At 71.1% G+C, this 228,074-nt stretch carries 214 protein-coding genes and 2 tRNA genes (1 of these 216 only partly in view); 76 read left to right on the plus strand and 140 right to left on the minus strand.

All coding sequences use genetic code 11. The features are described 5' to 3' along the window. The first annotated feature begins 515 nt into the window (after positions 1-515). The gene (locus ABLE68_RS00255) at positions 516-1,694 is read left to right on the plus strand and encodes an HNH endonuclease signature motif containing protein (protein WP_348869054.1); all 1,179 of its coding nucleotides are present in this window, start codon (positions 516-518) and stop codon (positions 1,692-1,694) included. Positions 1,695-1,781: 87 nt separating this feature from the next. Here ABLE68_RS00255 and ABLE68_RS00260 read toward each other — a convergent pair whose 3' ends face one another. Genes ABLE68_RS00260 through ABLE68_RS00270 form a run of 3 tightly spaced genes read right to left on the minus strand, consistent with a single transcriptional unit; the run spans position 1,782 to position 4,202 of the window. After that, positions 1,782-2,567: an isoprenyl transferase gene (locus tag ABLE68_RS00260; RefSeq protein ID WP_348869055.1), complete on the minus strand. Its 786-nt coding sequence runs from the start codon at positions 2,565-2,567 to the stop codon at positions 1,782-1,784. A 34-nt stretch (positions 2,568-2,601) separates the two neighbouring features. Further along, complete coding sequence (gene recO / locus ABLE68_RS00265) at positions 2,602-3,324, minus strand: DNA repair protein RecO (protein WP_348869056.1); 723 nt, start codon at positions 3,322-3,324, stop codon at positions 2,602-2,604. Between the two features lie 23 nt (positions 3,325-3,347). Further along, on the minus strand, positions 3,348-4,202 hold the full coding sequence (locus ABLE68_RS00270; protein WP_348869057.1) for an alpha/beta fold hydrolase: 855 nt from the start codon (positions 4,200-4,202) through the stop codon (positions 3,348-3,350). Between the two features lie 23 nt (positions 4,203-4,225). Here ABLE68_RS00270 and ABLE68_RS00275 point away from each other — a divergent pair, with 23 nt between their 5' ends. Beyond that, positions 4,226-6,976 carry an ATP-binding protein gene (locus ABLE68_RS00275; RefSeq protein WP_348869058.1) on the plus strand — a complete coding sequence of 917 codons (2,751 nt, stop codon included), beginning with the start codon at positions 4,226-4,228 and terminating at the stop codon, positions 6,974-6,976. Here the strand turns inward: ABLE68_RS00275 and leuA are convergent. After that, positions 6,951-8,666: a 2-isopropylmalate synthase gene (gene leuA / locus ABLE68_RS00280; RefSeq protein ID WP_348869059.1), complete on the minus strand. Its 1,716-nt coding sequence runs from the start codon at positions 8,664-8,666 to the stop codon at positions 6,951-6,953. The genes ABLE68_RS00275 and leuA overlap by 26 nt on opposite strands. Before the next feature lie 167 nt (positions 8,667-8,833). Between leuA and ABLE68_RS00285 the strand changes: the two genes are divergently transcribed. Genes ABLE68_RS00285 through ABLE68_RS00300 form a run of 4 tightly spaced genes read left to right on the plus strand, consistent with a single transcriptional unit; the run spans position 8,834 to position 11,200 of the window. Beyond that, the gene (locus tag ABLE68_RS00285; RefSeq protein WP_348869060.1) at positions 8,834-9,316 is read left to right on the plus strand and encodes a flavodoxin family protein; all 483 of its coding nucleotides are present in this window, start codon (positions 8,834-8,836) and stop codon (positions 9,314-9,316) included. A gap of 49 nt (positions 9,317-9,365) precedes the next feature. After that, the gene (locus ABLE68_RS00290; RefSeq protein WP_348869061.1) at positions 9,366-10,169 is read left to right on the plus strand and encodes a septum formation family protein; all 804 of its coding nucleotides are present in this window, start codon (positions 9,366-9,368) and stop codon (positions 10,167-10,169) included. Further along, positions 10,166-10,990, plus strand: a complete 825-nt coding sequence (locus ABLE68_RS00295; RefSeq protein WP_348869062.1) for a septum formation family protein — start codon at positions 10,166-10,168, stop codon at positions 10,988-10,990. The genes ABLE68_RS00290 and ABLE68_RS00295 overlap by 4 nt, the downstream gene beginning before the upstream one ends. A 39-nt stretch (positions 10,991-11,029) precedes the next feature. Continuing rightward, entirely contained in the window at positions 11,030-11,200 is a 171-nt protein-coding gene (locus tag ABLE68_RS00300; protein ID WP_348869063.1) for a hypothetical protein, read from the plus strand. Here the strand turns inward: ABLE68_RS00300 and ABLE68_RS00305 are convergent. The 9 genes from ABLE68_RS00305 to ABLE68_RS00345 form a co-directional block, all read right to left on the minus strand. Further along, positions 11,190-11,573 carry a nuclear transport factor 2 family protein gene (locus tag ABLE68_RS00305; RefSeq protein WP_348869064.1) on the minus strand — a complete coding sequence of 128 codons (384 nt, stop codon included), beginning with the start codon at positions 11,571-11,573 and terminating at the stop codon, positions 11,190-11,192. The two genes, ABLE68_RS00300 and ABLE68_RS00305, sit on opposite strands and share 11 nt — an antisense overlap. Then, positions 11,573-12,508, minus strand: a complete 936-nt coding sequence (gene era / locus ABLE68_RS00310) for a GTPase Era (protein WP_348869065.1) — start codon at positions 12,506-12,508, stop codon at positions 11,573-11,575. Before era ends, ABLE68_RS00305 begins: the two co-directional genes overlap by 1 nt. Continuing rightward, complete coding sequence (locus ABLE68_RS00315) at positions 12,508-13,278, minus strand: siderophore-interacting protein (protein ID WP_348869066.1); 771 nt, start codon at positions 13,276-13,278, stop codon at positions 12,508-12,510. The genes era and ABLE68_RS00315 overlap by 1 nt, the downstream gene beginning before the upstream one ends. A gap of 16 nt (positions 13,279-13,294) precedes the next feature. Then, a complete protein-coding gene (locus ABLE68_RS00320) occupies positions 13,295-14,578 on the minus strand; it encodes a class I SAM-dependent methyltransferase (RefSeq protein WP_348869067.1) in 1,284 nt (427 codons plus the stop codon). Next, positions 14,575-15,846, minus strand: a complete 1,272-nt coding sequence (locus tag ABLE68_RS00325; RefSeq protein ID WP_348869068.1) for an FAD-binding oxidoreductase — start codon at positions 15,844-15,846, stop codon at positions 14,575-14,577. Before ABLE68_RS00325 ends, ABLE68_RS00320 begins: the two co-directional genes overlap by 4 nt. Before the next feature lie 133 nt (positions 15,847-15,979). Then, a complete protein-coding gene (locus ABLE68_RS00330) occupies positions 15,980-16,321 on the minus strand; it encodes a cytidine deaminase (protein WP_348869069.1) in 342 nt (113 codons plus the stop codon). Continuing rightward, entirely contained in the window at positions 16,314-17,612 is a 1,299-nt protein-coding gene (locus ABLE68_RS00335; protein ID WP_348869070.1) for a hemolysin family protein, read from the minus strand. The genes ABLE68_RS00330 and ABLE68_RS00335 overlap by 8 nt, the downstream gene beginning before the upstream one ends. Next, positions 17,609-18,058, minus strand: coding sequence for an rRNA maturation RNase YbeY (gene ybeY, locus ABLE68_RS00340; protein ID WP_348869071.1), 450 nt, complete (start codon positions 18,056-18,058; stop codon positions 17,609-17,611). The genes ABLE68_RS00335 and ybeY overlap by 4 nt, the downstream gene beginning before the upstream one ends. Further along, complete coding sequence (locus ABLE68_RS00345; RefSeq protein ID WP_348869072.1) at positions 18,055-19,080, minus strand: PhoH family protein; 1,026 nt, start codon at positions 19,078-19,080, stop codon at positions 18,055-18,057. Before ABLE68_RS00345 ends, ybeY begins: the two co-directional genes overlap by 4 nt. 122 nt (positions 19,081-19,202) lie before the next feature. On the opposite strand from ABLE68_RS00345, the gene ABLE68_RS00350 reads away from it, so the two are divergent. Next, entirely contained in the window at positions 19,203-19,466 is a 264-nt protein-coding gene (locus ABLE68_RS00350; RefSeq protein WP_348869073.1) for a hypothetical protein, read from the plus strand. Here the strand turns inward: ABLE68_RS00350 and ABLE68_RS00355 are convergent. From ABLE68_RS00355 to ABLE68_RS00365, 3 genes are read right to left on the minus strand one after another with little or no spacing between them, the layout of a single operon-like run. Then, a complete protein-coding gene (locus tag ABLE68_RS00355; protein WP_348869074.1) occupies positions 19,454-20,143 on the minus strand; it encodes a VOC family protein in 690 nt (229 codons plus the stop codon). The two genes, ABLE68_RS00350 and ABLE68_RS00355, sit on opposite strands and share 13 nt — an antisense overlap. A 31-nt stretch (positions 20,144-20,174) precedes the next feature. Further along, positions 20,175-21,368, minus strand: coding sequence for a hypothetical protein (locus ABLE68_RS00360; RefSeq protein ID WP_348869075.1), 1,194 nt, complete (start codon positions 21,366-21,368; stop codon positions 20,175-20,177). Further along, positions 21,365-21,703 carry an HIT domain-containing protein gene (locus ABLE68_RS00365; RefSeq protein ID WP_348869076.1) on the minus strand — a complete coding sequence of 113 codons (339 nt, stop codon included), beginning with the start codon at positions 21,701-21,703 and terminating at the stop codon, positions 21,365-21,367. The genes ABLE68_RS00360 and ABLE68_RS00365 overlap by 4 nt, the downstream gene beginning before the upstream one ends. A gap of 119 nt (positions 21,704-21,822) precedes the next feature. Between ABLE68_RS00365 and ABLE68_RS00370 the strand changes: the two genes are divergently transcribed. Continuing rightward, on the plus strand, positions 21,823-22,716 hold the full coding sequence (locus tag ABLE68_RS00370; RefSeq protein WP_348869077.1) for a Gmad2 immunoglobulin-like domain-containing protein: 894 nt from the start codon (positions 21,823-21,825) through the stop codon (positions 22,714-22,716). A 236-nt stretch (positions 22,717-22,952) separates the two neighbouring features. Here ABLE68_RS00370 and ABLE68_RS00375 read toward each other — a convergent pair whose 3' ends face one another. The 3 genes from ABLE68_RS00375 to hrcA are packed head-to-tail and all read right to left on the minus strand — an operon-like array spanning position 22,953 to position 25,935. After that, complete coding sequence (locus tag ABLE68_RS00375) at positions 22,953-23,693, minus strand: 16S rRNA (uracil(1498)-N(3))-methyltransferase (RefSeq protein WP_348869078.1); 741 nt, start codon at positions 23,691-23,693, stop codon at positions 22,953-22,955. Continuing rightward, positions 23,693-24,871: a molecular chaperone DnaJ gene (gene dnaJ / locus ABLE68_RS00380; RefSeq protein ID WP_348869079.1), complete on the minus strand. Its 1,179-nt coding sequence runs from the start codon at positions 24,869-24,871 to the stop codon at positions 23,693-23,695. The genes ABLE68_RS00375 and dnaJ overlap by 1 nt, the downstream gene beginning before the upstream one ends. A gap of 44 nt (positions 24,872-24,915) precedes the next feature. Further along, complete coding sequence (gene hrcA, locus ABLE68_RS00385; protein WP_348869080.1) at positions 24,916-25,935, minus strand: heat-inducible transcriptional repressor HrcA; 1,020 nt, start codon at positions 25,933-25,935, stop codon at positions 24,916-24,918. 158 nt (positions 25,936-26,093) lie between these two features. Between hrcA and ABLE68_RS00390 the strand changes: the two genes are divergently transcribed. The 4 genes from ABLE68_RS00390 to ABLE68_RS00405 are packed head-to-tail and all read left to right on the plus strand — an operon-like array spanning position 26,094 to position 28,766. Then, complete coding sequence (locus ABLE68_RS00390) at positions 26,094-26,783, plus strand: hypothetical protein (protein ID WP_348869081.1); 690 nt, start codon at positions 26,094-26,096, stop codon at positions 26,781-26,783. A 21-nt stretch (positions 26,784-26,804) separates the two neighbouring features. After that, positions 26,805-27,665, plus strand: a complete 861-nt coding sequence (locus ABLE68_RS00395) for an MBL fold metallo-hydrolase (RefSeq protein ID WP_348869082.1) — start codon at positions 26,805-26,807, stop codon at positions 27,663-27,665. Positions 27,666-27,682: 17 nt separating this feature from the next. Continuing rightward, positions 27,683-27,868: a hypothetical protein gene (locus ABLE68_RS00400; protein WP_348869083.1), complete on the plus strand. Its 186-nt coding sequence runs from the start codon at positions 27,683-27,685 to the stop codon at positions 27,866-27,868. Positions 27,869-27,917: 49 nt separating this feature from the next. Beyond that, positions 27,918-28,766: a DUF3097 domain-containing protein gene (locus ABLE68_RS00405; RefSeq protein ID WP_348869084.1), complete on the plus strand. Its 849-nt coding sequence runs from the start codon at positions 27,918-27,920 to the stop codon at positions 28,764-28,766. Positions 28,767-28,805: 39 nt separating this feature from the next. On the opposite strand, the gene ABLE68_RS00410 is transcribed toward ABLE68_RS00405, so the two are convergent. Both ABLE68_RS00410 and ABLE68_RS00415 read right to left on the minus strand, forming a co-directional pair. Next, positions 28,806-29,006, minus strand: coding sequence for a hypothetical protein (locus ABLE68_RS00410; RefSeq protein ID WP_348869085.1), 201 nt, complete (start codon positions 29,004-29,006; stop codon positions 28,806-28,808). Between the two features lie 115 nt (positions 29,007-29,121). Further along, positions 29,122-30,345, minus strand: a complete 1,224-nt coding sequence (locus tag ABLE68_RS00415; protein WP_348869086.1) for a S8 family serine peptidase — start codon at positions 30,343-30,345, stop codon at positions 29,122-29,124. Positions 30,346-30,389: 44 nt separating this feature from the next. Here ABLE68_RS00415 and ABLE68_RS00420 point away from each other — a divergent pair, with 44 nt between their 5' ends. Further along, positions 30,390-31,046 carry a Crp/Fnr family transcriptional regulator gene (locus ABLE68_RS00420; protein WP_348869087.1) on the plus strand — a complete coding sequence of 219 codons (657 nt, stop codon included), beginning with the start codon at positions 30,390-30,392 and terminating at the stop codon, positions 31,044-31,046. A gap of 2 nt (positions 31,047-31,048) precedes the next feature. On the opposite strand, the gene ABLE68_RS00425 is transcribed toward ABLE68_RS00420, so the two are convergent. The 15 genes from ABLE68_RS00425 to ABLE68_RS00495 all read right to left on the minus strand — a co-directional run bounded on the left by ABLE68_RS00425 (position 31,049) and on the right by ABLE68_RS00495 (position 51,848). Continuing rightward, positions 31,049-34,564, minus strand: coding sequence for an adenylate/guanylate cyclase domain-containing protein (locus ABLE68_RS00425; RefSeq protein WP_348869088.1), 3,516 nt, complete (start codon positions 34,562-34,564; stop codon positions 31,049-31,051). Between the two features lie 50 nt (positions 34,565-34,614). After that, positions 34,615-36,237 carry an MFS transporter gene (locus ABLE68_RS00430; protein ID WP_348869089.1) on the minus strand — a complete coding sequence of 541 codons (1,623 nt, stop codon included), beginning with the start codon at positions 36,235-36,237 and terminating at the stop codon, positions 34,615-34,617. Between the two features lie 111 nt (positions 36,238-36,348). Continuing rightward, positions 36,349-36,870 (minus strand): TM2 domain-containing protein, encoded by a 522-nt coding sequence (locus ABLE68_RS00435; RefSeq protein WP_348869090.1) that lies wholly within the window; start codon positions 36,868-36,870, stop codon positions 36,349-36,351. 27 nt (positions 36,871-36,897) lie between these two features. Further along, positions 36,898-38,124, minus strand: coding sequence for a radical SAM family heme chaperone HemW (gene hemW / locus ABLE68_RS00440; RefSeq protein WP_348869091.1), 1,227 nt, complete (start codon positions 38,122-38,124; stop codon positions 36,898-36,900). 20 nt (positions 38,125-38,144) lie between these two features. Continuing rightward, positions 38,145-39,005 (minus strand): intradiol ring-cleavage dioxygenase, encoded by an 861-nt coding sequence (locus ABLE68_RS00445; RefSeq protein ID WP_348869092.1) that lies wholly within the window; start codon positions 39,003-39,005, stop codon positions 38,145-38,147. A gap of 43 nt (positions 39,006-39,048) precedes the next feature. Further along, a complete protein-coding gene (locus tag ABLE68_RS00450) occupies positions 39,049-42,438 on the minus strand; it encodes an error-prone DNA polymerase (protein WP_348869093.1) in 3,390 nt (1,129 codons plus the stop codon). Next, positions 42,438-43,961 carry a DNA polymerase Y family protein gene (locus ABLE68_RS00455; RefSeq protein WP_348869094.1) on the minus strand — a complete coding sequence of 508 codons (1,524 nt, stop codon included), beginning with the start codon at positions 43,959-43,961 and terminating at the stop codon, positions 42,438-42,440. Before ABLE68_RS00455 ends, ABLE68_RS00450 begins: the two co-directional genes overlap by 1 nt. A gap of 10 nt (positions 43,962-43,971) precedes the next feature. Further along, positions 43,972-44,643, minus strand: a complete 672-nt coding sequence (locus tag ABLE68_RS00460) for a hypothetical protein (RefSeq protein ID WP_348869095.1) — start codon at positions 44,641-44,643, stop codon at positions 43,972-43,974. A 169-nt stretch (positions 44,644-44,812) separates the two neighbouring features. Next, entirely contained in the window at positions 44,813-46,630 is a 1,818-nt protein-coding gene (locus ABLE68_RS00465) for an AMP-dependent synthetase/ligase (protein ID WP_348869096.1), read from the minus strand. A gap of 79 nt (positions 46,631-46,709) precedes the next feature. Next, positions 46,710-47,354 (minus strand): MOSC domain-containing protein, encoded by a 645-nt coding sequence (locus ABLE68_RS00470; protein ID WP_348869097.1) that lies wholly within the window; start codon positions 47,352-47,354, stop codon positions 46,710-46,712. Positions 47,355-47,378: 24 nt separating this feature from the next. Next, on the minus strand, positions 47,379-48,125 hold the full coding sequence (locus ABLE68_RS00475; RefSeq protein WP_348869098.1) for an aminoglycoside phosphotransferase family protein: 747 nt from the start codon (positions 48,123-48,125) through the stop codon (positions 47,379-47,381). A 12-nt stretch (positions 48,126-48,137) separates the two neighbouring features. After that, positions 48,138-48,746, minus strand: coding sequence for a hypothetical protein (locus ABLE68_RS00480; RefSeq protein ID WP_348869099.1), 609 nt, complete (start codon positions 48,744-48,746; stop codon positions 48,138-48,140). A 66-nt stretch (positions 48,747-48,812) separates the two neighbouring features. After that, complete coding sequence (locus ABLE68_RS00485) at positions 48,813-49,307, minus strand: GNAT family N-acetyltransferase (RefSeq protein WP_348869100.1); 495 nt, start codon at positions 49,305-49,307, stop codon at positions 48,813-48,815. Next, the gene (gene lepA, locus ABLE68_RS00490; RefSeq protein ID WP_348869101.1) at positions 49,304-51,175 is read right to left on the minus strand and encodes a translation elongation factor 4; all 1,872 of its coding nucleotides are present in this window, start codon (positions 51,173-51,175) and stop codon (positions 49,304-49,306) included. Before lepA ends, ABLE68_RS00485 begins: the two co-directional genes overlap by 4 nt. A gap of 64 nt (positions 51,176-51,239) precedes the next feature. Then, positions 51,240-51,848, minus strand: coding sequence for a TMEM175 family protein (locus tag ABLE68_RS00495; protein ID WP_348869102.1), 609 nt, complete (start codon positions 51,846-51,848; stop codon positions 51,240-51,242). Between the two features lie 22 nt (positions 51,849-51,870). On the opposite strand from ABLE68_RS00495, the gene ABLE68_RS00500 reads away from it, so the two are divergent. Both ABLE68_RS00500 and rpsT read left to right on the plus strand, forming a co-directional pair. Next, positions 51,871-52,824 carry a phosphotransferase family protein gene (locus ABLE68_RS00500; protein ID WP_348869103.1) on the plus strand — a complete coding sequence of 318 codons (954 nt, stop codon included), beginning with the start codon at positions 51,871-51,873 and terminating at the stop codon, positions 52,822-52,824. 230 nt (positions 52,825-53,054) lie between these two features. Next, positions 53,055-53,315, plus strand: coding sequence for a 30S ribosomal protein S20 (rpsT, locus tag ABLE68_RS00505; RefSeq protein WP_348869104.1), 261 nt, complete (start codon positions 53,055-53,057; stop codon positions 53,313-53,315). Positions 53,316-53,395: 80 nt separating this feature from the next. On the opposite strand, the gene holA is transcribed toward rpsT, so the two are convergent. The 6 genes from holA to leuS all read right to left on the minus strand — a co-directional run bounded on the left by holA (position 53,396) and on the right by leuS (position 61,792). Further along, a complete protein-coding gene (holA, locus tag ABLE68_RS00510) occupies positions 53,396-54,388 on the minus strand; it encodes a DNA polymerase III subunit delta (RefSeq protein WP_348869105.1) in 993 nt (330 codons plus the stop codon). 7 nt (positions 54,389-54,395) lie between these two features. Continuing rightward, on the minus strand, positions 54,396-55,151 hold the full coding sequence (uppS, locus tag ABLE68_RS00515) for a polyprenyl diphosphate synthase (protein ID WP_348869106.1): 756 nt from the start codon (positions 55,149-55,151) through the stop codon (positions 54,396-54,398). A gap of 20 nt (positions 55,152-55,171) precedes the next feature. Next, positions 55,172-57,478, minus strand: a complete 2,307-nt coding sequence (locus tag ABLE68_RS00520) for a ComEC/Rec2 family competence protein (protein WP_348869107.1) — start codon at positions 57,476-57,478, stop codon at positions 55,172-55,174. A 1-nt stretch (position 57,479) separates the two neighbouring features. Then, positions 57,480-58,307: a ComEA family DNA-binding protein gene (locus ABLE68_RS00525; protein WP_348869108.1), complete on the minus strand. Its 828-nt coding sequence runs from the start codon at positions 58,305-58,307 to the stop codon at positions 57,480-57,482. Between the two features lie 102 nt (positions 58,308-58,409). After that, complete coding sequence (locus tag ABLE68_RS00530) at positions 58,410-59,264, minus strand: DegV family protein (protein ID WP_348869109.1); 855 nt, start codon at positions 59,262-59,264, stop codon at positions 58,410-58,412. Between the two features lie 35 nt (positions 59,265-59,299). Beyond that, positions 59,300-61,792 carry a leucine--tRNA ligase gene (leuS, locus tag ABLE68_RS00535; protein ID WP_348869110.1) on the minus strand — a complete coding sequence of 831 codons (2,493 nt, stop codon included), beginning with the start codon at positions 61,790-61,792 and terminating at the stop codon, positions 59,300-59,302. 172 nt (positions 61,793-61,964) lie between these two features. Between leuS and ABLE68_RS00540 the strand changes: the two genes are divergently transcribed. Beyond that, entirely contained in the window at positions 61,965-62,738 is a 774-nt protein-coding gene (locus ABLE68_RS00540) for an SDR family NAD(P)-dependent oxidoreductase (protein ID WP_348869111.1), read from the plus strand. Between the two features lie 419 nt (positions 62,739-63,157). Here the strand turns inward: ABLE68_RS00540 and phoA are convergent, their stop codons facing one another. Further along, positions 63,158-64,846, minus strand: a complete 1,689-nt coding sequence (gene phoA / locus ABLE68_RS00545) for an alkaline phosphatase (protein ID WP_348869112.1) — start codon at positions 64,844-64,846, stop codon at positions 63,158-63,160. A gap of 146 nt (positions 64,847-64,992) precedes the next feature. Between phoA and ABLE68_RS00550 the strand changes: the two genes are divergently transcribed. Next, positions 64,993-66,444, plus strand: coding sequence for a flavin-containing monooxygenase (locus tag ABLE68_RS00550; protein WP_348869113.1), 1,452 nt, complete (start codon positions 64,993-64,995; stop codon positions 66,442-66,444). Here ABLE68_RS00550 and ABLE68_RS00555 read toward each other — a convergent pair. The 3 genes from ABLE68_RS00555 to ABLE68_RS00565 form a co-directional block, all read right to left on the minus strand. After that, the gene (locus tag ABLE68_RS00555; RefSeq protein ID WP_348869114.1) at positions 66,437-66,889 is read right to left on the minus strand and encodes an aromatic ring-opening dioxygenase LigA; all 453 of its coding nucleotides are present in this window, start codon (positions 66,887-66,889) and stop codon (positions 66,437-66,439) included. The genes ABLE68_RS00550 and ABLE68_RS00555 overlap by 8 nt on opposite strands. A gap of 72 nt (positions 66,890-66,961) precedes the next feature. Then, positions 66,962-67,381: a VOC family protein gene (locus ABLE68_RS00560; RefSeq protein WP_348869115.1), complete on the minus strand. Its 420-nt coding sequence runs from the start codon at positions 67,379-67,381 to the stop codon at positions 66,962-66,964. Between the two features lie 63 nt (positions 67,382-67,444). After that, entirely contained in the window at positions 67,445-69,100 is a 1,656-nt protein-coding gene (locus ABLE68_RS00565) for an acyl-CoA synthetase (protein WP_348869116.1), read from the minus strand. A gap of 113 nt (positions 69,101-69,213) precedes the next feature. Between ABLE68_RS00565 and ABLE68_RS00570 the strand changes: the two genes are divergently transcribed. Both ABLE68_RS00570 and ABLE68_RS00575 read left to right on the plus strand, forming a co-directional pair. Next, positions 69,214-69,648, plus strand: coding sequence for a MarR family winged helix-turn-helix transcriptional regulator (locus ABLE68_RS00570; RefSeq protein WP_348869117.1), 435 nt, complete (start codon positions 69,214-69,216; stop codon positions 69,646-69,648). Further along, positions 69,645-71,042 (plus strand): MFS transporter, encoded by a 1,398-nt coding sequence (locus tag ABLE68_RS00575; RefSeq protein ID WP_348869118.1) that lies wholly within the window; start codon positions 69,645-69,647, stop codon positions 71,040-71,042. The genes ABLE68_RS00570 and ABLE68_RS00575 overlap by 4 nt, the downstream gene beginning before the upstream one ends. On the opposite strand, the gene ABLE68_RS00580 is transcribed toward ABLE68_RS00575, so the two are convergent. Next, entirely contained in the window at positions 71,039-71,428 is a 390-nt protein-coding gene (locus tag ABLE68_RS00580) for a TOBE domain-containing protein (protein WP_348869119.1), read from the minus strand. The genes ABLE68_RS00575 and ABLE68_RS00580 overlap by 4 nt on opposite strands. 147 nt (positions 71,429-71,575) lie before the next feature. Here ABLE68_RS00580 and modA point away from each other — a divergent pair, with 147 nt between their 5' ends. From modA to ABLE68_RS00600, 4 genes are all read left to right on the plus strand, one after another. After that, the gene (gene modA / locus ABLE68_RS00585) at positions 71,576-72,340 is read left to right on the plus strand and encodes a molybdate ABC transporter substrate-binding protein (RefSeq protein ID WP_348869120.1); all 765 of its coding nucleotides are present in this window, start codon (positions 71,576-71,578) and stop codon (positions 72,338-72,340) included. 65 nt (positions 72,341-72,405) lie between these two features. Beyond that, positions 72,406-73,134, plus strand: coding sequence for an ABC transporter permease (locus ABLE68_RS00590; RefSeq protein WP_348873215.1), 729 nt, complete (start codon positions 72,406-72,408; stop codon positions 73,132-73,134). Then, positions 73,131-74,168 (plus strand): sulfate/molybdate ABC transporter ATP-binding protein, encoded by a 1,038-nt coding sequence (locus ABLE68_RS00595; RefSeq protein WP_348869121.1) that lies wholly within the window; start codon positions 73,131-73,133, stop codon positions 74,166-74,168. Before ABLE68_RS00590 ends, ABLE68_RS00595 begins: the two co-directional genes overlap by 4 nt. A gap of 94 nt (positions 74,169-74,262) precedes the next feature. Beyond that, positions 74,263-75,042 (plus strand): sulfite exporter TauE/SafE family protein, encoded by a 780-nt coding sequence (locus tag ABLE68_RS00600; RefSeq protein WP_348869122.1) that lies wholly within the window; start codon positions 74,263-74,265, stop codon positions 75,040-75,042. A gap of 6 nt (positions 75,043-75,048) precedes the next feature. Here the strand turns inward: ABLE68_RS00600 and ABLE68_RS00605 are convergent, their stop codons facing one another. Next, entirely contained in the window at positions 75,049-76,053 is a 1,005-nt protein-coding gene (locus ABLE68_RS00605) for a beta-ketoacyl-ACP synthase III (RefSeq protein ID WP_348869123.1), read from the minus strand. A 64-nt stretch (positions 76,054-76,117) separates the two neighbouring features. After that, positions 76,118-77,128 (minus strand): GNAT family N-acetyltransferase, encoded by a 1,011-nt coding sequence (locus ABLE68_RS00610; RefSeq protein WP_348869124.1) that lies wholly within the window; start codon positions 77,126-77,128, stop codon positions 76,118-76,120. A 116-nt stretch (positions 77,129-77,244) separates the two neighbouring features. On the opposite strand from ABLE68_RS00610, the gene ABLE68_RS00615 reads away from it, so the two are divergent. Next, positions 77,245-78,045 carry a transglutaminase-like domain-containing protein gene (locus ABLE68_RS00615; RefSeq protein WP_348869125.1) on the plus strand — a complete coding sequence of 267 codons (801 nt, stop codon included), beginning with the start codon at positions 77,245-77,247 and terminating at the stop codon, positions 78,043-78,045. Between the two features lie 40 nt (positions 78,046-78,085). Here ABLE68_RS00615 and ABLE68_RS00620 read toward each other — a convergent pair whose 3' ends face one another. The 7 genes from ABLE68_RS00620 to ABLE68_RS00650 form a co-directional block, all read right to left on the minus strand. After that, a complete protein-coding gene (locus tag ABLE68_RS00620) occupies positions 78,086-79,096 on the minus strand; it encodes a DUF4331 family protein (RefSeq protein ID WP_348869126.1) in 1,011 nt (336 codons plus the stop codon). Between the two features lie 200 nt (positions 79,097-79,296). Beyond that, positions 79,297-79,369: transfer RNA gene (locus tag ABLE68_RS00625), tRNA-Ala, on the minus strand. 89 nt (positions 79,370-79,458) lie between these two features. Next, complete coding sequence (locus tag ABLE68_RS00630) at positions 79,459-80,076, minus strand: histidine phosphatase family protein (protein WP_348869127.1); 618 nt, start codon at positions 80,074-80,076, stop codon at positions 79,459-79,461. Next, positions 80,066-80,443 carry a ribosome silencing factor gene (rsfS, locus tag ABLE68_RS00635; protein WP_348869128.1) on the minus strand — a complete coding sequence of 126 codons (378 nt, stop codon included), beginning with the start codon at positions 80,441-80,443 and terminating at the stop codon, positions 80,066-80,068. Before rsfS ends, ABLE68_RS00630 begins: the two co-directional genes overlap by 11 nt. Next, positions 80,440-81,048, minus strand: a complete 609-nt coding sequence (gene nadD, locus ABLE68_RS00640) for a nicotinate-nucleotide adenylyltransferase (RefSeq protein ID WP_348869129.1) — start codon at positions 81,046-81,048, stop codon at positions 80,440-80,442. The genes rsfS and nadD overlap by 4 nt, the downstream gene beginning before the upstream one ends. 23 nt (positions 81,049-81,071) lie before the next feature. Next, complete coding sequence (locus ABLE68_RS00645; RefSeq protein WP_348869130.1) at positions 81,072-81,212, minus strand: hypothetical protein; 141 nt, start codon at positions 81,210-81,212, stop codon at positions 81,072-81,074. Between the two features lie 19 nt (positions 81,213-81,231). Continuing rightward, positions 81,232-82,482, minus strand: a complete 1,251-nt coding sequence (locus ABLE68_RS00650; RefSeq protein ID WP_348869131.1) for a glutamate-5-semialdehyde dehydrogenase — start codon at positions 82,480-82,482, stop codon at positions 81,232-81,234. Between ABLE68_RS00650 and ABLE68_RS00655 the strand changes: the two genes are divergently transcribed. Further along, positions 82,426-84,132 carry a lysyl oxidase family protein gene (locus ABLE68_RS00655; RefSeq protein WP_348869132.1) on the plus strand — a complete coding sequence of 569 codons (1,707 nt, stop codon included), beginning with the start codon at positions 82,426-82,428 and terminating at the stop codon, positions 84,130-84,132. The genes ABLE68_RS00650 and ABLE68_RS00655 overlap by 57 nt on opposite strands. A gap of 25 nt (positions 84,133-84,157) precedes the next feature. Next, positions 84,158-84,553, plus strand: coding sequence for a DNA polymerase ligase N-terminal domain-containing protein (locus ABLE68_RS00660; RefSeq protein ID WP_348873216.1), 396 nt, complete (start codon positions 84,158-84,160; stop codon positions 84,551-84,553). 56 nt (positions 84,554-84,609) lie between these two features. On the opposite strand, the gene ABLE68_RS00665 is transcribed toward ABLE68_RS00660, so the two are convergent. The 3 genes from ABLE68_RS00665 to ABLE68_RS00675 all read right to left on the minus strand — a co-directional run bounded on the left by ABLE68_RS00665 (position 84,610) and on the right by ABLE68_RS00675 (position 86,833). Continuing rightward, positions 84,610-85,563, minus strand: a complete 954-nt coding sequence (locus ABLE68_RS00665) for an electron transfer flavoprotein subunit alpha/FixB family protein (protein WP_348869133.1) — start codon at positions 85,561-85,563, stop codon at positions 84,610-84,612. A 10-nt stretch (positions 85,564-85,573) separates the two neighbouring features. Beyond that, positions 85,574-86,353, minus strand: coding sequence for an electron transfer flavoprotein subunit beta/FixA family protein (locus ABLE68_RS00670; protein ID WP_348869134.1), 780 nt, complete (start codon positions 86,351-86,353; stop codon positions 85,574-85,576). Positions 86,354-86,503: 150 nt separating this feature from the next. Then, positions 86,504-86,833, minus strand: coding sequence for a hypothetical protein (locus tag ABLE68_RS00675; RefSeq protein WP_348869135.1), 330 nt, complete (start codon positions 86,831-86,833; stop codon positions 86,504-86,506). Positions 86,834-86,947: 114 nt separating this feature from the next. On the opposite strand from ABLE68_RS00675, the gene ABLE68_RS00680 reads away from it, so the two are divergent. Further along, the gene (locus tag ABLE68_RS00680; protein WP_348869136.1) at positions 86,948-87,847 is read left to right on the plus strand and encodes a LysR family transcriptional regulator; all 900 of its coding nucleotides are present in this window, start codon (positions 86,948-86,950) and stop codon (positions 87,845-87,847) included. A 58-nt stretch (positions 87,848-87,905) separates the two neighbouring features. Beyond that, positions 87,906-91,601 carry a hypothetical protein gene (locus tag ABLE68_RS00685; protein WP_348869137.1) on the plus strand — a complete coding sequence of 1,232 codons (3,696 nt, stop codon included), beginning with the start codon at positions 87,906-87,908 and terminating at the stop codon, positions 91,599-91,601. Position 91,602: 1 nt separating this feature from the next. Here the strand turns inward: ABLE68_RS00685 and ABLE68_RS00690 are convergent, their stop codons facing one another. Further along, positions 91,603-92,370 (minus strand): enoyl-CoA hydratase/isomerase family protein, encoded by a 768-nt coding sequence (locus ABLE68_RS00690; protein WP_425475601.1) that lies wholly within the window; start codon positions 92,368-92,370, stop codon positions 91,603-91,605. Between the two features lie 84 nt (positions 92,371-92,454). On the opposite strand from ABLE68_RS00690, the gene glgX reads away from it, so the two are divergent. Next, a complete protein-coding gene (glgX, locus tag ABLE68_RS00695; protein WP_348869139.1) occupies positions 92,455-94,620 on the plus strand; it encodes a glycogen debranching protein GlgX in 2,166 nt (721 codons plus the stop codon). Positions 94,621-94,716: 96 nt separating this feature from the next. On the opposite strand, the gene glgP is transcribed toward glgX, so the two are convergent. Then, complete coding sequence (gene glgP, locus ABLE68_RS00700; RefSeq protein ID WP_348869140.1) at positions 94,717-97,302, minus strand: alpha-glucan family phosphorylase; 2,586 nt, start codon at positions 97,300-97,302, stop codon at positions 94,717-94,719. Between the two features lie 102 nt (positions 97,303-97,404). Between glgP and ABLE68_RS00705 the strand changes: the two genes are divergently transcribed. The 7 genes from ABLE68_RS00705 to ABLE68_RS00735 all read left to right on the plus strand — a co-directional run bounded on the left by ABLE68_RS00705 (position 97,405) and on the right by ABLE68_RS00735 (position 109,668). Further along, a complete protein-coding gene (locus ABLE68_RS00705) occupies positions 97,405-100,785 on the plus strand; it encodes a M36 family metallopeptidase (RefSeq protein WP_348869141.1) in 3,381 nt (1,126 codons plus the stop codon). A gap of 206 nt (positions 100,786-100,991) precedes the next feature. Beyond that, positions 100,992-102,983: an alpha-1,4-glucan--maltose-1-phosphate maltosyltransferase gene (locus ABLE68_RS00710; RefSeq protein ID WP_348869142.1), complete on the plus strand. Its 1,992-nt coding sequence runs from the start codon at positions 100,992-100,994 to the stop codon at positions 102,981-102,983. Further along, positions 102,980-104,683: a maltose alpha-D-glucosyltransferase gene (gene treS, locus ABLE68_RS00715; RefSeq protein WP_348869143.1), complete on the plus strand. Its 1,704-nt coding sequence runs from the start codon at positions 102,980-102,982 to the stop codon at positions 104,681-104,683. The genes ABLE68_RS00710 and treS overlap by 4 nt, the downstream gene beginning before the upstream one ends. Continuing rightward, positions 104,680-106,122 carry a maltokinase N-terminal cap-like domain-containing protein gene (locus ABLE68_RS00720; protein WP_348869144.1) on the plus strand — a complete coding sequence of 481 codons (1,443 nt, stop codon included), beginning with the start codon at positions 104,680-104,682 and terminating at the stop codon, positions 106,120-106,122. Before treS ends, ABLE68_RS00720 begins: the two co-directional genes overlap by 4 nt. Further along, positions 106,119-108,305, plus strand: a complete 2,187-nt coding sequence (gene glgB / locus ABLE68_RS00725) for a 1,4-alpha-glucan branching protein GlgB (protein ID WP_348869145.1) — start codon at positions 106,119-106,121, stop codon at positions 108,303-108,305. The genes ABLE68_RS00720 and glgB overlap by 4 nt, the downstream gene beginning before the upstream one ends. Positions 108,306-108,322: 17 nt before the next feature. Further along, positions 108,323-109,081 (plus strand): NUDIX hydrolase, encoded by a 759-nt coding sequence (locus tag ABLE68_RS00730; RefSeq protein WP_348869146.1) that lies wholly within the window; start codon positions 108,323-108,325, stop codon positions 109,079-109,081. 95 nt (positions 109,082-109,176) lie between these two features. Next, a complete protein-coding gene (locus tag ABLE68_RS00735; protein WP_348869147.1) occupies positions 109,177-109,668 on the plus strand; it encodes a hypothetical protein in 492 nt (163 codons plus the stop codon). Positions 109,669-109,721: 53 nt separating this feature from the next. Here the strand turns inward: ABLE68_RS00735 and ABLE68_RS00740 are convergent, their stop codons facing one another. Next, positions 109,722-110,654 (minus strand): EamA family transporter, encoded by a 933-nt coding sequence (locus ABLE68_RS00740; RefSeq protein WP_348869148.1) that lies wholly within the window; start codon positions 110,652-110,654, stop codon positions 109,722-109,724. A 72-nt stretch (positions 110,655-110,726) separates the two neighbouring features. On the opposite strand from ABLE68_RS00740, the gene ABLE68_RS00745 reads away from it, so the two are divergent. Beyond that, entirely contained in the window at positions 110,727-111,614 is an 888-nt protein-coding gene (locus tag ABLE68_RS00745) for a LysR family transcriptional regulator (RefSeq protein WP_348869149.1), read from the plus strand. A 106-nt stretch (positions 111,615-111,720) separates the two neighbouring features. On the opposite strand, the gene ABLE68_RS00750 is transcribed toward ABLE68_RS00745, so the two are convergent. The 4 genes from ABLE68_RS00750 to icmA are packed head-to-tail and all read right to left on the minus strand — an operon-like array spanning position 111,721 to position 116,361. Further along, the gene (locus ABLE68_RS00750; RefSeq protein ID WP_348869150.1) at positions 111,721-112,668 is read right to left on the minus strand and encodes a co-chaperone YbbN; all 948 of its coding nucleotides are present in this window, start codon (positions 112,666-112,668) and stop codon (positions 111,721-111,723) included. Positions 112,669-112,701: 33 nt separating this feature from the next. Continuing rightward, the gene (locus ABLE68_RS00755) at positions 112,702-113,910 is read right to left on the minus strand and encodes an acetyl-CoA hydrolase/transferase family protein (protein ID WP_348869151.1); all 1,209 of its coding nucleotides are present in this window, start codon (positions 113,908-113,910) and stop codon (positions 112,702-112,704) included. Positions 113,911-113,960: 50 nt separating this feature from the next. Further along, complete coding sequence (locus ABLE68_RS00760; protein WP_348869152.1) at positions 113,961-114,656, minus strand: PASTA domain-containing protein; 696 nt, start codon at positions 114,654-114,656, stop codon at positions 113,961-113,963. 16 nt (positions 114,657-114,672) lie between these two features. Continuing rightward, complete coding sequence (gene icmA / locus ABLE68_RS00765; protein WP_348869153.1) at positions 114,673-116,361, minus strand: coenzyme B12-dependent isobutyryl-CoA mutase large subunit; 1,689 nt, start codon at positions 116,359-116,361, stop codon at positions 114,673-114,675. Positions 116,362-116,494: 133 nt separating this feature from the next. Between icmA and ABLE68_RS00770 the strand changes: the two genes are divergently transcribed. Continuing rightward, positions 116,495-119,287, plus strand: a complete 2,793-nt coding sequence (locus ABLE68_RS00770) for a S8 family serine peptidase (RefSeq protein ID WP_348869154.1) — start codon at positions 116,495-116,497, stop codon at positions 119,285-119,287. 155 nt (positions 119,288-119,442) lie between these two features. Here ABLE68_RS00770 and ABLE68_RS00775 read toward each other — a convergent pair whose 3' ends face one another. The 6 genes from ABLE68_RS00775 to ABLE68_RS00800 are packed head-to-tail and all read right to left on the minus strand — an operon-like array spanning position 119,443 to position 123,774. Further along, positions 119,443-119,787: a hypothetical protein gene (locus ABLE68_RS00775; protein ID WP_348869155.1), complete on the minus strand. Its 345-nt coding sequence runs from the start codon at positions 119,785-119,787 to the stop codon at positions 119,443-119,445. A gap of 33 nt (positions 119,788-119,820) precedes the next feature. Further along, a complete protein-coding gene (locus ABLE68_RS00780) occupies positions 119,821-120,309 on the minus strand; it encodes a MarR family winged helix-turn-helix transcriptional regulator (RefSeq protein WP_348869156.1) in 489 nt (162 codons plus the stop codon). 1 nt (position 120,310) lies between these two features. Continuing rightward, positions 120,311-121,156 carry an SDR family NAD(P)-dependent oxidoreductase gene (locus ABLE68_RS00785; RefSeq protein WP_348869157.1) on the minus strand — a complete coding sequence of 282 codons (846 nt, stop codon included), beginning with the start codon at positions 121,154-121,156 and terminating at the stop codon, positions 120,311-120,313. Then, positions 121,153-121,641, minus strand: a complete 489-nt coding sequence (locus tag ABLE68_RS00790) for a VOC family protein (protein ID WP_348869158.1) — start codon at positions 121,639-121,641, stop codon at positions 121,153-121,155. Before ABLE68_RS00790 ends, ABLE68_RS00785 begins: the two co-directional genes overlap by 4 nt. Continuing rightward, entirely contained in the window at positions 121,638-122,597 is a 960-nt protein-coding gene (meaB, locus tag ABLE68_RS00795; protein WP_348869159.1) for a methylmalonyl Co-A mutase-associated GTPase MeaB, read from the minus strand. The genes ABLE68_RS00790 and meaB overlap by 4 nt, the downstream gene beginning before the upstream one ends. After that, positions 122,581-123,774, minus strand: a complete 1,194-nt coding sequence (locus ABLE68_RS00800) for an acetyl-CoA C-acetyltransferase (RefSeq protein WP_348869160.1) — start codon at positions 123,772-123,774, stop codon at positions 122,581-122,583. Before ABLE68_RS00800 ends, meaB begins: the two co-directional genes overlap by 17 nt. A gap of 124 nt (positions 123,775-123,898) precedes the next feature. Between ABLE68_RS00800 and mce the strand changes: the two genes are divergently transcribed. Continuing rightward, positions 123,899-124,342: a methylmalonyl-CoA epimerase gene (gene mce / locus ABLE68_RS00805; RefSeq protein ID WP_348869161.1), complete on the plus strand. Its 444-nt coding sequence runs from the start codon at positions 123,899-123,901 to the stop codon at positions 124,340-124,342. A 115-nt stretch (positions 124,343-124,457) separates the two neighbouring features. After that, positions 124,458-125,795, plus strand: coding sequence for a crotonyl-CoA carboxylase/reductase (gene ccrA, locus ABLE68_RS00810; RefSeq protein WP_348869162.1), 1,338 nt, complete (start codon positions 124,458-124,460; stop codon positions 125,793-125,795). Here ccrA and ABLE68_RS00815 read toward each other — a convergent pair. Beyond that, positions 125,792-126,169, minus strand: coding sequence for a hypothetical protein (locus ABLE68_RS00815; protein ID WP_348869163.1), 378 nt, complete (start codon positions 126,167-126,169; stop codon positions 125,792-125,794). The two genes, ccrA and ABLE68_RS00815, sit on opposite strands and share 4 nt — an antisense overlap. A 54-nt stretch (positions 126,170-126,223) precedes the next feature. After that, the gene (locus ABLE68_RS00820; protein ID WP_348869164.1) at positions 126,224-126,616 is read right to left on the minus strand and encodes a hypothetical protein; all 393 of its coding nucleotides are present in this window, start codon (positions 126,614-126,616) and stop codon (positions 126,224-126,226) included. Between the two features lie 107 nt (positions 126,617-126,723). On the opposite strand from ABLE68_RS00820, the gene ABLE68_RS00825 reads away from it, so the two are divergent. After that, positions 126,724-127,995 carry a coiled-coil domain-containing protein gene (locus ABLE68_RS00825; RefSeq protein WP_348869165.1) on the plus strand — a complete coding sequence of 424 codons (1,272 nt, stop codon included), beginning with the start codon at positions 126,724-126,726 and terminating at the stop codon, positions 127,993-127,995. Continuing rightward, positions 127,992-129,131 (plus strand): AI-2E family transporter, encoded by a 1,140-nt coding sequence (locus ABLE68_RS00830; protein ID WP_348869166.1) that lies wholly within the window; start codon positions 127,992-127,994, stop codon positions 129,129-129,131. The genes ABLE68_RS00825 and ABLE68_RS00830 overlap by 4 nt, the downstream gene beginning before the upstream one ends. Here the strand turns inward: ABLE68_RS00830 and ABLE68_RS00835 are convergent, their stop codons facing one another. Continuing rightward, positions 129,132-130,115, minus strand: a complete 984-nt coding sequence (locus ABLE68_RS00835) for an EamA family transporter (RefSeq protein WP_348869167.1) — start codon at positions 130,113-130,115, stop codon at positions 129,132-129,134. 59 nt (positions 130,116-130,174) lie between these two features. Between ABLE68_RS00835 and ABLE68_RS00840 the strand changes: the two genes are divergently transcribed. Next, on the plus strand, positions 130,175-130,717 hold the full coding sequence (locus ABLE68_RS00840) for a CGNR zinc finger domain-containing protein (RefSeq protein ID WP_348869168.1): 543 nt from the start codon (positions 130,175-130,177) through the stop codon (positions 130,715-130,717). 10 nt (positions 130,718-130,727) lie between these two features. Here ABLE68_RS00840 and ABLE68_RS00845 read toward each other — a convergent pair whose 3' ends face one another. Together ABLE68_RS00845 and ABLE68_RS00850 are read right to left on the minus strand one after the other, a co-directional pair. After that, positions 130,728-131,519 carry an alpha/beta fold hydrolase gene (locus tag ABLE68_RS00845; RefSeq protein ID WP_348873217.1) on the minus strand — a complete coding sequence of 264 codons (792 nt, stop codon included), beginning with the start codon at positions 131,517-131,519 and terminating at the stop codon, positions 130,728-130,730. Then, positions 131,513-132,316 carry an endo alpha-1,4 polygalactosaminidase gene (locus ABLE68_RS00850; protein ID WP_348869169.1) on the minus strand — a complete coding sequence of 268 codons (804 nt, stop codon included), beginning with the start codon at positions 132,314-132,316 and terminating at the stop codon, positions 131,513-131,515. The genes ABLE68_RS00845 and ABLE68_RS00850 overlap by 7 nt, the downstream gene beginning before the upstream one ends. A 2-nt stretch (positions 132,317-132,318) precedes the next feature. On the opposite strand from ABLE68_RS00850, the gene ABLE68_RS00855 reads away from it, so the two are divergent. Together ABLE68_RS00855 and ABLE68_RS00860 are read left to right on the plus strand one after the other, a co-directional pair. Continuing rightward, positions 132,319-134,199 (plus strand): S8 family serine peptidase, encoded by a 1,881-nt coding sequence (locus tag ABLE68_RS00855; RefSeq protein ID WP_348869170.1) that lies wholly within the window; start codon positions 132,319-132,321, stop codon positions 134,197-134,199. 188 nt (positions 134,200-134,387) lie between these two features. Beyond that, positions 134,388-135,023 (plus strand): hypothetical protein, encoded by a 636-nt coding sequence (locus ABLE68_RS00860; RefSeq protein WP_348869171.1) that lies wholly within the window; start codon positions 134,388-134,390, stop codon positions 135,021-135,023. Here ABLE68_RS00860 and ABLE68_RS00865 read toward each other — a convergent pair. Both ABLE68_RS00865 and ABLE68_RS00870 read right to left on the minus strand, forming a co-directional pair. Beyond that, the gene (locus tag ABLE68_RS00865) at positions 135,013-136,470 is read right to left on the minus strand and encodes an MFS transporter (RefSeq protein ID WP_348869172.1); all 1,458 of its coding nucleotides are present in this window, start codon (positions 136,468-136,470) and stop codon (positions 135,013-135,015) included. The genes ABLE68_RS00860 and ABLE68_RS00865 overlap by 11 nt on opposite strands. Before the next feature lie 80 nt (positions 136,471-136,550). Then, positions 136,551-136,913 carry a YciI family protein gene (locus ABLE68_RS00870; RefSeq protein ID WP_348869173.1) on the minus strand — a complete coding sequence of 121 codons (363 nt, stop codon included), beginning with the start codon at positions 136,911-136,913 and terminating at the stop codon, positions 136,551-136,553. 113 nt (positions 136,914-137,026) lie between these two features. Between ABLE68_RS00870 and ABLE68_RS00875 the strand changes: the two genes are divergently transcribed. Further along, complete coding sequence (locus tag ABLE68_RS00875; RefSeq protein ID WP_348869174.1) at positions 137,027-137,464, plus strand: DUF6069 family protein; 438 nt, start codon at positions 137,027-137,029, stop codon at positions 137,462-137,464. Here ABLE68_RS00875 and ABLE68_RS00880 read toward each other — a convergent pair. Together ABLE68_RS00880 and ABLE68_RS00885 are read right to left on the minus strand one after the other, a co-directional pair. After that, positions 137,449-139,236, minus strand: a complete 1,788-nt coding sequence (locus tag ABLE68_RS00880; protein ID WP_348869175.1) for a 3-hydroxyacyl-CoA dehydrogenase family protein — start codon at positions 139,234-139,236, stop codon at positions 137,449-137,451. The genes ABLE68_RS00875 and ABLE68_RS00880 overlap by 16 nt on opposite strands. 60 nt (positions 139,237-139,296) lie before the next feature. Next, a complete protein-coding gene (locus ABLE68_RS00885; RefSeq protein ID WP_348869176.1) occupies positions 139,297-139,683 on the minus strand; it encodes a VOC family protein in 387 nt (128 codons plus the stop codon). A gap of 24 nt (positions 139,684-139,707) precedes the next feature. Between ABLE68_RS00885 and nucS the strand changes: the two genes are divergently transcribed. The 4 genes from nucS to ABLE68_RS00905 all read left to right on the plus strand — a co-directional run bounded on the left by nucS (position 139,708) and on the right by ABLE68_RS00905 (position 142,899). Next, positions 139,708-140,394, plus strand: coding sequence for an endonuclease NucS (nucS, locus tag ABLE68_RS00890; protein ID WP_348869177.1), 687 nt, complete (start codon positions 139,708-139,710; stop codon positions 140,392-140,394). A gap of 153 nt (positions 140,395-140,547) precedes the next feature. Beyond that, complete coding sequence (locus ABLE68_RS00895; protein ID WP_348869178.1) at positions 140,548-141,789, plus strand: putative glycoside hydrolase; 1,242 nt, start codon at positions 140,548-140,550, stop codon at positions 141,787-141,789. A 61-nt stretch (positions 141,790-141,850) separates the two neighbouring features. Then, a complete protein-coding gene (locus ABLE68_RS00900) occupies positions 141,851-142,582 on the plus strand; it encodes a methyltransferase domain-containing protein (protein ID WP_348869179.1) in 732 nt (243 codons plus the stop codon). 2 nt (positions 142,583-142,584) lie between these two features. Beyond that, entirely contained in the window at positions 142,585-142,899 is a 315-nt protein-coding gene (locus tag ABLE68_RS00905; protein WP_348869180.1) for a DUF952 domain-containing protein, read from the plus strand. On the opposite strand, the gene ABLE68_RS00910 is transcribed toward ABLE68_RS00905, so the two are convergent. Both ABLE68_RS00910 and ABLE68_RS00915 read right to left on the minus strand, forming a co-directional pair. Then, complete coding sequence (locus ABLE68_RS00910; RefSeq protein WP_348869181.1) at positions 142,896-144,332, minus strand: PAS domain S-box protein; 1,437 nt, start codon at positions 144,330-144,332, stop codon at positions 142,896-142,898. The genes ABLE68_RS00905 and ABLE68_RS00910 overlap by 4 nt on opposite strands. A 56-nt stretch (positions 144,333-144,388) precedes the next feature. Further along, entirely contained in the window at positions 144,389-145,297 is a 909-nt protein-coding gene (locus ABLE68_RS00915; protein WP_348869182.1) for an FAD-dependent oxidoreductase, read from the minus strand. Between the two features lie 77 nt (positions 145,298-145,374). Here ABLE68_RS00915 and ABLE68_RS00920 point away from each other — a divergent pair, with 77 nt between their 5' ends. Further along, entirely contained in the window at positions 145,375-146,421 is a 1,047-nt protein-coding gene (locus tag ABLE68_RS00920) for an alpha/beta fold hydrolase (RefSeq protein WP_348869183.1), read from the plus strand. 3 nt (positions 146,422-146,424) lie between these two features. Here ABLE68_RS00920 and ABLE68_RS00925 read toward each other — a convergent pair whose 3' ends face one another. The 5 genes from ABLE68_RS00925 to ABLE68_RS00945 all read right to left on the minus strand — a co-directional run bounded on the left by ABLE68_RS00925 (position 146,425) and on the right by ABLE68_RS00945 (position 150,359). Beyond that, entirely contained in the window at positions 146,425-146,949 is a 525-nt protein-coding gene (locus ABLE68_RS00925) for a ferritin (protein ID WP_348869184.1), read from the minus strand. A 42-nt stretch (positions 146,950-146,991) separates the two neighbouring features. Then, the gene (locus tag ABLE68_RS00930; protein WP_348869185.1) at positions 146,992-147,180 is read right to left on the minus strand and encodes a hypothetical protein; all 189 of its coding nucleotides are present in this window, start codon (positions 147,178-147,180) and stop codon (positions 146,992-146,994) included. A 60-nt stretch (positions 147,181-147,240) separates the two neighbouring features. Continuing rightward, entirely contained in the window at positions 147,241-149,259 is a 2,019-nt protein-coding gene (locus tag ABLE68_RS00935) for a protein meaA (RefSeq protein ID WP_348869186.1), read from the minus strand. A gap of 102 nt (positions 149,260-149,361) precedes the next feature. Then, positions 149,362-149,670 (minus strand): STAS domain-containing protein, encoded by a 309-nt coding sequence (locus ABLE68_RS00940; RefSeq protein ID WP_348869187.1) that lies wholly within the window; start codon positions 149,668-149,670, stop codon positions 149,362-149,364. Between the two features lie 71 nt (positions 149,671-149,741). After that, positions 149,742-150,359 carry a hypothetical protein gene (locus tag ABLE68_RS00945; protein WP_348869188.1) on the minus strand — a complete coding sequence of 206 codons (618 nt, stop codon included), beginning with the start codon at positions 150,357-150,359 and terminating at the stop codon, positions 149,742-149,744. Positions 150,360-150,391: 32 nt separating this feature from the next. Between ABLE68_RS00945 and ABLE68_RS00950 the strand changes: the two genes are divergently transcribed. After that, positions 150,392-150,967 (plus strand): cob(I)yrinic acid a,c-diamide adenosyltransferase, encoded by a 576-nt coding sequence (locus ABLE68_RS00950; RefSeq protein ID WP_348869189.1) that lies wholly within the window; start codon positions 150,392-150,394, stop codon positions 150,965-150,967. On the opposite strand, the gene ABLE68_RS00955 is transcribed toward ABLE68_RS00950, so the two are convergent. Together ABLE68_RS00955 and ABLE68_RS00960 are read right to left on the minus strand one after the other, a co-directional pair. Then, positions 150,964-152,136 (minus strand): MFS transporter, encoded by a 1,173-nt coding sequence (locus ABLE68_RS00955; protein WP_348869190.1) that lies wholly within the window; start codon positions 152,134-152,136, stop codon positions 150,964-150,966. The two genes, ABLE68_RS00950 and ABLE68_RS00955, sit on opposite strands and share 4 nt — an antisense overlap. A gap of 77 nt (positions 152,137-152,213) precedes the next feature. Further along, positions 152,214-155,537 (minus strand): ATP-binding protein, encoded by a 3,324-nt coding sequence (locus ABLE68_RS00960; RefSeq protein ID WP_348869191.1) that lies wholly within the window; start codon positions 155,535-155,537, stop codon positions 152,214-152,216. A gap of 113 nt (positions 155,538-155,650) precedes the next feature. On the opposite strand from ABLE68_RS00960, the gene ABLE68_RS00965 reads away from it, so the two are divergent. Then, positions 155,651-157,090 (plus strand): FAD-binding oxidoreductase, encoded by a 1,440-nt coding sequence (locus ABLE68_RS00965; protein ID WP_348869192.1) that lies wholly within the window; start codon positions 155,651-155,653, stop codon positions 157,088-157,090. Positions 157,091-157,273: 183 nt separating this feature from the next. On the opposite strand, the gene ABLE68_RS00970 is transcribed toward ABLE68_RS00965, so the two are convergent. The 24 genes from ABLE68_RS00970 to argS all read right to left on the minus strand — a co-directional run bounded on the left by ABLE68_RS00970 (position 157,274) and on the right by argS (position 180,754). Beyond that, positions 157,274-157,717 carry a DUF2550 domain-containing protein gene (locus ABLE68_RS00970; RefSeq protein ID WP_348869193.1) on the minus strand — a complete coding sequence of 148 codons (444 nt, stop codon included), beginning with the start codon at positions 157,715-157,717 and terminating at the stop codon, positions 157,274-157,276. A gap of 68 nt (positions 157,718-157,785) precedes the next feature. Beyond that, on the minus strand, positions 157,786-158,175 hold the full coding sequence (locus tag ABLE68_RS00975; RefSeq protein ID WP_348869194.1) for a F0F1 ATP synthase subunit epsilon: 390 nt from the start codon (positions 158,173-158,175) through the stop codon (positions 157,786-157,788). Further along, positions 158,175-159,629, minus strand: a complete 1,455-nt coding sequence (gene atpD, locus ABLE68_RS00980) for a F0F1 ATP synthase subunit beta (protein ID WP_348869195.1) — start codon at positions 159,627-159,629, stop codon at positions 158,175-158,177. Before atpD ends, ABLE68_RS00975 begins: the two co-directional genes overlap by 1 nt. Positions 159,630-159,635: 6 nt before the next feature. Further along, positions 159,636-160,550 carry a F0F1 ATP synthase subunit gamma gene (locus ABLE68_RS00985; protein WP_348869196.1) on the minus strand — a complete coding sequence of 305 codons (915 nt, stop codon included), beginning with the start codon at positions 160,548-160,550 and terminating at the stop codon, positions 159,636-159,638. Between the two features lie 3 nt (positions 160,551-160,553). Beyond that, the gene (atpA, locus tag ABLE68_RS00990; RefSeq protein WP_348869197.1) at positions 160,554-162,197 is read right to left on the minus strand and encodes a F0F1 ATP synthase subunit alpha; all 1,644 of its coding nucleotides are present in this window, start codon (positions 162,195-162,197) and stop codon (positions 160,554-160,556) included. 67 nt (positions 162,198-162,264) lie between these two features. Then, positions 162,265-163,074, minus strand: a complete 810-nt coding sequence (locus tag ABLE68_RS00995; RefSeq protein ID WP_348869198.1) for a F0F1 ATP synthase subunit delta — start codon at positions 163,072-163,074, stop codon at positions 162,265-162,267. Next, a complete protein-coding gene (locus ABLE68_RS01000) occupies positions 163,074-163,598 on the minus strand; it encodes a F0F1 ATP synthase subunit B (protein WP_348869199.1) in 525 nt (174 codons plus the stop codon). The genes ABLE68_RS00995 and ABLE68_RS01000 overlap by 1 nt, the downstream gene beginning before the upstream one ends. A gap of 49 nt (positions 163,599-163,647) precedes the next feature. Then, entirely contained in the window at positions 163,648-163,911 is a 264-nt protein-coding gene (locus tag ABLE68_RS01005; protein WP_056150997.1) for a F0F1 ATP synthase subunit C, read from the minus strand. Between the two features lie 72 nt (positions 163,912-163,983). Continuing rightward, a complete protein-coding gene (gene atpB / locus ABLE68_RS01010; protein WP_348869200.1) occupies positions 163,984-164,820 on the minus strand; it encodes a F0F1 ATP synthase subunit A in 837 nt (278 codons plus the stop codon). Then, positions 164,817-165,242, minus strand: a complete 426-nt coding sequence (locus tag ABLE68_RS01015; protein ID WP_348869201.1) for an ATP synthase subunit I — start codon at positions 165,240-165,242, stop codon at positions 164,817-164,819. The genes atpB and ABLE68_RS01015 overlap by 4 nt, the downstream gene beginning before the upstream one ends. Before the next feature lie 18 nt (positions 165,243-165,260). After that, on the minus strand, positions 165,261-165,494 hold the full coding sequence (locus tag ABLE68_RS01020; RefSeq protein WP_348869202.1) for an AtpZ/AtpI family protein: 234 nt from the start codon (positions 165,492-165,494) through the stop codon (positions 165,261-165,263). A 273-nt stretch (positions 165,495-165,767) separates the two neighbouring features. Continuing rightward, a complete protein-coding gene (locus tag ABLE68_RS01025) occupies positions 165,768-166,922 on the minus strand; it encodes a glycosyltransferase family 4 protein (RefSeq protein ID WP_348869203.1) in 1,155 nt (384 codons plus the stop codon). Next, positions 166,922-167,581 (minus strand): L-threonylcarbamoyladenylate synthase, encoded by a 660-nt coding sequence (locus ABLE68_RS01030; RefSeq protein WP_348869204.1) that lies wholly within the window; start codon positions 167,579-167,581, stop codon positions 166,922-166,924. The genes ABLE68_RS01025 and ABLE68_RS01030 overlap by 1 nt, the downstream gene beginning before the upstream one ends. 4 nt (positions 167,582-167,585) lie before the next feature. After that, positions 167,586-168,422 carry a peptide chain release factor N(5)-glutamine methyltransferase gene (gene prmC / locus ABLE68_RS01035; RefSeq protein WP_348869205.1) on the minus strand — a complete coding sequence of 279 codons (837 nt, stop codon included), beginning with the start codon at positions 168,420-168,422 and terminating at the stop codon, positions 167,586-167,588. Further along, the gene (gene prfA, locus ABLE68_RS01040) at positions 168,419-169,492 is read right to left on the minus strand and encodes a peptide chain release factor 1 (protein WP_348869206.1); all 1,074 of its coding nucleotides are present in this window, start codon (positions 169,490-169,492) and stop codon (positions 168,419-168,421) included. The genes prmC and prfA overlap by 4 nt, the downstream gene beginning before the upstream one ends. A gap of 196 nt (positions 169,493-169,688) precedes the next feature. After that, positions 169,689-169,913, minus strand: a complete 225-nt coding sequence (gene rpmE / locus ABLE68_RS01045) for a 50S ribosomal protein L31 (protein WP_348869207.1) — start codon at positions 169,911-169,913, stop codon at positions 169,689-169,691. A 120-nt stretch (positions 169,914-170,033) separates the two neighbouring features. Continuing rightward, complete coding sequence (locus ABLE68_RS01050) at positions 170,034-171,758, minus strand: sensor histidine kinase (protein WP_348869208.1); 1,725 nt, start codon at positions 171,756-171,758, stop codon at positions 170,034-170,036. Between the two features lie 84 nt (positions 171,759-171,842). Next, positions 171,843-172,217, minus strand: a complete 375-nt coding sequence (locus ABLE68_RS01055) for a response regulator transcription factor (RefSeq protein WP_348869209.1) — start codon at positions 172,215-172,217, stop codon at positions 171,843-171,845. A gap of 106 nt (positions 172,218-172,323) precedes the next feature. Then, positions 172,324-174,171 carry a transcription termination factor Rho gene (gene rho / locus ABLE68_RS01060; RefSeq protein ID WP_425475602.1) on the minus strand — a complete coding sequence of 616 codons (1,848 nt, stop codon included), beginning with the start codon at positions 174,169-174,171 and terminating at the stop codon, positions 172,324-172,326. A gap of 204 nt (positions 174,172-174,375) precedes the next feature. Continuing rightward, on the minus strand, positions 174,376-175,272 hold the full coding sequence (gene thrB, locus ABLE68_RS01065; RefSeq protein WP_348869210.1) for a homoserine kinase: 897 nt from the start codon (positions 175,270-175,272) through the stop codon (positions 174,376-174,378). A 7-nt stretch (positions 175,273-175,279) separates the two neighbouring features. Further along, positions 175,280-176,368 (minus strand): threonine synthase, encoded by a 1,089-nt coding sequence (gene thrC / locus ABLE68_RS01070; RefSeq protein WP_348869211.1) that lies wholly within the window; start codon positions 176,366-176,368, stop codon positions 175,280-175,282. Beyond that, on the minus strand, positions 176,365-177,675 hold the full coding sequence (locus tag ABLE68_RS01075) for a homoserine dehydrogenase (RefSeq protein ID WP_348869213.1): 1,311 nt from the start codon (positions 177,673-177,675) through the stop codon (positions 176,365-176,367). Before ABLE68_RS01075 ends, thrC begins: the two co-directional genes overlap by 4 nt. Continuing rightward, a complete protein-coding gene (lysA, locus tag ABLE68_RS01080; RefSeq protein ID WP_348869214.1) occupies positions 177,675-179,072 on the minus strand; it encodes a diaminopimelate decarboxylase in 1,398 nt (465 codons plus the stop codon). The genes ABLE68_RS01075 and lysA overlap by 1 nt, the downstream gene beginning before the upstream one ends. A gap of 2 nt (positions 179,073-179,074) precedes the next feature. Further along, positions 179,075-180,754 carry an arginine--tRNA ligase gene (argS, locus tag ABLE68_RS01085; RefSeq protein ID WP_348869215.1) on the minus strand — a complete coding sequence of 560 codons (1,680 nt, stop codon included), beginning with the start codon at positions 180,752-180,754 and terminating at the stop codon, positions 179,075-179,077. A 150-nt stretch (positions 180,755-180,904) separates the two neighbouring features. Between argS and ABLE68_RS01090 the strand changes: the two genes are divergently transcribed. Beyond that, a tRNA-Arg gene (locus ABLE68_RS01090) sits at positions 180,905-180,977 on the plus strand. A gap of 21 nt (positions 180,978-180,998) precedes the next feature. On the opposite strand, the gene ABLE68_RS01095 is transcribed toward ABLE68_RS01090, so the two are convergent. Beyond that, positions 180,999-181,907 (minus strand): LCP family protein, encoded by a 909-nt coding sequence (locus tag ABLE68_RS01095; RefSeq protein WP_348869216.1) that lies wholly within the window; start codon positions 181,905-181,907, stop codon positions 180,999-181,001. Continuing rightward, positions 181,907-182,485: a hypothetical protein gene (locus ABLE68_RS01100; protein WP_348869217.1), complete on the minus strand. Its 579-nt coding sequence runs from the start codon at positions 182,483-182,485 to the stop codon at positions 181,907-181,909. Before ABLE68_RS01100 ends, ABLE68_RS01095 begins: the two co-directional genes overlap by 1 nt. Positions 182,486-182,661: 176 nt before the next feature. Here ABLE68_RS01100 and ABLE68_RS01105 point away from each other — a divergent pair, with 176 nt between their 5' ends. Together ABLE68_RS01105 and ABLE68_RS01110 are read left to right on the plus strand one after the other, a co-directional pair. Beyond that, a complete protein-coding gene (locus ABLE68_RS01105; protein ID WP_348869218.1) occupies positions 182,662-186,414 on the plus strand; it encodes a multifunctional oxoglutarate decarboxylase/oxoglutarate dehydrogenase thiamine pyrophosphate-binding subunit/dihydrolipoyllysine-residue succinyltransferase subunit in 3,753 nt (1,250 codons plus the stop codon). Between the two features lie 157 nt (positions 186,415-186,571). Beyond that, positions 186,572-186,748, plus strand: a complete 177-nt coding sequence (locus tag ABLE68_RS01110) for a DUF6104 family protein (protein ID WP_348869219.1) — start codon at positions 186,572-186,574, stop codon at positions 186,746-186,748. A 12-nt stretch (positions 186,749-186,760) separates the two neighbouring features. Here ABLE68_RS01110 and ABLE68_RS01115 read toward each other — a convergent pair whose 3' ends face one another. From ABLE68_RS01115 to ABLE68_RS01130, 4 genes are all read right to left on the minus strand, one after another. Then, complete coding sequence (locus ABLE68_RS01115) at positions 186,761-187,063, minus strand: hypothetical protein (RefSeq protein ID WP_348869220.1); 303 nt, start codon at positions 187,061-187,063, stop codon at positions 186,761-186,763. 22 nt (positions 187,064-187,085) lie between these two features. Beyond that, complete coding sequence (locus ABLE68_RS01120; protein ID WP_348869221.1) at positions 187,086-188,792, minus strand: DEAD/DEAH box helicase; 1,707 nt, start codon at positions 188,790-188,792, stop codon at positions 187,086-187,088. A gap of 186 nt (positions 188,793-188,978) precedes the next feature. Next, the gene (locus tag ABLE68_RS01125; RefSeq protein WP_348869222.1) at positions 188,979-189,527 is read right to left on the minus strand and encodes a TetR family transcriptional regulator; all 549 of its coding nucleotides are present in this window, start codon (positions 189,525-189,527) and stop codon (positions 188,979-188,981) included. Then, entirely contained in the window at positions 189,520-191,793 is a 2,274-nt protein-coding gene (locus ABLE68_RS01130; RefSeq protein ID WP_348869223.1) for a sulfatase-like hydrolase/transferase, read from the minus strand. The genes ABLE68_RS01125 and ABLE68_RS01130 overlap by 8 nt, the downstream gene beginning before the upstream one ends. 62 nt (positions 191,794-191,855) lie before the next feature. Between ABLE68_RS01130 and ABLE68_RS01135 the strand changes: the two genes are divergently transcribed. Further along, entirely contained in the window at positions 191,856-192,524 is a 669-nt protein-coding gene (locus tag ABLE68_RS01135) for an acetoacetate decarboxylase family protein (RefSeq protein WP_348869224.1), read from the plus strand. A 14-nt stretch (positions 192,525-192,538) separates the two neighbouring features. Next, complete coding sequence (locus tag ABLE68_RS01140; protein WP_348869225.1) at positions 192,539-192,937, plus strand: MmcQ/YjbR family DNA-binding protein; 399 nt, start codon at positions 192,539-192,541, stop codon at positions 192,935-192,937. A 70-nt stretch (positions 192,938-193,007) separates the two neighbouring features. On the opposite strand, the gene ABLE68_RS01145 is transcribed toward ABLE68_RS01140, so the two are convergent. The 8 genes from ABLE68_RS01145 to ABLE68_RS01180 form a co-directional block, all read right to left on the minus strand. Next, complete coding sequence (locus tag ABLE68_RS01145; RefSeq protein ID WP_348869226.1) at positions 193,008-193,604, minus strand: G5 domain-containing protein; 597 nt, start codon at positions 193,602-193,604, stop codon at positions 193,008-193,010. A gap of 69 nt (positions 193,605-193,673) precedes the next feature. After that, positions 193,674-193,916, minus strand: coding sequence for a hypothetical protein (locus ABLE68_RS01150; protein WP_348869227.1), 243 nt, complete (start codon positions 193,914-193,916; stop codon positions 193,674-193,676). Between the two features lie 62 nt (positions 193,917-193,978). After that, positions 193,979-195,454, minus strand: a complete 1,476-nt coding sequence (locus ABLE68_RS01155; RefSeq protein WP_348869228.1) for a class I adenylate-forming enzyme family protein — start codon at positions 195,452-195,454, stop codon at positions 193,979-193,981. 10 nt (positions 195,455-195,464) lie between these two features. Then, positions 195,465-196,295, minus strand: coding sequence for an SDR family NAD(P)-dependent oxidoreductase (locus ABLE68_RS01160; protein WP_348869229.1), 831 nt, complete (start codon positions 196,293-196,295; stop codon positions 195,465-195,467). A 44-nt stretch (positions 196,296-196,339) separates the two neighbouring features. After that, a complete protein-coding gene (locus ABLE68_RS01165) occupies positions 196,340-196,729 on the minus strand; it encodes a MaoC/PaaZ C-terminal domain-containing protein (protein ID WP_348869230.1) in 390 nt (129 codons plus the stop codon). Continuing rightward, complete coding sequence (locus tag ABLE68_RS01170; protein WP_348869231.1) at positions 196,726-197,178, minus strand: MaoC family dehydratase N-terminal domain-containing protein; 453 nt, start codon at positions 197,176-197,178, stop codon at positions 196,726-196,728. Before ABLE68_RS01170 ends, ABLE68_RS01165 begins: the two co-directional genes overlap by 4 nt. Position 197,179: 1 nt before the next feature. After that, a complete protein-coding gene (locus ABLE68_RS01175) occupies positions 197,180-198,373 on the minus strand; it encodes a lipid-transfer protein (protein ID WP_348869232.1) in 1,194 nt (397 codons plus the stop codon). Further along, the gene (locus tag ABLE68_RS01180) at positions 198,370-199,488 is read right to left on the minus strand and encodes an aromatic ring-hydroxylating oxygenase subunit alpha (RefSeq protein WP_348869233.1); all 1,119 of its coding nucleotides are present in this window, start codon (positions 199,486-199,488) and stop codon (positions 198,370-198,372) included. Before ABLE68_RS01180 ends, ABLE68_RS01175 begins: the two co-directional genes overlap by 4 nt. Before the next feature lie 90 nt (positions 199,489-199,578). On the opposite strand from ABLE68_RS01180, the gene ABLE68_RS01185 reads away from it, so the two are divergent. After that, entirely contained in the window at positions 199,579-200,826 is a 1,248-nt protein-coding gene (locus ABLE68_RS01185; RefSeq protein WP_348869234.1) for a serine hydrolase domain-containing protein, read from the plus strand. A gap of 33 nt (positions 200,827-200,859) precedes the next feature. Here ABLE68_RS01185 and ABLE68_RS01190 read toward each other — a convergent pair whose 3' ends face one another. After that, positions 200,860-201,573, minus strand: coding sequence for a hypothetical protein (locus tag ABLE68_RS01190; protein ID WP_348869235.1), 714 nt, complete (start codon positions 201,571-201,573; stop codon positions 200,860-200,862). 135 nt (positions 201,574-201,708) lie between these two features. On the opposite strand from ABLE68_RS01190, the gene ABLE68_RS01195 reads away from it, so the two are divergent. The 5 genes from ABLE68_RS01195 to ABLE68_RS01215 are packed head-to-tail and all read left to right on the plus strand — an operon-like array spanning position 201,709 to position 206,888. After that, the gene (locus ABLE68_RS01195) at positions 201,709-203,274 is read left to right on the plus strand and encodes an ABC transporter substrate-binding protein (protein WP_348869236.1); all 1,566 of its coding nucleotides are present in this window, start codon (positions 201,709-201,711) and stop codon (positions 203,272-203,274) included. A gap of 8 nt (positions 203,275-203,282) precedes the next feature. Then, positions 203,283-204,236, plus strand: coding sequence for an ABC transporter permease (locus tag ABLE68_RS01200; RefSeq protein WP_348869238.1), 954 nt, complete (start codon positions 203,283-203,285; stop codon positions 204,234-204,236). After that, entirely contained in the window at positions 204,233-205,117 is an 885-nt protein-coding gene (locus tag ABLE68_RS01205) for an ABC transporter permease (protein WP_348869239.1), read from the plus strand. Before ABLE68_RS01200 ends, ABLE68_RS01205 begins: the two co-directional genes overlap by 4 nt. Further along, positions 205,114-205,947, plus strand: a complete 834-nt coding sequence (locus ABLE68_RS01210) for an ABC transporter ATP-binding protein (RefSeq protein WP_348869240.1) — start codon at positions 205,114-205,116, stop codon at positions 205,945-205,947. The genes ABLE68_RS01205 and ABLE68_RS01210 overlap by 4 nt, the downstream gene beginning before the upstream one ends. Then, on the plus strand, positions 205,947-206,888 hold the full coding sequence (locus ABLE68_RS01215) for an ABC transporter ATP-binding protein (RefSeq protein WP_348869241.1): 942 nt from the start codon (positions 205,947-205,949) through the stop codon (positions 206,886-206,888). The genes ABLE68_RS01210 and ABLE68_RS01215 overlap by 1 nt, the downstream gene beginning before the upstream one ends. Here ABLE68_RS01215 and ABLE68_RS01220 read toward each other — a convergent pair. Both ABLE68_RS01220 and ABLE68_RS01225 read right to left on the minus strand, forming a co-directional pair. After that, a complete protein-coding gene (locus ABLE68_RS01220) occupies positions 206,885-207,979 on the minus strand; it encodes a fatty acid desaturase family protein (RefSeq protein WP_348869242.1) in 1,095 nt (364 codons plus the stop codon). The two genes, ABLE68_RS01215 and ABLE68_RS01220, sit on opposite strands and share 4 nt — an antisense overlap. Positions 207,980-207,999: 20 nt before the next feature. Next, complete coding sequence (locus tag ABLE68_RS01225) at positions 208,000-209,067, minus strand: ferredoxin reductase (RefSeq protein WP_348869244.1); 1,068 nt, start codon at positions 209,065-209,067, stop codon at positions 208,000-208,002. 120 nt (positions 209,068-209,187) lie between these two features. Between ABLE68_RS01225 and ABLE68_RS01230 the strand changes: the two genes are divergently transcribed. Next, positions 209,188-209,805, plus strand: coding sequence for a TetR family transcriptional regulator (locus ABLE68_RS01230; protein WP_348869245.1), 618 nt, complete (start codon positions 209,188-209,190; stop codon positions 209,803-209,805). A gap of 1 nt (position 209,806) precedes the next feature. Here the strand turns inward: ABLE68_RS01230 and ABLE68_RS01235 are convergent, their stop codons facing one another. Beyond that, positions 209,807-210,397 carry a TetR/AcrR family transcriptional regulator gene (locus ABLE68_RS01235; protein ID WP_348869246.1) on the minus strand — a complete coding sequence of 197 codons (591 nt, stop codon included), beginning with the start codon at positions 210,395-210,397 and terminating at the stop codon, positions 209,807-209,809. Between the two features lie 122 nt (positions 210,398-210,519). Here ABLE68_RS01235 and ABLE68_RS01240 point away from each other — a divergent pair, with 122 nt between their 5' ends. Continuing rightward, positions 210,520-211,317, plus strand: coding sequence for an alpha/beta hydrolase (locus ABLE68_RS01240; RefSeq protein WP_348869247.1), 798 nt, complete (start codon positions 210,520-210,522; stop codon positions 211,315-211,317). Positions 211,318-211,319: 2 nt separating this feature from the next. Next, a complete protein-coding gene (locus ABLE68_RS01245; protein ID WP_348869248.1) occupies positions 211,320-212,105 on the plus strand; it encodes an SDR family NAD(P)-dependent oxidoreductase in 786 nt (261 codons plus the stop codon). A gap of 72 nt (positions 212,106-212,177) precedes the next feature. Here ABLE68_RS01245 and ABLE68_RS01250 read toward each other — a convergent pair whose 3' ends face one another. The 4 genes from ABLE68_RS01250 to ABLE68_RS01265 form a co-directional block, all read right to left on the minus strand. Beyond that, positions 212,178-212,852, minus strand: a complete 675-nt coding sequence (locus tag ABLE68_RS01250) for an SDR family oxidoreductase (RefSeq protein WP_348869249.1) — start codon at positions 212,850-212,852, stop codon at positions 212,178-212,180. Then, the gene (locus tag ABLE68_RS01255; protein ID WP_348869250.1) at positions 212,849-213,817 is read right to left on the minus strand and encodes a zinc-binding dehydrogenase; all 969 of its coding nucleotides are present in this window, start codon (positions 213,815-213,817) and stop codon (positions 212,849-212,851) included. The genes ABLE68_RS01250 and ABLE68_RS01255 overlap by 4 nt, the downstream gene beginning before the upstream one ends. 19 nt (positions 213,818-213,836) lie before the next feature. Beyond that, a complete protein-coding gene (locus ABLE68_RS01260; protein ID WP_348869251.1) occupies positions 213,837-215,012 on the minus strand; it encodes an NAD(P)-dependent malic enzyme in 1,176 nt (391 codons plus the stop codon). Positions 215,013-215,141: 129 nt separating this feature from the next. Further along, complete coding sequence (locus tag ABLE68_RS01265; RefSeq protein ID WP_348869252.1) at positions 215,142-215,456, minus strand: S24 family peptidase; 315 nt, start codon at positions 215,454-215,456, stop codon at positions 215,142-215,144. A gap of 57 nt (positions 215,457-215,513) precedes the next feature. Between ABLE68_RS01265 and sodN the strand changes: the two genes are divergently transcribed. Continuing rightward, on the plus strand, positions 215,514-215,915 hold the full coding sequence (sodN, locus tag ABLE68_RS01270; protein WP_348869253.1) for a superoxide dismutase, Ni: 402 nt from the start codon (positions 215,514-215,516) through the stop codon (positions 215,913-215,915). A 55-nt stretch (positions 215,916-215,970) separates the two neighbouring features. On the opposite strand, the gene ABLE68_RS01275 is transcribed toward sodN, so the two are convergent. Together ABLE68_RS01275 and ABLE68_RS01280 are read right to left on the minus strand one after the other, a co-directional pair. After that, entirely contained in the window at positions 215,971-217,506 is a 1,536-nt protein-coding gene (locus tag ABLE68_RS01275) for a long-chain-fatty-acid--CoA ligase (RefSeq protein ID WP_348869254.1), read from the minus strand. A 10-nt stretch (positions 217,507-217,516) separates the two neighbouring features. Next, the gene (locus tag ABLE68_RS01280; protein ID WP_348869256.1) at positions 217,517-218,665 is read right to left on the minus strand and encodes a TetR/AcrR family transcriptional regulator; all 1,149 of its coding nucleotides are present in this window, start codon (positions 218,663-218,665) and stop codon (positions 217,517-217,519) included. Positions 218,666-218,753: 88 nt separating this feature from the next. Between ABLE68_RS01280 and ABLE68_RS01285 the strand changes: the two genes are divergently transcribed. The 5 genes from ABLE68_RS01285 (at position 218,754) to ABLE68_RS01305 (ending at position 223,486) form a co-directional block, all read left to right on the plus strand. Continuing rightward, on the plus strand, positions 218,754-219,917 hold the full coding sequence (locus ABLE68_RS01285; protein WP_348869257.1) for an acyl-CoA dehydrogenase family protein: 1,164 nt from the start codon (positions 218,754-218,756) through the stop codon (positions 219,915-219,917). Further along, entirely contained in the window at positions 219,914-220,693 is a 780-nt protein-coding gene (locus tag ABLE68_RS01290; RefSeq protein WP_348869258.1) for an enoyl-CoA hydratase/isomerase family protein, read from the plus strand. The genes ABLE68_RS01285 and ABLE68_RS01290 overlap by 4 nt, the downstream gene beginning before the upstream one ends. Positions 220,694-220,823: 130 nt before the next feature. Next, a complete protein-coding gene (locus ABLE68_RS01295; protein ID WP_348869260.1) occupies positions 220,824-221,249 on the plus strand; it encodes an ATP-binding protein in 426 nt (141 codons plus the stop codon). A gap of 1 nt (position 221,250) precedes the next feature. Beyond that, complete coding sequence (locus ABLE68_RS01300) at positions 221,251-222,063, plus strand: RNA polymerase sigma factor SigF (RefSeq protein ID WP_348869262.1); 813 nt, start codon at positions 221,251-221,253, stop codon at positions 222,061-222,063. Between the two features lie 166 nt (positions 222,064-222,229). Beyond that, entirely contained in the window at positions 222,230-223,486 is a 1,257-nt protein-coding gene (locus ABLE68_RS01305) for an HNH endonuclease signature motif containing protein (protein ID WP_348869264.1), read from the plus strand. 388 nt (positions 223,487-223,874) lie between these two features. Here ABLE68_RS01305 and ABLE68_RS01310 read toward each other — a convergent pair whose 3' ends face one another. Beyond that, entirely contained in the window at positions 223,875-224,276 is a 402-nt protein-coding gene (locus ABLE68_RS01310) for a hypothetical protein (protein ID WP_348869266.1), read from the minus strand. A gap of 215 nt (positions 224,277-224,491) precedes the next feature. Between ABLE68_RS01310 and ABLE68_RS01315 the strand changes: the two genes are divergently transcribed. Beyond that, positions 224,492-224,743: a WhiB family transcriptional regulator gene (locus ABLE68_RS01315; RefSeq protein WP_348869268.1), complete on the plus strand. Its 252-nt coding sequence runs from the start codon at positions 224,492-224,494 to the stop codon at positions 224,741-224,743. A gap of 16 nt (positions 224,744-224,759) precedes the next feature. Here the strand turns inward: ABLE68_RS01315 and ABLE68_RS01320 are convergent, their stop codons facing one another. After that, on the minus strand, positions 224,760-226,235 hold the full coding sequence (locus tag ABLE68_RS01320; protein ID WP_348869270.1) for a histidine kinase N-terminal domain-containing protein: 1,476 nt from the start codon (positions 226,233-226,235) through the stop codon (positions 224,760-224,762). A 67-nt stretch (positions 226,236-226,302) separates the two neighbouring features. Between ABLE68_RS01320 and ABLE68_RS01325 the strand changes: the two genes are divergently transcribed. Together ABLE68_RS01325 and ABLE68_RS01330 are read left to right on the plus strand one after the other, a co-directional pair. Next, positions 226,303-227,154, plus strand: coding sequence for a DUF2785 domain-containing protein (locus ABLE68_RS01325; protein ID WP_348869272.1), 852 nt, complete (start codon positions 226,303-226,305; stop codon positions 227,152-227,154). Positions 227,155-227,164: 10 nt separating this feature from the next. Beyond that, a protein-coding gene (locus tag ABLE68_RS01330) for an acetolactate synthase (RefSeq protein WP_348869274.1) crosses the window boundary here: on the plus strand, positions 227,165-228,074 show its 5' portion. The gene runs 725 nt beyond the window's last position; the window shows 910 of its 1,635 coding nt (coding positions 1-910); its start codon is at positions 227,165-227,167; the stop codon falls past the right edge of the window.

Raw genomic sequence — 228,074 nt, forward strand, 5'->3', positions numbered from 1 at the left:
GGTCGAAAAGGATGAGTCCGGCGGTTGAGGAAGGCGCTCTGCGACCGCACTCGAAACCCCCGCAGCCTGCGGGCCGCCTGTAGTTGCAGACCGACATGGCATTTACGGGGTACGGCGCGCTCGGGTACACGTCGCCTTCCGGCCTTCTGGTCGCGTGATCGGTGGTTGAGGAGGTCGCTCTGCGCCTGTCTCGAAACCCCCGCAGGACTGACGTCGGCCTTCAGGTCCACGGTGGTTGCGGTCGCGGATGACGAGGAACGTGGTCACCGTTCGCGGTGGTTGCGGTGGCGACTTCCAGTCGCTGGCCGGCCTGCGGGTGCGCTCGGGTCAACCGTCGTGGTTGCGGTCGTAAAGGACGAGTCCGGTGGTTGAGGAAGGCGCTCTGCGCCTGTCTCGAAACCCCCGCAGCCAACAGGTGACGACGACCGAAAAGAACTTCTGGAAAGTGTCCATATCCCGGTCAAACACAGGGTTCTGGGCACCTGACTGTCGGTGGTCAGTGCTTGGGTTGAACCATGACCACGACAGCAGACCTCGACTCCCCGGCCGGGGTGCTCGACGCTGTCCGCGACCGGACTGCCGACCTGATTCAGGTCGAGATTGACCGTTTCCGGCTCGCGGTGGAGTGGGCGGTGATGCACCCCGCCGAGTCCGTGCTGCACGCGGCGATGGTCGACGGGACCGAGGACGAGCTCGCGATCGCCGGACCCGGCGCACCCCTGGTCGCTGAGTTCTGCGTGGCCGAGCTCGCGCTGGCATTGGGGATGTCGACCGACGCGGGGAAGCGGTACCTCGGTGATGCCGTGGAGACCCGCTACCGGTTGCCGAAGCTCTGGTCGCGGGTCATGCGCGGTGAGGTGCCGGTGTGGAAGGCCCGCCAGGTCGCCACGAGGACCATCGGGCTGTCCGAGGACGCGGCTGGGTTCGTCGACACCCACGTCGCACCCGTCGCGCACCGGTGCTCGTACGCCCAGATCGACCGGGCAGTCGACCACGCCCGCGACCTCTACGACCCCGACGAGGCCGAAGCCAGAAGGGCAGAACAGACAGAGCACAGGAACGTCACCGTCCGGCTAGGTGACGTCACCACCGACGGGCTCGTCTACATCGAAGCCACCACCGACCTCGCCGACGCCCTCGCGTTCGAGGCCCAGCTGTCCACGAAGGCCCACGACCTCCTCGAACACCACCCGCACCTGCCGCTCGACGTACGCCGCTCCATGGCCCTGGGCCACCTCGGGGACGCGAGCTCACGTGAGCTGGTGATCCACACCCACCACGACACCTCGAGCACCGACGGCCTCGTCCGGGTCGACAACACGAAGTCCTGGATCACCGTCGAACAGCTCGGCGAGTGGTGCCAGCAGGAGCACACCCGCGTCACGATCCGCCCGGTGTTGGATCTCAACGAGCACCTGCACACCGACAGGTACGAACCCACCGACAGGCTGCGCGAGCAGGTGATCCAGACCCACCCCACCTGCGTCTTCCCACGCTGCGAACGACCATCCAGACGCTGCGACCTCGACCACATCACCGAATGGCCCGAAGGCGCCACCGACTCCCTGAACCTGGCCCCGCTCTGCCGAGGCCACCACCGCCTCAAGACCCACGGAGGCTGGACCTACACCAGGACCGGCCACCGGACCTTCGACTGGACCAGCCCTCACGGCATCACCTACCGAAGAACCTGACGCCCCACACCCCGCCGCCGGCGGGGCCGTTGGCATGCACTGACTCTCGATCGTGCTACCACGGTGACGGCGCGAGGATCTGAGGGTTCAGCCCAGGTCGAGGTTGGGGACCGCTCCCCCGTAGCGCCGGTCCCGGCTCGCGTAGAGCTCGATGGCGTGCCACAGGTGGCGTCGGTCGACGTCGGGCCACAGCACGTCCGTGAAGACCAGCTCGGAGTACGCCGCCTGCCAGAGCATGAAGTTCGAGAGACGCTGCTCCCCCGACGTGCGCCAGATCAGGTCCGCGTCGGACTGCTGCGGCACGTAGAGGTGCTTGGCGAAGGTCTTCTCGTCGACCTTCTCGGGATCGAGCCGCCCCGCGGCGACCTCGCGCGCGATGCTCCGAGCGGTGTCGGCGAGCTCGGCGCGACCGCCGTAGTTGACGCACATCGTCAGGGTGAGCACGTCGTTCTTCTTCGTCAGCTCCTCGGCGACCTGGAGCTCCCGGATCACGGACTTCCACAACCGCGGGGCGCGACCGGCCCAGCGGACGCGTACGCCGAGCTCGTGCATCTCGTCGCGGCGACGGCGGATCACGTCGCGGTTGAAGCCCATCAGGAACTTCACCTCGTCGGGCGAGCGGGACCAGTTCTCGGTCGAGAAGGCGTACGCCGAGACCGCCTTGACCCCGATCTCGATCGCACCCTCGACCACGTCGAAGAGGGAGCTCTCGCCCTGCTCGTGACCCTTGGTCCGCGGTAGCCCGCGCTGCTTGGCCCAGCGGCCGTTGCCGTCCATGACGATGGCGACGTGCTTCGGGACCAGGTCCTTCGGGATCGCCGGTGGACGGGCGCCGGACGGGTGCGGGGTCGGCGGGCGGACGCTGCGCTTCACGGCTGCAGCCTAGTGTCGCCGCCCGGCCGGGGAGTCAGCGCTCGACGTACGCCATCGACTTGAGGCCGCGCTCGAGGTGCCACGCGAGGTAGGCCGCGACCAGGGTGCTGGCCTCCTTGAGGTGGCGCGGGTGCGCCGCGTCGACGATCGGCCAGTCGCCGGTGAGGAGGGCGGCGAGCAGGGCGACGGTCTCGGGCGCCGGGCTCGCCGAGCCGGGGACCCGGCAGGTCACGCAGAGGACGCCGCCCATCGACGGGTTGAACCAGCGGTGCGGGCCCTCCTCGCCGCAGCGGGCGCAGTGCTCGAACGACGGGGCGTAGCCGGCGACGGACAGCGAGCGGAGCAGGTAGGAGTCGAGCACCTGGCCGGGTGCGTGCTCACCGGCCGCCATCGCGCGCAGTCCGCCGACCAGCAGCAGGAACTGCTGCAGCGAGGGCTGCTTCTCCTCGGCGACCAGCCGGTCGGCCGTCTCGAGCATCACCGTGCCGGCGGTGTAGCGGTCGTAGTCGAGCCCGAGCGGGTTCGCGGTCAGCGTCTCGGCCTGGGTGATCGTGTCGAGGCTGCGACCCTCGGCGAGCTGGAGGTCGACGTGCGTGAACGGCTCGAGCCGCGAGCCGAACTTCGACGACGTCCGGCGTACGCCCTTCGCGACCGCGCGGACCCGCCCGTGGTGGCGGGTCAGCAGGGTGATGATGCGGTCGGCCTCCCCCAGCTTGTGGGTGCGCAGCACGATCGCCTCGTCGCGATAGAGAGGCACCCGGCCATTCTGCCGGGTCAGGGTCAAGAAGTACGGCGCCCGCGGCGGGGTGTCTTCCAGGCCTTCGTCGCCAGCTCGACGGCTGCGTGGTCGAGTCGCTCCGGGCGGAAGCGCCACTCGAGCACCGACCCGGCGCGGACCAGCGTCGCCTGCGGCAGCTCGCCCGCGAGCATCTCGGCGTCGGCGAGGGAGTGCAGCGGGTCCATCGGGTGGCCGACCACCAGCGCCGGGACGGAGATCCGCCGGCGCTCGAGGGACGACGGCGCGGCCCGGCCGAAGAAGAGTCCGTGCACGAGCGCGGCCATGGAGTCGGCGCGCTGGTCGCACGCGTCGAGAGCGACGCCGGCCCAGAAGGGCACGATGCCTCGCGGCACGGGCCGGGTCAGGCGCCGGAGCGCGGTCACCGTGAGCGGGAGGAACCGGGCAGCCAGCAGCAGCGGGCCGAACGACAGGATCCCTGCCTCGACGCCGTTGTCGAGGATCGGCGCCTCGAGGATCAGGCCGCGCACCCGGCTCGGGGCGATCGCCGCTGTCTCGAGCGCCACGTTGGCACCGAGCGAGGAGCCGCCGACCACGGCCTGCGGGCTGCCCACGTGGTCGAGCAGGGCGACGACCTGCTCGGCGAATGCGGTGACGGAGTAAGCCTGGGGGTCGGCCGGCCGATCAGACCTACCGTGACCCAGCGGATCGAGCGTGAGGACGTGCATGCCCGCCGCAGCGAGGGTGCGCGCCAACGGCTGCTGCATCCGACGGGGCAGGAACTCGCCGGGCACGAGCACCACCCAGGCGTCGCCTGCGCCGTACTCGGTGTACTCGAGCCGGTCCCGTCCAGCGGTGGTCTCGACGAAGAACTGCCCGATCCGTTCCGACACCAACATGCGGTCAAGCCTAGGGTGCTCACATGTCGAACTCCGGTCGCCGGCCCGTGAGTCGCCTCGGGGCGCTCCTGCTGCTGGTCGCGGTGTTCGCAGCGGGGCTCCTGGCGGTCTTCACGAAACCCTCTGATGCGCCGGCCGCGACGTGGTGGCCCGCTGCAGGGATCGCGGTCGCGCTCCTCGGGATGAGCCAGCGCCGCTGGTGGTGGTGGCAGGTGCCGGCTCTGGTCGCCGTCACGGGAGCGGCGAACTACCTGGGCGGACGCCCGCTCGACCTGTCGCTCTGGTTCGGCGTCGCCAACGCGACCGAGGCCGTGGTGGTCGCGGCCTTCCTGCTGCGAGGCCGGTCGCGACTGGCCGAGCTCAGCACGCTCGACGTGCTCCCCCGGCTGGCGGCCGGCGCGGTGCTGGGCGGCATCACCTTCGCGACCCTGGCCGCGGCCGGGGTCGCGACGCTCGCCGACGCGTCCTACCTGACGACCTGGCGGCTGCTGTCGATCTCGCACGCCGCCTCCACGATCGTCATCCTGCCGCTCGCGATGGCGCCACCCAGCCACCTCGTCCGGAGGGCGGCCTGGGAGTTCCCGCTGCAGGTCGTGGCGCTCGGCGTCGCGACGCTGGCCGTCTTCTGGCCGGGACAGACGCTCTCGCTCGAGTTCCTGCCGCTCGCGCTGCTCCTCTGGGCGGCGCTCCGCTTCGGGGTGCGGGTCGTCGCCTGGGAGATGCTCTGCTTCGCCGCCGTCGTCACGACCATGAGCACGCTGAAGCACGGGCCGTTCGGGTTCGACGTCGCCCGGGGCGACCTGTCGTCGATCGCGGTGGGCGCTGTCGTCCAGGCCTACGTCCTGGTCGCGGCGGTGATGACGCTGCCGCTGGCGATCGGCTTCGAGCAGAGCCGCAGCAGCGAGCGGCTCTTCCGCCGCAACTTCACGGAGTCCGTCGCCGGCATGCTCCTGATGCGCAGCGGCCCCGAGCTGGCCTTCGAGATCACCGACATCAACGACGCTGCGGCCGCCCTCCTGGGCGATGCCACCACCACCGTGGGGCGGGGCCTGGGCGACGTGCTCGACACCGCCGAGCCCCTGGAGCTCATCGCCCACCGGATGGTGGCGGGGAACCTCGAGGGATGGAAGTCCCAGTGCGGCGTGCGGGGGCGCCCGGGATCGCGCGTCGACCTGGCGGTCTCGCTGCTCAACACCGAGCCGGAGCCCATGTTCGCCGCGCAGCTCCTCGACGTGTCCGCCGCGTACGACGCCCAGCGGCAGCTCGAGGCGGCCGAGAAGCTCACCAGCGCGACGCTCGACACGACCGCCGCGATGATCATCGTCACCGACCTGGCAGGGGTGGTCGCGCGCATCAACGGAGCGGTGACGCTGCTCACCGGCTTCAGCGAGCAGGAGCTGGTCGGCACCGAGATCTGGGACGTCCCGTTCGCGCCACCGGGTGCGATCGGCTATCCCGCCGGCCTGCCCGCGACCGCCACCGAGCAGGTCAGCCGCGAGACCGACCTGGTGACCAAGGCCGGCGAGCGCCGCCGGATCCGCTGGAACACGGGCTACGTCCTCGACGACCGGCACCGCCCGACGTACACCGTCCTCACCGGCATCGACCTGACCGCCGAGCGGACCGCCGCGGGCGTCAACCGGCACCTGCTCGAGGCGGCGATCACGACTGCGCTGATCGGCATCGACCCGCACGGCCTGATCACCGTCTTCAACGCGGGTGCGGTCAACCTGCTCGGCTTCGACGCCCAGGACACCGTCGGGACGCCGTTCGTGGACCTGATCGACCCCGAGCAGCTGAGCCAGCGCTCCCTCGGCTTCAGCGGCGAGGACGCCTTCATGCAGCTCGTCGGCGGGATCAAGGGCGGTGGCGAGACCGCCCCGCGCGACTGGACCTGGATCGGTGCGGACGGGCGCCGCCACACGGTGTCGATGACGCTGAGCATCGCCTCCGACACGTTCGCCGCCCGCTCGGGCTACCTCTGCGTCGGCCGGGACGTCACGGAGTCCCGCGTGAGCCAGGAGATGCTGATCGCAGCCCTCGAGAAGGAGCGGCTCGCCGTCCAGCGAATGCGCGAGCTGGACGCCGCGAAGGACGAGTTCGTCTCGACGGTCAGCCACGAGCTGCGTACGCCGGTCAGCAGCATCGTCGGCTACACGGAGATCCTCGAGGACGGGTCCGTCGTGGCCCCGGCGCCCGAGCAGCTGCCGCTGCTGGCGAGCATCGCTCGCAACGGGCAGCGGCTGATCATGATCTGCGACGACCTCCTCACGCTGAGCGGGATCGACTCCGGCGCGACCCGCTGGGAGCGCGACATCATCGACCTCACCCAGATCCTGGCCGGCGCGGAGGACTCGGTCCGTGCCCACGTGGTCGGCCGCGACCTCCAGGTCGTCTACTCCGCGACCGACGACCCGGTGCTGGTCGTCGGTGACCGCGTGCAGCTCGAGCGGGTGGTGACCAACCTGCTGAGCAACGCGATCAAGTTCACCCCGGACGGTGGCCGGATCGAGGTCAGCGTGCTGGTCGTCGACGGCGAGGCGTCGCTCAGCGTCAGCGACTCGGGGATCGGCATCCCCGAGGACGAGCAGGCCAACCTGTTCCAGCGGTTCTTCCGCTCGTCGTCCGCTCAGGAGCGGGCGATCCAGGGCACCGGGCTCGGCCTGTCGATCGTGGCTGCGGTCGTGGCGGCCCACGGTGGGCGGATCGACGTCGAGTCCGCCCACCTCGAGGGCACCACGATCACCGTCAGGTTGCCGCTGGCGCGCGGTTGACCGCGCTGATCACGGCCTTGAGCGAGGCCGTCACGATGTTGGCGTCGACGCCGACACCCCAGTAGATCCGGTCGCGCACCGAGCACTCGACGTACGCCGCCGCGAGCGCGTCACCACCGGCGGTGAGGGCGTGCTCGGCGTAGTCGAGGATCCGGACGTCGAAGTCGTGCGGGAGCCCGTTGATCGCCTCGCAGAACGCCGAGAGCGGTCCGTTGCCCTCACCGTGGAGGGACGTGATCTCGCCGTCGACGTAGACGTTGACGTCGAGCGCGTCCTTCTCCCCCGCGGCCGAGGACGTGTGCACGGAGTTGAGCTTGAGCGGGGTCTCGCGGTCGAGGTACTCGTCGCGGAAGACGGTCCAGATCGCCTCGGGCGTCATCTCGCCGCCCTCGGCGTCGGTGTGCTCCTGGATGACCCGGCTGAACTCGATCTGCGCACGGCGCGGCAGGTCGAGCTTGTGCTCGGCCTTGAGGATGTAGGCGACTCCACCCTTGCCGGACTGGCTGTTGACGCGGATCACGGCCTCGTAGGTGCGGCCGACGTCCTTCGGGTCGATCGGGAGGTACGGCGCCTCCCACGGCAGCTCGCCGACCGGGACGCCCTGCTCGGCGGCCTGGCGGTCCAGGTCCTCGAGGCCCTTCTTGATGGCGTCCTGGTGGGAGCCGGAGAACGCCGTGTAGACGAGGTCGCCGGCGTAGGGGTGCCGCGGGTGGACGGGCAGCTGGGTGCAGTACTCGACCGTGCGACGGACCTCGTCGATGTCCGAGACGTCGACCATCGGGTCGATGCCCTGGCTGAAGAGGTTCATCGCGAGGGTCACCAGGTCGACGTTGCCGGTGCGCTCGCCGTGGCCGAAGAGACAGCCCTCGACCCGGTCGGCGCCGGCCATCATCGCGAGCTCGGTCGCGGCGACCGCCGTGCCCCGGTCGTTGTGGGGGTGGAGGCTGATCACGGTGTTCGCGCGCCGGGTGAGCTGGCGGCCGAACCACTCGATCTGGTCGGCGTACACGTTGGGCGTCGCGGACTCGACGGTCGCGGGCAGGTTGAGGATGATCTCGCGGCCGTCCTCGGGCTGCCACACGTCGGAGACCGCCTCGCAGACCTCGAGCGAGAACGGCAGCTCGGTGCTGGTGAAGATCTCCGGGCTGTACTCGTAGCCGATCACCGTCATGTCGAGGTGGGCCTCGCCGTGCTTCATGACGAGCTCGGTGCCGCGGGTCGCGATGTCCTTGATCTCGTCCTTGCCGGCGTGGAAGACGACGCGGCGGAAGAGCGGGGCGAGCGCGTTGTAGAGGTGGATGTTGGCCCGGGGTACGCCGACCAGCGACTGCACGCTGCGCTCGATCAGGTCCTCGCGGGCCTGGGTCAGGACCGAGATCGTGACGTCGTCGGGGATGTGGTCGCCCTCGATGAGCTGACGCACGAACGAGAAGTCGGTCTCGCTGGCCGACGGGAAGCCGACCTCGATCTCCTTGTAGCCCATCTTCACGAGGAGCTCGAACATCTTCATCTTGCGCGCCGGGCTCATCGGGTCGATGAGCGCCTGGTTGCCGTCGCGGAGATCGGTCGAGAGCCACCGCGGCGCCTCGGTGATCACCTTCGACGGCCACGTGCGGTCGGGCAGATCGATCGGCGGGAAGGGGCGGTAGCGCTGGAACGGCATGCCGCTGGACTTCTGCTGGGGAATCATGGGGTCCTCGCTTCGCAGTGCTTGCTAGCAGTGGGCGGGGCCGGCGCACGCACTCACTCCGCAGCGAGGGGGTCCGGCTCTGGCTCAGACCTCGCTGCGGCAGCGAAGGAGGAGGCTGCGCATCATGATGTCGCCACCATAGCGGACTGCCGTTACGGTCGGGAGCCATGTCCCGGCTGCTGATCGTCCACCACTCCCCGACGCCGACGGTGCGGTCCCTGACGGACGCGGTGGTGGCCGGCGCGCACGACGACGCGATCAAGGGCGTGGAGGTCGTGGTCCGCGAGGCGTTGGAGGCCACGGCCGACGACGTACTCGCCGCCGACGGCTACCTGCTCGGGACGACCGCGAACTTCGGCTACATGTCGGGAGCGCTCAAGCACTTCTTCGACACGATCTTCCTCGAGGCGGGCGGCGCGCTCAGCGACGACGGATCGGCCGGGGCGACGGGCAGTGGGAAGAAGCCCTTCGGGCTCTGGGTGCACGGGCGCTACGACACGACCGGCGCGGTGCGGTCGGTGCTGTCGATCGTGGGGGCGCTGCCGTGGTCGCAGGCGGCCGACGTCCTCGAGGTGATGGGCGACGTCGACGACGACGAGCGCGCGGCGGCGTACGAGCTCGGCGGCACGCTCGCCGCATTGCTGAGCTGAGCCCGACCGACACAGGTACGATCCGGCAGGTCCAGCCCGAGGAGATCCCGTGCCGCTCGTCCCGCGCCGCATCCGCGTCGCCGTGCTCGCGCTGGCTGCGACGACGGCACTCTCGGGTGCGCTCGCGAGCTGCGGGTCGGACGCCTCGTCGCCGAAGGCCGAGGCTGCGCCCGTGCTCGGCGCCTGCCGGGCGCTGACGCCGGACGACGTGGCCGAGCCGAGCAACACGAGCCCGGCGGTCGACTGCACCGAGGCGCACACGGCCGAGACGTACGCGGTGGGCGAGCTGCCCGACTCCCTCGACGACGTCGACTACGACGACTCCGACCTGGGCGCCTGGGCCTACCAGACCTGCTCCGACAAGTTCATGGCGTTCCTCGGCGCCGACGAGAGCCTGGTGATGCGCACGGTCGTCAGCTGGGCGTGGTTCCGGCCCTCGACGAAGGCGTGGGACGACGGCGCGCGGTGGTACCGCTGCGACGTGGTCGGTGGCGGCGAGCAGAGCAGGGAGTACGTCGACCTCCCCACGACCGCGAAGGGCCTGCTGCTCGGCCGGCCCCAGGACCGTTGGATGGTCTGCGCCGACGGCGCCACGGTGTCCGGTGCGGTCAAGGTGCCCTGCACCGAGCCGCACAGCTGGCGGGCGGTCACCACGATCACCCTCGGCGGGGCCGACGACGACTACCCCGGCGACCGCCTCTCCGAGGTCACCACCCGCGACTACTGCTCGAAGTCGGTCGGCGCCTGGCTGAACTACCCGGTCGACTTCGACTACGGCTACACGTGGTTCCACGAGGCCGAGTGGGAGGCGGGCAACCGTCGTTCGGTCTGCTGGGCTAAGACAGAGCAATGATCCGCCTGCTCGCCGCCCTCCCCCTGCTCCTCGCGCTGACCGCCTGCACGAGCGACGACGCGAGCTCCGGCGAGCCCACGAGCCCGGCGTCGACCAGCGCGTCGAGCGCGGCCCCAAGCGCGGCCCCGCCGCCCCCGGCGCCGGCCAACAGGTCCTGCCACGACCTCGCGTACGACGCGGCGGTGGCCCCGACCGACGAGTCCGACCCGGTCCCCTGCACGAGCCAGCACACCGCGATGACGTTCTCGGTCGGCGACCTCGACACGCTGCTCGACGGGCACCTGCTCGCGGTCGACTCCGAGCGGGTGCAGTCGCAGGTCGCCACGACGTGCCCGGCGCGGTTCGCGACGTTCGTCGGCGGCACCCTCGAGGAGCGCCACCTGAGCATGCTCCGTGCCGTCTGGTTCACGCCGACCGTCGAGGAGTCGGACGCCGGCGCCTCGTGGTTCCGCTGCGACGTCGTCGCGCTCGCCCGCGACGGCGAGCTCGCACCGCTGACCGGCCGGTTGGCCGGCGTGCTCGCGAAGCCCGAGGGTCGTGACCGCTACGCGATGTGCGGCACCGCCGAGCCGGGCACCCCGAAGTTCCAGCGGGTGATCTGCTCGAGCAACCACTCGTGGCGCGCGATCTCGACCGTCCCGCTGAAGCCGGGCCGCTACCCGGGTGAGGCGAAGGTCCGCGCCGCCGGGCAGACGCCCTGCCAGGACGCCGGGGCCGCGGTCGCCGACAGCTCGCTCGACTACCAGTGGGGCTACGAGTGGCCCTCGGCCAGCCAGTGGGCGGCCGGCCAGCACTACGGGCTCTGCTGGGCTCCGGACTGACGCGGCATGCCCGGCGCCGCGGCTGGGCACCCCCTGCGCATGTACCAGGACAGCAAGCCGTGCACCGTCTGTGGCGCCGAGGTCCAGCTCCGCAGCCACCAGACGCTCACCGTGCACGAGGCCGACGACACCATCGACGAGCGCGTGTGCACCAACGCCAGCTGTCCGACCAACACGGACGACCGAGGCAGCGACGCGCCTAGGCCGTGAGCTCGGCCGCCATCCGCTCGATCAGCTTCTGCAGTCCCTTGAACGGCCGCACCATCACGGTGAACTCGACCAGCCGCCCCTCCTCGTTCCACGACATCATGTCGATGCCGTGGACGGTGAGCCCGTCGAGGTCTGCCTCGAACTCGAGGACCGCGGAGTCCTCGGCGTACCACTGCCGCACGTAGCGCAGCGTCGGGCCGAGCACGACCACCGCGGCGGAGAGGTACGCCGTGGTGAGCGCCTTGCCCTCCTGCGGCGTGTGGACCGCGGGCGACCGGAAGACGACGTCGTCGGCGAGCAGGGCGTCGAGCCCGGCCGGGTCGCGCGACTCGGCGATCCGGTGCCAGGCCGCGACCGGTGCGGGGACGGTCATCAGAACCCCAGCTTCCGGAGCTGGCGCGGGTCGCGCTGCCAGTCCTTGGCGATCTTGACGTGCAGGTCGAGGTAGACGGGCGTGCCGAGCAGCGCCTCGATCTGCTTGCGCGACGTGGTGCCGATCGCCTTCAGACGCGCGCCCTTCGGGCCGATGATGATGCCCTTCTGGGAGTCGCGCTCGACGTAGAGGTTGGCGTGGATGTCGAGCAGGGGCTTGTCCTCGGGCCGGTCCTCGCGCAGCCGCATCTCCTCGACCACGACCGCGACCGAGTGGGGCAGCTCGTCGCGCAGCCCGTCGAGCGCGGCCTCGCGGATCAGCTCGGCGGCGAGGATCTCCTCGGGGGCGTCGCTGAGGTCGCCGTCCGGGTAGAGCTGGGGGCCCGCGGGCAGCAGCCCGACTAGCAGGTCCTCGAGCAGCTTGACCTGGTCGCCGGACTTCGCGGAGACAGGGACGATCTCGGCCCAGTCGGTGCCGGTCTCCTCGCCGAGACGCTGGATGGCGAGCAGGTGCTCGCCGAGCTGCTCGGAGGTCACGAGGTCGGTCTTGGTGGCGATCGCGACCTTCGTCGTGCGCTTGACCTTGCCCATCTCGTTGACGATGAAGCGGTCGCCGGGTCCCGGCTTCTCGTTGGCCGGCAGGCAGACCGCGACCACGTCGACCTCCGCGAGCGTGGTCTTCACCAGGTCGTTGAGGCGCTCGCCGAGCAGGGTCCGCGGGCGGTGGAGTCCGGGGGTGTCGACCAGGATCAGCTGCGCGTCGTCACGGTGCACGATGCCGCGCACGACGGTGCGCGTCGTCTGCGGCTTGTCGGAGGTGATCACCACCTTCTGCCCGACCAGCGCGTTGGTCAGGGTCGACTTGCCTGCGTTGGGCCGGCCGACGAACGACACGAACCCGCTCTTGTGCTCGCTCTGCTCGTCCGTGGCGGTCATCAGGATTCCCTTGCGTCGTCGTACTCGGCCCAGATCTGTTCGTCACTCTTGCCTGCCGCCTTGCCGGCCCGGTACATCGGGCCGGGGTCGACGGAACGCGGCTGGCGCTTGGCCACCCCGCGCCAGTAGCCCATCACGTCGTACGCCGTGCTCGGCAGCTTGCGCTCGCGCATCAGGTGCTTGCGGATCGCGCGCATCTGCGCCGACTCGCCGGCCATCCAGAAGTAGCCGTCGCCGGCGGGCCAGTCGATCGTCTCCACGGCCTCGGCCAGACGGCTCTCGCCGTCGCCGGGCGGGGTCAGCCAGGAGACGTCGGCACCGGCCGGCAGGTAGCCGGTCATGTCGTCGGGCACCTCGGCCCAGATCCGGGTGGGGACGTCGGTCGACTCCGAGATCCGGGCCATCGCGGGCATCGCGGTCAGGTCGCCCACCAGGATCAACCACGCCGCGTCGGCGGGCATCGCGAAGGAGCCCTTCGCCTCGGTGACGGTGACGGTCTCGCCCGCCACGTCGCGGGCCGCCCACTCGGTGACCAGGCCGACGTCGTGGACCACGATGTCGAGCATCAGCTCGCCGCCGGACCAGGACCGCACCGTGTAGTAGCGGCTCTGGAACTGGCCGGGCACCACGAGACCGACCCACTCGTCGGGGATGCCGGTGCTCTCGAACGCCGCGAGGTCCGGCCCACCGAGGGTGAGCCGGACCAGGTGGTCGGCGAGCTGCTCACGGCGCAGCACCGTCGCGTCGTACTGGTTGGCCCTCGTGCTCACCGGGCCACGGTATCGGTCACACTCCGAAGGCGTGACGCAGCGGGTAGCCGCTCGCCCCGGTCTCGTCCGTCTTCGTGGCGAGCACGTGGTGGAGCTGGATCTCGTTGCGCTCGAAGGCGATCCGGGAGCCGACCATGTAGAGACCCCACACGCGAGCGGTGCCCTCGCCGACCTCGGCGACGCAGGCGTCCCAGTTGGCCTCGAGGTTCTTGCCCCAGCCCTCGAGCGTCTTGGCGTAGTGGACGCGGATGTTCTCCTCGTGCTGCACCTCGAGCCCGGCGTTCTGGACCTCGGTGATGATCTTGCCCGAGCCGATCAGCTCGCCGTCGGGGAAGACGTAGCGGTCGATGAACGCACCGGTGTTGCGCGGCTTGTTGTCGTGGCGGGTGATGCAGTGGTTGAGGAGGCGGCCCTGCGGCTTGAGGTGGTCCTTGATCCAGCCGAAGTACGCCGGGTAGTTCTTGACCCCGATGTGCTCGGTGAGCCCGATCGACGAGATGGCGTCGAAGCCGGTCTCCTCGACGTGGCGGTAGTCCATGAACCGGACCTCGGCCAGGTGGTCGAGCCCCTCCTCCTTGATCGCCTGCTGCGCCCACGCCGCCTGCTCACGCGAGAGCGTGACGCCCAGCGCCTTGACGCCGTACTCCCGGGCCGCGTGGCGGACCATGCCGCCCCAGCCGCAGCCGAGGTCGAGCAGCCGCTGGCCGGGCTGGAGGTCGAGCTTGCGGGCGATCAGGTCGTACTTGTTGGCCTGCGCCTCCTCGAGGGTGGCGTCCTCGCTGGGGAACACCGCGCAGGTGTAGGTCATCGACGGGCCGAGGACCATCTCGTAGAACTCGTTCGAGACGTCGTAGTGGTGGTGGATCGCCTCGGCGTCGCGGGTCTCCGAGTGGCGCAGACCCTCGACCACGCGGCGCCAGCGCGGCAGGTGCTCCTGCGGCGGGACGGGCGGGGTCTTGAGGTGCGAGAGCCCGAGGCTGCGCACGATCGCGACGAGCTCGGCCGGAGACGGCCGGCGGAAGTGCGTGTGCTTCATCATCAGCGCGAAGGCCTCGTACGGGTTGCCCGGGTGGGCGCCCTCGCCGTGGAGGACCAGGTCGCCCGCGACGTACGCGCGAGCCAGCCCGAGGTCACCGGGCGCCGTCATGATGTAGGAGAGACCGCGCTCGTTGAGCAGCTCGAGGTGGTAGTCCGAGTCCGGCGGACCGGCACTGCTCCCGTCGTACGCCGTGAAGCGCATCGGAAGTCCGCCCTGCAGCAGCGCGTCAATCGCCGCCCCGATGGTGTAGTGCTTGCTCATCGTCTCTTCACCGCCTTGTCGTAAAGGCTTGTCAGCCGGTCCTGTGGGTCGTAGCGACCCTTCACGGCGGCGAGATTGGCGCCGTCGTACAGCTCATCGAAGGTCTCGCGGTCGTAGAAGGCCTCGCTGTAGAGCGACTTGTGGCCTCCGAGCTCGTGCACCTTCTCCTCGATCGCGCGGTTGCGCGGTCCGTTCGGGGCGTCCGGTCCGACGTGGACCGTGCCCCAGAAACCGACGTTGACGTAGGTCTCGCCGGGCTCGAGGGGGTAGGACGGCCAGCTCCGCTTCGCGGCCAGCGGGCAGAGCCACACCGGACGCATGCCGACGGCGTCGTCGAACCACTCGAGGAAGTCGGGCAGCCTGTCGACCGGGACCTCGACGTCCTGGATGACCCGCTCGCGCAGCGGCCGGCCGGCGCGCTTGTCGAGGCGGTCCGCGATGGAGAAGCGGCGGTCGAGGCCGAGCAGCTTCATGTAGACGTCGGAGCGCCGCCAGCGCCGCGGCCAGATCCGGCGCAGCGTCGGGTTCTGCGCGCCGAACGCCCCCGAGCACCAGAACCAGTCGGTGTCCCAGCGCCACAGGTAGTCGTGCATCGTCAGGAGGTCGGTCTCGCGCTCCTGGATGGACTTGTAGAAGACCTGCTGGCCGACGTAGTCGCTCGTCGGGCCACTCTTCTCGGTCCAGGACGCGAGGGTCAGGTAGTACTCCCCCGGCTCGAACGCGACGCCGTCGAGCCCGTCGACCTTCGCTCCGTCGTACGTGCCGGTCTCGGTGATCTCGGCGATCGTCTTCGCCAGCAGCTCGGCGTCGTCGAAGCGGACGTGGCGGAGGGCGACGTACGCCGGGACCGCCTCGAGGTCGATCTTCAGCCGGGTGGCGTAGCCGAGCGAGCCGTAGGAGTTGGGGAACGTGTCGAACAGGTCGTCGCCGGGCTTGCAGGTCACGACCTCGCCGGCGCCGGTGAACACGTCCATCTCGAGGACCGACTCGTGCGGCAGACCGCTGCGGAAGCTGGTCGACTCGATGCCGAGGCCGGTGACCGCGCCGCCGAGGGTGATCGTGCGCAGCTGCGGCACCACCAGCGGGATCAGCCCGTGCGGGAGGGTCGCGTCGACGAGGTCCTCGTAGGTGCACATGCCCTGCACGTCGGCGGTGCGCGCGTCGGCGTCGATCGCGATCACGCCGTTCAGCCCCGCGACGTCCAGTCCGGGCGCCGTGGTCGCGGCTCGGGGTCGGAAGAGGTTGGAGGTCTTCTTCGCCAGACGCACCGGGGAACCCGTCGGAATCGCGGCGTACGACGACCGCAATCGCTCGACGGCCGCTTCGTGTGCAGGCCACCCACGCAAACTCACGACAAGGAAACTTACTCCTCTCGCGTGTCCGACGTGTTGCCGGATCCCCCTACGCGGAGAGTGTCTCCGCAATCTGGCCCCTCGGGTCACCCCGGTGCACGACGACCCCCGCACCCGCGAAGTCGCGGACGACGTCGAGGTCGGCAGGGAAGACGATGTCGGCGTCGGTCAGCACGACCGCGGCCTCGAGGCCCTTCGCGCCGGAGGCGACGGCCATGGCGACGCAGACACCGAGGGCCGAGATCTTGAGGGACGGGAGGTCGACGGTCGCCGCGGCGTAGGTGCGCCCGTCCGCATCACGGACCGCAGCGCCCTCGGCCGCACGGGTGCGGGCGCGGGTGGCCCGGGCCAGCGTCACCAGCTTCTGGTCCTCAGCGGTCAGGTCACTCATCGTCGTCCTCGTCCTCGTCGTCGATCTGGTCCCGCCTGATCAGCACCGTCCCGATCTTGTTGCGTCGACCCGAGGCCTCCTCGGCCTCGAAACGCAGCCCGTACGCCCGCACCTGGGATCCCGGGATCGGGACCCGGCCGAGGTGCTTGGCCATGAGGCCGCCGACGCTGTCGACGTCCTCCTCCTCGACGTCGAAGCCGAAGAGCTCGTCGAGGTCGTCGATCGGGTAGCGCGACGACACCCGCACCGACCCGTCGTCGAGGGTCTCGACCTCGACCTGCTCCTCGTCGTACTCATCGGTGATCTCGCCGACGATCTCCTCGAGCACGTCCTCGATGGTGACCAGGCCGGCGGTGCCGCCGTACTCGTCGACGACGACGGCGAGGTGCTGCCGCTTGGCCTGCATCTCCGAGAGCAGAGCGCCGGCGGGCTTCGACTCCGGCACCCAGTAGACCGGGCGCATGACCTCGTCGATGCGCTGCGTGAACTCCACGTCCGGCGCCTCGAAGTCACGCCGGACGATGTCCTTGAGGTAGGCGATACCGACGATGTTGTCGAGGTTGTCGTCGATGACCGGGACGCGGGAGAAACCGCTGCGCAGGAAGAGCGACATCGTCTGGCGCAGGTTCTTGTGGCGCTCGATGTAGACGACGTCGGTGCGCGGCACCATCACCTCCCGCACGATCGTGTCGCCGAGCTCGAAGACCGAGTGGATCATCTTCCGCTCGCCCGACTCGATGACGGCCGACGCCTCGGCGAGGTCGACCAGCTCGCGCAACTCGGTCTCCGTCGAGAACGGCCCTTCACGGAAGCCCTTGCCCGGGGTCAGCGCGTTGCCGAGCAGGATCAGCAGCCGCGGCAGGGGCCCGAGCACGACGGTCATCATCGCGAGCGGCCCGGCTGAGGCGAGGGCAATGCGCTCGGAGTGCTGGCGGCCGACGGTGCGAGGGGCGACGCCGATCGCCACGAAGGACAGCACCAGCATCACGGCGACCGTGGTCAGGAAGGTCGGCCAGCCAGCGCCGTCGTACAGGTCGTAGGTCTGCAGCGTGACCAGGGCGATCGCGGAGATCTCGCAGAGCAGCCGCAGCAGCAGCGCGGTGTTGAGGTAGCGCGACGGGTCGTCGAGGAGCGCGACGAGTCGGCGCGCTCCGGCGCGGCCGTCGTCGAGGAGCTCCTCGGCGCGCGCCTTGGAGAAGCTCGCGAGCGCAGCGTCGGCAGCGGAGAAGAGACCCGCGAGGACGACGAGCAGGGCTGCCGTCACCAGCAGCCAGACGTCGGTGGAGCTCACTGGGCTCGCCAGGCCGCCAGGAGCTCGTCCTGGAGGCCGAACATCTCCTTGTGCTCCTCGGGCTCTGCGTGGTCGTAGCCGAGCAGGTGGAGGATGCCGTGGACCGTCAGCAGCTCGATCTCGGCCTCCTCGGAGTGGCCGGCGGTCTCGGCCTGCTTGGCCGCGACGTCGGGGCAGAGCACGAGGTCACCGAGCACGCCCTCCTCGGGCTCCTCGTTGACCAGGCCCGGGCGCAGCTCGTCCATCGGGAACGCGAGCACGTCGGTCGGGCCGACCTTCTCCATCCACTGCTCGTTGAGCTCGGCGATGGTGGGCTCGTCGACGGCCTTGATGCACAGCTCGGCCAGGGGGTGCACGCGCATCCGGTCCATCACGAAGCGGCTCAGGTCGGACAGCTTCTTCACGTCCAGGTCGCGCCCGGACTCGTTGAGGATCTCGATACTCACTTCTTGGCCTGTTTCAGGTCGTGACCGAGCTCGGTGCGTGCGTCGAACTCGTCGTAGGCCGCGACGATCTTGCCGACCAGCTTGTGGCGTACGACGTCGTGGGCCGTCAGCCGGTTGAAGGAGATGTCGTCGACGCCGTCGAGGATGCCCTCGATGATCCGCAGCCCGGACTTCACCCCGGTGGGCAGGTCGGTCTGGGTGACGTCACCGGTCACGACGATCTTGGAGCCGAAGCCGAGCCGGGTGAGGAACATCTTCATCTGCTCGGGCGAGGTGTTCTGCGCCTCGTCGAGGATGATGAAGGAGTCGTTGAGCGAGCGGCCGCGCATGTAGGCGAGCGGCGCGACCTCGATGGTCCCGGCGGCGAGCAGCTTGGGGATCGTCTCGGGGTCGATCATGTCGTGGAGCGCGTCGTAGAGCGGGCGCAGGTAGGGATCGATCTTCTCGCTGAGGGTGCCGGGCAGGAAGCCGAGCCGCTCCCCCGCCTCGACCGCCGGGCGCGTCAGGATGATCCGGTTGACGTTCTTGGACTGCAGCGCCTGCACGGCCTTCGCCATCGCGAGGTAGGTCTTGCCGGTGCCGGCCGGGCCGATGCCGAAGGTGATCGTGTGCTTGTCGATCGCGTCGACGTAGCGCTTCTGGTTGAGCGTCTTCGGGCGGATCGAGCGACCGCGGTTGGAGAGGATGTTGAGGCTCAGCACGTCGGCCGGGCGCTCGGTGGTCTCGGCGCGCAGCATGGTGTGCACCCGCTCGACGGTCTCGTTCGTGAGGCCCTGTCCCGTGCGGATCATCGTCACCAGCTCGTCGAGCAGCCGCTCGGCCAGGGCGACCTCGCCCGGCTCGCCGCGCATCGTGATCCGGTTGCCGCGCACGTGGATCTCGGCGTCGAAGGCGCCTTCGATGATCCCGAGGAACTCGTCACCAGGACCGAGGAGGCTGACCATGTTGATGCTGTTGGGGACCACGACCGTGTGCTTGGTGGCGTGGGTCGGGGTGTCCCCGCGGTGGTTGCTGTCAGTCATGGATGCCCGGTGGGGCGACCTCTCCGGTAGGCGTCGACGTGCCTCTCCATGCTACGGGAGCGGGCACGCGCGGCCCAGCGAGTTCGCCCCCGGCGTACGGCGTGCAGACGTACGGTGTCGGTATGCGTCAGGAGGGTGAGGTCGAGGACGTCTGGGACGACGAGCCCGACGACGACACCCCGCCGTACTGGTACGCCGGGCAGCACCTCCCCGAGGACGCCCGGCGGATGGGCCTCAACCACACGGTCCCCGACGGCGCGATCCTCGACTTCGCCGGCCGGCTGGACTCCACCAAGCCGGTGCACCGGATCACCGCGTGGGCGATGCTCCTGGTCTTCGGCCTGCCGGTCGTGCTCGCCGTGATCCGGCTCTTCTACGTGTTCTGAGCAACCACGCTGAACTCGTTGCCGCCGGGGTCGGCCAGCAGCGTGCTGCCCTCGACCCGCGTCGCGCCGAGGGCGAGCAGCCGCTCCACCTCGGCCTCCCGGTCGCCGTCTGCCGCGACCTCGAGGCGGAGCCGGTTGCGGCCGAGCTTCGGCGCCACGGGGTCACCGCCCCACGAGATCTTGGTGCCGCCCTGCCGCGACTGGATCGCGGTCTCCGTGTCCTGGTCCCACACCAGCGGCCAGTCGAGGGCGGCGCTCCAGAAGTAGCCGACGTCCTGCAGCCCGTCGGACGACAGCGCACCGATGACCCCGGTGCCGGCGAGGAAGTTGTTGCCCGCCTCGATCACGCAGAACTCGTTGCCCTCGGGGTCGGCCATCACGACGTGCTCCTCCTCCGGGAGCTGACCGATGTCGAGGTGCTGGCCGCCGAGCTCGAGCACCCGCGCCACCGTCGCCTGCTGCTCGTCGTACGTCGCGCTCGTCAGGTCGAAGTGCATCTGGTTCGGCGCGACCTTCGGGGCGTCGGTGGGCGCGAACCGGATCGAGAACTGCCCGTCGCGCGGCACGATCGTCACGCCGTCGTCGGCGAGGTCCCACTGCAGCACGCCGGCCCAGAACCGGGCGAGGAGCTGCGGGTCGTGCGCGTCGAAGACCAGGGCCACGAGACGAGCAGTCATGCCGTCCACGCTAGGACCCGGCGTCCACCGGTTATTCGTCGTACGCGACCTGGAGCATGCCGAGGCACATCTCGTCGGTGGTGCCCTCGCCCCACACGACGTACTTGTCCGGGATGCCCTGGAACGACGGGAGCACGTCGCGCAGCCACTGGACGTGCTTGCACGTCACCCGGACGGTGTCGAACGGGTCGAGGTGGACGGGGTCGATCGGCTTGGTCCCCTGGTTGTCGAAGTCCCAGACCGGGATGTCCAGGATCGTCTTCGCGTCAGGGGTGTCCGGGTTGACCTCGATCTTGATCGAGCGACCGAGCAGGTGCATGTGGCCGGCCACGCCGAGGATCGTCATCGGCTGCCCGATGGTGCGGGTGCACGAGCTGGTGTTGGACGCCTTCACCTCGGTGCCGCAGAGGAGGTGCAGCCAGGTGTTGGTGTTGCCGACGTCGCCGAAGCGCGAGATCACGTCGGCCATCGAGGCGTCGCGGTCGCACAGCGGCGACTCGTCGTGGTCGGGCCGGCAGGGCATCTCGACCGGTGCCGGCATGAGGTAGGTGTGCAGCGCGGTGAGGTCCTTGTCGCCGGGCATCCACCGCAGCTCGGTGCTGGAGACGTCCGGAGAGGAGCCCTTGAGCAGGTTGTAGTGGACCTGCATCACGATCCGGGAGCCGGCCTGGAGCGGGACGCCGTACCCGTCCCGGGTCTTGGTCTCGTCGCCACCGGGTGCCCAGGCGGCCAGCCAGGATGCGTCGTCGGTGTTGGAGAAGTCGCCGGCCAGGCCGGTCCCGCCGAAGCAGGTCCAGCCCTCGCCGTCCTCGGAGGCGTCCTTCGCCTCGGCCTCGCCGACCTTCTCCGGCGGCACCCGGAAGAGGATCACGTGGTGCACGACCGACGGGTTGCCGGGCAGCACGTTGCTGCCGGTGAGCCAGACGTCCTTGTCGAGCTTCGGGTCGAGCAGGAAGCAGCGGTAGTCGTCGGTGCCGTTGCCCGTCGGGGCGGACGGGGTGTACGCCGCGGGCATGGTGAGCGTCATCCGCTTCTCGCCCGTGCGCAGCGGCAGGTGCTTGCTCGGCGGGATCGCGGCCAGCTGCTCGGCCTGGACCTCGGGCGGGTCGGGAGGGTTCAGCAGCGTCGTCGGCGAGCCGGTGCGCCGGTCGTCGTCCTCCTGGACGCACCCGGCGAGCGACAGGACGAGCAGGACGGCCGCGGCGACCGCCGCGAGGCGCCTCATCCGACCAGGCCGCTCAGGTCGGCGCCGCCGAGCACGTGCACGTGGGTGTGGAAGACGGTCTGCCCGGCGCCGGCGCCGGTGTTGAAGACCAGGTTGTAGTCGGCGTACCCCTCCGCGGTCGTGACCGCCGCGGCCGACGTGATCAGCGCGGCGGAGGTCTCCGGGTCGGCGGCGGCGAGCTCGGCCGCGTTGGCGTAGTGGTCGCGCGGAACCACCAGCACGTGCAGCGGCGCCTTCGGGTTGATGTCCCGGAACGCGACCGTGCGCTCGGTGGTGTGCACGATCGTGGCCGGGATCTCCCCCGCGACGATCTTGCAGAACAGGCAGTCCTCCACAGAAACCTCCTCCGGTCAGTAAACCCGAAGTCGCGATCGCGCGTGCCATTAGCGTGACGACCTCCGACACGCGCACGATCACCGTCCGATAGCGGCGCCGTCCCGGGAAGATGGATCCCATGTCTGCTCGTGCCCGCCTCGCGCTCGTCCTCACCGCCTCCGTCGTCGCCCTGGCGGGCTGCGGCGACTCCGCCGGCGACGACCAGAAGCCGACGAGCAACACCACCAAGCACCACCACAACGGCGGCAAGACCAGCGAGGCGGCCGACCCGTCGGAGTCCGCCACCGGCAGCAGCGACACCGTGACGGTGCCGGTCTACTTCGTGGGTGACACCCGGGACGGGACCAAGCTCTTCCGCGAGTTCCGCAAGGTCGAGGCCGACAACCCTGCCGACGAGGCGCTCGCGCTGATGACCGCCGGCGACGCGCTCGACCCCGACTACGACACGCTCTACCCCGACGGCTCCTTCGGTGGCGTCGAGATCGGCGACGACGCGATCACGGTCGCCCTCGCCGACGACGCGTGGACCACCGCTCCCGACGGGATGTCGCAGGGCGAGGCCCGGCTCGCGGCGCAGCAGCTCGTCTACACGGTGCAGGGCGTCGCGCAGTCGCGGCTGCCGGTCGAGATCACCCTCGACGGCGCGCCGGCCGACCTGTTCGGGCTGGGTGGCGAGCTCAGCAACGAACCGGAGATCGACGTACGCGCCCTGGTCAACGTGACCACCCCGGAGCAGGGCGCCAGCGTCAACGGGACCTTCACCGCCTCCGGCGTCTCGAGCTCCTTCGAGGCCACGACGCCGTGGGAGATCCGCGACGGCGACGGCAAGGTCGTGGCGAAGGGCTTCAGCACCGCGGACGGCTGGATGGACAAGCTCTACCCGTGGGAGACCCTCGTCGACGTGTCAGACCTGGCGCCCGGCGACTACACGTTCGTCGCGATGACCGACGACCCGTCCGGCGGCGAGGGCAGCGGCCCCACCGAGGACAGCAAGGCCATCACGGTCAGTTGAGGCTCAGCCCCCGCCGGCTCACACCAAACGGTTGCCTGCACACCGCCGACCGGGCACCGGCCCAGCCGGGCGGTGAGCCAGCAACCGTTCCGACGCGATCCGACCCACCAAACGGTTGCCTACTCACCGCCGACCGGGCACCGGCCCAGCCGGGCGGTGAGCCAGCAACCGTTCCGACCCGATCCGACCCACGAAACGGTTGCCTACTCACCGCCCACCGGGGCACCGGCCGGACGTCAGCCCCAGCGGTCGGTGCGTGACAGCAGCGCGGCCACGGCGGCGAGGCCGGCGGTCGACGTGCGCAGCACCTCCGTGCCGAGCCGCACCTGGAGCGCACCGGCGGCCACGAAGCCGTCGACCTCCTCGTCGGTGAGCCCGCCCTCGGGGCCGACGACCACGACGACGGTGCCCGAGCGCGGCACCTCGATCGATGCCAGCGGCAGGTGGGACTCCTCGTGTAGCACGACGGCGAGGTCGGCAGCGGAGATCAGGTCGACCACGTCGGGCGTCGAGGCGAGCTCGGCGACGGACGGGAACCACGTACGCCGCGCCTGCTTGGCCGCCTCGCGCGCCGTCGACCGCCACTTGGCGAGCGACTTCGTCGCGCGCTCGCCCTTCCAGACGGCGACGCTGCGCGCCGCGGCCCACGGCACGATCTCGGCGACCCCGATCTCGGTCAGCACCTCGACCGCGAGCTCGCCGCGCTCGCCCTTCGGGAGGGCCTGGACCACGACCACCGAGGGCGTCGGGGCCTCGTGACGGGTCACCGTGGAGACGGTCACGGCGAAGACCCGCTTGCCGGTCGAGGCGACCGGTCCCTGCACCGAGGTGCCGGCGCCGTCGGTGAGCACGACCTGCTCCCCCACCCGCAGGCGGCGTACGGCGACCGCGTGGTGCGCCTCGTCGCCCTCGACGGTCACCTCGTCACCGGCGACGACGCCGTCGAGCGACGGGACGAGGTGGACCGGGAGCGACATCAGTGAGCGTTGAACGCGTCGCGGAGCCGACCGAACACCGACTTGGTGCCGGGCCGGACCTGGCCCGACGGCTGCTCCTCCTCGCGGATCGCGGCCAGCTCGCGGAGCAATTCCTCCTGGCGCGGGTCGAGGCGGGTCGGCGTCTCGACGAGGACGGTCACGACGAGGTCGCCCCGCCCGCCGCGCAGGCCCGGGACGCCGCGGCCACGCAGCACCTGCTCGGACCCCGACTGGGTCCCGGCGCGCAGGTCGAGCTCGAAGCTGGTCTCCAGCTCGGGGTCCTCGGCGGGCTCGTCGCCCACCACGTCGGCCTCGAGCGTCGGCAGCGTGAGCGTGGTGCCCAGCGCGGCGGCGGTCATCGGCAGGGTGACCGTGCAGTGCAGGTCGTTGCCGTGACGGACGAAGACGTCGTGCGGGGCGACCTGGATCTCTACGTACAGGTCTCCGGCCGGGCCGCCACCGGGGCCGACCTCGCCCTCTCCGGTCAGCTGCACCCGGGTGCCGTTGTCGACGCCGGCAGGGATCTTGACGGTGAGGGTACGGCGCGAGCGGACCCGGCCGTCGCCGGAGCACTCCCGGCAGGGGTCGGGGATGATCGTGCCGAATCCGCGGCAGGCGGCGCACGGGCGGAGCGTGCGGATCTCGCCGAGGAACGACCGCTGCACGTGGGCGACCTCGCCCACGCCGTGGCAGGTCTCGCACGGGATCGCGTGGGTGCCGGGAGCGGCGCCCTCGCCCTGGCAGGTCGAGCAGAGGACAGCGGTGTCGACCTTGAGCTCGCGGGTGACGCCGAAGGCGGCCTCCGCGAGCTCGATCTCGATCCGGATCAGCGCGTCCTGGCCGCGGCGCTCGCGCGGTCGCGGTCCACGTCCCTGGCCACCGGCCGCGCCGCCGCCGAAGAACGCGTCCATGATGTCGGTGAACGAGAAGCCGGCGCCCTGGCCGAACCCGGCCGCCCCACCGCCGAACGGGTCACCGCCGCGGTCGTACGCCGCGCGCTTCTGCGGGTCGGAGAGCACCTCGTAGGCGAGGGAGATCTCCTTGAACTTGTCCTGGGCGTCGGGCTCCGGGTTGACGTCGGGGTGGTACTGCCGGGCCAGACGGCGGTAGGCCTTCTTGAGGGCGTCGGCGTCCGCGTCGCGGGCGACACCGAGCAGCTCGTACAGGTCCTGACTCACGTGGTTCCTTCGTTGTGGTGCGGATGGTGGTGCGGGAGGGGGTCTCAGGCGTCGTCGAGGATCCGCGACACGTAGCGCGCCACGGCTCGGACGGCCGCCATCGACCCGGGGTAGTCCATGCGGGTGGGCCCGACGATGCCGAGCCGGGCCAACGACTCGTCGCCGGGGCCGTAGCCGGAAGCGACGACGCTGGTCGACGCAAGCTCCTGGTAGGGGCCCTCGGCACCGATGCGGACGGTGAGGATCTCGCCGGACGTCGCCTCGCCGAGCAGCTTGAGGAGTACGACGTGCTCCTCGAGCGCCTCGAGCAGCGGCCGGACCGCGGAGTCGAAGCTGTCGCCGTAGCGCGCCAGGTTGGCGGCGCCCCCCACCACGATCCGCTCGTCGGAGCGGTGGTCGGACATCGCCTCGAGCAGGGTCTCCACGACGGTGGCAGTCACGGTCGAACCCTCGCCCTCGCTCGGGGCGATCGCCCGCAGCGCCGTGGCGGCGTCAGCGATCACCTCACCCGTGGCGGCGCGGTTGACCGTGCTGCGCAGCTCCGCGAGCTGCTCGTCGTCGAGCTCGACGGTGAGCTCGACGAGCCGCTGCTCGACGCGGCCGGTGCTGAGGATCAGCACCACGAGGAGGCGGTTGGGCGCGAGCGCGACCACCTCGATGTGGCGGACCGTGGAGCGGGAGAGCGTGGGGTACTGCACGACGGCGACCTGACGGGTCAGCTGCGCGAGCAGCCGGACCGAGCGCTGGACGACGTCGTCGAGGTCGACCGCGCCGTCGAGGAGCGTGGCGATCGCCCGCTTCTCGGCCGCGCTCATCGGCTTGACCGTGGTCAGCCGGTCGACGAAGAGCCGGTAGCCCTTGTCGGTCGGGACCCGGCCCGCACTGGTGTGCGGCTGCGCGATGTAGCCCTCGTCCTCGAGGGCAGCCATGTCGTTGCGGACCGTCGCGGACGAGACGCCGAGACCGTGGCGCTCGACCAGCGCCTTGGAACCGACCGGCTCCTCGGTCGCGACGTAGTCCTCGACGATCGCGCGGAGCACGGCCAGCCTGCGTTCCTCCTGCACGTCCGCCTCCTCACCACGTCGGCCACGATCTGGCACTCGAAGTTCCTGAGTGCCAAGCCTACTAGGCGCGTCCGCGACGGCCGCGTCGCGGAACGCCGTGGCGGTCGATGCGATCTTGTCGTAGGTTAGCCTTACCTAACTAACTCCTGGGAGGTTCCGTGCTCACGACCGATCCCGCCCGCCTCGCCGGCGACGCGCGCAGCATCCTCGCCTGCCCCGCGACCGTGACCCTGGTCGTCGAGGGCGAGCCGCGCGCCGTCGAGGAGGAGACCGCGCTCAGCGACGAGGACGGCCGCCCGAGCTTCGTCTGCCGTCCCGGCTCCCCCATCGCCCGCGCCGCGGTGCAGCACCGGAGCGCGCTCCTGACCCTCGCGAGCGGGCTCGGGGAGGCGGGCGGCGCCGACCGCGCGGACACGCTGACCCTCGCCGGACGGCTCGAGCGCACCGCCGTCGAGGACTGCGACTGCTGCAGCGAGGTGCGGTACGCCGTGACGCTGGACCTCAACTTCGTGCTGCTGACCCGGGGCGGGCGCCAGCACCGGGTGCCGCTCGACGAGTTCCACAGCGAGCAGCACCGCCTCAACCGGGGCCACCTCCAGCGCTCCGTCGAGCACGCCAACGACTGCCACCACGCCGAGCTGCGCCAGGCCGTCTCGCACGGCACCGGTACCGCGCCGAACGACCTGGTCGCCGTACGCCTCGCCCACCTGACACCCAGCGACGTCGAGATCCAGTGGGTCGACGTCGACGGCGCCCACCGCACCGTGGTCGCCTTCCCGCGCACCGCGCACGACCTGTCCGAGCTCGGCGAGTTCCTGCGTCGCGGGCTGCACGCCGGCCTCTGCTGAGACCAGCACTACGGTGGTCCCGTGGCATTCACGGAGGTCGCCGACCGGGTCTGGGTCGCGCGCTACGAGTGGTTCGACGTCAACGTCACCCTGGTCGGCGGTGAGCGCGGGCTGGTGGTCGTCGACACGCACGCGTCGTCCCTGGCCGCGCGCGAGGTGATCGCCGACGTACGCCGTCTGGGCGCGGGCGAGGTGGTCCGGATCGTCAACACCCACGAGCACTTCGACCACACCTTCGGCAACGGCGAGTTCCGCGCGGCGTACGGCGAGCTCCCGATCCACGCCCACGAGGAGGCCGCCGAGCGGACCGAGTCCGCGGGCGAGCGCATCAAGGGGCTGTACGACGCCGAGCCCGACGACCCGCACCGCGACGAGGTCCAGGCGACCGTCGTCGTGCCGGCCGACCACACCTTCTCGTCGGCGGTCACGCTCGACCTCGGCGACCGCGCCGTTGAGCTGGTGCACCCCGGTCGCGGCCACACCGGTGGCGACCTCGTGCTGCGGGTGCCCGACGTCGACGTGCTCCTGGCCGGCGACCTCGTCGAGGAGTCGATGGCGCGCAACGGCGTGCCCGGCTTCGGCGGCGACTGCTACCCCCTGGAGTGGCCACACTCCCTCGACATCGTGCTCAGCCTCAGCACGTCGTCGACGGTGGTCGTGCCCGGTCACGGCGCCCCGGTCGACCGTGAGTTCGTGGAGGAGCAGCGCAACGCGATCGGCATCGTCGCCCAGACGATCCGGGACCTGGCCGCCCGGGGCGTGCCTGTCGACCAGGCACTGGACGCGGCCGAGTGGCCCTACCCGCGCGAGGAGCTGGCGGCCGCCGTACGCCGTGGCTACGGGCATCTCTCGCGCAACGAGAAGCGGTTGCCACTCGCCTGAACGGGTACGCCACCTGCATGACTGAACACGGCATCGAGGACGAGGACCTGCCCGAGGACCTCCAGCCCTCCGACGACAACCCGCTCGCCAAGCCCCTCACCGACGAGGACGACCCCAAGTCGCCCGAGGAGCTCGACGTGCTCGGCGGCAAGGACCCCGAGGAGACGGACGAGACCGAGGACACCCAGGACTCCGGCGACTGACGGCGCGCCCTCACCGGCGGTGTCGGTGCCGCCGCCTAGCGTGACGCAGGTGAACGACCGCTACGGCTCCGACGTGCTCAACACCGATTGGCGCGCTCCCAAGCGCGGCCGCGCCGTCGAGGCGCCTGCCGAGGTCGGCGCCGTCGTCGAGGAGGTCACCACCGACTGGTGCGGCGAGATCGTCGCGGTCGACCGCGACCTCCACACCGTCACCCTCGAGGACCGTCGCCAGAAGCGGCGCACGTTCCCGCTCGGGCCCGGCTTCCTGCTCGAGGGACGCCCCGTCATCCTGGTCGCGCCTGCCCGCGGCGGCGCCCCGGCCAAGCCGACGCGCACCGCCTCCGGGTCCGTCGCCGTCCACGACGCCAAGGCCCGCGTCGCGCGGGCGAGCCGGATCTTCGTCGAGGGGCGCCACGACGCGGAGCTGGTCGAGAAGGTCTGGGGCGACGACCTCCGGATCGAGGGTGTGGTGGTCGAGTACCTGGGCGGCGTCGACGACCTGGCCGACCACCTGCGCGACTTCAAGCCCGGCCCCGACCGCCGGGTGGGGGTCCTGGTCGACCACCTGGTGGCCGGCTCGAAGGAGAGCCGGATCGCCCAAGGCATCGCGAGGTCGCCGGTCGGCAAGCACGTCCTGATCGTCGGCCACCCCTTCATCGACATCTGGGCAGCCGTCAAGCCCGAGCGGCTCGGGCTCAACCGGTGGCCCGACGTACCCCGCTCGATCGAGTGGAAGAAGGGCGTCTGCCAGCAGCTCGGCTGGCCGCACCGCGACCAGGCCGACACCGCACGTGCATGGCAGCACATCCTGGGCAAGGTCTCGTCCTACAACGACCTCGACCCGGCCCTGCTGGGCCGGGTCGAGGAGCTGATCGACTTCGTCACCGTGACGGTCTGACCCCCGTCCGGGCCGTCACGGAGGCGGTGGACGACGCCGTCAGTGGTCGATGTCGGCGCCGCCGCGCGGCTGCACGTGGCCCTCGACGTCGTCCTCGGCCAGCGGCTTGAACTGCCGGTGACCCTCGACGTCGTCCTCGGCCAGCGGCTTGAACTGGCGGTGACCCTCGACGTCGTCCTCGGCCAGCGGCTTGAACTGGCGGTGACCCTCGACGTCCTCGTTCAGGTTCTGCTCGGTCATGACTTCCTCCTGGTCTGTGTCCCGGGCGCCTCCCGGTGAGCAGAACTCTGCCGCCGACGGGCGCGCCGGACTGTTCGCTCGCTGACAGTGCGAGCGTTCACCTGGCGACACTGCGTCAGGGCGCAGCGTTCTCGCTGATCGCCTGGAGCACGGACTTCACCTGGTAGGTGCTCAGCCCCGGGTGCTTGCCGAGGATCAGCGCCACGAGGCCGGTCACGTGCGGGGCCGCGAAGCTGTTGCCCGTCGCGACGATCGAGCCGTGGTCCGCCCAGGCCACGTCGACGTCGATGCCGCGGGCTCCGAACTCGACCGGCGGCCGCGGGTTGGTGGCCACCGCGGTGGGATCGTCGCCGACGCGCGCCGCCACCGAGACGACGGAGGCGTACTGCGAGGGGTACGTCGGACCCGGCACGTTGTTGGCCGCGGAGACCAGCACGGTGCCACCGAAGTACGCCGCGTCAGCGGACTCGTGCAGCGGACCGAACATCGCGCCGCTGCGGCTGGACAGCGACAGGTTGGCCACGGCCATGTCGTGCTCGAGGGCCCACGCGATCCCGGCGCGCAGCAGCGCGCCCCGGCCCTTGAGGTTGGAGCCCAGGACGCGGACGGAGTAGATCTCCGCCTCGGGCGCGAGCGCCCGGATGACGCCGGCACAGGCCGTGCCGTGGCCGACCAGGTCCTCGTGCGGCCCCTCGACCCGGCGGAAGCCGAGCGGTGCGTCGTCGTCCGGCTCGAAGGCCACCGCGCCGGCGATCCCCCCGACCCGCGGGTGGTCGGCGTCGACGCCACTGTCGAGGATGGCGACCCTGACACCGGCGCCGGTGGCGCCGTCGAGGGCCCACGCGCGTCCGCCCATCAGCGGCAGCGCCGGCACCGGTGCGACGTGACCGCGCTCGAAGGACAGCGACCACGCCGGCAGGTCGGGTCGGGTGATCCGGGCGGCGAACTCCTCGACCTCGCGCAGCGGCAGCGGGTCCCCCGGGTCCAGCCCCGGGTCCAGGACGGTGACGACGCCCCGCACCTCGCCGTCCGCGGAGAGGAACGGTGCCGCCAGGATCGCGGACGGGACGTAGCCCGTGCGCTCGGCGACGTGAGCAGCGAAGCGCGGATCGGCGCGCGCCTCGCGCACCGCGATCGCCTGGCCCGAGGTCGCCACCCAGCCCGCCAACCCCTGGGCGACCGGCAGCTCGACGCCGACGATCTCCTCGGCGCCGGCGCCGTCGGCAGCGACGTACCGCAGCGCATCTCGTCCCTCGGTGACGACGGCGACCGAGCAGGCCGCCGCTTCGAGGAGGGACCGCAGCTCCGTCACGGTGCGGTCGAACTCGCGCTCGCTCATCCCTTCTCCCTCCGCGGCCACGACGGCGCTGGTTGACTGGTGCCATGGACTGGCCGTTGCTCGCCTCGTTGGACGACGTAGAGCGCAGGCGCGTGCTCGCCACGGCCCGGCGTCGCAGCTATGCGCGCGGCGAGGTGCTGGTGCGCGAGGGCGACCCGTCCGACAGCCTGCACCTGGTGGCTGCCGGCCGGCTCGCCGTCCGCGTGTCGACCAGCGACGGAGACAACGCGACGATCAACCTGCTCGGGCGCGGCGACTACTTCGGCGAGCTGTCCCTCCTCGACGGCCAGCCGCCGACGCGGTCGGCGACGATCGTCGCCCTCGAGCCCGCCGAGACGCTCTCGCTGTCGGCAGCGGCGTTCCGCGAGCTCCGCGACAAGCACCGCGCTGCCGACCAGCTGCTCCTGATGCTGATGGCACGACGCGTAGAGGAGCTGTCCGGCCGCCTGCTGGAGACGATGTACGACCCCCTCGACCGCAGGGTGCACCGGCGCCTGGTCGAGCTGGCCGACCTGTACGGCGAGGGCCCAGGTCCGGTCGTCGTCCCCCTCACCCAGGAGCACCTCGCAGAGCTGGTCGGTGGCACCCGCCCCAGCGTCAACCAGGTCCTCCAGAAGCTCGCCGGCCGCGGCGTCGTCGAGCTCGGACGCGGCAAGGTCACCGTCCTCGACCGCGCATGGCTGAGGCAACGGGTCGCCTGACGTCACGCCGTGACGAGGGCGGCGTCGAGCTGCTCGCTCCACTGCACGGCACCGAGGCGGCCGAAGGTCTCCCGTGCCTGGTCGAGCAGGACACCCCCTTCGTCGGCCCGACCGTGGCGGACGAGCCAGGTGCCGAGGTCGGCGCGGCAGCGCGCGAGCGTCGGCTCGGAGTGCCACTGCTCGGAGAGCGCGATCGCCGCGCGGAAGTGCTGCTCGGCCTGCGGGTCGTCGCCCGTTGACGCGACCAGGCCGGCCATCCGGGCCCGCTGGGCACGCAGGCCGGTCGTCGGGTTGCTGCCGCGGTGGTCGTCGACGATCGCGAGGAGGGTGTCGAGCTCGGCCCGGTCACCGGTCTCCCAGGCGATGTCGGTCGCGACCTGCCAGACGCTGGTGAAGTCGTCGTAGAGACCGGTGGCGGCGTACATCGTCTCGGCCGCCTCCCGCGCCTGCGCCGCCGCGGGCTGACCCGTCGCCTGGCGGTGCATCGCGATGGACGCGAGCACGAACGACCGCAGGGACAGGTCGTCGCCGTCGAGCTCGGTCGCGAACTCCGGCGACGGGCTCCACTCCTGCCCGCGGACCAGTGCCATCCGGCCGGTCACGAAGTCGGCGATGATGCGCTCCGTCTCGGCCTCGGCGCAGCTGGCCGGGACGCCGTCCCAGTCCCCGGCGAGCAGCTGGGCGAGCGCGAGGTTGATCGCGGTGTTGGAGTGGGCGTAGAGGGAGCCCGCCTGCCGACTGACCACGATCGCCTGCCGGCCGTAGTCCAGGGCACGCTCGGCGTCGTCCGGGGTCCAGGACACGTTGAGGTTGGTCAGGCAGCGATTGAGGATGTCGAGCCGGTCGATGCGCCGGCTGATCTCGGCCGCAGACGCGAAGAGCGCGCGCCCGAGGCCCCGGGTGCCGGTGAGCATGTAGTGGAGCGCCAGGCCGACGTAGCTGTCGGCGATCTCCGCCTCGTCGTCGACCAGCTCGGCGAGACGCGCCTTCTCGTCGGCGATCTCGCGGAAGTCGTGACTGGTGCGGATCTGCAGCTGGATCAGGGTCTGCGCGAGCTCGACCAGGACGCGGGCGGCGTCGTCGCGCCCGCGCAGCGCGTCGTACCTCTCCTGGGCCATCGCGATCCCGACCTCGTAGTCGTTGCGTCCCACCGCGACCGCGTGCGCGAGGATCGCCACCGCCGAGCTGGCGGACAGCTCGTCACCTCGCGCCTCGAACGCGTCGCGCGCCGACTCGCTGTGCACGATCGTGCGCTCCAGCTCGCCCGCCTCGCGCAGAGCCCGCGCGAGGTCCAGCTCGATCTGTGCGCGCAGCGTGGGATCGCCGGCCCGCTCCAGGGCGACGCCGAGGTGCCCGGCCGCCTCTGCCGGTGCGCCGAGCGACAGGGCGCGGGACGCCGCGCGACGCAGGTCACCGATCGCCCGGTCGGTCAGCTCGGTGACGTCGTCGTCCTCGGGGACCGCGTCGATGGCGTCGAGGTAGTGCTGGGCCGCGATCGCCGCGACCTCGGCGCGCGACTCCTCGGCCGCCGTCAACAGCCCGACGACCGCGAGATGACCGGCCTTCCGGTCGCGCCGCGCGAGGGTGCCGTAGGCGACCTGGCGGACGACCGCCTGCACGAACTGGTAGAGCCCGACCTCGACGCTGAGCCGGTTGGACTCCTGGCGCAGCAGCTGGAGCCGGACCAGGGCGGCGAGCACGTCGTCGAGGTCGGCGACGTCCGGGCAGAGCTGGGCGATGGTGTCGCGCGCGAAGGACCGGCCCACGATGCTCGCCCGGTCGAGGACCCGCCGCTGGTCGGGTGAGAGCTTGTCGAGGCGCGCGGCGACCAACGCCTGCAGCGACGCGGGCGCACCGATCTGGTCGAGGTCGAGCCGCTGGTCGCCGGCGAGGACGTACTGCCCACCACGAGGTACGACGAGGTCGCGGTCGATCAACGAGCGCACCGTCTCGACGGCGAAGAGCGGGATGCCCTCGGCCCGGGACACGAGCGCGTCGCGCACGGCGTCGTCGAGCCCACCGACCAGGCCGTCGAGCAGCTGGCCCATCTGTCGCGGCGCGAGCGCGTCGAGGTGGACCACCGTCGAGCGCCGGTTGGTGGCGAGGCTCGCGTTGGCCTCGAGCAGGCCCGGGCGCGTGAAGAGCCCGACGAAACAAGGGAAGGTCGCGAACGCGAGCAGGTGCTCGACGAAGAGGACGAGCCCGTCGTCGGCGTACTGCGCGTCGTCGATCAGCAGCACCACGGGCGTCTGCTGGCCGGGGATGCTGTCGCTGACCCGGTGGAGGAAGGTGGTCCAGGCGGAGAAGAGGTCCTCACGCGGGAACGACCCGACCGCGCCGATGCCCAGGAGTGCGGCCATCCGCGGCTCCAGCCAGGCCCGCTCGTCGGGGTCGGTCAGCAGCCGGTCGAGGCCCTCGGCCAGCAGCTCGGCCTGGTCCTCCTCGCCGTGGACGGCGTCCTCGGCGTCGATGCCCTCGTCGTTGTTGCGCAGCACCTGCAGGCGGCCGCGGATCGCCTCGGCCAGCGCGTAGAACGCCACGCCCTCGCCGTACGACAGGCAGCGCCCGCTGTGCCAGCGAACGTCGGCGGACAGGCCGTCGACGTACTTCTCGAACTCCCAGGCCAGCCGGGACTTGCCGAGCCCGGCATCGCCGTCGACGACGAGCAGCGCCGGCCGGTCGGTCTCCTCGACGCGGTGGAAGAGCTCCTTGACCAGCCGCATCTCGCGGTCGCGCCCGATGTGCGGCGCCTCGAGCCCGTCGGCGCGCTGCGCACCACCGACCGCCGCGACGACCGCCCGCACCGACCAGAGCGGCATCGGCTCGGCCTTGCCCTTCATGGCGTGGCTGCCGACGTCGAGGTAGGTGATCGCCGAGGACGTGAGCAGGCGCGTCGTCTCGTCGACCCACACCTGGCCCGGTGCAGCGGCCGTCTGCACGCGCGAGGCCGTGTTGACGGCGTCGCCGGCGACCATGCCCTGCTGCTCGGCGCCGATGGTGACCGCGACCTCGCCGGTGACGATCCCGACCCGCATCGCGAGGTCGGCGACGTCGATGTCGGAACCCAGCGCGGCGATCGTGTTGACCAACTCGAGGCCCGCGCGGACGGCGCGCTCGGCGTCGTCCTCGTGGGCGGTCGGGACGCCCCAGACCGCCATCACGGCGTCACCGATGAACTTCTCGACGGTGCCGCCGTAGCGCGCGATGATCGCGCGGCACTCGTCGAAGTAGCGCGACAGCAGCTCGCGGACCTGCTCCTGGTCGCGCGTCTCCGACAGCGCGGTGAAGCCGACCAGGTCGCCGAAGAGCACGCTGGTCACGCGCCGGGAGGCGACCGGTGCGGCCGGAGCCGGCGCCGCACCCTGCTCGGCGCCGCAGCTGCTGCAGAACCGCGCACCCGGCACGATCTCGGCCTGGCAGGACCGGCAGGCAAGGGTCTGGAGCGAGCCACCACAGGCGAAGCAGAACTTCGCACCGTCCGGCTGCCCCGAGGCTCCGCAGCTGCTGCAGCTCGTCACGTCGTCAAGGATGACCCATCACCCCCGTCGTACGAGGCCGAACTCGCATGTCAGACCGCCAGCCGTTGGGACACCACGTCCTCGGCCAGGCTCGCGGACTCGGAGTGGCCGGTGACGGCCGCGAGGAAGTCGTCACGCTCCAGGGCCAGCAGCTCGGTGGTCTCGAGGGCGGTGACGGTCGCGGTGCGGGGCACGTCGCGGAGGAGCCCGATCTCGCCGAAGAACTCCCCCGGACCCTCGACGCGGAGCAACCGGCCGTCCTGGGTGACCTCGACCGAGCCGGACAGGATCAGGTAGAAGCGGTCCGAGCTCTCGCCCTCGAGCAGGACCGGCTCGCCCTCGGCGTACGACACCCGTTCGAGCCTGCGCGCCAGCGTCTCCAGCACGGGCGACGGGATGGACGCGAAGAGGTCGACGGAGCGCAGCGTGGCCAGGTGGTCCGGCTCGACGAGGCGCCGGTCCATCTGCCGCACCTGGGACCACGAGGCCGCGACCACGGCGACCACCGCGACCCCGAGCCCGGCCGTCGCCCACCGGTAGCCGACCAGGTGGACGGCGATCGGAGCAGCGAGGGCACCCAGCGCCATCGAGGCGATGAGCGAGCTCTCGACCGCCGCGAAGACCCGGGACAGCACCCGCTCCGGCGCGACCCGCTGCGGGATCGTGTCGAGGCCGAGGTTGACGGCGGCGTCGGAGAAGCCGATGACGACCATCGCGGCCAGGATCAGGACCGGAGCAGGGTGGATGGCGAGGACGACCAGGGGCAGCGACCACCCGAGCACGCCGAGGGCCATGTCGCGCCCGAGCCGACCGCGGCCGACCCGCGCGAGCATGAACAGCCCGCCCGCGACCGTGCCGACGGCGAGCACCGAGTCGATGTAGCCCACGCCCTCCGGCCCGGTCTCGAGCACGTCGACCGCCAGCATCAGCGTGAAGATCGTGAGCGCACCCCAGATCAGGCCCTGGCAGACGGCGAGGAGCGAGACGACACCGAGGTCGCGACTGCGCGCGATCTCGGCGAAGCCTGCGGTGACCTCGCGGAGGAACCCGGGCTCCTCGCGCTGGTCCTCCACGGGTTCGGGCTCCCGGCCGGGCGGGACGCGCACCCCGGCCACGAGCGCCCACGACCAGACGAAGCTGGCGACGTTGAGCCAGAGGACGACCTCGAGGTCGAGGACCCCGATGAGCACCGCCGCGATCGCCGGGCCGCTGAACTGGGCGATCGGCTCCAGGTTGGCGGCCACGGCGTTGGAGGCGGTCAGCTCGTCGGGCGTGGAGACCAGCTGCGGGATCAGGCCGGCCTGCGCGGAGCGGAAGGAGGCGCCGACCATGGTGCTCGCGAGGGCGAGCACGAAGACGACGGCGGGTGGCCCACCGAGGCCGATCGAGATCGCTGCGCCGGAGACCAGCACCGCGCGGACCGCGTCGGTGGTCATCATCCAACGCTTGCGGGACACCTTGTCAGCGACGGTGGCGCCGATCGGTCCGGCGATCGCGACGGCGACGAACCGGATGCCCTGGAAGACGCCCACCGCCGTGGCCCCGCCGACCGAGTAGGCCCAGACCGTGATCGCCGTGCCGTAGGCCCAGTCACCCAGCGTCGAGCCGAAGAAGGCGAGCTGGATGCGTCGCAGGTTCGGGTCCACGAAGACCCGCCGTAGTGACCCCGACATGAACGAACCTCCGCCGCTCCGATGTGCGTGCCCCCAGGGGTGGGAGCACGCACATCATGGAGCCGACGGAGGTCGTCGCACTGTCGGGTAGCCGACAGTGTGGAGCTCGGATCAGGCGCCGCTGCGCAGTGGTCTGCCCTGGGCGTCGACGCTGTCGGTCGCCAGGATGATGATGCCGTCGATGAACGGCCACAGCGCGCCGATGCCGCACGTGAACACCGTGACGATGATCTGCCAGACACCGATCTTGGTGTCGCCGATGTAGAACCGGCCGATGCCGAGCGGGATCAGGATCTGGAGCAGACCGGCGACCAGCTTCGACTTGTCGGAGTAGGGGATGCCGGTGACCGGGTGCACGCCGTACGGCGCGGCCGGGCTGGCGCCGTAGACACCGGGCTGCGGCGGCGGGTAGCCGGACGGGAAGGCCTGCTGGCCGTAGGGCGGCTGCGGCTGGGGCGGCGGCGCCTGGTTGGGGTCGTAGGGCGGCGGGACCGCGCCGCCCGCGGGGGGCGGGGGCGGGGCCGGGGCGCCGTAGGGGGGCGGGGTCGGCTCGCCGTACGGCGGCGGGGTCGACTGCCCCTCGGGCTGGCCGCCGGGCTGGGACGGGTCGGGGGTCTCGGGACCTTGGGTCATGCGCACAGAGTAGGACCTGCGGACCGGCTAGGGCAGCAGGTCACGCACGACCGCGTCGGCGAGCAGGCGACCACGCTGGGTCGGGATCAGCCGCTCCGCGTGGCGGGTCAGCAGCCCCTCGTCCATCAGGCGCGCGACGGCGGCCCGGCCGGTGGCGTCCAGGACGCTGACCGGCAGCCCGTCGCGGAGCCGCAGCTCGAGCAGGACGCGCTCGACCCGGCGGCTCTCCTCGTCGAGGACCTCGCGGGAGTGGGCCGGGCTGAGGCCGGCCGCGATGCGATCGGCGTACGCCACCGGGTGCTTGACGTTCCACCACCGCACGCCGCCGACGTGGGAGTGGGCGCCGGGTCCGACGCCCCACCAGTCGGCACCGGTCCAGTAGAGGAGGTTGTGCCGGCAGCGGCTGGCGTCGTCCTTGGCCCAGTTCGAGACCTCGTACCAGCCCAGACCGGCCCGCGCGAGCCGCTCGTCGACGAGGAGGTACTTGTCGGCGAGGTCGTCCTCGTCGGGCATCGGCAGGTCGCCGCGCTTCACGTGGCGGGCAAGGGCGGTGCCGTCCTCGACGATGAGGGAGTACGCCGACACGTGGTCGGGCGCGCACGCCAGCGCGGCCTCGACGCTGGTCTCCCAGTCGGCGAGCGACTCCCCCGGCGTGCCGTAGATGAGGTCCAGGCTGACCTGCTCGAACCCCGCCTGGCGCGCCCAGTCGACGACGGCCGGCACCCGCAGCGGGTCGTGGGTGCGGTCGAGCACCTTGAGCACGTGGTCGACCGCGGACTGCATGCCGAAGGAGATCCGGTTGAAGCCGGCGCCCCGCAGCTCCTCGAGGTCCCACAGCGCGACGCTGTCCGGGTTGGACTCGGTGGTCACCTCGGCGCCCTCGACGATCCCGAACTCGCTGGCGATCGCTGCCACGATGCTGCCCAGGTCGCCGGGGCTCAGCAGCGTCGGCGTACCGCCGCCGAAGAAGATCGTCTCGACCGGGACGTCCACGTCGCCGAGCACCTGGCGGGCCCGGCGTACCTCCGCGATCGCGGCCTCGGCGTACGTCGACCGGCTCGCTCCCCGCGAGCCGCCGGCCGGTCCGAGCTCGTCGGCCGTGTAGGTGTTGAAGTCGCAGTAGCCGCAGCGGACCGTGCAGAAGGGCACGTGCACGTAGAACCCGAACGGCCGCTTGCCCAGCCCCGCCAGCGCGCTCTCCGGGAGGCTCCCGTCCTCGGGGACCGGATCTCCGGCGGGCAGGGCTGACGGCACGTGCCCATCCAACCACCCGGTCAGACAGGGACGTTGAGCGAGATCGTGTAGCCGTCGTCGACCGAGCCGGTGACCTTGGCCAGCTGGAGCGAGTAGCCGTCGGAGAAGACCATGTCGCTGTCGAGGCTGACCTTCGCGAGGTTGGCGACGCTGGCGTCGTACCCCTCGGTGGCGTAGACGCTCTCGCAGATGTCCTGCGGCAGCGCGAGCTGGGAGGTGCGCAGCTTGTTGGTGTACGACGTGGCGTCGTCGAGCGACTGGTAGACCTCGAAGTGCATGTGCGGCCAGCGTCCGTCGTAGCAGGCCGGGAAGATGCTGGTGAAGGTCACCCGCCCGTCGGCATCGGTCTCCTGGACGCCGCGGAGGTAGTTCTCGTCGGCGATCGACTCGGAGTACATCGAGTACTCCCCCTCGCGGTTGCAGTGCCACAGGTAGACCGCGGCACCGGCGAGGGCGGTCGCGTCGTCGCCGTTCAGGTCGTAGACCTTGAGGTCGACGGTCACCGGGACGCCCTCGGCGACGCCGGAGGCGGAGCCGAAGCTGGACGTGAGGTCGCTGCGGACGATGCCCGACTCGGAGAGCACGTTGACGCCGTTCGAGCCGTCGCCCGGGTAGGGACCGGCGGTCTCCTCGGGGATCTCGCCGTCGGCGACGGTGGTCGTCGTTCCCTGGTCGCCACCCCCGCCCGCCGGCGCCTGCTGGGGTGTCGACGAGGACGTGGTGGCCTGCCCGTCCGAGCCGCAGGCGACGGCGACGGCCGCCACGCCCGCAGCGCCGAAGACGGCCAGCATCCCGCGGCGACCCATCATCTTGTTGCGCTCGACGATGCGGGGCAGGTCGTGGGAGAGGCCGAGGTCGTGGTCTTCGAGTTCTTCGTCCATGTCCCCAGGAGACCCGCTCCGTCTGTGCGGTGGCTGTGAGCGGTCAGTGGAAGTCCCGCGAGCGGTGTCGGGCCCGCAGCGCCCGGCCGGCCTCGGGGTAGACGTCCTCGATCGGGGCCAACCGGTCGGCGAGCAGGTTGGTGACGCCGTCCTGGCGCTCGAGCATCCCGCGGATCACCATCCCGGCGGCGTTGGCAGCGACCGTGCGGTAGCGCTTCCACACCCCCACCGTGCAGATCACGTTGAGCATCCCGGTCTCGTCCTCGAGGTTGAGGAAGGTGACCCCGCCGGCGGTGCCGGGCCGCTGCCGGTGGGTCACCAGCCCCGCGACGTGGACCCGGCGACCGGACTCGGCGCTCGCGGTGTCGGCCACCGACTTGATCCCGGCCGCACGCAGCTGCGCACGCAGGTAGTCGAACGGGTGGTCCGCCGGCGTGATCCCGGTCGCCCACAGGTCGGCCATGGTGATCTCGACGTCGTCCATCTCCGGCAGCATCGGCGCCGGTCCGGCGGCCCGGATCCCCTCGAGGTGCTCCTCGCTCTCGGTCCACCCGGCGTTCCACAGCGCCTGGCGCCGCGACAGGCCTGTGAAGACGCCCGCCGTCGCGAGCGCCTCGAGCTGGCGGGCGTCGAGCCCGGCCCGCCGGGACAGGTCGACCTGGTCGGCGAACGGCCGCTCCGACCGCGCCGCCACGATCCGCTCGGCGACCGAGGTGCTGATCCCGCGCACCGAGTCGAGACCGAGGCGTACGGCGTACGACGTGTCACGCCGGTGCTCCGGGGTCGGGTCGGGGGTGCCGTCGACCCACTCGGTGCGCGCCCCGTCGTGCAGGCACGCGTCGAGCCCCGTGGGACCGGGCTCGCCCACCAGCTCCAGGTCGGCGGTCGCGCCGGAGAGCGCGAGGTCGGGCCGGCGTACGTCGACCCCGTGGCGGCGGGCGTCGTGGACCAGCGACTGCGGCGAGTAGAACCCCATCGGCTGGGCGCGCAGCAGCGCCGCGAGGAACGCCCCGGGGTAGTGGAGCTTGCACCACGAGCTCGCGTAGACGAGCTTGGCGAAGGACAGCGAGTGGCTCTCGGCGAAGCCGAAGTTGGCGAAGGACAGGATCTGCAGGTAGATCGCGTCGGCCTTCTCGCCGGTGATGCCCTTGGCGGTCATCCCCGCCATCAGCTTGTCCTTGACCGACTCGATCCGCTCGACGCCGCGCTTGGAGCCCATCGCCCGGCGCAGCAGGTCGGCCTCGTCGCGGTTGCAGTCGCCGAGCACCCGCGCCATGTCCATCAGCTGCTCCTGGAAGAGCGGGACACCCTTGGTCCGCGCGAGCACCGGCTCGAGCAGCGGGTGGGCGAACTCGACCTCCTCCCGGCCGGTGGCGCGCCGGATGTAGGGGTGGACGGCGCCGCCCTGGATCGGCCCGGGCCGGATCAGGGCGATCTCGATCGCCAGGTCGTAGAACTCCCGGGGCCGCAGTCGCGGCAGGGTGCCGATCTGGGCCCGGCTCTCGACCTGGAAGACGCCGATCGAGTCGGCCCGGCAGAGCATGTCGTAGACCGCGGGCTCCTCCTTGGGGATGGTGGCGAGCTGCCAGTCGTCGCCGAGGTGCTCGCGGACGATCACCATCATGTGGTCGAGGGCGCTGAGCATCCCGAGCCCGAGCAGGTCGAACTTCACCAGGCCCATGAACTCGCAGGCGTCCTTGTCCCACTGGAGCACGGTGCGCTTCTCCATCCGCGCCCGCTCGATCGGCACCACCTCACCGATCGGCCGCTCGGTGAGCACCATCCCGCCGGAGTGGATGCCGAGGTGACGCGGGGCGCCCAGGAACTGGTTGGCGAGGTCGACGACGGTGACGGGTACGTCGTGGTCGCCACCCGGATCACGGGAGGCGACCGTCGTCCAGCTGGTGACCTGCTTGGACCAGGCGTCCTGCTGCCCGGGTGAGTGGCCGAGCGCCTTGGCCGCGTCGCGGACCGCCATCTTGGGGCGGTAGCCGACGACGTTGGCGACCTGGGCGGCGTTGTGACGGCCGTACCTGTCGTAGACCCACTGGATGACCTGCTCGCGCTTGTCGGAGTCGAAGTCGACGTCGATGTCGGGCTCCTCCTCGCGGTGCTGGGAGATGAACCGCTCGAAGGGGAGCTGGTAGAAGACGGGGTCGATCGCGGTGATCCCGAGGGCGTAGCAGACCGCCGAGCTGGCCGCGGATCCCCTGCCCTGGCAGAGGATCCCCTGCGACCGGGCGAACTCCACGATGTCGTGGACGATCACGAAGTAGCCGGCGAAGTCCTTCTCGCCGATCACCCGCAGCTCGTGCTCGACCTTCTCGCGGGCCTCCTCGGCGTGCGGCTCGTGGGCGTAGCGCAGCGCGAAGCCGCGCTCGGTCAGCTCGCGCAGCCAGGACGTGGCGGTGTGGCCCTCGGGGATGCCGTCCTTGGGCAGCCGGGGCGTCGCCTTCTGGAGGTCGAAGGCGAGCTCGTCGGCGAGCGTGACGCTGTGAGCGACCGCCCCGGGGAACCGCGCGAACCTCCGCGCCATCTCCGCCCCCGACCGCAGGCTGGCCATCCCGGACGCCGGGAGCCAGCCGTTCATGTCGGCCAGGCTGCGCCGCGCGCGGACCGCGGCCATCGCGCCGGCCAACCGGTGACCGTCGGGGCGTGCGTAGTGGACGTTGTTGGTGGCCACGACCGGCAGCCCGCGGTCTGCGGCGATCGCTGCCAGCAGGTCGTTGTGGTGGCTGTCGGTCGGGAACCCGTGGTCGGTCAGCTCCACCACGACGTGCTCGCGACCGAAGAGCGTGGTGAGCCGGTCGAGCTCCTCGGCGGCGTACGACGGGCCGCGCCTGAGCGCCTGGCGGACCGTGCCCTTGCGGCAGCCGGTGAGGACCAGCCAGTGGTCGCGCCCACGGTCGGCCAGCTCGGCCAGGTCGTAGACGGGGCGCCCCTTCTCGTCACCGCGCAGCTGGGCGTCGGTGATCGCGCCGGCGAGCCGGTGGTAGCCCTCGACCCCGCGCGCGAGCACCAGGAGATGGCTGCCCTCGGGATCGGGGACACCGTTCTGCGGACCGGACAACCCGAGCGAGAGCTCGGCGCCGTAGATGGTGCCGAGCCCGTCGTGGAGCTGGGCCGTCTCGGCGAAGAGCGGCGCGCCGTAGAACCCGTCGTGGTCGGTGATCGCCAGCGCGTGCAGCCCGAGCCGGATCGCCTCCAGCACCAGGTGGTCGGGCCCGCTGGCGCCGTCGAGGAAGCTGAAGTTGGAGTGGCAGTGCAGCTCGGCGTACGGCGTGACCTCGCCGCTCGGTCGCTCGACGTCGACCCGTTGCCGCTTGCGCTTGCGCGTCGAGATCGGCGCCTCGGGGTCCTGCGGGGTGTTGACCCGGCCCGAGAGGCGCTTCTCGAGCTCGCCCCACGAGACGGGCGGGTTGGACCAGCCCATCAGTCGTACGCAGCTTCCGTGAACCAGACACCGTCGTCCCAGGTCATCAGCCAGGCGCGGCCGTCGACGCCGACCACCTGGAAGCGCGCGACCCGGCGCGGGGTGGCCTCCCACCACAGCTCCTCGACCGGCCACGGGCCGGCCCAGGCAGCGACCGGCAGCCAGTCGCTGCGCGGCTCGGGCCGGAACCGCGCCGGCTCGCAGCTGACCGCGCCCCGCTCGTCGACCCCGACCGACCGGCCGCCGACGCCGACGACGTCGGCCGCCCACGGGATGGTGAGCACCCGCGCGGGAGCGGGCGGTGGGATGCTGCCCGGCCACGGCGGCCCGGCGGGCCGCAGCCCGGTCGGCCGCTCGCCCCACGGCACCAGCGCCTGCCGGTCGGCGGGCGCGCGACCGCCTTGCAGGACGGGGACGACGACGGCCTCGTGGCCGAGCATCCCCTGGACCCGGGCGATGCCGCGGGCGACGCGTTCGTCGGTGCCGCCCCAGAGCCCGTCGGCGTGCACGGCGTCGGGGACGACAGTCAGTGGCGTGATCAGGATCCGGCTCACCGGGGAACGGATGTCCCCGGCACGGAACCCGCCCTGGAGCTGCCAGTGGAGCCGGTCGACCAGGTCGACGGCGGTGAACCAGCGCGGGTGCAGCCACTCGCGGGACGACGCGGGGTCGTCGTACGACGTGCCCTCGCAGAACGCCTCGATCCGGACCTCGGTGCAGACGAGGTGCTGGGCGGCCAGCCCGGCGACCACCCGGTCGGCGGTCTGGCGGACGCTGAAGGTGATCGTCTCGGCGGAGTCGAGCGGCGGCTCGAAGTCGACGTGGCAGGCGAGCTCGGGCGGCGGGGTCCGGGTCGCGAGGAGCACCGACCCGTCGCCGCCGACGACCCGGTGGACCCAGGCGACCTGCGGGCCGAACCGGTCGCGGACGTCGCTGGCGCGCAGGTCGGCGAGGTCGCCGAGGGTGCGCAGCCCGAGCCGCTTGAGCAGGCTGACGGCGTCGGCGTCCTCGAGCACCTCGACCGGCAGCCCGCGCAGGAACGGCACCGACTCCCCTGCCGCGACCACCCGGCAGTCCTGGGGCTCGGCGCGGCGGGCCGCCTGCTCGGCGGTGAAGAGCTCGTCGGCGACGCCGAACCGGGTGTCCCAGACACCGAGCCCGACCAGCCGCTCGGCGAGGAGCGCGGCGGCCGGCTCCTCACCGCCGTGGAAGCGCCCGGGCGCCCGGAGCGCGGCCAGGCCGGGTCGCAGCGGCGCGACCCCGGGGTGCTGCTCCTCGATCGCGGCGAGCACCGGCTCGAAGGCCCGCGCGTCGCGGTCGGGGTTGGCGGGATAGACCTTGAGGTCGGGGCAGCGGCCCTGGGCGTCGCGGCGACGCATCCCGCGGCGTACGCCGGACGCGCGGGCGGCAGCGTTGCCGGCCTGCACGATGTTGGCGCTGAAGACCGCGGCCGGGAGGTGGGTGGGCAGCCCCTCGTCGGCCAGCGCGGCGACCACCGGCCAGTCCGGGCACCAGGCGACCATCACTCTCACCTCAGGCGACCCCCACCTCGGCGGCGGGCACCTCGACCGGGTCGGCCCGGCGGTAGGTCGCGTCGGCGGCGGGGAACCACAGCGCGCCGCGGCGCGGCGGGGCCGACCCGCGCTGCGCCTCGACCACGATCCGGCGCGCCTGGAGGTGGCCGTGGCCCTGCCCGACCCCGGACCAGGCGGGCTCGCGGGTGGTCAGCCGCACCTCGCAGCGCGGCCACTCCCCCGGCGTACGTTCCTGGGCGACCAGGACGGCCGAGCGCTTGCGCAGCCGGGCACCGAGCTTCTCGGCCACCTGCTCGGTGACCCGGCCGGTCGGGCGGACCACCACCACGGAGACGACGTCGACCAGCGCGGCGGTGACCTCGAGCCACTGCTCACCCGGCTCGGGGACCACCACGGTGCGGGCCAGGTCGACCCCGAGCGCGTCGGCCGCCTCGACCCCGAAGTCGGTCACCCCGACGACCGCGCACCAGCTGCCGGCCCGCGAGGGACCGGCCATCAGCGCCAGCGCGAGGGTGGCGCTGTCGACGGCGTAGCTGCCGCCCGCACGCAGCTGGACCAGCCCGGCCAGCGCCGGGTGGGTCGCCAGCTCCATCCGCGGCACCCCGTCGTGCATCCGCTCCATCCGCAGACGGAGCTGCGCGATGGTGTCGAGGGTGTCGGTGGCGGCCACACCCCATGATCGAACATGTGTTCGAACAGGTCAACAGCGGGTTCGCCGTACCGCCTCAGTCGTCACATCCGTCACAGCGGACAGGCAGAACTGTCACTTCTCGACCTTTGCAACACCCTAGAAGTGCAGGAATCCCCGGTGAACCGGGGATTCCTGCAGCGGTCTCAGATCAGCTGTAGAACGAGTCGATCCGGTCCTTGTTGTTGTCCTCGACGACGTTGCGCTTGACCTTCATCGAGGGGGTGAGCTCACCGGACTCGATGGTCAGGTCGTGGTCGAGGATCTCCCACTTCTTGATGGTCTCCCAGCGGTTGAGCTTGGTGTTCAGCTCGTCGACGTAGCCGCTGACCATCTCCTTGGCCTTCGGCGAGGACACGATGTCGGTGTACGACGCGCCCGCCATGCCGTTCTCCTCGGCCCAGCCCGTCATCGCGTCGGGGTCGAGGGTGATCAGGGCGACCACGAAGTTGCGCTCGCTGCCGAAGACCATGAACTGGCTGACGTAGGGGCAGATCGCCTTGAACTTCGACTCGATCGCCGGCGGCGCGACGTACTTGCCGCCGGAGGTCTTGAAGAGCTCCTTGATCCGGCCGGTGATGGTGAGGAAGCCGTCGGCGTCGAGGCTCCCCTTGTCGCCGGTGTGCAGCCAGCCGTCAGAGGTCAGCGTCTTGGCCGTCTCCTCGGGGAGGTTGTGGTAGCCGGCCATGATGTGCGGCCCGCGCAGCATGACCTCGTCGCCCTCGCCGATCTTGACCTCGGCGCCGGGCAGCGCGGGTCCGACCGTGCCCATCTTGTAGTCGTCGGGGTGGTTGACCGTCGCGCCGGCGGCGTTCTCGGTCATGCCGTAGCCCTCGAGGATGAGGATGCCCGCGGCGTGGAACCACGCGCCGATCTCGGGGTTGAGCGCGGCGGAGCCGGAGATGAAGAAGCGGACCCGTCCCCCGAAGCGCTCGCGGACCTTGCTGAAGACCAGCTTGTCGAAGAGACCGTGCTGCACCTTGAGCAGCAGCGGCACGGACTTGCCCTCGCGCTTCAGAGCGTCGACCTTCAGGCCGACCTCGAAGGCCTTCTTGAAGATCTTCTCCTTGGCACCGCCCTCGGCCGCCTGCATGGTGACGATCCGGCCGTAGGCCTTCTCGAAGATGCGCGGCGCGGCACCCATGAACGTCGGCTTCACGACGCCCAGGTTGTCGACGATCCGGTCGACCCGGCCGTCGATCGCGGTGGCGAAGCCGCAGGCGAGCTGCGCGGAGAGCAGCACCTTGCCGAACGAGTGCGCCATCGGCAGCCACAGGAACTGCAGGTCGCTCTCGTCCAGGATGTTCTGCACCTGGATCGCGGTGCCCTCGTAGACCCACGCCCGGTGCAGCAGCCGCACGCCCTTGGGCTTGCCGGTCGTGCCGGAGGTGTAGATCAGGGTCGCGAGCTGGTCGGCCGGGATCGCGCGCGCCGTCTCCTCGACGATCCCCGGGTGCTCGGCCAGGTAGGCGTCGCCCAGCTTGGCGAGGTCGTCGAGCCCGATCACCCAGTCACCGTCGGTGGCGCCGTCGAAGGTCACCACCTTCATCAGGTGCGGGAGCTCGGCCTTGTGCTCGGTGAGCTTGGCGATCTGGTCGTCGTCCTCGGCGAAGACGACCCGGCTGTCGGAGTCGCCGAGGATGTACGCCGTGTCCACGGCGTTCGTCGACGGGTAGACGGTCGTGGTCGCACCGCCGGCGCACATCACCGCGAGGTCGGCGAGGATCCACTCGTAGCGGGTGCCGGCGGCGATGCCGACCCGCTCCTCCTGCTTGATGCCGAGCGACAGGAGCCCGGCTGCGAGGCGCTCGACGAGCTCTCCCGCCTGGGTCCAGGTCACCGACTCCCAGGTCTCGCCACGCGGGTAGCGAAAGGCCTCGTGGTCGGCCGACGCAGCGACCCGGTCGAGGAACTGCACCGCGAAGTTCTGGGTCAGGTGGTCGACGAAGCTGGCGTCCGGGGTGGTCATTGACACTCCTTGGGCGTCCGAGACGGTCGGGGATGCGAAGTAACCTAGATCACTTGTGCAACTGGCGGGTAGGCAACCCTCAGATACCGGCGGTGTAACGCTCGACCCGGGCTCGCGCCTTCGGCGTCAGGTCGGGTACGTCGAGCAGCCGCGGCAGCAGCTCCGGCTCGCCGTGGAGGGCGCGGAACATCATCGACACGGTGACCCCGTGCCCCGGCTGGTGCAGCACCCGGATCTCGTCGCCGGCGCTCAGGAAGCCTTCCCCCAGCACCTTCAGGTAGGGACCGGGCCGGCCCACGGCGGCGAACCGCCTCACCCAGGCGGTGTTGTCGTAGCCCCCGATGCCCATCCAGCTCTTGAAGTCGTTGCACGGCGTACGGACCGAACGGACCTCGAGCAGCACCTCCCCCACCTGCCAGCGCTCACCGATCTCGGCCTCGTTGACGTCGATCCCGGTCGTCGTGAGGTTCTCGCCGAACTGCCCGTCCGCGATCTCGTGCCCGAGCTCGGCCGCCCACGCGTCGAGGTCCTCACGGGCGAACGCGTAGACCGCCTGGTCGATGCCGCCGTGGTGCCTGCGGTCGGACACCTGGTCGCCGTCGATCCCGAGCGCGCGCACCATGACCGGACCGTGCACCGCGTGCTTGTCGAACGACGTGCGCCCGATCTCCGCCCAGTCCGCGGCACGCGGCAACCCGACGTTGACGGAGAGGACCGAGGCCATGACCCCAGTCTTCCTTGCGGACCCTCAGTCCTGGACCGATTTCGCGATCGCGACGCAGCGCGTGACCTGGTCAGGGTCCGCCGCTGCTCGGAGCACGGCCCGCACGATCACCCAGTCGCGCGCCCGCTCCTCGTCGAGCATCGCCGCGTCGACGGCCGCGTGGAAGCGAGCGCGCACGCCGCGGCGTACGTCGCCAGCCAGCTCGTCCCAGCGGTGCCACAGCAGCGGGGCGACCTCGAAGTGCGGGTCGCCGCTGAGCGGCTCGGGCGCGATCGCCAGCCACGGCTCCCGGTCGCCGGCGAGCACGTGGCCGTAGTGCAGGTCGGTGTGCAGCAGCCGTCCGTCGGTCGCCTCGTCGGCGGCGAGGTCGCGCGCCAGGGCGGTCGCCTGCTCGACCAGCCGCCGCGGCAGCGGGGCCTCGGACAGGTGCTCGGTCCAGCGCAGCACCTCCTGCGACAGTCGCGGGAGCTGGGGCACGGCCGGGACGTGCAGCCGCGCGTAGAGGCTGCCGACGATCTCGCAGGCCTCGACGTCCCAGTGGTCCGTGAGGTCCTCGGGGTGCAGCCGCTCGAGCAGCAGCACCGACCGCCGCGGGTCGGCGCGCAGCAGCTCGACCGCGCCGTTGCCGTGCCAGTGCTGGAGCGCGAGGTGCTCGTGCTCGGCCGCGCCCAGCTTGAGCACTGCCGGGCGGCGGCCAGCCGTGCGGACCGGCACCACGCCGGTCGGCTCGCCGTCCGGCGTCAGCTGCCATTCCTCGAGCAGGTCTCGCACGCCGTCATCTCATCAGGCGGCGGTCCCGATGACGTAGGCGGTCCGGACCGAGCGCCGTACGACGGAGTTGTCCGCGCGCACGAGGTGCACCCGCCAGGCGGCGTCCGTGCGTCGGATGCCGTCACCGTTCGGCGGGCCGTAGAGCGAGCCGTGGGCGCAGGAGTAGAAGCCGAGCCAGGACCGGTGGTGCGGGATCGTGCCCCACGCGCCACCGACGCGGAGCGTGCAGCGCTGGCCACCTGCGAGCGTCAGTGCCTGGGGGCTCGGCTGGTCGGGAGCCGTCGCGTCCGCGAGGGCCCCGCGGTAGCGGACCCGGACCAGCTCCTTCGCGGTCGCGTCGCGCAGGCAGAGCACCGTGTGGTGGGCCGAGGGCCAGCACGACGGCAGGTAGAGCGCGCTCGGGTAGCAGGAGAGGATCCCGTCGTCGACGGCCGAGACCGCCGCGTCCGAGCAGGTGGCCGTGCCTTCCTTCTCGCGGTGGACCTGCCACCCGGGAGCCGCGTGACCGTCCGCCGTCACCTGCGTCGCCGGTGAGACCTCCGGCTCGTGGGCGTCGGCGGGGCCGACGAGTCCGAGCAGGGCGAGTGGTGCGAGGAGCAGGCCGACGAGAGCGGTGCGCATCGGGGTCCCTTCCAGGTTCGTTGCCGTGACCTGGGTCAGACGCGCGCGGACGCCGAGGAGTTGCGGCTAGATCGTCCGGATCCAGTGGTCGGGCGGCAGGTCGGGCTTGCCGGGCACCGGCTCCTCGGTCTCGGTCCACGCGTCGCCCCAGGCGTCGCGGGCGACGGCCCTCCAGAAGTGCCCGGCGCTGACGTTGCCGTCCTGGAAGGCGATCTCCCACGCCCCGGGATGGCGCGCGATCACGTCGGCCGCGAGCGCACGACCGGTCCCACCGCGGCGGGCCGCGGGCACGACGAAGAAGGCGTCGACCGTACGTCGCGCCGCGTCCAGGCCGCCGACGACCGCGAACGCCACCGGGGCGTCCTCGCCCGTGTTGGGGTGCGGTCGCCAGTCGAGGTAGCCGACCGCGTCCGGTCGCGGGTAGCCGTCGAGGCCGGCGTGCTGGTAGCGCCCGTCGGCGTACGGGAAGCCGTGGACGACCTCGGACAGGTCGTGCCGGTAGGCCTGCCACAGCCAGGCGACGACCTCCCACTGGTCGTCGTCGACCGGCCGGACGGTCACTTCTTGGTCTTGTCCGTCGGCTGGGTGGTGGACAAGGCGGCGACGAAGGCCTCGGGCGGCACCTCGACGGTCCCGATGTTCTTCATCCGCTTCTTGCCGGCCTTCTGCTTCTCGAGCAGCTTGCGCTTGCGGGTGATGTCACCGCCGTAGCACTTCGCGAGCACGTCCTTGCGGATCGCGCGGATGTTCTCGCGGGCGATCACCCGGGCGCCGATGGCGGCCTGGATCGGGACCTCGAACTGCTGCCGCGGGATGAGCTCCTTGAGCTTGCCCGCCATCATCACGCCGTAGGCGTACGCCGCGTCCTTGTGGACGATCGCCGAGAAGGCGTCGACCGGCTCGCCCTGCAGCAGGACGTCGACCTTGACCAGGTCGGCCGCCTGCTCCCCCGAGCGCTCGTAGTCGAGCGAGGCGTAGCCCTTGGTGCGCGACTTCAGCTGGTCGAAGAAGTCGAAGACGATCTCGCCCATCGGCAGCGTGTAGCGCATCTCGACGCGGTCCTCGGACAGGTAGTCCATGCCCTGGAGGGTGCCGCGCTTGGTCTGGCAGAGCTCCATGATCGTGCCGATGTAGTCGCTCGGGCTCAGGATCGTCGCGCGGACGACGGGCTCGCGCACCTCGGAGATCTTGCCCTCGGGGAACTCGCTCGGGTTGGTCACCACGAGCTCCGAGCCGTCGTCCATGAGGACGCTGTAGACCACGTTGGGGGCGGTCGAGATCAGGTCGAGGTTGAACTCGCGCTCGAGCCGGTCGCGGGTGATCTCCATGTGCAGGAGCCCGAGGAAGCCGATCCGGAAGCCGAAGCCGAGCGCGCCGGAGGTCTCCGGCTCGTAGGTCAGCGCAGCGTCGTTGAGCTGGAGCTTCTCGAGCGCCTCGCGCAGGTCGCCGAACTGGTCGCCGTCGATCGGGTAGAGACCGGCGTAGACCATCGGGTTGGGGTGCTTGTAGCCGCCGAGCGCCTCGGTCGCGCCGTTGTGCTGGGTGGTGACCGTGTCACCGACCCGCGACTGGCGGACGTCCTTCACGCCGGTGATCAGGTAGCCGACCTCGCCGACGCCGAGCTCACCGGCCTTGACCTGCTCGGGGCTGATCACGCCGACCTCGAGCATCTCGTGGACGGCACCGGTCGACATCATCTTGATGCGGTCGCGGTGGTTGAGGCTGCCGTCGATGACCCGGACGTAGGTGATCACGCCGCGGTAGGTGTCGTAGACGGAGTCGAAGATCAGCGCCCGCGCGGGCTTGTCGGCGTCGCCCACCGGCGGCGGGGTCTCGTTGACGATGTGGTTGAGGAGCGCGTCGACGCCCACGCCGGTCTTGGCGCTGACCCGGAGCACGTCGTCGGGGTCGCAGCCGACCAGTCCGGCGAGCTCCGCGGCGTACTTCTCCGGGTTGGCGCTCGGCAGGTCGATCTTGTTGAGCACCGGGATGATGTGGAGGTCGGCGCCCATGGCGAGGTAGAGGTTCGCCAGCGTCTGCGCCTCGATGCCCTGGGCGGCGTCGACGAGGAGGACGGCGGCCTCGCAGGCCTCGAGCGAGCGGGAGACCTCGTACGTGAAGTCGACGTGGCCCGGGGTGTCGATCATGTTGAGGACGTAGGTGCCGGGCTCGGCGCCCTCAGCGTTGTCGGCGGGCACCGTCCACGGCATCCGCACGGCCTGGCTCTTGATCGTGATGCCGCGCTCGCGCTCGATGTCCATCCGGTCGAGGTACTGCGCCCGGGCCGCGCGCTCGTCGACGACACCCGTCAGCTGCAGCATCCGGTCGGCCAGCGTCGACTTCCCGTGGTCGATGTGGGCGATGATGCAGAAGTTGCGGATGATCGCCGGAGGAGTGCTGCCCGGCGGGGGCGCGGTGTTCGTGGGCACAGACGTCTCTCGTCGACTTGCTGGGACGTGCTCATTCTCCCACACGGGAGGGTGGGGAGCCGCCTCAGCGCAGGCGTCGGATGCGGTCCACGACCGGGTCCGCCGCGATGAGCAGCAGGAGCGGGAAGTACGACGTCGCCGGCACGGCGAGCGTGATGACGAGGGCGAGGACCAGCGCGGCGGCGTTCACGAGACCCTTCAGCGGGTCGACGTCGGCGTGGCCGTCGGTCAGGTCCGGGAAGCGCCGGACGAGCCACTCGACCACCGTCAGGGACAGCGTGGTCGCGATCATCGTCGCGATGTAGAGGACCTTGGTCGTCGGGTTGTCGCTCGCCTCCGCGACCACCGCCGTCGGGAACGGCAGGAAGACGATGGTCATCGTCCAGATCATCAGCACCGACGCGAGGCCGCGGTGGTAGGAGACGACGTGGCGCATCGTGCCGTGCTGGACGAACCAGAAGCGCGACAGCACCACGAAGCTGAGCACGAAGGCCCCGAGCTCGGCCTCGTTGTCGCGCAGCAGTGCGTCGACGGAGGCGTACTGGTCGATGTCGGCCGTGATCTCGACCAGGGGCAGCACCAGCAGCGTGATCGCGATCGCCACGATCGCGTCGATGAAGGTCAGGAAACGGTCGAGGTCGCGCGCCCGCTCAACCCGTTCGCTCGTCACCACGGCCGCAGGCTAGCGTCACGCCGTGATCCCGACGACCATCCCGCACGGCCGCACGGCCCGGCGTCTCGAGTGGCCGCACCTCCCGCCCCACGTCCGGGCGATCGTCGAGGAGCGCTGCGGGTCACCGGTGACCGGGGCCGTCACCCAGGGCACCGGGTTCACACCCGGCTTCGCCTCGGTGCTCACCTGCGCGGACGGCTCGCGCCACTTCGTGAAGGCCGCCTCCCGCAAGGCCCAGAGGATGTTCGCGGAGGCGTACGCCGAGGAGGCCCGCAAGCTCGCCGCCCTCCCACCGACCGTCCCGGCCCCGCGGCTGCTCTGGCTGCACGACGCCGACGACTGGGTGCTGCTCGGCATCGAGCACGTCCAAGCCCGCCACCCGCGCCGGCCCTGGCGACCGGCCGACCTGACCGCCTGCGCGGCGATGGTCGAGGCCATGGCCGACGTCCTCACTCCCCCGCCGGCCGAGCTGACCGCGGACTCGTTCCTCGAGGAGTTCGCCGACTGGCCGGCGTGCTGGGAGCAGGTCCGCGCCGCCGCGCCCGACCTGCCCGGGTTCGCCGAGCGGGCCGACGAGGCGGCCGCGCTCGCGGCACGCTTCGCCGAGGTCGCCGACGGCTCGACGCTCGTCCACACCGACGTCCGCGACGACAACATGCTGCTCACCGCGGACGGACGCGTGCTGCTCTGCGACTGGAACTGGCCGGTGGTCGGCGCCGCCTGGCTGGACACCGTCTTCCTGATGATCGGGCCGCGCGGCGACGGGGTCGACGTCGATGCGTTGCTCGCCGAGCTGGCGCTGACCCGCGACGTGGCTCCCGAGGCCGTCGACATCGTGATCGCGCTGGTCACCGGCTACTTCCTGATGTCGGCAGCCCAGCCGGTGCCGCCGACCTCGCCGTACGTCCGCGACGTGCAGCGCTGGCAGGGTGAGGTCTGCTGGGAGTGGCTCGCCGAGCGGCGCGGGTGGCTCTGAACGGTTTCGAGACGGGTCGGTGAGCCCCGCGCGGCGCGCGCGTCTCACCCGATCCCTCCTCAACCTCCTCGGCTCACGCTCGTTCCTCGCAGGCTCGGCCCGGGCTACCTCGGAGATTTGGGCGGGATCGAGCCCCGCTGCTAACGTTGTCCGTCGCGCTACGAGTGGTTTCACCGTGCGCGCACCCCGACGTAAGACGACCGAACCAAACACCGAGCGAAGGCACACCAGTGGCGAACATCAAGTCCCAGATCAAGCGCAACAAGCAGAACGAGAAGGCCCACGAGCGCAACAAGTCGGTCAAGACCGGCCTGAAGACCGCCGTGCGCAAGTTCAACGAGGCCGCCGAGGCCGGCGACAAGGACAACGCCGTCAAGCTCGGCCAGGACGCCGCCCGCAAGCTCGACAAGGCCGCCTCCAAGGGCGTCATCCACAAGAACCAGGCCGCGAACCGCAAGTCGTCGATCGCCAAGAAGGCCGCTTCGCTCTGATTCACCCCGCCGCCTGATCCAGGCGGCACGTCGGTCGTTACGTTGACCCGCCCGAAACTTTCGGGCGGGTCAATGTCTATTTAGCGCTGATCCCTGAGCGCGGTGACCGTCAGGACCAGTCGCTCGAGCGTGTACGACGCGTCGCTCGCGGCACCCTTGATGTCGGCGTCGGCCTGGGCGATCGCCCGGATCGCGCGGGCGATCCCGCCGTCGGACCAGCCACGGGACTGGTCGCGGATCGTGCGGAGCTTCCAGGGCGGCACGCCGACCTCGCGGGCGAGGTCCGCCTCACGCATGCCGCGCGGCGCCGACTTGTAGCGAGCCACCCCACGCGCGCCACCGGCGAAGGCCGAGGTGACCAGGACCGCAGCGGTCCCGCCGTCGAGGGCCCAGCGCAGCTCCTCGAGCGCTACCGTGCGCCGGCCCCAGAAGGCGGCGTCGGCGACCGCGAACGACTTGGCCTCGGCCCGGCCTCCGAAGTAGCGCTTCACGAGCTCGACCGTCAGCGCCTGGCCGGCGAAGTCGCTCGCCAGCTGGTCGGCAGCGGCGGCCAGCGCACGGAGGTCCTGGCCGATCGCCTGGACCAGGAAGTCGGCGGCCTCCTGCTCCATGCTCGCGCCGTGGCTGCGCACCTCGGCGGCCACGAACGCGGGGTACTCCGAGGGGCGCAGCTCGGCCGACTTGGACTCGGTGACGGTGTCGAGCTTGCGCAGCTTGGTGAGGGTGCCGGAGCCCTTGGGCCCGCCCCCGTGGACGAGCACCAGCGCGACGTCGTCGGCGGGCGACGCGGCGTAGTCCACCAGTCCGGCCACGGACTCCTCCGGGAGGTTCTCGAGGGCGCGCACGACCACGCAGCGGGTGCTGGAGAAGAGCGACGGCGCGGACATCTCGCCCAGGCTCGCCATGGTGAGGTCACCGGCCATGGTGTCGGCCATCTCCGCCTCGGCGTCATGGGCGCGGACCGCGGCGCGGACCGCGGAGACGGTGCGTTCGCCGAGGAACTCCTCCTTGCCGGTGATCAGCGTGACTCGGCCGAGGACGTCGTGTGCGCGGGGCTGTGAGGGACCTGCCATGGTGCGGTCAGCCTGCCATACGGTGCCGACGGTCCGACGACCGCGCGAACTCCGCGAGCGCGTCCGCGAAGTCGACCTCGGTGAAGGCCGGCCAGAGCTTCGGACTGAGCACGATCTGGGCGTTGCTGGCCTGCCACGGGAAGAACCCGGAGAGCCGCTGCTCGCCGCTGGTCCGGATCACCAGGTCGATCTCCTTCACCGGTCCGCCCGGCAGCCCGCGGGTGACGTCGTCCTCCCCGATCGAGAGGTTGCGGGTCTCGGCGGCAGCGATCAGGGCAGCGCGGATCCCGGTGACGATGTCCTCGTGACCGTCGTACGCGATCGCGAGCGTCACGTGGGCCGGCCGGCCCCGGGTCGCGTCCACCAGCTGGGCGAGGCTCTCCCGCGTCGTGGACGGGAGCAGGCGCTCGTCACCGGACACGTGAGCGCACCACCGCGGGTGTGCCAGCACCTGTTCCGGGACGATCTCCTCGAGCAGCGTCATCAGGTGGTCGACCTCGGCCACCGGGCGCTTGCGGATGTTGTCGGCCGACAGCACGTAGACGGTCAGGTGGTCGATCCCCCAGGTCGTCGCCCAGCGCAGCACGTCCCCGACGTGCTCGGCGCCGGCGCGGTGGCCCACCCTCGCATCGGCGAAGCCGGCCAGCCTCGCCCACCGTCGGTTGCCGTCCATGACCAGCCCGACGTGCCGCGGCCGCGGCGCTCCTCGCAGCTGCCGACGCCGGGCCGCAAGACGGATCCGGGCGGGCAGGCTGGTCGGCACGCGGCCAGGATAGTCACGGCTCAGCCGGTCTCGGTGAACAGCTTGCCGCCCTCCTCGACCACCGCCAGGTCGCCGTCGGTGTCGGTCCGCAGCACCCTCGCCCCGGACGCCGCCAGGGGTGCGAGCGTCGAGTCGGCCGGGTGGCCGTAGTCGTTGTCCGCGCCGACCGACACCAGCGCGACGCGGGCGCCCAGCGACAGCAGCCAGGGCTCGTCCTGGTAGCGGCTGCCGTGGTGCGGGACCTTGAGCACGTCGACGTGCAGACCCGGCAGCGACCGCGCCAGTGCCGCCTGCCCGTCGGGCTCGACGTCACCGGTGAGCAGCAAGCGCACGCCCCGGACCTGCGCGAGCAGCACCACGCTCGCCTCGTTGGCCGTGCTCCCGTCGCCCGGACCGACGGTCGGCGAGTCCGGTGGCGGCCAGAGCGCCTGCAGGGTCACGTCACCGACCGTCCGCGTGACGTCGTACGGCGCCGGGGTGGGTGTCAGCGCCGCTCCCCGCGCGACGTGGTCGACCTCCTCGACGCCGGCCGGCGGGTCGAGCAGCCGGGTGGTCTCGACCGCGCCGACCTGCCGGCCGTCGAACACCCCGCTCAGCCCGTCGACGTGGTCGGCGTGGAAGTGCGTCAGCACCACGAGCGGCACGGACTCGATCTCGAGCCGGTCGAGACAGCCGTCGACCGCGGCCGGGTCGGGGCCGGCGTCGACCACGACCCCGGCGTGCGGCCCGGCGTTGATCACCAGGGCATCGCCCTGGCCGACGTCGCACGCGACCAGGACCCACCCGTCGGGGGGCCAGCCCGGGGTCGGCGGACGGACCAGCACCACGACGGCCAGCAGCACGCAGCAGCCCACCCCGGTGACCGGGCGGCGGAGCAGGACCGGACCGGCCAGCGCGATGCCGAGCACCACCACGGTCAGGGCTGCGAGTGCGGGCAGGCTGGTCCCCCACCCGACCGAGGCGACCGGCAGGTCCGCGCAGCGCCGAGCGACCACCACGATCCACGCGACGCACCACCCGGCGAGCGTGCCGAGCGCTCGCCCGCCGGCCGGCCAGACCAGGCCGACCAGGCCCCCACCGAGCCCGAGCACCGTGGCGGGGCCGACGACCGGTGCGACGAGCAGGTTGGCAGCGACCGCGACCAGGCTCACCTGTCCCGAGATCGCGGCGACCACCGGCGTGCACGCGAGCTGAGCCGCCGCGGGCACGGCGATCGCCTCCGCCGCCCACCGGGGCAGCCACCGGCTCAGGGCGTCGCGCCAAGCCGGAGCCAGCAGCACGATGCCTGCGGTGGCGAGCACCGAGAGCGCGAAGCCGGCCTGCACCGCCAGACCCGGGTCGACGAGCAGCAGCACCACGACCGCGACACCCAGGGCGCGGGCGCCACGCTGCCGCCCGTTGGACCCCATCGCGAGCAGAGCCACGGTGCCCATCACGGCGGCCCGCAGCACGCTCGGCTCGGTCCTGGCGAGCAGCACGAAACCGGCGATCCCCGCCGCGCCCACCACCAGCAGCCACCGACCTCGCACCCCGGCCCAGCGCGCGAGGACGAGCAGGAACCCGACGACCAGGGTCAGGTTGGTGCCGGAGACCGCCAGCAGGTGGGTGAGCCCGGTGGTGCGGAAGTCGTCCGCCAGACCGTCGTCGAGCCCCGCGTCGTCACCGTCGACCAGCGCCGGGACCAGCGCGCGCTGGTCGGCCGGTCGGTGCTCGACCGAGGCCCGGATCGAGGCTCGGACCACCGCAGCACCGCGCCACCATGCACCGGGAGCGGTGAGCACCTCGGGCGGACCCCGAGCGGCCAGGACCGCCGCCAGGTCGCCGTCGTCGGCGGGACCGAGCCGCCCCGAGGCGTGGACCGTGGCACCCAGCGGCAGGTCGAGCCAGGCCTCGTCCGCCAGGACGAGGACCGGCGCCGACAGCGTGTAGGTGGCGCCGCGCCCGGTCACCTCGCGCACGTCGAGGCGGACCGTCACGACCACGCCGTAGCGGCCCTCCGTCTCGCGCGGGTCGGACGTGACGGTGGCGACCAGCCCGACCGCAGCACCGTCGGCCGCCAGGCGGGCCACCGGGCTGCGGGCGACCTGGTCGGCGCGCAGCGTGGTCACCGCGCTGACGGCCGTGACGACCAGCAGCGCCCCGGCGACGGTGCGTGCCCACGCACGGTCGCGGCGGCGGAGCAGCGGCCAGAGCCCGGCGGCGGCCGCGGCCGCTGCGAGGACGACCCACCAACCGCACCACCGACCCACCCCGGCGCCCGTCCAGCCGGCGGCCGCCAGCAGGAGCATCCGCAGGTCGGGGACCTCGCGCCGCGCATCCTCGGCCACCTCACACCGTGACGTAGGGGGCCAGCTGGCCGAGGGTCGCGTCGCCGATGCCGTCGACCTCGAGCAGCTCGTCGACAGCCGTGAAACCACCGTGCTCGGAGCGCCAGGACAGGATCGCCTGGGCGGTGACCGGGCCGACCTCGGGCAGCGCCTCGAGCTCGGTCTGGGTGGCGGTGTTGAGGTTGACCAGTGCAGCGCCCGGGGTGGGCGCGGAGCCGGAGGCCGTCGACGGCGCGGGCGGCACCGCCGTCACCCCGACGACGACCTGCTCCCCGTCGACCAGGACCCGCGCGAGGTTGAGGCCGGAGAGGTCGACACCGGCCCGCGCCCCTCCGGCGGCCTCGAGAGCATCGACCACCCGCGCACCGGGGTCGAGCACGACGATGCCTGGCTTGCGGACCTTGCCGGTGACGTCGACGGTGACCGAACCGGCCGCCGGCGACGTGCTCGAGTCGGCGGCGACCGGTGACGCGTCCGCCAAGGCCGCGGCCTCGCTGGGGGGCGGGATCGTCGGCGCCTCCAGCCGGTCGGGATCACCTCGCACCAGCCACCAGCCGGTCACGGCCAGGCCGACCGCGACCAGGACCGCGACGACGGTCAGCTGCGCGGGACCGAGCGCGAACCGGCCCCGGTCGAGTCGTCCGAGCGACGCGACCGCCCGATGGGACGCGTGCCGCCCCGGCACTGGGACGAGCGGTGCCGGCTCCTCCCACGCGTCATCGGGCGGCGACTGCTCGACCGGCCGGGCGGCGGCCAGCTCGGCGCTGAGCAGCGCCAGCCGGCGGGAGACGGCTTCCTGGTGCTCGGGGCTGGGACGGCGAGTGGGCATGCGGCGACGCTAGGCAGCGACACCGACCTCCGTCAGCCGGCGTACGTGGACCTGTGGAGAGCCCGGTCCGGAGCCGGGCTGGGGATGAGAACCGGGCCGTTCTCAGGCTCGCGGAGCCACGCAGACCGCGATCATCCCGGGACCGACGTGAGCACCCAGGACGGCCCCGAGCTCGCCGCACCACACCTCGCGGCCGTCGAGGTTGGCCTCGAGACGGGCGGACAGCTTCTCGGCGAGCTGCTCGGCTCGCTCCAGGCTGGCGAGGTGGGCGACGCAGACGTCGACCGGACCGTCTCCGGCCGCCTGCACCGCGAGCTCCTCGAGCCGGCTGAGGGCGCGCGCGGACGTCCGCACCCGCTCCAGCGAGGCGACCTTGCCGTCCTCGATCTGGAGCAGCGGCTTCACGGCGAGCGCGCCACCGAGCAGCGCAGCGGCAGCGCCGATGCGTCCACCGCGGCGGAGGTACTCCAGCGTGTCGACGTAGAACAAGGACGACGACGCCGCAGCGCGCGTCCGCGCGGCCGAGGCGGCCTCCTCGGCGGTGCCGCCGGCATCCAGTACGTCGGCCGCCGCGAGCGCGGCGTACCCCGTCGCCACACCCACCTGCCGGGTGTCGACGGGGATCACCGGGATCGACGCGTCACGAGCGGCGAGCTGCGCGGACTCGAAGGTGCCGCTCATGTCACCGGAGAGATGGACCGACACGATCTCCGTCGCCCCGTCGGCCGCCGCCTTCTCGTAGACCTCGAGCAACGCGGCCGGTCCCGGTCGCGAGGTGCTGACCGGCTTCCACTCCTTGAGCGCGGCGGCGACCAGCTCGGGCGTCGCGCCGTCGGCACCCTCGTCGTAGACGCGGGAGCCGATCACGACCTGGAGGGGTACGACGACGATCCCCCGCTCGGCCGCCACCTCCGGGGGGAGGCTGGCGGTCGAGTCGGTGACGATCACGGCCGGCATGCGAGGAAGGCTAGACGAAGGACCCAGGCGAACGGTCAGACGACGACGTTGACCAGCTTGGGCGCCCGGACGATCACCTTGCGGACCGGACGGCCGTCGATCGAGCGGATCACGTCGGCGTCGGCCAGGGCCAGCTGCTCCAGGTCGGCCTCGGAGATGTCGGGCGACACCTCCAGGCGCGCGCGGACCTTGCCCTGGATCTGGACGACCGCGGTGACGGACTCCTCGACCAGCAGCGCGGGGTCGACCGTCGGCCAGCCGGCGCGGGCGACGGTCGGCTCGAGGCCCAGCCGCTCCCACATCTCCTCGGCGGTGTACGGCGCCACCAGCGACAGCAGGATCGCGACCGCCTCGGCGGCCTCGCGGACGGCCGGGTCCTCCGGGCCGCAGCCCGAGTCGATGGCCTTGCGAGTCGCGTTGACCAGCTCCATCACCTTGGCGACCATCACGTTGAAGCGGTAGGCCTCGACCAGCTCGGCCGCGTCGCGCACGGTCCGAGCGGTGACGCGCCGCAGTGCGACGTCGCCGCCCTCGGCCGGCGTACCCGCCGCCGACGTGACGTCGCCCGACAGCCGCCAGGCGCGCTGCAGGAACTTCAGCGAGCCGGCCGGCGACATCTCTGCCCAGTCGATGTCGTCCTCCGGCGGACCGGCGAAGACCAGGGTCAGTCGTACGGCGTCCACTCCGAACTCCGCAAGTTGGTCCCCCAGGTTGACGCCGTTGCCCAGCGACTTGCTCATCTTCTTGCCGCGGTTGATCACGAAGCCCTGGTTCAGCTGCGCGGCGAACGGCTCGCGGGTCTCCAGCATCCCCATGTCGGCCAGCACCTTGGTGAAGAAGCGGGCGTACAGCAGGTGCAGCACGGCGTGCTCGACGCCGCCGACGTAGATGTCGGCCGGCATCCAGGCGTTGGCCTTCTCGACGTCGAACGGGCCGTCGGTGTACGCCGGGGAGCAGTAGCGCAGGAAGTACCACGACGAGTCGACGAAGGTGTCCATCGTGTCGCTGTCGCGCTTCGCCGGGCCGCCGCAGGTGGGGCACTCGACGTTGACCCACTCCTCGGCCGCGGCTAGCGGCGAGACGCCCTTGGGCTTCAGGTCGGCGCCACGCAGCTCGGGCAGCTCCAGCGGCAGCTGGTCGTAGGGAACGGCGACCTCGCCGTCCTTCTCACAGTGGATGATCGGGATCGGCACGCCCCAGTAGCGCTGGCGGCTCAGCAGCCAGTCGCGCAGCCGGAAGTTGACCGCGCCCTTGCCGGACTTCTGCTGCTCCAGGAAGTCGATGGTCGCGCGCTTCGCCTCGGCGACGCCCAGGCCGTTGATGTCCAGCGGTGCGTGGACCCCGGGAGCGGGCGAGTTGATCGCCGGTCCCTCGCCGTGGAACGCCTCGCCGTCGAAGCCCTCCGGCGTCTGCGTCGTCCGGATGATCTCCAGGCCCATGACCGTGGCGAACTCCCAGTCGCGCTGGTCGCCGCCGGGCACGCCCATGACCGCGCCGGTGCCGTAGTCGGCCAGCACGTAGTCGGTCGCCCAGACCGGGATCTGTGTCCCGGTCACCGGGTTGGTGGCCGTGACGCCCAGGTCGACGCCGGTCTTGGGGCGGTCCGTGGACAGCCGCTCGATCTCGGTCTCCCTGCGGATCTCCTCACGGTAGGCCTCGAAGGCGGCGCGCTGCTCGTCGGTCACCAGCTCGTCGGCCAGCGGCGAGTCGACGGCCACGACCATGAACGTCGTACCGAAGATCGTGTCGGGACGCGTGGTGTAGACGGTGATCGGCTCGTCGCGGCCCTCGACGACGAAGTCGACGTGGGCGCCCTCGGAGCGCCCGATCCAGTTGCGCTGAGCCGTGACGACGCGCGTCGGCCAGGTCGGCTCCAGGTCGTCCAGGCAGTCCAGCAGCTCCTGGGCGTACTCCGTGATCTTGAAGTACCACTGCGTCAGCTCGCGCTTGGTGACCTCGTGGCCGCAGCGCTCGCAGCGACCGTCGACGACCTGCTCGTTGGCCAGCACGGTCTGGTCGTTGGGGCACCAGTTGACCGGGCTGTTCTTGCGGTAGGCCAGCCCGCGCTCGCGGAACTTCAGGAACAGCCACTGCGTCCAGCGGTAGTACTCCGGGTCGGACGTGTGCAGGCGGCGCGACCAGTCGAAGGAGATGCCGTAGTGCTTGAACGACTGGTACTGCGTCTCGATGTTGGCGTAGGTGTACGTCGCGGGGTGCTCGTTGTTGCGGATCGCGGCGTTCTCGGCGGGCAGGCCGAAGGAGTCCCAGCCCATCGGGTTCAGGACCTCGAAGCCCTGCTGCCACCAGTAGCGCGCGATCACGTCGTGCAGCGCGGTCACCTCGGCGTGGCCCATGTGCAGGTCGCCGCTCGGGTAGGGGAACATCGTCAGCGCGTACTTCTTCTCGCGCGGCGAGTCGTCGTCGGCGCGGAACGGCTCGAGCTCGTCCCAGACCGGCAGCCACTTGTCCTGGGTGGCGCGTACGTCGTACGTCGCCTGCTCGTCGTGCTGGCTGTCGTGCTCGCTCATCGTCGTCTCTCTCACGTCTGGTGGCGGGGGTCTGCTCCGGGCACAAAAAAGCCCCTCGGGCACGAGGGGCAGCCGCGTCGATCTGTGCGTCTCGACGCGGCTAGGTAAGGAGCAGGATCCTGCGCATGGTCCCAGGATAGCCCGCGCGCTCGTCGTGGCTACAGTCACGGGCATGAGCGATCAGCGCACCGTGCCCGACCTCTTCCGACTCGACGGCAAGGTCGCCGTCGTCACCGGCGCCTCGAGCGGCCTCGGCGTCGCCTTCGCGAAGGGCCTGGCCGAGGCCGGCGCCGACGTGGCGCTCGGGGCACGTCGCGTCGACCGGCTCGCCGACACCGCGGCCCTGGTGACCGCGGCCGGCCGGCGGGCGCTCGAGGTCGGCACCGACGTCGCCGACCCGGACTCGTGCACCAACCTGGTCGCGCTCGCGATGGAGGAGTTCGGCCGCGTCGACATCCTGGTCAACAACGCCGGCATCGGGACGGCGGCCCCCGCGACCCGCGAGAAGCCCGAGGACTTCCGGCAGGTCATCGACGTCAACCTCAACGGCTGCTACTGGATGGCGCAGGCCTGCGGCCGGGTGATGCAGCCCGGCTCCAGCATCATCAACATCAGCTCGGTCCTCGGCATCACGACCGCGGGACTCCCCCAGGCGGCGTACGCCGCGTCGAAGGCCGGCCTGATCGGCCTCACCCGCGACCTCGCGCAGCAGTGGACCGGTCGCAAGGGCATCCGGGTCAACGCCATCGCGCCGGGCTTCTTCGTGTCGGAGATGACCGACCAGTACCCGCCCGGCTACCTCGAGTCGCAGGAGCCGCGGATCCCGAGCGGCCGCAAGGGTGACCCGGCCGAGCTCGCCGCCACCGTGGTCTTCCTCGCCTCCGACGCCGCCGGCTACATCACCGGTCAGACGCTCCCCGTCGACGGCGGCATGACCATCACCTGACCCGACCCGTTGGTTGAGGAGGTTGCGCAGCAACCGTCTCGAAACCACAGGTCACCTGCAGGCTGCGAGGGTTTCGAGACAGGACTTCGTCCTTCCTCAACCCACGGTGGAGCGCGGGGCTGTGACCATCACCTGACCAGACCCGTTGGTTGAGGAGGTTGCGCAGCAACCGTCTCGAAACCACAGGTCACCTGCAGGCTGCGGGGGTTTCGAGACAGGACTTCGTCCTTCCTCAACCCACAGTGGAGCGCGGGGCTATGACCATCACCTGACCCGACCCGTTGGTTGAGGAGGTTGCGCAGCAACCGTCTCGAAACCCCGGAGAGCCGAGAGACCCCCGCAACCACAGGTCGCCCTGCAGGCTGCGGGGGTTTCGAGACAGGACTTCGTCCTTCCTCAACCCACGGTGGAGCGTGGGGCTACTTCTTGACCTTGAAGGTGGTCTTCGCGGTCTTGCCGGAGTCGAGACCCTTCACGGTGACCGTGTAGGAGCCGACCTTCTTCGGGGTGACGACCACCTGCATCGTGCCGCCGGAGACGTCCCGGGTGGAGGACGAGCTGTCGGTGCCGGAGATCTTCACCGAGACGCGTCGGTCGCCGCCGAACTTCGAGGCAGTGATCGTGACCTTCTTGCCCGGCTTCACCGAGGACGGCGAGGCCTTCACGCTGGCGTGGTCGCTGTTCGCGTCGTCGACCAGGCCGAGGGCGCTGCGGATCGTGAAGTAGAGATCTGTCTGGTCGGTGAGGCCGACGACGTTCGCGGCGCCCGGGCCGTAGCCCGCGAGACGCAGCTGGGTGCCGGTGTGCTGCTGCGAACCGCCCGCGGGAGCGGTGCCGTAGTTGATCGCGATCGGCGCGTTGTCCTTGGTCGTGAGCGTGACGCTCAGACCGGGGGTGGTGCTGCCGACCTCGATGATCTGGCTCGAGTGGGCGTGGTCGGCGGTGACGAACACCGAGGTGTTGCCGTCCTGCTTCGCGAAGGCGAGCGCGGCCTGGACGGCCTCGTCGAAGTCGACGGTCTCACCGATCTGGCCGCAGGCGTTCGCGGCGTGGTCCTGCTTGTCGATGCTGGCGCCCTCGACCTGCAGGAAGAAGCCGTTCGGGTTCTTCAGGAGGTCGATCGACTTCTCGGTCATCGCGGCCAGCGAGGGCAGCGCGGTGGCGTTGTAGTCCGGGTTGTCCGTGCACTTCGCCGCCGGCAGCTTGGCGCCGCCGACGGTCGCGGCCGGACCGGTCCAGTGGACCGGCAGGTTGCCGGAGGCGAAGAGCCCCAGCACCGGCGCGTCCTGGTCGGCGTGCGTGATTGCGTTGAGGCCGGCCTCGTCGCTCACCATCTGGTAGCCGCGCTCGGTCGCCTGCTGGCTGAGGGTCTTGCCCTTCCAGCCGCCGGCCGTGGCGGTCTGGGTGAACGTCGCCGAGCCGCCACCCATGGTCACGTCCGGGCGGGTGTCGAGCAGCTGCTCGGTGATCGAGCCGAGACCGCCGTTCTCCAGCGCCGCCTCCGGGCAGGTCGTGGTGGTCTGCGTCGGTCCGTAGCAGGAGCGCGCCGAGATGTGCGAGACCTGGACGGCGGGGGTCGCGTCCTGGATCTCCGACGTCGTGATGTCGCCGGTCTTGAGGCCGTTGAGCTTCGCGAGCTCGAGCAGCGTCTGCTGCGGCTGGCCCGCGAGGTTGACCGAGATGGCGTTGTCGTAGGTCTTGGTGCCGGTCGACCAGGCCGACCCCGTGGCCGCGGAGTCGGGCACGTAGTCGGGCAGGCCGGTCGTCTTGTCGAGCGAGTACGTCGTGTACTGACCGGTCAGCGGCAGCGCGTCGATGCCCTTGAAGCTGCCCGCGGCGCCCTCGGCGTAGTCGCGGGCGACGGTGATCTCGGAGTCACCCATGCCGTCACCGATGAGGAGGATGACGTTGCGGGCGTGGCCCTCGACGACCGCCTTCTTCACGGCGGACGACTGGTCGCCGTCGAGGCGGGTCGCGCCTCCGTGGACGGCCAGGGGAGAGTCAGGGGCTTGGGCGGCGGCGGCGAGGCCAGCGGTGGTGGCCAGCGCTGCGACGGCGAGGGAGCCGACCGCGAGCTGTCGACGCGACCGGGTGATTCGTGCATGCATGATTCGTGGGGGTCCTTCCGAGCAAGTGGGCAGGGTCCGTCTGTGCAATGACGACCCGACCAGTCAGCGGTGAACCACTCCTACCGGTCCGGTGAAGCCTGGGTGGCGCGTGCACGTCCGGAGGACCCCCCGCTAGGTTCGTCGGCGTGACGAGCCCCCAGATTGTCGTGATCGGAGCCGGATTCGGCGGACTGGGCGTCGCCCACGCCCTGCGCGCGGAGGGCCTCACGGACGTGACGATCCTCGAACGCGCGGACACGGTCGGCGGCGTCTGGCGCGACAACACCTACCCCGGCGCCGCGTGCGACGTCCCGTCCCCGCTCTACTCGTGGTCCTGGGCGACCAACCCCGCGTGGGGCCGTCGCTACTCGCAGCAGCCCGAGATCCTCGCCTACATCGAGCGCACCGCCGCCGACGACGGCCTGCTCGACCTGGTCCGCACGGGCGTCGACGTCACGTCGGTGGAGTACGTCGATGGCCGGTGGCGCGTCGGCACCAGCACCGGCAGGTCGTACGACGCGGACGTCGTCGTCTCCGCGGTCGGCCAGCTGTCCCACCCGGTCGTGCCCCCGATCCCCGGCACCGACACGTTCGCCGGGCCGGCGTTCCACTCCGCCGAGTGGCGCCACGACGTCGACCTCACCGGCAAGCGCGTGGCCGTCGTGGGGACCGGCGCCAGCGCGATCCAGTTCGTGCCCGGGATCGTCGACCAGGTCAGTGCGATGACGGTCTTCCAGCGGTCGGCGCCGTACGTCGTCCCCAAGCCGGACCAGGAGTACCGCCCGCGCCACCACCGGCTCTTCCGCCGGTTCCCCGGGCTGCTGGCGGCCGAGCGCACGGCGTGGTTCTGGCTCACCGAGCGCTTCAACGGCGCCCTCGAGGGCACCTCGCCGATCACCCGCCCGCTGATGGCCGCCATCCGGGGCGCCTGGCGGCTCCAGCTGCGCAGGCAGGTCCACGACCCCGCGCTGCGCCGCAAGCTCGTGCCGGACTACCCGCTCGGCTGCAAGCGGCTGCTCTTCTCCAACGCGTGGTACCCCGCGCTCGACCGGGACCACGTCGACGTCGTCACCGACCGCGTCACCGGGGTCGAGCCGACCGGGGTGCGTACGGCGGACGGCACGCTGCACGAGGCCGACGTGCTCATCTGGGGCACGGGCTTCGCGGCCACCGACTTCCTCGCCGGCATCGACGTCACCGGGCCCGACGGCGCCACCCTGCAGAAGGCGTGGGACGGCGGCGCGCGCGCCCACCTCGGCATCACCGTCGCGGGCTTCCCCAACCTGTTCGTGGTCTACGGCCCCAACACCAACCTCGGCGGCAGCTCGATCATCGGCATGATGGAGGCCCAGGCCGGCTGGATCTCCCAGGTCGTCCGCCGGATCGCCGACGGGGGCGCCGAGCGCGTCGCCGTACGCCAGAGCGTCTGGGAGGACTACGACCGCGAGATGCAGGGACGGTTGCAGTCGAGCGTGTGGGCCGGCTGCGACAGCTGGTACCGCGACGGCGAGCGGATCACCACCAACTGGCCGGGTCAGGTCACGGAGTACAAGGAGCGGACGGCGACCGTCGCCTGGTCCGAGCTCGAGCTCAGCTGACCGCTGGTCTGCCGAGCTTCATCAGCACCCAGCCGATCAGGATCAGCACCACGCCCATCGCGGCCACGAACGCCGCGACGCCGAAGGCGACGACCGACGTGAAGAGGCTCGCGCGCAGGAACGACGCGTCCATCACCGTCTCGCGCTTCGGGTCGTCCTGGGCCATCTCGGCATAGGTCTTGCCGCCCGCGATGCCCTCGGCGTGGGTGGCGATGATGTCGGCCTGGAAGTAGGCCGTGAACGGGCCCTTCACCGGCTTGCCGGCGAAGTGCTTCGCGTCGTCGGAGACGGTGATGTTCTCGGCGGCGAGGGTGTGGGACACCATCGCGTAGGTGGAGACGCCGGCGACCAGGAAGATCACGCCGAGCACGGCGACGATGATCCCGACGACGCGGGTGCTGCTGGACGACTGCGCGGGAGTGGTGGCGGGAGCGGACTCGGACACGGTGGCCTCCTCGGTCAGCTCCCAATGTGGCACCGGCCCGAGCCGGGGCCATCACCCGATGCGGGTGACCCTTCAGCCCTCCGCGGAACCCGCGATGTTGACCATCCAGCCCACGCCGTACTTGTCCTCGAGGTCGCCGAACCAGTCGCCCCAGGGCGCCTTCTCGAGCGGCACGTTGACGGTGCCGCCGTCGGACAGTCCGGCGAACCAGGCGCGGAGCGTGTCGACGTCGTCGCCGCTCAGCGCGATCCGGCCGTTGTGGATCTCCTCGGGCATGTGGCTGGGGACGTCGGACCCCATCAGCTGCAGGGTGTCGGAGATCGAGAGCGCCGAGTGCATGACCTGGTCGGCCTCGCTCTCGGGGACGCCCATGCCGCCCTGGTCGGCGAAGGTCATCACGTCGAGCTGGCCGCCGAAGACGGACTGGTAGAAGGTCATCGCCTCACGGGCCTGGCCGCGGAAGCCGAGGTAGGGGTTGAGCTGGGTGGACATGGAGCGCTCCTTCGTCGATGGTCTGTGCCGAGTCTGACCCCGATCACCGACAGAAGTCATCGCTCACTCGACGGCCTGCTCCTTCGCCCACCGGTAGTCGGCCTTGCCCGCGGGCGAGCGCTGCATCGCCGGCACCCGGACGATCGCCTTGGGCAGCTTGTAGCGCGCGATGTGGCGACCGGCCTCGGCCAGCAGCTCCTCGTCGGTCGCCTCGGCGTCGTCCTCGAGCTGGACGATCGCGACCACCTCGTTGCCCCAGCGCTCGGACGGCCGGCCGGTGACGACGACGTCGCGCACCGCGCGGTGGGCGGCCACCGCTCTCTCGACCTCCTCGGCGAAGATCTTCTCGCCGCCGGAGTTGATGGTGACGCTGTCGCGGCCGAGCAGCCGGATCCGGCCGTCCTCGAGGACGCTGGCCCGGTCACCCGGCACCGACCAGCGCATGCCGTCGACCATCGGGAAGGTGCGCGCCGACTTCTCCGGGTCGCCGAGGTAGCCGAGCGGGACGAAGCCGCGGCGGGCCAGCCAGCCGCCCGACTCCCCCGGCGCCAGCTGGCGCGTGAGCAGGTCGTCGAGCACCCAGGTGTCAGGACGAGGCGTGAACACCATCGCCTCGTCCTCCATCCCCTTCATCGTCATCTGGCTCATCTGCAGCCCGGACTCCGACGAGCCCGCCGAGTCGAGCACCATCACGTGGGGCAGCGCCTCGAAGATCCGGTCCCGCACGGACGGCGTGAGCGCGGCGCCACCGTTGCCGAAGCTGACCAGGCCCGACAGGTCGTAGCTGCCCTGCTCGACCTCCTCGACGATCGGCTTCGCGATCGCGTCGCCGACGCAGACGATGTTGAGCACGCGCTCGCGCGCGGCCACGGACAGGGCGTTCGCGGCGTCCAGGCTGTGCACGTCGTCGGGGATCACGATCTTGCCGCCCGACGTGATCCCGTGGAAGGTCGACCACTGCGCGGCGCCGTGCATGAACGGCGGGATCATCAGCATCGCCAGGCCGCCGTTCGCGCCGCGGGCGTAGTCCGCGATCGCGTCGTACGACGGGTAGGGCTCGGTCTCACCGAACGGCGTGCCGCCCATGGTCGACACGTAGATGTCGTGGTGCTTCCACAGCACGCCCTTCGGCATGCCCGTCGTCCCACCGGTGTAGAGCAGGTAGAGGTCCTCGCCGCTGGGCGTCGGCATCCCGCCCGCGGGCTCCGGGGTGGCGAGCGCGTCGTCCCACCAGACCGCGCCCGGCAGCAGGTCGTTGCCCGACTCGTCCGGGACCTGGACGAGCACGGAGAGCTGCGGCAGCTGGTCGCGCACGGCGGCGACCACCGGGGCGAACTCCGCGTGGAAGACCAGCGCCTTCGTGTCGGCGTCGCTCAGGAGGTAGACGAGCTCCTCCTCGACGTAGCGGTAGTTGACGTTGAAGGCCCCGACCCGGGCTCGGAACGCACCGAGCATCGCCTCGAGGTACTCGTTGCCGTTGCGCAGGTAGATCCCGGCGTGGTCCTGACCGGACTCGTGGTTGGCCAGCTCGGACCGCTCGGTGCGTACGCCGAGGCCACGGCTGACGAAGAACCGGGCGACGCCGTCGATGCGGGCGTCCATCTCGGCGTAGGTCACCCGGCGGTCGCGCCAGACGAGCACCTCCTGGTCCGGCACGGCGCGGGCGACGGTGCCGAAGACCGTCGCCAGGTTGAAGCCATCGGGACCAGGACCGGACATCGGGACCACCCTCACTAGAACACGTTCTCGTTTCCGCGATGCTAGCGGCTGCCTGTGACGGCGACCACCGGTCTCGGAGTTGATCAGGAAGATTGATCAGGTAGCCTGACTATATGTCCGGCTCCTCCCCCGATCGCGTCGCGCGCGAGCTGCAGACCAGCCTCGGCCTGCTGGTCCGACGGCTCCGTCAGGTGCGCGTCGTCGACGACCTGAGCCAGCCGGAGAGCACCGCCCTCGCGAGCCTGGTCCGCAACGCCCCGGCGACGTCCGCCGACCTGGCCCGCATCGAGAACATCAGCGCGCAGTCGATGCACGCGACGATCACGACGCTCGAGCGCCGCGGCCTCGTGGAGCGCAGCGTGGACGCCGCGGACGGGCGCCGGATGCTGGTCGACCTGACCGACGCGGGCCGGGCGCTGGCGAGCCGGAAGCGCGATGCGCGGGCCGAGCAGTTCGCCGCCGTCCTCGCGGAGCACTTCACGGCCGACGAGCGGGCCGCGCTGCACGCCTCGGCCCCGCTGCTGGAGCGGCTGGCGAAGGCCCTGTGAAGAACGGCTCGTTCACCCGCACCTCCGCTCCCCCTCGTACGACGTTCGACCGGCGCCTGATCGCGCCGATGGTCCTGGGGTCGGTCCTCAACCCGGTGAACTCCTCGATCATCGCGATCTCGCTGGTGCCGATCGGCCGGGCCTTCGACGCCCCGCCGTCCCAGACCGCCTGGCTGGTCTCGGCGCTCTACCTGGCGACCGCGATCGGCCAGCCGGTGGTCGGCCGGCTCATCGACGTCCTCGGCCCGCGCCGGCTCTACCTGGTCGCGACGGCGATGGTGGGTGTCGCGGGGGTGATCGGCTGGCTCGCCCAGGACCTCTGGGTGCTCGTGGTCGCGCGCGTGATCCTCGGCTTCGGCACCTGCGCGGGCTATCCCGCCTCGATGTACCTGATCCGCAGCGAGTCGCTGCGCACCGGCGAGGACAGCCCCGCCGGCGTCCTCACCCTGCTCGCGGTCGCGAGCCAGACGATCGCGGTCGTCGGCCCGACGCTCGGCGGCTTCCTCATCGGGGTGGGCGGCTGGCGCGCCACGTTCGCGGTCAACATCCCGCTGTCGATCGCCTGCCTGTGGCTGGGCAGCCGCCGGCTCCCCAAGCACGAGCCGCTGGCCGACCAGCGGTCCGACGACACCCGCTTCGACCTGGCCGGGGTCGCTCTCTTCGCGGCGACCCTACTGGCGCTGCTGTTCTTCCTCATGGAGCCCGGTGTCGCCGTGGTCCCCCTGCTCGGCGTCACGGTCGTCGCGGCGATCGCCTTCGTGGTCGTCGAGACGAGGGTCCGAGCACCGTTCGTCGACGTCCGCCTGCTCCGGGGCAACCTGCCGCTGGTCACGACGTACGTGCGCGGGCTGCTGACGGCGACCGTCAGCTACTCGTTCCTCTACGGATTCACCCAGTGGCTCCAAGAGGGCCGCCACCTCGACCCGTCGACCGTCGGGCTCGTGCTGATCCCGATGTTCGGCACCGCGATCGTCGTGTCGACGCTCACCGGACGCCGCCCGGAGATCCGCGGCAAGCTCCTCGTCGGTGCCGTCCTGCAGGTCGCCGCCTGCGCGGTGGTCCTGTTCCTCGGCGGGGGCACCACGATCTGGGTGCTCGTCGCCCTCACGCTGCTGCTCGGCATCCCGCAGGGCCTGCTCGGACTCGGCAACCAGAACGCCGTCTACCACCAGGCCGATCCCGAGCGGGTCGCGTCGTCGGCCGGCCTCCTGCGGACCGCGATGTACGTCGGCGCGATCGTCGCCGCGGCCGCGAGCGGGCTGTTCCTCCACGACGGCGCCACCACCGACGGCGTGCACCACCTGGCCGTCTTCATGCTCGTCGTGTCGTCCCTGATGCTGCTCACCACCGTCGCCGACCGCTCGCTCGCCAGCGTGGGCGCTCGCAGGCCCTAGCCGCGCCGACCCTCGGTCTCGACGACCACGTTGGTCGACTTGATCACCGCGGTGGCATGCACGCCGGGCTCGAGCCCGAGCTCGTCGGCAGCCTCGCGGCTCATCAGCGAGACGACCCGGTAGTCACCGCAGGCGAGCTCGACCTGCGCCATCACGCCGTCGCGCTTCACGGAGACGACGACACCGGTGAAGCGGTTGCGCGCACTGGAGGTGCGGTCCGAGCCCGACAGCGAGGCGATCAGCGGCGCGAGTGCGTCGGCCGGCAGCACCCGCTGGTTGCCGCGGCGCTCGAACGAGACCCGGCCGTCGGCCTCCCACCGGCGGAGCGTGTCGACACTGACCCCGACGGCCTGGGCGACCTCACCGATCCGCAAGTACTCAGCCACCGCGCCAGCATAGGGCCGATCCTCCCACTCCTAGGCAATAGATAGGCCTGGATCCCGCTACCACGCTCAGAATTCTGCCCACAATCTCGGACGTGCCCTAGGATTCGGGTCTGTCCGGGGGACACGACGACGACTCGAGGAGTGCAGATGAAGCGATGGATCGCCAGCACGGCGGTGGTGGCGCTCGTGACCCTGGCCGCAGGCTGCGGCTCCGACGACTCCTCCGACGGGAGCGGCACGACGACCCTCCACGTCTTCGCGGCCTCGTCGCTCACATCGACCTTCGAGACGCTCGCCAAGCAGTTCGAGGCGAGCCACGACGGTGTCGACGTGCAGCTCAACTTCGGCGGGTCCTCCGACCTGGTCGCCCAGCTCCAGGACGGCGCCCCCGGCGACGTCTTCGCGTCCGCCGACACGGCCAACATGGACAAGGCGACGGCTGCCGACCTGGTCGACGGCACCCCCACCCCCTTCGCGACCAACACCCTCGAGATCGCCGTGCCACCGGGCAACCCGGCCGGGATCAAGACCCTGGACGACCTGACCAAGAGCGGGCTCAACCTCGTCATCTGCGCACCCGAGGTCCCGTGCGGCGCCGCGGCCCAGCAGGTCGCCGACGACGCCGGTCTCACCTTCTCCCCGGTCAGCGAGGAGCAGTCGGTCGCCGACGTGCTCACCAAGGTCAGCTCGGGCGAGGCAGACGCAGGTCTGGTCTACGTCACCGACGTCCAGGCTGCCGGCGACTCGGTGGAGGGCATCACGTTCCCGGAGTCGTCCTCGGTCGTGAACACCTACCCGATCGCCGTCATGAGCGGCAGCGACCAGGGCGACCTCGCCCAGGAGTTCGTCGACCTCGTGACCGGCACCGACGGGCAGCAGGTCCTCGCGGACGCCGGCTTCGGCAAGCCCTGATCGTGAGGTCGCGAACCGGCAACGTCGGCCTGCCCGGTTGGGTCTTCGTCCCCGCCGCGGCGGGGATGCTCTTCGTCGCGCTGCCGCTGGTCGCGATGCTGAGCCGGGTGGACTGGGCCGACTTCGTCGACCTGGTGAGCTCGGAGTCGTCCGTGGCAGCGCTGCGGCTGAGTCTCAAGACCTCGACGATCAGCACCCTGCTGTGCCTGCTCTTCGGCGTACCGATGGCGCTCGTCCTCGCCCGGACCAGCTTCCGGGGGCAAGGTCTGCTCCGGGCCTTGGTGCTCCTGCCGTTGGTGCTGCCGCCCGTGGTCGGAGGCATCGCCCTGCTCTACACGTTCGGGCGTCGCGGGCTGCTCGGCCACACCCTCGAGGTGCTGGGCGTCCAGATCGCCTTCTCGACCACCGCGGTCGTGCTCGCCCAGACCTTCGTGGCGCTGCCGTTCCTCGTCGTCAGCCTCGAGGGTGCCCTCCGGACGGCCGGCCAGCGGTACGAGGTCGTGGCGGCGACGCTCGGTGCTCGCCCGACGACGGTCTTCCGCCGGGTGACGCTGCCGCTCGTGCTGCCCGGGCTGGTGTCCGGCGCCGTGCTGTCCTTCGCCCGCGCGCTGGGCGAGTTCGGCGCCACGATCACGTTCGCCGGAAGCCTGCAGGGCGTCACCAGGACCCTGCCGCTCGAGATCTACCTCCAGCGCGAGACGGACGCCGACGCCGCGGTCGCGCTCTCGCTGGTGCTCGTGCTGGTCGCGGTCGTCGTCATCGCCGTCGCCCGACCCGGCCGGGAGCTCCGATGAGCCTCGAGGTCACCGCGTCGATCGCGGACCGTCACCTCGACATCGGGCTCGAGGTCGCCACCGGCGAGGTCGTCGCACTGCTGGGACCCAACGGCGCCGGCAAGTCGAGCATCCTGTCGGTCGTCGCCGGGCTGCTGCGGCCCGACGCCGGCAGCACGGTCCTCAACGGTCGCGTGCTGACGTCCGGCTCCACCTGGGTGCCTCCGCACGCGCGAGGGGTCGCGCTGCTCGCCCAGGACCCGCTGCTCTTCCCCCACCTGTCGGTGCTCGACAACGTCGCGTTCGGACCACGCAGCAGCGGGCGCTCCCGTGCGGAGTCACGGGCGACGGCGCGCCGCTGGCTCGACGAGGTCGGAGCCACCGAGCTGGCGGACCGCAAGCCGCACCAGCTCTCGGGCGGGCAGGGTCAGCGGGTCGCCATCGCGCGCGCCCTGGCCGCCGAGCCGGAGCTGCTGCTGCTCGACGAGCCGATGGCAGCGCTCGACGTCGCGATCACCCCTGCCCTGCGCCAGGTGCTGAAGCGGGTCCTGCACTCGCAGACGGCGATCATCGTCACCCACGACCTCCTCGACGCCCTGCTGCTGGCGGACCGCGTCGTCGTGGTGGAGGACGGGTCGATCGCCGAGTCCGGCGCCTGCGCCGACGTGCTCGCCCGACCGCGCAGCGGGTTCGCGGCGCGGATCGCCGGGCTCAACCTGGTGCGCGGCCGGTGGGACGGGCAGGCGGTGCGGTCCGACGACATCAGCGTCACCGGCATGCCCGCGGAGTCCGACCTGGCGCCCGGCGACGCCGCGGTCGCGGTGTTCCGGCCCAGCGCGGTCGCCGTGTTCCGGGCCGCTCCCGGGGGAAGCCCGCGCAACACCGTCGAGGTCGCCGTGTCGGCCATCGAGCCGCACGGGGACCAGATCCGGGTGCGGGCGGGCTCCCTGGCGGCGGACATCACCGCTGCCGCAGCGGCAGACCTCGACCTGGCCCCCGGCTCGTCCGTCGTCTTCTCGGTGAAGGCGACCGAGGTCGCCGTCTACCCGGCCTAGCAGCCTGCCCGTCCCCGGCTCAGCCTGTCGCGGACCCAGGTGCCGGGCCAGTTCCTCGACTGGCAGGATGCGACCCCGGCGAGGGGAGGGCGGCGTGGACTGGCAGCGGGACGTCGTGGGGTTGCTGGCGGGATTCGTCCTGGCCGCGGTGACCACTCCCGTGGGCGTCTCGGGCGCGGTGTTCCTGCTTCCGTTCCAGCTCTCCGTGCTCCACGTCCCGAACCCGCGGATCACGCCGACGAACCTGCTGTTCAACGTCATCTCCGGCCCGGGAGGGCTGGTCCGCTACCGCCGACGAGGACAGTTCGATCGTGACCTCACGCTCCAGCTGCTCTCCGGCTCGGTGCCAGGGGTGGTGCTCGGAGCGCTCATCCGGGTCTACGTCGCCACCGACCCGGACGTGTTCCGGATGCTCGCCGCCGCCGTGCTCGCCCCGGTCGGGCTGTTCATCCTGCGCAGGCCGGCCCCCGGCTCCCTGGAGCGGCGTCTCTCGTCACGCACCGTCCGGGCCCTGGCGTTCACCATCGGCATCATCGGCGGTGTCTACGGGATCGGTGGCGGGTCCATCCTCGGACCCATCCTGGTCGGCACCGGGATGACCGTTGCCACCGTGGCACCGGCAGCGTTGTTGTCGACCTGGGTGACGTCGCTGGTCGGAGTCACGACGTACGCCGTCATCTCGCTCGACGCCGTCGGCCCGATCTCGCCGGACTGGACGCTGGGGATCGCGACCGGTGTCGGCGGTCTTCTCGGCGGCTGGCTCGGGGCGTCCCTCCAGCCCCGCATCCCCGAGCGGGCGTTGCGGACCCTGCTCGGAGTGCTGGCGCTCTCGCTGGCCGTCGTCTACGTGTACCAGGTGCTGGGGCGGCCGTAGCCGGACTCAGCTGTCGGCCACCGGCGGCAGCGTCACGACCTGGCCGGCGAAGCTCAGGCCGGCGCCGAAGGCGATCAGGAGCGCCGTGTCCCCGGCCTTGGCGTCGCCCTTGCGCACCATCGCCTCGATGGCCAGCGGCACGGACGCCGCGGACGTGTTGCCGGAGTCCTGGACGTCGCGGGCGATCGCGACTGTCTCAGGCAGCTTGAGGTTGCGGGCGAGGGTCTCGGAGATCCGGAGGTTGGCCTGGTGGGGCACGAAGACGTCGAGGTCGTCGAGCGACAGCCCGGCCTCGGTCACCGCCTCGCGGGCGACGTCCGCCATCGCGAACGGCGCCCAGCGGAAGACCGCCGTGCCCTCCATCTGGACGACGAGCGGGTGGTCCGGGGTGAGCTCGTCGCAGCGCATCGACTGCGTGATGACGTGCGACTGCGAGCCGTCGGAGCCCCAGGCGACCGGGCCGATGCCGGCCTCGTCGCTCGGTCCGACCACGACCGCACCGGCGCCGTCGGCGAAGATGAACGCCGTGCCGCGGTCGGTCGGGTCCATGAAGGTGCTGAGCCGCTCGACACCGACGACCAGGACGTAGCGGGCGTTGCCGCCGCGGACCAGGTCGGAGGCGACGGAGAGGGAGTGGCAGAAGCCCGCGCAGCCCGCGGAGACGTCGAACGCGGCTGCCCGGGAGCCGAGCCGGTCGGCGAGCATCGGGGCGGCCGCGGGCGTGTGCTGCACGTGGGTGGACGTCGCGAGGATGACCGTGCCGATGTCGCCGGCGGCCACGCCGGACGCCTTCAGCGCCCGCTCGCACGCGATCTGGGCCATGTCGAGCAGGGACTCGCCCTCGCCGGCGTACCGCCGGGTCCGGATGCCGGACCGCGTCTGGATCCACTCGTCGCTGGAGTCGAGCACCTCGCAGATCTCGTCGTTCGTGACGACCCTCTCGGGGCGGTAGACCCCCAGCCCGAGCATGGCGCTCGCTGGTGCTCCGGCCCGCTGGTTGATCTTCGCCATGACTGCTCCTGACTCCGTCTTCATCCGAACGTCCGGAGGTTACTGCCTCGCCCCTCGGAGCCGGTCAGACGCGCTTGACGAACTCCATCGAGACCTCCACCGGCTCGAAGCCCATCCGCTCGTTGATGGCGACCATGTAGCCGTTGGTCTCGGCGTTCTGCGTGGTGACCAGGGTCAGGTCGCCCCGAGCGGCCTGCGCGGCGCGGAGGTTGACCGCCTTGGTTGCCAGGCCGAGGTGGTGACCGCGGTGCTCCCGGTGCACGAAGGTGCCCCACTGGTAGACCTCGGTGCTGTCCTGCAGGGGCACCGCGAGCGTGGACTGCGCGACGACCTCGCGGTCCGGGGTGAGGGCGAGCGTCTCGTAGCGGGCGCGTCCCATCGCCTCGGTGGTCGCCACCATCTCGGCGTACCGCTGCGGCGTGACGGCCTCCTCCTCGAAGTCGACGGCGCCGGTCGGAGCGTCGACCGCGAGCTGGCCGAGCAGCAGCGAGAGCGACTCGACGAGATCGTCGGGCACCGCACCGACGAAGGTCTCGATCGTGTAGCCGACGTGGTGGGGCGCTGCGTCGTCGATCCACTCCTGGATCCGGTCGTCCGCGACCGGGAGGGGCAGGTGGCGGACCACCTCGACGTTGGAGAACTCGAAGCCGCAGGCCTCGGCGAAACGTCGGTGGGGATGGTCCTCCCGGCGCTCGAAGGGGATCTTGGACTCGGTGAGGACCGAGGTGCGGCCGTCCTTGCGGGCGACGTCGACCACCGTGTCGGCGAGCGCCCGGCCGATGCCCCGACGCCGGTGGGGCACGTCGACGTCGAGGTGCAGGAAGGCCTTGTCGGTGTTGTCCAGCAGGAAGGACCACAGCGCCGCGGTGCCGACCATCCGGTCCCCGTCGTACGCCGCGAAGAGCTCCTGCCTCTCGCCGCTGTCGGGCGAGCGGAAGCCGCCCAGGAACTCCTCGAAGCCCCAGAACGGCATGTCCGGGCGGCCGTGGAGCTCGCTGCGGCGGTTGACGTCGTAGAAGTCGCGCATCAGCGCGTCGTCAGCCAGGTCGGCCCGGTCGAGCGCGCGGATCTCCATGACGACAGAGGCTAGGCCGGTCGTGGACCCGGCGGACACCGGTTTTCCGCTCCCGGCGGGAGGCGCACCTGCGCCGCGATAACACGCGCGCAATCTCGGCGTGTGAGGATCCGTCCATGGACAGGACCGTGGGTGCCGAGCTGGGGATCACCGCCCACAGCGACTGCGAGATCGAGCTGCAGATCGCCGTCGCGAGGACGCCGGGCCTGGAGGTCACCGAGCGGCTCTCGATCGTCCACGAGGGTGTCGAGATCACGCCCGTCGAGGTGGTCGCGCCCCACGACGGTCGTCTCCACCTCGTCACGCTGCCGCCCGGCGACTGCCGGGTCACCTACGAAGCACAGGTCCGCGGGACCGCCGAGATCCCCGAGCCCTCGCTGGCCGACCTCTCCCTCTACCGCCGGCCCAGCCGCTACATCGAGTCCGACACGTTCGGCGGCTTCGCCTACTCCGAGTTCGGTGGCGTGCACGAGGGCCAGCTGCTCGAGGCCGTGTCCTCCTGGGTGGGCACCCGCCTCATCTACGTCCCGGGCAGCAGCGGCCCCACGGACGGGGCGACGGACACCCTCCTCGGCGGCGCCGGCGTCTGCCGTGACTACGCCCACCTCGTGATCGCGCTGCTGCGGGCCCTCCGGGTCCCGGCACGGCTCGCGGGCGTCTACGCACCCGGGTGCGACCCGATGGACTTCCACGCGGTCGTCGAGGCGTACGTCGCCGGCGGTTGGTACGTCGTGGACGCCACCGCCCTCGCACCCCGCTCGTCACTGGTCCGGATCGCGACCGGCCGAGACGCTGCCGACACGGCGTTCATGACCACCGTGTCCGGTGGCGCCGACCTCACCTGGTCGCAGGTCACCGCCGTCGCCGACGACGGGCTGCCGAACGACGACCTCGACCAGCTGGTCGCTCTCCGCTGAGGGTGGGTGAGCCCGGCCGAGATCACGCCGGGTCCCCCGCTCACGCGGGCGGGTGCGGGCTGCCGAGATAGGGGAACTGGGCGAGGGTGTCGGAGTGTGGCGCGAGACCCGGGGGCGGGACGTCGCCCTTCGACAGGAACAGCAGCCGGTGGTTGATGACGTCGTCGGTGAAGACCCGGCCGTTCGGGTAGCGGGCCGGCCGCGTGGGTTCGAAGGTCAGGACGTCGGGCAGCAGGCCCTCGACCTCGATGGCCGCGACCGCCTCCTCGCGGGTGTAGCCGCCGGTGTGCCCCATCAGGTGCACGAACTGGTCGGTCCAGCGGCCGACGTCGTGGACGGGCTCGCTCGCGTTGTACTCCTCCTTCGTCTCGTCGGTGTTGAAGAAGCTGCTCACCGACGGGTGGCCGGCCCGGTCGACGTGCACGAGGCGGCCGTCCTGCCGGACGCTGCACCGCCCCCAGATGTGCAGATCGGGATCTGCACCGAGCACCTCGGTCGGCAGCTCTACCACCATCGAGAAGACGTTCGCCCGCAGGTTGGAGTCGACCCCGGTCCACGGGGACGGGCTACCGAAGTGCGGAGCCGTGAAGTTGCGGTGGCCGCGGATGTCGAAGAGGTTCTTGATCCCGTCGAAGTCGAAGAAGAAGGCATCGCTGCGGGCGCCGGCGAAGAACGTGTGGTCGCCCGCGTGGACGACGTGGGCGTCAGCGCCGAAGGAGACCTGGCCACCCTCGACGACCCGGGTCCCCACCGCTTCCGCGGAGCGAGCGTCGGCGCCGGTCGCGACGTACACGTCGAAGGCCTGGCCGGCATCGGTCGGTGGCGCGAACACCCAGCTGATCGCGATGTCGTCGAGGTAGTCCCCGTCGTTGTCGATCGCGAGTCGGTAGATCGCGTCCGGGTGCAACGCATCGGCGTTGGGGTTGGCGTTGAGGATGAGCACGGTCCGGGTCGGGTCACCGGGCGCCTGGAAGGCGTAGAGGTCGCACAGGTCGAGCCGCTGGTCTCCCAGCGGTGGACCGAGACTCAGACCGGTGAAGTGGTTCGACATCCTGCAACCACTGTAGGACCGCCCCAGGAATGCAGAAAGCCGCCCGAAGGCGGCTTCTGTAGTGGGTGGAGCTGAGGGGACTCGAACCCCTGACCCCCTGCATGCCCATCCAGCAGAGCCGCTACCAGCTGCGCCACCGTCAACCCACGCAAATGCCAGAAGGGCTGTCATCGCGATGCGATGACAGCCCTTCTGTCCGGTGGAGCTGAGGGGACTCGAACCCCTGACCCCCTGCATGCCATGCAGGTGCGCTACCAGCTGCGCCACAGCCCCATTGCTTCCCTGATCGACCTTGCGGCCGACCGGGTGACAACTCGCGGAATACTAGCCAACCGTCCGGCCCGAAGCGAAATCGGGGTCCGTCAGACGGTGGCCACCCGGTTGTAGGCGCGCATCCGGAGGGGCGCGCCCGCCTCCTCCTGGTCCAGCTCGACCCAGCCGCAGTTGCCGAGGCCGTGGAGGACCGCCCGCTCGGTGACCGGCCAGCCGAGCAGGACGGGCACGGCGTCGCGGATCGCGGCCCCGTGTGACACGGCCACCGCGAGCTCGCCGGGACCGATCGAGGCCAGCAGCTCGAGCAGAGCCGCGCGCACGCGGGCGGACACCTCGACAGCCGTCTCGCCGCCCGGCACCACGTCGAAGTCGCCGCGGCGGAAGGCCGCGAACTCCTCGGGCGCGAGCTCGGCGTACTCCGTGTGGGTCAGGCCCTGCCGCTCGGCGAGGTAGTACTCACGCAGGCGCGCGTCGTACGTCGGGTCCAACCCGCACTCCTTCGCGACGTACGCCGCGGTGTCGCGGGCGCGCAGGCTGTCGGACGACCAGAGCGCGACCGGACCCATCGCCGCGATGACCGGGGCCGTCTCGGCCGCCTGGCGACGACCGGTGTCGTCGAGCTCGGCGTCGAGCTGACCCTGGACGCGACCGGCCTTGTTCCAGGCGGTCTGGCCGTGCCGGAGGAGAAGGAGCCTCTTAGCGCTCATGCGAGACGACGTCGGCGGGCAGCTCGATCGCCGGGCAGTCGCGCCACAGCCGCTCGAGGGCGTAGAACTGCCGCTCCTCCTCGTGCTGCACGTGCACGACGATCTCGCCGTAGTCGATGAGGACCCAGCGCCCGTCGCGCTCGCCCTCGCGCCGCAGCGGCTTGGCGCCGATCTCGCGCAGCTTGTCCTCGATCTCGTCGACGATCGACTTCACCTGGCGGTCGTTGGAGGCCGAGGCGAGGACGAACGCGTCGCTGATCGCGAGCTGCTCGCTGACGTCGAAGGCGATGATGTTGGAGGCGAGCTTGTCGGACGCGGCGCGGGCGGCGGCCCGGACGAGCTCGACGGCGTGGTCGGTGGCAGTCATGGGGTGTCCTTGGGATACAGGTCGTGCTTGGCGATGTACTGGACCACGCCATCGGGCACGAGGTACCAGACCGGCTCGCCGCGTCGCTTGCGGTCGCGGCAGTCGGAGGAGGAGATCGCCAGTGCGGGGATCTCGACCATGGTCACACGGTCGGAGGGGATCGAGGCGATCGTCGCGTCGTCCATGGTGTAGCCCGGGCGGGTGCAGCCGACGAACTGGGCGAGCGCGAAGAGGTCCTCCGCGTCGCGCCAGGTGAAGATGTCGGCGAGCGCGTCCATGCCGGTGATGAAGTAGAGCTCGGCGTCGGGGAACCGCGCCTTGAGGTCCTTCAGCGTGTCGATCGTGTACGTCGGCCCGTGGCGGTCGATGTCGACGCGGGAGACGTTGAACCGCGGGTTGGCGGCGGTCGCGATGACCGTCATCAGGTAGCGGTCCTCGGCGGGCGAGACGTCCCGGTCGGACTTCTGCCACGGGTCACCGGTCGGCACGAAGACGACCTCGTCGAGGTCGAACCACGCCTGCACCTCCGACGCGGCCACGAGGTGGCCGTGGTGGATCGGGTCGAAGGTGCCGCCCATGACACCGACGCGACGGGCGCCCGGCACGCGCTCGGCCCTCGGCTCGGTGGTCAGCTGTGCTCGCGTCCCGCGCCGAAGGCGAGCAGCGCCAGCAGCAGTGCCAGCAGGATGCCGAGAGCGATGCCGCCGATGAGCCAGTGGTTGGGCACGTTGGGGTTCTCGGTGTGCAACACGGTGAGCAGCGCGTTCATGGGCGACAGCCTAGCGGTGTCAGCGGACGTGTCCGTCGCCGGTGACGACGTACTTCGTCGAGGTCATCTCGGGCAGGCCCATCGGGCCGCGAGCGTGCAGCTTCTGGGTGCTGATCCCGATCTCGGCGCCGAAGCCGAACTCTCCCCCGTCGGTGAAGCGCGTCGACGCGTTGACGAGCACCGCGGCGGAGTCCACGGCGGCCGTGAACGCGCGCGCAGCAGCGAGGTCCTCGGTCACGATCGCCTCGGTGTGCTGGCTGGAGAAGCGCCGGATGTGGCTGATCGCCGCGTCGAGGTCGGGTACGACGGCCGCGGAGATGTCGAGGGAGAGGTACTCCTGCGCGAAGTCCTCGTCCGTGGCGGCCACCACCCCGTCGTACGCCGCGAACGCGAGGTCCCCGTGGATCGCGACCCCGGCCTCCTGCAGCGCCGTGACCACCCGGGGCAGGAAGGCATCGGCCACGTCGGCGTGGACCAGCAGCGACTCGGCCGCGTTGCAGACGCTGGTGCGGTGGGTCTTGGAGTTGAGGACGATCGCGAGCGCCTTGTCGAGGTCGGCGGCGGCGTCGACGTAGACGTGGCAGTTGCCGACGCCGGTCTCGATCACCGGCACCGTCGACTCCTCGACGACCGACCGGATCAGACCCGCTCCCCCACGGGGGATCAGCACGTCGACGTGGCCGCGGGCGCGCATCAGGGCCTTCACGCTGTCGTGGCTGTCGCCGGGGACCAGCTGGACGACATCGGCGTCGAGGCCGGCGGAGGAGACCGCGTCGCGGAGCACGCCGACGATCGCGGCGTTGCTCGACCGGGCGCTCGAGGAGCCGCGCAGGAGCACGGCGTTGCCGGACTTCAGGCAGATGCCGGCCGCGTCGGCCGTGACGTTGGGGCGGGCCTCGTAGATCATCCCGACGACACCGAAGGGCACGCGGACCTGGCGCAGCTCGAGGCCGTTGGCGAGCGTGCTGCCTCGCACCACCTCGCCGACCGGGTCGGGCAGACCTGCGACGTCGCGGAGCCCCTGGGCCATCCCGGCCAGGCGGTCGGGCGTGAGCCGGAGCCGGTCGACGATGTTCGGCGGGGTGCCACCGGACTCGGCGCGGGCGACGTCCTCGGCGTTGGCGGCGAGCACCTCGTCCTCGCGCTCGAGCAGCGCGTCGGCCATCGCCTGGAGGGCCTGGTCCTTCTGGGCGCGGGTCGCCAGGGCCAGGCCGTGACTGGCCTCCCGGGCGCGCTCGGCGACCGCGACGACCTCCTGCTGCGTGTCCATGCGGCGAGCCTAGGGGGTGTCTCCTTGTCCGGCGCCGCGCAGCAGGCGCTTCCGGACAAGGAGTCACCCCCTGCGGTGATCATGCAACCAAACCGGGTCCGCGGGCGTCGTACGCTCGACAAGCTCACGCAGCTCGCTGCCATCGGGGAAGGACCTCCGTTGCTCCGCTCCACCTCTCGTGCCGTCGGGCTCACCTCTGCCCTGGCGCTCGGCGTCTCGGCGCTCGCCATGGTCTCCGGGCAGGTCCCGGCGCACGCCGACCAGCCGGTCCACCGGGCGGCAGACGACGCCGCTCCGTTCTCCCTCTGGACGCCCAAGAAGGTCACGTCCTACGAGTACCGCAACCGGACCTGGACCGACTTCGGCCTCCGCCTCGTCGCCGAGACCGGGCCGCTCGAGGTCTGGTCGCACCGCCCGTCGTACGACGAGGGGATCCAGAGCAGCTGGCGCTCCGCCTCCGGCGACGTGGCGCTCCCCCCGGACTCGATGGAGAACTTCGCCGGGATCTCGAACTTCCTGACGATCACGGTCACGCCCCGCAAGGGCGGCGGCGACCCGCTCGTCGTGAAGCGCGACGCCTGCCTCAACGGCTACTCCGAGCGGGTCCGACCGAGCGCGCCCGCGACGTCGCCCTACCCGGTCGGCTGCTGGTACAACCCGTTCAGCCTCGGCTCGGTCCAGGGCGTCCAGCAGGGCTGGGCCAGTCCGGTGCTCAGCCAGGGCAAGCCGTTCAAGCTCGGTGTCGGCAAGTACGACGTCGTGACGTCGATCAGCCCGAGGTACGCCGCCGCCTTCGGCCTCACGCCCGACGAGGCCTCGGTCTCGACGGTCCTGACCGTGACCGACCAGGAGGTCGAGCCCGGCGGCCCCGGCGGCCCGAAGCCACCGCACCCGGTCGACCGACAGGCCCGGCCCGTCTCCCACCCGCCTCAGGGCGCCGTCGAGCCGCCCGCGGACGGCCCTGAGCCGGACCTCCGCTCCCTGCCCGCGTGGGGCATCTCGCTGAACAAGAACGGCACCCAGCTGCGCTTCTCGGCGACCGTGTGGAACGCCGGCGACAGCCCGCTGGTCGTCGACGGCTTCCGGCGGGACGGCAAGGACGAGATGGACGCCTACCAGTACTTCTTCGACGCCGACGGCACGCAGACCGGCTACCAGCCGGTCGGCCACATGCACTGGGACCCCAAGCCCTCGCACCAGCACTGGCACTTCGAGGACTTCGCCCGCTACTCGCTGCTCGACCACGACAAGCAGCCGATCGCGGTCTCCCACAAGGAGGCGTTCTGCCTCGCCAACACCGACGCCGTCGACCTCACCGTCCCCGACGCCGCGTGGCGGCCCGAGAACACCAACCTCGCGACCTCGTGCGGTGACTACTCAGCGCTGAGCATCCGGGAGGTGCTCGCCGCCGGCTGGGGCGACACCTACACGCAGTACCGCGCGGGCCAGTCGATCCCGATCCGCACCCTCCCCGACGGCACCTACTACCTCGCCGTCGTCGCCAACCCGGAGGGCAACCTCGTCGAGGAGTCGACGGACAACAACACCGCGCTCCGCAAGATCCGCCTCAGCACGAAGAAGGGTGTGCGCACCGTGACCGTGCCGCAGGTCGGGATCATCACGGAGGAGGGGTACGGCGGCACCGGCTGACCCGGCCCCGGACCCGAGGGCATCGATCTTCGTCGTCCAGCGCCACCACGCGACCAACATCCACTTCGACCTCCGCCTGGAGGTCGACGGGGTCTTGGCGTCCTGGGCCGTCCCGAAGGGTCCGTCCGCCGACCCGCGGCAGAAGCGGCTGGCCGTCCGTGTCGACGACCACGAGCTGGAGCACGCGTCGTACGAGAACGACGTCGAGGGTCGCGGCTCGGTCGTCATCTGGGACTCCGGGACGTTCGAGAACCTCACCGAGCGGGACGGTGAGCCCGTGTCGGTCGCCGACGCGCTCGCGGCCGGCCACCTCAAGGTGGTGCTCCACGGCGACCGGCTGCAGGGCGCCTACACGCTGCAGCAGACCCGGATGGGCGGCGACGACCGCAACTGGCTGCTGGTCAAGGTCACCGACCCCTGAAATGAGCCGAGTCGGCGCAGTGTCAGGCTGACACTGCGCCGACTCGGTGAAGCGGGTCAGCCCTTGCGGGCGTTGATCTGCTCGGTCGCGGCCGGGAGGACCGTGTGGAGGTCACCCACGACACCGAAGTCGACCAGCTCGAACATCGGGGCCTCTTCGTCCTTGTTGACGGCCACGATGGTCTTCGAGGTCTGCATGCCGGCGCGGTGCTGGATCGCACCGGAGATGCCGTTGGCGACGTAGAGCTGCGGCGAGACCGTCTTGCCGGTCTGGCCGACCTGGAAGGTGTGCGGCATCCAGCCCGAGTCGACCGCGGCGCGCGAGGCACCCACGGCCGCGCCGAGGGCGTCGGCCAGGGCCTCGATCGGCTCGAAGTTGCCGCCGGTGCCACGACCACCGGAGACCACGATCGCGGCCTCGGTGAGCTCGGGACGACCGGTCGCCTGGCGCGGCTGCGAGGCCACGATCTGGGCGGTCTTCGCACCGTCGGAGATGGTCGGGGTGAACTCCTCGACGGCACCCGCGCCCGCGGACTCCTCCGGAGCCGCGGAGTTGGGCTTGACCGTGATGATCGGGGTGCCCTTGGTGACCTTGGCCTGGACGGTGAAGTTGCCGGCGAACACGCTCTGCGTGGTGACCGGACCCTCCTGCACGTCGACGGCGTCGGTGATCAGGCCCGACTCGAGCTTGATCGCGAGACGACCGGCGATCTCCTTGCCCTCGGCGGACGACGGGATCAGGATCGCGGCCGGCGACGCCTTCTCGGCGAGCTGCTGCAGCGCTTCGGCCTTGGGGGCCACGAGGTAGCCCTTCAGCGGGGCGTCGTCGATCGTGTAGACCTTCTCGGCGCCGTACGCCTTGACCTTCTCGGCCACCTCGGCGGCCTTGTCGGCCGGACCGATGTAGACGGCGGACGGCTCACCGAGACGCTTGGCGAGGGTGAGCAGCTCGTACGTCGGCTTCTTGACTGCGCCGTCGACGTGGTCGACGACAACCAGAACTTCAGACATCAGACGCTCCTCAGATGAACTTCTTGGAGGCGAGGAAGTCGGTCAGCGCCGTGGCGCCCGAGCCGTCCTCGTCCTTGACGATCTCGCCGGCGGTGCGCGGCGGGCGGGCCGTGGTCTCCTCGACCTCGGTCCACGCGGCACCCGCGCCGACCTCGCTCGCGTCGACGCCGATGTCGCTGAGCGACCACACGTCGAGCTGCTTCTTCTTGGCGGCCATGATGCCCTTGAACGACGGGTAGCGGGCCTCGCCCGACTGGTCAGTCACCGACAGGACCAGCGGCATCGTGCCGCCGATGACCTCGGTGGCCGTGTCGCCGTCGCGCTTGATCCGGACCTGGTCGCCCTGGAACTCGACGACCGAGGCCAGCGTGACCTGGGGCAGGCCGAGGCGCTCGGCGAGCATCGCCGGGACGACGCTCATGCCGGCGTCGGTCGAGGCCAGACCGCCGACCACGAGGTCGACCTTCTTCTCGGCACCCAGCTTCTCGATGGCCTTGGCGAGCACCAGCGACGTCGCGATGGCGTCGGAGCCGGCGATGGCGTCGTCGAGCACGTGGACGCCCTGGTCGGCACCCATCTGCAGCGCCTTGCGCACCGCGTCGACAGCCTTCTCCGGACCCACGCAGAGCGCGGTCACGGTGGTGTCGTCGCCGGCCTTCTCCTTGATCTGCAGCGACTGCTCGACGCCGTACTCGTCAAGCTCCGACAGCAGACCGTCGACGCCGACGCGGTCCACGGTGTTGTCCGACTCGAACTGCCGGTCAGCAGTGGCGTCGGGAACGTACTTCACACAGACGACAATGTTCATGGTGGTGTGGCCGGAACCGGCCCCTCCTGATGTCCTGATGCACTCGGATGTGCTCGTGAGGCTACCGTCGCGTAGGGCGTGCCGAAACTCGCTCCGGGGTTGGCTTTGTCACAGCAGCGCTGTCACGGTCGGTCAGGGCCGGATGATCCGCTCCAGGATCCGGCCGACGACCAGGTAGGCGACCGCCCCGAGGCCCCAGTTGGCGAGGGCGTTCTTGGTCGCGGCGTCGCTGCCGTCGAACTTGAAGATCCCGTTGTCGCGCGAGAAGACGTCGAGGTCGACGACGTCGGCCCCGTCGAGGACGAACTTCACCAGCGCGTTGCCGGTGTTGGCGTCCAGCGCGATGAGCAGGGCGCCGACCGCGAGGAAGAGTGCGCAGACCACGGCTGCGATCCACACGACCTGGGCCAGCCGCAGCCGGATCGCCGCACCGCGGCGCCTCGTCGATCGTCGGTCTGCCACGTCCCGCTCCTCTGTCTCCACGCACCCGTCATGCCCGGTGGCACGGCGGCGGCAAACCTTCGCACATCACCGGTCTTGGCGACGCGCGAGGCCGCGAGCACGCACAATGCCGCCATGGAGCTGCGTCAGCTGGAGTACGTCGTGACGCTGGCCGACGAGCTCAGCTTCCGTCGAGCCTCCGAGCGGCTGGCGATCGCACAGTCGGGGCTGAGCCAGCAGCTCAAGCGGCTCGAGCGCGAGCTCGGCGTACCCCTCTTCGACCGGTCGACCCACCACGTCGCGCTGACCCAGGCCGGGGCGGCGTTCGTCAGCGAGGCGCGGCGCACCCTCGAGGCGGCCGAGCGGGCCCGTGAGGTCGCCCGCCGGGCGGCCCGCACGAGCGACCGGCTGGTCGTCTGCGTCGGCGACGCCACCATGGACACGATGCCCACGGTCCTCGAGTCGGTCCGGGCCGAGCTGCCACACCTCGAGGTCGCCACCGTCGTGGGCGGGCTGCCCCGCCAGCGGGAGATGCTGCGCAACGGCGACCTCGACCTGGGGCTGGCGCTCCTCGACGGCGACCCCGGACCGGGCCTGGCCGCGCGGCTGCTCCGGCGCGAGCCGATGGGGGTGGTGGTCGGCGAGCACCACCCGCTCGCCGGCGCGGAGCAGGTGCGCTGGTGCGACCTGGGCGACGTGACCCTGCTCGTGGGGTCCGAGGACGAGCACCCGGAGTACAACGCGTTCGTCCGCGGTCTGCTCGCGGAGGCGGGGGTCGCCCCCACCATGTCGCCCTGCGGGACCGTCCCGGAGGCGGTCGAGGGGGTGCGGTCCGGCGCCGGGCTGCTGTGCGTCCCGGAGCTGCCCGTCCTGCCTCCCGGGGTGCGGTGGCGCCCGTTGGTCCAGCCCACGACCGGGCTCCCGACGTCGCTGGTGTGGCGCCGCCACGACGACCGGCCGTTGCTCCGGCGGGTGCTCGACCTGGCCTCGGACACCGGGCGCAGCTCCGGCTGGCTCGGTGATCACCGAGACTGATCACCCGTTCACGGAACGACGCTTTCCGGCCCTCGTCCGGTGACCTTGGATGGGCGAGGTGATCGTCCGCCTGCTCGCCGTCGCCGCTGTCGTCACCAGCACCCTCACCGTCGTCGGTGTCACGGCACCACCCGGCGTCGACGCCCCGGTGGCGGCCGCGGCCGAGCCGCAGCTGGGGTTGGTGGGGCCGACCCGGGCCGTCATCGGTGCACGCCTGCACCTGATCGTCGCGGGTGGTCCGAGCGACGCGGCGTACGCCTGGGACACCGACGGCGACGGGAGCTTCGAGACCAGCACCGGCGCCACCCCTGAGCTGGTGCTCGCGGCGCGGCCGTCGATGTCGAAGGTGGCGGTGCGTGCGGTCGGTCTCCGGACGTCCGCGACCGCACAGCTGCCCGTGAAGGTCGTCCGGCCGACGACGTCGGGCCTGATCGCCACCCCGCAGGACCCACGGCCGGGACAACAGGTGACGTTCCGGGTGCTGAGCCGCTCCGACTCCGAGCGGTTCGTCGCCTACGCCTGGGACGTCGAGGGAGTGCCCACCCAGCGCACCACCACGGCGATCGATGCTCCGAAGGGGGTCGCGAGCGCGGTCCAGCTCGCCCTCGACTCGAAGGGCACGGGCTACCAGGTCACCGCCGACCCGACCCTGACCGTGACCATGCCCGCGGGCAAGAAGAACGCCGACCGGGTGATCTCGGTGCACGTGAAGCCGATCTCCGAGAACGGCTCCCTGACCAACCTGTCCCGCGTCATCACCATGCGCCCGAACACCCCGAAGATCGGCGGACCCGACCCGACCGGCGGCAAGACCGTCGACTGCGACAACCCGCCAGCCCTGCTGATGATCCAGCTCGGCACGTGTGCGGCGATCGGCGTCTTCGACTCCGGTCTCCAGGGCGCCCCGATCCAGGTGCGGGACACGACCCCCGGGGTGAAGGGCTGCTACCCGATGGCCGACGACGAGATCGAGGTCAAGCAGACGAAGATCACCGAGCTCAAGAACCTCGCCTATCCCCCGCCGGACGCGATCGTCGGCAACCTTGACACGGTGGCCACCCCCGGCGGGTCCGGTGTGGTCGGCCGCGCGACCCCGTCGTACCGGCGCGGGAAGCAGGGCTGCCAGCCCATCGGCTCACGCACGCAGTCCTTCGACTTCGGGGACGGGAAGAAGCTGGTCATCCCCAACAGCGGCCAGGACTCGTCGAAGGGCTTCGTCTTCGAGCACACCTACGTGGACTCGGGCACCTACACGATCACGATGACCACCAAGGTCCCCTACTTCGGCGGCCAGAAGAAGGAGGGGTCGGCGCTCAAGGTGCGCTGGTTCACCGCCACCAAGTCCGCGAAGGTCACCGTCACCGAGGCCGCGTGCCACTCGCTCGACCTGCACGGGATCAGCGCCACACCTGTCTACGAGGGCTCGGCACTCGGCGACGGCAGCGGCGACCTGCTCGGCACCCCCTGCTTCATCCCGGAGACCTCGCTCGACGGGCACAAGGTCTACCGGCCCGAGCTGGGCTACTACGTGCGGCTCGGCAACCCCGTGACCGGCGTGACGCTGGTCGGCGACGACGTGCTCGTCGACCCCGAGCAGGGCACGATCACCTCACCCACGGGCTTCGTCGGCTACTACCGCTCGGCCGAGGGCAACGTCGGAGGCGCCGGCCGGGCCGCGACCCCGCTGACCACGGCGCTCGAGATCCCGGTCCCGGCGTACGACCCGCAGCTGGGCGCGACGGTCGCCGCCCTGCCCGCCCGGAGCACCGCCAACCAGGCGTTCGAGGGCCTCGACGTCACCTCGACGCAGGCGTTCCTCCAGCCCGGCGGGGCGCACGCGTTGCTGAAGGTCAGCACCTCGCTGCCCGCCCCGCTGAAGGGCGCGACGCCACCGGTCGTCCTCGACGGCTACCAACCGTGGACGCCGCCCGCGCAGGCGAGGGCCCGGGCGGAGCGCCGAGCGGAGGCCACCGCGATGCTGGGCGCCGCGGCGCCTGACACCGACTTCTCGATCGACCTCGCCGGGCTCGAGGTCGGCGGCTTCCAGATCAAGCAGGGGCTGCTCGCGCACAAGCTCACCGGCGGCTGGATCGCCGGGCTCGTGCTGGAGATCCCCGACATCGGCACCATCGACGCGCCGTACGTCCCGCCTCCCAGCGGCGACCCCAGCTCCCTGTGCCGTGACATCGACGGCCCGTCGGGGCTGCAGCTCGGCGCGGACGGCGGCTTCGACTTCGGCGGCGCCCAGCTCGAGCTCGCCAGCGAGCTGCCCCTCGGACCGGCCGGAGCGCCGTTCGCCGGGCTGAAGTGCCTGGCCGCGAGCGCCACGGGCGACCCGTTCGTCATCGTCGGCAAGGTGGGCGGCTCGGTCCCGAAGGACGGCTTCCTCAAGGTCGACGGCTGCGTGGCCTTCGGGGTGCTGGACGGCGGCCAGACCGGCGCCGGCTGCGACACCAGCTTCGTCGCACCGTCCGACCTGGTCTGGCTGCGTACGACGGGCACGGTCTCGCTCTCCGACTACCTCCGTCTCGGCTCGGGCTACGTCGACCTCCGGGTCGGCAGCGACTACGCCGCGGTGAGCATGGGCGGCGAGGCGCACTTCTCCTACGCCAACTTCACCGTCGACGTCGGCGTGGACGGCACGGTGGTCTTCGCCCCCTCGTTCGCGTTCGACCTGATCGGCCGGGCGCACATCTGCGCCGGCTTCGTGCTCGGGGACATCTGCGGCAACGTCCAGGGCGGGGTCTCGTCGAAGGGCTTCGGGGCGTGCTTCGACCTCGGCGGCATCGTCTACCTCTACGACTCGGGGTGGGACGTCTTCGTCGCCTCGTGCGACCTCAAGAGCTATCTCGGCGTCCAGAGCAACGTGCACCTGTCACGGCGCAGCGACTCCGCGGCCGTGACGATGCCGCCCAGCACCGCGAAGGCCGCGTTCGTCGTGCACTCGAGCTCGGGCCGGCCACCGCAGCTGCAGGTGGTCGCGCCGGACGGCACGGTGATCTCCGACGACGGCCGCGACGTGCAGCGGGGTGCCGGCGCCACGATCACCAAGTTCGCCACGGAGGCGACCACGACGGTCACCGTCGACGCGCCCGACCCCGGCAGCTGGCAGGTCCGGGCGCTGCCCGAGTCGCAGTGCGACCCACGCCGGTGCACGTCGTCCACCCCCGACATCACCGTCGACCTGCGCACCCCGATCCCCGACCCGGTCGTCACCGGCCAGGTCTCGGGCAGCGGCGACACGCGGGTCCTGACCTATGACGTCGACGCCGACCGCGACGACGAGGTCGTGCTCATGGAGAAGGGTGCGTTCGGCGCGCGGCAGCTCGGGGTGCTCGACCACGGCGCGAGCACCTTCCACCTGCCGCTCTCCGGCATCGCCGAGAAGCGCACCGTCACGGCCGTGGTCGAGCGCAACGGCGTGCCCTACAAGACGATCACGCTCGACACCTACCAGGCGCCGGCAGCACCGAAGCTGGTCGCCCCGAACGCCCTGACGCTGCGACCGAAGGGCGGCGACACCGCGGCGACCTGGCGTGCGGTGCCGGGGGCGCACGGGTACGTCGTCCGCGCCACGCTCACCGACGGTCGCACGCTGCGCCAGGTGGTCGACGGCACGTCGACGGTGCTGCGCGGGGTCACCACGTTCACCGCCGGCACCGTCAGCGTCTCGGCGGTCGGCAGCGTCGGTCGCGACAGCGCGTTCACCCGTCGCACGCTGGTCCCGGTGACCCGGGTCGAGCGGAGGCTGTGAGTCAGCCGCCGACGAACTCCGCCTTCCCGGGACCGTTCTCGACGAACGACTGCATGCCGATGGTGCGGTCCTGCGTGGCGAAGAGGGCTGCGAACTGCTGGCGCTCGATCTCGAGGCCGGTCTCCAGGTCGACCTCGATCCCGCGGTCGATGCTCTCCTTCGCAGCCCGGATGGCGTACGACGCGGCTCCCGAGAACTGCTTCGCCCAGGCGAGCGCCTCGTCGTAGACCGACTCGGCCGGGACGACCTTGTCGACCAGCCCGATCGCGAGCGCCTCGTCCGCCTTGACGAACCGGCCGCTGAAGATGATGTCCTTCGCCTTGCTCGGCCCGACCAGGCGCGTGAGGCGCTGGGTGCCCCCGGCGCCGGGGATGATGCCGAGCAGGATCTCGGGCTGCCCGAGGGTGGCGTTGTCGGCCGCGATCCGGACGTCGGCGCAGAGCGCGAGCTCGCAGCCGCCGCCGAGGGCGTAGCCGGTGATCGCGGCGACGACGGGCTTCGGGATGCGGGCGACGGCACCGAGGGCGGACTGCAGCGGGCCGGAGCGCTTGACCATGTCGGTGTAGGACATGTCGGCCATCTCCTTGATGTCCGCGCCGGCCGCGAAGACCCGCTCGCCGCCGTACACGACCACGGCCTTGACGTCGTCGCGCTCGGTGGCCTCCGTGGCGGCGGCGCGGATCTCCTCCTGCACCTGGACGTTCAGCGCGTTCATCTTCGGCCGGTCGAGCCGGATGGTGCCGACGCCGTCGGCCACCTCGAGCCTCACGAACTCACCCATCGCTGCTGTGCCACCTCTCTGTTGCGGACGCTTCTCCCTCGGCATGGTGCCAGCATCAGGGACAATGCCCACGTGAGCCCTGGCATCTGGACCCATCTCGGACAGCAGGCCAAGGTCTGGCCCGGGCGCAACTGGCCGTTGGGCTCGACCTGGTCGCCCGAGTCGACGAACTTCGCGGTCTACTCCCCCAACGCCACGGCCTGCTGGATCTGCGTCTTCGACGACGAGGGGGTCGAGACCCGCCACCAGCTCACCGAGCGCTCGCTCGGCATCTGGCACGGCGCGTTGCCCGGCATCGCCCCCGGCACCCGCTACGGCTACCGCGTGGACGGACCGTGGGAGCCGTCCCGCGGCTACCGCTTCAACCCCCACAAGCTGCTGCTCGACCCCTACGCCCAGGCCACCGCCGGCACGATGCGCCCCGAGCCGGCGATGTTCGGCTACCAGATCGGCTCGCCCGAGCTGCGCGACGAGCAGGACTCCGCGCCGTACAACGCACGCAGCGTCGTGGTCGACCCGGCCTTCGACTGGGACGGCGAGGTGCCGATGCGGCGCCGCTGGCGCGACACGGTGATCTACGAGCTGCACGTCAAGGGCTTCACCCAGCTGCACGACCGGGTGCCCGAGGAGCTGCGCGGGACGTACGCCGGGCTCGGGAGCCCCGCGGTGGTCGAGTACCTCCGCGACCTCGGCGTCACTGCCGTCGAGCTGCTGCCGATCCACCAGTTCTTCTCGGAGCCGGCGCTGCTCGAGCGGGGGCTGGTGAACTACTGGGGCTACAACACGATCAGCTACTTCTCCCCCGACGCCTCGTACAGCTCGTCGGGCGACCGGGGTCAGCAGGTCACCGAGTTCAAGCAGATGGTCAAGTCGCTGCACGCTGCCGGCATCGAGGTCATCCTCGACGTGGTCTACAACCACACCGCCGAGGGCGGGGCGCTCGGGCCGACGATCTCGTTCCGCGGCCTCGACGACCGCGGGTTCTACAAGCGGGTGCTGCCGACGACCGACAAGGACACCGGTATCAGCGTCTTCGACGACACCTACTGGGACGTCACCGGCTGCGGCAACACCGTCGACTCCAACGACCCGCTCGCGCTGCGGTTGATCCTCGACTCGCTGCGCTACTGGGTGACCGAGATGCACGTCGACGGCTTCCGCTTCGACCTGATGTCGGCGCTGACCCGCACCGGCTACGACATCGACATGAACTGCCGGCTGCTCGTCGCGATCGGCCAGGACCCGGTGCTGCGCCACGTGAAGCTGATCGCCGAGCCGTGGGACGCGTCGATGGACGGCTACCTCGTCGGAGGGATGCCGCCCCCGTGGGTGGAGTGGAACGACCAGTACCGCGACGAGATCCGCGACTTCTGGCGCAACCACTCGTCGGGCAACAGCACCGTCGCCACCCGGCTCGCCGGGTCGTCGGACCTGTACGCCGACGACGGGAGATCGGCGTACAACTCGATCAACTTCGTGACCGCGCACGACGGCTTCACCGTGCGCGACCTGGTGTCCTACGAGCAGAAGCACAACGAGGCGAACGGCGAGGACAACCGGGACGGCACCGACAACAACCGGTCGTGGAACCTCGGGCACGAGGGCGAGACCACCGACGAGTCACTGGTCGCCGTACGACGTCGCCAGGTGGCGAACATGATGGCCACCCTGTGCCTGTCCAACGGCGTCCCGATGATCACCGCCGGCGACGAGCGCGGTCGCACCCAGCGCGGCAACAACAACGCCTACTGCCAGGACAACGAGATCTCGTGGGTCGACTGGAGTCCCGACGACGCCTGGCTCGACGTCTACGAGATCACCAAGGCCGCGCTGCGGCTGCGACGCGAGCACCCCGCGCTGCGGCAGCGGCACTGGTTCGAGGGCCGGCCGACCATCCGCGGCGGTCCGAAGGACCTCGCCTGGCTGCACCCGTCGGGTCGCGAGATGACCGCCGACGACTGGCACGACCCGGACCTGCGCACGATCGGCATGTTCGTGTCCGGCGCCCCGCTCCGCGCGCCCGGCCGGCACGGCGAGCAGCAGGTCGACAAGTCCTTCATCCTCTGGTTCAACGCCGGCTGGCTGCCCGCCACCATCACGCTGCCCGAGAACGACTGGGTGCAGAAGGGCGAGGTCGTGCTCTCCACCGACTTCCGGCTGCCCGTCGGGACCCAGGTGCGCGCCGGCGACCGGCTCGCCATCGGCCGTCGTACGGTCGTCGTCCTCCGCGAGGCCTGACGGTCGAATCGAGACTTCCGTCAGTTCAATCGAGAGTTTCGTACGGCTCGACTGACGAAACTCTCGATTCGACCGACGGAAGTCTCGACTCAACCTTTAGGGCAGGGCGACGATGCCGAGCTCGGCGGGCGAGGCCAGCAGGTCGTTGCGCGGGATCACGCGGACGGTGTAACCGAAGGCGCCGGACTGGTCGAGGACCAGCTCGCCGTCGAAGCGGTGCCGCCCGGCCTCGTAGGACTCGGCGACGTGGAGCGGCTCGACCGTGGTCTCGGTCAGCTCGTCCTCGCCGTTGCTCCGGCCGTGGACCAGCTGCACCTCGACGTCGCTCGGCGACAGGTCGCCCAGCGCCACGAACGCGCGGACGCTCATCGCGTCGCCGACCTCGGGGGCGTCACCGACGCCGCTGCTCTCGACGTGCTCGACGCGTACGGCGGACCAGCCCGACCGGACCTTCTTCTTCCAGGCGGCGAGCTCGACAGCCCCGGCGTAGTCGGAGTTGAGCTCGCGGGCCGTCGTCGCGGCGGGCGTGTAGAGCTGGCGCACGTAGTCGCTGACCATCCGGGTGGCGAGCACCTTGGGGCCGAGCGACTTCAGCGTGTGGCGCGTCATCTCGAGCCAGCGGGTCGGGACACCCTCGGCATCGACGTCGTAGAAGCGCGGCGCGACCTCGTTCTCGATCAGGTCGTACAGCGCCGTGGCCTCGAGGTCGTCGCGGTGGTCGGGGTCGACGACACCGTCGGCGGACGGGATCGCCCAGCCGTTCTCGCCGTCGTACCACTCGTCCCACCAGCCGTCGAGGATCGACAGGTTGAGCCCACCGTTCAGCGCGGCCTTCATGCCAGAGGTGCCGCACGCCTCGTAGGGACGCAGCGGGTTGTTGAGCCAGACGTCGCAGCCGGGGTAGAGCGGCTGCGCCATCGCGATGTCGTAGTTGGGCAGGTAGGCGATCCGGTGGCGCAGCTCCGGGTCGTCGGCCAGCTGGACGATCGCCTGGATCAGCTTCTTGCCGCCGTCGTCGGCGGGGTGGGCCTTGCCGGCCATCACCAGCTGGATCGGGCGCTCGGGGTGGAGCAGCAGGCGCTTGAGCCGCTCGGGGTCGCGCAGCATCAGCGTCAGTCGCTTGTACGACGCGGCGCGGCGGGCGAACCCGATGGTGAGCACGTCGGGGTCGAGGGCGGTCTCGGTCCAGCCGAGCTCGGCCTTGGCCATGCCGCGCTTCTCGCACGACTTCGCCAGCCGCTTGCGGGCGTCGATGACGAGCCGCTCGCGAAGGTCGCGCTTGGTCGACCAGATGTCGACCGAGGGGATCTTGTCGACCGCGGCCCAGAAGGCCTCGGTGTCGTCGCCGTCCGGGTCGGCGCCCTCGCGCGCGGCCAGGGCGATCACCTCGCGGGCGACCCAGGTGGGCGCGTGCACGCCGTTGGTGATCGAGCCGATCGGGACCTCGGCCTCGTCGAAGGCCGGCCACAGGCCCTGGAACATCTCGCGGCTGACGTGACCGTGCAGCTGGGAGACGCCGTTGGCGCGCTGGGCGAGCCGGAAGCCCATCACCGCCATGTTGAAGACCGACGGGTCGCCGCCCTCGTAGTCCTCGCTACCGAGCGGCAGGATCCGCTCGACGGGTACGCCGGGGGTCGCGCCGGCCTCGCTGAAGTACTGCTCGACCAGGGATCGCGGGAAGCGGTCGATGCCGGCCGGGACCGGCGTGTGGGTGGTGAAGACGGTCGACGCGCGGCCGACCTCGAGCGCGGTGTCGAAGTCGAGCTTCGGGCCACCCTCGGCCACGGTCAGCTCGCGGATCCGCTCCAGGCCGAGGAAGCCGGCGTGGCCCTCGTTGGTGTGGAACACCTCGGGCGCTGCGTGGCCGGTGATCCGCGAGAAGACGCGCAGCGCGCGGACGCCGCCGACGCCGAGGAGCAGCTCCTGGCGCAGCCGGTGCTCGCTGTTGCCGCCGTACAGGCGGTCGGTCACGTCGCGGTAGTGGTCGGGGTTGCCCTCGACGTCGGTGTCGAGCATCAGCAGCGGCACCCGGCCGACGCTGGCGACCCAGATCCGGGCCAGCAGGTCGGGGCCGTCGGGCATCGCGATGGTGATCGTCGCGCGCTCGCCGTTCTCCTCGCGCAGCAGCGAGATCGGCAGACCGTCGGGGTCGAGGACGGGGTAGGTCTCCTGCTGCCAGCCCTCACGGGACAGCGACTGCTTGAAGTAGCCGTGCTTGTAGAGGAGGCCGACGCCGACGATGGGGACACCGAGGTCGCTGGCGGCCTTGAGGTGGTCCCCGGCCAGGATGCCGAGCCCGCCGGAGTACTGCGGGAGCACGGCGGTGATGCCGAACTCCGGAGAGAAGTAGCCGATCGCCGCCGGACCGGCGTCGCCGGCCGCGAGGCGACGCTGGTACCAGCGGTCGCCGGTCAGATAGGACTCGAGATCGGCGCGCGCGCCGGCGAGACGGTCGAGGAACGACGAGTCGGCCGCGAGCTGCTCCAGCCGGGCCCGGCCGACGGCGCCGAGCAGCTTGACCGGGTCACGCCCGGTCGACTCCCACAGCGGCGCGTCGACGGCCTCGAAGACGTCCTGGGTCTCGGGGTGCCACGACCAGCGCAGGTTGCCTGCGAGATCGCCCAGCGCGGTGAGCGCGGCGGGCAGCACGGGACGGACGGTGAAACGACGAATGGCACGCACGGACGGACGGTAGCGCGAATCTTTGAACGATCCAAGACAAACCGGAGAAGCCGGTCGGACGGGTTCACATAACGAACGGACCCGGGTGCCGTTGTCACCGGCATGACACTCCGCGCGCACCGCGCCCGCCTTGCCACCGGGGCCCTCGGCGTCCTCGTCGTCGCCCTCGCCCCCGGTCTGATGCAGCTCCCCGCCACCGCGGGCAGCTCCCCGTCATCCGCGCAGCCCGGCCCCACCCCGGCCGTCAGCCGCACGATCGGCGACCCGGTCCACGGGCTCTCCGACATCGACGTCCGTGGCGTCGTCCGGCCCTCCGCCCAGCAGCGGCAGGCCGTGCGCGCGCTCGGCGGCGTCCACCTGCGCTGGAACGACTTCGGTACGCCGGCCTCGATCCTCCCGACCGACGGCTCGCTCGGCGCGGCCACCGGCACGCCGGCCGCCGCCGCCCGCCGCTGGGTCGCGGGCCACGCCGCTCTCCTCGGGCTGACCGCCACCCAGGTCGACGGCCTGACCCTGGTCAACGACCAGCGGCTGGTCGACACCGGCGCCCACGCGGTGATCCTCAGCCAGACCTTCGACGGGCTCCTGCCCGCGTCGGGCAGCCTGGTCACCGTCGGGATCGCCCGCGGTCAGGTCACCTACGTGTCGTCGTCCCTGACCCGCACGACCGGCACCCCCGTCGCCAGCACCGTCTCCCCGCTGCAGGGCTGGCTCGCGGCCGCGGCCAACGTCGGTCTCGGCGTCCCGGCGGCCAAGGTCGGCGACATCGTCGCGGCCGTCTCCGGCGGCTGGACCCACCTCACGGTCCCTGGCTTCGCCCAGGAGCAGACCGTCCGACTGCGTGCCCTCGCGCTCGCCGACGGCTCCGTCCGCCCGGTCCTCGAGGCCAACGTGGTCGACGTCGCCGGTGGCGCTGCCGCGGCGTACCGCGTGCTCGTCGACGGCGTCAGCAAGGACGTGCTCGTGCGTCAGAACGCGGTCGACAACGCGATGTACACCAACGTCTTCCAGGGCACGGTCAGCAACACCGCGTGCGGCCCGAAGCACGCCTTCGAGCTCGACGACGACCTGACCCAGACCCTCACCGCCACGGCCCTCGCGGCGCCGAGCGACGACACCACGATCACCTTCGACGGCCCCGGCGGCCTGCACGAGACGACCGACCTGGCGACCAGCCCCGAGGTCGCGACCGTGTCCGACCCCGACGGCTTCCCGAAGGGCACCTACACCGCCCAGGTCTGCCCCTTCGACGACGCGTCGATCACCGTCGGCCAGTACGCCGTGCTGGTCGCCACCAGCGACTCCGGCACCCCGTCCACGGGCGACGTCGGCATCGACCCGCAGTGGCGCTACTTCACCGCCAACCCGAACCTCTCCTCCACCAAGGTCGGCACCCCGCTGACCAACTCGGTCGTCGGCTGCTGGACCGGCGGAGCCGACACCTGCACGACGCCGAACGGCCCGCTCGCCAACAGCGCGCCGAACGACGGCCCGTGGGACACCCTCGGCGGCGCTCCCACCATGACGACGGTCGGCAACAACGCCAACACCCACGAGGCGTGGCTCAACCCGCTGGCCGCGGGTGGCACCCTCCAGGCGCCGGTCTCCCCGACCCGCGACTACACGACCGACTTCACCGACGTGTGGAACGAGTCGGGCTGCGACCCGACCCAGCTGGTCCCGGGCGGCAACGACATCAACCAGGTCGTGACCAACCTGTTCGTGTCCCACAACCGGATGCACGACTACGCCTACTACCTGGGCTTCACCGAGGACAACTACAACCTGCAGCTCAGCAACCGCGGCCACGGCGGCGTCGGCGGCGACCAGGAGGTCGGCAACGCCCAGGCCGGCGCGATCACCGGCGGCCAGCCGCTCGAGCTCGGTCGCGACAACGCCAACCAGATCACGCTCAACGACGGCGTTCCCGGGATCACCAACCAGTACCTCTTCCAGCCGCTCGCCGGAGCCTTCTACTCCCCCTGCACCGACGGCGCGCTCGACATGAGCATCGTCGGGCACGAGTACACCCACGCCATCTCCAACCGGATGATCGGCGGCCCGGACGACGGCATCACGTCCGAGCAGGGTGGCGCGATGGGCGAGTCGTGGGGCGATCTCAACGCGGCTGAGTACATGTTCGCCAACGGCTACTCGACGGGCACCAGCCCGTGGGTGGTCGGTCCCTACGCGACCGGCAACCCGACCTCGGGCATCCGCGACTACCCGATCGACGCCAACCCGCTCAACTACTCGGACTACGGCTTCGACACCACCGGCCCCGAGGTCCACGCGGACGGCGAGATCTGGAACGGCACGCAGTGGCAGGTCCGCCAGGCGCTCGTCGACCAGTGGAACAAGAAGTACCCGTACGCCGACAAGGCGCTGCAGAAGCGCTGCGCGACGGCGAAGGGTGCCCAGAGCCCGCTGCCGGCCGACCTCTGCCCGGGCAACCGGCGCTGGATCCAGCTCGTCTACGACGCCTTCCTCCTGCAGCAGGGCGCCACGTCGATGCTCGACGCCCGCGACGCGATGATCGCTGCCGACACGATGCGCTTCGACGGGGCCGACCTGACCTCGCTGTGGGCGGCGTTCGCCAAGCGCGGCATGGGTGCCGACGCGAGCACCCCGGACTCCGACTCCGACCAGCCGACACCGAGCTTCGCCTCACCGCGGTCCAAGAACGGCACCGTGCACTTCGTCAGCTCCGTGCCCGGCAAGGTCTACGTCGGGCGCTACGAGGCCCGCGTGACTCCGGTCGGCAAGACCGAGAAGTTCACCCCGGGTCGCTACCAGATGCTCTTCGTGTCTCCCGGCACCGGCTTCAAGCGGTTCGCGATGTCCGTCGAGCCGGGCCAGCAGACGGTGCGGATCACCACGTCGAAGAACCTCGCCGCCGCGAAGTCCGGCGCCTCGGTCATCGCCTCGACCGACGGGTCGCTCAACCCGGAGGCACTGATCGACGGCACCGAGGACACCAACTGGGGAGGGGTCACTGCCGACAACGTCGACGCGACGAACCCCTTCGTCACGGTCGACCTGGCGGGCTCGAAGCCGCGGAGCATCCACCGGGTCCAGGTCAGCGCGATGCTGCACGCGGCGCCCGCCGACCCCAACGAGCTGCCGCTCGCGGCCGACCCCGACTCGGGCTCGCGCTTCACCGCACTGCGCCAGTTCGCGCTCGAGGCCTGCGTGAAGAGCTGCTCGTCGCCGAACGCCACCTGGAAGCGGTTCTTCACCTCGAAGCCCGACGCCTTCCCGGCGGTCCTCCCCCGGCCGGTCGCCCCCGACCTGACGCTGCGCTCCTTCGCCGTCCCCACCACGAAGGCGGCCGCGATCCGGTTCGTCGTGCTCGAGAACCAGTGCACCGGCTATGCCGGCTACGCCGGTGAGCAGGACAACGACCCGGCCAACGACACCGACTGCAAGACGGCGTCCGACCGCGGCACGATCGTCCACGCCGCCGAGCTCCAGGTGTACTGACCGCCTCACTGGTTGAGGAGGTTGCGCTAGCAACCGTCTCGAAACCCCGGTAGCCGACGTGACCGCGTTGGCTGCGGGGGTCTCGAGACGGTCGCTGCGCGACCTCCTCAGCCGCCGGTTGTTTCCCAACTGCATTCACGGGTACGTCGTACCTGTCGGCATCGCTGACTTGTCCTTCGTGCCCGCACTCTCGCTAAGTTGGAGCAATGGTCGGACGCATCCCCGTCATGAACGTCTCCCCGTTGGTCGATCTCGGCCGACAACCCGCCAAGGCAACTGTCGGCGAGCCCTTTCCGGTGACGGCGAGCGTCTTCCGGGAGGGCCACGACAAGCTCGGCGCCGAGGTGGTCCTCACCGGCCCGGACGGTCGCCGGCGCGCCCCCGTGCGGATGACCCAGGACGCCGAGGTCCCCGACCTCTACACCGCCTGGGTGACGCCGGACCTGCCCGGGGCGTGGAGCTTCGAGGTCGCGGCCTGGTCGAGCCCGCTCGACACGTGGTTCCACGACGGTCCCGTCAAGATCCGGGCCGACGTCGACGTCGAGCTGATGTTCACCGAGGGTGCGCTGCTGCTCAAGCGCGTGCTCGCCTCGCTGGACAAGAAGGACCCCGGATCGGCGGACGCCGCCCAGCTCATCGACGGCGCGATCGAAGCGGCCTCGGACCGGAAGCGCCCGACGGCCGCGCGCCTCGCCGCGATGGAGGACCCCCGCCTCGTGGCGGTCGTCCGGAGCCACCCGATCCGCGAGCTGCTCACGATCGAGGGGCCCTACCCGGCGTACGCCGACCGCGAGCGCGCGCTCTTCAGCAGCTGGTACGAGTTCTTCCCGCGCTCCGAGGGCGCGACCAAGCACCCCACGACCGGCAAGATCACCAGCGGCAGCTTCAAGACCGCCGCCAAGCGGCTCGACGCGGTCGCCGCGATGGGCTTCGACGTGATCTACCTGCCCCCGATCCACCCGATCGGCGAGGTCAACCGCAAGGGCCCCAACAACACGCTGACGCCCGGACCCGACGACCCCGGCTCGCCGTGGGCGATCGGCTCCAAGCAGGGCGGCCACGACGCGATCCACCCGGACCTCGGCACGTTCGACGACTTCGACGCGTTCGTCAGCCGCGCCAACGGCCTCGGCCTCGAGGTCGCTCTCGACCTCGCGCTGCAGGCCGCGCCCGACCACCCCTGGGTGACCTCCCACCCGGAGTGGTTCACGACCCGCGCGGACGGCACCATCGCCTACGCCGAGAACCCCCCGAAGAAGTACCAGGACATATACCCGGTCAACTTCGACAACGACCCCAGCGGGATCTGCCAGGAGGTGCTGCGGATCGTCCGGCTCTGGATGTCGCACGGTGTGCGCATCTTCCGGGTCGACAACCCCCACACCAAGCCCGTCGCCTTCTGGGAGTGGCTGCTCAAGGAGGTGCGCGCGACCGACCCCGACGTGCTCTTCCTGGCCGAGGCGTTCACCCGCCCGGCGATGATGCGCGGCCTCGGTGCGATCGGCTTCCAGCAGTCCTACACGTACTTCACGTGGCGCACCGCCAAGTGGGAGATCGAGGAGTACCTCACCGAGCTCTCCCACGAGACCGACCACCTGATGCGGCCGAACTTCTTCGTCAACACGCCCGACATCCTCCACGCCTTCCTCCAGTACGGCGGGCCCGCGGCCTTCAAGATCCGGGCCGCGATCGCCGCCACCGGCTCCCCCAGCTGGGGCGTGTACGCCGGCTACGAGCTGTACGAGCACGTCGCGGTCCGCCCCGGCAGCGAGGAGTACCTCGACTCGGAGAAGTACCAGATCCGCATCAGGGACTGGGATGCCGCCGACCGTGAGGGCCACACGCTCGCGCCGTACCTCACCCGTCTCAACGAGATCCGTCGCCAGCACCCCGCGCTGCAGCGGCTGCGCAACGTGACGATCCACCACAGCGACGACGAGAACGTCCTGGTCTTCTCGAAGGCCGCTGACCTCACCAACGGGCAGAGCGACACCGTGATCGTCGTCGTCAACGTCGACCCGCACGCCACCCGCGAGACGATGGTCCACCTCGATCTCGCGGCCGCCGGCCTCCCGGCCTCCTTCGTCGCCCACGACGAGATCACCGGCGAGGACTGGACCTGGAGCGAGCACAACTACGTCCGGCTCGACCCCCACCACGAACCCGCCCACATCCTCAGCGTCAGGAGCCCCCGTTGACCTCGGGCATCGACGAATCCACCCCCGACTGGTTCAAGAGCGCCGTCTTCTACGAGGTGCTCGTCCGCGCGTTCCGCGACTCGAACGCCGACGGCACCGGCGACTTCCGCGGCCTGGTCGAGAAGCTCGACTACCTGCAGTGGCTGGGGGTCGACTGCCTCTGGATCCCGCCGTTCTTCCCGAGCCCGTTGCGCGACGACGGCTACGACGTCGCCGACTACACCGGCGTGCACCCCGAGATCGGCACCATCGAGGACTTCCGCTTCTTCCTCGGCGAGGCGCACAAGCGCGGCTTGCGCGTGATCATCGACTTCGTCATGAACCACACGAGTGACCAGCACCCGTGGTTCCAGGCATCGCGGTCCGACCCCGAAGGCCCGTACGGCGACTTCTACGTCTGGTCGGACACCGACGAGCTCTACGAGGAGGCCCGGGTCATCTTCGTCGACACCGAGCCGTCCAACTGGACCTGGGACCCGGTGCGCCAGCAGTACTTCTGGCACCGGTTCTTCTCCCACCAACCGGACCTCAACTTCGACAACCCGGCCGTCCACGACGCGATCATCGACGCGATCCGCTTCTGGATGGACATGGGCATGGACGGCTTCCGGCTCGACGCCGTGCCCTACCTCTACGAGCGTCCGGGCACCAACGGCGAGAACCTGCCGGAGACCCATGACTTCCTCAAGAAGGTGCGCAAGGTCGTCGACGACGAGTACCCCGGCCGGGTGCTGCTCTGCGAGGCCAACCAGTGGCCCGAGGACGTCGTGGACTACTTCGGCGACCCGGCGGTCGGCGGCGACGAGTGCCACATGGCCTTCCACTTCCCGGTGATGCCGCGCATCTTCATGGCGGTGCGCCGTGAGTCCCGCTTCCCGATCTCGGAGATCCTCGAGCAGACGCCGGCCATCCCGGACAGCTGCCAGTGGGGCATCTTCCTGCGCAACCACGACGAGCTGACGCTCGAGATGGTCACCGACGAGGACCGCGACTACATGTGGGGCGAGTACGCCAAGGACCCCCGGATGAAGGCCAACATCGGCATCCGCCGGCGGCTGGCGCCGTTGCTCGACAACGACACCAACCAGATCGAGCTCTTCAACGCGCTGCTGCTCTCGCTGCCCGGGTCGCCGTGCCTCTACTACGGCGACGAGATCGGGATGGGCGACAACATCTGGCTCGGCGACCGCGACGGCGTACGCACTCCCATGCAGTGGACCGCCGACCGCAACGCCGGCTTCTCCTCGGCGACGCCCGGCAAGCTCGACCGCCCGGTGATCCAGGACCCCGTCTTCGGCTACCAGTCCGTCAACGTCGAGGCCCAGCTCGAGAACTCCTCGTCGCTGCTCCACTGGACGCGCCGGATGATCCACGTGCGCCGCAACCACGCAGCCTTCGGGCGCGGCGAGTTCCACGACCTCGGCGGCTCCAACTCGACGGTGCTCTCCTACGTCCGGGAGTACGTCGACCCCGACGGCCGCGAGGACCTGATCCTCTGCGTCAACAACCTCTCCCGCTTCCCGCAGCCGGTCGAGCTCGACCTGCGCCGCTTCGAGGGACGACGTCCCGTCGAGCTGCTCGGCGGGGTGCCGTTCCCGGAGATCGGCGAGCTGCCCTACCTGCTGACGCTGGCCGGCTACGGCTTCTACTGGTTCCGACTGACCGCCCCCGAGGAGACCGAGGAGGGGCTGTTGCTGTGAGCACCACCACCGAGCCCGATGTCTACGTCCGATATCTCGAGCGCACCCGCTGGTTCGGCGGCAAGGGCCGCCCCTTCGAGGTGACCGCCGTACGCCGCATCGGCGAGGTCCCGGGATCCGCGGAGGACGGCCCCCGGGTCGTGATCCAGCTCGTCGACGTCACCTACGGCGACGCCCAGGGCGGCACCGAGACCTACCAGGTGCCCCTGGTCTTCTACACCGATCCCGAGACCCGGCTCGACCACGCCTTCCTCGGCTGGTGGGAGGAGCCTGACTACGGCTGGGTGCATGCCTACGACGCACTCCACGACCGCGAGGCGATGGCGCTGTGGCTGCGCGCCTTCGACCACGCGGGCGCCGAGAGCGGCGGCAACGAGACCGACCTGCCGAGCGGGCTCGCCTTCCACCGGCTGCCCGGTCACGACCTCGACCTCGACACCCACTCGACGCTCTTCTCCGGCGAGCAGTCCAACTCGTCGGTCGCCTTCGGCGAGGACTCGTTGATGAAGGTGTTCCGCAAGATCACGCCGGGGGTCAACCCCGACATCCGGGTCCACGACGTGCTGACCCGCGCGGGCTCCGACAAGATCGCCTCGCTCTACGGCTGGCTGGACTGGGTCGACTGGGAGAACGACAAGAAGCCCGACGACGGCACCACCGTCCAGCTCGCGATGCTCCAGCAGTTCCTGCGCACGGCCAGCGACGGCTGGGACCTGGCGCTCTCGAGCGCCCGCAACCTCTACGCCGAGGCCGACCTGCACGCCCACGAGGCGGGCGGCGACTTCGCCGGCGAGGCGTCCCGCCTGGGCGAGGCGCTGCGCGAGGTGCACGCGGTCCTGGCCGAGCACTTCCCGACCGAGCAGCGCGGCGCCGAGGCGGCCGTCGAGCTCGCCGACGCGATGACCACTCGGCTCGACGAGGCGCTCGCGGTGGTGCCCGAGCTCGCCGCGCACGCCGACGCCCTGCGCGCGACGTACGACAAGGTGCGCCAGCTGCCCCGGCTCGAGGTGCAGCAGGTCCACGGCGACCTCCACCTCGGCCAGACCCTGCGCACCAGCCTGGGCTGGAAGATCGTCGACTTCGAGGGTGAGCCGGCCCGACCGCTCGCCGAGCGCCTGCTGCCCGACTCGCCCTGGCGCGACGTCGCCGGGATGCTGCGCTCCTTCGACTACGCACCCCGGGTCGTCGAGCGCTCCTTCGCCGAGGACGACGCCGAGGGTGCACCCCAGCGCGCCTACCGCGCCGACGAGTGGGCGCACCGCAACCACAACCACTTCCTGGTCGCCTATGCGGGGGGCGAGCTGACCACCGAGCAGCGCGTCCTCCTCGATGCGTACGTCGCCGACAAGGCGGTCTACGAGACCGTGTACGAGACCCGCAATCGCCCGGCGTGGGTGGCGATCCCACTCGCCGCCGTGGCCCGGATCGGAGCCGCATGACCGTCAAGCCCGTCGACACCGCCGAGCTGCACCAGATCGCCCACGGCGAGCACGGCCAGCCGCACGGGGTGCTCGGACCCCATCCCTACGAGGGCGCGGTGACGGTGCGGGTGCTCAGGCCGCTCGCGGCCAGCGTCGTCGTCCGCTGGGCCGACGGCGAGGTCGCGCTCACCCACGAGCACGAGGGCGTCTGGGTCGGCGTCGTGCCGCTCCCCGACGTCCCCGACTACCGGGTCGCGGTCTCGTACGGCGCCGACGAGATCGTCGTCGACGACCCCTACCGCTTCCTGCCGACCCTCGGCGAGGTCGACCTCCACCTGATCAACGAGGGCCGCCACGAGCAGCTGTGGGAGGTGCTCGGCGCCCACGTGCACCACTACCCCGGCGCCCTGGAGTCGGTGACCGGTACGGCGTTCGCCGTCTGGGCGCCGTCCGCGCGGGCGATCCGGATCAAGGGCGACTTCAACAGCTGGGACGGTCGCGAACACCCCATGCGCCAGCTCGGCACGTCCGGCGTGTGGGAGCTCTTCGTCCCCGGCGTGGGCAGCGGCACGGCGTACAAGTACGTCATCCTCGGCCCCGACGGCGAGTGGCGCGAGAAGGCCGACCCGATGGCGTCGTGGGCCGAGAAGCCCGCCGACACGGCCTCCAAGGTCTACGAGTCCGGCTACGCGTGGGGCGACGACGCGTGGCTCGCCGCGCGGGCCGAGCGCAACCCGGTCAACGAGCCGATGAGCATCTACGAGATGCACCTCGGCTCGTGGAAGAAGCACCACGACGGCCGCTACTGGTCGTGGGCCGAGCTCGCCGACGAGCTCCCGGCGTACGTCGCGGACCTGGGCTTCACCCACGTCGAGCTGATGCCGGTCATGCAGCACCCGTTCGGCGGCTCGTGGGGCTACCACGTGACGTCGTACTTCGCGCCGGACGCGCGCTTCGGCGATCCCGACGGCTTCCGGCTGCTCGTCGACCGCCTCCACCAGGCCGGGGTCGGCGTGATCCTCGACTGGGTGCCCGGCCACTTCGCGACCGACGAGTGGGCGCTGGCCCGCTTCGACGGGACGCCGCTCTACGAGGACCCCAACCCGCAGCGCGGGTGGCACAAGGAGTGGGGCTCCCACATCTTCAACTTCGGGCGCCGCGAGGTCCGCAACTTCCTCTACGCCAACGCGATCTACTGGCTCCAGGAGTTCCACGCCGACGGTCTGCGCGTCGACGGCGTCGCGTCGATGCTCTACCTCGACTACGCCCGCGAGGACGGCGAGTGGTCGCCCAACATCCACGGCGGTCACGAGAACCTCGAGGCCATGCAGTTCCTGCAGGAGATGAACGCGACGGCGTACAAGCGGGTCCCGGGCATCACCACGATCGCCGAGGAGTCGACGTCCTGGCCGGGCGTCACGAAGCCCACGGCGGTCAACGGCCTCGGCTTCGGCTTCAAGTGGAACATGGGCTGGATGCACGACTCGCTCGACTACATGGCCAACGACCCCGTGCACCGCGCCTACCACCACGGCGAGATGACGTTCTCCCTCGTCTACGCCTACTCCGAGAACTTCGTGCTGCCGCTCTCGCACGACGAGGTCGTCCACGGCAAGGGCTCGCTGCTGCGCAAGATGCCGGGCGACCGGTGGCAGCAGCTCGCCAACCTGCGTGCCTACCTGGCCTTCATGTGGGCGCACCCCGGCAAGCAGCTCCTCTTCATGGGCATCGAGCTCGGCCAGGAGTCCGAGTGGGCCGAGTCACGCGAGCTCGACTGGTGGCTGCTCGACCACCCCGAGCACCGGGGCGTCTCGATGCTGGTCCGCGACCTCAACACGGCGTACGTCGAGACTCCGGCTGCCTGGTCGCGCGACAACGACCCCGACGGCTTCGCCTGGATCGACGCCAACGACGCCGGTCGCAACACCTTCTCCTTCATCCGGCGCGGGTCCGGCGACACGCCTGACCTGGTGTGCGTCTCGAACTTCGCGGCGGTGCCCCACGACGACTACCGGCTGGGCCTGCCCTCGGCCGGTGAGTGGGAGGAGGTCCTCAACACCGACGCCGAGGCCTACACCGGTTCGGGGGTCGGCAACTTCGGCTCCATCACCGCCGTGGAGGGTGCGTGGTCGGGCCAGCCCGCCCACGCCACCATCGTCGTACCGCCCCTCGCGACGGCCTGGTTCCGGCGCAAGGCCTGACCACTACTCTGGCTCCCGTGACCGACCCGACCACCTCCGTGACGACCGTCGCGGAGGGCATCGCCCGGATCAGCTGGTCGCCCGACGAGCCGATCGACGTGATCCGGCACAGCGTCGTCGCCGCGCTCCTCGACCACGCCCGGGTGGAGGCGCTGGTCGACCCCGGCGACGAGAGCGCCCAACGTGCAGCGACCTGGTCCGGCCTGCGCCGCGAGGGCGTGATGCGCGGTGTGACCGTCGACGGCGACCCGGTCGACCGGGTCGTCTACGCGCGGCTGGCGACGGATGCTCCGCTCAACGAGCCCGAGGGCTTCCGCGCCCTGCTCAACTCGTTCCTCCCCCGCAAGCGCGCGATCAGCCAGATGCTGCTGCGCGACCGCGACGGCCGGGTGCTGCTCTGCCAGCTCACCTACAAGCAGGACTGGGACCTGCCCGGCGGTGTGGTCGAGGTCGGCGAGTCGCCCCAGCTCGCCGTCGGCCGCGAGGTCGAGGAGGAGCTCGGCCTCACCCTCCCGGTCGGGCCGCTGGTGCTCACCGACTGGCTGCCCGCGTGGAGCGGCTGGGACGACGCGCTCTGCCTCGTCTTCGACGGCGGCGAGCACGACGCCTCGATCACCGACTCCATCGTGAAGCAGGCCCGCGAGATCCGCTCCGCGGAGTTCTGCACGGTCGAGGAGGTCCGCGAGCGCTGCGCCGACTTCACCGCCCGCCGGATCGAGTCGGCCCTCGCCAACCTCGGCACCGGCCGGTCGGCGTACACCGAGTCCGGCCGCTGACCTGGCTCGTGTGTCCCGCCCGGACGCGGTGACCCGTCTCATTTGCACGGCCGTGGCACGATGATTACATGATTACAAATGAGGACGGGGAGCGCGTGACGGGCTGGTTCGCCGGCCGGCTCCCGGCGGAGTGGCAGGTCGCCCCCGCCGAGGTCACGGTGGACCGCGAGGAGATCACGGTCCTGCTGACGATCGCCGACGTGCAGCTCGAGGGCGCGAGCGACGCAGCGCTGGCCGAGGCGCGGGCCGGCCGCTCGTCGGCGTTCCGCGAGGACACCCGCGAGCAGCGGATGGAGATCGCGCAGGAGGCGCAGCACCGGTTCGAACGCAAGGTCTCGTGGGGGGTCGTGGTCGGTGACCGCAGCGAGCTCTGGACCCACGTGGCGGCGCCGACCATGACCCGGCTGCGCCAGCCGCAGCGGATGGTGCTCGACACCCTGGTCGACGCGGGCGTCGCTCGGTCACGCGCGGACGCGCTGGCCTGGTGCGTCCGACTGGTCGGTCAGCACGAGGGCGACTGGCTCGTCGAGCTGCGCGACGCGATGAACGCCGTGGCCGACGTCCGCGCCCAGGGGCCGGCTGCCTGACTCAGGCCAGCGGTGCGCGAGCAACCGTTTCGCGGTCTGGAACGGTCGCCTGCTCACCCCAGCGGTGCGCTGGCAACCGTTTCGCGGTCGGGAACGGCCGCGAACGGTTGCCTGCTCACCGCTGACCCGGCACCCCGTGCCGGCCGCATCGTCACGAGCACTCCGAGGATCAGCAGCACGCCACCGAGCACCTCGGCGCCGTTCGGGCGCTGGTCGAGGAGCAGCCAGGCCGAGGTCATCGCGACGACCGGGGCGAGCAGCACCCACGGCACGACCGACGACGACGGGTTGCGGCCGAGCAGCGTGTTGAAGACGCCGTACCCGACGAGCGACGCGAGCCCGGCGGTGTAGAGCGTGGACACCCCGGCCTGCCAGGAGAACGACGCCAGCGCGTCACCGACCTCGACCGGGCCGTCGACCAGCAGGGAGAGCGCGAGCAGCGGGATCGGTACGACGACCGCCGACCAGACGGTCAGCGAGAGCCCGCCGCGGACGCCCGAGGCGCGCGAGATGACGTTGCCGATCCCCCAGGACAGCGCGCCCAGCAGGCAGAGCGCGAGCGCCGCGACGGTGACGTGACCACCGCGACCGACGGCGACGACCGCGAGGCCGACCGACCCGATCACGATGCCGGCCACCTGGGCGGACGTCGGGATCTCGCGCAGCACTCCCGCAGCGATCAGGACCGTGAAGATCACCTGGGCCTGGAGGACCAGCGCGGCCAGACCGGGCGGCATGCCCGCGTCCATCGAGACGTAGAGGAAGCCGAACTGGCCCAGCGACATGAACACGCCGACCGCAGCGACCACCCGCCACGGCGCGTCCGGGCGACGTACGAAGAAGATCGCCGGGAAGACCACCAGGGTGAACCGGACCGCCACGAAGAGCAGGGGTGGGATGCCCTCCATCCCCCAGTCGATGACCACGAAGTTGAACCCCCAGATGGTCGCGACCAGGGCGGCGAGGATCGAGTCGCGTCGGTTCACGGCTCCAGCCAACCCGTTCCGACCGTGCAGCACCAGCGAATGATCATGCACAGATCCATGTAGCATCGCTTCATGATCGATCTCCCGGCGCTGACCTCGCTCCGGGCGGTCGCCACCCACGGTTCGGTCGTGGCCGCCGCCGACGCGCTCGGCTTCACCCCCAGCGCCGTCTCCCAGCAGGTGAAGCGCCTGGAGAAGCAGACCGGGGTGCCGCTGCTCGAACGGGTCGGGCGCGGGGTCATCCTCACCGACCACGGCCGCCAGCTCGTCGACGCCGGCGCACGCCTGCTCGCCGACATGGAGGAGGTCGAGGCCGGCCTGCACCGGCGGGCCGGGACCGTCTCGGGCCACCTGCGGCTGACGGCGTTCTCGACGGCGATGCGCGGCCTCGTCGCCCCCGTCGTCCGCGACCTGCGCGACGCCCACCCCGACCTCACCCTCACCCTGACCGAGCGCGAGCCCTGGGACACCATCGACCTGGTCGCCACCGGTCAGAGCGACCTCGGCGTCGTGCACCGCTGGGGCGACGTGCCGATCGAGATCCCCGACCACCTGGAGGCGACCCAGGTCGCCCACGACGTGGCCGACGTCGTCGTCCGCACCGATCACCCGCTGGCGACCCGCACCCGGGTGAGCCCGGGCGACCTCGTCGACGAGGACTGGATCGCGACGCCCGTCGGCACCATCTGCCGCCAGTGGCTGACCAGGATGTACGCCGGGACCGGGCGGCTGCCCCGGATCGCGCACACCTCGATGGAGTTCGACTCCCACCTGGCGCTGGTGCGTGCTGGCCTGGGGATCGCGCTTGTGCCGCGGCTCGGCCGTCAGCCGCTGGGCGACGAGCTGGTCGCCGTACCCGCCCACGACCCCGAGCCGACCCGCGACGTGATCGCGGTCCACCGCCGCAGCACGGCGGACTCCCCCGCCGTCCAGGCGATCCTGGACGGACTCAGACGGTGATCGACTCCTCCGGTCTCGATACGCCGGTCACGACCTCCTACGTCGGTCGTGCGACTACTCGACCTTGGCGCTGGGTCCAGGCCCTCGCAAGCTCGGCCCTGGGCGCCTAAAAGAGCGCAGAGGCCAGGTTCTGCCGGCCCTTGAGCACGCGGGGGTCGTCGTTGCCGACGGCGCCGAAGAGGCCGATCAGGTGCTCGCGAGCAGCGTTGCGCTCGTCGCCCGACGTACGCCGGACCAGCTCGATCAGCCGGTTGAAGGCGTCCTCGACGTGGCCACCGAGCATGTCCAGGTCGGCCACCATCGTCTGCGCGGCGACGTCGTCGCGGTGCGCAGCAGCGTCCGCGCGGGCCTGGTTGAGGTCGACGCCCTGGGTGCGCTGCAGGAGCTTCGCCATCGCCAGACCGGCGGCGGCCTCGGCGTCGGCCGGGTTGGCGGTGACGAGCTTCTGGTACTCCTCCACCGCCCGGTCGATGTCGCCCTCGCCGAGCGCGTCCTGGGCGGCGGCGTAGCGCGGGTCGTAGTCGGGCTCGCCGTCGCCATCCACGTCGACGGGGTTGGACCGTGGCTGGTGCCTGCCGGTGATCCCCTGGACCGTGAGCTGCTGCGTGACCTGGGTCAGCGCCGTGCGCAGCTCGTCGATCGGGAGCACGTCCTGGAAGAGCGGCGCCGGTCGGCCGTCGATGACCGCGACCACGAGCGGGATCGACGGGATCTGCATCGCCTGCGCGATCGCGGGCACCGCGTCGATGTCGACCAGGCCGGCGAGGAACTTGCCCTCGAACTCCCCGGAGAGCGTCAGCATGCTGTCGGCCAGCTCGACGCTCTCGGGCATCCGCGTCGGCGAGTAGAAGACGAGCAGCACGGGCGCGGTCATCGACGACTCGATGACGGCCTGGAAGTTCTCCTCCGAGACCTCCAGCGCGTACGACGAACCGGCGGTCGCCCCGCCCCCGGCTGCCGCAGCGCCACCGCCGGCAGGCGGCGGGGTCGGTGCGGGGCGCTTGAGACCGGACAGGTCGATCGCGCCGGGACGGGTGAACGGCTGCTGCGTCATGCGCCCAATCCTAGAGAGGTCTCAGCACACCCCCTAAAGCAGACCCAGCGCCACGGCCTCCTCGCGCAGCTCGTCGCGCATGCTCGGGTGGGCGGCGTGGTCGATCAGCTGGCGTGCCTGCTCGCGCTGGTCGTGGCCCGCGATCTCGGCGACGCCCTGCTCGGTGACCACTGCGGTCATCTGGAAGGAGGTCACCGGCTCGTCGACGAGCGGCACGATCGTCGAGCAGTCCGCCTTCGGGTGCCAGGACCGGAGCGCGATGAACGCCTGCCCCTCGTGGGCGTGCATGGCCCCGACGATGAAGTCGGTCTGGCCGCCGAAGCCGGAGTGGATCCGCGCGTTGATCCGCGAAGCGTTGGCCTGCCCGAAGAGGTCGACCTGGAGCGCGGTGTTGACGCTCACCATCGCCGGGTTGCGCGCGATGAGCGCCGGGTCGTTGGTCACCTCGGTGCGCGTCATCCGGATCCGCTCGTTGTCGTCGACCCAGGCCAGCAGCTCGGGCGACCCGAAGATGAAGGACGCGGTGATCGGCACCGCCCGGTCCAGCGCCCCGGCCCGCTCCAGGGCGAAGATGCTGTCGGAGAACATCTCGGTCCACACCCGCATCCCGGCGCGGTCGCGCAGGCCCGTGAGGGTCGCGTCCGGTACGGCGCCGATGCCTGCCTGCAGGGTCGAGCCGTCGCCCACGCGCGCAGCGACCAGCTCGCCGATCCGGGCGGAGGCGTCGTCGATGAGCGTGACCGGCGCCGACGGCAGCGGGGCGTCGGCCTCGACGAGGACGTCGACCTGGTCGAGGTCGAGCACCGCGTCGCCGTACGTCCACGGCATCTGGTCGTTGACCTGGGCGATCACCACCCCGCCGCGCCTCTTGGCCGCCTCGACCGCCGCGGGCAGCACGTTGACCTCCACGCCGAGGGAGACCCTGCCGTCGCGCGGCCGCGTCGTGTGCAGCACGACCGCGTCGGGCGGCAGCTGGCGGCCGAACAGCGTCGGCACCATCGACAGCCGCGACGGGTAGTAGCTCAGCCGCGGGCTGCGTCGCTGCCCCGGGCCGACGAACGACGTCTCGAGCGTCACCCCGTCGCGGTCCGGCAGGCCGAGCTGGCCGTTGAGGGCCCACAGCCGCACCTCGTCGAGCGCGTCGGTCACCAGGCCGAGCGTGTGCCACGGCGTCGCGTGGTTGCCGGTGACGACGACCCGAGGGTTCGCGGGCAGCGCGGCGAGGGCGGAGGAGAGATCCACGCCCCCATCTCACCAGACGGACGCGGCCCGCGCCCGGGCCGGAAGTCCCGTCAGGGCATGACCGTCAGCGTGACCGTGCTCCCGTCGGCGACCGGGGTGCCCAGTGCCGGCTCGACGCCGAGCAGCGAGCCCGACGGCAGGTCCGCGACGTCGCCGTCCTCGGAGACGTCGGCGGGCTCGACCTCGACGCGCAGGCCCGCAGCCTCGATCGCCCTCTGCAGGTCGGGTACGACGGAGGGCTCGGCTCCCCACGAGGGCGTCCAGCCGCCGGCGACCGCGAGCGGCACCGTGGTCGCACCGTCCGGCAGCTCGCGCGCCGAGTCGCGGATCCGCTCGTAGCTGCCGTCGCCCGCGGCGGCGATGGTCACCGCGAACACGACCGGGGTGTCCTCGAGACGGAAGAGGCGCCGGCAGACACCCGGGAACCACTCCTCGCACCCCCCGTCCAGGTCGTCGGCGTCGTAGCGACCGTCGGCGCGCAGGACCGCCAGGCTCGACACCTCGCGGACGGTCGCCGGGTCCACCGCGTCGGCACAGTCGTAGATCGCACCGGAGTCGAAGTAGACCGTGTCCTCGACCGGTGCGCCGCACTGCGTCTCGCCCGTCGTCCACCAGTCGGCCACCGCCACCACGACACCGCTGTCGCCGACCCAGCGCATCCCCTCGGGTGGGTCCGCCCACCAGTCCCCGTCGTCCGAGCAGGCCGTCAGCCCCAGCACCAGCGCCAGCAGCAGGAGGAACCTCATGCCGCCTTGGACGTGCTCAGAAGCGCGCCGGCTCCCGGTACTCGCCCCACTCCGCGCGCAGCGCGTCGCAGATCTCGCCGAGAGTCGCCTCGACCCGGCAGGCGTCGAGCATCGGCTCGATCATGTTGTCGTCGGCACGGGCCGCGTCGACCAGCCTGGAGAGGGCCGCCTGCACCGCGTCGTCGTCGCGCGCCTGGCGGCGACCCGCGAGCACGCGCACCTGCTCGACCTCGACCTCGTGGGAGACCCGGAGGATCTCGAGGTCGTGGGTCACGGAGTCCTCGTGGCAGTTGACGCCCACGATCCGCTTGTCGCCCTTCTCGAGCGAGACCTGGTACTGGAACGCCGCCTCGGCGATCTCGGACATGAACCAGCCCTCCTCGATGCCGCGCAGCAGGCCACGGGTGACCAGCCACTCACCACGGCCGACCGCCTCGGCGATCTTCTCGGGCTGGTCGGAGGTCAGGGTCGAGCCGCCCATCGCGAGGATCTTGTCGAAGATCGCGATGGCCTCGGCCTCGATCTGGTCGGTCAGCGACTCGACGTACCAGGATCCGCCGAGCGGGTCCGCGACGTTGACGACGCCGGTCTCCTCCATGATCACCTGCTGGGTGCGCAGGGCGATCTCGGCGGCCTGCTCGCTGGGCAGGGCGAGGGTCTCGTCGAGGGCGTTGGTGTGCAGCGAGTTGGTGCCGCCGAGCACGGCCGAGAGCGCCTCGATGCCGGTGCGGACCACGTTGTTGTAGGGCTGCTGGGCGGTCAGCGAGACGCCGGCGGTCTGCGTGTGGAAGCGCAGCCACTGCGCCTTCTCGGTCTTCGCGCCGTAGACGTCGCGCAGCCAGCGCGCCCAGATCCGACGGGCGGCACGGAACTTCGCGATCTCCTCGAAGAAGTCGACGTGCGCGTCGAAGAAGAAGGACAAGCCGGGTGCGAACTCGTCGACGTCGAGACCGCGGGAGATCCCGAGCTCGACGTACCCGAACCCGTCGGCGAGCGTGAAGGCGAGCTCCTGCGCGGCCGTCGACCCGGCCTCGCGGATGTGGTAGCCCGAGACCGACAGCGGCTTGTACGCCGGGATCTTCTCGACGCAGTACTCCATCAGGTCGCCGATCAGGCGCAGGTGGGGCTCGGGGGTGAAGAGCCACTCCTTCTGGGCGATGTACTCCTTGAAGATGTCGGTCTGCAGCGTGCCGTTGAGCTTGCCGGTGTCGACGCCGGCCCGCTCGGCCGCGACGATCATCATGCAGAAGATGGGTACGGCGGGGCCGCTGATCGTCATCGAGGTCGTCACGTCGCCGAGGTCGATGCCGTCGAAGAGGATCTCCATGTCGGCGGCCGAGTCGATCGCGACGCCGCAGTGCCCGACCTCGCCGAGCGCCTTCGGGTCGTCGGAGTCACGACCCATCAGCGTCGGCATGTCGAAGGCCACGCTGAGTCCGCCGCCACCGCGCCCGAGGATCATCCGGTAGCGCTCGTTGGTCTGCTGCGCGTTGCCGAACCCGGCGAACTGCCGGATCGTCCAGGTCCGGCCGCGGTAGCCGGTCGGGTAGAGCCCGCGGGTGAACGGGAACTCCCCCGGCCACTCGGAGTCGTCGGTGCCGTACGCCGGCTCGACCCGCGAGCCACTGAGCGTCGTGAAGTCGACCGCGCGGACGCGGGACTTCTCGTATCGGTCCTGCCAACGGGTGCGCGCGGAGTCGGTCATGCCTAGATAGTAGGACGTCCAACTATCTTCTCCCAGTCGTGCACCAGAAGTTCGTGGCACTGCCCTCCGGAGACGGCCGATCCCCCTAGGCTCGCTCCGGACGGGATCGACCGTCCCACGCCCAGGAGGTTCGATGTCTCGTCGCACAGTTCTCGCCGCAGCGACCGCTGCGATCGCCGTCGCCGGCCTCGCCCAGGTCGCACCCGCCACCGGCGCCGACCGCACCCTCCGGCAGCAGTCCGGCGTCTCGACGAGCGAGACGTACGTCGGGTCCTCGCTCGGCAACGGCCTGGGCCGTCTGCTCGCGGAGGCCGGCACCTCGGGCAAGCGCGCCAAGGCCAGCCGCAGCGGCGACTGGGGCAACCAGGCCTCGACCGCGATCTGGGACTCCGCCGGCCGGGTGATGGTCGACCTGACGCCGCGCGCCGACGTCGACCGCGCCGCGTTCCGTCGGCAGGCGACCGCGCTGGGCCTCAAGGTCACGGCCGTCGACCACGACCTCGGCACCCTGGAGGGGTTCACGCCGCTGGCCGCGGTCACGGCGCTCGCCGGCCTCGAGGGCACCGGCACCATCGCGCAGGCGGTCCGGCCGCACACGTACGCCGGTGACGTGACGTCGCAGGGCGTCGCCTTCCAGCGCGTCGACAAGCTGCTCGCGAAGGGCGTCAACGGCGCGGGCATGACGATCGGCGTCCTGTCGGACTCCTACGACACCGCGACGACCGACCACGCCGGCAAGCCGCTCGAGGACCACGCCGCCGACGACGTCGCCTCGGGCGACCTGCCGGGTGTCGGGAACCCGCAGAACTCCCAGCCGGTCGTCGTGATCGAGGACGGTGGGGATCCCGACCACGACACCGACGAGGGTCGCGGGATGCTGCAGATCGTCCACGACATGGCTCCTAAGGCGAAGCTCTGCTTCGCGACCGCGTCCGACGGGCTGATCGGCTTCGCCGACAACATCCGTGCGCTCGCCGACACGTCGGGACCCTGCGCGGCCGACGTCATCGTCGACGACGTCGGCTACGGCGACGAGTCGCCCTTCTCCGACAACGTGATCAGCGACGCCGTCAACGACGTCACGGCCGACGGCGTCGTCTACCTCTCGGCAGCCGGCAACGCCGGTGACCAGCAGGCCTGGTCCGCGCCGGTCCACCTCGTGTCGAAGGCGCGGGCCGTGAAGGGCTCCAACCTCGACTTCCGCGGCGTCGACCCCGCGCTCTACGCGGGCGGCCTGGAGGACATGGACGGCGGACCCGGCGTGGACGTCGCGCAGGACATCGCCCTGGACCCGAGCGGCGTCGGCGTCCTCCTCCAGTGGAACGACCCCTTCGACCTCGACGGCGCCACGCTCGGCGACCCCTACTACGACGTCGCGGGCGCGATCACGGAGGCGACCCCGGAGCCGTCGTACGAGTTCACCCCGACCGCCGACCAGCTCGGCAAGCGCGTGCTGATCACGGCGGACGGTGTCCCGTCGGGCTCGACCGACCTGATCCTCGACCTGGTCAAGCCGGACGGGACCGAGATCGGCCCCGTCGACACGATCACGTCGCCGGAGAAGATCGCGACCATGCTCGACCAGGAGGGCACCTACACCATCAAGGTCTCGGCCTTCCAGGGTGACATCGGCGCCTTCACCCTCGACGTGCGACCCGTGCTCTCGCCCTCCAAGGTCACGACCGACTTCAACGTGCTGGTGTTCGCACCGAACGGGCGCTTCCAGTACTCCTTCGGAGACGACAACACCCTCACCGGACGGCCGGACGAGCTCGCGGGCATCGGCGGCCTCCCCAAGCTGCAGCTGGTGATCGCGCGCGCGACGACCGGACCGACCCCGGTCACCCAGATGAGCTACACGCTCCAGGGATCCGGGTACGTCGCGGAGCACTTCGACCCGACCGACAACGCGATCGTCGGGCACCCGGCGGCCGCGGGAGCGATCGCCGTGGCGGCGTACGACCCGTTCAGGTCGTTCCTCCCGGAGTCCTACACCTCGGGCGGTGGCCGGATGTCGTTCGACTTCGACTCCGCCGGCAACAGGTACGCCGCACCCCAGGTCCGCCGCAAGCCCGACGTGGCCTCGACCGACGGCGTCAACACGACGTTCTTCGTCGCGGACTCGTCGAGCGACGCCGACGACTTCCCGAACTTCTTCGGCACCAGTGCCGCGGCACCGCACGCAGCCGCGATCGCCGCACTCATGCTCCAGAAGGCGGGCGGTCCAGGCTCGCTGACGCCGGCGCAGGTCAAGCAGCGCCTCCAAGCGTCGACCTTCGCCCACGACCTCGACCCGTTCCGGTCGGGCGGCAAGAAGGGCGGGCTGTCGGTGACGGCGGCGGGCTCGGGCAGCTACGAGTACAACCTCACCCCCGGCTCCCTCGACGACCGCAAGTTCTTCCGGGTGAGCTACCGCGGGCACGTGCCGCTCCGCTCGATCACCTTCCACGGGCGGAGCGCCAGCCCGACCTCGGCGCACGGTCTCGTCTTCGACACCCGCAAGCTCGGTCAGCCCGGCAACTACGCGGGTGGAGGCTTCCCCTTCACGGTCGGGTCGACGGGCGGCGGGCTGCACCGCGGCCAGGTCTCGGCGCACCTCGGTCAGCCCGTGAAGAAGCTCCACGGCCGGTTCGCCAACCTGCGGGTCGAGTTCTCGAAGGGGCTGCGTCACGGCCAGACCCTGCGGTTCGGGATCGACCGCGACCGGCTCGGCTCGGGCACCGCGGACGACAACGGCGCCGACGAGCTCGGCGGCGCGACCCTCGTCCCGAGCGGCAAGGTGCTGCACCGCGGCCTGAGGTTCACCGCGGTGCGTGCCGACGGCAAGGTCATCCACGGGCACCTCGTCAACCGGCTCGGCAAGGGCTGGACCGCGGTCGACGGCTACGGGCTGGTCAACGCCGAGAAGGCGGTGCTCGGCAAGTAGCGGCTACCGCGTCCAGCGGTAGATCTGCCCGTCGCGGATCTCGACCTCGGTCGGCGGCTTCGGCGGCCCCGCAACCGGACCGCGCCGTCCACCGTCGGTGGTTGAGGAGGTTGCGCAGCAACCGTCTCGAAACCCCCGATAGCCACCGCCCCACGTCACTTGCTGGGTTTCGACGCGCCGTTCCCGGCCTCGCAAGCTCGGCCGCGAGGCTTGCTCAACCTGGCCGACCGACGGCCCGACCTCGTCCCTCGGTCGGCCCTGGTCGTCTCACACTGGTAGCGCAGGTCGCTCGGCCGGGGCAGGAAGAACGTCTCCGGGTCGGCCTCGACCAGCCCGTCGCGGGCGTCCTTCGGATAACCGAAGCCCATCTGCAGCTCGTCGCGCGAGAAGCCGACGTAGACGATCTGGCGGACCTTGAGCTTGGACCGGCCACCGGTGAAGGACTCGTAGGTGCGGGGCAGCGCCAACCCGACGCGGCGTACGTCGTCGGAGGTGACCATGGGCCGATCGTGGCACCGGCCGCCGACAGCGGCCTAGAAGTCGCCGGCCGACTTGCGCACGGGAGTGAGCAGCTCCGAGAGCCGACCCAGGTCCGCCTCGGACAGCGCGCCCAGCGCGAAGTCGGCGCCGACCAGGTCGCGGGTCGCGACCTCGACCAGGTCGCGCCCCGCAGGGGTGATCTCCGCGAGCACCGTCCGGCCGTCCTCCGGGTGCGGGCGGCGTACGACGAGCCCGGCGGACTCCAACCGGCGCACGATCGAGGTGACCGACGTGGGGTGCACCTGGAGCCGCTCGCCCATCTTGCCGAGCGGCAGGGACCCGCGCGACGAGAAGACCAGCAGGACCAGCGCCTCGTAGCGGGCGAAGGTCAGCCCGTGCGGCTTCAGCAGCGCGTCGAGCCGACCGATCACGAGCTGCTGGACCCGCATCAGGGAGGTCACCGCGTGCATCGCGGGCACACCGTCCCAGTGCTCCCCCCACTGACGGGCGGCCTCGTCGATCGGGTCGAACGGAAGAGTCACGTCAGGAGGCTAGTGGACCGGACGGCCGTTCGGCCCACGCGTCGGTCGCGTCCCACAGCCGCGCGGCAGCCTCGGCGTCGCGCGCGTCGTCGGACGCGTCGGCGACCGCCTCCCGCCGGTGGTAGCCGCCCGGGACGGCGTCGGACGAGGTCGCGCAGAAGACCGCCGTGCGGGCGCCGACCTCGGGACTGACGAGGGTCCGGCGCTCCAGCGGTGCAGCCAGCTTGCGTAGCCGGGCCAGCACCGGCGCCGTCTCGAGCCCACGGTCCGCGATGCGCGTGTAGACCGACCCCGGGTGCAGCGAGTAGCCGTGCACGCCGCGGTCGCCGTACCGCCGCTCGATCTCGGCGGCCTCGTGGACCAGCGCGAGCTTGGAGGTGCCGTACGCCGCCCAGGAGTCGTACGGCGTGACGCTGCCGTCGAGCCACGCGTTGCGACCACGGTCGTGCAGCTTCGAGACGACGTTGACGACCCGCGCCTCGCCGTACGACTCGGCGGTCGACAGCAGCAGCGGCAGGAGCAGACGGGTCAGCTGGGCGGTGCCGAGGTAGTTGGTGCGCCAGTGGATCTCGTGGCCGTCGACGAGCTGCGGCGCGGACCACTTCGAGCGCAGGTCGAGGTGGATCCCGGCGTTGTTGACCAGGACGTCGAGCCGGTCGGTGGTCGAGCCGACCCAGTCCGCCAGCGCCAGGACGGAGTCGCGCGACGTCAGGTCGAGCGGGTGCGTGTCGTCGGCGGGCGCGCACGTCCGGGTCGTCGTGAGCACGCGATGAGTCGCGCGCAGTGCGTCGGCGGTCGCCTCGCCGAGCGATCCCGACCCGGCGCCGGTGACCAGTGCGACCTTCACGAGGTCTTCAGCGCGTCGTAGAAGGCCCGCATCTGCGGCCCGATCCGGGCCAGCTCGACGTACGGCGCTCCTCCGGCCGACCCGTCGACGTACGCGAACTCGATCTCGCCGTCCATCATCGAGCCGCGCATCAGCACCGGCACGCCCGCGGCCTCGGCGGAGGCACACGCCGCCCCGACGTCGTCGACCTCGAAGCACACGTGGTGGAGGCCGGACCCGTGGGCGTCGAGGAACTCCTGGTGGATCGACGGACCGGAGACCGGCTGGATCAGCTCCAGCTGGAGGTCACCGGCGTAGCCCAGCGACACGTGCAGCGTGCAGTCGACCGGCTCGCCGCGCAGCGTCGTGGTGTCCGGTCCGAACCGCACGTCGGGGATCCGGGTCCACGCGCCGACGCCGAACTGCTCGCCCAGCAGCCGCTCGGACGCCTCGATGTCGTCGGTGACCCAGCAGACCTGGGTGACCGGACCGCTCGCGATGCTCACAGGTCCTCCAGCAGCACGTCGGCCGCCGCATAGGGATCGGTCGTCCCGGCCACCACGCCCGTGGCCAGGTCGTCGAGCTCGGAACGGCCGTGCACGTCACCCCAGCGCTTGCGCAGCGCGGTGACCGCGATCGCCTCGATCTCGTCGCGGGCACGCCGGGTGCGCCGCTTGTCGAGCTCGCCACTGGCCTCCAGCCACGCGCGGTGCCGCTCGATCTCGGCGACCACCTCGTCGATGCCTTCGGGCTTCTGGGCGACGGTCTTGACGATCGCGGGCTTCCACGCGCCCTCCGACTGCTCCCCGAGCGCGAGCATGCCGCGCAGGTCGCGTCGCAGCTGGTCGGCACCGTCGCGGTCGGCCTTGTTGACGACGTAGAGGTCCCCGATCTCGAGGATGCCGGCCTTGGCGGCCTGGATGCCGTCGCCCATGCCGGGCGCGAGCAGCACCATCGTCGTGTCGGCGAGCCCGGCGATCTCGACCTCGCTCTGGCCGACGCCGACGGTCTCGATCAGGATCACGTCGCAGCCGGCGGCGTCGAGCACCCGCAGCGCCTGCGGCGTCGTCCACGACAGCCCGCCGAGGTGACCTCGCGACGCCATCGAGCGGATGTAGACGTCGCGGTCGAGCGCGTGGTCCTGCATCCGGACGCGGTCGCCGAGCAGCGCACCGCCGGAGAACGGCGAGCTCGGGTCGACCGCGAGCACGCCGACCCGCTTGTCGTTCTTGCGCAGCTCGGCGACGAGCGCGTTGGTCGACGTGGACTTGCCGACACCGGGGGAGCCGGTGATGCCGATGACCTGCGCGTTGCCGGTGTGCGGCGCGAGCGCCGCCATCACCTCGCGCAGCTTGGGTGACTCGTCCTCGACGAGCGAGATCAGGCGGGCGACCGCACGGGCCTCGCCGGCGCGGGCGCGCTCGACGAGGTCCGGGATCGACTGCTCAGCTCTTCGGGACACGCACGATCAGGGCGTCGCCCTGCCCACCGCCGCCGCAGAGGGCGGCCGCACCGACGCCGCCGCCGCGCCGCTGGAGCTCGAGCGCCAGGTGGAGCACGACCCGGGCGCCGGACATGCCGACCGGGTGGCCGAGAGCGATCGCGCCGCCGTTGACGTTGACGATCGAGGGGTCGATGCCGAGCGCCTTGGTCGACTCGATGCCGACCGCGGCGAAGGCCTCGTTGAACTCGACCAGGTCGAGGTCGGTGGGCGCGATGCCCTCCTTCGCGCAGGCCTTGGCGGTCGCGTTGGCGGGCTGCATCTGCAGCGTCGAGTCGGGGCCGGCGACCATGCCGTGCGCGCCGATCTCGGCGAGCCAGGTCAGACCGAGCTCCTCGGCCTTGGCCTTGCTCATCACGACGACCGCAGCGGCGCCGTCGGAGATCTGGGAGGCCGAGCCGGCCGTGATGGTGCCCTCCTTGGAGAAGGCCGGGCGGAGCTTGCCGAGCGACTCCACGGTGGTGTCGCCGCGGACGCCCTCGTCGGTGGAGACGACGACCGGGTCGCCCTTGCGCTGCGGGATCGAGACCGGCACGACCTCGTCGTCGAAGACGCCGTTCTTCCAGGCCTCGGCAGCCTTCTGGTGCGACGCGGCCGCGAACTCGTCCTGCTCCTCGCGGGTCAGCTTGATGCCCTCGGCGTTGGCCTGCTCGGTCAGCCCGCCCATCGCCTGCTGCGTGGCCTGGTCGTAGAGCGCGTCGTACGCCATCGAGTCGACCAGCTTCACGTCGCCGAACTTGAAGCCCTCACGCGACTTCGGGAGGAGGTGCGGGGCGTTGGTCATCGACTCCATGCCGCCGGCGACGACGATCTCGCACTCGCCGGCACGGATCATCTGGTCGGCCATCGCGATCGCGTTGAGGCCGGACAGGCAGACCTTGTTGATGGTGATCGACGGCATGCTCCACGGCAGGCCGGCGGCGATGCCCGCCGCACGGGCGGGGTTCTGGCCGGCCCCGGCCAGGATGACCTGGCCCATGATCAGGTAGTCGACCTGGTCGCCCGCCACCCCTGCCTTGTCCAGCGCGCCCTTGATGGCCACGCCACCCAGGTCGGCGGCGCTGAGGTCCTTGAGGCCTCCGAGCAGGCGGCCGATGGGGGTGCGCGCCCCCGCGACGATGACGGACGGACCAGACATGAGGTGCCTCCAGAGGTGGTGGGTGGATCTGCGGCCGACCTTACCCACGGGTTCGGTGCCCGGCGAGGGTGGAACATGTCACACCCGGTCGCGGCCGGAGCGGCGTCGTACGACGATGTGCCGCATGACTGCTGACCTCCCGACCCACCTCTTCACGGCGATCGACCACGTGGGCATCGCGGTGCCCGACCTGGACGTGGCGATCGCGTTCTACGAGCAGACCTACGGCATGCGCCTGGCGCACCAGGAGGTCAACGAGGAGCAGGGCGTGCGCGAGGCGATGATGGCGGTCGGTGACTCCGGCTCCTGCATCCAGCTGCTCGCCCCGCTCGACGAGAGCTCCACGATCGCGAAGTTCCTCGACAGCAAGGGACCCGGCATCCAGCAGATGGCCTACCGGGTCACCGACGTCGACGCGGTGAGCGCGATCCTCCGCGAGCGCGGCCTGCGCCTGCTGTACGACGAGCCGCGGCGGGGCACCTCCGACTCGCGGATCAACTTCATCCACCCCAAGGACGCCGGCGGCGTGCTGGTCGAGCTCGTGGAGCCCGCGGCCACCTCCCACTGAGGCTCCTACTGAGGCCCTCCTCGTGAGGCAAGGGTCACAGGGGGTGTGCACACCTGTTACCGGTGGGTAATGTCCCGCCCAACCAGCCCGACACCTGAACCACCCAGGAGCCGACGTGCAGCACATCCTCGACGCGATCCAGGCCGGCGACACCGCCCCGGAGGACTTCGCGAACCTCGAGCTTCCCGAGTCCTACCGCGCCGCGACCGTCCACAAGGACGAGGTCGACATGTTCGAGGGCGTCGCGTCCAAGGACAAGGACCCCCGCAAGTCGATCCACGTCGAGGACGTGGCGCTGCCCGAGCTCGGCCCGGGCGAGGCACTCGTGGCCGTGATGGCAAGCGCCATCAACTACAACACCGTGTGGACCTCGATCTTCGAGCCGGTGTCGACCTTCGGCTTCCTCGAGCGCTACGGCCGGCTCTCGGAGCTGACCAAGCGCCACGACCTGCCCTACCACGTGGTCGGGTCCGACCTGGCCGGCGTCGTGCTGGCCACCGGCCCGGGCGTGACCAAGTGGAAGCCGGGCACCGAGGTCGTCGCCCACTGCCTCTCGGTCGAGCTCGAGGAGCCCGACGGCCACGACGACACGATGCTCGACCCGCAGCAGCGGATCTGGGGCTTCGAGACCAACTTCGGCGGTCTGGCCGACGTCGCGCTGGTCAAGGCCAACCAGCTGATGCCCAAGCCCGCTCACCTCACCTGGGAGGAGGCCGCCTCCCCCGGGCTCGTCAACTGCACGGCGTACCGCCAGCTCGTCTCGAAGAACGGTGGCGACATGAAGCAGGGCGACAACGTCCTGGTCTGGGGCGCCTCGGGTGGCCTCGGTGGCTTCGCGACGCAGTACGCCCTCAACGGTGGCGCCAACCCGGTCTGCGTGGTCTCCAACGAGGAGAAGGCCCAGATCGCCCGCTCCATGGGTGCGGAGATGATCATCAACCGCTCCGAGGAGGGCTACCAGTTCTGGAAGGACGAGCACACCCAGGACCCGAAGGAGTGGAAGCGCTTCGGCGCGAAGATCCGTGAGCTCACCGGCGGTGAGGACATCGACATCGTCTTCGAGCACCCGGGCCGCGAGACCTTCGGCGCCTCGGTCTTCGTGACCCGCAAGGGCGGCACGATCACCACCTGCGCCTCGACCAGCGGCTACATGCACGAGTACGACAACCGCTACCTCTGGATGAACCTCAAGCGGATCATCTCCTCGCACTTCGCCAACTACCGCGAGTCGTGGGAGGCCAACCGCCTCATCGCCAAGGGCAAGATCCACCCGACGCTCTCACGCACCTACGCGCTCGAGGACGTCGGCCAGGCCGCGCTCGACGTGCACCACAACAAGCACCAGGGCAAGGTCGGCGTGCTCTGCCTGGCGCCCGAGGAGGGCCTCGGCGTCCGCGACCACGAGCTCCGCGACCAGCACCTCGAGGCGATCAACCGCTTCCGCGGGGTCTAGCTCACCGGCACTGCGTGCCACCTGCCGACGGGCAGCGGAGGCAGGAACCCGATCTCGATCGTCGCCGTCCCGGCGATCGCCTGATCGTCCCCGGAGGCGACGACGTGCCCGCGCACGCATAGCCGGTCACCATGCGCGTGTGCACAGGTCGCGAAGTGACCGTCGCGGATCGTCGTCGGACCGAAGCTCGTGAAGTGGTGGAACCGCAGGTCGGTGACGTGCCGGGTCCCGTGCTCGTCCGCCGTGAGGCGGAAGGTCATGCCGTCGCCGTGCCACTTCCCGACAGCTGGTGCCCCCGACGTCGCGGTCGCCGCCGTCACGCCGGACATGAGGGTGGCGACCACGGCGAACACGGCGATGACGGGACGGATCATGCGCTCATCGTCGTCGAGACCCGCATCCGCTCGAGGCGCTTTCGCTGATTTCGGTCAGCCGGAGACCGTTGCGCTCCAGTGGTGCGTCTCGCTGGGGTGGGAGGCCCGGTGACCGTGCGCGACCTGGTAGATCCTGGTCGTCCCCTGCGCCTCGTGCTGGCTGGTGAAGTGACCGACCAGGCAGGTGTCGCGGGCCAGCACGGCGCTGATCCGGTGCCGGGCACACGTCTCGAACGTGCGGTCGTGGATGTCGGCCCGGTGGAAGGCCGTCTGGGCGTGCCAGTGCGCCGACGAGACGTACGCCGTCCCGTGCTGCGTGTGCGCGACGTGGAAGCCGACGCCCTCGCCGCGCCACTGCCCGAGGGCCGGGTCGGTGGCGGACGCGGGCGCCACGGACGCCGCGACCAGGCCGCCGACGAGGGTCACGAGGACAGCGATCCGCTTCATGCGTCCATCGTGGACCAGATTCTTCCGGGGCGGGGTGGGTTGTTGTGGTCCCATCCGACAGACTGGCGACCTACACCAACGATCCTCCGTGAAGGGGTACTGCCGCGATGAGCGACCAGGGACTGTCCATCTTCGACGACAACGAGCCGGACGAGGACGAGACGAGCCCGGCGGCTGATGACGCGACCCAGGTGATGCCGGTCGTGCCACCCAAGCAGGACGCCCCGAAGCCCGCCCAGGAAGCAGCGCAGAAGCCGGCGCAGGCCGCGCCGGAGAAGCCCGTCGAGCGCACCCAGCAGGCCCCCGTCGTACCCCCGCGGCAGCAGGCGCCGGTCATCCCGCCGGCCCCGGCCCCCGCACGTCCGCAGGCCGCGCCGGCCGCCGCGGTGGGCGCCGGCACGTTCCCAATGGTGCGTCGCGGCTACGACAAGGCCGCCGTCGACGCCCGGCTCCACCAGCTCACGAGCGAGAAGGCCGGGCTGAGCACCAGCCTCAGCGAGTCGGAGCGCCACGTCGTCGAGCTCGAGGCACGGGTGGCGGCTCTCGAGTCCGACCTGAGCGAGCACAAGAACCCGTCGTACGCCGGCCTCGGTGGCCGCGCGAGCGCCATGCTCCGCCTCGCCGAGGAGGAGGCCGCGGAGGTGCGCGACACCGCCCTGCGCGAGGCCGCGGAGATCCGGGAGCAGGCCACGCGCGACGCCAAGGCCATCCGGGCCGACGCGGCCCGCGAGGCCGAGGACATGCGTCTGGTCCAGCTCAAGGAGCTCGACGAGAACCGCACCCGGCTCACGGCAGACGCCCAGCAGGAGCGCGCCCACGCCCAGGCCGAGGCGGCCGACCTGCTCGCGTCTGCCAAGCGGGAGTCCGACCAGATGCGGTTGGCGGCGACCCAGGAGACCAACGAGCTGCGCACCTCCGCCCAGCGCGAGGTCGAGCAGGCGCGCGCCGCCGCGGACCGCGAGGTCCAGGAGGCCCGACGCACGCTCGCCGTCGAGAAGGAGCGGCTCGCTCGCGAGGCGACCGACCACCACTCGAGCGCGACCGCGGAGACCCGCCGGCTGGTCGAGGAGGCGGAGGAGCGCGCCAGCGCCGCCGAGCTGCGTGCCCGCGAGGCGACGGCCCAGGCCAACGAGCACCGCAACCAGGCCAGCACCGAGGCCGAGGCCCTGCTCACCCGGGCCCGCCGCGAGGCCGAGCAGATTGTCGCGTCGGCCCGGTCCCAGGCCGAGTCGATCAGCTCCACCGGCACGGCCGAGGCCGAGCGCGAGCTCGCCGCGGTCCGGTCCGAGGTCGACCGGATGGCCAAGCGTCGCGACGCGATCACCGCCCAGCTCGCCTCGCTGCGTGACGTGGTCGCCGGCTTCGGCGAGGACGAGTGACCCAGACCCCAGCGGGACCCGCGAAGCCCGCGGCGGAGGCCGAGACCGAGGACGACTCCGCGGGCATCCCCGTCGACGAGGACTACCTGGGCGAGCCAGGTCCGCCGCTGGACCGGCACGCACCCTTCTACGTCGGGTTCGTCGGCGGCCTGGGCGTGCTGGTCGCCCTCTGGCTCGCGACGCAGGTCCAGGCGATCGGCTCGACCCTGATGCTGATCGTGGTCTCGCTGTTCCTGGCGGCCGGTCTCGACCCCGCCGTGCGCTTCTTCGAGCGGCGGGGCATGAAGCGCTCGTACGCCGTGCTCACCGTGATCGTGGTCGTGCTGGCCGCGCTCGCGCTCTTCCTGGTCGCGATCGTCCCGGTCATCACCGACCAGGTGAAGGCGCTCACCGACAACGTCCCGCACTGGCTCGACCAGCTCCAGCGCAACCGGCAGGTCCAGCGCCTCGACGACGAGTACGACATCATCGCCAAGATCCAGGACTACGTGACCGCGGGCGACTTCGCGGGCGCGGTCTTCGGGGGCGCGCTCGGGTTCGGGCTGGCGGTGCTCGGAGCACTCTTCAACGGCTTCATCGTGGTCGTGCTGACGCTCTACTTCCTCGCCTCGCTCCAGACCACGAAGTCCGCGCTCTACCAGCTGGCCCCGGCCTCGCGTCGCGACCGGGTCTCACGCCTGGGCGACCGCGTGGTGCGCAGCGTCGGCGGCTACGTCTCCGGCGCGTTCATCGTCGCGATGTGCGCCGGCATCTCGTCGCTGGTCTTCCTGTTCGTCGTCGGCCTGGGCCAGTACGCCGTGGCGCTGGCCTTCGTGGTCGCGCTGCTCGACGTGATCCCGATGATCGGCGCCACGATCGGCGCGGTGATCGTGACCGCGATCGCCTTCGCCGAGGACTGGAGGATCGGCCTCGCGTGCGCGGTGTTCTACATCGTCTACCAGCAGGTCGAGAACTACGTGATCTACCCGCGGGTCATGTCGAAGTCCGTCGACGTGCCCGGTGCGGTCACGGTCATCGCCGCCCTGACCGGTGCGGCCCTGTTCGGCGTCGTCGGCGCGCTGCTCGCGATCCCCACCGCTGCCTCGATCCTGATGCTCACCCGCGAGGTCTGGGTCAGACGCCAGGACCAGCGCTAGCTACGGCAGCTCGAGCGAGTGGTTGACCGCGGTCGTCCGCTCCCCCAGCTTGACCCCGACGACGCCGGCCAGGATCAGCAGGCCGCCGACGAGCTGCACCGCGCGCGGGAGCTCGCCGAGCAGCAGCCACGCGAAGACCACGCCGGCCACGACCTCCAGCAGCGCCACGAACGACGCGAGCCGCGAACCCAGCCGGCGACCGGCGGCGATGCCCGTCGTGTAGGGGACGGCGGCGGTCACGATGCCGAGCACCACGAGCGGCACCCACGGGGCGACGGAGATGTCGGCGTAGCTGACGTGGACGCTCGCGGTGTCGATCGGCATCAGGCCGACGACCCCGACCAGCCCGAGCGCGAGGGCGCCGACCACCAGACCTCCGGCGGCGAGCACCATCGGCGGCATCCCGTTGCCCTCGTCGGCCGAGATGACGAAGTACGTCGCCGCGCCGACCATCGCCGCCAAGGCCCAGAGCACGCCGACCGGGTCCAGGTCGGCGCCGGACAGCAGGTCGAGGACCAGCACCAGCCCGAGCGCAGCCACACCGGCGCCCACCAGGGTGAGCGGACCGGGTCGCTGGCCGTGCCGCAGCCACTGCCAGCAGACCACGGCGGCCGGCGCGGTGTACTCGATCAGCAGGGCCGGACCGACCTGCATGTGAGCGACCGCGGAGAAGTAGCAGAACTGGGCCCCGGCGACCGCGAGGACGCCGTACAGGACGATCAGGCTGGCGTTGCGGCGGAGCAGCTCCCACCGTCCGCGCAGGGCGACCAGGCCGAGCGGCGTGACGACGAGCGCGGCGAGGCCGACACGCACGAAGACGATCGAGCCCGGGCTCCAGCCGGAGTCGAGGAGCGGACGGGCGAGCGGCCCCGAGAGGCCGAAGGTGACCGCCGAGACGACGGCGAACGCCAGACCGGCGGCGACGCGCGATTTTTCCGCGGCGACGGGCGTCGGGCTCGGTTCTTCCGGCGCCAATCTGGACATACCTCATGTTATTCGAGCAGACCCCCGCGCGGTCTCCAACCCCCGAGTAACATGTCAACATGCCGTTGACGGATGACACCGCGATCACGCTGCAGGCAGCAGTCGTGCTGGTGAACACCGCCGTCGTCGGCGAGGACTCCCTCACCACGGTCGAGGACCTCAACGAGTGGTACGACAGGTACCTCTTCACCACCCACCGGGCCACGGATGACGACGAGCTCGACTCGATGCGCGCGATCCGCACGCCGCTCTACGCGCTCCTGAGCGCGGAGCGCAACGATGCGGCCGAGCTGGTCAACGCCATGCTGGCCGAGTCCGGCGCCGTGCCGCAGCTGGTGCGCCACGGCGAGTGGGACTGGCACCTCCACGGTGTCCCGGCGGAGGCTCCCCCGGCGGCCCGGGTGATCGTCGACACGGCGATGGCGATGATCGACATGATCCGCGACGACGAGATGTCGCGCCTCGGCATCTGCGCCGACGAGCACTGCGAGGGCATCGTGCTCGACCTCTCGCGCAACCGCTCGCGCCGCTTCTGCTCGACCAACTGCGGCAACCGCAACGCGGTCGCGGCCTACCGCGCCCGTCAGGCCGCGAAGCCCTGACGGAGGCCGCTCACGGAGCGTCGAGGAACCGCCGGAGCACCTCGGTGAAGACCTCCGGCTGCTCGGAGTGGACCCAGTGGCCGGCGTTCTTGATGGTGACCCGGCGGTTGTGCGGGAACCACCGGTCCATGGCGAGGACGTACTCCGGGCGCACGTAGTCGGAGTTCTGGCCGTTGACCCACAGCGTCTTCCCGTCGTACGGCGCGGTGCCGGCCAGGGCGTCGTCGGGCCATCCGCCGAGGACGGCGAGGTCGCGGCCGAGGACGGCCAGGTTGGGTCGCCACGACCAGACCCCGTCGTCCTGGTGGAGGTTCTGCAGGAGGAAGCTGCGCACGGTGCGGTTGGGCACGGCGTCGACCAGGGCCGCGTCGGCGTCGCTGCGACGCTCGATGCGGCCGAGGTCGATGCCCTGCAGCGCCTGGATGTAGCCGGAGAACTCGCTCATCTTCTGGTAGGCGACCGGCGAGACGTCGACGACGCAGAGCCGTTCGACCAGGGCGGGGTGCCGCAGCGCCAGCACCATGGCCGCCTTGCCGCCCATCGAGTGGCCGACCAGCGCGACCGGGTCGTCCGCGGTGAAGAGCTCGGCGACCTGGTCGGCGACGTCGACGTAGTCGAAGCGGTCGCGCCACGGGGAGCGCCCGTGGTGGGGCATGTCGACCAGGAGGACACGGTGGTCGGTCGCGAGCTCCTTGGCGATCGTGGTCCAGTTCTTGCCCTGCCCGAAGAGCCCGTGGCAGAAGGCGACCAGCGGCCCCTCCTCCCCCAGCAGCCGGGTGTGGAGGGGTGACGTGCTCAGCACCAACGCCGCACCCCGGTCGGGCTCAGGGCGAGGTCGCGGAGCACGACCGGGAGCTGGTCGCCGAAGTGCTCGCAGGTCCAGCGGAAGTCCTTGGCGCGGTACTCGATCGACAGCACCTGGTCGCCGTAGTGGTCGACGTACGACGCGCACTCGCGGTAGCGCCCGCACTCCTCGGCCACCGCGAAGTCGAAGCCGATCTTGGTCCCGTCGTAGCTCGCGAGGTTCTTCTGGCCGGCCGCCAGTCCGGCGTCGTGCGCGCTGCGCACCAGGAGCCGGGCGTAGGCGATCGCGTCGGCCCGGTCCATCAGGCCGTGGCTGCGCGTGAAGGAGTCGAGGTTGTCGTACTCCACCGCGTCGAACCCGTCGTCGGCGCATCCCGCGGTCCAGTCGCCGACGATCTCGGCCAGCGCCGCGCGCTTGGTCGGCGTGCGGAGGTCGAGCAGCCACTCGCCCCACGCCGAGTCCACAACCGCCTTGCCGTGCCGCTTGAGCACCAGCGACCAGTGCTTCTTCCAGAAGGCCTGCTCGTCCTCCTGGGTCTGGAAGCCGTTGACGTAGCAGATGTTGTAGCGGCCGGCCACGGGCTCGGCGTTGCGGTCCCGGGCGACGATGCCGACGTGCGCGGGCACCGGCCGGTTGCCACCGAGCTGGTAGTCGAAGTCGGTGCCGGCGGGGAGCGGATCTGCGTACGCCGGTGGGCCGACCGACACCGCCAGGAGCAGGGCGAGCAGCAGGACGTAACCCCGCGCCCGCGACGGACGTTGACTCGGCACCGATGCACTTCGAGAACGGATCATCGATGCCATCCTCGCGCACCCGCCTCGTCGCGCTCACCTGTGCCCTCTCTGCGGCCCTGTCGCTCACCGGACTCGCGGTCCCCGCGGCCGACGCGGGGCCTGCGCTGGACGTCGCCCACCCCGGGCTCGACCGGTTGCTCGCCGACGGCACCCCGGACGGTCGGGCGATCGTCACCTTCGCCGCTCCCCCGACCCGGACGGAGGTCGCCAGGCTCACCGCGCTCGGTCTCGTCGTGCGGCCGATGACCCACCTGCCGCTCGCCCTGGTCGACGGCCCGGTCGCGGCGATGACGGCGGCCGTCGGCGACGGCATCGGCCTCGACGTCTATCCCGACGAGCAGCTGGACTACCTCGACACCTCGTCCAGCAACGCGATGTCGTCGACGCCGGCTGCGGGCAAGGCGCTCCGCAAGCAGGGCCTGACCGGCACGGGCGTGACCGTCGCCGTCGTCGACTCCGGCTGCGACGCGACCCACGCGGACCTCGCCGACCGGGTCACCCACAACGTGACCCTGGTCAGCCCGGAGTACGCCAACGCCGGCACCCGACCCGCGCTCGTGGTGCCCGTCGACCAGGGCCCGTTGAGCAACACCGACCTGGGCAGCGGCCACGGCACCCACGTGGCCGGCATCATCGCGGCCGACTCGAGGTCGGTCAGCGACGGCAGCCGCTTCGGCGTGGCTCCCGGCGCCGACATCGTCTGCCTGTCGATCGGGCTGGCGCTCTTCACGAGTGCCGTCGTCACGGCCTACGACTACATGCTCGACCAGCCGGACCTGCTCGGCATCGACGTCGTCAACAACTCCTGGGGCAACAGCTATCGCCAGTTCGACCCCCACGACCCGGTCGCCGTTGCCACGAAGGCGGTCGCCGACCGGGGCGTGACGGTCGTGTTCGCAGCCGGCAACTCCGGGGCCGGCAACGTGCCGATGAGCCTCAACCCCTTCTCCCAGGCCCCGTGGGTGATCTCGGTCGCTGCCGGCACCACCGACCGGTTCCGCGGCGACTTCTCCTCCAACGGCCTGGTCCACGACAACTCGCTGCCGACCGACGTCGGCGCGGACGACCACACGATCTTCACCGGCGACCGGATCGGGCTCGTCCATCCCGACATCACGGCGCCGGGCGTCGACATCAGCTCGACGTGCGACAGCGCGGGCACCCTGATCGGACCGTGCGGCCCGGACCAGAACGCCTCCGCGTCGGGCACCTCCATGGCCTCCCCGCACGTCGCGGGCGCGGCAGCGGTGCTGCTGCAGGCCCAGCCGGCCCTGACCCCCGAGCAGGTGCGGCTGGCGCTCCAGGCGACCGCGACGCCGGTCAAGGCCCCCGGCGGCAGGAAGAGGCTGCCGTTCTGGGAGGTCGGCTTCGGCTACACCAACCTGGACAGGGCCGTGCGACTGGTGCAGTCGAAGGGCTGGGCCACCAAGCTCTCCGCAGCGGCCGCCCGGGCCGACCGCCGGGTGCTCGCCGCCGACGGGGCCACCGTCCTGCGGTCCGACTTCTTCGTGCACCCCGCACCGCCGGTCGCCGCGATCGGCACGGACAGCACGACGTACGACGTGCCGGTCGGCCAGCGCACCCGCACGCTCGCCGTGAGCCTGGCGTTCCCGTCCGGCGGGACGGTCGGTGCCAGCCTCTTCAGCTACACCGTCGACGTGATCGACCCGAGCGGCACGGTCGTCGCGACCTCGACCAACGACCCGGTCGCGGGGTCCGGCACCGCGCTGGCGACCGTCGCGCTACCGAAGGGCGCCCCGGCGGGCACCTACTCGTTCCACGTCACGGGCGACTACGCGGTCTCCGACCCGGACACGATCGACAGCGACTCCGTGCTCGGCCGGTTCGTCACGCTCCACGTCGCGCAGCTCGCCCGGGGCTGACACGACTGAGTCACGCGGCGGGCGGCGGGGCGGCAGCGGATCGCCCGCCACCCGTCGCAGCTCCAGCGTACGTTCGCCCGCCAACCGGTCACGCCACGAAAAGTTGTAACAACGAGTTGCAACCCGAGATGCAGTGGGTAGGGGTCTCCGCGATGCCCGAGGGAGGCATCACTCTGGAGGGAGTTCACATGTACAGGCATGTCCGGGCGACGGCAGCAGCCGTCGCCCTCTCGGGGCTCATGACCGGATCGCTGCTCGCCGCACCGGCCGAGGCGACGAAGCCACAGCCGCTCAGGCTCACCTGGAACGCCGACGCGACGACGACGGTGAAGAAGCTGGGGACCGAGATCGCGTTCCCGACCACGCAGTTCACCGGCACGATCAAGCCCCTGAAGCGCAAGCTCAGCGGTCCGCTCACGCTCCCGGCGGCGAAGACTGCCGCGGGGCTGGGCGACCTCGACCTCGTGCACATCACGATGGAGGTCGCCGATCCGTCGCCGGTGAGGGGCTCGATCGACGTCGACGACACGCTGTGGACGATCACCGCGAAGCAGAGCTTCGCCGTCCACATCACCAAGGTCTTCGGGCTCGGCGACCTGATCAACCTGGTGAAGCCCGGTTGTGGCACCGCGCGCACCACGGCCACGCTGCGCGGCACGGTCGACTTCGCCAAGGCCGGCCAGCCGGGCGGGCCGGACGACTACACGATGAGCGGCACCTACCCGATCCCGGAGTTCACCGGGTGCGGCGCGTTGATGGACTCGCTGCTCACCTCGCTGGTGTCCGGACCGGACAACCCGTTGAGCGTCCACTTCACGAGCTGACGGGCTCCGCTTCCTCGGCGGTGAGGGGCTGGGCGATGCTCTCGAGCGACTTGCCCTCCGCCTTCACCCCGAGGAAGGCCTGGACGACTCCGCCGGCGATCATCAGCGCCGCGCCCACGAAGTAGCCGATCGCGATCTTGCTGATGTCACCGCTCTCGGACGCGCGGTCGATCAGCCAGCCGAAGAACAACGGTCCGCTGATGCCGCCGACCGCGGTGCCGATCGCGTAGAAGAACGCGATGCACAGCGCCCGCGTCTCCATCGGGAAGACCTCGCTGGCGGTGAGGTACGCCGCGCTCGCGCCTGCCGACGCGAAGAAGAAGATGATCGCGCCCATCAGCGTGAGGGTCACCGCGGTGACGCTGCCGAGGAAGAGGCCGGTGCCGGCGAGGAGCACCCCCGAGAGGATGTAGGTGCCGGCGATCATCCGGACCCGGCCGACCGTGTCGAAGAGGCGGCTCAGCAGCAGGGCGCCGAGGAAGTTGCTCACGGCGAAGACGGCGATGTAGTAGCCGGTCTGCTTCACCCCGAGGAACGTGGTCAGGGTGTCGCCGTAGGTGAAGAAGAAGGCGTTGTAGAGGAACGCCTGGCCGACGAAGAGCGAGAAGCAGACCAAGGTCCGCTTGGGGTAGAGCGTGAAGACGGTGCGCGCGATCTCGCCCATGCCGATGGCCTTGCGCTGCCGGATCGTGATCGTCTCGTCGACGGAGTCGAGGGGCTTGCCCGTCTCCTCCTCGACGGTGTGCTCGATGCTCCGGACGATCTGCTCGCCCTCGTCCTCGCGGCCGTGGATGAAGAGCCAGCGCGGGCTCTCGGGCACGTGCCGCCGGACGATCAGGACGCCCACGGCCAGGATCGCGCCGAGCCCGAAGGCGAGGCGCCAGCCCCAGGCGGGGTCGATCACGGTCGGGTCGAGCAACGGGATCGTCAGCAGCGCGCCCGCGGCGGCGCCGATCCAGAAGGAGCCGTTGATCGCGACGTCCACCCGGCCGCGGTGCTTGGCGGGGATCAGCTCGTCGATCGCGGAGTTGATGGCGGCGTACTCACCGCCGATGCCCATGCCGGTCAGGAAGCGCGCGCCGAAGTACCACAACGGCGACATCGAGAACGCCGTGAGGACGGTGGCCACGATGTAGACGCCGAGGGTGATCAGGAAGAGCTTCTTGCGGCCGAACCGGTCGGTCAGGTGCCCGAACAGCAACGCACCGAGACACGCGCCCGCCACGTAGATCGAGCCTGCGAGGCCGATGTCGAAGCTGCTGAGACCGAGGCCGGTGTCGCTCGGCTTCAGCGCCTCCGACATCGAGCCGACGATGGTGACCTCGAGCCCGTCGAGGATCCACACGGTCCCGAGGCCGATGACGACCATCCAGTGCCAGCGCGCCCAGGGCAACCGGTCGAGCCGGGCCGGGATGTCCGTCGTGATGCGTCCTGTTTCCACTCCCATGCCGGTGGTCGTACCCGTGTGACGATCGACTCATGCCCGGCGCCAGGATCGTACGACGGGGATACCCGCGACCTTGACCGTCAGGCGAGGCCCTCGAACGGACGGACCTCGACCTTTCCCCGGCACGCCTGGGACCCGGCTGCAGCGAGGCGGAGGGCCGTGTCGAGGTCGGGCACGTCGATCACCCAGAAGCCGCCGAGGTGCTCCTTGGTCTCCAGGTAGGGACCGTCGGTGACGATCGGCGCATCACCCCGGGCGTCGACGACGGTCGCGCTCGCCGCCGCCTGGAGACCGCCGGCGAACACCCAGTGGCCGTCGGCCTTGAGCTGCTCGTTGAAGGCCCCGGTGGCGGCGAACGCCTTCTCCATCTCCTCCCGGGACCCGTAGTCACCGAACTCGGTGCGCTCGGTCGGGCCGTGCACGCTCATCAGGTAGTGCGGCATCGCTCTTCTCCTTCTGACGGGGACGGTGATGAGATTCTCCGCCGTCCTCTGTCGTATCAGTGCCTCCCCGTTCGTGGGAGTGGTGAGACCCACCCACAGAGACGGAGATCGAGATGTCCACCATCGCGCAGTCCACCAGCACCACGACCGAGCGCAGCACCGACCGGCCCACGATCTGGAAGCACGGCCTCGTTGCGGCCGTCGCCGCATCGGTCGCCACCACCGGCCTCGCCGCGATCGCCTCGGCCGCGGGGGTGTCGTTCGCCGACAGCTCCGGCAAGGGCATCCCGATCGCCGGGTTCACCCAGCTCACGCTGGTCTTCTCCCTCATCGGCGTCGCGATGGCGGCCGTCATGGCCCGTCGCGCCCGCCGCCCGCGCACGACCTTCGTGCGCACTGCCGTCGCGCTGACGCTGCTGTCCTTCGTGCCCGACCTGACGTTCGGCTTCGACGCCGCCTCCGCGGCGACCCTCATCGCGCTGCACACCACGGCCGCGGCGATCGTCGTCCCGACCCTCGCGAGCCGGCTCGAGCGTCAGCGCTGCGAGTAGTCCCGGAAGCCGCGCTTGGTCTTGCGACCGAGGTAGCCCGCGGTGACGAGGTGCTCCAGCAGCGGCGCTGGCGCGAAGCCGGGCTCACGGAACTCCAGGTAGAGCTCGCGCTGGATCGCCAGCGACACGTCGTTGCCGACCACGTCGAGCAGCTCGAACGGGCCCATCGGCAGCGCACAGCCCTGCTTCATCGCGGTGTCGATGTCGTCCGCGGTGGCGTAGTGCGCCTCGAGCATCTTCACGGCGTCGTTGAGGTAGGGGAAGAGCAGCGCGTTGACGATGAAGCCGGCCCGGTCACCGCACGAGACGGCGACCTTGCCGACCGTCGCGCACAGCGCCTGGGTGGTCTCGGTGACCTCGTCGGAGGTGACGACGGTCGAGACGACCTCGACCAGCTTCATCACCGGAGCCGGGTTGAAGAAGTGCATGCCGATGACGTCCTGCGGCCGCGAGGTCGCCTGGGCACAGGCGATGATCGGCAGGCTCGAGGTCGTGGTCGCGAGGATCGCGCCGGGCTTGCAGATCTCGTCCAGGTTCTCGAAGAGCGTCGTCTTGATCGCCAGGTCCTCCGCGATCGCCTCGACCACGAGGTCGACGGAGGCGAGGTCGTCGAGTGACGTCGACCCGGTGATCCGGGTCAGCACCTCGGCCTTGGCCTCCTCGGTCGCCCGGCCACGCTGGATCTGCTTGTCGAAGTTCTTGGTGACCGCGGCGACGACGCCGTCGACCTTCTCCTGGCCCCGGCCGATCACCAGCACGTCGTACCCGCTCTTGGCGAAGACCTCGACGATGCCGCTGGCCATGGTGCCCGTGCCGACGACGCCGACCTGCTTGATGTCGTGGCGCAGCTGGGGCTTCGCGTCGGCCGACGGAGTGCGGTCGTCGGCGACGACAACGGGGCTGTCGGGGGCCTCGTAGGTGTAGAAGCCTCGGCCGGTCTTGCGACCGAGCATCCCGGCGGTGACCATCTGCTTGAGGATCGGCGAGGGCGCGTGCAGCCGGTCGCGACCCTGGCGGTACATCGTCTCGAGGATCTCGTACGCCGTGTCGAGGCCGATCAGGTCGAGCAGGGCCAGCGGCCCCATCGGGTAGCCGCAGCCGTAGCGCATCGCGGCGTCGATGTCCTCGCGGGTGGCGTAGCGACCCTCGTACATGGAGACCGCGTGGTTGAGGTAGCCGAACAGCAGCGTGTTGGCGATGAAGCCGGCCTTGTCGCCGCAGATCACAGGGTTCTTGCCGACCGCCTCGACCAGCGTCTTCACGTCGGCGAGCACCTGCTCCTCGGTGACGACGGTCCGGATGATCTCGACCAGGTCCTGCACCGGGGCGGGGTTGAAGAAGTGCACCCCGATCACGCGGCCGGGACGGCCGTTGGCGGTGGAGATCTCCGTGACCGACAGCGACGAGGTGTTGGTCGCGAGGATCGCGTCCGGCGAGACGATGTCGTCGAGCTCGCGGAAGATCTGCTTCTTGAGCTCCAGCGACTCGACGACGGCCTCGACGACCACGTCGGCGTCGGTCAGGTCCTTGAGCGCGGTGGTGAAGGTGATCCGCCCGAGGAGCTCGCCCTGCTCGGCCTCGGTCATCTTCTCGCGCTTCACGGCGCGGGTCGTCGAGTGCTCGAGGTACTGCCGGCCACGGGCCAGCGCCTCGTCGTTCTGCTCGACGCCGACCACGGCGTAGCCGTTGCGCGCGAACACCTCCGCGATGCCGGCACCCATGGTGCCGAGGCCGATGACGCCGATCGTGGTGAAGCTGCGCGACTCAGTCATGCGGCGCATCGTGGCACGGTCGAAGCGCCCTGACTATGGCGTAGTTCACTCGCGAGTAACTTAACGATCCAATCGCTGCACGAGCTTGAGCAGGTGCCCCTCCGGATCGCTCAGCCAGGCGAACCGGAGCCGCCCGTCGGGCGAGTCCACGGGCGGCTGCGCGTCGACTCCCCCGGCGGCGCTCGCCCGGGCGTACGCCGCCTCGAGGTCGTCGCACCAGAACACCAGCTCCGTCGAGCGGCGATCCGGCGCGACGTCGAGGGCGTAGTCGTTGCCCGCCGCGGCCGACGTCAGTCCGATGGTGAACCCCGGACCGGCGACCTCGACCATGACGGGCGCGCCCGTGGCCGGCGTACGGAACCGCTCGGCGCAGCCGAGTCCGCGGTAGAACGCAGCGCAGCCCTCGACGTCGTCGCAGTAGAGGTTGACCTGGGCGCCCACGAACATGCGACCACTGTAGATTCGTCGCCCGTGAGACTCGTCGTAGCAACGTGCCAGGTCGACTACGCCGGGCGGCTGACCGCCCACCTCCCCCTGGCCACCCGGGTCCTGATGATCAAGGCCGACGGGTCGGTGCTCGTGCACTCCGACGGCGGCTCCTACAAGCCGCTCAACTGGATGTCGCCGCCGTGCACCTTGCGGGAGGGCACCACCGAGGACGGTCAGGTCGAGTGGATCGTGACCAACCCCAAGACCGACGACACCCTCCGGATCCTGCTCGCCGAGATCTTCAGCGACTCCAGCCACGACCTCGGCATCGACCCCGGCCTGCAGAAGGACGGCGTCGAGAAGCACCTCCAGGAGCTGCTCGCCGACCACCCGGCGACCCTGTCGCCCGGCCTCACCCTCGTACGCCGGGAGTTCCCGACCGCGATCGGCCCGGTCGACCTGATGTGCCGCGACGAGGCCGGCGCCTCCGTCGCGGTCGAGATCAAGCGCCGCGGGGACATCGACGGCGTCGAGCAGCTCACCCGCTACCTCGAGCTGCTCAACCGCGACCCGCTGCTCACGACGAAGGGCGAGGTCAAGGGCATCTTCGCCGCCCAGGAGATCAAGCCCCAGGCACGCGTGCTGGCGACCGACCGTGGCATCGCCTGCGCCGTCGTCGACTACGACGCCCTGCGCGGGCTGGACGACCCGAGCCACCGGCTCTTCTGACCCACTCCCCGCTCGCGGTCCGAACACTGTCGCGCGGCTGCGGCTCGTCGAACAAGCCCATCTGACCTATACCCACGCGCAGGCTCGGCGCGCACAGTGGGGTCATGCCATTGCCCTCATCTCGGAGGTCCGTCGACCGATGAGTACGTCGTCATGACATACCTCCTCGGAACCACCGTGAGCGCACCCTCGATCCACGGCACCCTCGCGCGTCTCACCGGCGTCCTGGCGCTCGTCGCCGCGGCCCTCGTCACCTCGTCGCCGGCCCCAGCCGTGGACCACCCCGCCGCCAGGCGCACGGGCTCCCCCATCTGGGCCGGCGGCAACGGCGTGGTGGCGCTCGACTGGGGTGACCTCGACAGGACCCCGCAAGCGAGTCGCAGCGACGTCGTCGTGATGCAGTCCTGGGAGTACCCCCGCATCCCCCAGCTGCGCCGAGACCATCCCGGCATCACGATCCTGATGTACAAGGACGCCTCGGCCGTCGTCCAGGAGGCCGAGTCGGTCACCGGGCGCTTCCCCGCCGGGATGGGCTACGACTGGGTCGCCGCGCACCACCCCTCGTGGCTCCTCCACGACCGCGCCGGGCGCACGATCGAGTGGTCCGACTGGCGCGGGCTCTACCCGATGAACATCGCGAACGTCGACTACCAGCGGACCTGGACCGACAACGTCCTCGGCGAGCTGCGCGCCCAGGACTGGGACGGCGTGATGATGGACGACGTCCTCACCCGACTCAGCCACACGACGGTCGACAACCGGATGTCGACCGCGATCCCCGACGACCAGGCGCAGTTCGACGCCACCGGATCCTTCCTCGCCGGCGTCGCCCCGCAGATCCGCAAGGCCGGCTACCTCGCCGTCCCCAACGTGTCTCTGGAGTGGAACAACTGGCGCCACGCGCTCGGCGACTGGACCCGGTACGTCTCGGGCTGGGAGAACGAGCACTTCACCAACTGGTACGACGCCCCCGACCGGTTCGTCGGTGCCGACTGGCGCTGGAAGGTCGACATGGCCACCTGGCTGGCCAACCGCGACGTGCCCCTGCTCGCCGTCAGCTACGGCTCCGCGGACGACCAGGTCGGCCAGACCTACCACCGCGCCACCTGGCTGCTCACCTGGAACGGTCACACGGGAGCCAGCTCCTACGTGCCGGACGAGGTCGCGTCCAGCCACTGGCTGCCGGCCGCGACCCGGAGCGTGGGCAGCCCGAGCGGCCCGGCCGTCGAGCTCGCCGACGGCACCTGGATCCGCGCGTACACCGGCGGGATCGTCGCGGTGAACCCGACCGCCGAGACCCACACCGTCCCGCTCGGCGGTCAGTACGTGCGGCGCTCGGCTCGGGTGAGCTCGGTCCAGCTCGCTCCGACGACCGGCGCGATCCTCTCCCGGTAGGCGGCCCGGCACCGCGATATCCGGTGGCCACCCACCGCACGCGCCGACCACGATGGGGCGCATGCGCGAGAACTTCTTCGACACCGACGTGGCCGAGCGGTACGACGACCCGGAGGACCCGATGTTCTCGCCGGAGGTGCTCGGGCCGACGGTCGACTTCCTGGTCGACCTGGCCAGCGGGCAGGCGGCGCTGGAGCTGGCGATCGGCACCGGTCGGGTGGCCCTGCCGCTGAGCGAGCGCGGCGTGCACGTGCACGGGATCGAGCTGTCGGAGGCGATGGTCGAGCAGCTGCGGGCCAAGCCGGGCGCTGGGGCGATCGACGTCGCGATCGGCGACATGACGTCGACCCGCGTCGAGGGTCGCTTCGGACTCGTCTACCTGGTCTTCAACACCATCGGCAACGTGACGACCCAGGAGGACCAGGCCGCGGTCTTCGCCAACGCCGCCGCCCACCTCCAGGCCGGCGGCCGCTTCGTGGTCGAGAACCAGGTCCCGGTCGTGCGCAAGATCCCGCAGGGCGAGCGGTTCGCGGTGTTCGACCACACCGAGAGCCACGTCGGGATCGACGAGTACGACCTGACCACCCAGCTGATGTGGTCGCACCACTACTCCTCCGACGACGGCGTCACCTACCGCCGCAGCTCGGTGCCGTTCCGCTACGTCTGGCCGGCCGAGCTCGACCTGATGGCGCGCATGGCCGGGATGCGCCTGCGCGAGCGCTGGGCCGACTGGGACCGGTCGCCGTTCACGGGCGAGAGCCCCCAGCACGTCTCGGTGTGGGAGAAGGTGTGACCATGCGGATCTTCCACATCGCCACCGCCGCCGACTGGGCCGCCGCCCAGCAGTCCGGCGCCTACACGACCTCCACCCGCGGGGTGACCCTCGAGCAGGAGGGCTACATCCACGCCAGCCGCACCGACCAGTGGGAGGGCGTGCGCGCGGCCTACTACGCCGACGTCGACGAGCCGCTGGTGCTGCTGGAGATCGACACCGACCTGCTCGACGTGCCCGTGGTCGAGGAGGTCCCGGCGCCCGGCATGACCGAGACCTTCCCGCACGTGTACGGCGCGATCGCGCCCACCGCCGTCGTCGGCGTGACCCCGCTCTAGGTCGCGTAAGGCACGGCCAGGCGGACGACGGTCCCGACGCCGACCTCGCTGTCCAGGTCGACCCAGCCACCGTGCGCCTCCACGATCGCCCGGACGATCGGGAGACCGAGGCCCGCACCCTGGGTCTGGGTCTCGATCGCGCTCGGCGCGCGGTAGAGCCGGTCGAAGAGCTTGGTGCGCTCGTCGGGCGAGACACCCATGCCCGTGTCGCGCACCTCGAGGATGCCCATCGACCCGTGGTCGCTGAGCGACAGGTGCACCTGACCTCCCGGCCGGGTGAACTTGAGCGCGTTGGTGACCAGGTTCTCGGTCGCCTGCACCAGCCGGTAGAAGTCGCCCATCACCGGTGGGACGGGATCGTCGACGAGCACCAGCTCGATGCCACGCTCGCGGGCACGCAGTGCGTGGTCGGAGACGACCCGCTTGGCGACCGCGTGCAGCGCCACCGGCGACCGGTTGACCCGCAGCCGCTCGCCGTCGAGGAAGGCCAGGGTGAGCAGGTCGTCGACGAGCTGCAGCTCCCGGGTGGCGTTGCGCTCGATCACCCCGAGGAGCTTGCGGGCGCGGCGGCTGAGGTCGACCTCGTCGAGGTCGGACAACAGCTCGGCGTACCCGATGATCGACGTCAGGGGCGTGCGCAGCTCGTGGGACACCGTCGCGATCAGGTCGTCGCGGAGCCGCTGTGACTCTTCCTGGATCCGGAGCCGGTCCGTGATGTCGCGCATCGCGACCGAGACCAGCACCCCCTCGTCGGTGGTGAGGGGCGCGATCGAGATCTCGGCCGGGACCAGGTGACCCTCGCGGTGCAGCACGTGGAGCTCCTGGCTGACCCCCATCGGCAGTGCGTTCGGCAGCGCGAGGTAGCGCATGAACCCGGCGAAGCTCGCCTCCCGCCGGTCCGGCGGCACCAGCAGGTCCACGCGGTGGCCGACGAGCTCGTTGCGCGGATAGCCGAAGACCTCGCTCATCCGCTTGTTGGCGAGCACGATGAGGCCCTCGGAGTCGACGATGACCGTCGCGTCGGGTGCCGCCTCGAGCAGGCTGCGGAACCGCTCCTCGTCGCGGATCCGCGCGCTGATGTCACGCACGGTGGCGGAGACGTAGTGGTCCCCGTCCGCCTCGATCGGCGCGAGCGAGATCTCGGCCGGGAACTCGGTGCCGTCGCTGCGTTCGGCGGCCAGGCGCAGCAGCCCCATCGGGCGCGGGTTGGGGGCTGCGAGGAAGCTGGACCGCCGGTCCGGGTGCCCGTCGCGGAACCGCGTCGGGACCAGCGTCTCGATCGGCTGACCCAGGAGCGCCTCGGGCTCCCGGCCGAAGACCTCCCGGCACTGGGCGTTCGCCAGGACGATCACCCCCTGACCGTCGACGATCACCACCGCGTCCGGGACCGCCTCGAAAGCGCCACGGAACAGCGCGTCCGAGTACTGGCTCACGATGCGACTCTAGCGACGAGTTGAACGATTAATCACCCCTGACTAGCGCTCTCGGGTCACGTGCGGGCCAGCGCCACCACGTCGTCGGCGACACCCCAGCTCAGCGTCACGCCCGCGCCGCCGTGGCCGTAGCAGTGCACGACGTCGCCCACCCGCTCGAGCCGGACCGCCGGCCGGACCGGCCGCAGCCCGACCTTGTGGCGCAGCACCCGGGCCGATCTCAGCTCGGGCACCAGCCGGGTCGCCCGCGCCAGGATCTCGGCCGCGGTCTCCGGCGACGGGGTCCGGCTCCACTCCCCCTCGACGTCGGTCCCACCGACCACGATGTCGTGCTCGCGCGGCACGACGTACGTCGGTCCGGCGGAGTCCAGCCACCAGCGGTCCAGGCCGATCTGCTCCACCACCACGACCTGCCCGCGCACCGGCACGACGGTCCGGTCGGCGCCGAGCAGGCGGGCGCCGAGGCCGGAGCAGTTGACGACGAGGTCGGCGCCGCACGGCAGCGCCGACAGGTTGAGACGGGTGAGGGTCCCGCCGAGCCCGGTGACGCGCCCGGCCAGCCAGTCGAGGTAGACCGCCATGTCGGCGACGGCCGTGGTGAAGCTCCACCCGCCGGCCCACCCGTCCGGCACGGCGTCGGTGTGCTCCAGGCTCGGCACCGCCGCGTGCCACCAGGGCTCCGGTCGCGGACCGGAGAGCACCTCGGTGCCGGGCAGCATCCGCACCCCGCTCTCGGGATCCGTGTCGGAGAGCGCGTCGAAGACGGCGTACGACGTCCGCGCCCACGCGGCCACCCGGTCCTGGGGCAGCGCGCGGTAGGGGTACCAGAGCGCCGCCGCGATGGCGGAGGTCGTCTCGCGGGGCAGGTCGCGCGCGACCACGTCGACGCGGTGCCCGGCCTCGAGCAGCCGCAGGGCGCAGGTCAGACCGACGACACCGGCCCCGACCACGATCACCCTCGCCATGCGTGCAGTCTGGCCGACCGCCCGCGCGGGCAAGGTCACATTTCACCCTGCATCGCTATTGACGTAGGTTCAACAACGTGAGGCTGACCATGCTCGGAGTCCTGACCGCACTGCTGGGCGCGCTGCTCGTCGCGCCCCTCTCCCCCGCGCCGGCGACCGCCGGGGCGTCGGGCCGCCCTCGCGACGTGGTGTCGCGGGGCGTGGTCTTCGACGTCGAGAACACCAACGACACCGCGGCCCTGTGCTCGCCCGACGACCAGTCCTACCAGCTCCGGGGACGGCTGATCGGCCCGCGTCGCGACATCGACGAGCAGGGCGACGCGCTGCGCGTCAACGTCCTCGTGCACGACCTCGGCACCGGCTCCTGGTTCTGGACCCTGCCCGGGCACGCGTCCTACGACTACGCCACCCGGCTCGCCCGTCATGGCGAGACCTCGCTGGTGCTGGACCGGCTCGGCTACGGCAGGAGCAAGCTCGACGACGGCGACGCGACCTGCCTCGGCGCCCAGGCCGACATGCTCCACCAGGTCGTCCAGCACCTGCGCTCGGGCCGCTACGACTTCGCCTCCCCCGTCCCCGGCGTCACCTCCACCCCGGCGGCCGCGCACGTGGTGACGCAGGGACACGCCGTCGGCGCCGAGATCGCCCAGCTGGAGGCCTCGACCTTCGACGACGTCGACGGGCTGGTGCTGATGTCGTGGGCGGCCGGAGGGGCGACCTCACTGGCCACCCGCACGGCCGCCGCTCAGACCCGGGCCTGCGGGTCGACCGACTACGCCCCGCTGGCCACCAGCGGCTCCGACTACCGCGCCCTGCTCTTCGCGAGCGCACCCAGAGGCGTCCAGCAGACCGCAGCGCGGCTGCGGCCGAAGGACCCCTGCGGCGACGTCACCTCGTCCGCCGCGATGGCGCTGGCGACCGGGCTCGGCGCCGGGCAGGTCGATGCTCCCGTGCTGCTGCTCTACGGCAGCAAGGACGCGCTGACCAACCCCCGCGCGCGCGAGAGCCAGGCCGCGTCGTACCCGACCGAGGTCACGACCCACACCTTCCAGGGCGCGGGAAGCGCGCTGCCGCTCGAGAAGCCGAGGGCCGTGCGGTCCGTCGTGCTGCGCTGGTTGCGCTGACGCCTAGGCGCCGGCCTGGCGCGGCGCGGTCGGGTCGTTCTCGCCGCCGCCCTGCTCGCGCGCGACGTACTCCTCGATGTCCTCGACGTCGTCGGTGTTGCGCTTCACCACGGCCAGCAGGTCGCTCATCGTGGCGACCTCCTCGACCTGCTCCTTGATGAACCACTGCATGAACTGCTCGGAGGCGAAGTCGAACTCCTCGCGGGCGATCCGCAGCAGACCGTTGATCTGGTCGGTGACCCGCTTCTCCTGCTCGAGCGCGAGGGCGACCGGCGCCACCACGTCGGCGAAGTCGTTGACCGGCGCCTCGACGGCCGGGATGACGACCTTGGCGTCGGTGTCCAGGAGGTACTGGATCATCATCGCGGAGTGCGCGCGCTCCTCGAGAGCCTGGGCGTAGAAGAACGCCGCCATCTGCGGCATCGTCAGGTCGTCGTAGTAGACCGCGCAGGCGAGGTACTGGTTGTGCGCGGCCAGCTCGTTCCCGATCTGGACGTTGAGCTGGTCGGTGAATCGGGGGGCGGCCACGGGGTGCTCCTCGGGGTCGGCGGTCAGGTGGGTCAGCGCAGGTCAGGCAGCCTTGGCGAGCTTCTTCTTGGTGACCTTCTTGCCGTCGACCCGGACGAGCTCGCGCTTCTTGACGGTATACCCGGAGGGGAGGGTGCCGTCCTTGAGCATGCGCAGTGGACACCGGCCGCACTTCGACTTCGAGACGCAGCACTTCGTCTTGGGCAGCTTGCCCTTCTTCGCCTTCCCCACCTACGCAAGGTAGCACAATCTTAGGCGAGCCTTACCTCAGCATGACCCGATCGACATCGGTCAGTCGAGGCCGTTGGCCTCGCGGATCACATCGACGATGCCACCCATGATCTCGGTCAGCCCGTAGTCCTTGGGCGTGTAGACGGCCGCCACCCCGAGCTCGCGCAGCCGGCGGCCGTCGGAGTCGGGGATGATCCCGCCGACGATGACGGGGACGTCGCTGAGCCCGGCATCACGGAGCCCGTCGAGCACGTCGGGCACCAGCTCCATGTGGGACCCGGACAGGATCGAGAGGCCGATGCAGTGCACGTCCTCGGCGATCGCCGCGGCGACGATCTGCTCGGGGGTGAGCCGGATGCCTTGATAGATGACCTCGAAACCCGCGTCGCGGGCGCGTACGGCGACCTGCTCGGCGCCGTTCGAGTGCCCGTCGAGGCCGGGCTTGCCGACCAGCAGCCGCAGCCGCCCGCCCAGCTCCTCGCCGGTGGCCTTGACCCGTTCGCGGACCGCGGCCAGCTCGGCGCCGGCGTCGCCCGCCATCGACAGCGCGACCGCGCCGGTGACGCCGGTCGGACCGCGGTACTCGCCGAACACCTCGCGCAGCGTGGCCGCCCACTCCCCCGTGGTCGCGCCCGCACGGGCGGCGGCCAGGGTCGGTGCCATCAGGTTGGTGTCGGTCTTCGCAGCGGCGGCGAGCGCCGCCAGCGCCTCGGCGACCTCGGTCTCGTCGCGCTGGGCCTTCCACTGCTCGACGCTCGCGAGCGCGGTCTTCTCGGCCTCGGGATCCGCGGCCATGATCGCGCCGTCGAGGTCGGCGGTCAGCGGCGAGGGCTCGGTCGTCTCGTACTTGTTGACGCCGACGATGACCTCGTCGCCGGACTCGATCCGCGCCCGGCGGGCGGCGTGGGAGGAGACCAGCTCGGACTTCATGTACTCGACGGCGGCGATCGCGCCGCCCATCGCCTGGACCCGGTCGATCTCGGCCTTCGCGCCCTCGACCAGCTCGGCGACCTTCGCCTCGATGACGTGCGAGCCCTCGAAGATGTCGTCGTACTCCAGCAGGTCGGACTCGAAGGCGAGCACCTGCTGCAGCCGCAGCGACCACTGCTGGTCCCACGGCCGGGGCAGGCCGAGCGCCTCGTTCCACGCCGGCAGCTGGACGGCGCGGGCGCGGGCGTCCTTGGAGAGCGTCACGCCGAGCATCTCGAGCACGATCCGCTGGACGTTGTTCTCGGGCTGCGCCTCGGTGAGGCCCAGCGAGTTGACCTGGACGCCGTAGCGGAAGCGGCGCATCTTCGGGTCCTGGACGCCGTACCGCTCCCGGGTGATCTCGTCCCAGAGCCGGCCGAAGGCCCGCATCTTGCAGGTCTCCTCGATGAAGCGGACGCCGGCGTTGACGAAGAAGGAGATCCGGCCGACGACCTTCTCGAAGTCGTCCTCCGACACCTGGCCGGAGTCGCGGACCTGGTCGAGCACGGCGATCGCGGTGCTCAGCGCGAAGGCGAGCTCCTGCGTCGGCGTCGCGCCGGCCTCCTGCAGGTGGTAGCTGCAGATGTTGATCGGGTTCCACTTCGGGATCTGGTGGACCGTGTAGGAGATGACGTCGGCGATCAGCCGCATCGAGGCCTCGGGCGGGAACGCGTAGGTCCCGCGGGAGAGGTACTCCTTGATGATGTCGTTCTGGGTGGTCCCGGCCAGCTGGGCGGCGACCTCCTCGGGCGACGAGTCGGGGTTCTGCTCCTCCGCGACGACCTGGTACATCGCGAGCATCCACATCGCGACGGCGTTGATCGTCATCGAGGTGTTCATCTCGGTGAGCGGGATGTCCTCGAAGAGGCGCCGCATCTCACCGAGGTGAGGGACGGGTACGCCGACCTTGCCGACCTCACCGCGCGCGAGCGGCGAGTCGGGGTCGTAGCCGGTCTGGGTCGGCAGGTCGAAGGCGACCGAGAGACCGGTCTGGCCCTTCGCGAGGTTGGTGCGGTACAGCTCGTTGGACGCCGCGGCGGTCGAGTGCCCGGAGTACGTGCGCATCAACCACGGCCGGTCCTTCGCGTGGCTCGCTGCCTTCTCGCTCATGGGACCGAGGGTAGGACGAGACCTACCGAGAAGTAACCGCCTGCCCGTGTGGCTTATCCGACACGTCGCCGGTCACGGTCGGCCATGGTCGGTCAGGGTCGATCAGGCGGAGACGCTGACCCGCTCGACCTCGAGGACCCGGATCATGTGGGAGAGGTGGAGCATCCGGCGTACGGACGGCCCGCACCCACGCAACGTCAGGTGGTGACCGGCGTGGCTGGCGCGCCGGGTCGCGACGGCCAGCACGCGCAGCGCGGTCAGGTCGATGGTGGTCACGTCGGTGAGGTCGACGACCACGTCGTGGTCGTAGCCCTCGAGCTGGTCGTAGATCGCGTCACGCACCTCGCGCGTGCTGCGCACGTCGAAGTCCCCGCTGAGTACCAGAGTCGGACCGTCGGTGATGATCTCCATGGCTCTGCCCCGTCCTCCGAGGATTCCCGAAAATCCCCGGGCCGCTCCACCTGTCGATGGCCTGTCACTCACTATGACGCGCTGAACGGCCGAGAGGTTGCCTCTCGTCGCGAACTTTTCGGCCGTGTCGCGTCCAGTTGCGCTACGGCGGCCGTACCCAGCCCGATCAGCAGCATGCCCAGGACCCCCTTCGGCGAGAAGATGTGGTCGGTGTGGACGAACCACCCGCCGACGACCAGCAGCACCCCGATCGCACCTCGCCGGCCGTAGCGCCGTACGGCGTCGACGCTGATCAACGCGCCGCAGGCGATCAGCGACCAGGAGCCGATCTCGCCCAGCGGCGTACCGATCCGGAAGAGCAGGCTGACCGCGTCGGGACGCGGCACGTCCGGCCCCAGGTGGTGGGTGACGTAACCGGCTGCGACGCCGCTGATCACGTCGAGCGCGGAGTAGAAGGTCGCGTAGACGTAGGCCGTGAGCCGGATCGCCCACGCCAGCGGGTCGCTGCGGAGCCGGACCAGCGCGGCGAGCGCGACACCGACCAGGGGGAATACGAGCAGGCCGGCCACGTGGAGCACGAACCAGCGCTGCGAGGTGTCGTAGGTCAGGTGGTGCGGGTGGAAGAGACCTGCGAGAGCGAGCGCGAACGCCGGGCTCCCGAGGAGGAGGGGCCAGAGGACGCGTCGCATGCGTCCCGACAGTACGTCGCTACAGTCGCCTCATGGTGAACCTGACCCGGATCTACACGCGCACCGGCGACGCCGGGGAGACCCGGCTGGGCGACATGAGCACGACCACCAAGACCGACCCGCGGCTGCAGGCCTACGCCGACGTCGACGAGGCCAACGCCCACCTCGGGCTGGCGCTGGTCCAGGGCGAGCTCGACGAGGACGTCGTCGCGGTGCTCACCCACGTGCAGAACGACCTCTTCGACGTGGGTGCGGACTTCTGCACGCCGGTCGTCGCTGAGCCGGAGTACCCCCCGCTGCGGATCGAGCAGGACTACATCGATCGGCTCGAGGGCTGGTGCGACCACTACAACGAGTCGCTGCCGGCGCTGCGGTCGTTCATCCTCAACGGCGGCACCGCCGGGGCGGCGCTGCTCCACGTGGCGCGCACGGTCGTGCGCCGGGCCGAACGGTCCGCGTGGGCGGCGTACGAGGTCAACGGCGAGAGCATGAACGTCCTCGCGATCACCTACCTCAACCGGCTCTCGGACCTGCTCTTCATCCTGGCCCGGCACGCCAACCGGGAGACCGGCGACGTGCTCTGGGTGCCGGGCGGCGAGCGGGGCTAGGGCGTAGTAGCGGCGACCGGCGTCTTCACCGGTCGCGCGGCGAAGACGGTCAGCGCGGCCGGGATCATCAGCCCGGCGATGACCAGCAGGGTCTCGAGCGTGCCGACGTGGTCGGCGAGCAGCCCGAGCAGCGGGGGTCCGGCCAGGAACGCCGTGTAGCCGATCGTCGACACCACGCTGACCCGGCGGGCGGCGCGGAGCGGATCGTCGGCCGCGGCGCTCATGCCGACCGGGAAGCCCAGCGAGGCGCCGAAGCCCCAGACGATGATGCCGAGACCGACCAGCACCACGCTGTCACCGAAGACCGTGAGGATGATGCCGACGAACGCGGCCGCCGAGCAGCCCCAGAGCACCGGGGCGCGGCCGTAGCGGTCGAGGAAGACCGGGCCGATCAGGCGACCGACGAACATCGACGAGACGAAGAGCGTGAAGCCCGCGACGCCGACCCAGTGGCGTACGTCGTACCCGTCGATGAGCGCGAGCGAGAGCCAGTCGTTGGCGGCCCCCTCGGACAGGGCGAACGCGAGCACCATCACCCCGATCGCGAGGGTCCGCGGCTCGCGCCACGGCGAGCACTCGACGGCCTGGCGGTCCTCGTGCGTCACGACCGGGGGCAGGTAGGCGCCGGCAGCCCACCAGGCGAGGCAGGTCGCGGCCGCGGCGAACACCGGGACGTGCAGCAGGAGCGGCACGTGCAGGGCCGCCATCGGGATGCCGATCGCCGCACCGGTGAAGGTGCCGATGCTCCAGCCGGCGTGGAAGCGCGGCATCATCGTGCGGCCGAAGCGGCGCTCGACCTCGGCCGCCTCGACGTTCATCGACACGTCCCACACCGCGATGCCGATGCCGTCGAGGAAGAAGCCCACGACGGTCAGCGCGACCAGGTCGGTCGCCACGCCGGTCATCGCCACGAGCAGGCCGGACGCCACGAGCACGGCGCCGAGACGGGTGACGGCGTTCGCGCCGATCCGGTCGATCAGCCGCCCGCTCAGCGGCAGCGCGATGACCGAGCCGACCGAGATCGCCAGCAGGAGCAGGCCGAGCGAGCCGTTGTCGAGCTCGAGCCCGCTGCGGATGTCGGGCAGCCGCGAGACCATCGTCGCGAAGCAGAACCCGTTCAGCGCGAAGCTGAGCGCGAGCGAGTTGCGGGTGCGGATGAGGGACGGCACCGGCTCAGCCTCGCCGATCGGGACGGTCGTCTCCAAATGCGTTACTTGACCGGTCCAGAACGTGGACGGGAACGGCCTCAGAACCCATGGGTACGACGCACCTCGCGCAGCCAGTCGGCGAAGACGGGGATCCCCCACTCGTCGGCCAGCGCCAGGGCCGCGTCGGCGTGGGCGCCGGCCAGCTCCGTCTCGCCGACCGCGGCCGCGGCGAACGCGAGGTAGGTGTCGACCGGCCCCAGGGCGAGGTCGGAGCCGGCGCAGCAGGTGCGTCCGGCGTACGGCGCCAGGAGCTCGTAGGCACCCGCGGCCAGGTCCTTCTCGCCGAGGTAGAGCGCGAGCTCTGCGGCATGGCTCCACGACAACAGCGAGATGTCGCTCGACTCTTCGAGCGAGGCGCCGTGCCCGGCGTAGTAGGCACGCGCCCGGTCGTGCTCGCCCGCGCGCCACAGGTAGACGGCCAGGCTCGCCTCGAAGGGGTACGGCGAGGACTCGAACTGCTCCAGCACCGGCACCATCTCGATCGACCGGCCCTGCCAGAGCCGGAGCGCCAGCAACGAGCTGAGCACCGACTCGTCGGCAGTGTTGTGGGAGATCCGGCCGGCGACCGTGCGGATGTGGTCGACCAGGCGCTCGCACTCGTCGAAGCGACCGGCCATCGCGTGCCAGGGGCCGATGATGCCGTCGAGCACGGTCTCGCCGAAGGCGATGCGCAGCCGCTCGACCTCGGCCCGCGCGACGTCGACGGCGGCGAACATCTCGGCGGGACGGCCGAGCTCGCTCAGGACGGCTGCTCGCAGGCAGGCGGAGACCACGAAGGCGCGCTCCGCGCCGGTCGACCGCGCCAGCTCGAGCGACTCGGTGACCAGCTCGAGCCGCTCCGGTGCCGACTGCGGCAGCCAGAGCGCGACGAAGACGATCTGGCACGCGTCGAGCAGCAGCCGCGGGTCGTCGAGACGCCGCGCCATGGCCAGCCCCTCGTCGCAGAGAGCCCGGCGCTCGTCGTACGACGCCACGTCGAAGAGCTCGTGCGCGAGCACCAGCAGCGACCGGCAGCGCAGCTCGCTGTCGGTCGCGGGGAGCCGGTCCAGGCTGCCCCGGAGGGCGCCGACCACGGTCTCGTTGACCTCGCCGGACGGCGCGGATCGCCAGAGCACGCCCGTGGTCGTCGAGATCGCCGCGCGTGCCACCGCCTCCGGGTCGCGCATCAGCCTGCCGACCGAGATCGCCTCCTCGACGGCGCCGACCAGCTCGGGCAGTCGCGCCGCCCAGCGGTACTCCTCGATGAGCGCCATCAGCACGTCGTACCTCTCGGCGTGACCGGCGGCCGGGTCGCCGTCGAGCGAGACCAGCGCGGAGCGCAGCAGCTCGGCGGCCTGGTCGTAGGCGTAGTAGCGGCGGGCCAGCGACGCGGCGTCGACCGCGGCGCGCCAGGCGCGGTCGGCGTACGACGGGCCGGCCTCGCGCCAGTGCCGCGCGACCTCGAGCTCGCGACCGGCCAGGCCGTCCAGGGCCTCGGCGGCCCGGGCATGGGCGCGGGCGCGGCGGCTGACGCTCATGCCGGCCAGGAGGGTGTCGCGGACCAGGGCGTGCGCGAAGAAGAACTGGTCGACGCCGTCCTCGCGCACCAGACCGGCGGCCTGGGCCGGCTCGACCACGTCGAGCAGGTCGTCCTCGTCGATGCCGGTGACCTCGGCGAGGGTCGGGGTGTCGAACTCGCGGCCGAGCACGGCAGCGGTGCGCAGGGCCGCGACCGTCGGGTCGGACAACCGCTGCAAGCGGCGGTTGAGGACGTCGGAGACCGCGGTGGGGAGCTCCTCACGGGCCGGCTCGGAGCGGCCGCTCCGCTCCCCCGACAGGCGCGCGAACTCGACCAGGAAGAAGGGGTTGCCGTCGGTGCGCTGCCGCAGCTCGGCAGCCTGGGCGGTCGACAGCTCCCGGTTGGCCACGCTCTCGTAGACCGCGGCGACGCCGTCCTCCGGGAGACCCGTCAGCTCGACCCGGAGGGCGTGCATCCGCGCCAGCGACTCCGCCACGACAGCGAGCGCACCGGTCGGCTCGGGGTGGATCCGCCAGGTGGCGACCACCAGCAGCCGGCCCGCGTCGAGCGAGTCGACCAGCAGCTGCAGCACGCGCAGCGTGGCGGTGTCCGCCCAGTGCAGGTCGTCGAGCACGACCACGATCGGCCGCTCCATGGCCGCGGCCCGGAGCGCGGCGACGATCCGCTCCCACGCACGGAACTGACCGCCGTCGTCGCTGACCGACTCGGCCTCGTCGAGCAGGCTCACCCCGATGCCGTCGAGCACGGTCTTCCACGGCCACAGCGGCGGCGCACCGTCGTCCTCCGAGCAGCGGCCGATCAGCACCTGAGCGCCGCGCCGACGAGCCTGCAGGATGAGCTCGGACGCGAGCCGGGACTTCCCGATGCCGGGCTCGCCGGTGAGGACGGCGTACGTCGGGACGCCGGCGCCGGCGCGCGACACCGCCCCCATCAGGAGGGCGAGCTCGGCGTCGCGCCCGACCATCGGCCAGGGAGCGACCTGTTCCGTGGCCGGGTGGGGATGCGGCTGCTGCTCGGTCGCCGGCGCCGCGGCGGGTGGCGCCGCCGTGCTTGCAGCAGGCGGGGTCCAGTCGAGGTCGGGGTCCTGGCGCAGCACCGCGGTCTGCAGGTCGCGCAGCTCCGCCGACGGCTCGAGACCGAGCTCCTCGTCGAGCACCTCGCGCACCTGCCGGAGCACGTCGAGGGCGTCCGCCTGCCGACCCGACCGGGCCAGGGCCAGGGCGCGCAGCGCCCAGAGCCGCTCGCGGAGCGGGTGGGCGGAGGTGAGTGCCTCGAGCTCGCCGACCAGGCTCGCGTGCTGCCCGAGCGCGAGGCCGGCTGCGGCCCGGTCCTCGAGGGCCACCAGCCGCAGCTCCTCGAGCCGGACCCGCTCCGCCTCGGCGGCGGAAGCATCCCCGAGCTCGGCGTACGGCGTGCCTCGCCAGAGGGCCAGCGCCCCGTCGAGCTCGGCGGCGCAGGTGGCCAGCTCGTCCGCGTCCAGGTCGCCCTGGAGGCGCCGGTGGGCGGAGGCGACCGTCTGCTCGAAGCGGTGCACGTCGACGTTGTCGTCCGGCACGCGGAGGGCGTAGCCGGGGGCCACCGTGACCAGCACGGTCGCGGGTGCCCGGCGCTGCCGCTCGGGCTCGATCACGCGGCGCAGCTGGGAGACGTAGGCCTGCAGCGTCGCGGTCACCCCGGGAGGCGCGGCGTCCTCCCAGAGCAGGTCCACGATCGCGTCGACCGAGACCGGCCAGCCCCGGGAGAGAGCCAGCGCGGAGACGAGCGCGCGCTGCTTCGGGGTCCCGAGATCGACCGGCTCGCCGGCGAGGGTGACCTCGACCGGACCGAGGACGGAGACCTGCACGCGGACAGCCTAGGAAAACGTCGGCGTACGCGCTCCAAGTCGGCTCAAAGTCGACTCCAAGTCGTGCCCGGCATGGTCATCCCACCGACCACACCTCACCAGGAGTCACCACCATGACCATCGAGCTCAACGCCGAGCCCACCCGCTCCACCTCCTCCCCCGTTCCCGCCGCCCACTCCCTCCGCGGCCTCCTCGGCGGCCGGGTCCACCTGCCCGGCGAGCCCGGCTACGACGCGGCCCGCCTGCCGTGGAACGTCGCCGTCGACCAGCGCCCGGCCGCGGTCGCCCTCCCCCGCTCCGCCGCCGAGGTCGCCACGGTCGTCCGTCTGGCCGCCGAGGCCGGCCTCCGGGTCGCTCCCCAGAGCACCGGCCACAACGCCGGCCCGCTCGCGGCCCAGGGTCTCGACGACGTCGTCGTCGTCCGGATGTCCGAGATGGGCTCCGCGATCGCCGACCCGACCCGCGGCATCGTCCGCGTCGAGGGTGGCGCCCTCTGGGAGCCGGCCGTCGACGCGGCCGCCGCCCACGGCAAGGCCGTCCTGCACGGCTCCTCCCCCGACGTCGGCATCGCCGGCTACAGCCTCGGTGGCGGCATCGGCTGGTACGCCCGCCAGCTCGGCATGGCCACCAACAGCCTGACCGCGGTCGAGCTGGTCGTCGCCGACGGCACCCTGCTCCGCGCAGACGCCGAGACCAACCCCGAGCTCTTCTGGGCGGTGCGCGGCGGCAGCGGCAACTTCGGTGTCGTCACGGCGCTCGAGTTCAAGATGTTCGACATCCAGACGGCGTACGCCGGCTTCCTGCTGTGGGACCTCGCCGACATCGAGCCGGTCCTGCGCGAGTGGGCTGCCTGGGCGCCGACCGCACCGGACGAGATCACCACCTCGTTCCGTGCGATGCGGATGCCTCCGATGCCCGAGCTGCCGCCCTTCCTCAGCGGTCGCAGCCTGGCCATCATCGACGGCGCGGTCCTCGGCTCCGACGAGCGCGGCGCCGAGCTGCTCGCCGGCCTGCGCGCCCTCAAGCCGGAGATGGACACCTTCGGCCGGGTCCCGGCCAAGTCGCTGGTGCGGCTGCACATGGACCCGGAGGGTGGCGCCCCGTTCGCCTCCGACAGCGCGATGCTCGGCTCGTTCCCCGACGCCGCGGTCGACGCGTTCCTGGCCGAGGCCGGCCCGGACGCGACGTCGTCGCTGCTGGTGGCCGAGCTGCGCCAGCTCGGTGGCGCGCTGGGTCGCCCCCACGAGGGGGGCGGCGTCCTGTCCCGCCTGGATGCCCAGTTCCTCTCGTTCGCCGGCGGCATGGCGATCACTCCCGAGATGGGTGCCCAGGCCCACCAGGACGCCGTCCGCTTCACCGAGGCCCTGTCGCCGTTCGCGAACGGCCGTCAGTACCTCAACTTCGCCGAGAACCCGATCGACACGCGTACGGCGTACGACGCGGACGTCTGGACGCAGCTCACCGGCATCCGCAGCGCCATCGACCCCCACGGCGTCTTCGCGGCCAACCACCCGGTCCCGCGTCTCTTCGAGAACGGAGTGCCCACCGCCTGAGCTCGCTCAGGCGGTGACGAGGCGCGAAGGTTGAGGAGCGTCGGCACGGACCGCGCGTCAGCGCGGGCCGTGCGACGCGTCTCGAAACCCAGTGAGACAAGCCAGGGCGGTGACCACGCGGTCACCGCCCTGGCTCAGTTTCGGGGGTCTCGACAAGCTCGACCACCGGCCGGCGCTCGGCGCTTAACGCCTGTCCCAGTCGGTGCCGGGCGGGCCGGCCTCGAGCCAGGACTGGAAGCCCATCAGCGAGGCGGGCGACATCGCGAGCTCGATGACCCCGTCGGGGGTCTCGCAGGAGATCACCAGGTGGTCGGGGTAGAGCGACATCTGCTCAGCCCCCTCGGGCTCGCGGCGACCGGTGAAGGTCAGCTCGGAGCGCAGGAACGAGCGCTTCGGGCGCGGCCAGAGGGAGAAGTAGCGGAACCACTCCAGCGACTCGCCGGAGTAGCGGCCGAGCCCGAGAAGCCAACCGCGCCCGGCCCGTGAGGACCGGACGCGATAGCTGAGCTCGAAGGTCCCGCCGTGGCGGGAGAGCAGACGACGGCGGAAGATCAGACCGAGGCCATAGAGGAGCACCAGGGCGAGCAGCACGCCAGCGGCGTCAAGCAGCCACTGCCATACCGGCATCCAGAACCTCCATCACCCCACGCGGTGGAGCCACCCTAGCGGCACCCTCGCAACGGAAGTGACGGGGGTCAGGAAGCCTTCTCGAACGCCCGGATCCGAGCCTCGGCGCGCTTGGCGCGTGCGTCGGCGTCGTCGCCGTCATCGCCCTGAGCCGACTCGAGCTCGGAGCGCTCCGCCTCGACGTCGATCTCGTCGGACATGATGGCGTGCTGAGCCAGGATCGAGACCCGGTTGTTGGCGACGGAGAGGAACCCGCCGTCCACCGCGGCGTACATCCGCTCACCGCCGACCGGGTCGATCGACACGACCCCGTCGACGAGGAGGGACAGGACGGGCATGTGGTTGCGCAGCACGCCGAGGTCACCCTCGGCGGTCTTCGCGATCACCATGGTGGCCTGACCGGACCACACGGTCCGGTCGGCCGCCACGAGCTCGACCTGCAGCTGGTCGTCAGCCATCAGAGGCTCTTCTGGATCTCGGCCCACTTCTTCTCGACGTCGTCCAGACCGCCGCACATGAAGAAGGCCTGCTCGGCGACGTGGTCGTAGTCGCCGTCCGCGATCTTGTTGAACGCGTCGATCGTCTCGCCGATGGAGACGGTCGAACCCTCGATGCCGGTGAACTGCTTGGCAACGTAGGTGTTCTGCGACAGGAACCGCTGGATCCGGCGAGCACGGGACACGATGATCTTGTCCTCTTCCGACAGCTCGTCGACACCGAGGATCGCGATGATGTCCTGGAGCTCCTTGTTGCGCTGCAGGATCTGCTTGACGCGGATCGCGCAGTCGTAGTGAGCCTGCCCGATGTACTGGGCGTCCAGGATCCGCGAGGTCGACGTCAGCGGGTCGACGGCCGGGTAGATGCCCTGCGACGCGATGTCGCGGGACAGCTCGGTGGTGGCGTCGAGGTGGGCGAACGTCGCGGCCGGGGCCGGGTCGGTGTAGTCGTCAGCGGGGACGTAGATCGCCTGCATCGAGGTGATCGAGTGACCACGTGTCGAGGTGATCCGCTCCTGGAGCGTGCCCATCTCGTCGGCGAGGTTGGGCTGGTAGCCCACCGCGGACGGCATCCGGCCGAGCAGCGTGGAGACCTCGGAACCGGCCTGCGTGAACCGGAAGATGTTGTCGATGAAGAGCAGCACGTCCTGGCTCTGCACGTCGCGGAAGTACTCCGCCATCGTCAGCGCGGACAGCGCGACCCGCAGGCGGGTGCCCGGCGGCTCGTCCATCTGGCCGAAGACGAGGGCGGTCTGGCCGATGACGCCGGCCTCCTCCATCTCGACGATGAGGTCGTTGCCCTCACGGGTACGCTCGCCGACACCGGCGAACACCGACACACCACCGTGGTCCTTGGCGACACGCGCGATCATCTCCTGGATGAGCACGGTCTTGCCGACGCCAGCACCACCGAACAGGCCGATCTTGCCACCGAGGACGTACGGCGCCAGCAGGTCGATGACCTTGATGCCGGTCTCGAACATCTGGGTCTTCGACTCGAGCTGGTCGAACGCCGGCGCCTTGCGGTGGATGCCCCACCGCTCCTTGACGTCGAGGGTCTCGCCCTCGGCCAGGTTGAGGCACTCACCCAGGGTGTTGAACACCTTGCCGAGCGTGGCGTCGCCGACGGGCACGGTGATCGGGCCGCCGGTGTCTCGCACCTGCGCGCCGCGGACCAGGCCGTCGGTCGGCTGCAGGGAGATCGCACGGACCATCCCGTCACCGATGTGCTGGGCGACCTCGAGGGAGAGGGTCGACGTCTCGCCGCCGAGCTCCAGGGTGGTCTCGAGCTTGTTGTACATCTCGGGCATCGAGTCCACGGGGAACTCGATGTCGACGACCGGGCCGATGACGCGCGCGATCCGGCCGACGCCAGCCGCGCCGGTCTCCGTGGTCTCTTCAACAGTGGCAGTCATGTCTTCTCACTCATTCCCGGCGTTGGCGTCGGCCAGCGCGTTGACGCCACCGACGATCTCGCTGATTTCCTGGGTAATACCAGCCTGGCGGGCCTGGTTGGCGATCCGTGTGTACTTCTTGATGAGCTCGTCCGCGTTGTCCGTGGCCGACTTCATCGCCTTCTGACGGGCAGCGAGCTCGGAGGCAGCAGCCTGCAGCAGCGCGAAGAAGATCCGGCTCTGGACGTACTGCGGGAGCAGCCCGTCGAGGACCGCTTCGGGCGACGGCTCGAACTCGTAGAGCGGCAGCACCTCGGCACGGTCGGGCTTCTCCTCACCTTCGACGACCTCGAGCGGCAGCAGCCGCACGTCGGTCGGCTCCTGGACGAGCATCGACTTGAACCGCGTGAAGACCACGTGGACCTCGTCGACGGCCCCGTCCTCGCCGTCCTCGGCGAGGAACGCGTCGATCAGGGTCCGGCCGATCTCGTGGGCTGCTTCGTAGGAAGGCTGGTCGGAGAACCCCGTCCAGGTCTTCACCACGGGCCGACCACGGAACTTGTAGTAGGCCTCGCCCTTGCGTCCGGCGATGTAGGTGTCGATCTCCTTGCCCTCGCCACGGAGCTTCTCGGCGAGCCGCTCCGCCTCCTTGAGCACGCTCGAGGAGTAGGCGCCGGCAAGACCGCGGTCGCTGGTCACGATGAGCACGGCAGCCCGCTTGGACTCCTCGGGCTCCCGGGTCAGCGGGTGGTCGACGTTGGAGTACGTCGCGACGGCGGACACCGCACGCGTCAGCTCACGGGCGTACGGCGCGGCCGACTGGGCCCGCTGCTGCGCCTTGATGATCCGGGACGCGGCGATGAGCTCCATGGCGCGGGTGATCTTCTTCATCGACTCCGTCGACTTGATCCGCGCCCGGTACTCGCGCACCGATAGAGCCATGGGTCAGCCCCGCTTCTGCTTGACGATCTGCTCCTGCTCGACGTCCTCGTCCTCCAGAGCCGCAGCCTTGGGCTCGTTGCCGACCTTGATCGAGGCGCCGTCGGCGGTCTCGAACTGGTCGAGGAAGGAGTCGTAGGCACCCTCGAGGGCCGACGCGGTGTCGTCCTCGAACTTCTGGGTCTCCCGGATGGCCGAGAGGATGCCGTCGTGCGAGCGGCGCAGGAAGTCGATGAACTCACGCTCGAAGCGCAGCACGTCCTCGGCCGGGACCTTGTCGAGGCGACCGGTCGTGCCGATCCACAGCGAGACCGTCATCTCCTCGAGCGGGTACGGCGAGTAGGCCGGCTGACGCAGCAGCGCCATCAGGCGCTGACCGCGGTCGAGCTGCTGGCGAGACGCCGCGTCGAGGTCGGACGCGAACATCGCGAACGCCTCCATCGCGCGGAACTGCGCCAGGTCGACCTTGAGCGAGCCGGTCACGGCCTTCATCGCCTTGGTCATGGCCGCACCACCGACGCGCGACACCGAGATGCCGACGTCGATCGCGGGGCGCTGGTTGGAGGCGAACAGGTCGGACTGCAGGAAGATCTGACCGTCGGTGATCGAGATGACGTTGGTCGGGATGAACGCCGAGACGTCGTTGGCCTTGGTCTCGATGATCGGCAGACCGGTCATCGAGCCCGAGCCCAGGTCCTTCGACAGCTTCGCGCAGCGCTCGAGGAGCCGGCTGTGCAGGTAGAAGACGTCACCCGGGTAGGCCTCACGGCCCGGCGGGCGGCGCAGCAGCAGCGACACGGCGCGGTAGGCCTCGGCCTGCTTGCTCAGGTCGTCGAACACGATGAGGACGTGCTTGCCGTCGTACATCCAGTGCTGGCCGATGGCCGAGCCGGTGTAGGGGGCGAGGTACTTGAAGCCGGCGGAGTCGGACGCCGGGGAGGCCACGATCGTGGTGTACTCCAGCGCGCCGGCCTCCTCGAGGGCGCCACGCACGGAGGCGATGGTCGAGCCCTTCTGACCGATGGCGACGTAGATGCAGCGGACCTGCTTCGACGGGTCGCCCGACTCCCAGTTCTGCTTCTGGTTGATGATCGTGTCGATCGCGATCGTGGTCTTGCCGGTCGCGCGGTCGCCGATGATCAGCTGACGCTGGCCACGGCCGATCGGGGTCATCGAGTCGATGGCCTTGATGCCGGTGGCGAGCGGCTCGTGCACGGACTGCCGCTGCATGACGCCCGGCGCCTGGAGCTCGAGAGCGCGGCGGCCCTCGGACTCGATGTCGCCGAGACCGTCGATCGGCGTGCCGAGCGGGTCGATGACCCGGCCCATGAAGGCGTCGCCGACGGGGACCGAGAGGATCTCGCCGGTACGGCGGACCGTCTGGCCCTCTTCGATCTTGTCGAAGTCACCGAGCACGACGACACCGATCTCGCGGGTGTCGAGGTTGAGCGCGATGCCGAGGGTGCCGTCCTCGAACTCGAGCAGCTCGTTGGCCATGGCCGAGGGGAGTCCGGAGACGCGGGCGATGCCGTCGGCGCACTGGGCGACCGTGCCGACCTCTTCCTTGCCGGCCGCTTCCGGCTGGTAGTCCGCGACGTACTTCTGCAGTGCGTCGCGGATCTCCTCCGGACGGATCGAAAGCTCCGTCATCTTCGTCCCTACTCTCTTGTCTCTTCTGAAGTCTGCGTTGTCTGTGGCTACTGACGGCGACGTGATGTCAGCCGACCAGCTTCCGTCGTGCGTCGTCGAGGCGGCTCGACACGGTCGCGTCGAACACGTCGTCACCGAGCGCGACACGCATGCCGCCGATCACGCTCGGGTCGATGACCTCGTTCAGGTGGATCTCGCGGCCGTACTGCGCCTTGAGCGCCGCGGCCAGCCGGTCACGGTCGGCGTCGCCCAGCGGGCGTACGACGTGGACCGTGGCGACGGACTCGCCGTGCACCGCAGCGGCGACCTGGCGGTAGTTCTCCAGCGCCGCGGTCATCGTGTGGTAGGTGCCGGCGAGCGCCTGCTTCGCGAGCGCCACCGTCGCCGGGAGCACCTTGCCGCCGAGCAGGGTGTCGACCAGCGCCGACTTGTCCTCGACGGAGCGGCCCGGGTTGGACAGCGCGTCGCGGAGGTCGGGGTTGGCGGTCACCATCTGCCCCAGGGCGAAGATCTCGTCGGCCAGGGCGTCGGCCTTGTCACCGACGGACCGGACGACCGCGATCTCGCTGAGCCGCTCGAGCGCGTCGGAGAAGTCGCGGGTGCCGGTCCAACGACGACCGGCGCCGTTGACGACCAGCGCCAGCGCGGCCTCGTCGACCTTGCCCTCCAGCACCTGGCGGACCAGTGTCTGCTTGTAGTCCGCCGGCAGCGACGCGTCGGTCGCGAACCGGCGTACCGAGGGCTCGGTGCGCAACAGGGTGGCGACGTCGAACAGGTCGCCTGCCACGCGCTCGGCGTCGGATCCAGCGGCGAGCGCCTTCTCCAGCTCGGCGGTGAGCTCCGCCAAGGAGTCAGCCGATGCTCCACGCAGATCCATCAGTTGGCGCCTTCCAGTTCCGTGAGGAACCGGTCGACCACGCGGCTCTGGCGGGCCTCGTCGTCGAGGGACTCCCCGACGATGCGACCGGCCAGCGTGGTCGCGAGCGTACCGACCTCGCTGCGCAGGGACGCGGCCGCAGCCTTGCGGTCGGCCTCGATCTGCACGTGAGCGTGCTCGACGATGCGGGCAGCCTCGGCCTGAGCCTGCTCCCGCATCTCCGCGATGATCGCGGCGCCCTGCTCGCGGGCCTCCTCACGGATGCGCGCTGCCTCGTGACGGGCGTCAGCGATCTGCGACTTGAACTCCTCCTCGGCCGCACTGGCCTCGGACTTGGCCTCGTCGAGCTCCGCGAACTCTGCACGGATCGCGTCCTGCCGGGCGGTCATCGCGCGGTTGATCGGCGGGATGATGAACTTCCCCAGCAGGAACAGCAGCAGCAAGAAGGCAAACAGCTCGACGAAGAACGTGGCGTTCGGGACGAGGAAGTTGTCCGCCATGGGGGTGACCGCAGGGCTTGCCATCGATTAGTTCCTTTTCTTCTGACGGGTGAGGAGGGCGAAGAGCCCTACCTCACGCGCCGAGGACGAAGACGAACAGCGCCATGAAGGCGAGGTTGATGAAGAACATCGCCTCGACCAGGCCGACCGTCAGGAAGAAGATCGTCTGCAGGCGACCCTGGGCCTCGGGCTGGCGAGCCACACCCTCGATGTAGGACGAACCCGCGAGGCCGTCACCGATACCGGCACCGATAGCGCCACCGGCAAGGGCGATGCCACCGCCGACGAAGGCGCCGGCCAGCTTGACTGCGTCGGCGGTTGTCGTTGCGTCTGCCATGTCTCTCCTTGGTTACGCACCGGGGGTCCGGTGCCTCTTTCTTAAACTCTGGTCACGACCGACCCGGGTGGGTCAGTGCGCAGGTGCGGGGGTGGCGTCGTCCGCGTGCTCCGCGGCCTCCGCCTCTTCCTTCTTGTGCTTCTCGTCCTCGAGGTAGTCGTGCAGGTGCTCGTGCTCCTCGTGGCCGGCTCCGGCCATCGCGAAGTAGAGGACGGTCAGCAGCGCGAAGATGAAGGCCTGGATGACGCCGATGATGCCGTCGAAAGCCTTCCACAGCAGGTTCGGCGCCCACAGGGCGTACGCCGGGATCAGGCCGATCAGGGCCAGCATGATGCCACCGGCGAAGATGTTGCCGAAGAGTCGCAGCGCGAGCGTGATCGGCTTGATCAGCTCTTCGAGGATGTTCAGCGGGAGCAGCACCGGGAACGGCTCGGCGAAGTGCTTGAAGTAGCCGCGCCAGCCCTTCTGGCGGATGCCGTAGGTCCAGACGCTGAGCATCGTGACGGCGGCGAGCGCGTAGGTCAGGTTGGTGTCCGCGGTGGGCGCGGGCAGCAGGTGGGTGTGCTCGTTGAGCTCGGTCGGCAGCAGCTCGAGCCAGTTGCAGAACAGGATGAAGAAGAACAGCGCGATCGCGAGCGGTGCGACGAACGGGTGCACCTTGCCGAGGTTGTCCTCGACCTGCTTGTTCACCTCGCCGACCACGGCCTCCCACAGGATCTGCAGCTTGGTCGGGACGTGGTCGCCGGTGTCCTTGCTCATCGAGCGCACGGCGAGGACGCCGAGGAGGAGCACGAGCGCGCCGGCGACGAGCGTCGAGATGATCGTGTCGATGTTGAACGTCATCCCGAGCCACTCGCGCGTGACGTGGTGGCCGATCTCGATGTCAGCCATCGGCAAGAGGCCGGTCATGGGTTCTTCAGCTCCTTCAACAGCGGGATCGTGGTCATCACGAGAGCGATGAGCCGGAAGATGGCCAGGCCGAGCAGCAGCCCGATGCCATCGGGCCAGAAGAACACGGCGACAGCGACGGCGACCACCGTGAGGACGGTCAGCCGGACCACCGTGGACATGATCATCTGGTTGCGCGTGGGCTGCGCGCCGGACGAGATCAGCTTGAGCAGCCAGTACTCGGTGGCCAGGTGGTTGACGAGCCCGAACCCGACACCCACGGCGATGCAGGCCGCGAGGCGCCACTCGCCCAGCTGACCGACGATCCAGAAGCCCGCGACCATCAGGCCGACGGCGAACAGCTCGATCTTGCGCTGGTCCTTGACCACGCGCCAGATCGAGGCCTTCGGAGGAGTGACGTCGTCCGTCACGGGAATGCTCATGTCAGTCACGCTCACCGGTCACCCCCGCAGGGCGGCACGGACCTTGACGACGAAGCCGACGCAGCCCGCGACGATGCCGAGCGCGATCCCGACGAGCACACCGACCGGCGACGAGCCGGCCGCGTCGTCGACGAGCAGGCCGACGACCAGACCGAGGACGACGCATCCCGCGAGGAGACCGCCGAGACCGATGAGGTCGCGCCCGCGGAGCCCGGCGTCGGACCCCCCTGCGTCGGAACGCTCATCGACCATTCACCCATGTCCCATTCGTTCGCACCGTCAGCGGTAGATGTGATGCCACCGGGCCGAGAGCCACGGACGAGAACACACGCGGTGCCCGGCGACTGCGCGAAACTACCACAGCCAGACAGACCGGTCCCGAGGGTCGTCACCGGGGTCCGGGTGGTCGCGGTCGTCATCGTCGGCGGCCGTTCTCTCGTCGTATCTGGGGGGTGCTTGTGAAAACTAGCACAAGCGCTCAGGCCGGTCGAAACCGGCCCGATGGGTCCGTCGAGGAGCAGTCTCTCAGGCGTCCTCGACGACCGGAAATCCGGGGTCGCGCGCAGGTCCGTGCAGCTTGGGCAGCACGAAGGTCAGCCCCAGCGTCAGGGCCGCCATCGACCCCACGGTGACCCACATCCAGGCCTCGTCGCTGTAGAGGCTGATCAGCACCGTCCCGAAGGCCACCAGCGCCGCCCAGAGCCACATGATCAGCACCGCGCGGCGGTGGGAGTGGCCGATCTCGAGCAGCCGGTGGTGGAGGTGCTGCTTGTCCGGCGCGAACGGCGAGCGGCCGGCGCGCGTGCGGCGTACGACGGCCAGGACCAGGTCGAGCATCGGGATGATCAGGATCGAGACCGGCAGGAGCAGCGGCAGCAGCGTCGGCAGGAAGCTCGCCTGCGAGCCCGCGGCGCCCTCGCTGATCTGGTCCGGCGTGAACTGGCCGGTGAGCGTCACCGCGCTCGCCGAGAGCACCAGCCCGATCAGCATCGAGCCGCTGTCCCCCATGAAGAGACGCGCCTGGTGGAAGTTGTGCGGGAGGAAGCCCGCGCAGGCGCCGGCCAGCGAGGCGCTGAGCAGCGCGCCGGTCGTCGCGAGCGTGACGTGGTTGATGTTCGCGAGCTGGTAGCAGAAGACGAAGTAGGCGAGCGCGCCGATCCCGACCACGCCGGCGGCCAGCCCGTCCAGGCCGTCGACGAAGTTCACGGCATTGACGGTCGCGACCACGATGAACCCGGTGAGGAGCGCTCCCTGCGCCGGTTGGAGCGAGAACTGGGTGCCGTCGCTGCCCGGGAAGAAGACGTACTGGATCCCGAAGGCGATCAGGAAGCCCGCCGCGAGGACCTGCCCGCCGAGCTTGGTGAGCGCATCGAGCTCGAAGAGGTCGTCGAGCACTCCGACGGCACAGATCAGGGCGCCGGCGATCAGCACGATCCCGGCGTCGCGGAAGACGAACGGCCCGCTCTGCGAGAGGAAGGGCAGCTGGCGCGCCACGACGTACGCCGCCACGAGGCCGCCCAGCATCGCGAGCCCACCGAGGTAGGGAATGGGCACGGCGTGCACGTCGCGGTCGCGGACCTTGGCGACCGCGCCGGTGCGGAGCGCGATCTCGCGGGCGATGACCGTGAGGAGGTAGGTCGCCGCGGCGGCGACGAGGAAGACGAGGAGGTACTCCCTCATCAGCCCTCGTCGGTCAGGGTCGCTCCGAGCGGCTCGAGGACCGCGTTGAGCTGCTCCAGGGAGATGGCGCCCCTGCGCAGGACGCGACCCTGGTCGCCGGTGCAGTCGACGATGGTCGAGGCCTCACCACCCGGGGACTCCCCCGCGTCGACGTACGCCGCGACGTCCTCGCCGAGCATCTCCGCCGCCTGGTCGACGTCGGTCGCAGCCGGCATCCCGGTCTTGTTGGCCGAGCTGACCGCGAGCGGGCCGGTCCGGTCGAGGATCGCGCGTGCGATGTCGTGGTCGGGCATCCGGACGGCGACCGTGCCGCGGGTGTCGCCGAGGTCCCACTGGAGCGAGCTCTGCTGGTGGCACACGAGCGTGAGGGCTCCGGGCCAGAACTCCTCGACCAGCGCCCGGGCGTAGCCGGGGATCCGGACCGCGAGCGCGTCGAGGGTCGTGGCGGCACCGATCAGCACCGGCGGGGGCATCGCCCGGCCGCGCCCCTTGGCGGCCAGCAGCGCGCGGACGGCCTCGGCATCGAAGGCGTCGGCGCCGATGCCGTAGACGGTGTCGGTGGGGATCACGACCAGCTCGCCCTGCTGGACCGCGAGGGCTGCCGCCTCGATCGCGGACTCGCGTTCCTCGTCGGTGCCGGTGGGATAGCGCTCGATCACGAGGTCATCGTGCCAGTCGGGCGGTCGTGAAGCGTGCACGGCCCGCCAGGTCGAGGTGGTCGCGCACATCGGTCCAGCGTCCGGCCGCGGTCAGCACGGCGGGGGCGGACTCGCCCTGGACGTCGGCGTGCTCGAAGCCGAGCGCTCCCCCGGGCCGCAGCAGCAGCGCGGCCCGCTGCTCGAGCACCCGGATGGCGTCGAGCCCGTCGTCGCCGGAGAAGAGCGCGAGGTGGGGGTCGTAGGTGCGGGCCTCCGGGGCGACCGACTCCCACGCCTCGAGGGGGATGTACGGCGGGTTGCAGGTGATCACGTCGACGGTGCCGAGCAGGTCGTCGAAGGCCGTCGCGAAGTCGCCCTGGCGCACGTCGACACCGGTGCCGACCAGGTTGCGCTCCGCCCAGGCGTACGCCGGCTCATCGAGCTCGACGGCGTGGACCGCGAGGTCGGGGCGCTCGTCGGCGAGGGACTTCGCGATCGCTCCCGAGCCCGTGCAGAGGTCGACCACGACACCGTCCTGCGGGGCGCTCTCGATCGCCCACCCGGCGAGCAGCTCGGTCTCGGGCCGGGGCACGAAGACGCCCGGGCCGACGGCGAGCTCGACGTGGCGGAAGTACGCCGTGCCGGTGAGGTGCTGGAGCGGCTCCCGCGCGGACCTGCGCGTGATGAGGGCGTCGTACTCGTCCAGGGCCGACGCGGCGACGTCCTCGACCAGCGCCAGCTGCCCGCGCGTGGTGCCGAGGACGTGGGCGAGCAGCTCGGCGGCGTCGTGCTCGGGGCTCGCGACCCCGGCCTCACGGAGCCGCTCGGTCGCCTCGGAGACGGCCACCCTGCGAGACCTCATTGCTCGAGCGCCTCGAGGCGGGTGGCCAGGTCGGCCTCGATGCAGGAGTCGAGCACCGGCTGGAGGTCACCGTCGAGCACCTGGTCGAGGTTGTAGGCCTTGTAGCCGGTGCGGTGGTCGGAGATCCGGTTCTCCGGGTAGTTGTAGGTGCGGATCCGCTCCGAGCGGTCCACGGTGCGGACCTGGCTGCGGCGGGCCTCACCGGCCTCGGCGTCCGCCTTCTCCTGCGCGGCGGCGAGGATCCGGGCGCGCAGGATCCGCATCGCCTGCTCGCGGTTCTGGAGCTGGCTCTTCTCGTTCTGGCAGCTCGCCACGATGCCGGTCGGCACGTGGGTGATCCGGACCGCGGAGTCGGTGGTGTTGACGCTCTGCCCGCCGGGACCGCTGCTGCGGTAGACGTCGATGCGCAGGTCGTTGTCGTCGATCTGCACGTCGAGCTGCTCGGCCTCGGGGAAGACCAGGACGCCGGCGGCGCTGGTGTGCACGCGGCCCTGCGACTCGGTCACCGGCACCCGCTGGACGCGGTGGACGCCGCCCTCGAACTTGAGCTGGGCGTACGGCGCCTCGCCCGGCTCGGGCGTGCCCTTGGCCTTCACGGCCGCGGTGACCGACTTGTAGCCGCCGAGGTCCGACTCGGCCGCGTCGATGATCTCGACCTTCCAGCCCCGGGCCTCGGCGTAGCGGGTGTACATCCGGAGCAGGTCGCCGGCGAACAGCGCGGACTCCTCGCCGCCCTCGCCGGACTTCACCTCGAGGATCACGTCCTTGTCGTCGGCCTCGTCGCGCGGGACCAGGAGCCGCCGCAGCTGCTCCTCCGCCCCGTGGCGACGGCCCTCGAGCGCCTCGACCTCGTCGGTGAAGGCCGGGTCCTCGGCGGCGAGCTCGCGGGCCGCCTCGATGTCCTCGACCAGCGCGTTGAGGTCGCGCCAGGCGCCGATGATCCGGTTCAGCTCGGCGTACCTCTGGTTGAGCTTCTTGGCGAGCCGCGGGTCGGCGTGCGTCTCGGGCGCGGCGAGCTGCTGCTCGAGGCCGGCGTGCTCACCGAGCATGCCCTCGACTGCTTCGAACATCGACGCTCCTTGCGTGGGAATGTTCCCGACTAACTACTGGGTTTCGAGACGAGCCGCGCGGCCCGTCGCTTCGCTCCGGCCGGCGCCGGCTCCCTCAACCTCCCGGCCTGGTCCTTGTCGCGCAAGCGCGCCAAGGGGCCGTGAAATCACGAGCGCCGGCCCCCGCACGATGGCGGGGACCGGCGCTCGGTCGAAGCTACTTGCTCTCGGCCGGAGCCTTCTTGGCGTAGCGAGCCTCGAAGCGGGCGACGCGGCCGCCGGTGTCGAGGATCTTCTGCTTGCCGGTGTAGAACGGGTGGCACTGCGAGCAGACGTCGGCGTGGATCGAGCCGGAGGTCGCGGTGCTGCGGGTGACGAACGACGCGCCGCAGGTGCAGGTCACCTGGGTGTCGACGTACTCGGGGTGGATGTCCTTCTTCATGGTGTCCTCTCATCGACCGCCGGGTCGTCTCTCCCTGCGAGAGACGTGAACCGGAGTCAGCACACGATTGTGTCATGGGTCAGAACACCGCGGTAATCCGCGGCATTCCCGCCCGGACGGCTAGGTGAGCGAGGACGACCGGCGTCGTGGGAACGCCGGGATGATCTTCGGCAGCTCGTCCTCGACCGGCTCGGGCTCGGGGTCGGGCTCGGGTTCTGGCTCGACCTCGGCGACGGGCTCCGGCTCCGGCTCCGGCTCGGGCTCCGGCTCGGGCACGACCTCGGCGACGGGCTCCGGCTCCGGCTCCGGGGGCACGGCCACCGGGATGACCGGGGACGGCTGGTCGGGCGCAGCGGTGAGGACGGGGAGGCGCACGAACACGGTCGTGCCCACGCCCTCCTCGGACTCGATCACGACGGCGCCGGCGTGCTTGTCGACGATCGTCTGCATGATCCGCACGCCGAGGCCGGTGCCGGCGATCTCGTTGGTGACGGCGTTGGAGGCCCGGAAGAAGCGGGTGCCGAGCCGGTCGAGCTCGGCCCGGGGGATCCCGATCCCGTGGTCGGTGATCGCGACCTCGACCTGGTCGTCAGCCGTGGTCAGCGCGACCTCGACCCGGTTGTCGTCGTGGCTGAACTTGACCGCGTTGGTGACCACGTTGAGGAAGGCCCGGTGGAGCATCGCCCGGTCGGCGAGCACGTGGACCGGCTGCTCGGGCGTCACGAAGCCCAGCTCGATCCGACGTCGGGCAGCGGTGATCTTGACGTCCATGACGACCTCGTGCACGAGCGCCCCGAGGTCGACCTGCTCCATCGCGTGGGTGCGTGCCTCGGCCTGGGAGAGCGTGAGCAGGTCGTCGATGAGCAGCTTGAGCCGGGACACGTTGCGACGGGTGGCCTCGAGCATCCGCTCGTGGCGAGGGTCCATCTGGCCGTCGAACTCCTCGGCGACGAGCTCGAGGTAGCCGCTGATCGTGGTGAGCGGCGTACGCAGCTCGTGCGAGACGTTGGAGACGAAGTCGTCCTTGGCCGTGTCGAGGGTGCGCATCTCGCGCTGGATCCAGGCCTCGACCGAGCGGGCCCGGGTCTGCGCGTCGGCGAACTCGTTGATCGCCTCCGCGATGGCCTGGACCTCCTTGGGCCCGGTGAGCTTGGCGCGTACGGCGTGGTCGCCACGCGCCATCTGCTGGACGACCCGCTCGAGCGCGAGCAGGGGCGTCGACAGCTCGTCCATCAGCCGACGCCGCGAGCGGGCCACGACGAACCCGCCGACCAGCGCGAGCAGGAGCACCGCGATGACGGTGCCCTTCAGGCGCAGCGACACGGCCGCGCTGGCGTCGCGGACCCGGCTGTCGAAGGCCTGGGTGGTGGTCTGGTGGGCGCTGCGCACCGCCTCGAACCGCGCGTTGCCCACCCGCACGTCCTTGGGGGTCGCCGCCACCCCGCCCTCCGCCGCGATGCGCGGCGCGGCGTAGTCGTCGATCCAGGCCTGCGCGACGCGCTCCTGGCGCTCCACAGCAGCAGCGAGCTCGGCGTCACCGCGAGCGAACTCGCGGACCTCCTGCTCGTGGGCGGGCAGCCGGAGCGAGGCCTGCCGGTAGTCGTCGGCCGCGGACTGCAGGCCGGTGCTGGACCACGCCTCGACGGCGGCCGACATGTCGGTGAGGTCCTGGTAGACGGCCTGGTTGGCGGCGGCAGCGGGCTGGAGGTCGTCGTTGAGGTAGGTGACGGCCGACGTCGACAGGGCGACGCCGATGACCGCGATCAGGGTCACCAGCACGGCCATCACGCCGACTCGCGCCAAGACCGGCGCGACCGAGCGCGCAACCGGACGCCCAGCACTCATGACTCGCTCCCCCATCGCGCCGCCCCCCGGCGCTTTTCCCGCCTCGAGCGTACCGCTGGGAGCACCCGGAGTCCGGGGATTCACTCAGCTGTTGGAACGGGTGAGCAACGCCTGGACTCGCGAGGCGAGCTCACGCGGGCTGAACGGCTTGGTGATGTAGTCGTCGGCACCGGAGTCGAACCCGGTCTCCACGTCGGACTCCTGCGCACGGGCCGTGAGCAGGATGACGGGCAGGTCGGCCAGCGCCGGGTCCGCCCGGATCGCCCGGATCGCGTCGAGGCCCGACACTCCGGGCATCATCACGTCGAGGACGGCGAGGTCCGGCCGCTCGGCCTGACACGCCTCGATGGCGGCGGCCCCGTCGGCCACCGCTACGACGTCGTGTCCGAGCGTGGACAGCTTGAACTCGACGAGCTCGCGGATGTCGACGTCGTCGTCCGCGACCAGGATCCGTGCCACTCAGGTCCCCTTCCTTCGGGCAGTGCGTGCGCAGCCTAGCCCGACCATCGGCTTGGTGGAGTGAAAGATGAGGCGGTCCGCGCCTCGTACGACCTCTCAGGCCGTTCTAGTCCTCGCGAGTGCCCGGTGTCGGCGTCGTCTTCTGGACCTGCATCAGGAACTCGATGTTGGTCTGGGACTTCTTCAGCCGCTCCAGCAGCAGCTCGAGCGCCTGCTGGCCGTCGAGGCTGGAGAGCACCTTGCGCAGCTTCCAGACGATGGCCAGCTCCTCCTGGCTCATCAGGAGCTCCTCGCGCCGGGTGCCGGACTGGATGGCGTCGATCGCGGGGAACAGGCGCTTGTCGGCGAAGTCGCGGCGCAGCCGGATCTCCATGTTGCCGGTGCCCTTGAACTCCTCGAAGATCACCTCGTCCATCTTCGAGCCGCTGTCGATGAGGGCGGTGGCCAGGATGGTCAGCGACCCGCCGTTCTCGATGTTGCGCGCGGCGCCGAAGAACTTCTTGGGCGGGTAGAGCGCGGCCGAGTCGACGCCACCGGAGAGGATCCGGCCGCTGGCCGGTGCGGCCAGGTTGTAGGCGCGACCCAGGCGGGTGATGCCGTCGAGGAGCACGACCACGTCGTGCCCGAGCTCCACCAGACGCTTGGCGCGCTCGATCGCGAGCTCGGCCACCATCGTGTGGTCACCGGCCGGGCGGTCGAACGTCGAGGAGATGACCTCGCCCTTGACCGAGCGCTCGAAGTCGGTGACCTCTTCGGGGCGCTCGTCGACGAGGACCACCATGAGGTGGCACTCGGGGTTGTTGGTCGTGATGGAGTTGGCGATCGACTGCATGATCATCGTCTTGCCGGCCTTGGCCGGGGACACGATCAGGCCGCGCTGGCCCTTGCCGATCGGTGAGGCGATGTCGATGACCCGGCCGATCAGGTTGTCGGGGGTGGTCTCGAGGCGCAGGCGCTCGGACGGGTAGAGCGGCGTCAGCTTGGCGAACTCGACCCGGTTCTTCGAGGTCTCGGGGTCGGTGCCGTTGACGGCGTCGATCCGGACCATCGGGTTGAACTTCTCCTTGCGCTCGCCCTCGCGGGGCTGGCGCACCTGGCCGACCAGCGCGTCGCCGCGCCGCAGGCCGTACTTGCGGACCATGGAGAGCGACACGTAGACGTCGTCGGTGCCGGGGAGGTAGCCGCTGGTCCGCACGAACGCGTAGTTGTCGAGGACGTCGAGGATGCCGGCGGCCGGCACCAGGACGTCGTCCTCGAGGATCGTGGTGTCCGGCTCGTTGCGCTGGCCGCCGCCGGCACCCATGGCACCGGGGGTGCGGTCGCGGTCGCGGCCCCGGCGACGCCGGTTGCGGCGGCTGCCCTCACCCTCGCCCTCGCCCGGGTCCTGACCCTGCTGGTTCTGGTTGCGGGGCTGGTCCTGGTTGCGGGGCTGGTCCTGGTTGCGCGGCTGGTCCTGCTGACCCTGGGTGCGGTCCTGGGCGCGGTCCTGGTTGCGGGCCTGGCCACCCTGCTGGTCGCGGTTCTGGCGGTTCTGCTGACCGCCCTGGCCCTGGTCGCGGTCCTGCTTGGGCGCACGGTCCTGCTTCGGCTCGCGGTCCTGCTTGGGCCCGCGGTCCTGCTTGGCCTGGTCCTGCTTCGGGTCGCGGTCCTGCTTCGGCTCGCGCTCCTGCTTCGCCTGGTCCTGCTTCGGCTCGCGCTCCTGCTTCGGCTCGCGCTCCTGCTTCGGCTGGTCCTGCTGCGGAGCGCGCTTCTCGTCGCGCTCACGCTGCTGGCCGCCGCCGCTCTGGTGGGCCTTGATGGCCTCGACCAGCTGCGCCTTCTTCATGGAGTCGGCGCCGGGGATGCCCATGCCGCCGGCCATCGACTTCAGGTCGGCGATCAGCATGGTGTTGAGCCCGCCACCGCGCTTCTTGCCCGAGGGGGCGTCGGTGGTGGATTCGATGGTGTCCGTCACGTGAGGTCCTTCCCACGTATCAGTGCCCGGTCCGACCACGGCCGGCGGGCGTCTGGTCACTGTTCCGCGTCCTCCGGGCTGCGGTCAGATGGCAGCCACGGGTGCGCGACGGCAAGGCCGCACTGGATGTGGAAGAGGTCGCTCCGAGAACTCGGGCGCGATCCCAAGATACACCGCGGCGCGTGCCGAGTGACATCCGGCACGCTAACTCGTCCGGGCTCCGTCACGGTCGACGACGAGGTGGTGTCCTGCCCAGCCCTCGGGGCACCGGGCCAGCAGCTCGGCCACCCCCGACGCGTCGGTGAAGGCGAGGACGGTCGGACCGGCGCCGGACACGAGCGCGGGCACGCCGTCGGCCCGCAGCCGGTCCACCAGGGCCAGCGAGTCGGGCATCGCGGGGCGGCGGTACTCCTGGTGCAGGTAGTCACGCGTGGCCCGGAGCAGCTGCTCGGGCTGTCCGGCGAGGGCGGCCACGAGCAGCGCCGTACGTCCGGCGTCGGCGGCCGCGTCGGCGTGGGGTACGTCGGGGGGCAGCAGGCCCCGGGCGATCTCGGTCGAGACCGGGGTCGGCGGCACGAGCACGACGACCTCGATCCGCGGGTCGACGGCCGACCCGACCGAGTAGAACTCGTCGTCCCGGCCGGAGATCGTGAAGCCGCCGTAGAACGCGGGCGCGACGTTGTCGGGATGGCCCTCGAGGCGGGCCGCGAGCCGGAAGACCGCGTCGTCGTCGAGCAGCAGCGTCCCGCCGGCCACCAGGCCGCGGGCGAGCACGAGGCCGGCGACGATCGCCGCGGACGACGAGCCCAGGCCGCGGGCGTGCGGGATCACGTTGGTGCAGGACAGGCGCAGGCCGGGTGGCTGGTCGCCCATCGCCGCGAACGCGGTGCGCATCGCGCGGACCACCAGGTGGGACTCGTCGAGCGGGACGTCGTCGGCACCCGCGCCGGTGACCTCGACCTCGAGCCCGGTCGGCAGCACCTCGGCCTCGAGCTCGTCGCGCATCGACAGCGCGAGCCCGAGCGAGTCGAAGCCCGGGCCGAGGTTGGCCGAGGTGGCGGGGACGGAGACCCGGACCGGGCCGTCGACGAAGGTCGGCACGCGGACCTCAGGCGAGCCCGGCGGCTGCGGCGGCGGCCGCGACGTCCGCGTCGACCACCGTGTCGACGATGGTCCCGCCGGTCTCGGTGAAGCCCTCGAGCGCGGTGACGGTGTCCTTGAGACCGTGGCCGGTCACGGTGATCGCGACGGTGCTGCCGCGGTAGGACTCCCCCGCCGCCAGCTCCTGGAGCAGGCCGGCGATGCCGGCCGCGGAGGCCGGCTCGACGAAGACGCCGTCGCGCGAGGCGAGCTCGCGCTGGGCGGCCAGGATCTGCTCGTCGGTGACCGACGCGAAGCGACCGTCGGACTCGTTGCGGGCGGCCTCGGCGAGCTTCCACGACGCGGGGTTGCCGATCCGGATCGCGGTGGCGCGGGTCTCGGGGTCGGGGAACGGCTCGCCGGTGACCAGGGGCGCGGCCCCCTCGGCCTGGAAGCCGCGCATGACCGGGCGCTTGGTGGCGACGCCGAGGTCGGCGTACTGCGTGTAGCCGAGCCAGTACGCCGAGATGTTGCCGGCGTTGCCGACCGGCAGCAGGTGGTAGTCGGGCGCGTCGCCGAGGAAGTCGACGATCTCGAAGGCAGCCGTCTTCTGGCCCTCGAGGCGCACCGGGTTGACCGAGTTGACCAGCGCGACGGGGTAGTTCCAGGCGAGGCCCTTGGCCAGTCCGAGGCAGTCGTCGAAGTTGCCGCGGACCATGATCACCTGGGCGCCGTGCAGGATCGCCTGGGCCATCTTGCCGGCGGCGATCTTGCCTTCAGGGACGAGCACGAGCGGCTTGAGGCCGGCCTTCGCGGCGTACGCCGCCATCGAGGCGGACGTGTTGCCGGTCGACGCGCAGACGACCGCCTCGGCACCGTCGTGCTTGGCGACCGAGATCGCCGCGGTCATGCCGCGGTCCTTGAACGAGCCGGTGGGGTTGTCGCCCTCGACCTTGAGCCAGACCTCGGCGCCGGTGAGTCCCGACAGCCACTCGGAGAAGACCAGCGGCGTGCCGCCCTCGCGGAGCGTGACGGCGGCGGTGCCCTCGGGGATCGCGAGCAGGTCGCGGTACTCCTCGATCACGCCTCGCCACTGATGGGTGCGGGTGGTGGTCACTCGCTTGCTCCTTCTACGCGCATCACCGAGGTGACCTCGCGGACGATGTCCATGCCGCGCAGGTGCTCGACCGTGGCGGACAGCTGGGCGTCGGTGGCCTCGTGGGAGACGACGACGAGCTGGGCGTCGGCGTCGCGTCCTTCCTGGCGGACCGTCTGGATCGACACGCCGTGCTCGGCGAAGGCGGTCGCGACCGCGGCGAGCACACCCGCGCGGTCGTCGACGTCGATCGCGACGTGGTAGCGCGTGACCGTCTCCCCCATCGGGAGGACGGCCCGGTCGGCGTACGCCGACTCGCCGGCGCCGCGGGTGCCGGCCAGCCGGTTGCGGGCGACCGTGACCAGGTCGCCGAGGACGGCGGACGCGGTGGGCGCGCCGCCCGCGCCGGGACCGTAGAACATCAGCTGGCCGGCGGCCTCCGACTCGACGAAGACCGCGTTGTAGGCCTCACGCACCGAGGCGAGCGGGTGGGACCTGGGGATCATCGCCGGGTGGACCCGGACCGCGACGGCATCGTCTCCCCCAGGTCCAGCTCTGAGCTCGCAGATGGCGAGCAGCTTGACGACGCTGTTCATCTCGACCGCGGACTGCACGTCGGCGGCGGTGACCTCGGTGATGCCCTCGCGGTAGACGTCGGCGGCGGTCACCCGGGAGTGGAACGCGAGCGAGGCGAGGATCGCGGCCTTGGCGGCGGCGTCGAAGCCCTCGACGTCGGCGGTCGGGTCGGCCTCGGCGTAGCCGAGCTCCTGAGCCTCCTCCAGCGCCTCGGCGAAGCCGGCACCGGAGCTGTCCATCTTGTCGAGGATGAAGTTGGTGGTGCCGTTGACGATGCCGAGGACGCGGGTCACCGTGTCGCCGGCGAGCGACTCGCGCAGCGGGCGCAGGATCGGGATGGCGCCGGCGACGGCGGCCTCGTAGTAGAGGTCGCGGCCGGCCTTCTCGGCGGCCTCGAAGAGGGTCGGGCCGTCCTCGGCGAGCAGCGCCTTGTTGGCGGTGACGACCGAGGCGCCGCTCTCGAGGGCGGCGAGGATCAGCGAGCGCGCCGGCTCGATGCCGCCGATCACCTCGACGACCAGGTCGACGTCGTCACGGGTCACCAGGCCCATCGCGTCGGTCGTCAGGAGCCCGTCGGGGACGTCGATGTCGCGCTGCGCGTCGAGGCGGCGTACGGCGACGCCGACGAGCTCGACGGGAGCACCGACCCGGGCCGCGAGGTCGCCGGCCTGCTCACCGAGCAGCCGCACCACCTGGGAACCCACCGAGCCGCAGCCCAGCACCGCCACCTTGAGGCGCTTGTCGCTCTCCATTACTGATCACCCATGTCCGTTGCCAACAGGTCGTCCTCAGTCTCGCGGCGCACGACGACGCGCGCGACCCCATCCTTCACCGCGACCACCGGGGGCCGCAGCGCGTGGTTGTAGTTGGAGGCCATCGACCGGCAGTAGGCGCCGGTGCCGGGCACCGCCACCAGGTCGCCGGGCCGGATGTCGCCGGGCAGGAACTCGTCCTTGACCACGATGTCGCCGGCCTCGCAGTGCTTGCCGACCACCCGAGCCAGGACCGGGACCGCGTCGGACGCGCGCGAGGCCATCGTGCAGGAGTAGTCGGCGTCGTAGAGCGCCGTGCGGATGTTGTCGCTCATCCCGCCGTCGACGCTCACGTAGGTGCGCACGGCGCCGCCGTCGAGCTGCACCGCCTTGACCGTGCCGACGGTGTAGACCGTGCACATCGCGGGGCCGACGATGGCGCGGCCCGGCTCGATCGAGAGCCTCGGCTCGGGGATGCCGAGCGCGCGGCACTCATGCTCGACGATCTTGGTCATCTCGGTCGCGAGCTGCGCGGGGTCGGCCGGGTCGTCCTGGGTCGTGTAGGCGATGCCGAAGCCCCCGCCCAGGTCCATCTCGGGCAGCGTGACCCCGAGCTCGCTGGAGACCCGTGCCTGGAGCGCGAGCACCCGCCGCGCGGCGACCTCGAAGCCGGAGGAGTCGAAGATCTGGCTGCCGATGTGGGAGTGGAGCCCGATCAGGTCGATGCCCGGGGCGGCCTCGGCACGGCGTACGGCCTCGAAGGCGTCGCCCGAGGTGATCGAGAAGCCGAACTTCTGGTCCTCGTGGGCGGTCGCGATGTACTCGTGCGTGTGGGCCTCGACGCCCGCGGTCACCCGGATCATCACCCGGGCACGCATGCCCGGCTCGCTGGTGATGGTCTCGAGCCGCTCGAGCTCGTCGAAGGAGTCGACCACGATCCGGCCGACACCCTCCGCGATCGCGCGGCGCAGCTCGGTCATCGTCTTGTTGTTGCCGTGGTAGCCGATCTTGGCCGGCTCGAAGCCCGCGCGCAGCGCGACGGTCAGCTCGCTGTTGGAGCAGACGTCGAGGCAGAGCCCCTCCTCCTGCACCCAGGCCGCGACCGCCGTGCAGAGGAACGCCTTGCCGGCGTAGAAGACGTCGTACGCCGAGAACGCCTCGCGGAAGGCCCGCGCCCGCATCCGGAAGTCGGCCTCGTCGAGGACGTACGCCGGCGTGTTGACGTCGGCGACGAGGTCAGGCACCGAGAGCCCGCCGACGTGCAGCTCGCCGTCGACCTTGTGCGCCGTCGAGGACCACAGGTGCTGGACCAGGTCGTTGGGGTCGGTGGGCGGCTGCAGCCAGGCAGGTCCGCGGAGGGCGCCGGGCGCGTGCGCCCAGCCGGCTTCGTGGCTCATGACTACATCTGCTCCGGGGCGGAGACACCGAGCAGGCCGAGGCCGTTGGCGAAGACCGTGCGGGCCGCGGCGACCAGGACCAGGCGGGCCTCGTTGATCGGGGCGACCGGCTCGTCGCCCTGCGGCAGCATCCGGCACTCCTTGGTGTCGTACCACCGGTTGAAGACCGCGGTCGTGTCCTCGAGGTAGCGCGCCACCCGGTGCGGCTCGCGCAGCTCGGCGGCGCTGGCGACCACCCGCGGGAACTCGGCGAGCGCCCGGAGCAGGTCGCCCTCCTTCTCGTGGGAGAGCAGCGACGGGTCGAAGCCGGTCGCGAGGTCGTCGGGCAGCGACATGCCGAGGTCGGCCGCGTTGGCCATCATCCGGCAGCTGCGCGCGTGGCCGTACTGCACGTAGTAGACCGGGTTGTCGTTGGACTGGCTCGCCCACAGGTCGAGGTCGATGTCGATGTTGGAGTCGGAGCTGTAGCGGGTCAGGGCGTAGCGCGCGGCGTCGACGCCGATCGCCTCGACCAGGTCGTCGATGGTGACGACGGTGCCGGCCCGCTTCGACATCCGCAGCGGCGCGCCCTCGCGGAGCAGGTTGACCATCTGGCCGATCAGGATCTCGAGGTTCTTGCCCGGCTCGTCGCCGAACGCGGCGCACATCGCGTTCATGCGGCCGACGTAGCCGTGGTGGTCGGCGCCGAGCATGATCAGGCAGCGGTCGAAGCCGCGCTCGCGCTTGTCGAGGTAGTAGGCCAGGTCGCCGGAGATGTAGGCGCCCTCGCCGTCGGACTTGATGATCACCCGGTCCTTGTCGTCACCGAACTGCTCGGTGCGCAGCCACAGGGCGCCGTCCCGCTCGTAGGTGTTGCCCATCTCCGTGAGCCGGGCGATGGCCCGGTCGACCGCACCGCTCTTGTGCAGGTTGTTCTCGTGGAAGTAGACGTCGAAGTCGACCCCGAACTCGTGCAGGCTCTTCTTGATCTCCTCGAACATCATCTCGACGCCCTCGGCGCGGAAGACCTCCTGCGCCTCCTCGTCGGTGAGGTCCTTGACCTGCGGCTCCTTGGCCACGACCGCGGCGGCGATCTCGTGGATGTACTCCCCGCCGTAGCCGTCCTCGGGGGCGGGCTCGCCCTTGGCGCTGGCCAGCAGCGAGCGGCTGAAGCGGTCGATCTGGGCGCCGTGGTCGTTGAAGTAGTACTCCCGGGTGACGGCCGCACCGGTCGCCGTGAAGATCCGGCCGAGCGCGTCGCCGACCGCGGCCCAGCGGACGCCACCGATGTGGATCGGGCCGGTCGGGTTGGCCGACACGAACTCGAGGTTGATCTTCTCGCCGGCGAACGCGTCGCTGCCGCCGTACGCCGCACCGGCGGCGACGATCTGCGCCGCGACGACGCCCTGGGCGGCCGCCGCGACGGTGATGTTGAGGAAGCCCGGTCCGGCCAGGTCGACCGCGGCGATCCCGTCGACCTGCTGGAGCCCGGCCTGCACGAGCTCGGCGAACGCACGCGGGTTCATCCCGGCCTTCTTGGCCAGCTGGAGAGCCACGTTGGTGGCGTAGTCGCCGTGCTCCTTCGAGCGGGGTCGCTCCACCGTCACTGTCGTGGGGACGCCGTCCGGCAGGGTGATCGCACCCTCGTCGGACAGGGTCGTCAGGACGTCGACGATCGTGGTGGAGAGCTGCTCGGGAGTCACGCTCCCAGGGTATCGGCGCGGCGCTCCGCCCCCCGCATCGATATCCGTCGTGGACGCCGTCCTACCGGTCTCCTACCGGTTTCTCAGCCGGCCGAGCCGCGCTGTAGGGTGACGCTCGGCCATCGCGACGGCGTACGTCGCGGCGGCCATGCCTCCGTAGCTCAGGGGATAGAGCACCGGTTTCCGGTACCGGGTGCCGCAGGTTCGAATCCTGCCGGGGGCACACCTTCTTCCGGACCGGCCCTCAGCAGCTCTCGAGGGTCGCGTCCTGGCGGGCCTCGTCACCGAGGCGTCGAGCCTGGTCGGTGTAGGGCAGCACCACGCTGGCACCGCCGACGTCGCCGATGCCGCCCTGGACCACGCAGGTGGTGATCTTCGACGGCACGACGTGCGCCATCGCCTGGGCGAGCCGGAAGAGCTCGGTCGGGGGCAGGTCGGTGTAGAGGTGCTGCATCACCGAGACGACGCCCTTCTCGATGAAGCCGGGCGTCGGCGCCTTGGCCCGCACCTTGGCCTGGATGCCGCGCAGCACGCGCTGCTGGTTGGCCGAGCGGTCGAAGTCACCGCGGAGCAGGTTGTGCCGGATCCGGGAGAACGCCATCGCGTCGTACCCACCCAGGTGGAGCTTGCCCTTCGGGAAGCCCTCCGGCTTGAGGTAGGTGTCGTCGAAGGCGATCGGGTTGCGCACGTCGATGCCGCCGATGCCTCTGATCATCGCCTGGAAGAACTTGAAGCGGGTGACGAACACGTAGTCGGGCTGGATGCCGACCAGGTTGCCGACGGTCTGCCCGAGCAGCTTCGGCCCGCCGTAGTAGAGCGAGGCGTTGATCTTGTTGTAGCCGTAGCCCGGGATCGACACCCACGAGTCGCGCGGGACGCCGATCGCGGCAGCGGCACCGGTCTTGGTGTTCATGCCGATCAGCTGCAGCGCGTCGCCGCGGGTGTGGGTCATGTCCTCGCCCGGCCGCGCGTCCGAGCCGACGGCCAGGATCCAGACGACGTCGGGGGTCAGGTCGACGCCGTCGGCGGTCTCGACCTTGACCAGGGCGGCCTCGGTGCTGTTGACCGCGGAATTGGGGACGACGAGCGCAGCGACCGCCAGCACGATGCCGATCGTCGCCAGGCGCAGGCTCTTGGGGAAACGCTTCCTCATCAGACCGCCGCCTTCGTCACGTCGAAGCCGAAGACCCGCCAGCCGTCCTTGCCGGGCGTGAGGTAGAGCCGCCCACCGATCCGGGTCACCTGCTGCTCGTCCTGGCTCGTCACGAACTTCAGCGTCACGTGGGCGGTGACCCCCACCGGCCGCTTCTTCACGGCGAGGACGTCGATCTTCACCGCGCGCCTGGTCGCCTCGACCTCGGTACCGGCCGGGAGACCCGCGTTGCTCATCAGGTCACCGTCGGCGCGGGCGTCGGCCGCCGCGCCCTGGGTGAAGCCGGGCCACGAGTCGCCGCCGCCTCCGCCGTCGCCGAGGTAGGCCGCGTCGAACCAGCCGTCGACGACCTCCTGGACCTGGTCGGAGAGCTCGGCCTTGGCCGCGCCCGGGAGCGCGCCGGTGATCTTGCCGAACGCGACGTCGGTCACCACGGGGGTGTCGGTCGCGCTGCTCCCGGCCGGGTCGCCCGGACCGGAGTCCGAGGAACCGTCACTGCCGCTGCAGGCAGCCGCGGCCGCGGCCAGCAGAACCACCCCCGCCACCGCGCGCGCCGTACGTCGAGGTCGACTGCTCATACTCCGCAACTCCCTGGTCCCGATGCCGATCAGAGAGCAGTGTCCGTGACACAGCTGTGGCCCGCGGCACACCACGCCGAAAAGGGGCCATGGCAGTCTGCATTTGCTGGTGCGGGGGTCTAGCCTTGACGACTGAACAACTCCCGTGCACGTACCCGGAAGAGGCGAATCAAGCCGTGCCGCAGTCCCCAGGTCATCAGTCCGAGCTCCCCAGTGCCGATTTCGGTGCGAACGAGTGGCTCGTCGAAGAGATGTACGACCAGTACCAACGGGACCCCGGCAGCGTTGATGCCACCTGGGTGAAGTACTTCCAGACGAACGGGAACGGCGCCCCCGCCGCCACGAACGGCGCCCCGGCTGCCACCAAGGGGGCCACCAACGGCGCCTCGGCCGCGGCCAAGCCGGCTGCCGCCCCGGCTGCTGCACCGGCGGCGAAGCCCGCGCCGGCCGCCCACGTCGACCCGACGCCCACGCCCGCGCCGAAGGCGAAGCCGCGGCCCGAGACCAAGGCCGCCGAGCCGGCCAAGGGCACCACCAACCCGGTGCCCAAGGAGTCGCGCCCGACCGCGCCGGCCGCGGCCAGCGACGAGCCGACCTACACCGTGCTCCGTGGCGCACCCGCGCGGACCGCGCAGAACATGGACGTGTCGCTCACCGTCCCCACCGCGACGTCGGTCCGCGAGGTCCCGGTCAAGCTGCTCTGGGACAACCGGATCGTCATCAACAGCCACCTCGCCCGCGCCCGCGGCGGCAAGGTGTCCTTCACCCACATCATCGGCTACGCGCTGATCAAGGCGCTGCGCTCGATGCCGGAGATGAACGTCGGCTTCGAGACCGTCGACGGCAAGCCCAACCTGATCACGCCGGCCCACATCAACCTCGGCCTCGCGATCGACGTGCCCAAGGCCGACGGCTCGCGGACCCTGCTCGTCCCGAGCATCAAGGCCGCCGAGACGATGGACTTCGCGGCCTTTTGGACGGCGTACGAGGACATCGTCCGCAAGGCGCGCGACAACAAGCTGTCCGTCGAGGACTTCAAGGGCACGTCGATCTCGCTGACCAACCCCGGCGGCATCGGCACCAGCCACTCGGTCCCGCGGCTGATGGCCGGCCAGGGCGCGATCATCGGCGTCGGCGCGATGGAGTACCCCGCCGAGTGGCAGGGCGCCTCCGCCGAGGCGATCTCGCGCAACGCCATCAGCAAGGTCATGACCCTGACCTCGACGTACGACCACCGCGTCATCCAGGGCGCGCAGTCCGGTGAGTACCTCAAGCGGGTCCACCAGCTGCTGCTCGGCCAGGAGGACTTCTACGACGAGATCTTCCGCTCGCTGCGCATCCCCTACCAGCCGATCCGCTGGAACGCCGACATCTCCACGTCCCACGACGACGAGATCTCCAAGCAGGCGCGCATCCTCGAGCTGATCCACGCCTACCGCGTGCGCGGCCACATGATGGCCGACACCGACCCGCTCGAGTACCGCCAGCGCAGCCACCCCGACCTCGAGGTCGAGTCGCACGGGCTGACCCTGTGGGACCTCGACCGCGAGTTCGCGACCGGCTCCTTCGGTGGCGAGGGCCGTCGCTTCATGAAGCTGCGCGACATCCTCAAGATCCTGCGCGACTCCTACTGCCGCACCACCGGCATCGAGTACATGCACATCATGGATCCCGAGCAGCGCCGCTGGATCCAGGAGCGCGTCGAGCAGCCGCACACCAAGCCGCCCCGCGAGGAGCAGCTGCGGATCCTGCTGAAGCTCAACCAGGCCGAGGCGTTCGAGACCTTCCTGCAGACGAAGTTCGTCGGCCAGAAGCGCTTCTCCCTCGAGGGCGGCGAGACCACGGTCCCCGTGCTCGACGAGATCTGCGAGGCCGCGGCCGCCGCCGGGCTCGACGAGGTCGCGATCGGCATGGCCCACCGCGGCCGGCTCAACGTGCTCGCCAACATCGTCGGCAAGAAGTACAGCCAGATCTTCCGCGAGTTCGAGGGCAACATCGACCCGCGGACCGTCCAGGGCTCGGGCGACGTGAAGTACCACCTCGGCGCCGAGGGCGAGTTCGTCGCCGGCAACGGCGACGAGATCAAGGTCTCCGTGGCCGCGAACCCGTCGCACCTCGAGGCCGTCGACCCGGTCCTCGAGGGCATCGCGCGCGCCAAGCAGGACGTGCTCGACCGGGGCAAGGACTACCCCGTCCTCCCGCTGCTCGTCCACGGCGACGCGGCGTTCGCGGGCCAGGGCGTGGTCGCCGAGACGCTCAACCTCTCGCAGCTGCGCGGCTACCGCACCGGCGGCACGATCCACCTGGTCGTCAACAACCAGGTCGGCTTCACCACCTCGCCGGGCTCGTCGCGCTCCTCGCTCTACTGCACCGACGTGGCCCGGATGGTCCAGGCGCCGATCTTCCACGTCAACGGTGACGACCCCGAGGCGTGCATCCGCGTCGCGCAGCTGGCGTTCGAGTACCGCCAGGCGTTCAACAAGGACGTCGTCATCGACCTGGTCTGCTACCGACGCCGCGGTCACAACGAGGGTGACGACCCGTCGTACACCCAGCCGCTGATGTACGACCTCATCGAGCAGAAGCGCTCGGTCCGCAAGCTCTACACGGAGTCCCTCATCGGTCGTGGCGACATCACGATCGAGGAGGCCGAGCAGGTCCTGCGCGACTACCAGCAGCAGCTCGAGCGGGTCTTCACCGAGGTGCGCGAGGCGAGCAGCCAGCCCTCGGAGTGGACCACCGTCCCGGACTACCCGGACAAGCCGTCGGGCGAGACCCGCACGGCCGTGTCCGGCGAGGTCCTCAAGCGGATCGCCGACGCCTACGTCACGCCGCCGGAGGGCTTCACGGTCCACCCGAAGGTGATGCCGCAGCTGCAGCGTCGCGCCGCCGCGATCGCCGACGGCCCGATCGACTGGGGCACCGGCGAGATCCTCGCCTTCGGCTCGCTGCTCATGGAGGGCCGCCCGGTCCGCCTGGCCGGCCAGGACTCGCGCCGCGGGACGTTCGTGTCCCGCTTCGGCACCATCATCGACCGGGTCAACGCCGACGAGTGGACGCCGCTGGCCAACCTCACCGAGGACCAGGCGAAGTTCTACATCTACGACTCGCTGCTCTCGGAGTACGCCGCGCTCGGGTTCGAGTACGGCTACTCGGTGGCCCGCCCCGAGGCGCTCGTCCTCTGGGAGGCGCAGTTCGGCGACTTCGTCAACGGCGCGCAGACCGTCATCGACGAGTTCATCAGCTCGGGCGAGACCAAGTGGCGCCAGCAGTCCGGCGTCGTGCTGCTGCTCCCCCACGGCTACGAGGGCCAGGGACCCGACCACTCGTCGGCCCGGATCGAGCGGTTCATGACGATGGCCGCCGACGAGGCGTTCGTGGTCGCGCAGCCGTCGACCCCCGCGTCGTACTTCCACCTGCTGCGGCAGCACTCGCTCGGCGAGGAGCACCGCCCGCTGATCGTCTTCACGCCGAAGTCGATGCTGAAGCGCAAGGAGGCCGCGTCGCTGCCCGACGAGTTCACCTCCGGCACCTTCCGCCCGTTCATCGGCGACGACCAGGCCGACCCGGAGCAGGTCGACACCCTGCTGCTGTGCTCGGGCCGGGTGACGTGGGACCTGATGGTCGAGCGGGCCAAGCGCGAGGACGCCGGCCGGTTCGCGATCGCGCGGATCGAGCAGCTCTACCCGCGTCCCGAGTCCGAGATCAAGGACGAGATCGCCCGCTTCCCGAAGCTCAAGGCCGTGCGCTGGGTGCAGGACGAGCCCAAGAACATGGGCCCGTGGCCGCACTACCAGCTCAACGTGTGGCCCGGAGTGGACGCCACGGTCGAGCCGATCACCCGCGAGGAGTCGTCCTCCCCGTCGGTCGGCACGGTCAAGCGGCACGCCGAGGAGCAGAAGGACCTGATCGCACGGGCGTTTTCCTGAGCGTTGTCGCGCGAAGCGCGACGACGAGACCTCGGGAAGGTCGAGTAGGCGCACGACCGAGGAACGAGGTCGTGACCGCCGTATCGAGACCCGCGATGACGGGTCTCGATACGCTCGCTGGCGCTCGCTACTCGACCGACGACACAAGGAACGGCTCATGTACTTCACGGACCGAGGCATCGAGGAGCTCGAGAAGCGCCGGGGTGACGAGGAGGTCACCCTGGCGTGGCTCGCCGAGCAGCTGCAGGGCTTCGTCGACACGCACCCGGAGTTCGAGACCGCCGTGGAGCGGTTCGCGACCTGGCTGGCGCGGCTGGACGACCCCGAGGACTGACCGACGGGTCGGTCAGCGTCGCTGCATCTCCCAGGCGAGGTCGATGGCCGTGCGCACGGCGTCAGGATCCGCGCGGTCGAGATAGGCCTCGACCTTGTGGTGGGCCTCCATCCGGGGCGGCACGCCGAAGGTGTCCGGAGACGACTCGACCAGCGCCTCCCGCTTGCCGAGCGGGACCCGGATGACGGCCGTGCTCGGGTCGTCGAGCCGGACCACCAGGCGGTCGCGGACGTACCAAGCGGGGCGCGACGTCGTGCCCTTCCGCTTCACGTCGGGCAGCGACTCGGCGTACTCGCCCACCTCGTCCGGGGTCACCGCACCAGGGTAGGCCGACCGGTCAGGCGCTGTCCTCGGTCAGGGTCGTGGCGGGCAGCCAGTCGGCACCCAGGAGCTCGGCGAGGTCGGTGAGGCCGGTGGTGTCGCTCCCGACCGTGTCGGAGGCGGCGGCGATGCGCTCCACCATCACCTTGCCGACCTGCTCCTCGACGGTGCCCTCGGCGTAGGCGATGTGCCACGGCGAGACCTGGTGGTCGCGGTGGGTGCGGCCGGTCACCTGGCGCCCAGCGATGCCCGAGAATCGGGCCTGGTGGAAGACGCCGACCCGGGCTTCGGTGCTCGCCTGGCTGCCGTCCGGGAGGGTCTCGCCGGCGTGGAGGCTGATCGAGGCGACCGTGGTGAAGACGCAGACCTTCGCCTGCCCGGTCTGGAAGCGAAGCCGCTCGGCCTCGGGGTCGAACCGGCCCCGGCCGTAGATCGTCGCGACCTCGATGCCGGAGTCACGCAGCCGATCGGCGATCGGGTCGGCGGCGGTCGAGACGAACTCGACCGAGCAGGCGACCTGCCGCTCCGCCTGCACCTGCTGGGCGATCCACTCGACCGTCGATTCGACCCGGATCAGGCCGGCCTTCTGCCGGAAGCGCAGCAGTGCGGCGCGACCCTTCGCGACGTTGCGACCCCGCCGGGCGATGTCCATCTCCCGGCAGAACTCGCCCCACTCGGCCTCGTACGCCGTGCGCTCCGCCGGCGTCAGCGCCACCGGCATGCCGGAGATCGGCACCGGTCCCCAGGGTGCGGCGCGGTGCAGCATCGCCGGGGGCCGCTCCTCGTCGAGCCAGCCGCGGACCAGCTTGAGGTCGGCGGCGCGCCGGGCCGGATCGCTGGTCCACGTCGCGCCGTACCGTCCGTGCTCCACGCCGATGCCGTGGCGCTCGAGCGCCGTGGCGAACGCGGCCCCGGGCTGGGTGGCGGAGGTCCACTCCTTCATCGGCTCGCCGAGCACCTGCGCGTAGGCGGGCGCGAGGTAGGGCAGCTCGAGCGGGGTGTGCCCCGGCGTCGCCGTGGTCGCGATGACGAACGGCGCCTTGTCGTGCGGTTTGCCATGACCCGAGATCCGCGCCCAGAGCTTCCACCGCTTCGTCGTCGTACGCCGCAGCGCGTGCGCCTCGTCGGCGATGATCACGTCCCAGGTGTGGTCCTTGACCTTCTCCAGCCGGTCCCAGGTGATCACCACCCACTCGAGGCCGCCGTCGCCGAGCGCCGTGATGGTCCGGCACCAGTGGCCGATCGTGATCGCGGCGGGCCGGTCGGCGACCACCAGCACCCGACGCGCGCCACGGAGATCGCCCACCGCCGTCGCTCCGAGGACCGCGGAGATCGTCTTGCCCACACCGGGTTCGTCGGCCAGCAGGAACTGCCGTCCACCGGCCGCGGCCCGCGCCGCGATCGCGTCAGCCGCCTCGAACTGGATCCTGCGCGGCTCGAGCGCGTCCGTCGACTCCGGGCTGGGCGTCGGGTCGTCGGGGTTGAGGGTGTTCTCGATGAACCGCCCGAGCGTGTAGGGCCCGGGAGCGTACGGCGCGAGGTGGCCGGGCAGCGCCCGCCCGACGTACAGGTGCGTCTTGACGGCCGGGTGCCAGCTCGCACCGTCGACCTGCGTCCCGTAGGGCACGTCGAGCACCCACAGCCGCTCCCCCGGGCCAGCGACGGGCAGCTCCCGGGGAGTCCCGGTGCGTCGTCGAGCACTGGATCTGCGAGCGCGGGCCACCCTCGGACGCTATCCGGGCATCGACCGGGAACTGGGGCGGCTCGCCCACGCCCCTCGAGCGGCCGCTGGCAGATGAGTGCGACGACGAGTGTGGTGGATCCGGTGCACCTGGTGAATCAGATCCACCGCACTTCGGGCTTCGGCAGCGACCCAGGCATCTGCATCGACGAGATGGAGCGCCCACCCTCATCGCACCGCGGCGAACCCCGTCTCCACCCGGTCGGTCAACGATCCCCCCGATCGCAGCCACACGGTGACTGCGGCGCGGAAGACTGCTATGCCCACCGCGGCCAGCGTCTCCGCCTCCGCCTCGCCGCGCTCGGCGAGCGCCCCGGCGAGCGCGTGCTCCCAGGAGGCGAAGGTGTCGAAGAGGCGTCCACGCAGCACCGGCGACGACGCGGCGGCACGCTGCCGCAGCACCACCCGGTCGCGGTCGTCGGTGAAGCCCGCAGCGAGGACGCCGACGGCGGCCTGGACCACGGCCAAACCGGTGCCGGGTGCGGACTCGACGACCTCGCGCAGCTCGGCCTGCCGCTCCTCGCGGCCCATGTCGAGCACCTCGTCCTTGGTCGCGAAGTAGCGGAAGAACGTCCGGGCGGCGACACCCGCGTCGGCCGCGATCGACTCGACCGACGTGGCGTCGTACCCGTCGACCGCGAAGCGACGCAGCGCGGCGTCCTCGAGGGCGCGTCGGGTCGTGAGCTTGTTCTGCTCGCGCCGGCCGGTCTCAGTCACCGGCGAGCGCCACCCGCAGCTCGGCGCTCGCCTCGGGGCGGGCCCCGGGACGGCCGCTGCGCAGCTCGACGCGCGACAGGGTCCCGGTGAAGGTGAACGGCGGCGCATAGTCCTTGCTGACGGCGATGCCGCGGTCCCGGCCGACGAGCATGCCGGCGCCGGAGGACCCGAGGTTGGGGAAGAACAGCAGGCCGGGGAGCGGCCCCTCCGCCACGTCGGTGCCGTCGACGGCGAGCACGAGACGCGGCTCGCGACCCGGCACGTAGCGCACGCTGAGCACGTGCTCGCCGACCGGCACCGGGTCCGGCGCCGCCAGCCGTGTGGTCCGGTCGAGCATCGCGACGGTCGCGACGAGCCGCCCGTCGAGGAGGTACGCCGCCCAGCCGCCGTGCCGGTCACCGGTGGCCGTGATGATCCCCTCGGCACCGCCGGGTGGCACCTCGACGTACGCCGTGAGCTCGAAGCCGCCCATCAGCGACGGCAGCTGGCTCTCCTGGACCGGTCCACCGCCGGGCGCGTAGGTGCCGGAGGTCGGTGGGGGGAACTCACCGGGGTGCATGTGGGCCATCGAGCCCGGGAACTCGAAGAGCGGCAGCACCTGGTTGCGTCCAGCCTCCGCCCACCAGAGCTCCTCGAGGCGGCGCACCCGGTCGGGCTGCTCGTCGGCCAGGTCGCGCGACTCCGAGAAGTCCTCGGCGATGTGGAAGAGCGACCAGCGGTCGGTGTCGTGGTCGAAGCTGCCGACGATGTGCGAGCGCTCGTCGAACTGGTTCGCCACGTGGTCGGTCACCGCCATCCAGCCGTCCTCGTAGATCGCCCGGGAGCCGAACATCTCGAAGTACTGCACGAGCCGGTGCTCGGCCGCGGCGGGCTCCTCGAAGCTCGGGATCAGCGACGTGCCGTCGACCGGTTGCTGGGTCACGCCGTCGACGGTCTCGGGCGCGGTGATGCCGGCCGCATCGAGCACGGTCGCGTAGAGGTCGACGGCATGCACGAACTGCTGGCGTACGTCGCCGGGCGCGGCGAGCCGGTTCCCCCACCTCACCACGAGCGGGGTGCGGACCCCGCCGAGCCAGGCGTAGCGCTTCCAGAGCCGCAACGGAGCGTTGCCCGCCCACGCCCAGCCGTAGGGGTAGTGGTTGTAGGCGTCGTGGGTGCCGATCTCGTCGATCCGGGCGATCGACTCCTCGACGTCCTCGCCCATGCCGAGCCAGCCGGCGGCCTCGTTGAGCGTGCCCGTCGTACCGCCCTCGGCGCTGGCGCCGTTGTCGGAGAGCACCATCACGATGGTGTCCTCGGCGATGCCCCGCTCCTCCAGGTCGGCGAAGAGCCGGCCGAGGTGGTGGTCGGTGTGCGTGACGAAGCCGGCGAAGACCTCCATGTAGCGGGCGAAGAGCCGGCGCTGGTCCGCCGGCAGCGCCTCCCAGTCGGGGATCCACGACGGCCGCTCGGGCAGCACCGTGTCGGCCGGGATGATGCCCTCGGCGACCTGCCGGTCGAAGGCCCGCTGCCGCCAGGCCTCCCACCCGTCGTCGAACTGGCCGACGTACGGCGTCACCCACTCCTCGGCGACCTGGTGCGGTGCGTGGGCCGCCCCGGGGGCGAAGTAGAGGAAGAACGGCTTGCGCGACTCGGCCTGCTGCTGGTCCTGGACCATCCGGATCGCCTGGTCCACCAGGTCCTCGGTGAGGTGGTAGCCCTCCTCCGGGGTGTACGGCGGCTCGATGTGCGTGTTGTCGCGCACCAGCTCGGGCGCCCACTGGCTGGTCTCGGCGCCGAGGAAGCCGTAGTAGCGCTCGAAGCCCTGGCCGAGCGGCCAGCGGTCGAACGGCCCGGCGGCGGAGTACTCGTTCTTCGGCGCCAGGTGCCACTTGCCGACCGCGAGGGTGTTGTAGCCGTTGTCCCGCAGGACCCGGGCCAGGTTGGCGGCCGACTTCGGGATCCGGCCGGTGTAGCCGGGGAAGCCGAGCGCCGCCTCCTGGGTGACACCCATGCCGACCGCGTGGTGGTTGCGGCCGGTGAGCAGGGCGGCCCGGGTCGCCGAGCACACCGAGGTCACGTGGAACCGGTTGTAGCGCAGGCCGTCGGCGGCGAGCCGGTCGATGTTCGGGGTGGCGATGGCGGAGCCGAAGCACCCCAGCTGGGCGAACCCGATGTCGTCGAGGACCACCATCACGACGTTCGGCGCGTCCGCGCCCGGTCGGGGGTACGGCACGAAGCGGGACTCGGAGGTCTCGACACGGGAGGTGATCCGCTGGGTCTGCATAGCGGCATAATGTCACTCGACTGACACTTTCGTCAGCAGGTGGTGTACGGCAGGATGCGGGCATGACGATCGAGTGGGTGGCGTCCCGAGACGCCGACGTGACCTATCCCGCCGCCCCCTGGGCCATGGTCGGTCAGCTGTGGCTGTCGATCTTCAAGCTGGGTGAGCAGGTCGAGGGCGCCGACGAGAGCAACGGGGCCAGCGGCGTACGCCCGGCCGGCGTGTACGGCGCGGCGTTCGTCTCCTACGAGGTCGGCAGCCCGCTGACCTACTCCGAGCTGCTGGTGGCTCGGCTGGTCGACACGGGCGACCACGGGAAGTGCGTGTCGATCACCGACATCTGGGTCGACTCCCCCGCTTCCGTCGCCGGCGGCCGCGAGCTGTGGGCGATCCCCAAGGGCCTGTGCGACTTCGACCTCGAGACCAGCCACCGCGGCCCGCTCTCGTCGACCAGCTGGTCGGCCTCGCTCGAGCGGCGTCCGATCGCGAGCGCCTCCTTCACCGACGTCTCGAAGGCGATGGTGCGGATCCCGTTCAAGGGCACGACCTGGCAGCCCGGCATCGACGACACCGACGGCGAGGAGCGCACCGCCGTGCTGCAGGGCTCGTCGAAGGCGCTGCCCTGCCGGGGACGCTGGGACTTCGCCGCCGACGGCCCGCTCGGCTGGATGCGCGGCGCCCGCCAGCTCGCGTCCTTCCGGCAGGCGGACTTCCGGATGTCCTTCGGCTGAGCCACCTCGAGCCGATGCCGCGCCGGATCGAACCCAGCGAGGACGTCGTACGACGCCTGGGTGAGCTCGCCGGGCCGCTGCCCGAAGCCCGCCAGGAAGAGGCCTGGACCGGCGTCCGCTGGCGGATCCGGACGACGACCTTCGCCCACGTGATGGTCGCGCAGGAGGGCTACGAGTCGGCGTACTTCGACATCACCGGGGTGCGCGAGCCGACGACCGTGCTCACCTTCCGGGCGACCGGGGACGAGCTGCTCGCGCTGACCCACGCCGGGCCGCCGTTCTACAAGCCGCCGTGGTCGCCCACCATCGTCGGGATGGTGCTCGACGACGACACCGACTGGACCGAGGTGGCCGAGCTGGTCACCGAGAGCTACCGCTGCTGCGCACCGCAGAAGCTCGCGCGTCTCGTCTAGCCCTCGTCGGTCGCGCGGCTACTCGATCCAGCGCGTGCTTCTCAGCCCTCGCGAGCTCGGGCTGAGCGCCCTAGTCACACCCGACCCCGTCACCGTCAGCGTCCAGGTCGTAGACGTCGATGCCGACGACGCGCACCGGGCCGCTCACATAGGCCGGACCGTCGCCGCTGCCACCGGCGCAGTCGACGTCACTCGCGAACGGCACGCACCGGCCGGCGTAGTTGGAGTCGCAGACCTTCGCCGTCCCGGGCGCGCTGACCCGGGTGCCGACGAGGGTGATCCGCGGGGCCGGCCGGCGCACCAGGACGGTCCGCACCACGTGCCGCGTGGACCTGCCGTTCTTCGTCGTGACCCGGATGACCCGCACCCGGACGCCGGGGTGGCCGGGCCGGACCACCTTGCGCACCCCGATCTCGAGACGGGAGCTCCGGCGGCTCTGGTGCCCGAAGGGGATCCGCTGCCGTTTGTGGACGGTGCGGTGGGTGGTGACGGCTTTGCCCGTGCCGCCCTGGGTGTACTTCGCGCCCTTCGTCTTCGCAGACGCGCGCGAGGACGCCTTGCTGTGGTGCGCGACCGGATCGAGGGCGTCGGTGCACCCGGCGAACGTCAGGGATACGAGCGCCACGACCACCACGAGAAGGAGGGCGCGAGGGTGGGGGTCCCGCATGCGGCGAACGTAGTCCCGCCGGAGGTCGACGAGGAGCAAATCGGCGATCGGACCAGACCACTGGGCCGATCAGTCGTCGTCGGCGTCCGGCTCGATGACCCCGTGATCGGCGACACCGTGCTCCTCGGACGCCTTGCGGGCGGAGTCGCGGATCTCGAAGACCTCGGTCGCGAAGCCACCGATCGCCGATGCGACGTCACGGACGGCGCCGGTCACGATGGTCGCGACCTGGCCGACCATCGACGCGCCGGCCTCGACCGTCCCCTGCACGGCGTCCTTGCGGATCTCCGACTTGCTCAGGTGGTCGCTCATGCGCACCAGTGTCGCCCGAGGTCGGGCGGCACGGAAGGGTCCGCTGCGTCACACCACCAGCGTCACACCAGCTGGGCGCGCAGCTGGTGCTTGAGGATCTTGCCCGACGCGTTGCGCGGGATCGACGTGACGACGAGGTCGTGCGGGATCTTGTAGTCCGCGATCAGCGGTCGGCAGTGGTCGCGCAGCTCGTCGAGGGTCAGCGAGGCTCCGTCGGCCAGCGTCACCACCGCGACGATGCTCTCCCCGAAGTCGGGGTGCGGCCGGGCGACCACCGCGGCGTCGACGACGTCGGGATGGCCGGCGAGCACGTTCTCGACCTCGATCGAGTACACGTTGCGGCCGCCCGTGATGATCATGTCCTTGAGGCGGTCGACCAGGGTCATGTAGCCGTCGGCGTCGAGCCGCGCGATGTCGCCGGTGCGCAACCAGCCGTCGTGGAAGGCGGCCTCGGTCGCGTCGGGGTTGTTCCAGTAGCCCTTCATCACCGTCTCGCTGCGCAGCAGCAGCTCACCGGTGCCGCCGGGTGCGACGTCCTCGAAGTCCTCGTCGACGACCCGCGCCTCGGTGAAGACGACGCCCTGGCGTCCGCTCGCGTCCGGGCGCTCGAGCACCTGCTCGTGGGTCGAGTAGATCCCGGACGGCCCGGCCTCGGTCTGGCCGCAGAGCTGCATGAAGGCGACCCCTGGCCAGGTGCCGACCATCTGCTCGATCGCGTGCGCCGGCATCGGTGCGGCCCCGAACAGGCCGGTCCGCCAGGCCGAGAGGTCGCGGTCCGCCGCGCCCGGGACCCGCATCATCAGCTGGAACATGGTCGGCACGCCGAAGAACATCGTGACCCGCTCGCGCTCCATCACCTCGAGCACGGCTGCCGGGTCGAACGACGGGAGCACCACGTGCTTGACCCCGATCACCGTGCCCGGCACGAGCATGATCGCGAGCTCGGCCGCGTGGTAGAGCGGCGCGACGTGGAGGAACCGGTCACCGGCCCGCATGCCCAGCGACGGCACGAGCGACATCGCGACGAGCATCGACCGTCGGTGGTCGAAGAGCGCGCCCTTCGGCTTGCCGGTGGTGCCCGACGTGTAGAGGATCAGCGCGTCGTCGGTCTCCAGCACGTCGGCGTCGTCGGCGTACGGCGTCGCTGCGGCGGCCGCGGCAGCCAGGTCCTCCAGCGACATCGACGGGGTCCCGTCCGGCACGCGGTCGAGCAGCGGACCCGCGACCAGCAGGACCGTCGCCCCGGAGTCGGCCATCAGGTGCGCGACCTCCGGCGGTGCCGAGGCCGGGTTGACCGGCACGAACACCGCGCCGAGCCGCTGGACGGCGTAGAAGGCGAGCACGAAGAGATCCGAGTTGCCCGACATCAGGCAGACCCGGTCCCCCTGCGCGACGCCGCTGGCCCGCAGGGCGGCGGCGTAGCGGTCGACCTCGGCGTCGAGCTCGCGGTAGGTCAGCGACCGGTCACCGAACAGCAGGGCCTCGGCGTCGGGGACCCGGTGGGCGGTCGAGCGGAGGCTTCCGGCGATCGTGGGCATGTCGGCTCCCTCAGAGCATGAAGCCGCCGCCGCAGACGAGGGTCTGCGCGCTGACGTAGTCGGACTCGGGGATGCAGAGCAGGTAGACCGAGCCGGCCGCCTCCTCGGGAGTGCCGGCGCGCCCGAGCGGGATGCCGGCCTCGGCGGCCGCGAGCAGCTGAGGGTTGACGCCCACCTTGATCTGGCGGCCTTCGACGTCGATCGTGCCGTCGCTGTCGGCCGCCACCGCGGTCAGGCGGGTGGTGATCATGCCGAACGCGACGGTGTTGACGGTGACGTTGTAGCGACCCCACTCCTTGGCGAGCGTCTTGGTGAGGCCCGTGACGCCGGCCTTGGCCGCCGCGTAGTTCACCTGGCCGGCGTTGCCGCCGAGACCGGCGACCGAGGCGATGTTGACGACCTTGCGGCACGGCACCGGCTCACCCGCCTCGCGTGCCGCCTTCACGGCCGCCGAGATGACCGGCTGCGCGGCGCGCAGGATCCGGAACGGCGCCTTCAGGTGCACGTCGAGGATCGCGTCCCACTGCTCGTCGGTCATCTTCTGGATGACGGTGTCCCAGGTGTAGCCCGCGTTGTTGACGATGATGTCGAGGCCGCCGAAGGCGTCCACGGCGGTGCCGACGAACCGCTCGGCGAAGCCGTCCTCGGTCACGCTGCCGGCGCAGACGACGGCCTCGCCGCCCGCTGCCTCGATGGCGGCGACGGTCTCCTTGGCCGGCGCCTCGTCGAGGTCGTTGACCACGACCCGCGCGCCGTCGCCGGCGAGCTTGAGCGCGATCTCACGTCCGATGCCGCGACCGGACCCCGAGACGATCGCGACCTTGCCGTCGAGCTTTCCCATGACTGTGACTCCTTGGTGTGTGGCGCAGAGCTGGTGGAAGGGGTTCAGGCGAGCGCGACGGTCGCGGTGCCGGTGAGGGTGAGGGTGCCGTCGTCGAGCGTGACGGCCAGGTCGAGCGTGGCGACGTCGTCCGCGACGCCCCGGACGTGGGCCGTGCAGGTCGGCCGGGCGTGCAGCGGCGTGATCGCGACGAACCGGGTGGTCAGCGTCCGGAGCTGGTGCTGCGGCACCGCCTCGGTCACGCACCGCGCGAGGTAGGCCATCGACAGCATCCCCTGGGCGAAGACGTCGTCGAGGCCTGCCGACCGTGCCACGTCGAGGTCGATGTGGATCGGGTTGTGGTCGCCTGAGGCGCCCGCGAACAGGGCGAGCGTCGTCCGGGAGATGGGCTCGCAGACGAGCGGGGCAGGAGCGATCACGCTCTGTGCATTCACGGCAGGCTCCTCACGACGAGCACGGACCCGAGCCGGGCGACGACGGCACCCGACTCGTCGACGACCTCGGTCTCCTTGGTGACGAGCTCCATCGCCCCACCCTTCTTGCTGACGACGTCGACGATCCGCGGCCGCAGGGTCAGCCGGTCGCCGGCGCAGGCCGGCGCGAGGTACTCGAACGTCTGCTCCCCGTGGAGCACGCCGCGCAGGTCGACGCCGATGGCGGTGAGGAAGCCGAACGGGTCCGGGTTCTGCAGCTCCAGGCTGAAGAAGTACGTCGGGGGCACGGGCAGGTCCCGGTAGCCCGCCGTCCGGGCAGCCGCTACGTCGACGTACTCCTTGCGGGTCTCGCCGGTCGCCTGGGCGAAGAAGCGCAACGCACCGCGCTCCACCTCGACCTCCAGCGGGTCGAGCTCGAGGGCGAGCGCCGCGTCACGGTCGATCGCCATCTCAGGAGACCTTCTCGTAGAGCGTGACGACGGCCGCGCCGCCGAGACCGATGTTGTGCTGCAGGGCGAGCCGGGCACCCTCGACCTGACGTGCCTCGGCCTGGCCGCGCAGCTGCCACACGAGCTCGGCGCACTGGGCCAGGCCGGTGGCTCCGAGCGGGTGGCCCTTGGAGAGCAGCCCGCCGGACGGGTTGGTCACCACGCGCCCGCCGTAGGTGTTGTCGCCCTCGAGGATGAACTTCTCCGCCGTGCCCTCGGGGGTCAGGCCGAGTGCCTCGTAGGACAGCAGCTCGTTGGTGGTGAAGCAGTCGTGCAGCTCGACGACCGGGATGTCGGTCGGGTCGACGCCGGCGGCCTCGTAGACCTGGCGTGCGGCGCTGGCGGCCATGTCGTAGCCGACCAGCTTGCGCATGTCGCCCTCGTCGAACGAGCTCGAGCCGTCGGTCGTCATCGCCTGCGCGGCGATCGCGACCGAGGCGTCCAGCCCGTGCCGCTTCGCGAACTCCTCCGACACGATCAGTGCCGCGGCGGCACCGCAGGTGGGCGGGCAGCACTGCAGGCGGGTGAGCGGGCCGTAGACGGTCGGCGAGGCCAGCACCTCCTCGACCGTGACCGGCTCGCGGAAGACGGCGTAGGGGTTGTTGGCCGCGTGCGAGCGGGCCTTCACCGAGATCCGGGCGAGCGTCTCGGGCTGGAGGCCGTACTCCTCGGCGTACCGCACGCCGGCACCGCCGAAGTACTGCGCGGCGAACGGCGCCTCGCTGGCGCCCTGCACGGCGTCCTTGACGGCGTCGAACCGGTCGAACGGGCTCGGTCGGTCCGACCACTGCAGGGCGAGCGCACCGCGCTGCATCTGCTCGAAGCCGAAGGCGAGCACGCAGTCGGCGGCACCGCTCTCGACGGCCTGGCGCGCGAGGAAGAGCGCACTCGACCCGGTCGAGCAGTTGTTGGTGACGTTGACCAGAGGGATCCCGGTCATGCCGACGCGGTAGGCGACGCCCTGGCCGCAGGTCGAGTCGCCGTAGACGTAACCGGCGTAGGCCTGCTGGACGTGCTCGTAGCCGATCCCCGCGTCGCCGAGGGCGGCGCGGATCGCGGCCTCCCCCATCACGTCGTACGGCTCGGCGTTGCGGGGAGTGGCGAACGGGACCATCCCGACACCGGCGACACGGGCACGACTGCGGGCGCGACTCATCGCGCCACCTCCTGGTAGGTCAGGCGCTTCGCGAGAAGCGCGTGGAAGCTGCTGATGAGTGGTTCGTTGCCCGGCAGGACCCGGACCCGTTCGAGGGCTCCGGAGCGCATGCCGCGGTGCATGCCCTCGCAGACGGCGTTGTCCTCCTCGCCGACCTGCATGAGGAGGTCGGTGACCTGGCGCTCGTACTCCGGCGTCGCGTCGGGCGCGACGAGGACGACCGTGCGGGCACCGGTGGTGTCGGCGTCGACCGGCCAGTACCAGGTCAGCTCGACGGCGCCGGCTCCCGGATAGAGGTTGACGGTGGCGCCCGGGAACAGCAGGTACCAGTGGCTGTCGGTCAGCGGGCCGTCCGTGGCCAGCAGCTCCTGCTGGCGGCCACCCTCGGCGACGGAGCGCACCGGGGCGGTCGAGATCAGCATGTCGCCGACGGGCTCCGCGGCGTAGCGGTAGTCGACGACGTCGAAGACCGTGGAGAAGTCCTTGTGCACCCAGGAGCAGTGGTAGCACTCGAGGTAGTTCTCGACGACGATCTTCCAGTTCGCGGCGATGCTCCAGTCGACGACCTCACCGGACTGCCGCATCGTCGCGAGGTCGAGGCCGGCCGCAGCGAGCGTGGCGTCCATCAGGGCGAGCTCGGCCAGCGGCGGTTCGGCGTCCGCGTCGAGGTTGACCAGGACGAACGGCCCCCACTCGACGACGGCGTACTCCGGCAGCCGGATCGACGCGGGGTCGAAGTCCTCCTCGACCGAGGACCGTGGGGCGCCCTTGAGACGGCCGTCCAGACCGTAGGTCCACGCGTGGTTGGGACAGCTCAACGCCATCGCCGGTCCGCAGCCCGAGCTGAGAATCATGCCGCGGTGCCGGCAGACGTTGGACAGCGCGTGCAGCGTGCCCTCGCGATCGCGGGTCACCACCACGGGCACCCCGGCGAGGTCGACGCTCAGGTAGCTCTTCGGTGTCGCGACGTCCGCGGTCAGGCCGGCCACCACCCAGCTCGTGCGCCACACGGAGGCCAGCTCGTCCGCGAGCACCGCCGGGTCGCTGTAGGCCCGCGCCGGCGGCGCGAGCACGGGGTCGGTGACCGGTGGTCCGGTCTCGGTCTGGGCCGTCATCGCAGGGTCCTCTCGATCTCTTGACCTGCTTAACGTAGAACTTCTATGGTGACCGCACAAGACATTCGGAAAGATTCATCGGAGGTTCCCATGGGGAGCAGTGACCCGTACGCATCGGCTCGTGAGCACGGCCTGATGATCGGCACGCCGCCGACGCTCGAGGGTCGGGTCACGCGGAGCAACTGGTTCTACGCGCCGTACAACCGCTGGGCCTTCTCGAACGCCACCCTCCTCGTGCCGACGGCCGAGGTGTCTCGTGGCGACGGACCGGTGCGCGCACTCCCCGAGCGACTGGCCCCGGCCGACGAGGTGGAGGCCCTGACGGTCGTCGACCACGCCGGCACCGAGCGGACCGTCGCCGAGATGCTGCAACGCACCTGGTCGGACGCGCTGGTCGTGCTCAAGGACGGCGAGGTCGTCTACGAGCGCTACGACAACGACCTCCGGGCCGACCAGCTGCACCTGCTCGCGTCGGTGACCAAGTCGTTCACCGGACTGCTCACCCTGATCGCGATCGACGAGGGAAGGCTCGACCCGGACCGGCTCGCGATCGACTACGTGCCCGAGCTCGCCGCGGGCGTGTTCGGTGACACCACGGTCCAGCAGGTGCTGGACATGACCGTCGCAGCCGAGTGGGACGAGCTCGACTGGCTGGCCCACGAGGCCGGGCCGGACCAGGTCGACTCGATGTTCCTGCGGTTCCTGCGGCACAGCGGCACCTGGGTCGACTCGATGCACGAGACCGACAAGGGCCTGCTGGAGTTCGCCGCGACGCTGCAGAAGTCCGGCGAGCACGGCGAGACGTTCATGTACCTCACGCCGGCGACCGACATCCTCGGCTGGCTGCTCGCCCGCGTCTACGACAAGCCGTACGTCGAGCTCCTGGCCGAGCGGATCTGGTCGCGCATCGGAGCGGAGCACTCCGGCCGGATGCTGCTCGACCCGATCGGCGGACCGGTCGCCAGCGGTGGCCTCAACGTGACCGCCCGTGACCTGGCGCGGTTCGGCCAGATGATCCTCGACAACGGCCGGGTCGGCGACGACCAGGTCGTGCCCGAGTCCCTGGTCCGGACGCTGCGCGACGGTGGCAGCACCGAGGCGTTCGCGCGCTGCCCCGACGTGGCACACATGGAGGGCTGGAGCTACCGCGCCCAGTGGTGGGTGACGCCCGAGGGCCACCCGACCGCGTGGGGCGTCTGCGGCCAGATCCTGTGGGTCGACCACGAGGCCGGCATCGTGCTCGCCCGCCTGGCCTCCGCGCCCGACACCGTCGACTCCAGCCGCGATGTCGACGAGACCGCCCTCTGCGAGGCGGTCATGGCGCACTTCAAGGACTGACGCCGTCGCGCGCCCCGGTTCGCCGGGCCGGCGTCACGCCGGCTCGGTGAACGCCCGGAAGATCGCGACCGTCGCGGCGGCCAGCACGGACTCACCCTGCTCGTCCGAACCGACGGCGCCGCTGTGCTCCTGGATGCGGAAGCCGTCGTGCAGCGCCGAGATGGCGCTCATCATGTCGTCGATCTGCCAGGGCTCACGCACCTTCAGCGTCCCGGCCATGAGCAGCGCCTGGTAGATCGGCCGGGCCGACTTCGCCTGGTCGCGGTAGCTCTTGCGCAGCGCCTCCCCCACACGGGGCAGCTTGCTGTAGGGCACGAACAGCAACGAGAGGTCGTACGTCTCCGTGGTCCGCGCGATCCGGTAGGCCATGATCGCGAGCTCGGCCAGCACGTCGTCGATCGGTCCCCCGCCGGCGATCAGCTCCAGGGTGCGGGCGGCGAGCCGGTCCTCGGCCGGCAGCGGCTCCTCGGTGAGGACGTGCACCATCAGGTCGGCCTGGAAGGCCGCCTGCGACGACCAGAACTGGTAGATGGCCCCGGTCGTGATCGCTCCGCGGTCCTCGCCCTCCCCCCGCTCGATCTCGGTGGCGACGCGCGCCACGTCGGTGAGGCGGATGTGCGCGAGCGCCCGGGACGCCGCGTCCTCGTCGGCCTCGCGCAGCCGGTCGACCGCGAGCCGGGTCCCCGCGCGCAGCATCAGGTCGCGCGTCGCCTCCGCGCTACGGCGCGAGCGCCGAGGTCGCGACACGGCCGTCGATTTCGTCGAACCGCTTGACACACCGTCTCCTACCGTAGACATTCTACGAACAAGGAATTCATTGTACGCAGATCACTCGGACGCCTGCGACAACTCTCCCATGACGAGCCGATCGAGGTAGGGAACGTGCACACGAGCATTCGGAGGATCCTGACCAGCGGCCTGGCCGTCAGCGCCCTCTGCCTGGCGACCGCGTGCGGCGGCTCGTCGAGCAGCGACGGTGGCCCTTCGAGCGGACCCGACGACAGCGGGACGCCGGTCGCCGGGGGCAGCCTGACCGTCGCGATCCCCGACACCATCGACGGCTGGAACCCCGACTCGGCCGTGCAGATCTCGACCTACCAGCTGATCCGCGAGGTCGAGGCTCCCCTGCTGGAGCTCACCCCGGACGGCCAGGACATCGCCCCCGGCCTCGCCTCCGCCTGGAAGTACAACGCTGCCGGCACCCAGCTCACCCTGACCCTCCAGCCCGGCGCTGCCTTCAGCACCGGCGACCCGGTCACCCCGGCCGACGTGGTCTTCTCCGTCAATCAGTGGATGTCGGGCGCGCAGTACGGCGCGCTCTACTCCAACTTCATCAAGAGCGCCGCGCCCAAGGGCGACGACAAGGTCGTCATCACGCTGACCGCCCCCTCCTCCGCGCTGCTCGGGGTGCTCACCTGGAGCAACTCGGCCATCGTCCCGGCGGACTTCGGCGGCCAGTCGGCAGCGGAGTTCTACAAGAAGCCCATCGGCGCCGGCCCGTTCGCGATCGACAGCGCGACCGACGACGAGATCTCGCTCGTGCGCAACGAGCACTTCTACGCCGAAGGTCAGCCCTACCTGGACTCGCTGACCTACGAGGTCGTCGCGGACACCAGCCAGCGCCTGCTCCAGGTGCAGAGCGGTGACGCCGGGATGGCGGACCGGGTGCCGACCGACAACCTCTCGGCCGCCGACGCGTCGTCCTCGGTCGTGAGCGTGCCCTCCTCGTCGATGAGCCTGATCTCCTTCGCCCAGACCGCCGGCGCACCGATGTCGGACCCCCACTTCCGCAAGGCGGTCTCGCTCGCGATCGACCGGTCCGCGCTCGTCGACTCCGTCTACGAGAAGAAGGCCAGCGTCGCGGAGGGCCTCCTGCCGCCGAACGTGCCCGGGGACGAGGGCTGCCCCACCTGCGCGTGGGACGAGTCCGACGTCGACGCCGCCAAGGCCGAGCTGGCCCAGGCCGACGGTGGCGACCAGACCGTGGAGCTCCTCGTCGACTCCGCCCGCGGCATCGACCTGCTCGCCGCCCAGGCGATCCAGCCGATGCTGAAGGCGGTCGGCATCGACGTCCAGATCAAGCAGGTCGACTCGGCCACCCTGCTCACCCGGGTCGCCGGCGGCGACTACCAGATGGTGATCGCCAACTACACCGCCCAGGCACCGACCCCGGTCGACCCGCTGTCGTTCGTCGCGGCCACCGGCTACTTCTTCACCGGCGCCGACCCGAACGTCGCCCTCGGCGCCCTGGTCGCTGTGTCGTCCGCGAAGGACCTCGCGGGCCAGGCCGAAGCGGTCGCGGCGTTCGAGAAGCAGAACTACGATGCGGCAACGGTCGTGCCGCTCGTGTCGCCGTACACGTCCTCGGTGCTCGGACCCGAGACCCACGGCCTCGAGCTCCTGCCGTCCGGTCTGTACAACGCCGCTGGCCTGTGGGTCAGCGAGTAGGAGGCGACATGACGGCGAGCGGGGGGCGCTATGCCTTCGTCGGGCGACGGCTGCTGCAGACCGTGCCGCTCCTGCTCGCCGTCACGTTGCTCGTCTTCCTGATCACCAAGGTCTCTCCCGGCAACCCGGCCCGGACCATCCTCGGCCCCAAGGCCACCGACGAGCAGGTCGCGCAGCTGAGCCACCAGCTCGGCTACGACCGCAGCGTGCTCGGGCAGTACTTCTCCTTCCTGGGGCGGCTGCTGCACGGCGACCTCGGGACGTCGGCGCGCACGGGCGACTCGGTCGGCTCGGTGATCGGGACCCACCTGGCCCCGACCGTCTGGCTGGTCGCCGCGACGCTGCTGCTGACGGTCGTGGCCGCCGTGCCGCTGGCCTGGACGGCCGCCACCCACCGCGACGGCTGGCTCGACCACCTGCTGCGGACGTCGAGCATCGTGGTGCTCTACCTCCCGACCTTCTGGGTCGGGCTCGTGCTGATCCGGTTCGTCGCGCTGCCGACCGGCTGGTTCCCGGTCTCCGGCTTCGGCGAGACCACGGCCGACCATCTCCGCTCGGTCGTCCTGCCCGCGGTCTCGCTCGCACTAGCCCTTGCGCCGGTGGTCGCGCGCAGCCTGCGCACGAGCATGGTCGACGTGCTCGAGTCCGACTACGTGATGGCTGCCCGGGCGACCGGGGTGAGCGGCTGGCGGCTCTTCCGCTGGTGCATCCTGCGCAACTCGATGTCGCCCGCGGTGAGCCTGCTCGCCGTCCAGGTCGGCTTCCTCCTCTTCGGGGTCGTCGTCCTCGAGGTCACCTTCGACATCCACGGCCTCGGCTCCGAGCTCGTGACCGCCTCCGTGGGCAAGGACCTGCTCGTGACCCAGGGGATCACCCTCGTCTTCGCCATCGCCGTCGTGGCGGTCAACCTGGTCGCCGACCTGCTCCTGGTCGCGATCGACCCTCGGGTGACGGCGTCGTGAGCGCGGCCGTGAGCGCCAACCTCGACGCGGACCGGCAGACCCGCCGCTCCCGACCGCGCGGCCGGGCCAAGCTGGTCGCCGGCGCGATCATCGTCGGCCTCTTCGTCCTGGCCGGGATCTTCGCGCCCCTGGTCGCGCCGCACGACCCGCTGGAGCAGGACCTCCTCAACCGGCTGGCCGACCCGAGCGCCGCCCACCTGATCGGCACCGACGCCCTCGGTCGCGACACGCTCTCCCGGATCATCTTCGCGATCCGGGTCGACCTCCGCGTCGGCATCCTCTGCGCGCTGCTGCCGATGCTGCTCGGCACCGTCATCGGCGCGCTCGCCGGGTTCTACGGCGGGTTCGCCGACACCGTGGTCACCCGGCTGATCGACCTGGTCCAGTCCTTCCCGGTGCTGGTGTTCTTCCTGGCCCTGCTCGGTGCGATGGGCATGGCCCGTCCGTTCCTGTTCCTCGGCCCGGGTGAGCTGCCGGTGATCATCGTCTTCGTCTGCGTCGGGTGGATCGTCTACGCCCGGCTGATCCGCGGCGAGATCCTGCGCGTGCGGGAGCTGGAGTACGTCCAGGCCGCTCGCGCGGGCGGCCTGTCGGACCGTCGGGTGCTGGTGCGGCACGTGCTCCCCAACGTCCTGAACCAGACGTTGGTCTACGTCGTCCTCGACGTCGGCCTGGCGATCCTGGCGCTCGCGACGCTGTCCTTCCTGGGGCTCGGCATCCCGGCCCCCACCCCGGAGTGGGGCGCGATGGTGGCGGAGAACCGTGCCCGGTTCGCCGACCAGTGGTGGCTGGTCGTGGCGCCCGGTCTGGCCCTGAGCGTGCTCGGTGTCGGCCTCGCCCTGGTCGGCGACGGTCTCGACGACATGCTGAAGCAGTCATGAGCGCGTTGCTGGAGGTGACCGGGCTCGCCGTCGAGATCGGTCAGGGTCGCGACGCACGTCGGGTCGTCGACGGTGTCGACCTGCGCGTCGACGCCGGCGAGTGCCTCGGCGTGGTCGGCGAGTCCGGGTCGGGCAAGAGCCTCACCATGCGCGCCGTGATCGGCCTGCTCCCCCGGTCGGCCCGGGTCGCCGCCGGAGACCTGAGGTTCGTCGGGGCGGACGGCGAGCTCGCGGCGTACGACGCCGCGGACCTGCGCGGGCACGGCATCGCGATGGTCTTCCAGGAGCCGATGACCGCGCTCAACCCGACTCGTCGGGTCGGCGACCAGATCGCCGACGGGGTGATCGCCGGGCGGCGCGAGCGCTCGAGCCGCAAGCAGGCGCGCGAGATCGCGATCGGGCTGATGACCGAGGTCGGCATCCCCGACCCCGCGACGCGTGCGCGGGCCTACCCGCACGAGCTGTCCGGCGGCCTGCGCCAGCGGGTGATGATCGCGATGGCCCTGTCGGGCAACCCGCGGCTCCTGATCTGCGACGAGCCGACCACCGCCCTCGACGTCACCGTCCAGGACCAGATCCTCGGTCTGCTCGACCGGCTCCGCGTCGACCGCCGGCTCGGGCTGCTCTTCGTCACCCACGACCTGGGCGTCATCGCCCAGGTCTCGCAGCGGATCGCCGTGATGTACGACGGTCGGATCGTCGAGCACGGCCGGACCGCCGAGGTGCTCGCCGACCCGCAGCACCCCTACACCGCGTCGCTTCGCGCTGCCGCCGCGGCGATCGAGGGCGACCGCTCCGACGCTCCCAGCTCCCCGGCGGAGGTGCCGTGATGCTCGAGATCGAGGACCTGCACGTCCACTACAAGGTCGGTCGCGGTCGCCACGTGCACGCCGTCAACGGCGTCTCACTCAGCCTCGCGGCGGGCGAGTCGCTCGGCGTCGTCGGCGAGTCCGGCTGCGGCAAGAGCACCCTCGCGAAGGCCGTGACCGGGCTGGTCCCGATCACGTCCGGGCGGATCGCGCTCGACGGGGTCACCCTGGACCCGTCGCGGGACCGCTCGGCCACTCGTCGCGTGCAGATGGTCTTCCAGGACCCGACCGCGTCGCTCAACCCGCGGCTGCGGGTCGGCACGATGCTGCGCGAGCTGATCACCGTGCACGGGCTGCACGAGGGCTCCGACGCCGACCGGCGTGCGGGCGAGCTGATGGAGCTGGTCGGCCTGCCGAGGGACGCCCTGTCCCGGCGGCCGCGCGAGTTCTCCGGCGGTCAGCGCCAGCGGATCGGGATCGCGCGGGCCCTCGCGGTCGAGCCGGACGTGCTCATCGCCGACGAGGCGGTCAGCGCGCTCGACGTCTCGACGCAGGCGGTGGTGATCGACCTCCTGGACCGGCTGCGCACCGACCTCGGACTGGCCCTGGTCTTCATCTCCCACGACCTCGGCGTCGTGCGCGCCGTCTGCGACCGGGTCGCCGTGATGTACCTCGGCAGCGTCGTCGAGCAGGGCGCCACCGAGGCGCTCTACGCCGACCCGCGTCATCCCTACACGCGCGCACTGCTCGACGCGGTCCCGCGCATCGACGTCGTACGCCGACCGGGCTCGGCTCGCCTGCCCGGCGAGCCGCCGAGCCCTCTGGACCCGCCGGCGGGGTGCGCGTTCCACCCTCGCTGCCCGATCGCGGTCGACGTGTGCGCGACCACCGTGCCCACCCCCGTGGAGCACGGCGGCCGCACCGCGTCCTGCCACGTCGCCGAGCTGCAGCTCGGGGTCTAGGCAGCGACGAGGCCCGCGTCCCGCGACGGCTCGGTCGTCGACGCCTTGCGCGACGGCAGCGCCATCCGGCAGATCTTCCTGGCCACGCTGCCGAGCTGCCTGCCGAGCGGTCCGGTGTTGTAGTCGAGCCCGTAGCGCTGGCAGATCTCGCGCACCTCGGCGGCGATCTCCGGGTAGCGCCGGGCCGGCAGGTCCGGGAAGAGGTGGTGCTCGATCTGGTGCGACAGGTTGCCAGTCATCAGGTGGAAGAGCTTGCCGCCGGTGATGTTGGCGGAGCCGAGCAGCTGGCGGTAGTACCAGTGACCGCGCGACTCGTCCTCGCACTCCTCCTGGCTGAACGTCGCGACGCCGGCCGGGAAGTGCCCGCAGAAGATGATGTTGAAGGCCCAGATGTTGCGCACCAGGTTGGCGGTCGCGTTGCCCGCGAGCGTGAGCGGGAAGAGCGGGCCGGTGAGCGCCGGGAAGAGCACGTAGTCCTTGAGCGCCTGGCGCTTCACCTTCCGCATGATCCCGGCGTGCAGAGCCTTGTTGTCCGACATCTTCCGACGCCCGGCCACGATGTTCTCGACCTCGAGGTCGTGCATCGCGACGCCCCACTCGAAGAAGGTCATGAGCAGCAGCGCGTAGACCGGGTTGCCGAGGTAGTAGGGGTGCCACGGCTGGTCCTCGTCCATCCGGAGGATGCCGTAGCCGATGTCGCGGTCCTTGCCGAGGATGTTGGTGTAGGTGTGGTGGATGTAGTTGTGGCTGTACTTCCACTGCTCGCTCGGGCACACGTTGTCCCACTCGTACATCCGCGAGCTGAGGGCGGGGTCGCCCATCCAGTCGTACTGCCCGTGCATGACGTTGTGGCCGATCTCCATGTTGTCGAGGATCTTGGAGACCGACAGCGCGGCGACCGCGAGCGGCCAGGCCGGCGGCAGGTAGAAGAGCGCGCGGCCGGCGACCTCGAACTGGTTCTTCGTCCTCACGACCTTGCGGATGTACGCCGCGTCCTCCTCGCCGAGGTCGTCGAGGATGCGCCGGCGGATGGCGTCCATCTCCTCGCCGAACTGCTGGAGCTGGTCGTCGGTCAGGGTGGTGGTGTTCATGGGTCCTCCTCGGAGGTGCTTCAGAGGTCGACGGCGCAGTCGCCGACGGGTGCGTTGACACAGATCTGGATGTCCTCGTCGGGGCGTGAGGACTCGACACCGGTGAGCACGTTGCGCACGGTGCCCTCGGTCTTGCGGGAGGTGCAGGAGAAGCAGATCCCCATCCGGCAGCCGAACTCGGGCCTCAGCCCGAGCGCCTCGGCCTGCTCGAGCAGGGTCGCGCCGGAGTTGGCCGCGCTCGCTCCGGAGCGCTCGAAGGTCACGTCTCCCCCGGTCGCCCCGGTGGAGACGCGCGGTGGCTTGAAGTACTCGACGCGCAGCGCGTCGGACCCGTCGTACGCCGCCCGCACGCCCTCGACCATCGGCGCCGGACCGCAGGCCCAGGTGGGCACGTCGCGGTAGCCGGGCACCAGCCGCTCGAGGAAGGCGGGCGACAGGTTGGGGTCGCCGAGCTCGGGGTGCAGCAGGTGGACGTCGATGCCGTGGCCCGACCGGCGGATCTCGTCGAGCTCCGCTGCGTAGATCAGGTGCTCCGGGCTCTGCGCGTAGTGCAGGAAGGTGATCCGGCCGCGGTGGGTGCGCCGCTGCAGGGTGCGCAGCATCGACATCACCGGCGTGATGCCGGAGCCGCCACTGATCATCAGCACGTGCTCGGGCACGTGGGCCGGCAGGGTGAACTCGCCCTCGGCCTGCGACAGGTGGACCATCGTCCCGGGCTGCGCGCGCTCGGCGAGGTAGCTGCTGACGACGCCTGCGGGGTTGGCACGCAGGGTGATCGTGAAGCGGTCGCCCGGGCCGGACTCCGGGCTGGAGATCGAGAAGACCCGCGTCGTACGACGCGCGCCGTCGACCTCGACGCCGACCTGGACGTGCTGGCCGGCGCGGTGGCCGCGCCAGGTCGAGGTGGGCTGGAGGGTGAGGGTGGCGACGACCGGGTGCCCGGCGACGTCGACCTCGCGGTGGACGTCGACGATCCGCGCCCGGACCTCGTGGGCCGCCCACATCGGGTTGAGCTGCTCGAGGTAGCGGTCGATGCCGTGGGGCGACGCGAGGGCCGCGACCGTGCGGGACCGGAGGATCCGGTTCATGGTCCGCTCCTTTCAGTGAACGTTCGTACACTGAAAGCATGGACGCATACCGCCGGTACGGTCAAGGACTCCGGCGGTGAGCCGGAGCACAGGCGTACTCCCCGGGACTAGCCTGGGAGCGTGAGCACCCGTGTCGAGCAGAAGCAGCGCACCCGCCGCGCGATCCTCGACGCCGCGCTCGAGCTCTCCGACGAGACCACGCTCGCGGCGATCTCGCTGCGCCAGGTCGCGAAGCAGGTCGGCATCGTGCCGACCGCGTTCTACCGCCACTTCGACTCGATCGAGGCGCTCGGCCTCGCGCTCGTCGACGAGTCGTTCGCGTCGCTGCGCACGATGATCCGCGACATCCGGCGCGGCGACCCGGCGTTCGCCGACATCGTCGACCGATCGATCTCGGTGCTCGTCGACCACGTCCACCAGGAGCGCGCACACTTCCTGTTCATCGCCCGCGAGCGGGCCGCCGGCCCCCCGGGCGTCCGCGAGGCGATCAGCCACCAGATCGAGCTCTTCGAGCGCGAGCTCGCCACCGACCTGGCCCGACTGCCCGGCACCGACGCCTGGTCCGGCGAGGACCTGCGGATCCTCTCCAACCTGATCGTCACCGCGATGGTCGCCACCGCGGAGGCGATCCTCGGCTCGGCCGGTCGGCCCGACGTCGAGAAGGAGATCGTCGAGCACGCCCGCACCCAGCTGCGGATGGTGCTGGTCGGCGCGCTGAACTGGCAGTCGAAGCCCTAGCTCACGCGGACTGCGGCAGCCCGCCGTCGATGAGCATCGCCCAGCAGCGGAGGTAGTCCTCGGTCAGGTGGTCGTTGGCGTCCAGGGCCCCGGACACGACGGCACCGGTGCGCACCATCATCAGCTGCTCGGCCGTCCCCCGCGGGTCGCGGTGGTCGAGGCGCTGCAGCAGGCCCTCGATCCGGCCCGTGACCCACTGCCGGATCTCGCGAGCCTTGACCCGGGCCGGGTGCGTCCCGACGAACTCGGCCGAGGCGTTGATGAACGGGCACCCCCGTCGTACGGCGCCGAAGTCGTCGCGCGTCAGGGCCGAGCCGATCTCGGCGAGCGCCGCACGGGGGTCGTCGGGGTGGGCGTCGATGATGCCGTCGACCTGCGCGTGGTCGTAGGCCGCCTTGCGGTCCAGGTAGGCCGCGACCAGGTCGTCCTTCGACGCGAAGTGGCGGTAGAGCGTGACCCGCGTGACGGACGCCTCCGCGATGATCCGCTGGATGCCGACGGCATGGATGCCCTCGTCGTAGAACAGCCGCTCGGCGGTCTGCAGGATCCGTTCCTTCGCCTGCGAGGGGCGTTCGGTCGCGGTTGCGCTCATGGTGTCTTGCTCCTCGACATGGAGACGGTCGAGTCATTGTCAGGACCTCGACCTTGCCCCTACCGTAGCCACCAGGTGGGTAGACCGATCGGTACACCCACGACCGACCGGAGGGAACCCCCATGACCGAGCACGCACCCGTCCTGTTCATCCACGGTCTCTGGCTGCACGCCAGCTCGTGGGACACCTGGATCGAGCACTTCGCCAGCGCGGGGTACGACGCCTCGGCACCCGGCTGGCCCGGTGACCCGGACACGGTCGAGGCGGCCCGCGCCAACCCGGACGCCATCGCCGACCACGGCATCGACGACGTGGTCGCCCACTTCGCCGAGGTCATCTCGGGACTGCCGACCAAGCCGATCCTGATCGGGCACTCCTTCGGCGGCATGATCGCCCAGCGACTGCTCGGGGAGGACCTCGCCGCGGGCGCGATCGCCATCGACGCCGCGCAGATCAAGGGCGTGCTGCCGCTGCCGCTGTCGGCCCTGAAGGCGACGCTGCCGGTCTTCAAGAACCCCACCAACAAGCACAAGGCGGTGTCGCTGACCGCCGAGCAGTTCCGCTTCGCCTTCGGCAACGCCATCCCGGCCGAGGAGTCCGACGCCCTCTTCGAGCAGTGGGCGATCCCCGCGCCCGGCAAGCCGCTCTTCGAGGCCGCGGCCGCCAACTTCAACCCGCACTCGCCGGCCAAGGTCAACACCGACAACGCCGATCGTGGCCCGCTGCTGCTGATCATGGGCGGCAAGGACAACACCGTGCCGGAGGCCGTGACCATGTCGACGCTCAAGCAGTACCGCCACAGCGACGCCGTCACCGAGCTCGTCGAGTTCGAGGACCGCGCCCACTCGCTCACCATCGACCACGGCTGGCGCGATGTCGCCGACAAGTGCCTGGCCTGGCTCGGCGAGCAGGGTCTCTGACCATGGACCTCGGACTCTCGGGCCGCACCGCCCTGGTCACGGGTGCGAGCAAGGGCATCGGCCTCGCCATCGCCACGGCGCTGGCCGGCGAGGGGGCGTCGGTCGTGGCCGGCGCCCTGCGCGGCAGTCCCGAGCTCGACGCGCTCAGCGCCACCGCCGACGTACGACCCGTGTCGGTCGACCTCACCACCCCCGAGGGACCGGCCGAGCTCGTGGCCGAAACGACCGCCGCCCACGGTGGGATCGACGTCCTGGTCAACAACGTGGGCGCCGTACGCCCGCGGCTGGAGGGCTTCGTCGCGCTCACCGACGCCGACTGGGAGTGGGCGCTGACGATCAACTTCCTGGCGGCGGTCCGCACGATGCGGGCGGCGATCCCGCTCATGACCGGGCGGCCGGGAGCCAGCATCGTCACGATCAGCTCGGTCAACGCCTTCCTGCCCGACCCCGGCGTCATCGACTACAGCGCGGCGAAGGGGGCGCTCTCCAACCTGTGCAAGTCGCTGTCGAAGGAGCTGGGGCCGGACATCCGGGTCAACACGATCAGCCCCGGACCCGTGCAGACCGACCTGTGGCTCGGCAAGGGCGGCGTCGCGGCGACCGTCGGCGGCGCGAGCGGCACCGACCCGGACGAGGTGGTCCGGCAGCAGGCTGCTGCGGCCGCCACCGGACGCTTCACCCACCCCGGCGAGATCGCCGACCTGGTGCTCTTCCTGGCCAGCGACCGCGCCGCCAACATCACGGGCAGCGACTTCACGATCGACGGGGGTCTGATCCCGACGCTGTGAGGTGAGGTCGTCGGGGTAGTCACGGACGATCGGACCCGTTACCGGCTAGTAATCGGGTCCGAACGTCCGTGACTACCCCGACGGACGGACGGTGAGGTCGGAGACGGTCGCGTCCCGGGGCAGGTCGAGGACGTGGAGGATCGCGTCGGCGACCGTCTCGGGGCGGATCCAGGCGGAGGCGTCGTAGTCCTTGCCCTCCTGGCGGTGCACCTTCTCCTGCATCGGGGTGGCGGTGCGGCCGGGGTAGACCGTCGTCACCCGGACGCCGTGGCCGGCCTCCTCGCCGCGCAACGAGTCGGCGAGCGCGCGCAGGCCGTGCTTCGAGGCGGCGTACGCCGACCACCCGGGGTGGGCGCTCAGGCCGGCGCCGGAGTTCACGAAGACGACCGTGCCCCGACCGGCCCGCAGCGCAGGGAGAGCGACCCGGGTCAGGGCCGCCGGTGCGACCAGGTTGACCCGGAGCTGCGTCGCCCAGTCGTCGACCGAGAGGTCGGCGACCGGACCGAGCTCGACGACGCCGGCCGCGTGCACGACCGAGTCGAGCGAGTCCGGCAGCGACAGCGACTCGACGGACTCCGGCCAGCCGAGGTCGGCGACCACCACGCTCGCGCCGGGGAGGTCTGCGCGCATCTCCTCCGCCCGCTCCTCGGAGCGTGCGACGAGCAGGACGTCGTCGCCGCGGTCGAGCAACGTCCGGGCGAGCAGGGCGCCGATGCCCGAGCCGGCGCCGGTGACCAGGTGCGTCACAGCGTGAACACGATCTTGCCGAACTGCTCACCGTCGAGCATCGCCGCGAAGCCGTCGCGGGCCTCGGTCATCGGCAGGGTCCGGTCGATCAGCGGTCGGGCGCCGGTCGCGTCGAGCATCGTCACCAGCGAGGCGAGCTCGTCGCGGGTGCCCATGGTCGAGCCGATCACGCTCAGCTGGAGGAAGAAGATCCGGGTCAGCTCGGCGTCGTCGAGGTCGGGGCCCGACGTCGTACCGGACGTGACGATGCGGCCACCCGGTCGCAGCGCGCGGATCGAGTGCGACCAGGTCGCCTTGCCGACCGTCTCCATGACCGCGTCGACCTTGACCGGCAGCCGGGCGCCGGACTCGAACACCTCGTGCGCGCCGAGCTCGAGCGCCCGCGCCCGCTTCGCCTCGTCGCGACTGGTGGCGAGCACCCGCAGGCCGGCGGCTCGCGCCAGCGTGATCACCGCGGTGGCGACACCGCCGCCGGCGCCCTGGACGAGCACGGTCTCGCCGGCCTTGAGGTCACCGCGGGTGAAGAGCATGCGGTACGCCGTGAGCCAGGCGGTCGGCAGGCACGCGGCCTCCTCGAACGACAGCGACGCGGGCTTGGGCACGACGTTGCGGCGCGGGACGGCGACCTTCTCGGCCATCGCGCCCTGGTAGCGCTCGGACAGCAGCGACCGCTTCGGGTCGAAGGTCTCGTCACCGGTCCACGCCGGGTCGCTGATCACGGCGTGCACGACGACCTCGTTACCGTCCTCGTCGTAGCCCGCCGCGTCGCAGCCGAGGATCATCGGCAGCGCCTCCTCACGCAGCCCGACGCCGCGCAGGGAGAAGAGGTCGTGGTGGTTGAGCGATGCCGCCTTGACGGTGACCGTCGTCCACCCGTCCGGCACGTCCGGATCAGGCCGCTCCCCCAGCTGCAGAGCGGCGAGCGGATCGGTCTTCGAGAAGCGGTCGGCGTAGACGGCGAACATTCCTCGAACCTACCGAGGGCTACCTCCGGGCGACACCGTCGCGTCGTGCGGCGTCCGCCACAGCGGCCGACACGGCCGGCCCGACCCGCGGGTCGAACGGCGACGGGATGACGTACTCCTCGGTCAGGTCGTCGCCGACCAGGTCGGCAAGCGCCTGCGCGGCGGCCAGCTTCATGCCCTCGGTGATCCCGGTCGCGTGGACGTCGAAGGCGCCGCGGAAGATGCCCGGGAACGCGAGCACGTTGTTGATCTGGTTGGGGAAGTCCGAGCGACCGGTCGCCACCACGCGCGCGTGCCGGTGGGCGACGTCGGGGTGCACCTCCGGGTGGGGGTTGGCCATCGCGAAGATGATCGCGTCCGGGGCCATCCGCGCGACGTCCTCCTCGGGCACAGTGCCACCGGAGACGCCGAGGTAGACGTCGGCGCCGTCGAGCGCCTCGGCGAGGGTCCCGGAGCGGCCGGTCTTGTCGGCCGTCATCTCGGCGAGCTCGCGCTTGACCGGGGTCAGGTCGCTGCGCCCGGAGTGCACGACGCCCTTGCGGTCGGTGACCGCGAGGTCCTTGATGCCGGCCTCGAGCAGGATCTTGGCGATGGCGACACCGGCGGCGCCGGCGCCCGAGATGACCACGCGGGTCGACTCGGGGTTGCGGCCGGTGAGCTTGAGCGCGTTCCACAGGGCGGCGAGCGCGACGACCGCGGTGCCGTGCTGGTCGTCGTGGAAGACCGGGATGTCGAGGAGCTCCTTGAGCCGGTCCTCGATCTCGAAGCAGCGCGGCGCGGAGATGTCCTCGAGGTTGATGCCGCCGAAGCTCGGCGCGAGGCGGGCGACGGTCTCGATGATCTCCTCGACGTCCGTGGTGTCCAGGCAGATCGGGATGGCGTCGACGCCACCGAACTGCTTGAAGAGCACGGCCTTGCCCTCCATCACCGGCATCGCCGCGGCCGGGCCGATGTCGCCCAGGCCGAGGACGGCGGTGCCGTCGGAGACGACCGCGACCGTGTTCGGCACCCACGTGTAGTGCTGAGTCATCGACGGGTCCTCGGCGATCGCCTCGCAGACGCGGGCAACGCCGGGCGTGTAGGCCAGGGACAGCTCGTCGCGGCCGTCGAGGGAGACCGTCGAGCGGATCTCCATCTTGCCGCCGACGTGCAGGTCGAAGACCGGGTCGCCGGCGAACGGGTGTGAGGCAGACATGAGGACGCTTTCCATCGAGACGTGCAGGCGAGACAGGTGGAACGGGGGGCCGGATCGGAGCGCGGGGTGGTGCACGGAGATGATCGACGGACCGCAGGGGGTCACCCTCATCATCAGTCTGGCACAGCGTCAGAGCAGGCGGGGACGGGGCCAGACTCTCGCCACGGTGACTGCGATCACGTCGCTCGCGGGCACGGGTCCGCGGTGCCGCGAGTCGACGCCCTCGTCCGGGTTGTCGCTGAGCAGCCACCAGGCGGGCGAGCCCGTTCGCGTCGTACGACGCTCGGCCGCACGCTTCACCGCGACGGTGCCGTCCGCGAGCCGGGCGACCACGACGGCGCCCTCGCGGACCGGACGGCGGTAGGACACCAGCAACCGGTCGCCGTCCGCGAGCGTCGGGACCATCGATCGCCCAGTGACCAAGGCGAATCCCCACCGCGACATGCGGGTAGTGTCGCAGTGACAGACCCTGACAACCGAAGAGAAGACGAGAGGACCCGCATGTTCGCGAAGCTGTTCGCCCCCACTCTCGAGGTATCCGCACACTGCGACCTCCCCTGCGGCGTCTACGACCCCGCACAGGCCCGTATCGAGGCCGAGTCGATCAAGGCGATCATCGCCAAGGTCGCCGACAACAACGACCCCGACTTCCGCACCCGCGCCATCGTGATCAAGGAGCAGCGCTCCGAGCTGGTCAAGCACCACCTGTGGGTGCTGTGGACCGACTACTTCAAGCCCCCGCACTTCGAGAAGTACCCGCAGCTCCACACCCTGGTCAACGAGGCCACCAAGCTCGCCGGCGCCTCAGGCACCAAGGGTGAGCTCGACGCGGCGAAGGCCGACGAGCTGCTCGCGAAGATCGACGAGATCGCGGAAATTTTCTGGGAGACCAAGAAGGCCTGATCTCCACCCACGTCGACCCGCCTGAAGCTTTCGGGCGGGTCGACGTGATTTCGGGTCAGTTCACCGATCGCTCCAGGTCGGCCCAGTACGGCGCCCGCAGCTCGCGCTTGAGCACCTTGCCGACGGTGTTGCGCGGCAGCGCGTCGACGAAGGCGACGGCGGAGGGGCACTTGTACGACGCGAGCCGCTCGCGGCAGAAGTCGATGACCGCCGACTCGGTGAGGTCCGAGCCCGGCGCACGCACCACGACCGCGAGCGGGCGCTCGCCCCACTGCGAGCTGGGCACGCCCACGACAGCGGCGTCGGCGACCCCGTCGAGCTCGAAGAGGACTTCCTCGATCTGGCGCGGGTAGATGTTCTCCCCGCCCGAGATGATCATGTCCTTGACCCGGTCGGACACGAAGAGGTAGCCGTCGCGGTCGAGGTGGCCGACGTCGCCGGTGTGCATCCAGCCGCCCCGGAGCGCGGCCGCGGTGGCCTCCTCCTGCTGCCAGTAGCCGCTCATCAGCTGCGGCCCGCGGACGACCACCTCACCGGTCGAGCCCCAGGGCAGCTCCTGGTCGTCCTCGTCGACGATGCGGACCTGCGTGCCGAGCACCGGCCGGCCCGCGGAGGTCAGCAGCTCGCGGTGGTGCCGCAGCGCCACGACGTGGTCGCTGCGCGACAGCATGGTGGCGACCGCGCTGAGCTCGGTCATGCCGTAGGCCTGGGCGAAGTCGCACTCGAAGAGCTCCATCGCGAGGGCGAGCACCTCGCCCGCGATCGGCGCCGAGCCGTAGACGATCAGGTCGAGGTCGTCGAAGGACAGCTCCTTCGCCAGCGGGTGGGCGATCATCGCCTGGATCATGGCGGGCGCCAGGCCCGTCGTACGGATCCGGTCCTCGGCGAGGATGCGTAGCGTCGTCGCGGGGTCGAAGTCGCGCAGCACCCGGATCGAGCAGCCGCCGACGGTGAACGCGAAGACGCTGACCTCGGCGCCCGCGTGGAAGAGCGGCATCGTGCAGAGCGACGAGACCCGCACCGCCTCGAGCCCGGCGTGGAACTGGATGGCGTTGAGGCAGACGGCGAGCTGCGAGACCAGCGCGCCCTTGGGCTGCCCGGTCGTCCCGCTCGTGTACATCTGGTGGAAGACGGCGTCCGGGGACACGTCGCGGTCGAGATCGGTGCCGGGGTGCCCGGCGACCTCGGTGGCGAAGTCCGGGCGGGTGCCGTCGCCGTCGATGGTCACCACGGCCATCCGGTCCGGCGCGACCGCTGCCAGCGCGTCCTCGTAGTCGCCGTGCACGACGGCGAGCGCGCAGCCGGCGTCGGTGACGATGAACTCCCACTCGGCGGGTGCCAGCCGGAAGTTCAGCGGCACGGGTACGACGCCGGCGCGCGAGGCTCCGAAGTAGATCGCGATCATCTCGAGCGAGTTGCGGTCGAGCAGTGCGAACCGCTCCCCCGGCTCGAGCCGCGACGCCAGCCAGTGACCGATCCGGCAGGACCACTCCCGGACCTCGCGCCAGGTCAGCTCGCGCTCGCCGTCGGAGAGGTAGACCTCGTCGGGGTGGCGGGCCGCCCAGTGGTCCAGCAGGTCGTGAACGCGCACGGTGAGCTCCTCAGGAAGCGGGGTGGTGGACGGGCGAGGTGAGCACGGCGGTGGCGATCGCGATCGCCTCCGCGCGGAACGTCGGGCGGGTCGCCTGCGCCCGCATCCGGGCGAGGTTGCCGACGGTGGTCATCGCGGCGCGGACCAGGACGTGGACCCGGCCGGCGTCGAGCTCGGGGCGGTGCGCGGCGAGCAGGGCGTCCCACTCGGCGACGTACTCACGCTGGCGACGGACCCAGTCACCGGTCGGTCCGCTCGGGTCGGACACGAGGCTCGTGACCAGGAAGGGCTGGCGGTGGGCGAAGCCGACGTACGACGCGACGAGCAGCCCGAGCGCCTCCCCCGGTGTCGCGCTGGCGCCGAGCGCGGCGTGCAGGTCGAGCCAGGCCGCGTGGTACGCGCGCTCGAGCGCAGCGGCGACCAGCTCCTCCTTGCTCGCGAAGTGGCTGTAGACGCCCGGCCCGGTCAGTCCGACCGCCTTGCCGACGTCGGCCAGGCTGGTCGCCTGGTAGCCACGCTCACCGAAGAGCCGGCCGGCCTCGACCAGCAGGTTCTCGCGCTTGGAGACGGGGCGCAGCGGCGACGGCGGTGCGTCGTACGACGCGACGGCCGACGGCAGGTCGACCCGCGCGACCGCGCCGCAGACAGCCGCCAGGGTCTCGGCGAGCTCGGCCTCGCGCAGCCCGCGCACCCGGTCGCTCGTGCTCACCAGGACCGACTCCAGCGCCCAGGCGACCAGCTCGGCATCGGTCCCGGAGAGGTCCGGCCGGGCGGTGCGCAGCGCCGTCGCGTAGCGCTGGTTGGCCACGCGGGTGCGCTCGACGATCGGGCCCCGGGCCTCGGGACCGAGGTGGCGGAGCTCGCGGGCCCAGAGCACCCCGAGCGCGGGCAGCCGTGCGGCCTCCGCCGCCTGGCGCTCGAGCAGCTCGTCGAGCGGGAGGTCGCCCTCGGCCGCGGCGAGCATCCGGTCCCCGTGGTCGAGGAGCACCGCCGCGAGGAGGTCCTCCTTGCCGGCGTAGTGCCGGTAGAGCGCACCCGGGGTGATCTCGACGGCGGCGGCGATCCGGCTCACCGGGACCTGGTCGAAGCCCTCGGCGGCGAACAGGTCGGCGGCGGCGACCAGGATCCGCTGCTTCCGGTCACGCGGGCGCTGGGGCATCGCTCTCCTTCTCGGTCACTTGCGTCAATAAGTAAATCACGAGTAAGTATTGTTGTGACAGATTACGAGCAGAAGTGGAGACGAGTTCGTGACGACCAGCAGTTCGACCGCGGCGTACCGCTCACCGTGGCGCGACGACGAGACCCGCGCGCTGCGCGACCTCGCGCTGCGCTTCCAGGACGCCGAGCTGGTGCCGCGGCTGCCCGAGTTCACCGAGCAGCGCCAGGTGGACCGACGGGTCTGGACCGAGGCCGGACGCCTGGGGCTGCTGCTCGCGTCGGTGCCCGAGGAGTACGGCGGCGGGGGTGGCGACCTGCGGCACGACCTCGCCCTGATCGAGGCCGAGGCCGAGCGACCCGGCACCGAGTGGGGGCACGTGGTCCACGGCATCGTCGCCCACTACGTGCTCGCCTACGGGACCGAGGAGCAGCGCCGGCGCTGGCTGCCCCGGCTCGCCTCCGGGGAGCTGGTCGGGGCGGTCGCGATGACCGAGCCGGGCGCCGGGTCCGACCTGCAGGGCATCCGCACCACCGCCGTACGCCGTGGTGACACGTACGTCGTCAACGGCGCCAAGACGTTCATCTCCAACGGCGCCCAGGCAGACCTGGTGCTCGTCGTCGCCCGCACCGACCCGGAGGCCGGGTCGCGGGGCATCTCGATCGTCGCGGTGGAGACTGCCGACCGGCCCGGCTTCGCGCGCGGTCGCAACCTCGAGAAGCTCGGCCAGCACACGTTCGACACGGCCGAGCTCTTCTTCGACGACGTCGTCGTGCCGGCCTCCGACCTGCTCGGCGGCGTGACGGGCCAGGGCTTCGGCCAGCTGATGCAGCAGCTCCCCCGCGAGCGGGTGCTCCTCGGTGCCCTCGCCGTCGGCGCGATGGAGACCGCGGTGCGCGAGACCGTCGCCTACGTGAAGCAGCGCCAGGCGTTCGGCCAGCCGCTGATGGACTTCCAGAACACCCGCTTCGTGCTCGCCGAGGCCGCGACCAAGACCCACGGTGCTCGCGTCTTCCTCGACTCGTGCATCCAGCGCCAACTGGCGGGCGAGCTCGACGGCGGCACCGCCGCGATGTGCAAGTGGTGGCTGACCGACCTGCAGTGCGAGGTCATCGACCAGTGCCTGCAGCTCTTCGGCGGCTACGGCTACATGGAGGAGTTCCCGATCGCGCGGCTCTACGCCAACGCCCGGGTGCAGAAGATCTACGGAGGAGCGAACGAGATCATGAAGGAAATCGTGGCGAGGACGCTGTGACCATCACCCTGGAGAGCCGCGGACCGGTCGCCGTCGTCTGGTTCGACCGTCCCGACAAGCTCAACGCCGTCACCGCCGGCGACTTCATCACCTTGCGCGACATCCTGCGGTCGGTCGCCGAGGACCCGGGGTGCCGGGTCGTCGTGCTCACCGGTCGCGGCCGCGGCTTCTGTGCCGGGCTCGACCTCGACTCCGGGTTCGGCGAGCCCGGCCCCGGCTCGATCCCGCGCACGTACGCCGAGCTGCGGGTCGGTGTCGACGCGATCCGGCTGCTCCGGGAGATGCCGCAGCCCGTCGTCGCCGCGGTCCACGGTAACGCCGTCGGCGCGGGCTTCGCCTTCGCCTGCGCCGCCGACCTCCGGGTCGCGAGCCCGGAGGCGGTGTTCGCCGCGCCGTTCACGCGGCTCGGGATGACGCCCGGCGACCTGGGGCTGTCGTGGTTCCTCCCGCGGCTGCTCGGGGTGTCCGCCACGGCCGACCTCTTCCTGCGGGGCGGGTCGGTCACCGGCGCCGACGGTCACCGGCTGGGGCTGGTCAACGAGCTCGCCGAGGACCCGTTCGCCGTGGCGATGGTCATCGCCGAGGAGATCGCGGGCCGGGCTCCGATGGGCGTGCGCCAGGCCAAGGAGCTGCTCAACGCGAGCCTGCTTGGCGGCTTCCGCGAGCACCTGGAGATCGAGATCCGCTCCCAGGTGCTGCTCGCGATGACCGATGACCACGCCGAGGCCAAGGACGCCTTCCGGGCGCGCAGGGAGCCCGTTTTCCGCGACCGCTGAGGCGGGCGGCAGCGTTTGTCTGCACCGGTCGTCGGGTAGTGCCACCGTGGTCGTTGTCTGCCACTACTCTTCGGGGCACGGTCGCGATGCAGCCCCACCATCAGTCCCCCAGCCCCCAAGGACGGCGAGCATGTCTACGTCAGCAACCGACGCCCCTGCCGATGAGGAGTCTCGTCGAGCCGACGTCGAGCTGCGTGTCCCCGCGGACAACGCCTATGCCTCCGTCCTGCGTACGACGACCGCGGGTCTCGCGGCGCGCCTCGACTTCCCGATCGACGACATCGAGGACCTCCGGATCGCCGTCGGCGAGGCCAGCGCGATGGCCCTGCCGGAGTCCGTGCCCGGCACCGACCTGCGCTGCGAGTTCTTCCTCGCCCCCGGCGAGATGACGATCCGCGTCGGCGTCACCGTCGACCACGACATCGCGCCCGACTACGACAGCTTCGCCTGGCAGGTGCTGACCACCCTGGCCACCGGCGCCTCGGCCGACTGCGCCGACGGTACCTTCAGGATCACCCTCACCATGGAGTCCACGCTCCCCGGTGCCGGTCTCTGACATGGCCATACCGTCGAACGACGACGACGAGTCCTCCGGGCTCACCGGCGTCGAGCTGACTCGGCACCGCAGCGCCGAGTTCTTCCTCGTCCTGCGCGACGAGGACGCATCCCCCGCGAGCCGCGAGTCCGCGCGCGAGTCACTCGTGCACCTCCACCTGGCCCTGGTCGAGCACTGCGCCCGACGCTTCCGCAACCGCGGCGAGCCGCTCGAGGACCTCGTCCAGGTCGGGACGATCGGGCTGATCAAGTCGATCGACCGCTTCGACACCGACCGGGGCGTCGAGTTCTCGACGTACGCGACACCCACGATCATCGGCGAGATCAAGCGCTACTTCCGCGACAAGGGCTGGGCGATCCGGGTGCCGCGGCGGCTGCAGGAGCTGCGCATGCAGATCGGCACGGCCACCGCCGAGCTCACCCAGTCGCTGGGCCGGTCCCCCACGCCCCGCGAGCTCGCGGAGGCGATCGGCTGCACGGTCGAGGAGATCGTCGAGGGCATCGAGTCCAGCAACGCCTACTCCACGCTCTCCCTCGACGCCAGCGACAACGGTGACGACGGTGGCGCGGCCACGATGCTCGACGCCCTGGGCGTGGACGACGCCGGCCTCGAGCACGTCGAGATCCGCGAGTCGATCAAGCCGCTGCTCGACCGCCTGCAGCCGCGGGAGAAGCGGATCCTGCTGCTGCGGTTCTTCAAGAACATGACGCAGTCGCAGATCGCCGAGGAGATCGGCGTCTCCCAGATGCACGTCTCCCGCCTGCTCAACCGCACCCTCGAGCAGCTCCGCACGTCGCTCGAGGAGCAGAGCTAGCGGGAGTCCTGCCCGCGGGTTGCGGGCTTCTCGTGGTTGCGCGCCGACAGGGCGCTTGCACGGGTACGGCGCGCCCGGATCACCGTCGCCTCCCGGCTTTCCGAGCGAACCCACATGGCCTGTGGCCGTCTCTTGTATTCGAATCTGTGTTCGATTATGATGCAGCATGGCCCAGCGCCCCGACACCGACCTCACCCGGTCCCACCGGGTGGCGTCGGCGACCGCGCAGATGCGCGCGGTCGCTGACTCGGTGGTGGACGCCTCAGTGTGGTCGATGAGCGCTCTCGAAGCCGGTGCCACCTTGGTGGAGCTGACCCGGTTGAAGGCGCAGGTCGCTGAGCTCGAAGCGAGGGTCGCCGCGCACGCCGACGACCTGGGTGTCGGCGAGGAGGTCGGTGCGACGTCGACCGCGAACTGGTGGGCGCACCAGACGCGACAGGCCCGCCCTGCTACCCACGGGACTGTTCGCTTGGGTCACGATCTCGGGGTCCACACGATCACCCGGGACGCGATGGCGTCCGGTGACGTGATGGCGGAGCAGGCCCGGGTCATCGTTCGCGCGGTCGACGCGCTGCCCGATGACCTGCCCACGGACCTGGTCGCCCAGGCGGAGGCGTTCCTGGTCGAGCGCGCCGCCGAGCTCGACGCCAGGGCACTTGCCATCGCCGGCAAGCGGCTCCTCGAGGTGATCGCGCCCGACGCTGCGGACGCCCACGAGGCGAAGCTCCTCGCACGCGAAGAAGCGATCGCAGCCCAGTCGTGCCGGTTGACCATGACTGACGACGGCCACGGCACCACCCACGGCCGGTTCAGCCTCCCGACCGCCCAGGGTGCGATGCTCGCGAAGATCCTCCGCGGGTTCGCCGCACCCAAGCACCAAACCGCCACCGAAGGGCCAGGCCTCGTCCGTCGTCCGGGGCCGCAGCGGATGGGGCGTGCGTTCTGCGAGCTCATCGAGCGCTACCCCGCCGACCGGGTCCCTGACGCCGGCGGCGTGAACGCCACTGCCGTGGTGATCATGACCTACGAGACCCTGATGGGCGGGCTGAAAGCAGCCCACCTCGACACCGGGGAGAAGATCTCAGCAGGTCAAGCCCGCCGTTTGGCGTCCCAGGCCGGGATCATCCCCGTCGTGCTCGGCGGGAGGTCCGAGGTCCTCGACGTCGGCCGTAAGAAGCGCTTCCACACCAAAGCCCAGAGGCTCGCCCTCATGATCCGCGACCAGCGCTGCACCGCCGACGGGTGCGACTGGCCACCCGGCATGTGCCACGCCCACCACGACCACCTCTGGTCCCAGGGTGGACCCACCGACGTGGAGCACGGACGGCTCCTCTGCCCCAGGCACCACGCCAGAGCCCACGACCCCACCTTCGAGATGACGAAGCTCCCGGGCGGGAAGGTCGCCTTCCACAGGCGGACATAAACCGACGCCCTGCCTTCGCTTCCGGGGTTTCGAGACAGGCGCAGAGCGCCTTCCTCAACCACCGGACTCTTCGTCTTTCGACCGCAACCACGACGATCGACCCCAGCGCGCCCGCAAGCCGGCCAGCGACTGGAAATCGCCACCGCAACCACAGACCGCGGCGACCACGCTTCTCGTCAACCGCGACCGCAACCACCGGCGGCCCGAAGGCAGCGCACATTGCCCTGCGTTGCCTGCGGGGGTTTCGAGACGGTTCCTAGCGGAACCTCCTCAACCAACGGCGAGAGCACTGCGCGCCTTCCTCAACCAACGGGCTCTTTGTCTTTCGACCGCAACCACGACGGTCGACCCAGCGCGCCCGCAAGCCGCACGGGCCCGCAGGCCGCGTTCAGTCGCTGTTCGGATCGGCGAGCGCCTCCAGGCTCGCCGGGTGGAAGATCCCGGCCAGCACGACGACGGAGACCAGTGCGATCACGACGGCGGCCAGGGTCGTGTCGCCGCCGCGGAAGTTCCAGGCGAGGCCGAGCTGGATGAGCTGGGCGAGGACGATCGGGCTGCGTGCCCACGAGCCGCGCCGCGACAGCGCCCAGGCGCAGGCGAGCAGCCCCGCGCCGTACAGCGCGAAGAACAGGGCGGTGGTGACGCCCATCGTCACGCGGCCGGAGCCCACGCTGAAGATCTCGAGCACGGCGTAGACCACCAGCAAACCGCCCTCGACGGCCACCAGCGAGGCGGCGACGAGCAGCGGCGCTGGGGGACGGATCCGGTCCTGGGCGTTGCCGTTTGTCACGGGTGGGAGCCTAGAGGGAGGGCACGCGGCGACGACATGCACGTGACTGCTGTGACGGAGCGAACCATGCGGAGGGGTTGTTTAACGGTCAAAAGGTTGCCAGTCTTGGCGGAGCGCTTGTTTGCGCGTTCGTTCTGCCGTGCCCATCGGCACCAGCAGGTCCTTGCCCCGGCCCCGACCTGCCCAGCTTTTGACGAAAGAGGGTTCCCCCAGCCATGGATTGGCGCCACCGTTCTGCGTGCCTCGACGAGGACCCGGAACTGTTCTTCCCTATCGGTAACACCGGCCCGGCCATCCTCCAGATCGAGGAGGCCAAGCAGGTGTGCCGACGCTGCGAAGTGCGCGAGCAGTGCCTCGCGTGGGCGCTCGAGGCTGGTCAGGACCACGGCGTGTGGGGCGGACTGAGCGAGGACGAGCGCCGCGCGCTCAAGCGTCGCAACGCCCGCACCCGAGTTCGCACGGCCTGAGTCGGCACGGCCTGAGTCACTCCAAGGGCAGGTCGAGCACGGCCCGGGTCCCCGGACCCGAGGGCATCGGCCCCAGCTCGAGCTGACCGCCCAGCTCGGACTCCACGAGCGTGCGCACGATCGACAGCCCCAGGCTGGTCGAGCCGTCCAGGTCGAACCCGTCGGGCAGCCCGCCGCCGTCGTCGTCGACGGTGACGTGCAGGCGCCCGACGAGCCGGCTCGCGGTCAGCACGATCTGACCGGTGACGTCCTCGGCGTCGGGGTCGTAGCCGTGCTCGACGGCGTTCTGGAGCAGCTCGGTCAGCACCATCGCCAGGCCGGTCGCGGTCTCGGACGGGAGTACGCCGAAGCTGCCCTCGCGACGCACCCGCACCCGGTTGCCGACCGCGCTCACCTCGGTGACCATCCGGCTCAGCGGGTCGATGATGTCGTCGAACGGGACCCGCTCCTCGACCGCCTGGCTGAGCATCTCGTGGACGATCGCGATCGACCCGACCCGGCGTACCGCCTCCTCGAGCGCGAGCCGCGCCGGCTCGGAGTCCATCCGGCGCGCCTGGAGCCGCAGCAGCGCGGCGACGGTCTGCAGGTTGTTCTTCACCCGGTGGTGGATCTCGCGGATGGTCGCGTCCTTGGTGACCAGCTCCCGGTCGCGGCGCCGCAGGTCGGTGACGTCGCGGACCAGGACCAGGGCGCCGATGTGGTCGCCCTGGGGGCGCAGCGGGATGGACCTGACGATGAGGGAGACCCCGTCGGTCCCGATCTCGGTGTCGCGGTGCGCCCGACCGCCCAGCACCGCGCTCAGCGTCTCCTCGTCGGGACGCCGGCGCGGCGGCACGAGCTCGCGGGTCAGGTCCGCGAGGGAGAGCCCCGCGAGGTCGCCGGAGAGCCCGAGGCGGCGGTAGACGGACAGCGCGTTCGGGCTCGCGTAGACGACCTTCCCCGCGGCGTCGACGCGCAGGAAGCCGTCCCCGACCCGCGGGGTGTCCGCGTGGTCACTGCGGTCGCCGGCCGCCGGGAAGTAGCCGTGGGCGATCATCTGGGTCAGGTCTGCCGCGGTCTGCAGGTAGGACAGCTCGAGCCTGCTCGGCGTGCGTACGCCGAGCAGGTTGGTGTTGCGCGCGACGACCGCGATCACCCGTCCGGCCCGCCGCACCGGGATGGTCTCGACCCGGACCGGCACGTCGTCGCGCCACTCCGGGTCACCCTCGCGGACCAGCCGACCCTCGGCGTACGCCGCGTCGATCATGGGGCGCCGGCCGACCGGGACGAAGGTGCCGATCACGTCGTCGACGTAGGCCGTCGGGCCGGTCGTCGGCCGCATCTGGCCGGCCGCCCAGAACCCCTTGCGCTCGCTGTCCGGCAGCCACAGGACCAGGTCGGCGAAGGACAGGTCGGCGATGATCTGCCAGTCCGCCTGGAGCAGCTGCAACCAGGCCACGTCCTCGGCGTCGAGGTCGGTGTGGCTGCGCACGAGGTCGGTCAGGGACGGCACGCTGGCAAGGGTAGGGCGCCGGGGTCCGCCGACGACCGGCTGCCCGGGCTTTGGCAGGATGGCCGTCATGTCCGGGTCCTACTGGCAAGACGTCCACGCAGGGGGGCTGGCCGTCCCGACGGACCGGCCGCTGGACGACCTGACGGCGGAGCTGACCCGGATGCTCGGCGACCCGGATCCGGCCCTGCGCGACGGTACGGCGTACCCCGCCCTGACCACCTGGATCGACCGTGGGGTCTACGACGACCTGCTCGCCGGGCTGGGCGACGGCATGGCCACGGGCCTCCTCGTCGGCATCGGCGAGAGGGACACCGACACGGTCTTCCGGCGCAGCTTCTCGGCCCTCGTGCTCGGCGAGTGCATCGGCCGCGACAACGCCCGACCGCTGCTGCCGGGCGGCAAGATCCTCGAGTGGGGCGACCGGCTCACGACCTGGTTGCTGCGCGAGCGCGACCTGCGCGGCTTCGTCCCCGGCAAGGGCTGGGCGCACGCCGTCTCCCACGGAGCCGACACCCTCGCGATCCTGGCCCGTTCGCCGCACCTGGCGACCCCCGAGCTCACCGTCCTGCTCGACGTGATCGCCGACCGGCTGCTGCTCCCGGTGGACGTGCTCTTCAGCAGTGGGGAGCCCGACCGGCTGGCCCTCGCGACGATGGCGGTGCTGCGGCGCAACGTCGTCCCGCTCCGGGTGCTCGAGCCGTGGATCGCCCGGATCGGCGCCGCAGCGGCGACCCGCTCGTCGTACGACGACCGCGACCCCTACCTCGTCGGCGGCAACGCCGAGGCCTTCCTCCGGTCGCTCTACCTCCAGCTGTCGCTGGGCGCCCGGCCCCCGCAGGTCCGCTCCGACCTGCTGCTGGTGGTCATCGACGCGCTCAAGAAGACGAACCACGGGTTCCTCACCACTACGGGTGAGTAACCTGACGCTCATGTCAGATCTGACCGGGCACGCCGGCGAGCTCGCCGTCGCGGTTGCCCAGGCCCACGGCGTCGACACCCTCTTCACCCTGTCGGGCGCCCACGTCTTCCCGGTGTACGACGGCGCGGTCAAGGCCGACGAGCCGGTCCGGCTGCTCGACGTACGCCACGAGCAGACGGCGGCCTTCGCGGCCGAGGCGACCGGCAAGCTGACCCGCGTGCCCGGGCTCGCGGTGCTCACCGCCGGGCCGGGCGTCACCAACGGCGTGAGCGCGGTGGCCCAGGCCCAGTTCGCCGGCTCGCCGATGGTCCTGCTCGGCGGCCGCGCACCTCAGGGCCGCTGGGGCACCGGCGCCCTCCAGGAGCTCGACCAGCCGCCGATCTTCGCGCCGGTCTCCAAGCTCGCGCGCACCATCCCGACCGCCGGCGACGTCATCGACGGCGTCCACGAGGCCTTCGTCACGGCCGCGTCCTCGCACCGCGGCCCGGTCTTCATCGACGTCCCGATGGACGAGCTCTTCAACTCCGCCTCGGGCCCGATCCCGACCGTCACCGCCCCGCGCGGCGCCGAGCCGGACCCCGACGCGATCGCGACGATCGCCGGTCTGCTCGCAGCGGCCACGCGCCCGGTGCTGATCCTCGGCACCGACGTGTGGGCCGACCACGCCGAGGAGGTCGCGCTCCGCTTCGTCGAGGCCGTCGGCATCCCCACGATCACCAACGGCATGGGCCGCGGGATCATCCCGGGCGGCCACCCGCTGCTGGTCACGAAAGCACGCGGTCCCGCGTTCCAGGGCGCCGACCTCGTGGTCGTGGTCGGCACGCCGCTCGACTTCCGGCTCGGGTACGGCGTGTTCGGCGAGGCCCAGGTCGTCCACGTCGCCGACTCTCCCGGCCAGCTGTCCGGCCACGCCACCCTCG

This window comes from Nocardioides pollutisoli, assembly GCF_040045055.1.
GTDB classification, from domain to species: domain Bacteria; phylum Actinomycetota; class Actinomycetes; order Propionibacteriales; family Nocardioidaceae; genus Nocardioides; species Nocardioides tweenelious.

Coding starts and splice junctions, on each gene's coding strand:
- atpA (WP_348869197.1), bottom strand. CDS start 162,197: ATGACGGAGCTTTCGATCCGTCCGGAGGAGATCCGCGACGCACTGCAG.
- ABLE68_RS01015 (WP_348869201.1), bottom strand. CDS start 165,242: ATGAGCATTCCCGTGACGGACGACGTCACTCCTCCGAAGGCCTCGATC.
- ABLE68_RS00885 (WP_348869176.1), bottom strand. CDS start 139,683: ATGTTCGTGGGCGCCCAGGTCAACCTCTACTGCGACGACGTCGAGGGC.
- ABLE68_RS00855 (WP_348869170.1), top strand. CDS start 132,319: ATGCCATCCTCGCGCACCCGCCTCGTCGCGCTCACCTGTGCCCTCTCT.
- ABLE68_RS00275 (WP_348869058.1), top strand. CDS start 4,226: ATGTCGAACTCCGGTCGCCGGCCCGTGAGTCGCCTCGGGGCGCTCCTG.
- ABLE68_RS00940 (WP_348869187.1), bottom strand. CDS start 149,670: ATGGAGATCATCACCGACGGTCCGACTCTGGTACTCAGCGGGGACTTC.
- ABLE68_RS00770 (WP_348869154.1), top strand. CDS start 116,495: ATGTCTCGTCGCACAGTTCTCGCCGCAGCGACCGCTGCGATCGCCGTC.
- ABLE68_RS01140 (WP_348869225.1), top strand. CDS start 192,539: ATGCCGCGCCGGATCGAACCCAGCGAGGACGTCGTACGACGCCTGGGT.
- ABLE68_RS00945 (WP_348869188.1), bottom strand. CDS start 150,359: ATGCGACGCGTCCTCTGGCCCCTCCTCCTCGGGAGCCCGGCGTTCGCG.
- ABLE68_RS00295 (WP_348869062.1), top strand. CDS start 10,166: ATGATCCGCCTGCTCGCCGCCCTCCCCCTGCTCCTCGCGCTGACCGCC.
- ABLE68_RS00970 (WP_348869193.1), bottom strand. CDS start 157,717: ATGCCGGTATGGCAGTGGCTGCTTGACGCCGCTGGCGTGCTGCTCGCC.
- ABLE68_RS00875 (WP_348869174.1), top strand. CDS start 137,027: ATGTCCACCATCGCGCAGTCCACCAGCACCACGACCGAGCGCAGCACC.
- ABLE68_RS01000 (WP_348869199.1), bottom strand. CDS start 163,598: ATGGCAAGCCCTGCGGTCACCCCCATGGCGGACAACTTCCTCGTCCCG.
- ABLE68_RS00445 (WP_348869092.1), bottom strand. CDS start 39,005: ATGGACGAAGAACTCGAAGACCACGACCTCGGCCTCTCCCACGACCTG.
- ABLE68_RS00540 (WP_348869111.1), top strand. CDS start 61,965: ATGAGCGATCAGCGCACCGTGCCCGACCTCTTCCGACTCGACGGCAAG.
- ABLE68_RS00710 (WP_348869142.1), top strand. CDS start 100,992: ATGGTCGGACGCATCCCCGTCATGAACGTCTCCCCGTTGGTCGATCTC.
- ABLE68_RS01215 (WP_348869241.1), top strand. CDS start 205,947: ATGCTCGAGATCGAGGACCTGCACGTCCACTACAAGGTCGGTCGCGGT.
- ABLE68_RS00430 (WP_348869089.1), bottom strand. CDS start 36,237: ATGTCGGGGTCACTACGGCGGGTCTTCGTGGACCCGAACCTGCGACGC.
- ABLE68_RS01180 (WP_348869233.1), bottom strand. CDS start 199,488: ATGACGGCCCAGACCGAGACCGGACCACCGGTCACCGACCCCGTGCTC.
- ABLE68_RS01260 (WP_348869251.1), bottom strand. CDS start 215,012: ATGTCTGCCTCACACCCGTTCGCCGGCGACCCGGTCTTCGACCTGCAC.
- ABLE68_RS00760 (WP_348869152.1), bottom strand. CDS start 114,656: ATGAGGTTCCTCCTGCTGCTGGCGCTGGTGCTGGGGCTGACGGCCTGC.
- ABLE68_RS00375 (WP_348869078.1), bottom strand. CDS start 23,693: ATGTCGCTCCCGGTCCACCTCGTCCCGTCGCTCGACGGCGTCGTCGCC.
- ABLE68_RS00605 (WP_348869123.1), bottom strand. CDS start 76,053: ATGGCGAAGATCAACCAGCGGGCCGGAGCACCAGCGAGCGCCATGCTC.
- ABLE68_RS00880 (WP_348869175.1), bottom strand. CDS start 139,236: ATGACTGAGTCGCGCAGCTTCACCACGATCGGCGTCATCGGCCTCGGC.
- ABLE68_RS00750 (WP_348869150.1), bottom strand. CDS start 112,668: ATGACGCAGCAGCCGTTCACCCGTCCCGGCGCGATCGACCTGTCCGGT.
- ABLE68_RS01150 (WP_348869227.1), bottom strand. CDS start 193,916: ATGAGCGACCACCTGAGCAAGTCGGAGATCCGCAAGGACGCCGTGCAG.
- ABLE68_RS00320 (WP_348869067.1), bottom strand. CDS start 14,578: ATGAGCAAGCACTACACCATCGGGGCGGCGATTGACGCGCTGCTGCAG.
- ABLE68_RS01200 (WP_348869238.1), top strand. CDS start 203,283: ATGACGGCGAGCGGGGGGCGCTATGCCTTCGTCGGGCGACGGCTGCTG.
- ABLE68_RS01280 (WP_348869256.1), bottom strand. CDS start 218,665: ATGCCCCAGCGCCCGCGTGACCGGAAGCAGCGGATCCTGGTCGCCGCC.
- ABLE68_RS00915 (WP_348869182.1), bottom strand. CDS start 145,297: ATGGCGAGGGTGATCGTGGTCGGGGCCGGTGTCGTCGGTCTGACCTGC.
- ABLE68_RS00350 (WP_348869073.1), top strand. CDS start 19,203: ATGCGTCAGGAGGGTGAGGTCGAGGACGTCTGGGACGACGAGCCCGAC.
- era (WP_348869065.1), bottom strand. CDS start 12,508: ATGACCGCCACGGACGAGCAGAGCGAGCACAAGAGCGGGTTCGTGTCG.
- ABLE68_RS01225 (WP_348869244.1), bottom strand. CDS start 209,067: ATGAACCGGATCCTCCGGTCCCGCACGGTCGCGGCCCTCGCGTCGCCC.
- ABLE68_RS01100 (WP_348869217.1), bottom strand. CDS start 182,485: ATGAGCAGTCGACCTCGACGTACGGCGCGCGCGGTGGCGGGGGTGGTT.
- ABLE68_RS00415 (WP_348869086.1), bottom strand. CDS start 30,345: ATGAGCGAGCGCGAGTTCGACCGCACCGTGACGGAGCTGCGGTCCCTC.
- ABLE68_RS00480 (WP_348869099.1), bottom strand. CDS start 48,746: ATGCGCACCGCTCTCGTCGGCCTGCTCCTCGCACCACTCGCCCTGCTC.
- ABLE68_RS00975 (WP_348869194.1), bottom strand. CDS start 158,175: ATGGCTGACGACCAGCTGCAGGTCGAGCTCGTGGCGGCCGACCGGACC.
- leuA (WP_348869059.1), bottom strand. CDS start 8,666: ATGATTCCCCAGCAGAAGTCCAGCGGCATGCCGTTCCAGCGCTACCGC.
- ABLE68_RS00985 (WP_348869196.1), bottom strand. CDS start 160,550: ATGGCTCTATCGGTGCGCGAGTACCGGGCGCGGATCAAGTCGACGGAG.
- ABLE68_RS00360 (WP_348869075.1), bottom strand. CDS start 21,368: ATGAGGCGCCTCGCGGCGGTCGCCGCGGCCGTCCTGCTCGTCCTGTCG.
- rsfS (WP_348869128.1), bottom strand. CDS start 80,443: ATGACTGCCACCGACCACGCCGTCGAGCTCGTCCGGGCCGCCGCCCGC.
- ABLE68_RS00865 (WP_348869172.1), bottom strand. CDS start 136,470: ATGGGAGTGGAAACAGGACGCATCACGACGGACATCCCGGCCCGGCTC.
- ABLE68_RS00285 (WP_348869060.1), top strand. CDS start 8,834: ATGTCCCGGCTGCTGATCGTCCACCACTCCCCGACGCCGACGGTGCGG.
- ABLE68_RS00370 (WP_348869077.1), top strand. CDS start 21,823: ATGTCTGCTCGTGCCCGCCTCGCGCTCGTCCTCACCGCCTCCGTCGTC.
- ABLE68_RS00705 (WP_348869141.1), top strand. CDS start 97,405: ATGACACTCCGCGCGCACCGCGCCCGCCTTGCCACCGGGGCCCTCGGC.
- atpB (WP_348869200.1), bottom strand. CDS start 164,820: ATGACCGGCCTCTTGCCGATGGCTGACATCGAGATCGGCCACCACGTC.
- ABLE68_RS00630 (WP_348869127.1), bottom strand. CDS start 80,076: ATGAGCGCTAAGAGGCTCCTTCTCCTCCGGCACGGCCAGACCGCCTGG.
- ABLE68_RS00255 (WP_348869054.1), top strand. CDS start 516: ATGACCACGACAGCAGACCTCGACTCCCCGGCCGGGGTGCTCGACGCT.
- ABLE68_RS01135 (WP_348869224.1), top strand. CDS start 191,856: ATGACGATCGAGTGGGTGGCGTCCCGAGACGCCGACGTGACCTATCCC.
- sodN (WP_348869253.1), top strand. CDS start 215,514: ATGTTCGCGAAGCTGTTCGCCCCCACTCTCGAGGTATCCGCACACTGC.
- modA (WP_348869120.1), top strand. CDS start 71,576: ATGAAGCGATGGATCGCCAGCACGGCGGTGGTGGCGCTCGTGACCCTG.
- icmA (WP_348869153.1), bottom strand. CDS start 116,361: ATGACCGACTCCGCGCGCACCCGTTGGCAGGACCGATACGAGAAGTCC.
- ABLE68_RS00650 (WP_348869131.1), bottom strand. CDS start 82,482: ATGGACACGCAGCAGGAGGTCGTCGCGGTCGCCGAGCGCGCCCGGGAG.
- ABLE68_RS01155 (WP_348869228.1), bottom strand. CDS start 195,454: ATGCCCACGATCGCCGGAAGCCTCCGCTCGACCGCCCACCGGGTCCCC.
- ABLE68_RS00355 (WP_348869074.1), bottom strand. CDS start 20,143: ATGACTGCTCGTCTCGTGGCCCTGGTCTTCGACGCGCACGACCCGCAG.
- ABLE68_RS00965 (WP_348869192.1), top strand. CDS start 155,651: ATGACCATCGAGCTCAACGCCGAGCCCACCCGCTCCACCTCCTCCCCC.
- ABLE68_RS01050 (WP_348869208.1), bottom strand. CDS start 171,758: ATGAGTGCTGGGCGTCCGGTTGCGCGCTCGGTCGCGCCGGTCTTGGCG.
- ABLE68_RS00615 (WP_348869125.1), top strand. CDS start 77,245: ATGGACAGGACCGTGGGTGCCGAGCTGGGGATCACCGCCCACAGCGAC.
- ABLE68_RS01075 (WP_348869213.1), bottom strand. CDS start 177,675: ATGGAGAGCGACAAGCGCCTCAAGGTGGCGGTGCTGGGCTGCGGCTCG.
- ABLE68_RS01295 (WP_348869260.1), top strand. CDS start 220,824: ATGTCTACGTCAGCAACCGACGCCCCTGCCGATGAGGAGTCTCGTCGA.
- phoA (WP_348869112.1), bottom strand. CDS start 64,846: ATGCATGCACGAATCACCCGGTCGCGTCGACAGCTCGCGGTCGGCTCC.
- ABLE68_RS00815 (WP_348869163.1), bottom strand. CDS start 126,169: ATGATCCGTCCCGTCATCGCCGTGTTCGCCGTGGTCGCCACCCTCATG.
- ABLE68_RS01240 (WP_348869247.1), top strand. CDS start 210,520: ATGACCGAGCACGCACCCGTCCTGTTCATCCACGGTCTCTGGCTGCAC.
- ABLE68_RS01175 (WP_348869232.1), bottom strand. CDS start 198,373: ATGAGTCGCGCCCGCAGTCGTGCCCGTGTCGCCGGTGTCGGGATGGTC.
- atpD (WP_348869195.1), bottom strand. CDS start 159,629: ATGACTGCCACTGTTGAAGAGACCACGGAGACCGGCGCGGCTGGCGTC.
- ABLE68_RS00995 (WP_348869198.1), bottom strand. CDS start 163,074: ATGGATCTGCGTGGAGCATCGGCTGACTCCTTGGCGGAGCTCACCGCC.
- ABLE68_RS00645 (WP_348869130.1), bottom strand. CDS start 81,212: ATGAACGCGCTGCTCACCGTGTTGCACACCGAGAACCCCAACGTGCCC.
- prmC (WP_348869205.1), bottom strand. CDS start 168,422: ATGAGGTCTCGCAGGGTGGCCGTCTCCGAGGCGACCGAGCGGCTCCGT.
- ABLE68_RS00950 (WP_348869189.1), top strand. CDS start 150,392: ATGGTGAACCTGACCCGGATCTACACGCGCACCGGCGACGCCGGGGAG.
- ABLE68_RS00470 (WP_348869097.1), bottom strand. CDS start 47,354: ATGGCCTCGGTCCTCTCCGTCAACGTCGGGTTGCCGCGTGCCGCGGAC.
- ABLE68_RS00450 (WP_348869093.1), bottom strand. CDS start 42,438: ATGGGCTGGTCCAACCCGCCCGTCTCGTGGGGCGAGCTCGAGAAGCGC.
- glgB (WP_348869145.1), top strand. CDS start 106,119: ATGACCGTCAAGCCCGTCGACACCGCCGAGCTGCACCAGATCGCCCAC.
- ABLE68_RS01005 (WP_056150997.1), bottom strand. CDS start 163,911: ATGGCAGACGCAACGACAACCGCCGACGCAGTCAAGCTGGCCGGCGCC.
- ABLE68_RS00680 (WP_348869136.1), top strand. CDS start 86,948: ATGGAGCTGCGTCAGCTGGAGTACGTCGTGACGCTGGCCGACGAGCTC.
- ABLE68_RS00775 (WP_348869155.1), bottom strand. CDS start 119,787: ATGGTCACCTCCGACGACGTACGCCGCGTCGGGTTGGCGCTGCCCCGC.
- ABLE68_RS01185 (WP_348869234.1), top strand. CDS start 199,579: ATGGGGAGCAGTGACCCGTACGCATCGGCTCGTGAGCACGGCCTGATG.
- ABLE68_RS01170 (WP_348869231.1), bottom strand. CDS start 197,178: ATGGCGATCGACCGTGACGCGGCGCTCGCCCTCGAGCTCGACCCGCTG.
- ABLE68_RS00400 (WP_348869083.1), top strand. CDS start 27,683: ATGACTGAACACGGCATCGAGGACGAGGACCTGCCCGAGGACCTCCAG.
- lysA (WP_348869214.1), bottom strand. CDS start 179,072: ATGAGCCACGAAGCCGGCTGGGCGCACGCGCCCGGCGCCCTCCGCGGA.
- mce (WP_348869161.1), top strand. CDS start 123,899: ATGACTGCTGACCTCCCGACCCACCTCTTCACGGCGATCGACCACGTG.
- ABLE68_RS01110 (WP_348869219.1), top strand. CDS start 186,572: ATGTACTTCACGGACCGAGGCATCGAGGAGCTCGAGAAGCGCCGGGGT.
- ABLE68_RS01145 (WP_348869226.1), bottom strand. CDS start 193,604: ATGCGGGACCCCCACCCTCGCGCCCTCCTTCTCGTGGTGGTCGTGGCG.
- ABLE68_RS00465 (WP_348869096.1), bottom strand. CDS start 46,630: ATGACCACCCCGGACGCCAGCTTCGTCGACCACCTGACCCAGAACTTC.
- ABLE68_RS00590 (WP_348873215.1), top strand. CDS start 72,406: ATGCTCTTCGTCGCGCTGCCGCTGGTCGCGATGCTGAGCCGGGTGGAC.
- ABLE68_RS01235 (WP_348869246.1), bottom strand. CDS start 210,397: ATGAGCGCAACCGCGACCGAACGCCCCTCGCAGGCGAAGGAACGGATC.
- ABLE68_RS00665 (WP_348869133.1), bottom strand. CDS start 85,563: ATGTCTGAAGTTCTGGTTGTCGTCGACCACGTCGACGGCGCAGTCAAG.
- ABLE68_RS01020 (WP_348869202.1), bottom strand. CDS start 165,494: ATGGTCGATGAGCGTTCCGACGCAGGGGGGTCCGACGCCGGGCTCCGC.
- ABLE68_RS00530 (WP_348869109.1), bottom strand. CDS start 59,264: ATGCCGGCCGTGATCGTCACCGACTCGACCGCCAGCCTCCCCCCGGAG.
- ABLE68_RS00840 (WP_348869168.1), top strand. CDS start 130,175: ATGCCGTTGACGGATGACACCGCGATCACGCTGCAGGCAGCAGTCGTG.
- holA (WP_348869105.1), bottom strand. CDS start 54,388: ATGGCAGGTCCCTCACAGCCCCGCGCACACGACGTCCTCGGCCGAGTC.
- rpmE (WP_348869207.1), bottom strand. CDS start 169,913: ATGAAGAAGGACATCCACCCCGAGTACGTCGACACCCAGGTGACCTGC.
- ABLE68_RS01245 (WP_348869248.1), top strand. CDS start 211,320: ATGGACCTCGGACTCTCGGGCCGCACCGCCCTGGTCACGGGTGCGAGC.
- ABLE68_RS01025 (WP_348869203.1), bottom strand. CDS start 166,922: ATGAGGGAGTACCTCCTCGTCTTCCTCGTCGCCGCCGCGGCGACCTAC.
- ABLE68_RS00825 (WP_348869165.1), top strand. CDS start 126,724: ATGAGCGACCAGGGACTGTCCATCTTCGACGACAACGAGCCGGACGAG.
- ABLE68_RS01300 (WP_348869262.1), top strand. CDS start 221,251: ATGGCCATACCGTCGAACGACGACGACGAGTCCTCCGGGCTCACCGGC.
- ABLE68_RS01305 (WP_348869264.1), top strand. CDS start 222,230: ATGGCCCAGCGCCCCGACACCGACCTCACCCGGTCCCACCGGGTGGCG.
- ABLE68_RS01315 (WP_348869268.1), top strand. CDS start 224,492: ATGGATTGGCGCCACCGTTCTGCGTGCCTCGACGAGGACCCGGAACTG.
- ABLE68_RS01255 (WP_348869250.1), bottom strand. CDS start 213,817: ATGTTCGCCGTCTACGCCGACCGCTTCTCGAAGACCGATCCGCTCGCC.
- ABLE68_RS00610 (WP_348869124.1), bottom strand. CDS start 77,128: ATGGAGATCCGCGCGCTCGACCGGGCCGACCTGGCTGACGACGCGCTG.
- ABLE68_RS00525 (WP_348869108.1), bottom strand. CDS start 58,307: ATGCCCACTCGCCGTCCCAGCCCCGAGCACCAGGAAGCCGTCTCCCGC.
- ABLE68_RS00870 (WP_348869173.1), bottom strand. CDS start 136,913: ATGCCGCACTACCTGATGAGCGTGCACGGCCCGACCGAGCGCACCGAG.
- prfA (WP_348869206.1), bottom strand. CDS start 169,492: ATGTTCGAAGCAGTCGAGGGCATGCTCGGTGAGCACGCCGGCCTCGAG.
- ABLE68_RS00850 (WP_348869169.1), bottom strand. CDS start 132,316: ATGATCCGTTCTCGAAGTGCATCGGTGCCGAGTCAACGTCCGTCGCGG.
- ABLE68_RS01220 (WP_348869242.1), bottom strand. CDS start 207,979: ATGAACACCACCACCCTGACCGACGACCAGCTCCAGCAGTTCGGCGAG.
- ABLE68_RS01210 (WP_348869240.1), top strand. CDS start 205,114: ATGAGCGCGTTGCTGGAGGTGACCGGGCTCGCCGTCGAGATCGGTCAG.
- ABLE68_RS00800 (WP_348869160.1), bottom strand. CDS start 123,774: ATGTCTGGTCCGTCCGTCATCGTCGCGGGGGCGCGCACCCCCATCGGC.
- ABLE68_RS01095 (WP_348869216.1), bottom strand. CDS start 181,907: ATGAGGAAGCGTTTCCCCAAGAGCCTGCGCCTGGCGACGATCGGCATC.
- ABLE68_RS00565 (WP_348869116.1), bottom strand. CDS start 69,100: ATGTCCGGTCCTGGTCCCGATGGCTTCAACCTGGCGACGGTCTTCGGC.
- ABLE68_RS00345 (WP_348869072.1), bottom strand. CDS start 19,080: ATGACTGACAGCAACCACCGCGGGGACACCCCGACCCACGCCACCAAG.
- ABLE68_RS01130 (WP_348869223.1), bottom strand. CDS start 191,793: ATGCAGACCCAGCGGATCACCTCCCGTGTCGAGACCTCCGAGTCCCGC.
- ABLE68_RS00935 (WP_348869186.1), bottom strand. CDS start 149,259: ATGAGCGAGAAGGCAGCGAGCCACGCGAAGGACCGGCCGTGGTTGATG.
- ABLE68_RS00270 (WP_348869057.1), bottom strand. CDS start 4,202: ATGTTGGTGTCGGAACGGATCGGGCAGTTCTTCGTCGAGACCACCGCT.
- ABLE68_RS00410 (WP_348869085.1), bottom strand. CDS start 29,006: ATGACCGAGCAGAACCTGAACGAGGACGTCGAGGGTCACCGCCAGTTC.
- ABLE68_RS00860 (WP_348869171.1), top strand. CDS start 134,388: ATGTACAGGCATGTCCGGGCGACGGCAGCAGCCGTCGCCCTCTCGGGG.
- ABLE68_RS00905 (WP_348869180.1), top strand. CDS start 142,585: ATGCGGATCTTCCACATCGCCACCGCCGCCGACTGGGCCGCCGCCCAG.
- ABLE68_RS00305 (WP_348869064.1), bottom strand. CDS start 11,573: ATGACCGTCCCCGCACCGGTCGCGGCCTGGCACCGGATCGCCGAGTCG.
- ABLE68_RS01325 (WP_348869272.1), top strand. CDS start 226,303: ATGTCCGGGTCCTACTGGCAAGACGTCCACGCAGGGGGGCTGGCCGTC.
- ABLE68_RS00420 (WP_348869087.1), top strand. CDS start 30,390: ATGGACTGGCCGTTGCTCGCCTCGTTGGACGACGTAGAGCGCAGGCGC.
- ABLE68_RS00570 (WP_348869117.1), top strand. CDS start 69,214: ATGTCCGGCTCCTCCCCCGATCGCGTCGCGCGCGAGCTGCAGACCAGC.
- ABLE68_RS00895 (WP_348869178.1), top strand. CDS start 140,548: ATGACATACCTCCTCGGAACCACCGTGAGCGCACCCTCGATCCACGGC.
- ABLE68_RS00560 (WP_348869115.1), bottom strand. CDS start 67,381: ATGTCCACCCAGCTCAACCCCTACCTCGGCTTCCGCGGCCAGGCCCGT.
- ABLE68_RS00435 (WP_348869090.1), bottom strand. CDS start 36,870: ATGACCCAAGGTCCCGAGACCCCCGACCCGTCCCAGCCCGGCGGCCAG.
- ABLE68_RS00595 (WP_348869121.1), top strand. CDS start 73,131: ATGAGCCTCGAGGTCACCGCGTCGATCGCGGACCGTCACCTCGACATC.
- ABLE68_RS00620 (WP_348869126.1), bottom strand. CDS start 79,096: ATGTCGAACCACTTCACCGGTCTGAGTCTCGGTCCACCGCTGGGAGAC.
- ABLE68_RS01265 (WP_348869252.1), bottom strand. CDS start 215,456: ATGTCGCGGTGGGGATTCGCCTTGGTCACTGGGCGATCGATGGTCCCG.
- ABLE68_RS01160 (WP_348869229.1), bottom strand. CDS start 196,295: ATGGGAAAGCTCGACGGCAAGGTCGCGATCGTCTCGGGGTCCGGTCGC.
- leuS (WP_348869110.1), bottom strand. CDS start 61,792: ATGAGCGAGCACGACAGCCAGCACGACGAGCAGGCGACGTACGACGTA.
- ABLE68_RS00455 (WP_348869094.1), bottom strand. CDS start 43,961: ATGGTCGCCTGGTGCCCGGACTGGCCGGTGGTCGCCGCGCTGGCCGAC.
- ABLE68_RS00330 (WP_348869069.1), bottom strand. CDS start 16,321: ATGAGTGACCTGACCGCTGAGGACCAGAAGCTGGTGACGCTGGCCCGG.
- ABLE68_RS00745 (WP_348869149.1), top strand. CDS start 110,727: ATGATCGATCTCCCGGCGCTGACCTCGCTCCGGGCGGTCGCCACCCAC.
- ABLE68_RS00900 (WP_348869179.1), top strand. CDS start 141,851: ATGCGCGAGAACTTCTTCGACACCGACGTGGCCGAGCGGTACGACGAC.
- ABLE68_RS00820 (WP_348869164.1), bottom strand. CDS start 126,616: ATGAAGCGGATCGCTGTCCTCGTGACCCTCGTCGGCGGCCTGGTCGCG.
- ABLE68_RS00300 (WP_348869063.1), top strand. CDS start 11,030: ATGTACCAGGACAGCAAGCCGTGCACCGTCTGTGGCGCCGAGGTCCAG.
- ABLE68_RS00835 (WP_348869167.1), bottom strand. CDS start 130,115: ATGTCCAGATTGGCGCCGGAAGAACCGAGCCCGACGCCCGTCGCCGCG.